This is a genomic window from Candidatus Nitrosacidococcus tergens (genome assembly GCF_902810445.1).
Classification (GTDB): Bacteria; Pseudomonadota; Gammaproteobacteria; order Nitrosococcales; family Nitrosococcaceae; genus Nitrosacidococcus; species Nitrosacidococcus tergens.
The window spans coordinates 57,063-287,748 of the sequence record NZ_LR778175.1 but is presented as its reverse complement, the minus strand read 5'-3'; the positions used below and the strand labels follow the sequence as shown (position 1 = coordinate 287,748).

The 230,686-nt window shown below is 37.1% G+C and carries 219 protein-coding genes, 3 tRNA genes, 1 other RNA gene, 3 pseudogenes and 1 riboswitch (2 of these 227 only partly in view); of the genes and pseudogenes, 95 read left to right on the top strand and 131 right to left on the bottom strand.

Going from position 1 to position 230,686, the window contains the following annotated elements:
• The 12 genes from NSCAC_RS01425 to mutL all read left to right on the top strand — a co-directional run.
• On the top strand, positions 1-770 hold the 3' portion of the coding sequence (locus NSCAC_RS01425; protein WP_197744662.1) for an NAD(P)H-hydrate dehydratase. 751 nt of this gene lie to the left of the window's left edge; only the last 770 of its 1,521 coding nucleotides appear in the window; the start codon falls outside the window, past its left edge; the stop codon is at positions 768-770.
• On the top strand, positions 742-1,218 hold the full coding sequence (gene tsaE / locus NSCAC_RS01420) for a tRNA (adenosine(37)-N6)-threonylcarbamoyltransferase complex ATPase subunit type 1 TsaE (RefSeq protein ID WP_197744661.1): 477 nt from the start codon (positions 742-744) through the stop codon (positions 1,216-1,218). Before NSCAC_RS01425 ends, tsaE begins: the two co-directional genes overlap by 29 nt.
• Positions 1,219-1,330: 112 nt before the next feature.
• Positions 1,331-2,629, top strand: a complete 1,299-nt coding sequence (locus NSCAC_RS01415; protein WP_197744660.1) for an N-acetylmuramoyl-L-alanine amidase — start codon at positions 1,331-1,333, stop codon at positions 2,627-2,629.
• Positions 2,630-2,755: 126 nt separating this feature from the next.
• On the top strand, positions 2,756-3,760 hold the full coding sequence (locus tag NSCAC_RS01410) for a hypothetical protein (protein ID WP_197744659.1): 1,005 nt from the start codon (positions 2,756-2,758) through the stop codon (positions 3,758-3,760).
• Positions 3,761-3,762: 2 nt separating this feature from the next.
• Positions 3,763-5,532 carry a WD40/YVTN/BNR-like repeat-containing protein gene (locus NSCAC_RS01405; protein ID WP_197744658.1) on the top strand — a complete coding sequence of 590 codons (1,770 nt, stop codon included), beginning with the start codon at positions 3,763-3,765 and terminating at the stop codon, positions 5,530-5,532.
• 155 nt (positions 5,533-5,687) lie between these two features.
• Positions 5,688-6,122 carry a type I restriction-modification system subunit M N-terminal domain-containing protein gene (locus tag NSCAC_RS01400; protein ID WP_197745252.1) on the top strand — a complete coding sequence of 145 codons (435 nt, stop codon included), beginning with the start codon at positions 5,688-5,690 and terminating at the stop codon, positions 6,120-6,122.
• A gap of 10 nt (positions 6,123-6,132) precedes the next feature.
• A complete protein-coding gene (locus NSCAC_RS08930; protein ID WP_197745251.1) occupies positions 6,133-6,252 on the top strand; it encodes a restriction endonuclease subunit S in 120 nt (39 codons plus the stop codon).
• A gap of 153 nt (positions 6,253-6,405) precedes the next feature.
• Positions 6,406-6,795, top strand: a complete 390-nt coding sequence (locus NSCAC_RS01390; protein WP_197744657.1) for a restriction endonuclease subunit S — start codon at positions 6,406-6,408, stop codon at positions 6,793-6,795.
• Between the two features lie 98 nt (positions 6,796-6,893).
• Complete coding sequence (locus NSCAC_RS08925; RefSeq protein WP_197744656.1) at positions 6,894-7,037, top strand: type I restriction endonuclease subunit R, EcoR124 family; 144 nt, start codon at positions 6,894-6,896, stop codon at positions 7,035-7,037.
• Positions 6,970-7,392: a type I restriction endonuclease subunit R, EcoR124 family gene (locus NSCAC_RS01380; RefSeq protein ID WP_408609566.1), complete on the top strand. Its 423-nt coding sequence runs from the start codon at positions 6,970-6,972 to the stop codon at positions 7,390-7,392. The genes NSCAC_RS08925 and NSCAC_RS01380 overlap by 68 nt, the downstream gene beginning before the upstream one ends.
• A 163-nt stretch (positions 7,393-7,555) precedes the next feature.
• On the top strand, positions 7,556-8,491 hold the full coding sequence (locus tag NSCAC_RS01375) for a hypothetical protein (RefSeq protein ID WP_197744654.1): 936 nt from the start codon (positions 7,556-7,558) through the stop codon (positions 8,489-8,491).
• A gap of 273 nt (positions 8,492-8,764) precedes the next feature.
• On the top strand, positions 8,765-10,456 hold the full coding sequence (gene mutL, locus NSCAC_RS01370) for a DNA mismatch repair endonuclease MutL (RefSeq protein WP_197744653.1): 1,692 nt from the start codon (positions 8,765-8,767) through the stop codon (positions 10,454-10,456).
• Here mutL and NSCAC_RS01365 read toward each other — a convergent pair.
• Positions 10,437-11,369: a LysR family transcriptional regulator gene (locus tag NSCAC_RS01365; RefSeq protein WP_197744652.1), complete on the bottom strand. Its 933-nt coding sequence runs from the start codon at positions 11,367-11,369 to the stop codon at positions 10,437-10,439. The two genes, mutL and NSCAC_RS01365, sit on opposite strands and share 20 nt — an antisense overlap.
• Before the next feature lie 532 nt (positions 11,370-11,901).
• On the opposite strand from NSCAC_RS01365, the gene NSCAC_RS01360 reads away from it, so the two are divergent.
• Together NSCAC_RS01360 and trxA are read left to right on the top strand one after the other, a co-directional pair.
• On the top strand, positions 11,902-13,290 hold the full coding sequence (locus tag NSCAC_RS01360; protein ID WP_197744651.1) for a hypothetical protein: 1,389 nt from the start codon (positions 11,902-11,904) through the stop codon (positions 13,288-13,290).
• A 396-nt stretch (positions 13,291-13,686) separates the two neighbouring features.
• Entirely contained in the window at positions 13,687-14,019 is a 333-nt protein-coding gene (gene trxA, locus NSCAC_RS01355; RefSeq protein ID WP_197744650.1) for a thioredoxin TrxA, read from the top strand.
• Positions 14,020-14,056: 37 nt separating this feature from the next.
• Here trxA and NSCAC_RS01350 read toward each other — a convergent pair whose 3' ends face one another.
• The 6 genes from NSCAC_RS01350 to NSCAC_RS01325 are packed head-to-tail and all read right to left on the bottom strand — an operon-like array spanning position 14,057 to position 24,078.
• Positions 14,057-14,809, bottom strand: a complete 753-nt coding sequence (locus NSCAC_RS01350) for a lysophospholipid acyltransferase family protein (protein WP_232085952.1) — start codon at positions 14,807-14,809, stop codon at positions 14,057-14,059.
• Positions 14,810-14,811: 2 nt separating this feature from the next.
• Complete coding sequence (gene gmhB, locus NSCAC_RS01345) at positions 14,812-15,354, bottom strand: D-glycero-beta-D-manno-heptose 1,7-bisphosphate 7-phosphatase (RefSeq protein WP_197744648.1); 543 nt, start codon at positions 15,352-15,354, stop codon at positions 14,812-14,814.
• Positions 15,355-15,360: 6 nt separating this feature from the next.
• Entirely contained in the window at positions 15,361-17,436 is a 2,076-nt protein-coding gene (gene glyS, locus NSCAC_RS01340; protein WP_197744647.1) for a glycine--tRNA ligase subunit beta, read from the bottom strand.
• 1 nt (position 17,437) lies between these two features.
• Positions 17,438-18,373: a glycine--tRNA ligase subunit alpha gene (glyQ, locus tag NSCAC_RS01335; RefSeq protein WP_232085951.1), complete on the bottom strand. Its 936-nt coding sequence runs from the start codon at positions 18,371-18,373 to the stop codon at positions 17,438-17,440.
• A gap of 33 nt (positions 18,374-18,406) precedes the next feature.
• The gene (locus NSCAC_RS01330; protein WP_197744646.1) at positions 18,407-22,225 is read right to left on the bottom strand and encodes a translocation/assembly module TamB domain-containing protein; all 3,819 of its coding nucleotides are present in this window, start codon (positions 22,223-22,225) and stop codon (positions 18,407-18,409) included.
• On the bottom strand, positions 22,222-24,078 hold the full coding sequence (locus tag NSCAC_RS01325) for an autotransporter assembly complex protein TamA (RefSeq protein WP_197744645.1): 1,857 nt from the start codon (positions 24,076-24,078) through the stop codon (positions 22,222-22,224). Before NSCAC_RS01325 ends, NSCAC_RS01330 begins: the two co-directional genes overlap by 4 nt.
• A 128-nt stretch (positions 24,079-24,206) precedes the next feature.
• Between NSCAC_RS01325 and NSCAC_RS01320 the strand changes: the two genes are divergently transcribed.
• The 13 genes from NSCAC_RS01320 to NSCAC_RS01260 all read left to right on the top strand — a co-directional run bounded on the left by NSCAC_RS01320 (position 24,207) and on the right by NSCAC_RS01260 (position 34,692).
• On the top strand, positions 24,207-25,094 hold the full coding sequence (locus NSCAC_RS01320) for an energy transducer TonB (RefSeq protein ID WP_232085950.1): 888 nt from the start codon (positions 24,207-24,209) through the stop codon (positions 25,092-25,094).
• Between the two features lie 21 nt (positions 25,095-25,115).
• A complete protein-coding gene (locus NSCAC_RS01315) occupies positions 25,116-25,682 on the top strand; it encodes a YqgE/AlgH family protein (RefSeq protein WP_197744644.1) in 567 nt (188 codons plus the stop codon).
• A complete protein-coding gene (ruvX, locus tag NSCAC_RS01310) occupies positions 25,679-26,119 on the top strand; it encodes a Holliday junction resolvase RuvX (protein WP_197744643.1) in 441 nt (146 codons plus the stop codon). The genes NSCAC_RS01315 and ruvX overlap by 4 nt, the downstream gene beginning before the upstream one ends.
• Before the next feature lie 67 nt (positions 26,120-26,186).
• A complete protein-coding gene (locus tag NSCAC_RS01305) occupies positions 26,187-27,128 on the top strand; it encodes an aspartate carbamoyltransferase catalytic subunit (protein ID WP_197744642.1) in 942 nt (313 codons plus the stop codon).
• Positions 27,129-27,151: 23 nt separating this feature from the next.
• A complete protein-coding gene (locus tag NSCAC_RS01300) occupies positions 27,152-28,414 on the top strand; it encodes an amidohydrolase family protein (protein ID WP_197744641.1) in 1,263 nt (420 codons plus the stop codon).
• Entirely contained in the window at positions 28,411-29,286 is an 876-nt protein-coding gene (locus NSCAC_RS01295; RefSeq protein ID WP_197744640.1) for a dihydroorotate dehydrogenase electron transfer subunit, read from the top strand. The genes NSCAC_RS01300 and NSCAC_RS01295 overlap by 4 nt, the downstream gene beginning before the upstream one ends.
• Before the next feature lie 89 nt (positions 29,287-29,375).
• Positions 29,376-29,798 (top strand): cupin domain-containing protein, encoded by a 423-nt coding sequence (locus tag NSCAC_RS01290; protein ID WP_197744639.1) that lies wholly within the window; start codon positions 29,376-29,378, stop codon positions 29,796-29,798.
• A gap of 95 nt (positions 29,799-29,893) precedes the next feature.
• Complete coding sequence (locus NSCAC_RS01285; RefSeq protein WP_197744638.1) at positions 29,894-30,841, top strand: hypothetical protein; 948 nt, start codon at positions 29,894-29,896, stop codon at positions 30,839-30,841.
• A gap of 158 nt (positions 30,842-30,999) precedes the next feature.
• Positions 31,000-31,446 carry a carboxymuconolactone decarboxylase family protein gene (locus NSCAC_RS01280; RefSeq protein WP_197744637.1) on the top strand — a complete coding sequence of 149 codons (447 nt, stop codon included), beginning with the start codon at positions 31,000-31,002 and terminating at the stop codon, positions 31,444-31,446.
• A gap of 17 nt (positions 31,447-31,463) precedes the next feature.
• A complete protein-coding gene (locus NSCAC_RS01275; RefSeq protein WP_232085949.1) occupies positions 31,464-32,558 on the top strand; it encodes a site-specific DNA-methyltransferase in 1,095 nt (364 codons plus the stop codon).
• 281 nt (positions 32,559-32,839) lie between these two features.
• Positions 32,840-33,409 carry a COG4315 family predicted lipoprotein gene (locus NSCAC_RS01270; protein ID WP_197744636.1) on the top strand — a complete coding sequence of 190 codons (570 nt, stop codon included), beginning with the start codon at positions 32,840-32,842 and terminating at the stop codon, positions 33,407-33,409.
• A gap of 202 nt (positions 33,410-33,611) precedes the next feature.
• On the top strand, positions 33,612-34,031 hold the full coding sequence (locus NSCAC_RS01265) for a DUF302 domain-containing protein (protein ID WP_197744635.1): 420 nt from the start codon (positions 33,612-33,614) through the stop codon (positions 34,029-34,031).
• A gap of 100 nt (positions 34,032-34,131) precedes the next feature.
• Positions 34,132-34,692: a COG4315 family predicted lipoprotein gene (locus tag NSCAC_RS01260; protein WP_197744634.1), complete on the top strand. Its 561-nt coding sequence runs from the start codon at positions 34,132-34,134 to the stop codon at positions 34,690-34,692.
• Positions 34,693-34,769: 77 nt separating this feature from the next.
• On the opposite strand, the gene uvrA is transcribed toward NSCAC_RS01260, so the two are convergent.
• Positions 34,770-40,295, bottom strand: a complete 5,526-nt coding sequence (gene uvrA / locus NSCAC_RS01255) for an excinuclease ABC subunit UvrA (protein ID WP_197744633.1) — start codon at positions 40,293-40,295, stop codon at positions 34,770-34,772.
• Between the two features lie 142 nt (positions 40,296-40,437).
• Here uvrA and NSCAC_RS01250 point away from each other — a divergent pair, with 142 nt between their 5' ends.
• From NSCAC_RS01250 to NSCAC_RS01220, 7 genes are all read left to right on the top strand, one after another.
• Positions 40,438-40,932: a PH domain-containing protein gene (locus tag NSCAC_RS01250; protein ID WP_197744632.1), complete on the top strand. Its 495-nt coding sequence runs from the start codon at positions 40,438-40,440 to the stop codon at positions 40,930-40,932.
• A gap of 89 nt (positions 40,933-41,021) precedes the next feature.
• Complete coding sequence (locus NSCAC_RS01245) at positions 41,022-42,953, top strand: acyltransferase family protein (RefSeq protein WP_197744631.1); 1,932 nt, start codon at positions 41,022-41,024, stop codon at positions 42,951-42,953.
• Positions 42,953-43,573, top strand: a complete 621-nt coding sequence (locus NSCAC_RS01240) for an exopolysaccharide biosynthesis protein (protein WP_197744630.1) — start codon at positions 42,953-42,955, stop codon at positions 43,571-43,573. Before NSCAC_RS01245 ends, NSCAC_RS01240 begins: the two co-directional genes overlap by 1 nt.
• Positions 43,574-43,583: 10 nt before the next feature.
• Positions 43,584-44,486: a DMT family transporter gene (locus NSCAC_RS01235; protein ID WP_197744629.1), complete on the top strand. Its 903-nt coding sequence runs from the start codon at positions 43,584-43,586 to the stop codon at positions 44,484-44,486.
• An 82-nt stretch (positions 44,487-44,568) separates the two neighbouring features.
• Positions 44,569-45,339 carry a 4,5-DOPA-extradiol-dioxygenase gene (gene ygiD, locus NSCAC_RS01230; RefSeq protein WP_197744628.1) on the top strand — a complete coding sequence of 257 codons (771 nt, stop codon included), beginning with the start codon at positions 44,569-44,571 and terminating at the stop codon, positions 45,337-45,339.
• A gap of 135 nt (positions 45,340-45,474) precedes the next feature.
• On the top strand, positions 45,475-46,923 hold the full coding sequence (gcvPB, locus tag NSCAC_RS01225) for an aminomethyl-transferring glycine dehydrogenase subunit GcvPB (protein ID WP_197744627.1): 1,449 nt from the start codon (positions 45,475-45,477) through the stop codon (positions 46,921-46,923).
• 52 nt (positions 46,924-46,975) lie between these two features.
• Positions 46,976-47,917: a carbohydrate kinase family protein gene (locus NSCAC_RS01220; protein ID WP_197744626.1), complete on the top strand. Its 942-nt coding sequence runs from the start codon at positions 46,976-46,978 to the stop codon at positions 47,915-47,917.
• On the opposite strand, the gene NSCAC_RS01215 is transcribed toward NSCAC_RS01220, so the two are convergent.
• Positions 47,889-49,979, bottom strand: a complete 2,091-nt coding sequence (locus NSCAC_RS01215) for a thioredoxin domain-containing protein (protein ID WP_197744625.1) — start codon at positions 49,977-49,979, stop codon at positions 47,889-47,891. The genes NSCAC_RS01220 and NSCAC_RS01215 overlap by 29 nt on opposite strands.
• Positions 49,980-50,070: 91 nt before the next feature.
• Between NSCAC_RS01215 and rluD the strand changes: the two genes are divergently transcribed.
• Positions 50,071-51,027: a 23S rRNA pseudouridine(1911/1915/1917) synthase RluD gene (gene rluD / locus NSCAC_RS01210; protein ID WP_197744624.1), complete on the top strand. Its 957-nt coding sequence runs from the start codon at positions 50,071-50,073 to the stop codon at positions 51,025-51,027.
• 27 nt (positions 51,028-51,054) lie between these two features.
• Here rluD and nuoN read toward each other — a convergent pair whose 3' ends face one another.
• From nuoN to carA, 24 genes are all read right to left on the bottom strand, one after another.
• Positions 51,055-52,500: an NADH-quinone oxidoreductase subunit NuoN gene (gene nuoN, locus NSCAC_RS01205; RefSeq protein ID WP_197744623.1), complete on the bottom strand. Its 1,446-nt coding sequence runs from the start codon at positions 52,498-52,500 to the stop codon at positions 51,055-51,057.
• A gap of 24 nt (positions 52,501-52,524) precedes the next feature.
• Complete coding sequence (locus NSCAC_RS01200) at positions 52,525-54,039, bottom strand: NADH-quinone oxidoreductase subunit M (RefSeq protein ID WP_197744622.1); 1,515 nt, start codon at positions 54,037-54,039, stop codon at positions 52,525-52,527.
• Between the two features lie 5 nt (positions 54,040-54,044).
• On the bottom strand, positions 54,045-56,000 hold the full coding sequence (gene nuoL / locus NSCAC_RS01195; protein WP_197744621.1) for an NADH-quinone oxidoreductase subunit L: 1,956 nt from the start codon (positions 55,998-56,000) through the stop codon (positions 54,045-54,047).
• Positions 56,001-56,006: 6 nt separating this feature from the next.
• Positions 56,007-56,312, bottom strand: coding sequence for an NADH-quinone oxidoreductase subunit NuoK (gene nuoK / locus NSCAC_RS01190; protein ID WP_197744620.1), 306 nt, complete (start codon positions 56,310-56,312; stop codon positions 56,007-56,009).
• Between the two features lie 15 nt (positions 56,313-56,327).
• Positions 56,328-56,918, bottom strand: coding sequence for an NADH-quinone oxidoreductase subunit J (locus NSCAC_RS01185; RefSeq protein ID WP_197744619.1), 591 nt, complete (start codon positions 56,916-56,918; stop codon positions 56,328-56,330).
• Positions 56,919-56,948: 30 nt separating this feature from the next.
• Positions 56,949-57,437 carry an NADH-quinone oxidoreductase subunit NuoI gene (gene nuoI, locus NSCAC_RS01180; protein ID WP_197744618.1) on the bottom strand — a complete coding sequence of 163 codons (489 nt, stop codon included), beginning with the start codon at positions 57,435-57,437 and terminating at the stop codon, positions 56,949-56,951.
• Between the two features lie 12 nt (positions 57,438-57,449).
• The gene (gene nuoH / locus NSCAC_RS01175; protein ID WP_197744617.1) at positions 57,450-58,472 is read right to left on the bottom strand and encodes an NADH-quinone oxidoreductase subunit NuoH; all 1,023 of its coding nucleotides are present in this window, start codon (positions 58,470-58,472) and stop codon (positions 57,450-57,452) included.
• An 8-nt stretch (positions 58,473-58,480) separates the two neighbouring features.
• A complete protein-coding gene (gene nuoG / locus NSCAC_RS01170) occupies positions 58,481-60,865 on the bottom strand; it encodes an NADH-quinone oxidoreductase subunit NuoG (protein WP_197744616.1) in 2,385 nt (794 codons plus the stop codon).
• Positions 60,866-60,898: 33 nt separating this feature from the next.
• On the bottom strand, positions 60,899-62,164 hold the full coding sequence (gene nuoF / locus NSCAC_RS01165) for an NADH-quinone oxidoreductase subunit NuoF (RefSeq protein WP_197744615.1): 1,266 nt from the start codon (positions 62,162-62,164) through the stop codon (positions 60,899-60,901).
• Complete coding sequence (nuoE, locus tag NSCAC_RS01160) at positions 62,161-62,655, bottom strand: NADH-quinone oxidoreductase subunit NuoE (protein WP_197744614.1); 495 nt, start codon at positions 62,653-62,655, stop codon at positions 62,161-62,163. The genes nuoF and nuoE overlap by 4 nt, the downstream gene beginning before the upstream one ends.
• 31 nt (positions 62,656-62,686) lie before the next feature.
• Positions 62,687-63,940: an NADH-quinone oxidoreductase subunit D gene (locus NSCAC_RS01155; protein ID WP_197744613.1), complete on the bottom strand. Its 1,254-nt coding sequence runs from the start codon at positions 63,938-63,940 to the stop codon at positions 62,687-62,689.
• The gene (locus tag NSCAC_RS01150) at positions 63,933-64,619 is read right to left on the bottom strand and encodes an NADH-quinone oxidoreductase subunit C (RefSeq protein ID WP_408609560.1); all 687 of its coding nucleotides are present in this window, start codon (positions 64,617-64,619) and stop codon (positions 63,933-63,935) included. Before NSCAC_RS01150 ends, NSCAC_RS01155 begins: the two co-directional genes overlap by 8 nt.
• 34 nt (positions 64,620-64,653) lie before the next feature.
• Positions 64,654-65,130, bottom strand: a complete 477-nt coding sequence (locus NSCAC_RS01145; RefSeq protein WP_197744612.1) for a NuoB/complex I 20 kDa subunit family protein — start codon at positions 65,128-65,130, stop codon at positions 64,654-64,656.
• Positions 65,121-65,477: an NADH-quinone oxidoreductase subunit A gene (locus NSCAC_RS01140; protein WP_197744611.1), complete on the bottom strand. Its 357-nt coding sequence runs from the start codon at positions 65,475-65,477 to the stop codon at positions 65,121-65,123. Before NSCAC_RS01140 ends, NSCAC_RS01145 begins: the two co-directional genes overlap by 10 nt.
• Before the next feature lie 174 nt (positions 65,478-65,651).
• A tRNA-Leu gene (locus NSCAC_RS01135) sits at positions 65,652-65,736 on the bottom strand.
• A gap of 9 nt (positions 65,737-65,745) precedes the next feature.
• Complete coding sequence (gene secG / locus NSCAC_RS01130) at positions 65,746-66,213, bottom strand: preprotein translocase subunit SecG (protein WP_197744610.1); 468 nt, start codon at positions 66,211-66,213, stop codon at positions 65,746-65,748.
• Between the two features lie 8 nt (positions 66,214-66,221).
• Positions 66,222-66,980: a triose-phosphate isomerase gene (gene tpiA, locus NSCAC_RS01125; protein ID WP_197744609.1), complete on the bottom strand. Its 759-nt coding sequence runs from the start codon at positions 66,978-66,980 to the stop codon at positions 66,222-66,224.
• Positions 66,981-67,052: 72 nt separating this feature from the next.
• Positions 67,053-68,399 (bottom strand): phosphoglucosamine mutase, encoded by a 1,347-nt coding sequence (gene glmM, locus NSCAC_RS01120; protein WP_197744608.1) that lies wholly within the window; start codon positions 68,397-68,399, stop codon positions 67,053-67,055.
• A gap of 2 nt (positions 68,400-68,401) precedes the next feature.
• Entirely contained in the window at positions 68,402-69,193 is a 792-nt protein-coding gene (gene folP, locus NSCAC_RS01115) for a dihydropteroate synthase (RefSeq protein ID WP_197744607.1), read from the bottom strand.
• Between the two features lie 267 nt (positions 69,194-69,460).
• Positions 69,461-71,374, bottom strand: a complete 1,914-nt coding sequence (gene ftsH / locus NSCAC_RS01110; RefSeq protein WP_197745243.1) for an ATP-dependent zinc metalloprotease FtsH — start codon at positions 71,372-71,374, stop codon at positions 69,461-69,463.
• 77 nt (positions 71,375-71,451) lie between these two features.
• A complete protein-coding gene (locus tag NSCAC_RS01105) occupies positions 71,452-72,081 on the bottom strand; it encodes an RlmE family RNA methyltransferase (RefSeq protein WP_197744606.1) in 630 nt (209 codons plus the stop codon).
• Positions 72,082-72,089: 8 nt separating this feature from the next.
• Positions 72,090-72,566 carry a transcription elongation factor GreA gene (gene greA, locus NSCAC_RS01100; protein ID WP_197745242.1) on the bottom strand — a complete coding sequence of 159 codons (477 nt, stop codon included), beginning with the start codon at positions 72,564-72,566 and terminating at the stop codon, positions 72,090-72,092.
• 2 nt (positions 72,567-72,568) lie between these two features.
• Positions 72,569-75,790: a carbamoyl-phosphate synthase large subunit gene (gene carB, locus NSCAC_RS01095; RefSeq protein ID WP_197744605.1), complete on the bottom strand. Its 3,222-nt coding sequence runs from the start codon at positions 75,788-75,790 to the stop codon at positions 72,569-72,571.
• 7 nt (positions 75,791-75,797) lie between these two features.
• Entirely contained in the window at positions 75,798-76,967 is a 1,170-nt protein-coding gene (carA, locus tag NSCAC_RS01090; protein WP_232085948.1) for a glutamine-hydrolyzing carbamoyl-phosphate synthase small subunit, read from the bottom strand.
• Between the two features lie 155 nt (positions 76,968-77,122).
• Between carA and hemB the strand changes: the two genes are divergently transcribed.
• A complete protein-coding gene (gene hemB / locus NSCAC_RS01085) occupies positions 77,123-78,142 on the top strand; it encodes a porphobilinogen synthase (RefSeq protein WP_456298407.1) in 1,020 nt (339 codons plus the stop codon).
• Between the two features lie 6 nt (positions 78,143-78,148).
• Positions 78,149-78,976 carry a shikimate dehydrogenase gene (gene aroE / locus NSCAC_RS01080; protein WP_232085947.1) on the top strand — a complete coding sequence of 276 codons (828 nt, stop codon included), beginning with the start codon at positions 78,149-78,151 and terminating at the stop codon, positions 78,974-78,976.
• A gap of 16 nt (positions 78,977-78,992) precedes the next feature.
• Here the strand turns inward: aroE and ssrS are convergent.
• The 3 genes from ssrS to NSCAC_RS01065 form a co-directional block, all read right to left on the bottom strand.
• Positions 78,993-79,180: non-coding RNA, 6S RNA (gene ssrS, locus NSCAC_RS01075), on the bottom strand.
• Between the two features lie 30 nt (positions 79,181-79,210).
• A complete protein-coding gene (locus NSCAC_RS01070) occupies positions 79,211-79,540 on the bottom strand; it encodes a cell division protein ZapA (protein ID WP_197744603.1) in 330 nt (109 codons plus the stop codon).
• Positions 79,537-79,749 (bottom strand): TIGR02449 family protein, encoded by a 213-nt coding sequence (locus NSCAC_RS01065; protein ID WP_197744602.1) that lies wholly within the window; start codon positions 79,747-79,749, stop codon positions 79,537-79,539. Before NSCAC_RS01065 ends, NSCAC_RS01070 begins: the two co-directional genes overlap by 4 nt.
• 171 nt (positions 79,750-79,920) lie before the next feature.
• Between NSCAC_RS01065 and pepP the strand changes: the two genes are divergently transcribed.
• From pepP to NSCAC_RS01050, 3 genes are read left to right on the top strand one after another with little or no spacing between them, the layout of a single operon-like run.
• Positions 79,921-81,231 carry a Xaa-Pro aminopeptidase gene (pepP, locus tag NSCAC_RS01060; RefSeq protein ID WP_197744601.1) on the top strand — a complete coding sequence of 437 codons (1,311 nt, stop codon included), beginning with the start codon at positions 79,921-79,923 and terminating at the stop codon, positions 81,229-81,231.
• A gap of 6 nt (positions 81,232-81,237) precedes the next feature.
• The gene (gene ubiH, locus NSCAC_RS01055; RefSeq protein WP_197744600.1) at positions 81,238-82,449 is read left to right on the top strand and encodes a 2-octaprenyl-6-methoxyphenyl hydroxylase; all 1,212 of its coding nucleotides are present in this window, start codon (positions 81,238-81,240) and stop codon (positions 82,447-82,449) included.
• Entirely contained in the window at positions 82,446-83,684 is a 1,239-nt protein-coding gene (locus tag NSCAC_RS01050) for a UbiH/UbiF/VisC/COQ6 family ubiquinone biosynthesis hydroxylase (RefSeq protein ID WP_197744599.1), read from the top strand. Before ubiH ends, NSCAC_RS01050 begins: the two co-directional genes overlap by 4 nt.
• 221 nt (positions 83,685-83,905) lie before the next feature.
• Here the strand turns inward: NSCAC_RS01050 and NSCAC_RS01045 are convergent, their stop codons facing one another.
• From NSCAC_RS01045 to NSCAC_RS00970, 17 genes and pseudogenes are all read right to left on the bottom strand, one after another.
• Complete coding sequence (locus tag NSCAC_RS01045; protein WP_197744598.1) at positions 83,906-84,118, bottom strand: hypothetical protein; 213 nt, start codon at positions 84,116-84,118, stop codon at positions 83,906-83,908.
• Positions 84,119-84,409: 291 nt separating this feature from the next.
• On the bottom strand, positions 84,410-84,637 hold the full coding sequence (locus NSCAC_RS01040; protein ID WP_197744597.1) for an RDD family protein: 228 nt from the start codon (positions 84,635-84,637) through the stop codon (positions 84,410-84,412).
• 386 nt (positions 84,638-85,023) lie between these two features.
• Entirely contained in the window at positions 85,024-85,494 is a 471-nt protein-coding gene (locus NSCAC_RS01035; protein ID WP_197744596.1) for an RDD family protein, read from the bottom strand.
• Between the two features lie 116 nt (positions 85,495-85,610).
• Entirely contained in the window at positions 85,611-86,675 is a 1,065-nt protein-coding gene (fba, locus tag NSCAC_RS01030) for a class II fructose-bisphosphate aldolase (RefSeq protein WP_197744595.1), read from the bottom strand.
• A gap of 90 nt (positions 86,676-86,765) precedes the next feature.
• Positions 86,766-88,229, bottom strand: coding sequence for a pyruvate kinase (gene pyk / locus NSCAC_RS01025; RefSeq protein ID WP_197744594.1), 1,464 nt, complete (start codon positions 88,227-88,229; stop codon positions 86,766-86,768).
• A gap of 63 nt (positions 88,230-88,292) precedes the next feature.
• Entirely contained in the window at positions 88,293-89,474 is a 1,182-nt protein-coding gene (locus NSCAC_RS01020; RefSeq protein WP_197744593.1) for a phosphoglycerate kinase, read from the bottom strand.
• Positions 89,475-89,544: 70 nt separating this feature from the next.
• Positions 89,545-90,558, bottom strand: a complete 1,014-nt coding sequence (gene gap, locus NSCAC_RS01015) for a type I glyceraldehyde-3-phosphate dehydrogenase (protein ID WP_197744592.1) — start codon at positions 90,556-90,558, stop codon at positions 89,545-89,547.
• Between the two features lie 75 nt (positions 90,559-90,633).
• Positions 90,634-92,631 carry a transketolase gene (gene tkt / locus NSCAC_RS01010; RefSeq protein WP_197744591.1) on the bottom strand — a complete coding sequence of 666 codons (1,998 nt, stop codon included), beginning with the start codon at positions 92,629-92,631 and terminating at the stop codon, positions 90,634-90,636.
• A gap of 156 nt (positions 92,632-92,787) precedes the next feature.
• Positions 92,788-93,588 carry a 4-hydroxy-tetrahydrodipicolinate reductase gene (gene dapB / locus NSCAC_RS01005; RefSeq protein ID WP_197744590.1) on the bottom strand — a complete coding sequence of 267 codons (801 nt, stop codon included), beginning with the start codon at positions 93,586-93,588 and terminating at the stop codon, positions 92,788-92,790.
• A 22-nt stretch (positions 93,589-93,610) separates the two neighbouring features.
• A complete protein-coding gene (dnaJ, locus tag NSCAC_RS01000; RefSeq protein WP_197744589.1) occupies positions 93,611-94,726 on the bottom strand; it encodes a molecular chaperone DnaJ in 1,116 nt (371 codons plus the stop codon).
• Positions 94,727-94,753: 27 nt separating this feature from the next.
• Positions 94,754-96,673: a molecular chaperone DnaK gene (gene dnaK / locus NSCAC_RS00995; RefSeq protein WP_197744588.1), complete on the bottom strand. Its 1,920-nt coding sequence runs from the start codon at positions 96,671-96,673 to the stop codon at positions 94,754-94,756.
• Between the two features lie 87 nt (positions 96,674-96,760).
• Positions 96,761-97,369, bottom strand: coding sequence for a nucleotide exchange factor GrpE (grpE, locus tag NSCAC_RS00990; protein ID WP_197744587.1), 609 nt, complete (start codon positions 97,367-97,369; stop codon positions 96,761-96,763).
• Between the two features lie 47 nt (positions 97,370-97,416).
• Positions 97,417-98,481: a heat-inducible transcriptional repressor HrcA gene (gene hrcA, locus NSCAC_RS00985; RefSeq protein ID WP_197744586.1), complete on the bottom strand. Its 1,065-nt coding sequence runs from the start codon at positions 98,479-98,481 to the stop codon at positions 97,417-97,419.
• Positions 98,482-98,505: 24 nt separating this feature from the next.
• Positions 98,506-99,192, bottom strand: a pseudogene (gene dnaQ, locus NSCAC_RS08785) (DNA polymerase III subunit epsilon); the annotation flags it as partial.
• 36 nt (positions 99,193-99,228) lie between these two features.
• A pseudogene (rnhA, locus tag NSCAC_RS08780) lies at positions 99,229-99,660 on the bottom strand (ribonuclease HI); the annotation flags it as partial.
• Positions 99,653-100,411 (bottom strand): methyltransferase domain-containing protein, encoded by a 759-nt coding sequence (locus tag NSCAC_RS00975; protein WP_197744585.1) that lies wholly within the window; start codon positions 100,409-100,411, stop codon positions 99,653-99,655. The pseudogene rnhA and the gene NSCAC_RS00975, both read right to left, overlap by 8 nt.
• 78 nt (positions 100,412-100,489) lie before the next feature.
• On the bottom strand, positions 100,490-101,470 hold the full coding sequence (locus tag NSCAC_RS00970) for a dihydroorotate dehydrogenase (RefSeq protein WP_197744584.1): 981 nt from the start codon (positions 101,468-101,470) through the stop codon (positions 100,490-100,492).
• A gap of 21 nt (positions 101,471-101,491) precedes the next feature.
• Here NSCAC_RS00970 and trmL point away from each other — a divergent pair, with 21 nt between their 5' ends.
• Complete coding sequence (gene trmL / locus NSCAC_RS00965) at positions 101,492-101,950, top strand: tRNA (uridine(34)/cytosine(34)/5-carboxymethylaminomethyluridine(34)-2'-O)-methyltransferase TrmL (RefSeq protein WP_197744583.1); 459 nt, start codon at positions 101,492-101,494, stop codon at positions 101,948-101,950.
• Here the strand turns inward: trmL and hemF are convergent.
• Genes hemF through purD form a run of 4 tightly spaced genes read right to left on the bottom strand, consistent with a single transcriptional unit; the run spans position 101,940 to position 105,723 of the window.
• The gene (gene hemF / locus NSCAC_RS00960; RefSeq protein WP_197744582.1) at positions 101,940-102,869 is read right to left on the bottom strand and encodes an oxygen-dependent coproporphyrinogen oxidase; all 930 of its coding nucleotides are present in this window, start codon (positions 102,867-102,869) and stop codon (positions 101,940-101,942) included. The genes trmL and hemF overlap by 11 nt on opposite strands.
• Positions 102,870-102,925: 56 nt before the next feature.
• Entirely contained in the window at positions 102,926-103,486 is a 561-nt protein-coding gene (locus NSCAC_RS00955) for an L-threonylcarbamoyladenylate synthase type 1 TsaC (RefSeq protein WP_197744581.1), read from the bottom strand.
• Positions 103,487-103,490: 4 nt separating this feature from the next.
• Positions 103,491-104,363 carry a phosphoribulokinase gene (locus tag NSCAC_RS00950; RefSeq protein WP_197744580.1) on the bottom strand — a complete coding sequence of 291 codons (873 nt, stop codon included), beginning with the start codon at positions 104,361-104,363 and terminating at the stop codon, positions 103,491-103,493.
• Between the two features lie 37 nt (positions 104,364-104,400).
• A complete protein-coding gene (gene purD, locus NSCAC_RS00945; RefSeq protein WP_197744579.1) occupies positions 104,401-105,723 on the bottom strand; it encodes a phosphoribosylamine--glycine ligase in 1,323 nt (440 codons plus the stop codon).
• Between the two features lie 150 nt (positions 105,724-105,873).
• A riboswitch (TPP riboswitch) is annotated at positions 105,874-105,971 on the top strand.
• A gap of 56 nt (positions 105,972-106,027) precedes the next feature.
• Between purD and thiC the strand changes: the two genes are divergently transcribed.
• Positions 106,028-107,902 carry a phosphomethylpyrimidine synthase ThiC gene (gene thiC, locus NSCAC_RS00940; protein WP_197744578.1) on the top strand — a complete coding sequence of 625 codons (1,875 nt, stop codon included), beginning with the start codon at positions 106,028-106,030 and terminating at the stop codon, positions 107,900-107,902.
• 58 nt (positions 107,903-107,960) lie between these two features.
• Here thiC and NSCAC_RS00935 read toward each other — a convergent pair whose 3' ends face one another.
• The gene (locus NSCAC_RS00935) at positions 107,961-108,866 is read right to left on the bottom strand and encodes an ROK family protein (protein WP_197744577.1); all 906 of its coding nucleotides are present in this window, start codon (positions 108,864-108,866) and stop codon (positions 107,961-107,963) included.
• Between the two features lie 20 nt (positions 108,867-108,886).
• Positions 108,887-109,498, bottom strand: a complete 612-nt coding sequence (locus NSCAC_RS08775) for a VanZ family protein (protein ID WP_232085946.1) — start codon at positions 109,496-109,498, stop codon at positions 108,887-108,889.
• A gap of 540 nt (positions 109,499-110,038) precedes the next feature.
• On the opposite strand from NSCAC_RS08775, the pseudogene NSCAC_RS08770 reads away from it, so the two are divergent.
• The 3 genes and pseudogenes from NSCAC_RS08770 to lodB all read left to right on the top strand — a co-directional run.
• Positions 110,039-110,715 (top strand): annotated as a pseudogene (locus NSCAC_RS08770) (LodA/GoxA family CTQ-dependent oxidase); the annotation flags it as partial.
• 6 nt (positions 110,716-110,721) lie between these two features.
• Positions 110,722-112,095 carry a CTQ-dependent lysine 6-oxidase LodA gene (lodA, locus tag NSCAC_RS00925; protein WP_232086020.1) on the top strand — a complete coding sequence of 458 codons (1,374 nt, stop codon included), beginning with the start codon at positions 110,722-110,724 and terminating at the stop codon, positions 112,093-112,095.
• Between the two features lie 2 nt (positions 112,096-112,097).
• Positions 112,098-113,237 carry a lysine-epsilon-oxidase maturase LodB gene (lodB, locus tag NSCAC_RS00920; protein WP_197744576.1) on the top strand — a complete coding sequence of 380 codons (1,140 nt, stop codon included), beginning with the start codon at positions 112,098-112,100 and terminating at the stop codon, positions 113,235-113,237.
• A gap of 145 nt (positions 113,238-113,382) precedes the next feature.
• On the opposite strand, the gene mutH is transcribed toward lodB, so the two are convergent.
• On the bottom strand, positions 113,383-114,060 hold the full coding sequence (mutH, locus tag NSCAC_RS00915; protein ID WP_197744575.1) for a DNA mismatch repair endonuclease MutH: 678 nt from the start codon (positions 114,058-114,060) through the stop codon (positions 113,383-113,385).
• A gap of 430 nt (positions 114,061-114,490) precedes the next feature.
• On the opposite strand from mutH, the gene NSCAC_RS00910 reads away from it, so the two are divergent.
• Positions 114,491-115,363 (top strand): FkbM family methyltransferase, encoded by an 873-nt coding sequence (locus NSCAC_RS00910; protein WP_197744574.1) that lies wholly within the window; start codon positions 114,491-114,493, stop codon positions 115,361-115,363.
• A gap of 357 nt (positions 115,364-115,720) precedes the next feature.
• On the opposite strand, the gene NSCAC_RS08920 is transcribed toward NSCAC_RS00910, so the two are convergent.
• Positions 115,721-116,149 carry a CVNH domain-containing protein gene (locus tag NSCAC_RS08920; protein ID WP_197744573.1) on the bottom strand — a complete coding sequence of 143 codons (429 nt, stop codon included), beginning with the start codon at positions 116,147-116,149 and terminating at the stop codon, positions 115,721-115,723.
• Here NSCAC_RS08920 and NSCAC_RS00900 point away from each other — a divergent pair.
• From NSCAC_RS00900 to waaA, 16 genes are all read left to right on the top strand, one after another.
• Positions 116,136-116,315, top strand: a complete 180-nt coding sequence (locus NSCAC_RS00900) for a hypothetical protein (protein ID WP_197745372.1) — start codon at positions 116,136-116,138, stop codon at positions 116,313-116,315. The two genes, NSCAC_RS08920 and NSCAC_RS00900, sit on opposite strands and share 14 nt — an antisense overlap.
• A 594-nt stretch (positions 116,316-116,909) precedes the next feature.
• On the top strand, positions 116,910-117,044 hold the full coding sequence (locus NSCAC_RS08855; RefSeq protein ID WP_269474123.1) for a hypothetical protein: 135 nt from the start codon (positions 116,910-116,912) through the stop codon (positions 117,042-117,044).
• 934 nt (positions 117,045-117,978) lie between these two features.
• Positions 117,979-118,599, top strand: coding sequence for a class I SAM-dependent methyltransferase (locus NSCAC_RS00895; RefSeq protein WP_197744572.1), 621 nt, complete (start codon positions 117,979-117,981; stop codon positions 118,597-118,599).
• A gap of 1,343 nt (positions 118,600-119,942) precedes the next feature.
• Positions 119,943-120,188: a GmrSD restriction endonuclease domain-containing protein gene (locus tag NSCAC_RS08915; protein ID WP_197745228.1), complete on the top strand. Its 246-nt coding sequence runs from the start codon at positions 119,943-119,945 to the stop codon at positions 120,186-120,188.
• Positions 120,189-120,368: 180 nt separating this feature from the next.
• Positions 120,369-121,295: an ABC transporter ATP-binding protein gene (locus NSCAC_RS00885; RefSeq protein WP_197744571.1), complete on the top strand. Its 927-nt coding sequence runs from the start codon at positions 120,369-120,371 to the stop codon at positions 121,293-121,295.
• The gene (locus NSCAC_RS00880) at positions 121,292-122,068 is read left to right on the top strand and encodes an ABC transporter permease (protein WP_197744570.1); all 777 of its coding nucleotides are present in this window, start codon (positions 121,292-121,294) and stop codon (positions 122,066-122,068) included. The genes NSCAC_RS00885 and NSCAC_RS00880 overlap by 4 nt, the downstream gene beginning before the upstream one ends.
• Positions 122,069-122,101: 33 nt before the next feature.
• Positions 122,102-122,893 carry an undecaprenyl-diphosphate phosphatase gene (locus NSCAC_RS00875; protein WP_197744569.1) on the top strand — a complete coding sequence of 264 codons (792 nt, stop codon included), beginning with the start codon at positions 122,102-122,104 and terminating at the stop codon, positions 122,891-122,893.
• Positions 122,894-122,989: 96 nt separating this feature from the next.
• Positions 122,990-123,418 (top strand): 50S ribosomal protein L13, encoded by a 429-nt coding sequence (gene rplM, locus NSCAC_RS00870; RefSeq protein WP_197744568.1) that lies wholly within the window; start codon positions 122,990-122,992, stop codon positions 123,416-123,418.
• A gap of 21 nt (positions 123,419-123,439) precedes the next feature.
• Positions 123,440-123,829, top strand: a complete 390-nt coding sequence (rpsI, locus tag NSCAC_RS00865; protein WP_197744567.1) for a 30S ribosomal protein S9 — start codon at positions 123,440-123,442, stop codon at positions 123,827-123,829.
• Positions 123,830-123,843: 14 nt separating this feature from the next.
• Positions 123,844-123,917 (top strand) — tRNA-Gln (locus NSCAC_RS00860).
• A 284-nt stretch (positions 123,918-124,201) separates the two neighbouring features.
• Entirely contained in the window at positions 124,202-124,411 is a 210-nt protein-coding gene (locus tag NSCAC_RS00855; protein ID WP_197744566.1) for a cold-shock protein, read from the top strand.
• 100 nt (positions 124,412-124,511) lie between these two features.
• On the top strand, positions 124,512-124,787 hold the full coding sequence (locus NSCAC_RS00850) for an RNA recognition motif domain-containing protein (protein WP_197744565.1): 276 nt from the start codon (positions 124,512-124,514) through the stop codon (positions 124,785-124,787).
• A gap of 92 nt (positions 124,788-124,879) precedes the next feature.
• Positions 124,880-126,412: a DEAD/DEAH box helicase gene (locus tag NSCAC_RS00845; protein ID WP_197744564.1), complete on the top strand. Its 1,533-nt coding sequence runs from the start codon at positions 124,880-124,882 to the stop codon at positions 126,410-126,412.
• Positions 126,413-126,444: 32 nt separating this feature from the next.
• Positions 126,445-127,875, top strand: coding sequence for a bifunctional D-glycero-beta-D-manno-heptose-7-phosphate kinase/D-glycero-beta-D-manno-heptose 1-phosphate adenylyltransferase HldE (gene hldE / locus NSCAC_RS00840; protein WP_197744563.1), 1,431 nt, complete (start codon positions 126,445-126,447; stop codon positions 127,873-127,875).
• 12 nt (positions 127,876-127,887) lie between these two features.
• The gene (gene rfaD, locus NSCAC_RS00835; protein WP_197744562.1) at positions 127,888-128,844 is read left to right on the top strand and encodes an ADP-glyceromanno-heptose 6-epimerase; all 957 of its coding nucleotides are present in this window, start codon (positions 127,888-127,890) and stop codon (positions 128,842-128,844) included.
• Between the two features lie 6 nt (positions 128,845-128,850).
• Positions 128,851-130,134 carry a lipid IV(A) 3-deoxy-D-manno-octulosonic acid transferase gene (gene waaA, locus NSCAC_RS00830; RefSeq protein WP_332087776.1) on the top strand — a complete coding sequence of 428 codons (1,284 nt, stop codon included), beginning with the start codon at positions 128,851-128,853 and terminating at the stop codon, positions 130,132-130,134.
• Here waaA and NSCAC_RS00825 read toward each other — a convergent pair.
• From NSCAC_RS00825 to NSCAC_RS00815, 3 genes are all read right to left on the bottom strand, one after another.
• A complete protein-coding gene (locus tag NSCAC_RS00825; RefSeq protein ID WP_197744561.1) occupies positions 130,131-131,462 on the bottom strand; it encodes a TolC family outer membrane protein in 1,332 nt (443 codons plus the stop codon). The two genes, waaA and NSCAC_RS00825, sit on opposite strands and share 4 nt — an antisense overlap.
• Before the next feature lie 94 nt (positions 131,463-131,556).
• Positions 131,557-132,195, bottom strand: a complete 639-nt coding sequence (locus NSCAC_RS00820) for a protein-L-isoaspartate O-methyltransferase family protein (RefSeq protein WP_197744560.1) — start codon at positions 132,193-132,195, stop codon at positions 131,557-131,559.
• 109 nt (positions 132,196-132,304) lie between these two features.
• The gene (locus NSCAC_RS00815; protein ID WP_408609559.1) at positions 132,305-132,553 is read right to left on the bottom strand and encodes a sulfurtransferase TusA family protein; all 249 of its coding nucleotides are present in this window, start codon (positions 132,551-132,553) and stop codon (positions 132,305-132,307) included.
• A 190-nt stretch (positions 132,554-132,743) separates the two neighbouring features.
• Between NSCAC_RS00815 and NSCAC_RS00810 the strand changes: the two genes are divergently transcribed.
• The gene (locus NSCAC_RS00810) at positions 132,744-134,204 is read left to right on the top strand and encodes a beta-barrel assembly-enhancing protease (protein ID WP_232085943.1); all 1,461 of its coding nucleotides are present in this window, start codon (positions 132,744-132,746) and stop codon (positions 134,202-134,204) included.
• Here the strand turns inward: NSCAC_RS00810 and lpxD are convergent, their stop codons facing one another.
• From lpxD to nfi, 11 genes are all read right to left on the bottom strand, one after another.
• Positions 134,205-135,245 (bottom strand): UDP-3-O-(3-hydroxymyristoyl)glucosamine N-acyltransferase, encoded by a 1,041-nt coding sequence (lpxD, locus tag NSCAC_RS00805; RefSeq protein ID WP_197744559.1) that lies wholly within the window; start codon positions 135,243-135,245, stop codon positions 134,205-134,207.
• Between the two features lie 10 nt (positions 135,246-135,255).
• A complete protein-coding gene (hemJ, locus tag NSCAC_RS00800; RefSeq protein WP_197745218.1) occupies positions 135,256-135,675 on the bottom strand; it encodes a protoporphyrinogen oxidase HemJ in 420 nt (139 codons plus the stop codon).
• Positions 135,676-136,084: 409 nt separating this feature from the next.
• Complete coding sequence (locus tag NSCAC_RS00795) at positions 136,085-137,125, bottom strand: aldo/keto reductase (RefSeq protein WP_197744558.1); 1,041 nt, start codon at positions 137,123-137,125, stop codon at positions 136,085-136,087.
• A gap of 334 nt (positions 137,126-137,459) precedes the next feature.
• Positions 137,460-138,827 (bottom strand): DNA repair protein RadA, encoded by a 1,368-nt coding sequence (gene radA, locus NSCAC_RS00790; protein ID WP_197744557.1) that lies wholly within the window; start codon positions 138,825-138,827, stop codon positions 137,460-137,462.
• Positions 138,828-138,831: 4 nt separating this feature from the next.
• Positions 138,832-139,902, bottom strand: coding sequence for an alanine racemase (gene alr, locus NSCAC_RS00785; RefSeq protein WP_197744556.1), 1,071 nt, complete (start codon positions 139,900-139,902; stop codon positions 138,832-138,834).
• Positions 139,903-139,943: 41 nt separating this feature from the next.
• On the bottom strand, positions 139,944-141,335 hold the full coding sequence (gene dnaB / locus NSCAC_RS00780; protein ID WP_197744555.1) for a replicative DNA helicase: 1,392 nt from the start codon (positions 141,333-141,335) through the stop codon (positions 139,944-139,946).
• Between the two features lie 68 nt (positions 141,336-141,403).
• On the bottom strand, positions 141,404-141,856 hold the full coding sequence (gene rplI, locus NSCAC_RS00775; protein WP_197744554.1) for a 50S ribosomal protein L9: 453 nt from the start codon (positions 141,854-141,856) through the stop codon (positions 141,404-141,406).
• Between the two features lie 43 nt (positions 141,857-141,899).
• Positions 141,900-142,124 carry a 30S ribosomal protein S18 gene (rpsR, locus tag NSCAC_RS00770; protein ID WP_197744553.1) on the bottom strand — a complete coding sequence of 75 codons (225 nt, stop codon included), beginning with the start codon at positions 142,122-142,124 and terminating at the stop codon, positions 141,900-141,902.
• Positions 142,125-142,216: 92 nt separating this feature from the next.
• Complete coding sequence (gene rpsF, locus NSCAC_RS00765) at positions 142,217-142,624, bottom strand: 30S ribosomal protein S6 (RefSeq protein ID WP_197744552.1); 408 nt, start codon at positions 142,622-142,624, stop codon at positions 142,217-142,219.
• A 152-nt stretch (positions 142,625-142,776) separates the two neighbouring features.
• Complete coding sequence (gene rlmB, locus NSCAC_RS00760; RefSeq protein ID WP_197744551.1) at positions 142,777-143,562, bottom strand: 23S rRNA (guanosine(2251)-2'-O)-methyltransferase RlmB; 786 nt, start codon at positions 143,560-143,562, stop codon at positions 142,777-142,779.
• Positions 143,563-143,590: 28 nt separating this feature from the next.
• Positions 143,591-144,247: a deoxyribonuclease V gene (gene nfi, locus NSCAC_RS00755; RefSeq protein WP_197744550.1), complete on the bottom strand. Its 657-nt coding sequence runs from the start codon at positions 144,245-144,247 to the stop codon at positions 143,591-143,593.
• 60 nt (positions 144,248-144,307) lie between these two features.
• Between nfi and NSCAC_RS00750 the strand changes: the two genes are divergently transcribed.
• Positions 144,308-144,556 (top strand): glutaredoxin family protein, encoded by a 249-nt coding sequence (locus NSCAC_RS00750; protein WP_197744549.1) that lies wholly within the window; start codon positions 144,308-144,310, stop codon positions 144,554-144,556.
• A gap of 21 nt (positions 144,557-144,577) precedes the next feature.
• Here NSCAC_RS00750 and NSCAC_RS00745 read toward each other — a convergent pair whose 3' ends face one another.
• The 7 genes from NSCAC_RS00745 to gspE all read right to left on the bottom strand — a co-directional run bounded on the left by NSCAC_RS00745 (position 144,578) and on the right by gspE (position 149,778).
• Positions 144,578-144,979: a hypothetical protein gene (locus tag NSCAC_RS00745; protein WP_197744548.1), complete on the bottom strand. Its 402-nt coding sequence runs from the start codon at positions 144,977-144,979 to the stop codon at positions 144,578-144,580.
• Between the two features lie 96 nt (positions 144,980-145,075).
• Positions 145,076-145,408 (bottom strand): DMT family transporter, encoded by a 333-nt coding sequence (locus NSCAC_RS00740; RefSeq protein WP_197744547.1) that lies wholly within the window; start codon positions 145,406-145,408, stop codon positions 145,076-145,078.
• Between the two features lie 27 nt (positions 145,409-145,435).
• Entirely contained in the window at positions 145,436-145,849 is a 414-nt protein-coding gene (locus tag NSCAC_RS00735; protein WP_197744546.1) for a type IV pilus modification PilV family protein, read from the bottom strand.
• A complete protein-coding gene (locus NSCAC_RS00730; protein WP_232085942.1) occupies positions 145,842-146,288 on the bottom strand; it encodes a GspH/FimT family protein in 447 nt (148 codons plus the stop codon). The genes NSCAC_RS00735 and NSCAC_RS00730 overlap by 8 nt, the downstream gene beginning before the upstream one ends.
• A 73-nt stretch (positions 146,289-146,361) precedes the next feature.
• A complete protein-coding gene (gene gspG, locus NSCAC_RS00725; RefSeq protein WP_197744545.1) occupies positions 146,362-146,802 on the bottom strand; it encodes a type II secretion system major pseudopilin GspG in 441 nt (146 codons plus the stop codon).
• A gap of 17 nt (positions 146,803-146,819) precedes the next feature.
• On the bottom strand, positions 146,820-148,052 hold the full coding sequence (locus NSCAC_RS00720) for a type II secretion system F family protein (RefSeq protein ID WP_197744544.1): 1,233 nt from the start codon (positions 148,050-148,052) through the stop codon (positions 146,820-146,822).
• A gap of 4 nt (positions 148,053-148,056) precedes the next feature.
• A complete protein-coding gene (gene gspE, locus NSCAC_RS00715) occupies positions 148,057-149,778 on the bottom strand; it encodes a type II secretion system ATPase GspE (protein ID WP_197744543.1) in 1,722 nt (573 codons plus the stop codon).
• 169 nt (positions 149,779-149,947) lie between these two features.
• Between gspE and asd the strand changes: the two genes are divergently transcribed.
• Entirely contained in the window at positions 149,948-150,826 is an 879-nt protein-coding gene (gene asd / locus NSCAC_RS00710; protein ID WP_197744542.1) for an archaetidylserine decarboxylase, read from the top strand.
• Between the two features lie 19 nt (positions 150,827-150,845).
• Here the strand turns inward: asd and rnr are convergent, their stop codons facing one another.
• A complete protein-coding gene (rnr, locus tag NSCAC_RS00705; protein WP_197744541.1) occupies positions 150,846-153,014 on the bottom strand; it encodes a ribonuclease R in 2,169 nt (722 codons plus the stop codon).
• Between the two features lie 61 nt (positions 153,015-153,075).
• Here rnr and NSCAC_RS00700 point away from each other — a divergent pair.
• Positions 153,076-153,162 (top strand) — tRNA-Leu (locus tag NSCAC_RS00700).
• Between the two features lie 52 nt (positions 153,163-153,214).
• Here the strand turns inward: NSCAC_RS00700 and NSCAC_RS00695 are convergent.
• Entirely contained in the window at positions 153,215-154,135 is a 921-nt protein-coding gene (locus tag NSCAC_RS00695; RefSeq protein ID WP_197744540.1) for a hypothetical protein, read from the bottom strand.
• 161 nt (positions 154,136-154,296) lie between these two features.
• Positions 154,297-154,581, bottom strand: coding sequence for an HU family DNA-binding protein (locus NSCAC_RS00690; protein ID WP_197744539.1), 285 nt, complete (start codon positions 154,579-154,581; stop codon positions 154,297-154,299).
• Between the two features lie 124 nt (positions 154,582-154,705).
• Between NSCAC_RS00690 and NSCAC_RS00685 the strand changes: the two genes are divergently transcribed.
• Positions 154,706-155,146, top strand: coding sequence for an RrF2 family transcriptional regulator (locus NSCAC_RS00685; protein ID WP_197744538.1), 441 nt, complete (start codon positions 154,706-154,708; stop codon positions 155,144-155,146).
• A gap of 25 nt (positions 155,147-155,171) precedes the next feature.
• On the opposite strand, the gene NSCAC_RS00680 is transcribed toward NSCAC_RS00685, so the two are convergent.
• The 5 genes from NSCAC_RS00680 to NSCAC_RS00660 all read right to left on the bottom strand — a co-directional run bounded on the left by NSCAC_RS00680 (position 155,172) and on the right by NSCAC_RS00660 (position 160,226).
• The gene (locus NSCAC_RS00680) at positions 155,172-155,759 is read right to left on the bottom strand and encodes a hypothetical protein (RefSeq protein ID WP_197744537.1); all 588 of its coding nucleotides are present in this window, start codon (positions 155,757-155,759) and stop codon (positions 155,172-155,174) included.
• Positions 155,756-156,361, bottom strand: coding sequence for an SCO family protein (locus tag NSCAC_RS00675; protein WP_197744536.1), 606 nt, complete (start codon positions 156,359-156,361; stop codon positions 155,756-155,758). The genes NSCAC_RS00680 and NSCAC_RS00675 overlap by 4 nt, the downstream gene beginning before the upstream one ends.
• Positions 156,362-156,480: 119 nt before the next feature.
• Positions 156,481-157,971, bottom strand: coding sequence for a cbb3-type cytochrome c oxidase subunit I (locus NSCAC_RS00670; protein ID WP_197744535.1), 1,491 nt, complete (start codon positions 157,969-157,971; stop codon positions 156,481-156,483).
• Positions 157,972-158,008: 37 nt separating this feature from the next.
• Positions 158,009-158,536, bottom strand: a complete 528-nt coding sequence (locus NSCAC_RS00665; RefSeq protein WP_197744534.1) for a cupredoxin domain-containing protein — start codon at positions 158,534-158,536, stop codon at positions 158,009-158,011.
• A gap of 259 nt (positions 158,537-158,795) precedes the next feature.
• The gene (locus NSCAC_RS00660; protein ID WP_232085941.1) at positions 158,796-160,226 is read right to left on the bottom strand and encodes a pyridoxal phosphate-dependent decarboxylase family protein; all 1,431 of its coding nucleotides are present in this window, start codon (positions 160,224-160,226) and stop codon (positions 158,796-158,798) included.
• A 181-nt stretch (positions 160,227-160,407) separates the two neighbouring features.
• On the opposite strand from NSCAC_RS00660, the gene NSCAC_RS00655 reads away from it, so the two are divergent.
• Positions 160,408-162,348, top strand: a complete 1,941-nt coding sequence (locus NSCAC_RS00655; protein ID WP_197744533.1) for a LysM peptidoglycan-binding domain-containing protein — start codon at positions 160,408-160,410, stop codon at positions 162,346-162,348.
• Here the strand turns inward: NSCAC_RS00655 and dusA are convergent.
• Entirely contained in the window at positions 162,345-163,322 is a 978-nt protein-coding gene (gene dusA / locus NSCAC_RS00650; protein ID WP_197744532.1) for a tRNA dihydrouridine(20/20a) synthase DusA, read from the bottom strand. The two genes, NSCAC_RS00655 and dusA, sit on opposite strands and share 4 nt — an antisense overlap.
• 102 nt (positions 163,323-163,424) lie before the next feature.
• Here dusA and leuC point away from each other — a divergent pair, with 102 nt between their 5' ends.
• From leuC to NSCAC_RS00630, 4 genes are read left to right on the top strand one after another with little or no spacing between them, the layout of a single operon-like run.
• The gene (gene leuC, locus NSCAC_RS00645) at positions 163,425-164,840 is read left to right on the top strand and encodes a 3-isopropylmalate dehydratase large subunit (protein WP_197745214.1); all 1,416 of its coding nucleotides are present in this window, start codon (positions 163,425-163,427) and stop codon (positions 164,838-164,840) included.
• 26 nt (positions 164,841-164,866) lie between these two features.
• Positions 164,867-165,892: a glycosyltransferase family 2 protein gene (locus tag NSCAC_RS00640; RefSeq protein ID WP_232085940.1), complete on the top strand. Its 1,026-nt coding sequence runs from the start codon at positions 164,867-164,869 to the stop codon at positions 165,890-165,892.
• A 6-nt stretch (positions 165,893-165,898) separates the two neighbouring features.
• Positions 165,899-166,879 carry an NAD-dependent epimerase/dehydratase family protein gene (locus NSCAC_RS00635; RefSeq protein ID WP_197744531.1) on the top strand — a complete coding sequence of 327 codons (981 nt, stop codon included), beginning with the start codon at positions 165,899-165,901 and terminating at the stop codon, positions 166,877-166,879.
• 19 nt (positions 166,880-166,898) lie between these two features.
• Positions 166,899-167,606: a metal-dependent hydrolase gene (locus NSCAC_RS00630; protein WP_197744530.1), complete on the top strand. Its 708-nt coding sequence runs from the start codon at positions 166,899-166,901 to the stop codon at positions 167,604-167,606.
• A gap of 1 nt (position 167,607) precedes the next feature.
• Here NSCAC_RS00630 and NSCAC_RS00625 read toward each other — a convergent pair whose 3' ends face one another.
• The 26 genes from NSCAC_RS00625 to lptM form a co-directional block, all read right to left on the bottom strand.
• Complete coding sequence (locus NSCAC_RS00625) at positions 167,608-167,952, bottom strand: 4a-hydroxytetrahydrobiopterin dehydratase (protein ID WP_197744529.1); 345 nt, start codon at positions 167,950-167,952, stop codon at positions 167,608-167,610.
• A gap of 39 nt (positions 167,953-167,991) precedes the next feature.
• Positions 167,992-168,681, bottom strand: a complete 690-nt coding sequence (locus NSCAC_RS00620) for a type 1 glutamine amidotransferase (RefSeq protein WP_197744528.1) — start codon at positions 168,679-168,681, stop codon at positions 167,992-167,994.
• Positions 168,682-168,691: 10 nt separating this feature from the next.
• Complete coding sequence (gene sugE / locus NSCAC_RS00615) at positions 168,692-169,009, bottom strand: quaternary ammonium compound efflux SMR transporter SugE (protein ID WP_197744527.1); 318 nt, start codon at positions 169,007-169,009, stop codon at positions 168,692-168,694.
• Between the two features lie 8 nt (positions 169,010-169,017).
• Positions 169,018-171,282 (bottom strand): glycosyltransferase, encoded by a 2,265-nt coding sequence (locus NSCAC_RS00610; protein WP_197744526.1) that lies wholly within the window; start codon positions 171,280-171,282, stop codon positions 169,018-169,020.
• A gap of 12 nt (positions 171,283-171,294) precedes the next feature.
• The gene (locus tag NSCAC_RS00605; RefSeq protein ID WP_197744525.1) at positions 171,295-172,911 is read right to left on the bottom strand and encodes a methyltransferase domain-containing protein; all 1,617 of its coding nucleotides are present in this window, start codon (positions 172,909-172,911) and stop codon (positions 171,295-171,297) included.
• Between the two features lie 3 nt (positions 172,912-172,914).
• Positions 172,915-173,511, bottom strand: a complete 597-nt coding sequence (locus tag NSCAC_RS00600; protein WP_197744524.1) for an acyltransferase — start codon at positions 173,509-173,511, stop codon at positions 172,915-172,917.
• A 28-nt stretch (positions 173,512-173,539) separates the two neighbouring features.
• Entirely contained in the window at positions 173,540-174,430 is an 891-nt protein-coding gene (locus NSCAC_RS00595; RefSeq protein WP_232085939.1) for a hypothetical protein, read from the bottom strand.
• 7 nt (positions 174,431-174,437) lie between these two features.
• The gene (locus NSCAC_RS00590; RefSeq protein WP_197744522.1) at positions 174,438-175,625 is read right to left on the bottom strand and encodes an ABC transporter ATP-binding protein; all 1,188 of its coding nucleotides are present in this window, start codon (positions 175,623-175,625) and stop codon (positions 174,438-174,440) included.
• Between the two features lie 20 nt (positions 175,626-175,645).
• Positions 175,646-176,428: an ABC transporter permease gene (locus NSCAC_RS00585; RefSeq protein ID WP_232085938.1), complete on the bottom strand. Its 783-nt coding sequence runs from the start codon at positions 176,426-176,428 to the stop codon at positions 175,646-175,648.
• A 102-nt stretch (positions 176,429-176,530) separates the two neighbouring features.
• Entirely contained in the window at positions 176,531-178,462 is a 1,932-nt protein-coding gene (locus NSCAC_RS00580; RefSeq protein ID WP_197744521.1) for a hypothetical protein, read from the bottom strand.
• 85 nt (positions 178,463-178,547) lie between these two features.
• Positions 178,548-179,489, bottom strand: coding sequence for a peptidylprolyl isomerase (locus NSCAC_RS00575; RefSeq protein ID WP_197744520.1), 942 nt, complete (start codon positions 179,487-179,489; stop codon positions 178,548-178,550).
• A gap of 99 nt (positions 179,490-179,588) precedes the next feature.
• A complete protein-coding gene (locus NSCAC_RS00570; protein ID WP_197744519.1) occupies positions 179,589-181,352 on the bottom strand; it encodes a hypothetical protein in 1,764 nt (587 codons plus the stop codon).
• A 73-nt stretch (positions 181,353-181,425) separates the two neighbouring features.
• Positions 181,426-181,854 (bottom strand): hypothetical protein, encoded by a 429-nt coding sequence (locus NSCAC_RS00565; RefSeq protein WP_197744518.1) that lies wholly within the window; start codon positions 181,852-181,854, stop codon positions 181,426-181,428.
• Positions 181,855-182,080: 226 nt separating this feature from the next.
• Complete coding sequence (gene gspD / locus NSCAC_RS00560; RefSeq protein ID WP_197744517.1) at positions 182,081-184,798, bottom strand: type II secretion system secretin GspD; 2,718 nt, start codon at positions 184,796-184,798, stop codon at positions 182,081-182,083.
• A gap of 50 nt (positions 184,799-184,848) precedes the next feature.
• Entirely contained in the window at positions 184,849-185,391 is a 543-nt protein-coding gene (locus tag NSCAC_RS00555) for a hypothetical protein (RefSeq protein WP_197744516.1), read from the bottom strand.
• Positions 185,392-185,434: 43 nt separating this feature from the next.
• Positions 185,435-186,052: a type II secretion system protein GspM gene (gene gspM / locus NSCAC_RS00550; protein WP_232085937.1), complete on the bottom strand. Its 618-nt coding sequence runs from the start codon at positions 186,050-186,052 to the stop codon at positions 185,435-185,437.
• On the bottom strand, positions 186,049-187,161 hold the full coding sequence (locus NSCAC_RS00545) for a PilN domain-containing protein (RefSeq protein WP_197744515.1): 1,113 nt from the start codon (positions 187,159-187,161) through the stop codon (positions 186,049-186,051). Before NSCAC_RS00545 ends, gspM begins: the two co-directional genes overlap by 4 nt.
• Before the next feature lie 50 nt (positions 187,162-187,211).
• The gene (locus NSCAC_RS00540; RefSeq protein WP_197744514.1) at positions 187,212-188,141 is read right to left on the bottom strand and encodes a type II secretion system minor pseudopilin; all 930 of its coding nucleotides are present in this window, start codon (positions 188,139-188,141) and stop codon (positions 187,212-187,214) included.
• Entirely contained in the window at positions 188,131-188,805 is a 675-nt protein-coding gene (locus NSCAC_RS00535; protein WP_197744513.1) for a prepilin-type N-terminal cleavage/methylation domain-containing protein, read from the bottom strand. The genes NSCAC_RS00540 and NSCAC_RS00535 overlap by 11 nt, the downstream gene beginning before the upstream one ends.
• Positions 188,805-190,664, bottom strand: coding sequence for a hypothetical protein (locus tag NSCAC_RS00530; protein WP_197744512.1), 1,860 nt, complete (start codon positions 190,662-190,664; stop codon positions 188,805-188,807). The genes NSCAC_RS00535 and NSCAC_RS00530 overlap by 1 nt, the downstream gene beginning before the upstream one ends.
• Before the next feature lie 237 nt (positions 190,665-190,901).
• Positions 190,902-191,231: a c-type cytochrome gene (locus tag NSCAC_RS00525; protein ID WP_197744511.1), complete on the bottom strand. Its 330-nt coding sequence runs from the start codon at positions 191,229-191,231 to the stop codon at positions 190,902-190,904.
• Between the two features lie 198 nt (positions 191,232-191,429).
• Entirely contained in the window at positions 191,430-192,347 is a 918-nt protein-coding gene (xerC, locus tag NSCAC_RS00520) for a tyrosine recombinase XerC (RefSeq protein WP_197744510.1), read from the bottom strand.
• 169 nt (positions 192,348-192,516) lie between these two features.
• Entirely contained in the window at positions 192,517-193,359 is an 843-nt protein-coding gene (gene dapF, locus NSCAC_RS00515; protein ID WP_197744509.1) for a diaminopimelate epimerase, read from the bottom strand.
• Positions 193,360-193,365: 6 nt separating this feature from the next.
• Positions 193,366-194,034 (bottom strand): O-methyltransferase, encoded by a 669-nt coding sequence (locus NSCAC_RS00510; RefSeq protein WP_197744508.1) that lies wholly within the window; start codon positions 194,032-194,034, stop codon positions 193,366-193,368.
• Positions 194,035-194,055: 21 nt separating this feature from the next.
• Complete coding sequence (gene lysA, locus NSCAC_RS00505; protein WP_197744507.1) at positions 194,056-195,306, bottom strand: diaminopimelate decarboxylase; 1,251 nt, start codon at positions 195,304-195,306, stop codon at positions 194,056-194,058.
• Positions 195,307-195,314: 8 nt separating this feature from the next.
• Positions 195,315-195,449: an LPS translocon maturation chaperone LptM gene (gene lptM / locus NSCAC_RS00500; RefSeq protein WP_197744506.1), complete on the bottom strand. Its 135-nt coding sequence runs from the start codon at positions 195,447-195,449 to the stop codon at positions 195,315-195,317.
• 119 nt (positions 195,450-195,568) lie between these two features.
• Here lptM and pilB point away from each other — a divergent pair, with 119 nt between their 5' ends.
• From pilB to yacG, 5 genes are read left to right on the top strand one after another with little or no spacing between them, the layout of a single operon-like run.
• On the top strand, positions 195,569-197,278 hold the full coding sequence (pilB, locus tag NSCAC_RS00495; RefSeq protein WP_269474122.1) for a type IV-A pilus assembly ATPase PilB: 1,710 nt from the start codon (positions 195,569-195,571) through the stop codon (positions 197,276-197,278).
• Between the two features lie 7 nt (positions 197,279-197,285).
• Complete coding sequence (locus tag NSCAC_RS00490; protein WP_197744505.1) at positions 197,286-198,500, top strand: type II secretion system F family protein; 1,215 nt, start codon at positions 197,286-197,288, stop codon at positions 198,498-198,500.
• A 27-nt stretch (positions 198,501-198,527) separates the two neighbouring features.
• Positions 198,528-199,397 carry a prepilin peptidase gene (locus NSCAC_RS00485; RefSeq protein ID WP_197744504.1) on the top strand — a complete coding sequence of 290 codons (870 nt, stop codon included), beginning with the start codon at positions 198,528-198,530 and terminating at the stop codon, positions 199,395-199,397.
• On the top strand, positions 199,354-200,007 hold the full coding sequence (gene coaE, locus NSCAC_RS00480; RefSeq protein WP_197744503.1) for a dephospho-CoA kinase: 654 nt from the start codon (positions 199,354-199,356) through the stop codon (positions 200,005-200,007). Before NSCAC_RS00485 ends, coaE begins: the two co-directional genes overlap by 44 nt.
• Before the next feature lie 6 nt (positions 200,008-200,013).
• Positions 200,014-200,220, top strand: a complete 207-nt coding sequence (gene yacG, locus NSCAC_RS00475; protein WP_197744502.1) for a DNA gyrase inhibitor YacG — start codon at positions 200,014-200,016, stop codon at positions 200,218-200,220.
• 2 nt (positions 200,221-200,222) lie between these two features.
• On the opposite strand, the gene NSCAC_RS00470 is transcribed toward yacG, so the two are convergent.
• Positions 200,223-201,185 carry a Nudix family hydrolase gene (locus NSCAC_RS00470; RefSeq protein WP_197744501.1) on the bottom strand — a complete coding sequence of 321 codons (963 nt, stop codon included), beginning with the start codon at positions 201,183-201,185 and terminating at the stop codon, positions 200,223-200,225.
• Positions 201,186-201,218: 33 nt separating this feature from the next.
• Between NSCAC_RS00470 and NSCAC_RS00465 the strand changes: the two genes are divergently transcribed.
• Complete coding sequence (locus NSCAC_RS00465) at positions 201,219-201,419, top strand: DUF2905 domain-containing protein (RefSeq protein WP_197745206.1); 201 nt, start codon at positions 201,219-201,221, stop codon at positions 201,417-201,419.
• A 10-nt stretch (positions 201,420-201,429) separates the two neighbouring features.
• On the opposite strand, the gene NSCAC_RS00460 is transcribed toward NSCAC_RS00465, so the two are convergent.
• The 4 genes from NSCAC_RS00460 to NSCAC_RS00445 form a co-directional block, all read right to left on the bottom strand.
• Positions 201,430-201,675, bottom strand: coding sequence for a zinc-finger domain-containing protein (locus tag NSCAC_RS00460; RefSeq protein WP_197744500.1), 246 nt, complete (start codon positions 201,673-201,675; stop codon positions 201,430-201,432).
• Between the two features lie 20 nt (positions 201,676-201,695).
• Positions 201,696-202,805 carry a quinolinate synthase NadA gene (gene nadA / locus NSCAC_RS00455; protein WP_232085936.1) on the bottom strand — a complete coding sequence of 370 codons (1,110 nt, stop codon included), beginning with the start codon at positions 202,803-202,805 and terminating at the stop codon, positions 201,696-201,698.
• 104 nt (positions 202,806-202,909) lie between these two features.
• Positions 202,910-204,697: an aspartate--tRNA ligase gene (aspS, locus tag NSCAC_RS00450; RefSeq protein WP_197744499.1), complete on the bottom strand. Its 1,788-nt coding sequence runs from the start codon at positions 204,695-204,697 to the stop codon at positions 202,910-202,912.
• An 89-nt stretch (positions 204,698-204,786) separates the two neighbouring features.
• Positions 204,787-205,110, bottom strand: coding sequence for an FmdB family zinc ribbon protein (locus NSCAC_RS00445; protein ID WP_197744498.1), 324 nt, complete (start codon positions 205,108-205,110; stop codon positions 204,787-204,789).
• Between the two features lie 296 nt (positions 205,111-205,406).
• Between NSCAC_RS00445 and petA the strand changes: the two genes are divergently transcribed.
• From petA to NSCAC_RS00415, 6 genes are all read left to right on the top strand, one after another.
• On the top strand, positions 205,407-206,015 hold the full coding sequence (gene petA, locus NSCAC_RS00440; protein ID WP_197744497.1) for a ubiquinol-cytochrome c reductase iron-sulfur subunit: 609 nt from the start codon (positions 205,407-205,409) through the stop codon (positions 206,013-206,015).
• Complete coding sequence (locus NSCAC_RS00435; protein WP_197744496.1) at positions 206,015-207,241, top strand: cytochrome b; 1,227 nt, start codon at positions 206,015-206,017, stop codon at positions 207,239-207,241. Before petA ends, NSCAC_RS00435 begins: the two co-directional genes overlap by 1 nt.
• Positions 207,238-207,960 (top strand): cytochrome c1, encoded by a 723-nt coding sequence (locus NSCAC_RS00430; protein WP_197744495.1) that lies wholly within the window; start codon positions 207,238-207,240, stop codon positions 207,958-207,960. Before NSCAC_RS00435 ends, NSCAC_RS00430 begins: the two co-directional genes overlap by 4 nt.
• 101 nt (positions 207,961-208,061) lie before the next feature.
• Positions 208,062-208,358, top strand: a complete 297-nt coding sequence (locus NSCAC_RS00425; protein WP_197744494.1) for a hypothetical protein — start codon at positions 208,062-208,064, stop codon at positions 208,356-208,358.
• An 11-nt stretch (positions 208,359-208,369) separates the two neighbouring features.
• Positions 208,370-208,783: a ClpXP protease specificity-enhancing factor gene (locus NSCAC_RS00420; RefSeq protein WP_197744493.1), complete on the top strand. Its 414-nt coding sequence runs from the start codon at positions 208,370-208,372 to the stop codon at positions 208,781-208,783.
• 25 nt (positions 208,784-208,808) lie between these two features.
• Positions 208,809-209,459, top strand: a complete 651-nt coding sequence (locus NSCAC_RS00415; RefSeq protein WP_197744492.1) for an epoxyqueuosine reductase QueH — start codon at positions 208,809-208,811, stop codon at positions 209,457-209,459.
• A gap of 12 nt (positions 209,460-209,471) precedes the next feature.
• On the opposite strand, the gene gltX is transcribed toward NSCAC_RS00415, so the two are convergent.
• Entirely contained in the window at positions 209,472-210,872 is a 1,401-nt protein-coding gene (gltX, locus tag NSCAC_RS00410) for a glutamate--tRNA ligase (protein ID WP_197744491.1), read from the bottom strand.
• 146 nt (positions 210,873-211,018) lie between these two features.
• Between gltX and NSCAC_RS00405 the strand changes: the two genes are divergently transcribed.
• The 4 genes from NSCAC_RS00405 (at position 211,019) to NSCAC_RS00390 (ending at position 216,142) form a co-directional block, all read left to right on the top strand.
• Positions 211,019-212,596 (top strand): Re/Si-specific NAD(P)(+) transhydrogenase subunit alpha, encoded by a 1,578-nt coding sequence (locus NSCAC_RS00405; protein ID WP_197744490.1) that lies wholly within the window; start codon positions 211,019-211,021, stop codon positions 212,594-212,596.
• Between the two features lie 15 nt (positions 212,597-212,611).
• Positions 212,612-214,024, top strand: a complete 1,413-nt coding sequence (gene pntB, locus NSCAC_RS00400) for a Re/Si-specific NAD(P)(+) transhydrogenase subunit beta (RefSeq protein ID WP_197745203.1) — start codon at positions 212,612-212,614, stop codon at positions 214,022-214,024.
• Positions 214,025-214,320: 296 nt separating this feature from the next.
• Positions 214,321-215,247 carry an ATP-grasp domain-containing protein gene (locus tag NSCAC_RS00395; RefSeq protein WP_197744489.1) on the top strand — a complete coding sequence of 309 codons (927 nt, stop codon included), beginning with the start codon at positions 214,321-214,323 and terminating at the stop codon, positions 215,245-215,247.
• Positions 215,248-215,251: 4 nt separating this feature from the next.
• On the top strand, positions 215,252-216,142 hold the full coding sequence (locus tag NSCAC_RS00390; protein ID WP_197744488.1) for a RimK family alpha-L-glutamate ligase: 891 nt from the start codon (positions 215,252-215,254) through the stop codon (positions 216,140-216,142).
• Here the strand turns inward: NSCAC_RS00390 and NSCAC_RS00385 are convergent.
• Positions 216,129-216,851, bottom strand: a complete 723-nt coding sequence (locus NSCAC_RS00385; protein WP_197744487.1) for a HisA/HisF-related TIM barrel protein — start codon at positions 216,849-216,851, stop codon at positions 216,129-216,131. The two genes, NSCAC_RS00390 and NSCAC_RS00385, sit on opposite strands and share 14 nt — an antisense overlap.
• Positions 216,852-216,869: 18 nt before the next feature.
• Here NSCAC_RS00385 and NSCAC_RS00380 point away from each other — a divergent pair, with 18 nt between their 5' ends.
• The 7 genes from NSCAC_RS00380 (at position 216,870) to NSCAC_RS00350 (ending at position 224,214) form a co-directional block, all read left to right on the top strand.
• A complete protein-coding gene (locus tag NSCAC_RS00380) occupies positions 216,870-217,922 on the top strand; it encodes an ATP-grasp domain-containing protein (protein WP_197744486.1) in 1,053 nt (350 codons plus the stop codon).
• On the top strand, positions 217,906-218,949 hold the full coding sequence (locus NSCAC_RS00375; protein ID WP_197744485.1) for a hydantoinase/oxoprolinase family protein: 1,044 nt from the start codon (positions 217,906-217,908) through the stop codon (positions 218,947-218,949). Before NSCAC_RS00380 ends, NSCAC_RS00375 begins: the two co-directional genes overlap by 17 nt.
• Before the next feature lie 6 nt (positions 218,950-218,955).
• On the top strand, positions 218,956-220,353 hold the full coding sequence (gene pabB, locus NSCAC_RS00370; RefSeq protein ID WP_197744484.1) for an aminodeoxychorismate synthase component I: 1,398 nt from the start codon (positions 218,956-218,958) through the stop codon (positions 220,351-220,353).
• A gap of 2 nt (positions 220,354-220,355) precedes the next feature.
• Positions 220,356-220,967, top strand: a complete 612-nt coding sequence (locus tag NSCAC_RS00365) for an amino acid kinase family protein (RefSeq protein ID WP_232085935.1) — start codon at positions 220,356-220,358, stop codon at positions 220,965-220,967.
• 173 nt (positions 220,968-221,140) lie between these two features.
• Positions 221,141-222,043 carry a choice-of-anchor A family protein gene (locus NSCAC_RS00360; protein WP_197744483.1) on the top strand — a complete coding sequence of 301 codons (903 nt, stop codon included), beginning with the start codon at positions 221,141-221,143 and terminating at the stop codon, positions 222,041-222,043.
• Between the two features lie 389 nt (positions 222,044-222,432).
• Positions 222,433-223,341, top strand: coding sequence for an ice-binding family protein (locus NSCAC_RS00355; protein WP_197744482.1), 909 nt, complete (start codon positions 222,433-222,435; stop codon positions 223,339-223,341).
• A 624-nt stretch (positions 223,342-223,965) separates the two neighbouring features.
• Positions 223,966-224,214, top strand: a complete 249-nt coding sequence (locus NSCAC_RS00350) for a hypothetical protein (RefSeq protein WP_197744481.1) — start codon at positions 223,966-223,968, stop codon at positions 224,212-224,214.
• A gap of 169 nt (positions 224,215-224,383) precedes the next feature.
• Here NSCAC_RS00350 and aroB read toward each other — a convergent pair whose 3' ends face one another.
• The 7 genes in view from aroB to pilM are tightly spaced (at most 20 nt apart) and all read right to left on the bottom strand, a layout consistent with a single transcriptional unit that may run on beyond the window.
• A complete protein-coding gene (aroB, locus tag NSCAC_RS00345) occupies positions 224,384-225,466 on the bottom strand; it encodes a 3-dehydroquinate synthase (protein WP_197744480.1) in 1,083 nt (360 codons plus the stop codon).
• 6 nt (positions 225,467-225,472) lie between these two features.
• Positions 225,473-225,991: a shikimate kinase gene (locus tag NSCAC_RS00340; RefSeq protein ID WP_197744479.1), complete on the bottom strand. Its 519-nt coding sequence runs from the start codon at positions 225,989-225,991 to the stop codon at positions 225,473-225,475.
• A gap of 20 nt (positions 225,992-226,011) precedes the next feature.
• Positions 226,012-228,282, bottom strand: coding sequence for a type IV pilus secretin PilQ (gene pilQ, locus NSCAC_RS00335; RefSeq protein WP_197744478.1), 2,271 nt, complete (start codon positions 228,280-228,282; stop codon positions 226,012-226,014).
• Between the two features lie 3 nt (positions 228,283-228,285).
• Entirely contained in the window at positions 228,286-228,852 is a 567-nt protein-coding gene (locus NSCAC_RS00330; RefSeq protein WP_197744477.1) for a pilus assembly protein PilP, read from the bottom strand.
• A complete protein-coding gene (locus tag NSCAC_RS00325) occupies positions 228,849-229,457 on the bottom strand; it encodes a type IV pilus inner membrane component PilO (RefSeq protein ID WP_197744476.1) in 609 nt (202 codons plus the stop codon). The genes NSCAC_RS00330 and NSCAC_RS00325 overlap by 4 nt, the downstream gene beginning before the upstream one ends.
• Before the next feature lie 12 nt (positions 229,458-229,469).
• On the bottom strand, positions 229,470-230,057 hold the full coding sequence (locus NSCAC_RS00320) for a PilN domain-containing protein (protein WP_197744475.1): 588 nt from the start codon (positions 230,055-230,057) through the stop codon (positions 229,470-229,472).
• Positions 230,057-230,686, bottom strand: partial view of a type IV pilus assembly protein PilM gene (pilM, locus tag NSCAC_RS00315; protein WP_197744474.1) — the 3' portion only. The gene runs 492 nt beyond the window's last position; 630 of the gene's 1,122 nt are visible here — the last part of the coding sequence; its start codon lies beyond the right edge, outside the window — the gene reads right to left on this strand; it ends in the stop codon at positions 230,057-230,059. The genes NSCAC_RS00320 and pilM overlap by 1 nt, the downstream gene beginning before the upstream one ends.

The window sequence follows — 230,686 nt, the reverse complement described above, 5'->3', positions numbered from 1 at the left end:
TTATTGGTGGTGAAGAGGGTATGTCTGGTGCAGTACGCATGGCAGGAGAAGCTGCCTACCGAGTGGGTGCAGGTTTAGTGAGTATTGCTACTCGTAAATCCCATGCTACCTTGCTTAATTTAACTCGCCCTGAACTTATGTGCCATGGGGTAGAAAATAAAGAACAATTAAAACCCCTGCTAGACAAAGCTACTGTTATTGTTATCGGTCCAGGATTAGGTCAAAGTGCTTGGTCCCAAATGATGCTTCACGAAGTTTTAAATGCCGCTTCTCGCCCTTTAATCATTGATGCAGATGCTTTAAATTTACTTGCTAAAAACCCTGTAAAACACAGTCATTGGGTGATTACTCCTCATCCCGGCGAGGCAGGACGGTTATTAAGTAAAAGTACTCTGGAAATCCAGCAAGATAGATTTACTGCAGTTCGCACCTTACAGCAACGCTACGGAGGTGTAAGCATTCTTAAAGGAAATGGCACGTTAGTCTGTGAAGAAAATCAACCCTTAGGGTTATCTACTGCAGGTAATCCCGGAATGGCGACAGGGGGTATGGGAGATGTGCTCTCCGGGGTAATTGGCGGATTGCTTGCTCAAGGATTAACCTTGATAGAAGCAGCGCGTTTAGGCGTATTGCTCCATGGTACGGCTGGGGATCAAGTAGCACAAACTCATGGGGAGCGAGGACTAATGGCAGGCGATCTTATGCCCTATTTACAACACTTAGTTAACTTAAAAATAATGGATGAATCTCACTATCAATCTAGCGACTGAGCAAGATACCCTAAATCTAGGAGGAAATCTTGCAGCACAGTGTAAAACAAAAAAAGGAGGCTTAATTATTTTTCTGATTGGTGATTTAGGAGCAGGAAAAACCACATTAACTCGTGGTTTTTTAACTGCTCTAGGATATGAAGGGATTGTAAAAAGCCCTACTTACGCTCTTGTTGAATCCTACCTCTTAAATCATGATTTAAATGTACATCATTTTGATTTCTATCGCCTCTCTAATCCGGGAGAATTAGAATTTATCGGTATTGAGGATTATTTTAACCAACAAGCCATTTGTTTAATTGAATGGCCAGAATATGCCTATGATCAAATTCCTCCTCCTGATCTTCAAATACACTTAGCATATACAAAAACAGAAGGCAGATCAGCTTCCTTACAGATAAATACAATCAAAGGAAGTATTTTATTAGACGGTATGGTACACTGCTAAAACTTAATAAATTAAAATAATAAAACAATCTATCTATATAAAAAATAATGAATATTAGTTTTGGTTTTTTTGATTAACCTTCGATAATTTTAAAGGCTATCCTAAAACTCCAATGGCTAAATTTTTGCTTAAAAAAATAGGCTGGCTATTTACGTTATTTTTAACAACTACTTCTATAGCATTTTCTGCCACTGAAGTAGAAGGAATGCGTGTATGGTCTGCCACAGAAAAAACGAGGCTGGTTTTTGATTTAAATACCACCGCTGAATATCGAATGTTCGCTTTGACCCAACCAGATCGGGTAGTAATTGATATTGCAGATACTTACTTAAAACGCCCCCTACCTCAAAACGATTTTGATAACGGCTTGGTTTATGGGGTACGAAGTGATAGAAAGAATAATGGTATTTTGCGTATTGTCCTTGATTTAAACCAAGCAGCTACATACAGCAGTTACTTACTTAAACCTTATAAAAATTTAGGCTATCGATTAGTAGTTGATCTCAGCCAAACCGGTTATAAAAAAGTAATAACACAACCAAAAACCCTTAAAGCCTCCACAACGATACAACCCATACTCATTGCTATTGATGCAGGTCATGGAGGAGAAGATCCGGGAGCAATTGGCATAAAAGGAAGTAGAGAAAAAGACATTGTATTGGCAATTGCTAAAAAACTCGCTCAGTTAGTCGCTAAAGAACCGGGAATGGAACCCATCATGATTAGAAATAGTGACTATTACGTGGGGTTATATGATCGAATTAAAAAGGCACGACAAGCCAAAGCTAATTTATTTATCTCCATCCATGCCGATGCTTTTCTGCATCCTAGAGCCCAAGGTGCCTCGGTGTTTACCCTTTCAGATCAAGGTGCTAGTAGTGCAGCTGCTCGCTATCTAGCACAAAAAGAAAATGAATCCGATCTCATTGGTGGAGTTCAAATCAAGGGTAAAGATAATTCAGTAGCACAAATTTTACTAGATTTATCCCAAACTTCTGCCAGACAAGCGAGTTTAAAAGCAGCAAGCGATATTCTCAGACAGTTACAAAAAGTAGGTGCTGTCCACAACACAACGGTACAACACGCAGGATTTGCAGTACTTAAATCTCCAGATATTCCCTCTCTACTGGTGGAAACTGCATTTATTTCTAATCCCACAGAGGAGAGAAAGCTCAATAATCCAAATCAACAATCACAAATCGCTCAAGCTGTTATGAATGGGATTCGTGCCTATTTTTATCATAATCCTTTACCCAAGACTCTTCTTGTGCAACGCCAACACGTGATTGCCCCCGGAGATACCCTGTCAGGACTAGCTCAGCGCTATGAAGTGAGCTTAAATGAACTTCGATTAGCCAATGGCATTAAGGGGGATTTTATTAATCGAGGAGATACTTTGCTTATTCCTTAATTTAAAAAAATAACTAGAATTATTTCTTGCAATATAAATATTTTGTACCATATTTAAAAGATTTAATTTTTTTAAAAACTGCTAAAATAGCCTAGAAACCAATCATTTACTCCGGAGATAAATAAAATGATGTTTTCTAGGTACACTCTCTTCGTCATTGGAATGCTGATAGCTGCTTCCCCATACATCTACGCCTTTGACGAAAATATAGACTCCAAACCAACTATTTATATTCAACAAAGCGAATCAGGACAATTTTTTAGAATTAAGCTAGATTTTGACCCTAAAAATAATACCTACGATGTAATCCAAGCTAATATAGATCAAGCCGACCTTGATAAATTAAAAGCTGCTGGGTTTCAAATTGGCATACTGCCTTTGCAGAGTGAAGAAAAATTAATTAATAACGATGGTAGCTTAAAAACTGATAATGTTTACCCACCTAATAATTTATGCTCTATGCCTGCAAATTTTGATATTACTGCAGATAATCAAGGGCAAGTCATTGGTAATTATTATTGCCTTACAACGACCGCTTCTAATACTGTAAGTACTCAATGGGTTGGGTTTGATTTTTATACTAGTCCAAATTACGAAGGGCAAGCAACCCACAACATTATTGTGCCTTTCTTTAAACAAATCCTTCATGGCTGGGGAGCTTTCTTTGGAAATAACTCACAAGATCTTTTGCATGGATGTGGAACAAACATGATTTATACCACCCAAATTGAAGGCTGGTTACAACTTCCTCAACCTATAGGAAGTCCACCTATTCAGCCTGGAGAACAAAGAAATACTTGGCAAAGTATGACCTATAATGGTCCTAATAGCTGCGGTGCCGAATTGCATTCAGGCGGTACTTCTGCCAACCCTCAACCTCGTTATCGTATGAGTATCCAAGCCAGTACAGGTAAATGGGTCAGCTATCAAGTTGAGCAATATCCAGTAAATGAGGGTAATCCAACTGTAGTTACCCCTTGGAAAACTTTAAATGTACTTAGTCAAACTTGGCCAAAACCACAAGGAACATCAAATCTGGATTCTACTGCTCAAGGCCTATTCATTGGATCAATAGATGGAGGCAATGATTGGACCATTTATATTAGAAATTTAAGTTATGGATGGTTTTAATCATGACTAAGTTTAATAAATTTATCCTAGCCCTAAGCATTGTATTTAGTAGTTTATTTTCTGTATTCACTACTCAAGCCGCCCAATGGCATCAGCTATGCCCAGAGCAAGACTCTTGTATTTATCCGCAAGTGTATATTGGCTCTCAAGGACTACTAGAACTGTTAAATCCTGCCTTGGTACCTTTCATAAGCTCTCAAAATACTTGGTTAAACTACTCTAATATTTTTACACAAGAGAGTTATAATTTTCATCCCCAAGGGGTATTTGTTATTCATTCTCCCAAGACTGTCCCCGATATTTTAATTCCTGCTCAACAACTTACTGATGAGAATTTTTTTCTAACTGACCTTAAGGCATCTGATTACGATTTTATTGAAGCAAAAAATGGGGATATATTAGATTTTTCTTCTGGTGGAGCAAGACGTTATTCCTCAGAAGGTAAATATATTGATACTACCCTTTTATTTGACATCAACACCTCCAACCCAGCCAATGTGGACACTACCCTCTATACTTTTACTGGTCCTCCGGTACGTCTTGGCAATACCCTACTTGTAGGTGGGATGAGAATAGGAATACAAAGTATTTATTCCAGCACCGATGAAGGACAAACTTGGCAAGGAGTAAAAGCACAAATTGATGATGACACTAATTTCCGGATTGGTGATGATCGCTATAATTTACTAGCTAATCCAGAAGGTACCGGACTATGGGCTAATGTTTCAGAATTTGGTAATAAGCCTTCGGGACTTTGGGAATCCACCGACCTAGGAGCTACTTGGACTTCTGTGGACAATGGCAGTTTTCCTGAAAACACAGTACGAGTGGTATTAGATCCTAATAGTTCTCAAACTGCCTACGCCCTATCCAATCAAGGCTTATACCAAAGCCAAGATCGGGGTGTGTCTTGGAATCTTACCACCTTAACTCAGCCCGTTCATGGACTTACTTTTATCTCGCAAGATCCTCCTTTAAAACCCATGATGGTAGCAGGCACTGATACCGGCATTATGATTGGTACTGATCCTTTGGGAGATTGGCAAGGAATGAATCAAGGATTACTGAGTATTCCCCATAGTGTGACCAATGTCCATGGCTTATTGATTGCGGTCAGTGCTGCCGGTTATTTTACCTGTGCCGATCTGGATTGTTTTGGACAAGGACAAGCAGTGCCTGAAGGATTACCCACTACGGCTAGTGCCTTACGCACGGATCTATTTAATGCCCTTCAAGCAGGGACTACTTTTGATCATAGTCAGGCTGTCACCGTCACCGAATTTTATAACCCCAATATTGATCAATACTTTATGACTACCGATCCAGAGGCGATGGGAGCATCGGGGGCAGCAGGAGCGGGCTGGTCACCTACCGGACAGAGCTTTACTGCGTGGAATGTACAGAGCAGTAGTGTCGGGGCTTACGTGTGTCAGTTTTATGGCTCACTTAACCCCGGACCTAATAGTCATTATTGGACTATTTCTCCGAGTGAATGTAATCAGCTCTTAGATCTACAAGCCCAAACTCCAGATAATATTCCTCGATGGAATTTTGAGAAGTATCCCTTTATGGCAATTCCTACTCAAGTGAGCGATGGGGTTCAATCCTGTCCTGATTCTTATAGTCCGATATACTATGCCTATAATAATGGTCCTGCTCAAGGCAAAGAATCTGGTTTTCGTTATGTATCCGATCGTTCGATACTTGAACCTCTGTTTGACGAGGGGTGGATCGATGCTGGGATTGCTTTTTGTGGGGCTGGGGCTTCTTAGTTAGTTTAAAAAACTTTTTTTTCTAAAATAGAATATAAGGGGCTAAAAAAGCCCCTTTTTTATAAAATATAAATTGAAAAAAATTATAAGATACAGGAACATTATCTATGACCAGTATCCAACAGAGAGCAGCTTTACAACGATAAATCTAGCAAATTGCCAATGAGGCGCGAGGCCCGATTGATGGATGGGATTTTAAGCAATATGTGCTGAGTACCCTATTTTATCGTTTTATCAGCGAGCATTTTACTGATTACATGGAAGCTGGGGACGACACTATTCATTATGCTCAGATAGCCGATGAAGTAATTACCCCAGCAATTAAAGACGATGCCGTTAAAACCAAAGGCTTTTTTATTTATCCGAGCCAGTTATTTGAAAATGCTGCCAATCGTGCGAGTGAAAATGAGTGCTTAAATACGGATTTAGCTCATATCTTCAAAGCTATTGAAAGCTCTGCTCATGGCTACCCGTCCGAGCGAGCCATTAAAGGTTTATTTGCTGATTTTGATACTACCAGTAATCGCTTAGGCAATACAGTCACAGATAAAAACAAGCGTTTAGCTATGGTGCTAGTATTCTTGCTTTAAAAAAAGCGAGATATTAAATATAAAAATCCCTCTCCCTCCACTTAATATTCAAAATAAAATTGTTCGCATTTTAGATACCTTCACAGAACTCACTACAGAACGTAACGCACGGAAGAAGCAGTACCAATAATATTATCGGGATTTATTATTAAGTGAGCAGGAACTAGCAAAGGTAGGATTTGAGTGGAAAATGCTGAGGGAGATGGTAAAAATACAACGAGGAAAAAGGTTAGTTAAGAGTCAATGAGAAAAATTTGGTGATTACGCTGTTTATCAGAATAGCATGATCCCACTTGGTTATTATCATGAAAGTAATGTTAAATCAGATACAACTTTTATTATCAGTGCAGGAGCAGCGGGAGAAATTGGTTATAGTAATATTAGTTTTTGGGCGGCAGATGATGTCTATTTTTTCCTGACACCGAATAATATTAAAAGTAAGTTTTTATATTATGTGTTGTTAACACAACAGGATAAAATTTTTTCTCAAGTTCGTCGGGCGAGTGTACCACGTTTATCAAAAATAGTGGTTGAAAAATTACTAGTCCCTGTTCCCTCTCTCTCCGAACAAGCCAGAATTATTGCTATTTTAGATCAATTTGATACCCTCACCCATTCTATCACTGAAGGCTTATCTCGTGAAATTAAGCTATGCCAACAACAAAGCGAATGATTCAAGATTATCGCTCCACTTATCATGATATTCGAGATTGGTTACAACGGGAAAAATCAAACTAAAATCAGGCAAAATCTACGGTAAATTGGAATGATGTGGTATTTGAAGTAGAGCTACTGAGATCTCAAGAAATCAACTTAGATTATATTTTGGAGCTTACTTTTGAGTATCATAAAAATAAGAAAATGGACAATAAGTCTACTTTGGTTGAAGAAGCCCATCTACTTAATTCGTGCTAGTATTGACCATCGTGCTAAAGCACATTTATTAATAGATTTTATCAATCAAACTAACTTAGAGACTATCCTAAATAAAGTAAGTATTATTGAAGCTTTTTTCTCATTTGTCCAAACCGAACAAAAGCGTGAGGCGGAAATTCTTATTACTTCAGAAGAGTTAAATATAGATGCGGCTAAATACTATATCAACACTTCGCTAAAGCAAGGATATGCCAGTGAAAATAGTGCAGAACTCAATGATACCCTACCTAAAATAAATCTGCTTAACCTTCAGTATCTCATAAAAAAACAGAATGTTTTTCAAAAAATATCGTTATTTGTGGAGAAATTTAGAGGCATTGGAGGTAGTATTTAGGGATTTATAGCCTATACGCTCTCAACTATACTGGTTAGAAATGAATAAATGACAAGATATACTAACAATGAATTATTGTAGGGATAGCTTCGTTTTATTTTTAGAAATAAGTATATGGAATTCATTAATCTCTTTATAAGTAAAATGTAAAAGATATAAAAAAATGAATAAAGCTAGGTTTTTTATAAATATTTTTTTATTGTGTTTTTCTATTTATGTGCAAGCCGCATCTTCCTTATCCCCTTTTGCTCCAGAGAATGGGTTTTATATTGCTAACCAGCCTACTAACGCATTTAGAGGGATTAATATTGAAGTTCAAAATAATACAATATTTGTATCTAAATTCTACATAGATGGCACCTGGACCAGCGGAAGCAGTTTATTTCAACAGGGTACTGCTACTGTCCAAATGGTGAAAACTAACCCAGATAATACTACTATCCCTGAAGAAACAGATACCTATACTGTGGATAGTGATGGTAATCTATCCATTAATAATATTGGTATTCAACGGCTTAATTTCAAGTATGGAACAGATAATTTAAATTTACTCATTGGAACATGGTCAGTTGCAAGCTCATCACCTCCACCAAATTTATTTAATAATAGTGGCTTTATCATTTTAAGCCAGGAATATAGCGATCCGAATACGAACACTCCCATGATTATGGGAGGTGATATTAATAAATCTAATATTATTGGTTTTGCTTCCGCTCCTTCTTTATCTTTAGGTAATAATACGTATATCGGTGTGAGTGGTAGCGGAAGTACCAGTAGGTTTTTTATAGCAAAACTTTATGGCCTTAATCATATGGTAGGTTTTGTAAGCCCAGAAGGGGCACCTATTGTGTTTATTAGTGCAGATAATTTTTTAAGTAGTGCTTCTTTCTTTGTTGCTAACCGTATGTATGACATCGGTAGTAACCTGAGTAATGAACTTGGCTTTACCACACTAGTCAACAATATCTTTACTAGCACCCCTCATAGTCAATTAAGTGTTTTAATGGCACAAATCAATGCATTATCCAGCCAAATACAAGCAGCTATCCCAAATGGTCAGTTTAGTGCCCTGCTCTCTAAGCTTAGTAATGGGCAATAGTAGTGTTTTCAGTGCTATTGGAAGTGGTAGGGTTTTGAAAATTTACTGATTTAAGTATCATTTGGAGTCAAGTAGATAATGGTAGCTTTCCTTAAAATACAGTACAAATAATGCTTAATCTTCACACTATCTATGCCCTTTCTAATTAGGCTTTATATCAAAGCCAAGCAGAGGATATTGTAGCAACCGGCTCATGGGCTAGTCTTTACTATGATTAACTAATTTAGTTAAAGATTGCTAAAGACAATATTTTAATAGGCTAAAATAGCTACCATGGTTATCGATGTTATTATTCCCAGAATTCAATATCTTTCTCCTAGTCTATCGATTAGGATTGCTGCAGGGGAGGTAATTGAACGACCTGCCTCTGTGCTTAAAGAGTTGATTGAAAATGCTTTAGATGCCAAAGCGCAACATATTTATGTTGATTGTGAAGGGGGAGGAATTGATTTAATTCGTGTCCGTGATGATGGTTGTGGTATTTACCAAGAAGATTTACCTCTTGCTTTAGCTTCCAAGGCTACGAGCAAAATTACTCAGGAAGAGGATTTATTAGGAATTAGTACCCTAGGATTTCGGGGTGAAGCTCTTGCCAGCATCGATGGAGTTTCTCATTTATCTTTAAGCACTTGTATTTCTAGCGAAGATCATGGCTGGAAAATTGATACGGATAAATCTATTCGACCTATTTCTCATCCAGTGGGCACTACTGTTGAGATGCGGAATTTATTCTATAATCTTCCGGCCCGTCGTAAATTTCTACGAAGTGAAAAATCAGAATTTCTTCGTCTAAAAAAAGTTTTAGCCCAGATTGCTTTAAGTTATTTTCAAGTGGGTATTAAAGCTCATCATGATGGAAAGCTCATTTATAATCTCCCTTCCAGAAAGCACTCAACAGAGTATGAAAAACGAATTATTGAAATTTGTGGACAGTCTTTTTTTAAAAATAGTATTTATATTGAAGAAAAAATTGGTGAATTACGATTGTGGGGCTGGTTAGGAACCCCTGAATTTTCCAGAAAACAAAATACCTTACAGTATTTTTATATTAACCAACGTATGGTTCAAGATAGAGTCTTAAGCCATGGAGTACGACAAGCCTATCATGCTCTTTCTCAAGGTGGCTATCCTACTTATGTACTTTATTTAGAATTACCTACAAATCAAGTGGATGTAAATGTGCATCCTACTAAAAATGAAGTACGACTTGCCCAAGGCTGGCAAATTCATAATTTTATTGCCGGTATAATTACTGATCTACTTAAGCAAGGAAAATCATCAAAACAGTTTAAATATTTTTCATCATTTTCTAAAATCTCTTTCACCGATCATAAGGTAGCAGATAATGGATCTGTCTATCCAATTCAATCTTTACAATCTGAAAATAATAATTCCCTATTTGGTCAAGCTAAAGAGATAATACTAAAGCACTATTTATTAGCAGAAAATACAACAGGGTTAGTAATTATTCATGTACCCATGGCACTAGCCTATCTTGTGCAAAGAAAGTTATATGCTCAAGGAGATACTATTAGAAAGCCTTTGCTTTTCCCCTTAGCTTTAAAGGTATCTGTAATACAAGCTGAATGGGTAGAATCTAATAAAGATAAATTACTTCAAATAGGGTTTGATTTATCCCGACTAGGGAATGATCTAATTATTCTTAGGCAAGCCCCAGATATTATGAAAGGAGCAGATTTTACAATATTTTTAGCTACCCTGCTTCCTAAATTTATCAATAAAAATCAAAAAGATCTAAACTTAGCGTTAATACAAAGTTTGATTATCAATACCATTACTCCTGAATTATTTTCTAATCCCTCATTCTCATCACAACAAGAAACAGATGGGTTTCTTCAGGAACTAGCGAGTTATTTTCAACAAAATCTCAGCCCAAAGATAAAGTTTTGGCGAAAAATATCTAAAAGAGAAATGGACTCTTGGTTTACCCTAGCTCAGGATTAATTTGAAAAGTAGTACCATTAATTAATTCTTTTGATTCTTGAATTACCAAGTCCTTAAAGGCTTGTTGCAATGCGGTAAATCGCTTGTTTTCCCGATGGACTATATACCAGTACCGCATAATGGGAAAAGAATCTACATCCAAGATGAGCAAGCGTTTTAAGGTAAGCTCTTTCTCTAAAGTATGTTGAGAGACAATTCCTAACCCAAAACCTGCCTGTACCGCTTGCTTAATTGCTTCATTATTACTGATCTCAATAGAAGAAGGAATCGTAGTATTTAGCTTGGAGAAAAATAATTCCATTGCACTTCGGGTGCCTGAACCACGTTCTCGTAAAATAAAAGTTTCTTTAAGTAGTAGCTCTAAGGGTATTTTCTTTCTTTTAGCGAGCGGGTGATGGGTAGGAGCCACAACAACTAAGGGGTTTTCCATAAAAGGCTCTGCAATAACTTCTTCACTATCTGGAGGTTTTCCCATAATGACCATATCTACCGTGTTTTCATCTAAGCGTTTTAATAGGCTTTCCCGGTTTGCTACATCTAAGCTGATATTAACTCTAGGGAATCGTTCACGAAAACAGCCTAACAAGTGAAGTGCAAAATAAGTCGCCGTAGTGGCTACTGCTATGGTTAATGTTCCCTGATTACCTCCCTTAATTTCCCATAGAATATCTTTTGCCTCATTGAGTTCTCTGAACATTTTCTGGCTATAGTGATAGAGCTCTTTACCTGCTTCTGTAAGAAAAACCTTTTTTCCAATCTGCTCAAATAACTCTAATCCAATATGATCCTCTAACTGTTTAATTTGCATGGAGACCGCAGGTTGGCTCAAAAATAGCTCTTCTGCTGCCCGAGTGTAGCTTAAATTTCGAGCGACTGATTCAAAGATATGAAGTTGGCGGAAAGTAAAGTGCATAGGGTTAATATAGTAAAGTTATTAACTTTGCTAGGATAAAAATTTTTATTTATTAAATAAGCATAGAGTACGGTAAGTATTATCAATACCAGTAGTATTGTGGTGAGTATCCTTGGTAAATCAGGTACGCTGGGTGATGATAATCATAATACTTTATTCGTTCTCGTCTTTTCAGGATCGGGATGTACTACTTTAGCCCGCAGTTACGGAGCCAGTATAGATACTAAAAGGAGAGTTATTCCTAATAATATTTAGCAATACTCCCACTTTAGATAGTTTCAATACTAGCAATCATGCCAATTTTAATGCTGGGCATAAAATACGCACTCAGTATCTAAAGAAAATTAAGGACAAGCTTCTAACAGTCTTACTTCGAGCCAAATTTAAGATTTCTCCTAAATCTAGGGATATGGCTTAACTTAAATTAATTACATAGAAACTAGAGAGATAGTCAAACTCAGCAAATAAGTATTTTTATACTAAACTATATTTAAGTTTTTTTCAGATAAAAAATATGGATTTAGGCGTGGCTATGAAATCTTACCTATCTTTCAAAACTATAATTTTATATTTATTGATTATTTCTCCTACTTATGCTATCTCCCCTCAATATAGAATTGTTGATTTAGGTAAAGACTCTGCAACAGTCTCCGTAAGTGATAATGGTTTAATTCTTGAATTAATAGATTCATATTTTGCACTTCGAACTCCTAATGGAACTATAGAGAATTTAAATGCTTTATGGGGAGTAAGTTTTGCTCCTGAAGCTCCAATAGCCCTTGGAGTAAATAATGCTGGTACAGTATTAGGTGAGATTTTACTTCAAAGCTTTATAGACGATTTTTCTTTTTTTGTTTTCCATACTTTTATTGGAGAGAAAGATAGTTTTATTGATTTAAACAATTTAACCGATCCCCAAACTATGGGATCGCTGGTATTAAGTACTAGTCCTAGAAAAATGAATAACCAAGGGCAAGTAGTAGGTATTTATAATTTATTTGTTCCAGCCAATGTAATTGCTCAAATTTCATCTACTCATCTGCGAAAAGGGTTTATAGGTAATGCTCAAGGTATTACTGATATTAGTACCGTACTTCCTTTAGGAGATAATCATGTATCTTCTATTGTCATCAATGATAAAGGGCAATTTGCCGGGACTTTTTTCCCAAACACTATAGAAACTAATGAGCAAATAAACGCAACAACACAGCTTTTCATTAGTAACCCTACTGATTCTACAAAAATAGTCCTTTTACCCATATCAGACATAGTATCTGAATCAAAGGTTATCGGTGTTGATGATCTAAATAACCAAGGACAAATTATAGGTACTATAGTAAATACAAGTGATAATCAGATGGCTACATCTTTTATAGGTGATATTCAATCAGGAATTACGTTGCTAGCACCACCTCTTAATAGTAAGGGTATGACTCTTGATGGAATAAATGACTTAGGGCAAATTGTAGGCTCTTTTCAATTAGAAAGTACTGATAATCCAGATCAAGGCCCTATAACCCGTGCTTTTTTACGAAATGCAAATGGGCAAACCTATGATTTAAATAATCTGATTACCGGAGAAAATAGTTATACCATTCAAAATGCAGTAGGTGTTGATAATAGTGGACAGATCGCTGCTAATGGCACAGATAGTAATGGCAACCTACATGCACTTTTACTACTTCCTATTTCATCAGATTCGGAATGTATCACCTCAAATCCAAGCTTTATGGAAAGTGCTGATACGGGAGGAAAATTTATTCCCAACAATACAAATAGTATCCCTATACTAAGCACTTTTCAGGTGGATAATCAAGCTAATTTGAATGCGGGGCTTGAAATGCTAACTCCACATCTTATGGAAGACCAAGGACTTATTTCTCAAAATCCTGCAACAAACCAAATACCAGACTGCTCTTAGAGTATATATAAACTTGCTGGAATTTATTACATAAAAACTAATGCTTTTATTATTCAAAATAATAGCCTAGCTAATCTCACTGATCTCTAGGGGGTAAGATACGGTATTTGAAAGTAATCACTGATATTAATAACTAAGATTAAATATAGGTATTTATACTAAATTTTTAGTAAGTATTTCTCCCAATTTAGTTACTTAAATTTTATCTACTTATCGGGAAGCAAGATAATAATACTCAAGGTGATATGCGTAGCATCTCTGCTAATTTTAATGTAAGGTTTGAGTAAACGCCTTCCTCCTTAATTATCAGCCAAGAGATCTAGCTGCAGAGTCAAAACTACTCTTAACTTCTGTATAATAAAAAGCTAATCTCTTTAACTAGATGGAGTTATATTGATGAGTCAAACCGTAGCAGTAACTGATTCTACTTTTGAACAAGACGTGCTTAAATCTAGCTTACCTGCCCTTGTGGATTACTGGGCTGAATGGTGTGGTCCTTGTAAAGCCATTGCTCCTATTTTAGAAGAAATAGCTAAGGACTACGCAGGTAAGATTAAAGTTTGTAAATTAAATATTGACGAAAATCCAGGTACTCCACCAAAATATGGCATTCGGGGTATTCCTACTTTAATGCTATTTAAAAATGGAAAAGTAGACGCTACTAAGGTAGGATTATTATCTAAATCTGAGTTGACCACCTTATTAGATAGCCGCTTAGAAGAAGCTTAAAGTATTTTAAATAGATAGTAAGTGATTAAGTTACTTACTATCTATCATTCCTAGGTGGTTCAATTGATTTCATGGCTTCTGCCACCCAGCTATAAGCATCCTGGTTAATTTCATCTGCAGTTTTCTCTTTAGTTTCAATCATTGGGCCAATAATTACATCAATCGTACCCGGGTATTTTATAAATCCTCTTTTGGGCCAAAAATACCCAGCATTATGAGCTACTGGAATCACTGGGTAGCCTGTAGCTTGAGCAAGGCTAGCTCCCCCAATTCGAAATTTACCCATTTCTCCCGGCGGCATGCGAGTACCTTCCGGAAATATTACAACCCAACGACCTGCTTTGAGCCGTTGTTTGCCTTGCTCTATAATTTGGTTTAACGCTTTTCTACCTGCTTTACGGTCAATGGCAATCGGATCAAGTAGAGCTAATCCCCAGCCGAAAAAAGGAATCCATAACAAACTTTTTCTGAGTACCCAAATTTGAGGCGGAAAAATACGCTGTAAAGCAATTGTTTCCCAAGCAGATTGATGTTTACAAAAAACAATAGCTGGACCTAGAGGAATAGGTTCAGATCCTTGTACTCGAAAATCCAAGTTGCAGACTTTTTTGAGCCACCAAAAATTAAACCGTCCCCATCGAATGAGAAAATTATAACGCCAAGCAAAGGGAAAAGGAGCTAAACATACTCCCCCAAAAGCAAATACGATAGTAGAGATAATTTGCCCAATAGAAAAAATAAATGAGCGTAAAAATAATTCACCTTGAGAAGGTTGATGAAATAAATCCATAGTCATGGTGTAGTTGCTAACAGTTCAGTGACTGCAGAGGATAAGTCATCATAACAGGGAATATTTGGAGGTAATTTTTTACTATTTGTGGTAATACTTCCTTTCCCAGTACGCACTAAAATAGGGGTTGCACCTGCACTTTGGGCTGCTTGAATATCTCTTATAGAATCGCCAATAGCTAGTACATCCGTTAGTTGAAGATGCAATCGTTGACTTAAGTCTTGAAATAACCCCGGCTTAGGTTTACGGCAAGTGCAATTTTCTTCTGGAAGATGAGGGCAAAATAAAATAGCCTCAATAGCTCCTCCCATTTGAGTTAAGAGCTGGTACATTTTATTATGAATGCGATAAAGATCAGAAATATCAAATAATCCTCGAGCAATACCAGATTGGTTGGTGATAATCACTACCCGATAACCTGCTTGATTAAGTCGTACAATGGCCTCTAGGCTGCCCGGAATAGGTATCCACTCCTCTGGAGATTTAATGTACTTATCAGAATCCTTATTAATAACCCCATCCCGATCTAAAATGATTAACCCCATAATAAATTAAATTTGTAATTGAGAAATATCTGCGATTTTTAAGAATAAAGTCTGCATCTGGGTAAGTAGTGCTAAACGATTGATCCGTAGTGTAGAATCCTCTGTCATTACCATAATATTATCGAAAAATTGATTAATAGGCTGATGTAAGTTTGCTAATTCCTGTAAAGCTAGACTATATTCTCTATTTTCTAATAGAGGTGTAATTCTTTGATCTAGACTAGAAATCTGTTGTGCTAAATTTTGCTCAGCACTCTCTTTTAACCATTGAGGATTAACTTGTATCGGAGTTTTTTCTTCACTTTTACGCAGGATATTTCTCACCCGTTTGTTTGCTTCTGATAGAGATTGGGCTTCAGGTAATTTAATAAATTGAGTAACTGCTTCAAGTCGCTGATGAATATCAAACAAGTTATTTAGCTTCAGCACTAGTACCGATTCAATCGCATCACTAGTAAATCCTATATCTAAATAATAACTTCTTAAACGCTCTAAAATATATTCATAGATTAGATCAACAGTAGTTTCATCTTTTATTAAAACTCCCTGATAAGACTGGTAACCTAATTTTAATAAATAGATCAAGTCTAAATTTAGCTTGTTTTCTATAATAATTCGGATTATTCCTAGTGCCGTACGACGCAAGCCATAAGGATCTTTATCACCACTAGGTAATATATCAATCCCAAAAAATCCTATTAAGCTATCTAACCGATCAGCAAGACTTAATGCACAACCGGTAGGGGTTTGAGGCAGATTATCTCCTGCAAAGCGAGGAAGGTATTGCTCCTTTAGTGAAATTGTTACTGATTCAGGTTCCCGATCATGAAGGGCATAATAATAACCCATCGTACCTTGCAATTCAGGAAACTCCATTACCATTTGGGTGACTAAATCGCTTTTAGACAGCAATCCAGATCGCCTTGCCCAATCTTCATTGCTGCTTATTTCCTTAGCAATTATGGCAGCTAAGTGAGAGATTCGTTCTGTTTTTTCAAAAATACTACCTAATTTTTCTTGAAAAGTAATTTTCTTAAGCTGATCTCTACGAGAGATTAAAGGAGTTTTACAATCGGTAGTATAGAAAAAATCTGCATCGGCAAGACGTGGACGAATTACCCTTTCATTCCCAGCAATTATCACGGCTGGATCTTGGCTTTCTATATTGGTTACAGTAATAAAGTAAGGGAGTAAATTATGATTTTCATCTTCTACAGGAAAATATTTTTGATTGCCTTCCATAGTAGCAATTAATGCTTCTCTTGGTAAAGATAAAAATGCTGAATCAAACTTTCCCCATAAGGCAACAGGCCACTCCACTAATGCAGTCACTTCATTTAATAAGGATTCTGCTATAAGCGGAATTCCATTTAAAGCTTTGGCTATTTCCTCAACTTGAGTGATAATCATCGCTCGCCGTTTCGCAAAATCAGCAATAACTTTACCTTGAAATGCTAATACATCCTCGTATTCACTAGGATAGTGTAGCACTAATGGTTTAGAGCGGTGAAATCGATGCCCCCTTGTTTTCTTATCTGCAGTAATACCAAATAAAGTCGTAGGGATAACCTCGCTACCAAAAAGCATTACAAGCCAATGAACAGGTCGAATAAATTCTGCCTCAAGATCACCCCAACACATAGGTTTTGGCATAGGTAATGCTTTAAGGCTTTGAGCAATAATTTCAGGAAGGAGCTCTTGGGTTACCGATCCTTTTTGTAGCTTTCGGTAAATTAGCCAAGCGCCTTTTTCATTTTTTAATTGCTCTAAATCACCTACAGCCACCCCACAACCCTGAGCAAACCCTTGGGCAGCAGGAGTAGGTTGATTATTTTTAAAAGCAGCAGCCAAAGCAGGACCTCGACGTTCTAGTATCCAATCAGGTTGGGATACTACAAGGTTCTTTACTAAAACTGCAAGTCTCCTAGGGGATCCATAACTTTTTATCTCTCCGTAGGATAATTTTGCTTCTTGCAATTTTTTACCTAAAGCACTAGCAAGTTCCTCTGAAAATTTAAGTAAAGACTTAGAGGGTAGTTCTTCTGTTCCTATTTCTACAAGAAGATCACGAACTTCAATCATGTTAGTCCTCTCCTTTTTCTTGTAGCATAGGAAATTCTAAAGATTCCCTTCGAGTAAAGTATGATTCTGCTACTGCACAAGCAAGGGTACGCACTCGGAAAATATAGCGCTGGCGTTCAGTCACTGAAATGGCATGGCGAGAATCTAAAAGATTAAAAGTATGGGAGGCTTTCAGCACCATTTCATAGGCAGGTAAAGGTAATTGGGCTTCAATGAGTCGTTTGCTTTCAGATTCATAGTGATCAAACCATGTAAATAAATACCCAGTATTTGCCTGTTCAAAATTATAGGTGGACATTTCAACTTCATTTTGGTGGAATACATCACCATAGGTGATCTGTCCTTGACTACTATCTGACCATATTAAATCATAAACATTATTTACATTCTGTAAATACATAGCAATCCGCTCTAAACCATAGGTAATTTCTCCTGTCACTGGTTTACACCCTAGACCACCTACTTGCTGAAAATAAGTAAATTGGGTAACTTCCATACCATTAAGCCAGACTTCCCAACCAAGCCCCCAAGCACCAAGACTTGGTGATTCCCAATTATCCTCGACAAAGCGGATATCATGGATTAGAGGGGAAATCCCTAACATACGCAACGAATCTAAATATAAATTTTGAATCTCAAGGGGTGAAGGTTTAAGGACTACTTGAAACTGATAATAGTGTTGGAGACGATTAGGATTATTGCCATAGCGACCATCTGTTGGGCGGCGTGAAGGCTGAACATAAGCAGAGCGCCAAGGTTCCGGCCCGATCGCTCGTAAAAATGTACTTGGATGAAAAGTGCCGGCACCCACTTCTAAATCATAGGGCTGTAATACTGCACAACCCTGATCAGCCCAATATTGTTGTAAACGAAAAATTAACTCCTGAAAAGTAGTAGGTGTTTTCACTAAATCAGGTTGATAAGTACTATTAGTCAATAAGGCTCCCTCAATTTTTAATATTATTCTCTATCATCGTTCTAAATCAAATAATAAATCACCACCACTTTCTATGCCTGTTTCTGCTTGTAACCTTAATAATCTATTTAAAGTATAACGAATACGAAAAGCATTAAACCGCTCAAGAATACCTACTCCATAGCCAATATACAGTCGAGGAGAGATATGTTTACCTAACATAAATGCAGCACTTTGGTTTTCACCGGGCATGGTATTTTCTACCCCGATATCATCAATAATTCCTAATTTATCAAGTCCCGTTATTTTACTTAATCCTTTTGCTAAAAAGCCACCACCAGCAAGTCCAAGAGAAGTAGCCGTTTTTTCCATTAATTGGCTTCGATCAAGACCAGCATTACTACCATTTGATAAAGGTCTACCCATTACAAGATAAGATAAAATATCACTTTGATTCATAGGTGGTTCGGAGAACAAAGTAGGCTCAGGTGCTGTAGCAGGTCCGTGGATTCTTATCCCAGCTGTAACACGATCTGAATCAATAATTCGCACTGCCTCTACGTTTAATTGAGGTTTATCAATGGGACCTGAAAAAATAAGTAATCCACGACGAATTTCGAGTTCTTGCCCGTAAGCTTTATATTGCGATTGATTTGTCAAATTAATCTGCCCATTAGCTTGGGTAAATGTGCCAGGAGCGTCCGTAACTAATAGATTACCTGCAATTTCTCCCTTAAAGCCAAACCCTTGTACGACTACCCTATCCCCTAAAATTGCCCTTACTTTAGCGTAAATAGGCATATTTTCTAATTTTTCTTCCAAATTTTCTTTTTTAGAGACAATGACTACATCTCTAGAGCCAGCTATTCCACCTCTTGTTTTAATATCTTTAATGATAATATTGGCTTGAGGAACCAATACTTCTCCGTCTACATAAATTTCCTTATCCTGAAGCCTGAGGTTTAAATTTGGAGAAATGAGTGCATGAATTTCAGGAGTATTCATGGCTTCAAATCGATTCCCTGAAATATTTAAGCGAGCCCGTAAATTATCGGTGTCCAAATAACTTTGACCTGTTAAGGCAAGTTGACCTTCTCCAGAAGTTACCCCTCCATTGAGTAATAAATTTTTACCTTGAGCATCTAACTGCAAATGAAGGTTAGTAAGTTCCAAATCTAAATTATCAATTTGCGCTGTTCCTTCTTTCAAGATAGCTTGCCCCAAAATTTCAGGAGATACTAGATTCCCTTTTAGGCTAAGATCTACATTAAATTGCCCGTGGATTTCCTCAACCTCAGGTATTAAGGTTTCTAAAAATGCAAGATCAGTAAAAGCCATAAAGATTTTGCCATCTAAAGGCAATTTATTGAAGGACGAAAAATCTATAGGTGCAGGTGGCAAATGAAATACGGCATTGATTGGGCTAGCACTTGGTTCATCAAGTAAGAGTTTTAAACTTACCTCTCCTTGACCTTCTTTTAGATTAAGTTTAGTAGTTAGCCCTCGATGGATAAAAGTTAATTTTTCTTCTTCTGGGTTAGTCTGGATGATTTCCCCTGGAGAAGCAACGAAATGCCCGCTAGCATACATTAATTGGGATTTTATGCCTTTAATACTGGTAAATCCTTCTATAGTACCTACGATTGAGGTATGTTTTGGCAAAAATGAAGTAAAAGTAGCTAGAGATAAATCAGTGATGTTAAATCTTGCATCCCAAGGTTTATTTTGTTGCCAATTGCCATTAAGGCAAAGCTGTGCCTTTTCTTGTTGCCAACACCATGGTGCTAATTGGGCAATTTGATTGTTGAGTATCAAAGAAGTAGGTTTTACTGTATTCCAACGCCCTATTAAGGAATCAGTAATCTGTCCTTGATAAATTTGCCCTTGCCAAAGGAACTTATCTTCATTCCAAGCCCCTAAAAATGATAAATCTAAAGAGCGATCAGTAGAATTTAAATTTACATTTAAACGATGTTTCTGGGGTATTCCTCCACCTTGGAGCACCAAAGACTGAATAGCTTCATCTGCAGCATATATATTTTTTGCCTCAACGAGTAGCTTTGATTGTTGCTTCCCTGTGGGGTCTATATTTCCATCTGCATTAATTTTTCCTAATTGGAAATTCTGATATTTTAATTGAGAGCCTTGAAGTTTTAGAATAACTTCGGGAAATGTAGGATATCCCCCTAAATAGCCTTTCGCTGTAATATTTCCTTTTGCCTCTGGTAACAATTGAGAGAGATCTTGGGAAATTAGTTGCCAATTTAAATCTAAATGCTCACCTACCGTACCTGTAGCAGAAAGATTTGAGTCCCCTGAATATAATGCTACTTCCTTAAGGGTAAGTAGCATATTCTCTACTTGAACCTGACCTTGGGCGTGAATAGGATAATTTCTTAAAGATCCAGAGAAATCCTGAATTTTTACAATAGCATTTCTTTGATTAGAGTCCTGTAATATGCCTTGGGTATCAATTTTAAAATTCAGCGATCCTGGCCATTCTACCCACTGAATCCCTGGATTAATTTCTTGACTAGTTATATTTAAATCCCAATTTATATTGGGCTTCCAAGTGATTTGTCCTTGGGTAGTGACTGTACCTGACAGTAATTTACCTACTAGAGGGTTAATATTAAACTGTTTGGTATTTCCTACGCCATCTAAAGACCATTGGCTCTTAGGTATTTCTTGGCCAGATAATACTGTATTTACTGTTAGGTGGTAATTATCCGGTACTCCTTGTAAGTTGAGATCTCCCTCCTTACTTGCAAATTTAGCTTCCTCCATAAGTGGCCAGGCTAAATCTTGCCAATGTCCTTGTACTGCAACTTGTGGTTGATCTCCCTGAGATACTATATGACCATAGAGCGTAAAATACCCTTGCGTTTCTTTTTGATCTAGATCAAGTTGATCGATGATCCAATGCCCCTTGGATTGTTGCTCTCCTTTTAGTGCACCTTGTACATGCCCAAATTCCGATCCAGCTGCTTGAAAAGATGCTTGTACTTTAAATTTATTTAAATTACCTGCACTTTTTAGATGTAAACTTAATCGTGCTTCAGGTGTTTGAGGTAAAAATTTCTGAAGCTCCACTTCTGAAATTTCAAGAGCAGCAATCCAGCCTAGATTATGTAAAGGATCGGATAATCTTCCTTTAAGCTGAGATTGAAATGGGCTTTGGGTAGTTTGGTAAATAGTGAGCTGCTCTAGATTCCCTCTTAAAGCATCCTTACCTATAATTTCTCCCACATCTGGTATGGATATTCCCCACTGGGCTCTTAGATTTAGAGGGTAATTTTTTTGTGGCGCAATGATACCACTTGTTTTGATATGCCCCTGATGGGTTGAGAGGTAGAGAGTATTTAATTTTAAAGATTGTTGTTCGAATTTTCCTTTTAAAGCTACTGTATTAATCAGCTGAGGAGGTGATTTCAAAGGCTCAATTTTAATATTTTTAGCTTGAGCATCTCTGATTACTATCTTTAATGGTAGTTTTATTTGAGGAAGGGTAATGTTTTCACTTGAATGATTAGAAGGCGGATTTGAGTGGGTTTGATGCCAGCGAATGCTCTTGACCCACAATTTGTCTATCCAGAAGGTAGTTTCTAGCAACATGGCAGGGTTCCAAGCAAAAACAAGTTGTTCTATAGTGAGATCGAAATCTGAACTGAAATAATTAACTTCAGTTAAAGTTAATTTGTTAGCTAAAGATCCTTCTATTTTTCCTATTTGAAATATTCCAGAAGTTTGATTACTTATTTGTGTAAACAGCCACTTAGTTCCAGTTTCAGTAGCTACTAAATAAGTAATGCTACCTATAGCCAATAGAAAAGAGAATAAAATTAAAAAGCTAAGTTTTTTAACTAACTTCACAAATCAGGGCCTAGATAGAAATGAAGGCGAATATGATCTCCGGGCCTTGTAACTGCATAAGCCAAATCTAAATGAACAGGACCAATAGGAGAAAGCCAGCGTACCCCAACGCCAGCACCTTGCTGTATATCTAAATTAACTCCTGTAAATGAATTTCCCGCATCATAAAAACCTGCAATCAGCCATTTATCTAAAAATCGATAATCGTACTCAATACTACCTACAAGTAGGTTTTTTCCACCAATGACTTGACCATTTTCATTTTTAGGACCTAGAGCCTCAAAATTATAGCCTCGTATTGTATTATCTCCACCAGTAAAATATCTTATTGAGGGAGGAAGTTTAGAGAAATTAGGTGTCCATGTTACCCCTGCATTGCCCCGAAATAAAAAACGACTTCGTTCTCCAACACTACGAATAAATTTACCTTCTACAGTTGCTTGGACAAAACTGCTGGTAGAACCTGCATAACGAGAAGCTCCATTTACTTCCACGTTAAACCGATAACCCTTACGGGGATAAACAAGATTATCCGCTTCTGTATGGAACCAGCTCACACCAGGGGTAAGTAAATAGGAAAGACCAGAATCTCCACCGTCATATCTTTTTCCTATATTTAAAAATCCAGCCAATCCACCAGCAACCCCTGAGATATGATACCGTTCCCTGCGAAAATCTAAAAATGCGGTACGCTGCCAGCCATTTGATAATGCAACAATATGTCGAATACCAATTTGCCCAATTTCATTATCGCTAGTTACCGTCATCCGCCTTCCGTAGCTAGAATCAACTCTAACTTGATCCGTACGAGGATCACCAACTGGAATGGCATAACCTAGATTAAATACTTGGTTAATTGTTGAGGCTCGTATCCCAAAGCTAAATTTATGACCATGCTCATTAACATAGCGATTTTCCCAGCCTACATTGAATCGAGGGCCGGTATTTGTACCAAAGCCTGCTCCTGCTGAGTAATGATGATGGGTATTTGCAGTTAAATAAACAAAAATAGGAACTTCTAAATTTACTGCTCTCTCTGGACAGGGCTCTACTTCCACCTCAGAGTAGTAATTACTATCAATCAGTGCACTTTGGAGATCAGCTAAACTTGCATTTTTGTAAGGATCCCCTTCTTTAAAACGAATATAGCGTACTAATAATCCTGGCTCTATTATTCCTTTCTTTCTGGGAATTTCTTGTGCTTCAACTCCATCAACACATTGCTGTATTGTGCGGTCATTAACAAATTGTACTTGCCCGAAGAGATAACGAGATCCTGTATCAAAGTGCAAAACGGGGGTTGCAAGATAGGTTTTTAAATTAATTTGCAATCTTTGTTGGGTAAATTTTGCATCAAAATAACCATGCTCATGGGCTAATTTTTGTAGCTCATCTTTTCCTTTTTCATAATCTGCTTGGCTGAGTAGGCTGTTTTCCTTAATAGGGAAGTCTTTTTTTAAACTCTGAAATAAAATGTCCTTAGCTCCATCACCTAAAATTTCTAAATCTATTGCTCCTACTTTTATTCTAGGGCCTGGGTTTATAAGATAGCGAGCCTCCCATACATTATTATGCTCCTTTAAATCAGCATCGATTTTAGTTTTATAGTAACCGTAGACTTCAAGTGCAGATTTGATTTCATTAGGTGCTTTGTGATGAAGGTAATGAACTTGCCTTTTTGATAGATCGGCATTTTCTTTTTGATGGGCGATAGTAAGATATGCCATTACATTTTTTAATGCTTCTCCGTCTATCCCCTCTACATTTACATTAATAGTAGTAGCAGACCAAGCAGACTTAGCAATAAAAAAAAGAAGTAATAATATTACTAAGGCAGTGTATCTAAAGTGCATAATTATATAAAAATCTTTACTAGGAGATTTTTGTTTTTCATTTATCTTTAGTTTTTTTAATAAAGTATTTTATATCAACATTTTATTAAAAAAAAATAGATTAATCTTTAAATAAAAAATTTATTGATATGTTTATGGAGCTAATAGCGTTACTTTATAGATACCCTCTTAGAGTAGGCGTAGTTATTTCTCTATTAATACATGTAGCTATTGTTTTGAATCTAAAACAAAATAGCGAATATCCTATTGAGCTTAAAAAAAACCCATCTCCGATGATAAACTTAACTTTGATTACTCCGATCAAAAAAGAGCAATCCCCTTCTTCTACACCGAAAATAGCACCTAAGAAACAAAAGGTACAACCCGTACCCGCTTATAAAAAAAAGACTCCTAATACACCCCTTACAAAGCCTCTGTCTAAAAAAAATACGCTCTCTTCACCTAAAAAAATATTGCCTAAATCCTCTACACCTGATACTCATTCTCAAAAAAACATATCTCATTCCTCAGACTCAGCAATAAAATCTAGTACTTCTCAAGAAGAAATAGATTCCAAAATAGAAATTAAATCGAAACTGATAAGAGGTACTGTCCCCTCTTCTGAAAATTTAGTTGCCCATTTAGATCAACACATTATTGATGAAAGACATACAGATGGACTCCGCAGACGGTATATTAGTTCAAGTACAAAACTATATGCTGCGACTTCTTATTTAGATTCTTGGCGAAAAAAAGTAGAGCGAGTGGGTAGGCTAAGCTATCCAGAAGAAGCGAAACGACAAAATTTATCAGGTCAACTTGTCCTTTCTGTAGATCTTAATCCTAATGGTACAGTAGCTAATATTACCATACGAAAATCCTCTGGACATAAAGTATTAGATAAAGCAGCAGTTCAGATAGTCCATTTAGCCGCTCCCTTTGCTAAAGTACCTAAATCTCTATTGGAAGGCTATGATATACTTACAATTACTCGGACATGGACATTTGCAAGTGCCAAATATTTTAGCTCCAACTGAACCTAAAATAGGTAGGTTATTATGAAAATAGAAGGTTACCTTTGTAACCATTTCCTAATTGCTATGCCTACTCTAATGGATATTAATTTTTCTCGAACGGTTGCACTAATTTGTGAGCATAACGAAAATGGTGCGATGGGCATTGTAATTAATCGCCCCCTAAATATCGATCTAAATAAATTACTACAACAAATAAAAGTAAAAGAACAACACGAGGAAGTACAGGGTACAGCACCTATATGCTTAGGTGGACCTATGGGGCAAAACCAAGGGTTTGTTATGCATCATCCCATAGGTGAATGGGAAACTACACTAAAAATCAGTGATACTCTAGGATTGACTACTTCTTATGATATTGTTGATGCAATTGCCCAAGGAAAGGGACCATCTCAGGCACTGATTGCACTAGGATATGCAGGTTGGGATTCTCATCAATTGGAACAAGAATTAGCAGAAAATGCTTGGCTTAGTGTACCGGCTGATAATCAAATTATTTTTGATATCTCCTATGAGCAGCGGTGGGAAGCTGCTGCTGCACTGATAGGTGTTAATTTTTCTAATCTCTCTGGAGAAATTGGACACGCATGAATCATATTAAAGCTACAAAATTCTCTACTCGACCTAGGGTAGTACTTGGCTTTGACTTTGGTTTAAGTTATATCGGAGTAGCTGTAGGACAGGAGATTACTTATACTGCAAATCCACTTACCACCTTGAGAGCTCGTAATGGAACCCCTAATTGGGATCAAGTCACTCAACTTATAGAACAGTGGCACCCGGATTTGCTTGTAGTAGGCCTACCCCTCAATATGGACCAATCTGAACAACCACTTACTCATGCAGCTTCTCGTTTTGGACATCGCCTTCAAGGCCGTTATGGATTAACAGTAGAGTGGATTGATGAGCGTTTATCAACGGCTGAGGCTTGGGAGCAAGTAAATTATAAATCTAGCCCTAGAGGCCATCGCTGCATTGATCAGCTGGCTGCCCAATGCATTTTACAAACTTGGCTAAGAGAACAGTAAGTTTTTATACTGCTTTAATTCCTTTAGATCTAAATATGAAATAATTGACGGCTATTTTGCAAATCCCATGAATAGTATTCAGATAAATAGTGGAGGAAAATTACGCCATTTTTTAACTATTCAAGGGTTAAATAAAGATATTATATTGCAAATCCTTGATACTGCTGACCATTTTACAAGCACGTTACAAAACAACAGTAAAACCCCCCTACTCGAGGGTAAAACAATAATTAATCTGTTTTTTGAAAATAGTACACGTACTTTGAGTACATTTGAGCTAGCAGCCAAATGTTTATCTGCAGACGTTATTAACTTTAATATCCGCACTTCATCTACTCAGAAAGGAGAAAGCTTATTAGATACCCTATCTAGCCTCAATGCGATGCGTTGCAATATGTTTATTGTACGGCACCCGGATAGTGGAGCTGCTTACTTTCTTGCTTATCATGCACCCCGACATGTAAATGTTATTAATGCTGGAGATGGATGTCATGCCCATCCCTCTCAAGCGATGTTAGATATGTTTACTATTCGTCGTTATAAAACTGATTTTTCCGATCTTATAGTCGCTATTGTTGGAGATATTCTCCACTCTCGGGTAGCACGTTCAGAAATTCAAGCACTTAAAATTTTAGGAGTCCGAGAAATTAGAGTAATTGGGCCACGTACTCTTTTACCTCAGAGTATGGATGCTTTGGGAATTAATATCTTTTATGATATGGAATCAGGCTTAAGAGATGTAGATGTAGTTATCATGCTACGTCTTCAACAAGAGCGAATGCAAAGTGCATTACTGCCAAGCTTGCAAGAATATTTCCGACTCTATGGATTAACAGAGGAAAAACTTGCTGTTGCAAAACCAGATGTAATTGTAATGCATCCAGGTCCTATTAATCGTGGTGTGGAAATCGAATCTACGATTGCAGATGGACCTAGATCAGTAATACTAGAACAAGTAAGCCATGGTATCCCTATACGAATGGCAATTATTGCGATGACACAAGGCTAACACCATAAAATATAAATAAATAAATGGGTATTGCAATTATAGGGGGGCGACTAATTGATCCTTTTAATCAGATAGATGCACTCCAAGATATTTACATTACTGACGGCAAGATAGCGGCAATTGGCATTGCACCTGAATACTTTCCTATAGAACAAACAATTAATGCCGAAGATAGAGTTGTATGTCCTAGTTTTGTTGATCTTAGAGCAAAACTGTGGGAATCATATCCGATACAAGTGATTCAAACAGAGATATTAGCAGCAGCTAGAGGGGGAATAACGACAATATGCTGTACCCCTGATATTAAACAAAGCGATACCCCTTTATCTTCCCAAGTTTTACATGAATTTAGCCCAATTCAAATTATTCCTCTTGGAATTCTTACCCAAAGGTTTAAAGGATTACAACTAACAGAAATGGCTGAACTTAGTAAGTTAGGTTATGGTGGTGTTACTAATGGACTAGTACCTATTGAAAATACCCAGCTATTGAATAATGCATTATCCTACGCAGCTACTCTAGGATTAAAAGTGTTTTTATACCCTAGAGATGCTTGGTTAGGTATTGATGGTTATTGTCATGAAGGAGTGGTAAGTGCAAGGTTAGGTCTTAAAGGAATTCCAGAAACTGCCGAAACTATTACTTTAGCTAGAGACCTACAACTTATTGAACAAACTGGCGTTCAAGCTCATTTTTGTAATCTCTCTACTAAAAAATCTGTGCAGATGATTAAGCAAGCTCAAATAAAAGGATTGCCAGTAACAGCAGATGTAACAGCCTATCATCTTCATTTAACAGAGCACGATATAGGTGAATTTGATAGTCAATGCCATACTATACCACCTTTACGATCTCCGCTAGATCGGGATGGGTTACAGCAAGGATTACAGGAGGGTATACTTAGTGGGATTTGTTCTGATCATCAACCTTGCAGCATAGATGCAAAGCTTGGTCCATTTGCTAGGACTAAACCAGGTATCTCTGGATTGGAAACCCTACTTCCTCTGTGTCTTAGGCTAGTGCAGGAAGATATTCTCACATTAAATGAAGTAATTGCCTACTTAACCTATCGCCCAGCACAAATTCTTGGTATTGATACTGGTCATTTAGCTTGTGGTCAACCGGCTAATATATGCATCTTTGATCCAGATTATCAATGGGTGCTTAATCCAGCAGAAATGGTGAGTTATGGGAAAAATACACCATTTAGTGGATGGAAATTTCAAGGAATCGTCACTCATACCCTAGTAGCAGGTAAGGTAATTTATAAGGCAACACGACCATGAGTCTAAAATCCCATCGGAATACTATCTTAGTAGAAGAAGCTAAGATCCTAGCTCATGATACTTATAAGAGCGATCAATATGTACTTTGGGTATCTGCACCAGAAATTGCTGCTCTTGCCACACCAGGTAGTTTTGCACACATTCAATGCGATTCTAGTTTACCTATGCGTCGCCCTATTTCAATTATGCGTGCTGATCCTAAGCAAGGCTGGTTAGAATTTTTCTATAAGGCAGTAGGTACAGGCACTCAGTTATTAGCTAAAAAGGCAGTAGGAGAAACTATTAGTCTTATGGGTCCTATCGGGCAGCCTTTTCAGCTTGATTCTAAATATCCTCGCCCTTTACTTCTTGGTGGAGGTGTAGGAATACCTCCTATGATATTCCTAGCTGATCTCCTTCGCCATAATATCTATTACAAACCTCTTGTACTCATGGGATCAGAAATTCCCTTCCCCTTCCAGCAAAAACCTTCTCAATATATAGTTTCTGGTTTACCTAGCGAGGTCATTGGGGCTATGCCTTTACTAGAGAACTGGAAAGTCCCAAATCGGCTTGCAAGTTTTCAGGGATATCCGGGTTGTTATGAAGGTTATGTCACAGATCTAGCTCGATTTTGGCTAACATCCCTTTCCGCTCCTCAAAGACAGGAAGTTGCTCTTTATGCTTGTGGTCCTCACCCTATGCTAGCAGCCACTGCAAAGCTTGCTAATGAATTTAATCTCCCTTGTCAGGTATCTTTAGAAGAGTTTATGGCTTGCGGGGTAGGTGGCTGTGCTGGTTGTACTGTGAAAGTGCATACAGAACAGGGACCTGCCATGAAACGAGTATGCGTTGATGGTCCTGTCTTTGATGCAAGATTCGTATTTACCTAAAAATATATCTAGCTGATTATCTAACCTTTCTTAAATATTAGCTTACACTGTAAACTGTTACAGTACGTTGTTATTTTAGGAGAGAGATAGTGAAAAAAGTATTTACCACATTGGCAGTCTTTGGTTTTATCATAACGGCCAATGCTGATGAGGTTAAAGTTAATAAAAAAACTTTGACTATTAACAAGTTACTCACCTCAACTCTGGCTGGCAGTACAATTAATGGAAAAGAAGCTCAAGCGACCATGTTAGAGCTCACTTATGCCCCAGGGGGTAGCACCCTACCCCATCATCATGCGGGCTCAGGATTAATTTATGTGATAGAGGGTGATTATAAATCTAAAATATCGAACCAACCCTTAAAAACTTATCATCAAGGAGAAGCTTTTTTTGAGCCAGCTGGTACTATTCATGAGGTTTCTGCCAATGCTAGTACTGAAAAACCAGTGAAATTTTTAGTCATCTTTTTTACAGAGAAAGATAAAATACCACTGACTACAATGGAAGAATAACTCTACAATTTATAAACAAAAAAACGAACATACATTTTATTTACTAAACTATTTAAGCTATTGATTTAATAATCTTTATAAATAGGGAGAAAATAGTGAAGAATATATTTAAAACTTTAGGATTTACTATCCTATTAATGATAAAACCACTTTTTGCTGCAATGCCAGAAAATGGTTGGTGGTGGAATCCTAGCCAATCTGGCATTGGTTATGGTCTTGAGGTTCAAAATAATACTGTATTTGCAGCATTATTTATTTATGATAACAATGGTAATCCCACTTGGTATTCAGGAGCGGGAAATATTACCCAAAATCCAACTCAAAACAACAGTAGTACTACCATTGATCTACAACAGTCTACAGGAGGTTCTTGTTTGGGTTGTACTTATACAACACCTCAAACAAATGCTATAGGTAAGCAGTTGTTGTTAACTTTTAATGCTGATGGGTCAACGGCTACTGCTACTGTAGATGGAATAGCTACAGCACTACAGCGGATGAATTTTGCCTATGGAGAAGGTGTTCAATTACTTCTAGGTGCATGGACAGTGGTAAGTTTACCCGTACCTAGTTCATCAGGAGAAGTGCCTAACAATTCTGGAGTCAGTAATTATATCGTGTGTAGTAGTCTTAATCAGCAAGGAGGGGTAAATTGCACAGATATAGCTGGTGATTTAATTACGATTTCTCCTTCTGCAAGTGGAGATGGAAGCTATCAAGCGATTATCCCTATACCTAATGGAAGCAGTAGTATTGCAATACAATTTAGATTCCAAGGACTAAATCACTTAGAAGGTGTAGCTACTACTGTCTCCTCTGATGCTGATGCAAGTACTATAAATAGTGCATTACAAAATGCCGAATCCCTAGCCCGTGGCTTTAGAGATGAGAGCATAAATCCTTCTTTAGTTGCGGCACCACCTTCAAGTACACAAACTCCTCCTAGCGATGATCAGGATAATGGTGGGTTTGTTTCTCAGGCAGGAAGTGCACTCTCAGGTGCTTTTAATAATGTTAAATCATTTTTTCTAAATACTTTTTAAAGAAGTAAATTAGAGAATTTTAATCTTATAGAAAAAGCAAATAACTGGGTAGGTAGCTGGGAACTAATAGGTTATTTGCTTTTTTCGCTATTACTCATAGCTACGCTCTCCAAGCCTTCTAGAGTTCTTATAGTCACTTGCTGTAAAGAGGTTATTCTATGCTTATTAAACGTGCTAATTATTACCAACACAATCTAAAAGCAATTCAAGCACTATTTACTGCTGATCAGCATATTAAATTTATTGATAAAAAACTTCGAGCACTAGTAGAGCTTAGAATCTCTCAAATTAATGGTTGTGCTTACTGTGTTGATAAGCACGCTCAACAGGCTCGAGAAGCCGGAGAGAATCAACAGAGATTGGATTGTCTACCCGTGTGGCGAGAATCTCATTTTTTCACTAAAGCGGAATGTGTAGCATTATCTTGGGCAGAGTCTGTAACTTATATTGCGACCACTCGAGCACCTGATGAAATATATCAAGAATTACAGCAACATTTTTCTGAACAAGAGATCGTAGATTTAACTTTAATTGTTTCTATGATGAATATGTGGAACCGAATTGCTATTAGTCTACAGCGATTACCTGAATTAAAACCTGAATAGCCATTAATTAATAATGAATGATGGATAGCTTGTTGCCTATAAATACTATTATTCAGGGAAATTGTATTGAAGTACTCAAAACTCTTCCTGAAAAATCTATCGATCTTATTTTCGCTGACCCCCCCTATAACCTGCAGCTTCAAAATGAATTATTTCGACCTAACCAAACTCAAGTAGAAGGCGTTACGGATTCTTGGGATCAATTCAATAGCTTTGCTGAGTACGATACTTTCACTAAAAACTGGCTAAATGAATGCCGACGGATACTAAAAAATCAGGGTACTCTTTGGGTCATTGGCTCTTATCATAATATTTTTCGAGTGGGTACTCATCTCATGGATTTAGGTTATTGGATTTTAAATGATGTAATTTGGCATAAAACTAATCCTATGCCTAATTTTCGAGGTACGCGTTTTCAAAATGCGACAGAAACGCTTATTTGGGCAAAAAAATATGAGCACCAAAAAAAATATACTTTTAACTATCAGGGAATGAAAAATTTCAATGAAGAGAAACAAATGCCTAATGTATGGCATATTCCTCTATGTACTGGTGCAGAGCGGATTAAAATCAATGGGAAAAAAGCCCACTCTACCCAAAAACCAGAAGCCCTACTTTACCGTGTAATTCTCTCATCCAGTAACCCTGATGATATTATTTTAGATCCTTTTTTTGGCTCAGGAACTACGGGAGCGGTAGCTAGAAAACTACAGCGTCACTATATTGGCATCGAACTGGAAGCTGATTACATAGAAATTGCTCAAAATAGAATAAGCAGGATTTCTGAATCCTTACTCTCCGATTCTGTACTAATAACGCCATCAAAAAGAACTGCTCCACGGATAAGTATTGCTCAACTCATAGAGGCTCAATATTTACAGATTGGCCAAGTCTTATTTTCTAAAAATCGCCAAATTAAAGCTACTATTAAAGCAGACTCTCATCTGTTATGGGGAGAAATATCTGGATCTATTCATCAAATTGCGGCAGTAGCACAAGGACAAACTGCCTTTAACGGCTGGGATTACTGGTACTATGAAGATACTCATCATAAATTAATCAGCGTTGATCTCTTACGGGAAAAATATCGAAAAGCACAAGGATTATTATGAGTACTTTTGATCCTAAAACTGTCAAACTTATTGATGTTAACCATAGGTTTTAAAAACTTATTTTATTATTTTAATCCTACCAGAAGATGGGAACCTATCTGCATATTATATCTTCTAATGTATATAGAGACAGGAAGTTATTAAGAAGGTCGATAATCCATACGAGAGAATTAAATCTAATGAATAAGTAAATTTTTTCTTAGTAAGGGTATTTGCTATCTTTTTACTTCCTCGCTACACCAATAGATACAAGGCTAATAAGTTAAACGGAGGTTCATAATATGAAAAATCCTGTTACTTATAGTGTTCAAGGTGCTATAGCATTTATCTTATTTTTTGGTTGGGGGTCAGTACAAGCTTTATCTACCGCTGAGAAGTCCCCATATGGCACTTACCTTACTGATATAAATGGAGGAAATAGTTTATATATTTCCCAAGCAGATGAACAAGGTAAAGCAAGTCATTGTTATAGAAGGTGTAATAAAGTTTGGAGACCCGTCATTAGTATTGGATCAAATGATCAAATCAATAGTTCTTTTTTAGGTCTAAACAGTTATTTTCTAAGTAATATTCAATATGGTAAGGATGAGGTAATGCATATCGCCTATGATCACAACGCACTTCCTATAGCCGATAAAAAAGTAAACAAATTTTTGCTGGGTACCATTATACGTGAGGATGGGTTAGTACAAATAACCTATAATGGCTGGCCTCTATATTATTATTTAAATGATTTTGGTCCTAATGATACTCATGGGCAAGGTAGAATCAGTTTAGGTTCTAAATGGGCTTTAATAACCCCTGAAGGTAAGGCTATAAACACCCCGACAACTACTTTTGCTCGTTATTAGTTATAAGTCTGTATAAATCTTAAAAAAGGCATGCTGGTATTTAGCCAGTATGCCTTTTTATTTAACAGAGAGATATTTTTTAACTAGTTAGATAGTAAAAGCTAAAATAGCTTAGATAAACGATATGAAAAAATTAATACTCATAGTAAGTATGTCTTTTTTCAGCTTATAGGCTAAAGCACAACAAAATACAGGTGGAATAATGAATGAAAAAGGGCTTATTACTCTAACTAGCCAATTCTCTCTCGAAAAAACCATGAATTATATTGAAACTCTTCTAAAAAAAGAGGGGTTTCATATCTTTACTATTATTGATCATAGTATAAATGCTAAAAAACATGGGCGAAATCTTAATCCTACTCAGCTTATTATTTTCGGAAACCCAAAAACAGGTGGTACGGGATTAATGCAAGAAAACCAAACTATTGGTATTGATTTGCCAGCAAAAATTTTAGTTTGGAGTGATAATAAAGGCACTACGCATATTACTTACAACGATATGCAATGGATAGCAAATCGACACTATCTGACAGATAAAAATAGAGATGCTATTAACGAGTTAAATAAAAAAATCTCTGAAATTTGTACTAAAGTATCTCAGTATATAACTGAAAATCAATAACTTTTAAAGGTGTATTTTTAATGAATTTTTCTTGATATTTGTTATTTTTCTACTATCCTCATAAAGATAAAACTAATAAATTTAGTGGAGGGTAGTAGTTATGAGAAACTCAATCGCTCTTGATTTAAAAAGCGTTATAGCTTTAATTCTATTCCTTGCTTGGGGGACGGTGGTACAAGCATTATCCACAGCTGAGAAATCTCCTTATGGTACTTATCTCATTGATATGAATGGAGGAAATAGTTTATATATTTCCCAAGCAGATAAGCAGGGAAAAGCAAGTAATTGCTATGGAGAATGTTTAAAAACTTGGATGCCGATTACTACTCAAGCTAAAGTAGAAGATGATGTTGATCACTCTCTTCTAGGGAGCATTCAGTATACAAAACACGGTATGTGGGTTGTCTATGGCACAGATGCTAGCCCTAAATCAAACGAGAAAATTAATACCGCTCTATTAGGTACTATTCAACGTAAAGATGGGCTCACTCAAATCACTTATAATGGTTGGCCTCTTTATTATTATGCAGATGATTTAGGCCCTTATGATACTTACGGGCAAAATAAAGAGAGTTTCGGCACTAAATGGCATTTAATGAATCCTAGCGGTAAAGCTGTAGGAGCTTCTGTAACTGCCTCTAATTCACTAATCAATAAATAGAATAATAAATAGCATGCACGCTAGCTTTAAATTAAAAGCTAGCGTGCCGTTTAAATGTGAAAATCATTTAATTAGTTTTATAAATGTTTTGCTAGGAATTGAGCAGTATAACTTCTAGAGGCAGAAGAAACTATATCTTCAGGAGTCCCATAAGCAGTGATATTTCCCCCTTTATCTCCTCCTTTCGGTCCTAAATCAATAACCCAATCCGCCTCAGCAATAACGTCTAAATTGTGCTCAATAATAATTACAGTATTCCCTGAATCAATTAGTTGATGTAACACCTCAATAAGTTTAGCTACATCTGCCATATGTAAACCAATAGTAGGCTCATCTAAAATATATAAGATGTGTTTATTTATTTTAGGATTTCTCTTAGCTAATTCTGAAACTAGCTTAATCCGTTGAGCCTCCCCTCCACTTAATGTAGGGCTAGCTTGCCCTAGTTCTAAATAACCTAGTCCTATCTTCTGGAGTAAAGCTAATGGTGGATAAATTTTAGGATGAGCGGCAAAAAATGATGTAGCTTCATCTACATTCATTTTTAAGATCTCACCAATATTTTTGTCTTTATAACGTACTGCTAGAGTTTCTGAAACAAAGCGATCTCCATGACATCTCTCACAAGGGATAATTACATCAGGTAAAAAACTCATTTCAATTTTTTTTATACCTTGACCATCGCATTCTTGGCAACGACCTTCTTTTATATTAAAAGAAAAGCGACTTGGACTATAGCCTCGTATTTTTGCTTCAGGGGTTTCTGAAAAGAGGTAGCGGATATCATCCCAGAACCCAATATAAGTCGCTAAACAAGATCGAGGTGTTTTACCAATAGGCGTTTGATCTACTTCTATCACTTGATTAACGCTTTCCCATCCCTGTATATAGTGACACCCATAAAAAGCTGGATCAGTATGCTTATTTTTTTCCTTAGATTGTAATCTTTTTTGGAGATTTTTATAAAGTATCTGCCGAACTAAGGTACTCTTACCACTACCACTCACCCCAGTAACACCCACTAAACACTCCAAAGGGAAATCTATATCTATATTCTTCAAATTATGGAGATTAGCCCCTCTGATCTTAAGCCAATGCGATATAGATCGTTGCTTTTTTTGAATAATATTTTTTACTGAATGGTTCAAATAATGTGCTGTTAAAGATTCTTTATGAGCTAAAAGCGTATTTAAGTTACCTGCTACAATTATTTGTCCGCCATTAATTCCACCCTTAGGTCCTAAATCAATAATATAATCTGCCCTACGAATTGCAGTTTCATCATGCTCTACCATCACTACTGTGTTACCTTTTCGCTTAAGCTGATTTAAGGTGTTAAGCAACATTTTATTATCTCTAGGATGCAGCCCTATAGTGGGTTCATCTAAGATATAACACACTCCTTGTAAACTAGATCCTAGTTGTGCAGCTAAGCGAATTCGTTGAGCTTCTCCTCCGCTTAATGTAGGAGCTGATCGATCTAGGGTTAGATAGGTAAGACCTACTTGGTTTAAAAAAGCTAACCGAGCCTTGATTTCAGGCAGTATATCTTGGGCAATAGTAGCTTCTCTTCCGCTTAATTTGATTGTTTGAAAGAAAATTTCTGCCTCAGTTACAGATAATTTTGTAATCTCCACAATATTTTTATCTCGAAAGCGTACCGATAGTGCTTCCGAGTTAAGACGCTGCCCATAACATTTAGAGCAAATAGAAATAACATCATGGAATTCTTTTTCTAATTGAGCCTTATCTAAATATAAACCCTCTAACCCGCTACCTTGGCAGTGAGGACAATAGCCGTGCTTGGAATTATATGAAAAAAGACGAGGATCTAGTTCATTAAAACTACGATGACAACTTGGGCAAGAACGATTTATAGAATAAGTCGTATATTTGCTTTCGATCACTGATAATTGCTCTAACTGTGCAGTTAAACATATTTTAACAATACCTTGTCCTATAGATAGAGTCTGCTTTAATAGGGTAGTTAATTGAGCTTCATTTCGATTATTTACAATAATGCTACCTATGGGTAATTGGATAGTATGCTCTTTAAATCGATCAAGACGAGGCCAATTTTCTGTAGAAGTTAAAATTTCATCTACTTGTAAGTGAGTAAAACCTTTAGTTGTTGCCCACTTTGCAAGATCTGTGTAGTAGCCTTTTCGTGCAGTTATCAGCGGAGCAAGTAGTGTAATAGTCTGGTCTTGGTAATTCTTAAGAATTTGATTCTTAATTGTTAATAAATTTTGAGACTCGATAGGGGTTTGGCAATCAGGACAATATTGCTTCCCTAGTTTTACAAATAGTAATCGTAAAAAATGGTAAATTTCAGTTAAGGTAGCAACTGTACTTTTTATGCCACCTCGACTAGTACGTTGTTCAATGGCTACGGTAGGAGGAATACCATAAATAACATCTACATTAGGACGGGGAGCAGGCTGCACAAATTGACGAGCATAAGCGTTTAAAGATTCTAAATAGCGTCGTTGACCTTCGGCAAACAAAATATCAAACGCAAGGGTACTTTTTCCTGATCCAGAAACCCCTGTAATTACAGTAAGTTTATCTCTAGGAATATCCACATCAATACCTTTCAGATTACATTCATAAGCATGATGGATATGAATAAAAGTAGATTGCTGCTTTTTTTTAACATCGGGATCAGGTGAGTAAGTAATTACTGGCTCAGCTACTTTAGCCAATGCTATAGATTCTTGCTGATATTGCTTTAATGCTGTACCTGTATGATTATTCTGCTCATAGATAATTTCAGCGGGTGTGCCTGTAAAAATAATCTCACCACCCTGATCTCCTCCCTCCGGTCCTAAATCAATAAGCCAGTCTGCCGCTTGGATTACATCCAAGTTATGTTCGATTACTATAAGAGAATAACCTTCTGCTAAGAGTTGCTGGAAAACACCAATCAGGGTAGCAATATCATCAAAATGCAATCCTGTGGTGGGTTCATCTAATAAGAATAAAATAGAGCGAGAATCTTTTTTATGATTCTGAGCTTTGGCTAAATACCCTGCTAGTTTGAGTCGTTGAGATTCACCTCCGCTTAGAGTGGGTAAAGGCTGACCTAATTTTATATAGCCTAGACCTACAGTTTGTAAAGGCTTTATTTTTTCTAAAACACTTGGGTAGTGAATAAAAAAATCCATCGCTTCTGTTACGGTTAAATCTAAAATACCTGCAATGGATTTGCTTTTATCCCCTGTAGCGGAAGATAGAGTAACTTCAAGGACTTCTGAGCGAAACCGCTGACCATTGCATTCTGGGCAGCGAATATACACATCGCTCAAAAACTGCATTTCTACATGCTCAAATCCAGATCCATTGCAGGTAGGACAACGTCCTGTACCACTATTAAAACTAAAGGTTGTGGGACTATAGCCTCGCTGCTGTGCTAAAGGTTCTAGAGAAAAAATTTTTCGTAAAGAATCTAAAGCTCCTACATAGCTAACAGGATTAGATCGAGTCGTTTTCCCAACAGCGGATTGATCTACTAATATTAATTCTTGAAAGAATTCATAGCCTATAATTGATCGGCAATTCCTAAGGGCATCTCCAGATTTTCCTTGAAGAGTACGCCATCCTTGATAAAGTACGTCTTGAATTAAAGTAGATTTGCCTGAACCACTTACGCCAGTAATGCACACTAAACGGTTTAAAGGGAATGTAACATCAATACTTTTAAGATTGTTTGCTTTGGCACCTATGATTTTTAAACCATGGATAGCTTCTGTTCTTTTAGAATCAGAAGATAGAGAGGTAATTTTTTTCCTACCGGCTAGGTAATCACCTGTAAGGGATGTTTTGGCTTCTATCAGTTGATTAGGTGTACCAAAAAAAACTTTTTCTCCTCCATGCTCTCCAGGACCTGGTCCTAAATCTAGGATCCTATTGGCAGCTTTCATAATTTGCTCATCATGCTCTACTACAAGTAGCGAATTACCTGAATCTCTTAGCCGTTTCAGAATACGAATAATTCGATTGGTATCTCTTGGGTGTAAGCCGATGCTAGGTTCATCTAAAACAAATAAGGTATTTACTAGAGAAGTACCCAGTGCTGTGGTTAAGTTGATTCTTTGTACCTCGCCACCACTTAAGGTACGAGATTGGCGATCTAAACTTAGGTAACCTACTCCTACTTCTACTAAATAACTTAAGCGGGATCGTATTTCAGTAAGAAGCAGTTCAAGTGCTTCATCCAGAGAATTAGATAAGTGCAGGTTTTGGAAAAACTGTAGGCAACGATCAATAGGGAGAGAAAGTACATCATGAATAGTCAGCCCTGGGAGTACTTGCCATTCAGATAGAGAAAGGATTACTTGATAGGGTTTAAATCGTTGGGATTTATTGAGCACTTCATCTGCGTTTGCTCGAGTACCGAGTCGCCATAAGAGTGCTTCAGATTTTAAGCGAGCACCTTGGCAATCTGGACATATATGGTAAGTACGGTACTTTGCTAGTAGTACCCGAATGTGCATTTTATAGCTTTTACTCTCTAGCCAGCTAAAAAAGCTATGAACCCCATACCACTGATTATCTTCCCATGCTCCATCTCCCTTGAGTACCCAATCTTGCTGATCTCTAGTTAATCCTTTCCAAGGAATATCTGTAGGAATATTTTTTTGGCTAGCAAATCGAATCAGATCTTCTTGGCACTCTTCATAACTTTTTGTCTGCCAAGGTTTAATGGCTCCTTCTGCAAGAGTTTTTTTCTGGTCTGGAATCACTAGATCATAATCTACACCTATAGTTCGTCCAAATCCTCGGCAAGTTTCACAAGCACCTAGGGGGGAGTTAAAAGAAAATTGGTTAGAGGAAGGCTCTTGATAAGAAAGATTACAGTGAGGGCAATGAAGATATGTAGAAAAATGCCAAGGAGATAGGGGTTGTTTTTTTTCATCTAAGGGGTAGACAGCAATATGACCTTGTCCATGTTTAAATGCAACTTCTAAGGACTCTAGGATACGGCTATGCTGGATAGTATTAAGTAATACTCGGTCTTGGATAACTTCTAATGTATGTTCCGTTTGGCTATGAATTCGAGTATAGCCTTGTTTTAATAACTGTGTTTTAATCTCTTCTGGCGAGGAGTATTCTGAAATATCTACCTTAAAAGTAATTAGAATTCTAGTTTTATGATCTGGACTAGAATTTAAGGTAAGTAGCTGATTATATACTATCTCTGGGGTATCTTTTTGTACTTGTCTACCGCATCCTTGACAATAAAGCTGGGCTGCTTTAGCAAATAAGAGCTTAAGGTGATCATTAAGCTCAGTCATAGTACCTACCGTAGATCGGGAAGTACGAATAGGATTGACTTGATCAATAGCAATAGCTGGAGGTACCCCATCAATATGATCTACTTGAGGTTTATCCATTCGATCAAGAAATTGACGAGCATAGGGAGAGAAAGTCTCTACATAGCGTCGCTGACCTTCTGCATAAATGGTGTCAAAAGCCAGAGAAGATTTTCCCGATCCACTTACCCCGGTGACTACAATAAGTTCATTTAAGGGAAGTTCTAAGCTCAAGTTCTTAAGATTGTTTTGTTTTGCCCCTCTAACCTTAATAAAATTCTTAGCCATAAAAATCTATTTATTTTTTATAGATTGCATCAATATTATTGTGAGTATGCTAAAGCGTCGTATCTTTTTTAATTTATACTAATTAAATTAAAAATTATGCTTATTGTAGAGCTATTATTCACAGTATTTAGGAAAAGTAACAATGAATGAAGAAACTAAAATTTGGTCTGATAGCCAATCCCAAATTGTCAATCTAGGTACTTATATTATTTGCAGTTTAATTCCTTTCATTGCGGTAGGTGCAGTTCTTTATTTAAAGCTAACCTCTTCTGTGCCAGCAATTAGTGTGGCAGCAGGAATTGGTGCTATTGCAATTTTATATGCACTCTGGTGCTTTCTTGAAACCAAAAGTCAGTACTACGAACTGACTTCTCAGCGGTTGAAATCTCATAATGGGGTTTTTTCTCGAAAAATTGAAGAGCTGGAACTCTATAGAGTACGAGATACTGAGCTCTATCAATCGTTCTTTGAGAGAATTTTTGGATTAGGCACAATTACCATTGTTTCTACAGATGCGACAACACCTACTTCTTTAATTGAAGGTATTAAAGGAGCTGAAGAATTAAGAGAACAAATTAGGCATTATGTGGAAGAGTGTAGAGCAAACAAAGAAGTTAAAATGAGAGAGATGGAATAGCTTTTAATCTATTTTTGTTTTTTGTATATGCCCGTAAATTAATATTATGGGCATATCTATATATAGTATGTTAAAAAAACTATAAAAATATGAATAAAAAAGATTTCCATCACCAAGTAAGTACAAATCATAAAATAGAATCTAAAAAACTTCCCTATAGACCTGAAATTGATGGAATGCGGGCACTAGCAGTGCTTTCGGTCATGCTTTTTCATGCAGGTGTTCCTGGGTTTTCAGGAGGATTTGTTGGGGTAGATGTATTTTTTGTAATTAGCGGCTATCTTATTACAGGGATCTTACTCCGAGAAAACCAATCTGGATCCTTCTCAATTTTATCTTTTTATGAACGGCGTATTCGCCGTATTCTACCTGCCCTTATTTTAGTACTTATTGTATGCATTCCATTTGGTTGGTTCTTAATGGATCCTTATAGTTTTTGGCGACTAGGGCAAGGAATAGTTGCTGCTATTACTTTCGTCTCAAATATCTATTTATGGCAGACAACAGGATATTTTACCGCAATACTAGAAAATCCTTTGGTGCATACGTGGAGTTTAGGCGTTGAAGAACAATTTTACATTTTTTTTCCTATATTCCTTTGGGGAATATGGCGTTATAAGAGAGGCTGGTTATGGGTTGCTTTATTTACAGTTACAATTATTTCACTAGGAGTAAGTGAATTAGGAGTTTATTTTGGAAAACCAATTATAACTTTTTACTTAAGCCCAACTCGTGCATTTGAGCTTATGTTGGGAGCACTAGTAGCATTTGCTGCATTTGAAAATAAAATACCCAAACTAAGTAAAATTCTAGCAGAATTATTTTGCTGGGTAGGCATTTTAAGTATTGCACTACCAATTATGATGTTTGACGAAAGAATACCGTTTCCCGGATTAAATGCTTTAATTCCCTCAGCAGGTTCTGCATTAGTGATTATGCTTATTTATAAGGATAGTTTCTTGGGACGTTTATTGTCTAGTAAACCATTCGTATTTGTTGGGCTAATTTCCTATAGTGCTTATTTATGGCATGAACCTATCTTTGCATTTACTCATATTGCTGGATTTTATCCAGCCTTAGAGGGGAATATTGGCTTGGTATTACTAAGTCTATTTTTAGCTTGGTTAAGTTGGGCTTATGTGGAAACTCCATTCCGTGATCGGAATATAATCTCTAAGCCCATGTTACTTAAATGGGCAGGGGTTAGTTCGTTTATTGTATTACTTCTTGGTTTATGGCTTATTTTTACCCATGGCGTATCTAGTCGATTTTCTCCAGAAGAGATGAAATGGTGGAAGTATGCAGATAATACAATCCAAGGAGAGTATGTAAGAAAAAGAGCAAAGGCACTAGAAGGAAATTTTACAACAACAGAGCAGCGTAAAATTTTAATTATTGGAGATAGCTATGCTCAAGATTTTGTAAATGCAGTTTATGAATCTAACCAATGGCAAAATGCACAAATTAGAACAGCTCATATAGAAGCTAGATGCCAAATATCCTATGTGACTTCAGAAGATTTTAGCCGATATATTGCTCCAATATATCGCCCGGAGTGTGCTAGGCGACCTAATATCCCTTCTTTGATGCCAATTATTAAGCAAGCTGACATTATTGTGCTTGCTTCTAATTGGAATCAGTGGGGAGCAAAGTTTCTGCTAGAGACTATTACTAATATGCACCTGAGTTTTAATCAAAAGTTATTTGTTATTGGTACTAAGAGCTTTGGTGAAACTATTAATATTAGGAAATTACTCTATTTAGGAAGAGAAAAGCGAGCTAAATTACGATATAGAGTTATTGAAAGAGCATTATCTATTAATAGAATAATGAAAAATAATCTATCTCCTGAAGTATTTATTAATCAGATTGAAATTATTTGTGGAGATAATGAAAGCTGCCCTATAGTAACTCCTGAAGATAATTTAATTGCTTGGGACGGTAATCACTTAACTGTAGAAGGTGCAAAATACATAGGAAATAAGCTGTTTCAACAATCAGCTCTTTCTCAAACTAAATAATGTTAGTGTATTCTCCGCTTATACAAAAACTTAAAAAAATTATAGAAAAATTACCTTCAGAGCATGTTACTTTGATTGAAGTACGGGATCTAATAGGACAAGAGGGCTTAATACCTTTTGTTTTATTACTTTCCCTTATTTTTATCATACCTATTTCTATCCCTGGCATGGGTGCTATATGCGGTCTAGTAATTTTATCTATTGGGGTAAGCCTTTTTTTTGACTATCCTCTATGGTTGCCTAAATCTGTTAGAAATAAACTTATTTCTACAAAGGCTCTTTCTGTTGTTTTAGAGCACAGCTTTATATGGTTAAACTACTTAGTAAGAATTAATCATCCTTATCGCTTAAACTGGCTAGTCGCTAAAAAATTCTTATACAAAATCCATAGCCTTGCTTTAATTTTAGGAGCTATTCTACTGATCTTGCCTTTTGGTTTCATTCCCCTCAGTAATACTTTACCAGGACTTGCTCTATTTTTTTTAGCAGCAGGATTACTCCAGTATGATGGGATTTTTATTCTCTTAGGTTATTTAATTGATATTATTACTATAATTTATTTTACTGTGTTTATAGTGATAGGAAAAAAAATGTTTTACGAAGCTATTCAATATTTTTGAGCTGCTGCTAATGAACTTCCCTATAAGTAATGTTGGAAAAATACCAAACCAAGCTAGCTCTATCCTTGCACTAGTTGTTTTAACACTTATTTGGGGATATGGCTGGGTTGTTGTTAAGCAAGCACTGATCTGGTGTGCACCCGTAGAGTTTGCTGCTCTACGCTCTATCATTGGTGGATTATTCTTATTTTTTATTATTTTTTTAAAAAAAAATTCTTTAAAGCCAGTACACATTAAACCTATGCTCTGGCTTTCTCTATTACAAACTGTAGGTTTTATGGGCACTGGTGCCTTAGCTCTTGTAGAAGGTAGTGTGGGAAAAAGTGCGGTACTTGTTTATACCATGCCTTTATGGGCTATTATTTTTGCAGCACATTTCTTAAAAGAGCCCATTTGTAAATTACAATGGCTAGCTCTCTGCATTGCAGGATTAGGTTTGATTGGAATCATTGATCCTTGGGAAACTTACTTTACCTTGGCAAGCACCCTATTTGCTTTAATCGCTGGGCTACTGTGGGGGGTTAGTGTCATTATTAGTAAAGAAATGGAATTAAATAATACTGCAGAGCTTATTAATATTAATGCTTGGCAGATGTTTATTGGCGGGCTTGCACTAGAAATACTCTCTTACTTCATGGGAGAATCTATTCCAATTTGGAATAGTACTTTTTTACAGGCACTAGCTTATAACAGTATTTTATCAAGTGCTTTAGGCTGGATTCTTTGGCTCTATGCTCTACAACACTTATCAGCTAGCATTACAAGCTTAAGCTCTCTTGGAGTTCCAGTAGTCACTATTATTCTTGCAGGAATGATCCTTAATGAAGCCCCTACGCTGCCTGAAACAGTTGGAGTTATACTTATCTTGGTAAGCCTTGCGATACTCAGTATCGCTACTTTCTTGAAGCGTTGAATTTTCTAAATTAATTGATGAAACTAAAATTAACTAGATAATCTTAAATAAAATGATTAACTCTTTTAATAGTATAGAGAAAATGCCCCTATTATTTTTGGGGCATGGTAGTCCAATGAATGCTATTGAAGAAAACGAGTTTGTTACTGGGTTTCGAAATATTAGCACAGAAATTCCAAAGCCGAATGCTATTTTATGTATATCAGCACATTGGGAAACACAAGAAACTCAAGTAACGGCAATGAAAAATCCAGCTACCATTCATGATTTTTTTGGATTCCCTCAGGAGCTCTTTGAAGTGCAGTACCCAGCACCGGGTAGCCCTAAACTCGCAATGGAAACAAAGTTACTTATAAAGTCTACTGAAGTAAATTTAGATTATAATTGGGGTCTTGATCATGGGGCTTGGTCGGTGATTAAACATCTTTATCCAGATGCAGATATACCTACTGTTGAAATGAGTTTGGACGTCAATAAAACACCTCAGCAGCATTATGAATTGGCTCAAGAATTAATACCTCTTCGTGAAAAAGGTGTATTAATCATCGGTAGTGGAAACATTGTTCATAACCTTAAAAAGGTAGATTGGCAAAAAATAAACGAGGAATTTGCTTATGATTGGGCGATGGAAGCTAATGAAAAAGTAAAACAACTTATTTTAGATGATGATCATCAGATGCTTATTGATTTTAAAAATCAAGGATCAGCCTTTCAACTTGCTATTCCTTCTGTAGAGCACTATCTTCCGCTATTGTATATTCTTGGACTGAAAGAAAAGGGTGAATCAATTAGTTTTTTTAATGATAAACCAGTAGCTGGCGCCTTATCTATGACTAGCTTAAAAATTGAGTGAATATAGATAGACCGTAATAAAGAAACTTCAGGTACCTATTTCTCACTATATACTAGTTAATGTTGATCAACTTCTTACTACATTGTGCTTGAGAGATAAATTTTTTTAACAAACTAAAACCTATTTACTATAATTATGCTGATTTTTGAATCTTCACGCCCAAACCGACATGCACCAACTCAAATTCCTAAAACTGATTCCGTTACAGAAGATTTACCAAAGGATCTATTGAGGAAAACGCCTCCTAGGTTACCTGAAGTCTCTGAATTAGATGTAGTCCGGCATTATACTCGGCTATCTCAAAAAAATTTTTCAATTGATACCCATTTCTACCCTTTAGGCTCTTGTACTATGAAGTACAATCCCAAGATCTGTCATACGCTAGCGAACCTACCAGGATTTTTAGAGCGACATCCAGCGACTCCTGATTTTCTAAGCCAAGGCTATTTATCTTGCCTTTATGAAATGCAAGAAATTTTAGCAGCTATTACAGGGATGAAGGCTATTAGCCTTGCTTCTATGGCCGGTGCTCAAGGAGAATTTACTGGAGTGGCAATGATTCGGGCTTATCATGATGCAATGGGTAATCATGAGCGGCGTGAAATGTTAGTTCCTGATGCAGCCCATGGCACTAACCCTGCAACAGCAACTATGTGTGGCTTTCAGGTACGAGAAATTCCCACCAATGTAGAAGGAGATATAGACTTAGTAGCACTTGATAAAGTACTCGGTCCAAAAACTGCAGGAATTATGTTGACTAATCCTTCTACCCTAGGAATTTTTGATCGAAATATTAAAATAGTTGCCGATAAAGTGCATCAAGCAGGCGGATTACTTTATTATGATGGAGCAAATCTAAATGCTATTTTAGGTAAAGTAAAACCCGGAGATATGGGTTTTGATGTCATTCATCTTAATTTGCATAAAACCTTTGCTACACCTCATGGCAGTGGTGGTCCTGGGGCAGGACCTGTTGGTGTCGGTGAAAAATTATTTCCTTTTCTACCCATACCTCGAGTAGGTAGAAGAGAAGATGGGAAATATCGTTGGTTTGTAGAAGATGATTGCCCACAAAGTATTGGCCGGCTTTCTGCTTGGATGGGTAATGCAGGAGTTTTACTTCGTGCTTATATTTATATTAGATTGCTAGGTCGAGAAGGTATGGAGCGAGTATCTGATTTTTCTGCTCTAAACGCTAACTATCTTGCAAAGAAAATGAGCGAGCTAGGATTTGATTTAGCTTATCCAACTCGTCGTGCTGGTCATGAATTTGTTGTCACCTTAAAGCGACAAGCTCAAGAAATGAATATGACTGCAACCGATGTGGCTAAACGATTACTAGATCTTGGTTTTCACGCACCTACTATTTATTTTCCCCTCTTAGTACCGGAGTGCCTTTTAATAGAGCCAGCGGAGACAGAAAGTAAGCAAACTCTTGATTTTTTTGTTGATGCAATGGCACAAATTATGAAAGAAGCACACGAGGATCTAAATCAACTTAAATCTGCTCCTCATAATTTACCAGTGCGTCGCCTTGATGAAGTCAAAGCAGCACGAGAATTAGATATCGCTTGGCAGGGTTAAAATGAAATTATATTATTCTTTAGATAAAAATTTTTATAATTAAGGAGAAATCATGTCAGCGTTAATTTGTGGATCATTTGCCTATGATACGATCATGGTATTCCATGATCAGTTTAAAAAGCATATCCTTCCAGATAAAGTACATATGCTTAATGTTTCTTTTTTAGCCCCTAAGCTACGAAGAGAATTTGGGGGATGTGCAGGCAATATCGCTTACAATCTTAAATTGCTTCAAGGAGAGCCTATTCCCATGGGAACGGTAGGAGATGATTTTTCTTCCTATCGAGGATGGTTTATTGAAAAAGATATTCCACTCCAATATGTACGCTTAATTGATAATACTTATACAGCACAAGCATTTATTACTACAGATATCGATAGTAATCAGATTACAGTATTTCATCCAGGAGCAATGAATTTTTCCCACGAAAATAGAATTGAAGATGCTAATAAAAATAAAGATATTGATATTGGCATTATTTCTCCTGATGGTCGAGATGGGATGATCCAACACGCTAAACAATTCCATGAAGCAGGTATTCCATTTATATTTGATCCGGGCCAGGGATTGCCTATGTTTAGCGAAAAAGAACTTCTTAGCTTTGTCCAACAGGCTACTTGGATAAGTATGAATGATTATGAAGCACATTTATTTCAAGAGCGTACTCAACTATCTATTGAAGAACTTGCAAAACAAGTAAAAGCGTTTATTGTCACGCAAGGTGGTGATGGCTCTACTATTTATACTGAAGGGAAAGAGCTTAAAATTCCATCTGCTAAAGCTGCTTTAGTTTCAGATCCAACAGGATGTGGTGATGCTTATCGAGCAGGACTACTCTATGGTATTAGCTGCGATATGGATTGGGAAAATACTGGCCGAATTGCTTCTTTATTAGGAGCAATTAAAATTGAATCCCATGGTACTCAAAACCACCATTTTAAGCTCACAGAATTCTGGGATCGCTTTAGAGATAGCTTTGGCTACTGTCTTTAACTTTAAAATGATTTTTAAATGATTCAAATTCGGTGATGGGGGCTAAACAAGTCTGACCATGACAAATATAAGCTGTTACCCCATTTGAGCTAATAGATTGGTATTTTTCTAGTTGCTTAGGTAAATACTTAGCATGTGATGGAATTGCGAGCACTATTCTTTGTTGTAGATAGTGCTCTAAAACAAGACTATGCCATGGAGTCAATACTGATTCAGGTCCTCGTAGGATAATTATTTCTGGAGGGTAAAGATATGATTCTAGTGCTTTAAGCAAGCTACAGTGGGCGTGTGGTATTTGCTGGACACTAAACCAACTAGTCTTTAAGCATCGTTCAGCTGCTTCCAAATAAACCATATTACCTAATAAATGCCCAAGCCGAATTAGGTTATACGTCATTACTCCATTTCCTGAAGGAGTTGCATTATCTGTTAAAGGTATTAAACGAGAAATGGGTATCTCTTGATCGTGGGCAGTGAAATAAAAACCGCCTTGTTCTTTATTTTCAAAATGGGTAAGCACCGTATCGGTAAGTTGAATTAAGAAAGCTAAATACTCATCTTTCCACTGTGTTTGTAGTAAAGTTATTAGTGCATCAATGAGAAAAGCATAATCATCGAGATAAGCGAGGTATCTTGCTTTTTTGTCTTTATAAGTAGCCAGCAAGCGGTTATTTATCCATAAGTTATTATAGATAAATTTCAATGCTCTCTCAGCAGAATCAATAAAACTAGGCTGATTTAATACTTGTCCCGCACTTACCATACCTTTAATCATTAATCCATTCCAAGAAGTCAGTATCTTTCCATCTCGAGTTGGATAGATACGATTATTTCTAGTAATACGTAATCTTTCTTTAATAGTAATAATTTTTTTTTGGGTATTATCAAGAGGTAATTCTAGTTTTTGAGCTAAAGTTTCTGTATTAACAGCAGCACAGTGTAAGTGCCAACAGCCTTCAAAATTGCTAGGCTGATCTAGCCCAAAGTATCGACTGGCTAATTGGTATTCATCGTCATCTAATATTGATTGAATTTCCTCTTGAGACCAAATATAGTATTTACCTTCATGACCTTCTGAATCTGCATCTAAGGATGAGTAGTATCCTCCTTCTGAAGATTGCATTTCTCTAATTACCCAATTTCCAGTCTCAAGTAATACCCTATGGTATAGCTTTGCTTTTAGTAGGCTATAGGCTTTGCTGTAGAGAAATAATAATTGACCATTGTCATAGAGCATTTTTTCAAAGTGAGGAATTTGCCATTTTCCATCTACTGAATAACGATAAAATCCCCCACCTATCTGATCATAGATTCCCCCTAATGCCATGTGATCTAACGTGATCTGAAGTTTAGTAATGGATTGTTGTTGCTCTTCTTTTGTTAAGTAAAATTCTATGGCCTCATTCAAATATCGTTCAATGATTGGTGGATTAGGAAATTTAGGAGCACCTTTCATCCCACCATATTGAAAATCAAAGGATTGAGTTAATTCTTTCTGCGATCTTTTTAGTGGAGAAAAATCTAAGCTAGAAACTTTATCAATCGAGATTCGCTTATCAATATTTCTAAAAGCAGCTAATAAACGGCTATTTTGAGCATAAATTTCTGAAGAGTGTGTGTAAAAGTATTGGGAGATTTGTTGTAATAAATCTTTAAATCCTGGTAATCCATATCGGCCTTCAGGAGGAAAATAAGTACCGCTAAAAAAGGGAACTTGTTTCGTAGGCTCTAAAAATAAAGTCAATGGCCAGCCACCCGCTCGCCCAGTTAGCATTTGCTGTGCTAATTGATAAACTTGATCTAGATCAGGGCGCTCTTCCCTATCCACTTTAATATTAATGAAATGCTGATTCATAATTAGTGCGGTATCTTTATCCTCAAAAGATTCGTGAGCCATAACGTGGCACCAATGACAAGCAGAATAACCAATAGAGAGTAAAATAGGTTTTTTCTCTTGAGAGGCACGATCTAGTGCATCTTTATTCCAAGGATACCAGTTTACTGGATTATCTACATGTTGTAGCAAGTAAGGACTTGTTTCATTTTGGAGGTGGTTTTTCATGACACTAAACACTAATAAAATTTTACATAAATGACTGGATTTATCTTTTCAGTATACTGGCTTAGAATTTTTTCTGTATAGTACATATTCTATGAAAGAAGTGATACAAGAAAATACTACTATTCCTCTAGAATTAGGAGGGAAGCGTTTAGATCAAGCTTTAGTACAAACTTTTCCTCAATATTCTCGCACTCGTATTCAAGCATGGATAAAAGATGGTCAAATAAAAATTAATAATACCTTAGCTCGTCCTCGAGACATAGTATCAGGCGGAGAGGTTGTAATACTACATACAGAAATAGAAGCTAAAGTTGAGTGGAGACCCCAACCATTGCCACTTCATATTGTTTATGAGGATGAAGCCCTTATCGTTATTAATAAGCCAGCTAACTTAGTAGTACATCCAGCCGTAGGCAATTATGATGGTACTTTAGTCAATGGGTTGTTAAACTATGCTTCTGAGTTAGAAGTAATACCACGAGCAGGGCTTGTTCATCGACTAGATAGAGATACTACGGGTCTTTTAGTAGTAGCTAAAACTATCCCAGCTCATACTAGCCTAGTGCAGCAGTTGCAGAGTCATAAAATACGCAGAGAATATCGAGCTATTACTATGGGTGTTATGACAAGTGGTGGTGTTATTAGAGCATCTATAGCTCGCCATTCTATTGATAGAAAGAAAATGGCAGTAAGTGATTCTGGGAAACCAGCAGTTACCTACTATAGGGTACTATCTCGTTTTCAGACCCATACCTACGTAACCTGTCTTTTAGAGACGGGTAGAACGCATCAAATTCGAGTTCATTTGTCTTATATCAATTACCCCTTACTTGGAGATCCTGTTTATGGTAGGCGTCTCCAAATTCCAGAAAAAAGTAACGAAATGCTTATTGATGGACTACGTAATTTTAAACGACAAGCACTGCACGCTGTTCGTTTGGGGCTTACTCACCCATTAAGCGGGCAAGAAATGACTTGGGAAGCACCACTTCCAGAAGATATGAAGAATATACTTACTCTGCTTAAAGAGAATAATGATTTAAAATAAAATTAACTAAATATATATTACTGTTTTTCAATTAAAAGCTGCTAAACACAAATTCATTAAGGAATTTGGGAAAAGTCCTAATCCTAATAATGCTAAACTATTACCGCTCATACACCATTGAAAATCAGTTTTTACACTCAGAGAAGTAGTTTCACTAGACTTATCAAAGTACATATATTTTACTACTCGTAAATAGTAAAAAGCACCTATAACAGAAGAGACTACCGCAACTATAGCTAACCAAACTAATCCCTCATCTATTATAGCCATAATAACTGCCCATTTAGCATAAAACCCTGCAGTGGGTGGAAAACCCATCATTGCAAACATTAAAATGAGCATCATAAAAGCAAACCAAGGACTACGTTCATTTAATCCTTTAAAATCTTCTATCTGATCAGATTCAAAGCCCGCTCTAGAAAGCAATGCAACCATCCCAAAACTACCAAGACTCATAAGAGTATATATTATAATATAAAACATAGAGGCTGCGTATCCTGCATGAGTACCTGTAAGCGTACCTAAAAAGAGAAATCCCATATGAGATATAGCAGAATATGCAAGCATACGTTTAATATTGCTTTGGGCAATTGCTATCACATTTCCAAGTATCATAGAAAGAGAGGCAAGAATAATCATCATCCCTTCCCATTGAGGCTGAATTCCTTCTAGACTATCTACTAGTAAACGCATGAGCATTGCAAATGCAGCAATTTTGGGAGCAGTACCAATATAGAGGGTTACTGCAGTTGGTGCACCGTGATATACATCAGGAAGCCACATATGAAAAGGCACTGCCCCAAATTTAAAAGCAAGCGCTACCATAATAAAGACTAGCCCAAATGCTAAGACGATACTTGAGTTGCTATCAGTATTGTTCGCAATTGTGTTTGCTATGGTGTCAATTTCGAGGCTTCCAGTTACTCCATATATCATGGACATACCATAGAGCAACATACCAGAGGCAAGCGATCCTAATACAAAATACTTCATTGCTGCTTCAGCAGCTAAGTGATTATTTCTGTTTAGTGCTACCATAGCATATTGGCTTAGGGAGAGCAGCTCTAACCCTAAATAAAGAAGCAGAAAATGATGAGCCGAAGTAATGACCATGATCCCCAGCATCCCAAAGAGACCAAGGATATAAAACTCTCCTTTTTCTAAATTTCTAGCCCGAAGATAATCTCGAGAATATAGAAATACTAAAAAAACAGTGAGATAAATAAATAGTTTTAACGAGTCGCTTAAGGGATCTTTAATATAACTATTATTAAACGTGATGCTATGAGAAGAGGAATCAAAATAATATAGTGTAACTAATGCCACAATTATCAGCGTAGCTTGTGTAATTTTATATGCTATTTTACCGCTTTGTGCACCACTATAAGCAACTGCTAATAAAAGTATGCAGCCCATTCCGAGAGTTAAGATTTCTGGCAGTGCAGTTAAAAAATCGGGCGTATCGAAACTCATCTTATTTATTCTGTAGCTTATAATTTAAATTAATTTTGACACTGTGATTTGGGATAATAGATGGTCTATAGATGTATGCATAACCTCTAATAAAGGTTGTGGCCATATTCCAAGAAATAGTACTGCTACTGCTAATGAACCAAGGATTAGAAACTCTCTTGTACTTAAATCTTTTAAAGCAGCTACATTATCATTTGATACTTCACCAAACACAACCCGCTTAATCATCCATAGAGAATATGAAGCACTTAGAATTAGGGTAAGCGATGCCCAAAAAGCATACCAAAAATTAGCTTGAAACGCTCCTAAAATAACTAAAAACTCACCTACAAAGCCAGAGGTGCCGGGTAATCCCGTATTTGCCATTGCAAATAAAACCCAGAATGCACCAAAGATAGGCATTGTATTAATGACACCACCATAATCCTTAATAAGACGGGTATGCATACGATCATATAAGACCCCCATACATAAAAACATACCAGCAGATACAAGACCATGAGAAATCATTTGCACCAATGCACCTGAAAGCCCTAGAGTAGATCCTTCTCCTTCAGTCCCTTGAGCGAAGATTACAAAGCTAATAAATAGTCCTAAGGTAACAAACCCCATATGAGAAACACTAGAATAAGCAATAAGTTTTTTAATATCCTGTTGCACGATAGCAACTAACCCAATATAGACTATAGCAATTAAAGAGAGGGTAATAATAAACCAATCTAAGGCAAGACTAGCATCAGGAACAATTGGTAAACTAAACCGCATAAGACCATAAGCGCCTAGTTTTAAAGCGATTGCTGCTAGTATAACTGACCCCCCTGTAGGAGCTTCAACATGAGCATCAGGTAACCAAGTGTGTACAGGCCACATAGGTATTTTTACAGCAAAAGCAATCAAAAAAGCAAAAAATAACCCTATCTGTGCCTTCATTCCTAGAGGAACTTCATGAAAGCTAAGAATATCAAAATTACCAGTAACACTTCTTAAGTAGAGAATTGCAATTAGGAAGAAGACTGAGCCAAAGAAAGTATAGAGGAAAAATTTAAGTGTAGCATAAACCCGATTAGGTCCTCCCCAAATACCAATAATTAGAAATAGAGGTATCAGTGTACCCTCAAAAAATATATAAAATAAGATGCTATCTAATGCTGAAAAAACTCCATTCATTAGCCCTTCCATAATTAAAAAACTGGCCATATATTGTGCTAGCTTATATTTAATGATTTGCCAGCCAGCAATAACTACTAGTAAGGTAGAAAATGTATTTAGAATAATAAGTGGCATTGAAATGCCATCAATTCCTACATGGTAATAAACTTTAAAAGCTTCTAACCATACTACTTTTTCTTGAAACTGCATTGTAGCTTCACTGGTATCAAACCAAATATATAGAAACCAGCTTACTAGAAAAGATAGCCCTGCAAAAAATAGGGCAGATTTACGAATGTGATCGGTAGGACGGTCACTTGCCCCGAGTACTACTAAACCACCGATAATTGGCAGCCAAATAACTAAAGAGAGAATTGGAAACTGTAACATTATTCCTATCCCTTATAAATTACAAAGCCACCAATGAGGAATAAAAGACCTAAAATCATGGCAAAAGCATAATGAAAAAGATAACCAGATTGTAAATGACGTGAAATTTGAGCAGTGATACTTACTACTCGTGCCGATCCATTTACCAGTAAACCATCAATTAATAACCGTTCTCCAAATCGAGAAAACAAGTTTCCGATATAACGAAAACCACCTGCAAAGAAAATCTCATTAAATCGATCGAAGCCATATTTGTTTATTAAGGTCCAATGGATTAAATGGCATCGAGATTTAATTTGATTAGGTAACTCAGGATAAGCAATATATAAAAACCATGCACTGATTACACCTGAAGCTGCTAAAAGGAATGGGAGACCTTTAAACCCTTCTAGAATAAATGGAATAACCCCTTCATGTAATTCAGCACCCATTTCTTCTAATACGTTATGAATAGGTAGCACTACTATTGCTTCACCAAAAAAATTATCAAACAAAAGAGTTTTTATATAAACTCCCACTATAATAGAAGGTATAGCTAAGAAAATAAGTGGAATAGTAATAACATATGGGGATTCTTTAAGATGGTTTTTCGTATGTTCATCCATCCTCTCCTCTCCATGAAAGGTAAGAAACAACATTCTAAAAGTATAGAAGGCAGTCACAAAAACTCCAGAAATCACCATTAAATAAGCAAAACTAGATCCTGGCATATTAGAAAGGTGTACTGCTTCAATAATAGAATCTTTAGAAAAAAACCCCGAAAACCCTGGAAATCCGATTAACGCAAGGGCACCAATAATCATTGTCCAATAGGTAATTGGCATATATTTTTTTAGTCCACCCATTTTCATCATATCTTGTTCATGATGCATCGCAATGATTACGGAACCAGCACCTAAAAATAAAAGTGCCTTAAAAAATGCGTGAGTCATTAAGTGAAAAACACTCGCTGAATAAGCAGAAACGCCAAGAGCGACTGTCATATATCCTAATTGGGATAAAGTAGAATATGCGATAACTCGCTTAATATCATTTTGTACGATACCCACAAGCCCCATAAAAAATGCAGTACATGCACCAATGATTAGCACAACCCCCAAGGCAGTTTCTGATAATTCATATATAGGCGACATTCGAGCCACCATAAAAATTCCTGCGGTTACCATAGTAGCTGCATGAATAAGTGCAGAAATAGGTGTTGGTCCTTCCATAGAATCAGGTAACCAAACATGTAGCGGCATTTGAGCAGATTTACCCATTGCTCCGATAAAAAGAAGGATGCCTATTACTGTAGGTACTGCATAAGAAGTATTAGGAAATAGCGATATTGTTTTTTCTGATAATGAGGGAACTGCTCCAAACACTTCACCATAATCTAAACTACCTGTATACATTAATACACAGGCAATCCCCAATAAAAATCCAATATCCCCTACACGATTGACAAGAAAGGCTTTAAGATTAGCATAAATCGCTGATTCTTTTTTATACCAAAATCCTATTAATAGATAGGATATTAATCCCATTACTTCCCAACCTATAAAAAGTTGCAGGAAGTTATTAGCCATAACCAGCATCAGCATAGAAAATGTAAATAATGCAATATAGCTAAAAAATCTCTGGTATCCTGGATCATCATCCATATAACCAATGGTGTATATATGCACCATTAAAGATACAAAACTTACAACCATCATCATAAGTGCACTCAGATGATCGATTAAAAATCCTATTTCCAAGTGAAAATTCCCTGTACCTACCCAAGTATAAATGTGCTCATTATAAGTACCTCCATTTGTTACTACTTGAATGAAAACAATGGAAGATAACAAGAAGGAAATTGCAACTCCAGCTATTGCTGCACGATGAGACCAGATGCGTCCAACTTTACGACCAAATAGACCTGCAATAATACAACCAATTAAGGGTGCTATTATTATTCCGATAGTTTGGGCTTTCATCTCATTCTAGCCCTTTAATTTATCCCAATCACCGACATTAATTGTATGTCTGGTACGAAATAACACTACAAGAATTGCAAGACCAATAGCACTTTCTGCCGCAGCGACTGTTAATATAAAAAAAACGAATACTTGACCAGATATATCTTCTAGAAAATGTGAAAATGCAAGAAAATTTATATTAATCGCTAGCAGCATTAGCTCAAGTGACATGAGGATGATAATAATATTCTTTCGATTTAGGAAAATTCCAGCAACGGAAAGACAAAACAATAGTGCACCTAGAACCAAAAAATCAGATAATGTTACCATTATTACTTATTTAACCTATTTCTGGGTTTCTGAGTTGGTCATTTTAACCAGCTTAACTCGATCTTTAGGATTCACTTGTACTTGTTGTGACGGATCTTGATGTTTACTAATACCTCTCCGTAAAGTAAGGGTAATCGCTGCAACAATAGCTATTAGTAAAATTGCTGCAGCAAGCTCAAAAGGATAACTATAGACTGTATAGAGAATATTCCCTAGTTCCTCTGTGTTACTATAGTTTGAATCATGAGGTGTAGGTACAGATAAACCAAAATTCTCTGGTTTTAATACTGCCATCATCTCAAATGCAGTTAATGCTGATACTAGCAGTCCTATGGGAAGATATTTGATGAATCCTTCTCGTAAAGAAACTAAATTAATATCTAACATCATAACCACAAATAAAAATAAAACCATTACTGCACCGATGTAGACCAGTATTAAAATAATAGCTAAAAATTCTGCTTCAAGTAGCAGCCAGATTGCCGCACTTGTAAAAAAAGCCAAAATTAAAAATAAAGTTGCTTGGATAGGATTACGTACTGTAATTACCATAGATGCCGCAAACAGCAAAATAGAAGAAAAGATATAAAATAGTATTTTTTCCATAAATAATATGTAAAGCTTGAGTACTATTAATTATCGATAAGGTGCATCTGCTGTCCTATCAGCAGCAATCTGATGTTCGTATTTATCACCAATCGCTAATAATTGCCCCTTATGCATAATTTGTTCGCCACGCTCTTCAAAATGGTAATCGAAAACTCTTGTTAATACGATTGAGTCAACAGGGCATGCTTCTTCGCAAAAACCACAATAAATACATTTAAAAAGATCAATATCATATCGAGTTGTACGACGAGTTTTATCTTCTCTTTGATGGGAGTCAATAGTAATAGCTAAAGCAGGGCATACAGCCTCACATAACTTACAAGCAATACATCTTTCTTCCCCATTAGGGTAGCGCCGCAGAGCGTGAAGCCCTCTGAATCTAGGAGATAAAGGAGTTCTTTCTTCTGGAAATTGAACAGTTATTTTTCTAGCAAATAGGTAACGACCGGTTAGTTTTAAGCCAAGAATTAGCTCCCAGAGTAAAAAACTTTTGAAATAAGAACGCAATGTATTCATATATAGTTTTATCTACGTAAACCAAGGACCTATATGTGCAACTCGGGTGCCACTCACTACTAATAGCCAAATGATAGTAATAGGAATAAATACTTTCCATCCAAGTCGCATTATCTGATCATAACGATATCGTGGATAAGTAGCACGTAGCCAAAAATAAAAAAATAAAAAAAATGCAGTTTTCGCTAAAAGCCAAAAAAGACTAGGAATAAATGCAAATGTTGACTCAAACCTAGTACTTTCAAAAGGAGATAGCCATCCACCTAAAAACATTAAAGCAGCTAGGGTTGAAACTAAGATCATTTCTATATATTCAGTAAGATAGAAAAGTGCAAATGCGGTCCCTGAGTACTCCACGTGGTATCCTGCGACAATTTCTGATTCACCCTCTGCCATATCAAAAGGAGCACGGTTAGTCTCTGCTACCCCTGAAATGTAATATACTAAAAATAAAGGAAACAATGGAAGCCAAAACCAATGCCATATACCGCCTGCTTGTGCATTTACTATCTCGCTGAGGTTAAGACTACCTGCGGCAATCAGCACCCCAACCAAAGCAAACCCCATAGCAATTTCATAAGATACAATTTGTGCGGCTGATCGCATGGCACCTAAAAAGGCATATTTAGAATTAGAAGCCCATCCCGCTAAGATAATTCCATACACGCTCATAGATCCGATAGCTAAAATATAAAGCAATCCAGCATTAATATCTGCTAGAACTAGCTCTGGACTGAAAGGAATAACAGCCCATACCGAAAGTGCTGGTGCAATAGCAAGCACAGGTGCTAAGAAGAATAAATACTTATTAGCACTTGTAGGAACAATGATTTCTTTAAGGATTAATTTAACTACATCTGCAATTGGCTGCAACCAGCCCCTAGGACCTACTCTATTTGCAGCCACCCGAACCTGCATAAATCCAATAATTTTCCGCTCAGCAAAAGTAAGCCATGCAACTGTAAGTAGTAAAGGCAATATAATGCCAACAATTTTAAGAAGGATAACTAAAACAGCTAAGAAGTAACTAAACATTGCTTACTCTATTCCCCTGATGCAACTTGAACATAAGTAAATGGAGCACCTAAAAATGCTGTCTCTTCAATCCCAGTAGCTAACTGTATACACCCTTCAGCAACTAGATCACTGATTTCAAATGGTAACTTAGTCTTATTCCCTTCCTGGCTTACTTCAATATACTTTGCATTTTGCAACCCTAATTTATTTATATCAATACTATTAAGATAGGCAATATGAGCTGCTTGCCCATCAGGACTTTGTTGTAGCGGATGACTACGTCTAATTAGACTATTTACTCTGTAGATAGGAAGCTCGGCTATTCTTGTTAATCCTATTTTGTCTTCTTTATTTTCAATACCTAGAGATTTAGGATACCAAGTAACTCTTTTAGTTTTACCTATTTTTTTAATTTCATCTTTTAGTGCATTGCATACCTCTTCAGAAGAAAAATATTCAAATTCCGGAATTTGTAATAGATTACCTAGAACTCGCAATACTTTCCAACCGGGGCGAGCATCTCCCGAGGAGTGTGTTGCTGCAGTAAAACTCTGCCAATGCCCTTCAAGATTAATAAGTGTTCCTGATGTTTCTGTAAAATTGCTAATAGGTAGTAAAATATCCGAGTATTCAAGCATAGATTTACTACGAAATGCTGTTAAAGAAACGACAAAACTAGCATCTTGTAGTGCTTTTTGTGCTAATCTAGGGTTGATACAATCAAATTCTGGTTCAATTCCTAATAGCAAGTATCCTAAAAGCCTTTTTTCAAACATAGATTGCCAATTTAGCCCTTTTACTGGGACAAAATTACCACCAGGACCTTGATGAGGTAGCGCTCCGGCGATAGCCGCACCTACCGCATTACCTCCAGAAGGAATAAATCCTATTTGAACACTGGTTAGCTGGCCTATCAAATAACTAAGTGCTTGAAGTGTTGGAAAATTTGGATGCCCTTCTGCTATTTTTCCTAAAAAGATCCGTGCATTGGAGGATCCTGCTAATTGTTTTGCTATTGCTCGCTCTGAGCTTAGAGGCTCTATGTTATCTAGCAGTACTATCCAGCTATTTTCTAAAGTTTCTGATTTCAATTCGATTAGGCTTTTAGCAATTCCTGCAAGCCCATGGATCATTCCATAAGAATCAGTGATTATCTTCTCTGCGACTGGAAACCGTACTAAATAGTCTACTGGATTAATAATCGCTATTTTTGCCCCATGGTGGGCTGCTTTGCGAAATCTTAATCCAAGAAGAGGATGATCTTTATGAGGGTTAACACCAACTAATAGAATTGAATCAGAGTTTTCTATTTCTTCAATAGAGTGCTTAAATACTAGATCTTCAAGAGGAGTTCCAAGATTATGAAAACTCTGTTGATATAAGCGAGAATCAATATTATTACTGTGCAATCCTCTAAGTAGTTTTTGAAAAAGATAGAGCTCTTCAGTTGTAGCATAAGGAGAAATAAGACCACCTAACTGAGCACCTCCATTTTTCTCCACTATAGATCTTAATCCATGGGCTACTGCTCCTAGTGCTTCCTCCCAATCTACTTCTTGCCAAACACCATTTTGTTTTACCATAGGCTGTTTTAGCCTATCCTCATGGGTTAATCCTAGACAACCATAGCGATCCCTATCTGCAATCCAAGTCTCATTAATGGTCTCATCTTCACGAGGAACTACGCGCATTACTTGGTTTCGTAGAATATGTAGTTCAATATTCGTGCCCATACTATCATGGGGAGAAATAGCAGGATGCCCTGTCATTTCCCAAGCTCGTGCTTTAAAGCGATAAGGCTTATCAGTGAGTGCACCTACTGGGCATAGGTCTATAACATTTCCGGATACTTCAGAGGTTAAGCTATAATCAATATAGGTACCAATTTCCATGAGCTCACCACGATCGGTAGCACCTAATTCCTTTAAACCAGCAATCTCTTCGCCAAACCGGATACAACGAGTACAATGAATACAACGAGTCAGTTCAGTTTGGATTAAGGGGCCAATATCTTTATCTCTTACAACTCGTTTACCTTCTGTAAATCTAGATATATCATTACCATAGCCCATAGCAAGATCTTGTAGTTCACACTCTCCACCTTGATCGCAGATAGGACAATCTAATGGATGGTTAATTAACAAAAACTCCATTACCCCTTTTTGGGCTGCAATTGCTTTAGCTGAGCTAGTAAATACTTTCATTCCCTCTATAACAGGAGTAGCACAAGCAGGCACAGGCTTTGGTGATTTATCAGTCTCTATCAAGCACATACGACAATTAGCAGCAACTGATAATTTTTTATGATAGCAAAATCTAGGAATATAAATTCCTGCTTCATCAGCAACCTGAATAACCATCTTTCCAGGCTCTACGTTAAATTTTATCCCATCAATTTCGATATGAACCATCTCTGGTTTTAGCCTCCTATAACCAGCTATTTGCTAAGTAACTCTATGATCAATGTAATATTGGAATTCATTGCGAAAATGCTTAATGAAACTTATTACTGGTGTTGCTGCAGCATCTCCTAATGCACAAATAGTGTGCCCGTTGATATTGTTAGCTATACTGATAAGCTTATCTAAATCCTCTTGAAGACCTTGTCTATGATAGATACGGTGAATTACCCGATTCATCCAGCCAGTACCTTCCCGACAGGGAGTACATTGTCCACAAGATTCTTCCCGATAAAAATGAGAAATCCTATCTAATGCCCGTACCATACAAGTAGTTTCATCCATTACAATCACAGATCCTGCACCTAGCATAGATCCCGCTTTTGATATGGATTCATAATCCATATTAGTTTCCATCATAATTTCTGCAGGTACTACGGGTACTGAGCTTCCCCCGGGAATCACAGCTTTCAAAGTGTGACCATTACGTACACCGCCAGCTAGTTCAAGTAGGTCTTTAAAAGGTGTTCCCATAGGAATTTCATAGTTTCCAGGTTTATTAACATGACCAGAAACGCAGAAAATTTTACTTCCGCCACTTGTAGGTGTACCAAGATCTAAAAACCATTGACTTCCCTTTTCTAGGATTACTGGAACTGAAGCAAGGCTTTCTGTATTATTAATTGTGGTTGGTTTACCATATAGGCCATATCCTGCAGGGAATGGTGGTTTAAAGCGTGGCAGCCCTTTTTTTCCTTCAATAGAATTTAATAATGCAGTTTCTTCACCACAAATATAAGCTCCAGCCCCAGGATAATAATGAAGATCAAAGTCAATGCTAGATCCTAATATATTTTTCCCCAATAATCCTGCCGCATACGCTTCTTTAAGTGCGGTACTAAATCTCTCGATTGGTTCTGTAAACTCTCCACGGATATAATTATACCCTGTACTTGCACCAATCACGTATCCAGCAATTGCCATCCCCTCTATTATTTGATGAGGGTTATATCGAAGAATATCACGATCTTTAAATGTACCTGGTTCCCCTTCATCTGAATTACAAACGATATACTTGTTTCCAGGCTTATTTCGAGGCATAAAACTCCATTTAACCCCAGTTGGGAACCCCGCTCCTCCTCTTCCCCTAAGTCCTGATGCTTTTAGCTTATTGATAATTTCTGCCGGATCTGTTTTTTCTTCTAAAATTTTCTTCCATGATCGATACCCTCCTATTTTAAAATAAGTATCAATTTCCCAAGGAGGATCGTATTTTAAAGTTCGAAAGCAGACTTGATTCAATGCAATCATTTTAAAGATTCGAGTATTTGATCAATCTTTTCTGGCGTTAAATTTTCATAATAAACATTTCCAACTGCCATCACTGGTGCACCACCACAAGCTCCTAAACACTCTACTTCTTTTAGAGTAAAGCGCTGATTCTCTGTGGTTTCATCAAAGCTAATTCCTAATCGCTTCTTTAAATGAGCGACCACTTGATCAGAGTTACACAGCTGACAGGAAATATTAGTGCAAACGCAAATTTTATGGTGTCCTACAGGATCTAATTCAAACATTGAATAGAACGTAGCCACTTCATAAACACTAATAGGAGACATCTCTAAGTATTCTGCTACAGCATCCATTAATTCATTAGTTAAATAGCCACCATTGAAATCCTGAACGATATGAAGTGCGGGAATAACCGCTGACTGTTTTCTATCCTGTGGATATTGAGCGATCCAATGGTCAATTTGACTATATATCTTATCAGAAAGGATATTACTTCTTTGTGCTGCCACCTTAATTTTCTACCTTCTCATCATTAATATTTTATCGGTCAATTTCCCCAAAAACTACATCCATTGTACCGATAATAGCAACAACATCAGCAAGCATATGTCCACTTACCATCTCATCCATAGCAGCCAAGTGAGCAAATCCTGGTGCTCTAATTTTTAACCGATAAGGCTTATTTGCACCATCAGATATAAGGTAAACACCAAACTCACCTTTAGGTGCTTCTATTGCACTGTATACTTCTCCTTCTGGAACACAATAACCTTCAGTGAATAGTTTAAAATGATGAATAAGAGATTCCATTCCCTTTTTCATAGTCTCCCTATTAGGCGGGACAACCTTATTATTATCTATTATAACAGGACCAGGATTCATACGTAGCCAATCTACACATTGTTTAATGATACGATTAGATTGGCGCATTTCCTCTATCCGTACTAAATAGCGATCATAAGAGTCACCGTTTACACCAATTGGAATATCAAAATCCAACTGATCATATATAGCATAAGGTTGTTTCCTTCTCAGATCCCATTCTACACCAGATCCTCGAAGCATAGGACCACTAAATCCTAGCTGAAGAGCTCTTTCTGGAGTTACTGTACCGATACCTACAGTGCGTTGCTTCCAAATTCTATTATCAGTAAGTAAAGTTTCATACTCATCAACGCATTTAGGAAAGCGACGAGTAAAATCCTCAATAAAATCAAGTAAAGATCCAGTTCGGTTCTGATTGCGAAGTGCTACTTCCTTTTCAGAGTGCCATTTAGAAGGCTCATATAGAGACATAGTTTCAGGTAAATCACGATAGACCCCTCCAGGTCGGTAGTAAGTGGCATGCATACGAGTACCAGAAACAGCTTCATAGCAATCCATAAGATCTTCACGCTCTCGAAAACAATATAAAAATACTGTCATTGCCCCGATATCCATGCTATGAGATCCTAACCACATTAAATGATTAAGAATACGAGTAATTTCATCAAACATTACCCTAATATATTGAGCACGTGGCGGCGGTTCTATTCCTATGAGTTTTTCAATTGCCTGAACATAGCCATGTTCACTACACATCATGGATACGTAATCTAAGCGATCCATATAACCAATACTTTGGTTAAAGGGTTTACTTTCAGCTAATTTCTCAGTAGCACGATGAAGTAGTCCAATATGAGGATCTGCTCGCTTAATAACTTCTCCATCCATTTCAAGCACTAGACGTAAAACTCCATGAGCTGCTGGATGCTGCGGACCAAAATTTAGAGTAAAATTGCGTATTTCAGCCATGATTATCTTTATTATTCATAACTTGATAGCGATGATCGTTCTCTATTACCCGAGGGACTAATACTCTAGGTTCAATACTTACTGGTTCGTAAATAACTCTATTTTGCTCTGAGTCATAACGCATTTCTACATTCCCACTTAAAGGAAAGTCTTTACGGAAAGGATGTCCAATAAAACCATAGTCTGTTAGAATACGGCGCAGATCTGGGTGGCCATCAAAAAGAATACCAAAAAGATCAAAAGTTTCCCGCTCAAACCAATTTGCAGAAGCCCATAAATTCATTAGAGAAGGCACAATTGGCGCAGATTCGCTAATAAATGTTTTTACTCGTAATCGCCAGTTATACCGTATGGAGAGGAGATGAACAACTACAGCAAATCGAGAATCAGTAGTTGTAGACTCTTTATACTGTTTCCCTTCTACAGCACGGCTAAATCCTGTTGATGTTGCGCTCTTAGTGGTTGACCAATCAGCAACTCCATAGTCTAAATAATCTACCCCGCATAAATCGATAAGCTGCTCAAAATGAAATTCCTCTTCATTTCGGAGAATATTATGTACTGAGAGATAATGTTCACATGGAGCTTGGATAGTAAGTTCATCTTTTTCTATGTAACAAAATCTAATTTCATTACTTAACCGTTGCTCAATACGATTTTTTAATTCAACTATCTCCATATTAATGCCAAGCCAATTCTAATTTTTATTTAACTTATCGAGCTATAGTATAGGTACGCTTTATTTTATTCTGTAACTGCATAATTCCATAAAGTAAAGCTTCAGCAGTAGGTGGGCAGCCCGGAACATAAATATCAACAGGTATAATACGATCACACCCTCGTACAACAGAATAAGAATAGTGATAATATCCACCACCATTAGCACAAGATCCCATAGAAATTACCCATTTAGGTTCTGACATTTGATCATATACTTTACGTAAAGCAGGTGCCATCTTATTCACTAGAGTACCTGCTACGATCATCACATCCGACTGGCGAGGGCTAGGTCGAAAAAGAACACCAAACCGATCAAAATCATAGCGAGAAGCACCAGCATGCATCATTTCTACCGCACAACAGGCAAGCCCAAAAGTCATAGGCCAGAGAGATCCTGTTCTCGCCCAATTAATTAACTGATCTGCCTTAGTAGTTACTACTCCACGTTCTAGTATACCTTCTATTCCCATTCTAAAGCCCCTTTCTTCCATTCATAAATAAACCCTACTACTAAGATACCTAGGAAAATAACCATTGAAAGGAATCCATATAAACCAATGTTATCTAATACAATTGCCCATGGGAAGAAAAAAGCTGTCTCCAGATCAAAAATAATGAATAAAATAGCTACTAAATAATAGCGAACATCAAATTTCATTCGAGCATCTTCAAAGGCCTCAAATCCACATTCGTAAGGAGAGTTTTTTTCAGGACTTGGGCGATGAGGTGCTAGACTAAAGCCTAAGCCTAATAAAACTCCTCCTATAAGGAGACTTACAATAATAAATATCAGAATAGGGATATAATTATCTAGCATGGGTACATTTTTTACATTTTCTAGGGGGATAGAATTATAATCTATCCTTACTTAAACCTATCTCCAAATTGTTTTTAAAGTTAACCTAGCAATCCTCAATGTGTTTAACTAAGCGATATTATTTCGATATCATAGTTTATCGTAACTGCCTGATTGAAAAAAAAGTAATATTTGTGGTGCCGATGGCCGGAGTCGAACCGGCACAGGTTTCCCCACTGCCCCCTCAAGACAGCGTGTCTACCAATTCCACCACATCGGCAATGTAATTTCATTTTTCTAATGCTGAATTATCTTTTTGAGACTCACTATTTTTTATATTTGAATCTTCTATAATTTGATTTATTACTTTATTGCTGAAATCCATATTCTCAGCTTTTTTATCTGTTTGATCTACTACTTGATTTCTGGTTGATTCATCACCTTCAGGAGGTAATGGAGGAATAACCATATTTTCATCAGCAACAATTTTTGGTTTTATTGTTTCAGTAATACTTCTACTTTGAGTATCCCGATTAGAAAAATAAGCTAAAGACAGGCTAGTAATAAAAAATATTGTTGCAAACACTGCACTAGCTCGTGTAAGAAAATTAGCGGATCCACTGGCACCAAATACGGTTGCTGAAGCGCCACCTCCAAAAGAAGCCCCTTCATCAGCCCCCTTACCATGTTGGATTAATACTAATCCCGCTAATATTACTGAGACAATAAGATGAATTATTAATAATAAACTGTGCATGATAGTTTTTAACTAGCTGCTTGACAAATTGTTAAAAAATCTTTTGCTTCTAAAGAAGCACCGCCTACTAATCCCCCATCAATATCAGGCATAGCAAATAACTCCGCAGCGTTATCCCCCTTAACACTACCCCCATAGAGAATTCTTAATTCTTCTGCTATTTCAGGGTCTTGTTCGGAAAGATAATTGCGAATAAAACCATGAACTTCTTGAGCCTGATCTGGAGTTGCTGTATGACCTGTACCGATAGCCCATATAGGTTCATAGGCAATTACTGCTTTATTAAAAGCATGAATATCTGTATGTAAAAAAATATCATCTAACTGCTCTTTTACTATTCGTTCTGTTATTCCTTCTTCTCTCTCTCTTAGAGATTCACCAACACAAAGGATAGGAGTTAAGTTTGCTTGTTGAGCAGCAACAAATTTCTTTGCAACAATACCATTAGTCTCTCCATATAAAGTACGTCGCTCAGAGTGACCTACAATAACAAAGTGACACCCTAGATCTGCTAACATATATGGAGATATCTCACCGGTATAAGCACCTGCACTATGATGAGATACGTTTTGTGCTCCCCATTTCATGTTAGATCCTTCTAACAAATGTTTAATATATGCTAAATATATAAAGGGAGGGCAAACTACAATTTCTACAGGTTCCCCTATATTCTCTATTCCTTCTTTTTTTAGAAGCTCTAATAGATGATGATTTGTATCTTGTAAACCATTCATCTTCCAATTACCAGCTACTAGGGGTTTTCGCACCTATCTATACCTCAAAAAGTAAAAATAAATCTAAAAGCTGAAGTTTACTTTGTAAATAAACAAAAATCAATTTTAAAGTTGATTTACACTATTAGTTACAACCTGTGCAAGCTGTTGCGCTAATAAACTTACTTGGGATTCGCTTGGACCCTCTACCATTATTCTAATAACTGATTCAGTTCCGGATGATCGTAATAACACCCTACCCTCCCCTCTCAATTGGTTTTCAACATCACGCACAGCACTCATAATCATTTTATCTTCATGAGGATTTATTTTCTGATCCATATGTACATTAATAAGGCATTGAGGATATTTATTTATAGCTTCCTTTAAATCATACAAAGATCTACCGGTAGTAGCTATCTCTACTAAAATTTGAAGTGCTGATATAATTCCATCACCAGTTGTTGTGCGATCAAGGCAAATAATATGCCCTGATGATTCTCCTCCCAAAATACATTTATTATTTTGAAGCATTTCTAAAACATATCGATCTCCAACCTGAGCTCTTATTAATGAAATTCCTAGAGTAGTAAGAGCTTTCTCTAATCCAATATTACTCATAAGGGTACCTACCACAGCAGAACCTGATAGAGTATTATCTCTTTGCCTAGATCTCGCTATGATATAAAGAAGTTCATCTCCATCTACAATTTCTCCTTTATGATCAATCATAATAACTCGATCACCATCTCCGTCTAAAGCGATACCTACATCCGCCTCAGATTCTAATACTTTGTGTCGCAATGTTTCTGGAGAAGTAGAGCCATAACCGTCATTAATATTTAACCCATTGGGAGAAACACCAATAGTGATTACGTTTGCTCCCATTTCTTTAAATACATCAGGGGCTACATGATAGGTAGCGCCATGAGCACAATCGATTACAACCTTTATTCCTGAGAGATCTATACTTGCAGGTCCTGTGCTTTTACAAAATTCAATATATCTACCAGAGGCATCAACGATTCTCTCCACTTTTCCTAAATGGGATGAGCTAACTGTTTCCATAGGGGATTCAAGCTCACTTTCAATAGCTAATTCTACTTCATCAGCTAGTTTTGTCCCTGCACTAGAAAAAAACTTAATACCATTATCATAATAAGGATTATGAGAAGCACTGATTACAATGCCTGCTTTTGCATGAAGCGTACGTGTAAGATATGCAATACCTGGAGTAGGCATTGGTCCTAACAGCTTAATATCTACCCCTGCTGAAGATAATCCTGCTTGGAGAGCAGATTCAAACATATAACCTGAAATACGAGTATCTTTGCCAATAAGCACTTTACCTTGACCTCCTCTTGCAAGTACTCTACCAACAGCCCAACCTAAATGAAGTACTACATCAGCAGTAATTGGATGAGTACCAACTTTACCGCGTATCCCATCAGTACCAAAGTATTTTTTTTTCATATTTATTCTCTTTGATTATTAGCTTTCATCACCCTGTCATATAAGGTAAGTATTTGCCTTGTTACTCTAACATCATGAGTTCTTATTATTTTTGCACCTTCCCATATAGCAAGAGCTGCTAAAGATACACTCCCATAGAGCCGATTTTCTATAGGATCATCTAATAACGCACCAATAAATGATTTACGGGAAATACCTACTAATACAGGAAACCCTATGCTACAAATAGAATTTAAATACTTGAGTAGCAATAAATTATGGGTAACATTTTTACCAAAGCCAAACCCAGGATCGAGGATTAGGTACTCATGGGAAATACCATATTGAGTGCATATATTGATTCGATCAATAAAGAAGTTTTTTACTTCTTCTACTACGTTATGATAGTGAGGGTTTATCTGCATAGTCTTAGGAGTACCTTGCATATGCATTAGGCATATAGGCACTTTAAGATCGCTTGCTACCTCTAATGCACCTTTCGTTCGTAATGCATTAATATCATTAATGAAGCTAGCACCAGCCTCAATTGCTGCTTCCATGACTTCTGGTTTGCTCGTATCAATGGAGATAGGAACAGAGAGTTCTTGGCTTAATATTTTTATAATAGGAATAGTGCGTTGTATTTCTAAATCTATAGAAACTGATTCTGATCCAGGTTGAGTAGATTCGCCACCGATATCGATAATACCAGCACCTTCGGAAACCATTTGATGAGCTTTCTGAATTGCTCTATCTATATCTAAATATTTCCCTCCGTCAAAAAAAGAATCAGGGGTCATATTAAGTATTCCCATGATACAAGGGGAATCTAATGTGATTTTTTTATTTCTACAATAAATATACTGCAGCAAGAGTAGTTTCTATTCTTATTTTCTATAGAATAGCAAGATATCCTTATAGAAAGATGACATTGAATATCCTGCTAGGTACTACGCTTAATTCAGTTTAGGCAAATCAGAATCATATAGTATTTATGGCATATACATACTGTAAAAGCGAAAGCTAATATATTTTCTTTATATTAATAAGCTTACGGTACATCCATGTACCTTTTAAAAACACTAGTGTTGATTAGCAGGAACTGAACTACCTTCAGTAGAAGGTGAATCTTTTGAAAGTTTTATGCCATCATTAGGAGGCTCTATATTATCAGGTGCTCCATACTCCTTAGGTGGTCGTGGTTCCTTCCCAGCCATAATGTCATCGATCTGCTCCTTATCGATAGTTTCATACCTCATAAGTGCATCTGACATAGCATGCAATTTATCTATATTTTCTTCCAAGAGGCTTTTTGATCGTTGATAATTGCGATCAACGATAGATCTTATTTCAGAATCTATCGCTGAAGCAGTAGTATCAGCAATATTTTTATGCTGTGTTACTGAGTGACCTAAAAAAACTTCTCCCTGCTCTTCACCATAAGCTAAAGGCCCCATTTTTTCAGAAAGCCCCCATTGAGTTACCATATTCCTAGCAAGTTCTGTAGCTCTTTGAATGTCATTAGAAGCACCTGTAGTAACTCGATCAGTGCCAAAAATTAACTCTTCGGCTAATCGACCACCAAATAAGCTAGAAATCTGACTTTCAATTTGAAGTTTGCTATAGCTATAACGATCCTGCTCTGGGAGAAACATAGTAATACCTAGAGCTCTACCTCGAGGAATGATACTTACTTTATAAACTGGATCATGGGAAGGAACTAAACGACCTACAATAGCATGGCCTGCTTCGTGATACGCTGTAAGTTTTTTATCATCTTCGTTCATAACAGCTGAGCGCCGTTCAACACCCATTAAAATTTTATCCTTAGCTTTCTCCATATCTGCCATATGAACTAAGCGCTGATTAGCGCGTGCTGCAAATAAAGCAGCCTCATTCACAAGGTTCGCAAGATCAGCTCCTGAAAAACCAGGGGTACCTCTGGCAATATAAGATGGTTCAACATCCTTATCTATTGGAACTTTACGAAGATGGACTCTAAGAATCTGCTCTCTTCCACGAATATCCGGGAGAGATACTACCACTTGGCGATCAAAGCGCCCTGGTCTTAGTAAAGCTGGATCTAAAACGTCTGGACGGTTTGTTGCTGCAATAATAATAACCCCTTCACTACCTTCAAAACCATCCATTTCTACTAATAACTGATTTAGTGTTTGCTCTCGCTCATCATGTCCACCACCAAGGCCTGCACCTCTTTGGCGACCTACCGCATCAATTTCATCAATAAAGATAATACAAGGAGCATGCTTTTTAGCATTCTCAAACATATCTCGAACTCGAGAAGCCCCTACACCCACAAACATTTCCACAAAATCAGATCCGGAAATAGTAAAAAAAGGTACTTTTGCTTCTCCAGCAATTGCCTTAGCAAGGAGTGTTTTACCTGTTCCAGGAGGACCAACCATAAGGATGCCTCGAGGGATTTTTCCACCTAATTTTTGAAATCTCCCAGGATCTCGTAAGAACTCTACAAGCTCTTTAACTTCTTCTTTTGCTTCATCACATCCTGCGACATCCCCAAAAGTTACTTTTATTTGCTCTTCATTCAGCATACGAGCTCGGCTTTTACCAAATGATAAAGCACCTCTTCCGCCGCCTCCACCTTGCATTTGGCGCATGAAAAAAACCCAGACGGCAATAAGAAGTAACATAGGAAACCATGAGATAAAAATCTGCATAAAAAACCCATTACTCTCTTCAGGTCGTGCCGCAATAGTAACCCCATTATCTAGTAAGTCACCGATTAATCCAGGATCATTACCAGGGCTATAAGTAATAAACTGTCTTCCCTCCTTATTTTCACCGCTAATACTGCGACCATCGATAATTACTCTACTAATATGCCCGCTTTTAACATCGGAAATAAATTGGGAATAATCAAGCTGATGTCCAGTTACTTGATGAGATCCAAAACTATTAAAAACCGACATTAGTACAAGAGCAATAACTACCCATAAAATAATATTTTTTGCTATGTCGTTCAATCTACTATCCCTCCCAAATTAATTTCACACTGTTGATAGCATCTGTAAGTATTTATGTTTACCAAGTCTCATAATTTACTTTTTTTCAATTTCTTTGCAAGAATATAGACTTCACGACTACAATCCCTTGAAGCCATAGGTTTGATAATTCGTGTTTGGTAAAAATATTCATGCATAGAATTATAAAAAATCTGAAATCCAGCACCTTGAAAGCTTTTCATAAGTAGTGAGCCACTAGGTTTCAAGTAATTTAAAGCGAAATCAAGGGCTAACTCCCCTAAATAAACAGATCGGGGCTGATCAGTTGCTATTATACCACTCATATTAGGAGCCATATCTGATAGTACAATATCCACACTGTGGTCTCTTAATACGCTCTTTAGCTCATTTAAAGTTTCCTCTTCACGAAAGTCCCCCTGAATAAAACTAACTCTAGATAGAGGAGACATCGAGAGAATGTCCAATGCAATTACTTGCCCTGTTTGCCCTGTTTGCTCAGAGGCTACTTGGGACCAGCTACCCGGAGCTGCTCCAAGATCTACGACAATCATTCCTGATCTTAGTAGGTTCTCTTTTGCATTAATCTCTTGTAGCTTAAAAGCAGCTCGCGATCGGTATTTTTGCTCCTTTGCTTTTAAGACAAAAGGATCTTGAAAATGTTCCTGTAACCAACGAGTACTACTACCTTTTTTACTCATTAAAGATTTTATTTATAATCTACCATAGTAATTTCATAGCTTATTACTCTGCTTGGTGCTTGAACTTGTACCTCATCTCCAATTTTTTTTCCAATCAACGCTCGTGCAATAGGGGAGTTTACTGAAATTTTATTTTCTTTTATGTCTGCTTCTAAATCTCCAACAATCTGGTAGCTTACCTCATCTTCTGTTTCTATATTTATGAGATTAACTGTTACACCAAATACTACCCTATCATCTTGCTTTAATTGATTTATATCAATGATTTGTGCTTGAGCTAGATTCTGTTCTAGCTCACTAATACGAGCTTCAATAAAACTTTGTTCTTCTCTAGCGGCATGGTATTCTGCATTTTCTTTGAGATCACCATGAGCACGAGCTTCAGCAATTGCTGATATTATTTTTGATCGATCTACAGACTTAAGCTTATGTAACTCTTCACGAAGTTTTTCAGCACCATTTTTCGTTAGCGGTATTTTATTTATACTCATGCTTTTACTCCTTGCTGTAGATCTTGTAATCGACAAACTGAATCTGCTACTCCTAAACGCATTGCCTCACAGGTTGCCCAAGCACCTGTCAAGGTTGTAGTATATGTTACTTTGTACTGCAGTGCAGAACGACGGATAGCGTAGGAATCGGAGACTGCTTTACGTCCTTCTGTAGTATTGATAATTAGATCAATTTCATCATTCTTAATCATATCTACAACGTGAGGTTGCCCTTCAAATACTTTATTAACTCGAGTATAAGGAATGCTTTCTTGATCAAATATTAAACTTGTACCTTCTGTAGTTAATAATTCAAATCCCAACTGAATAAGTGTTCTTGCAATAGGGGCTACTCTTGGTTTATCACTATCTCGGACGCTAATAAAAGCTTTGCCCCCTTTAGGAAGCACTACTCCTGCACCTAGTGATGCTTTGTAGAAGGCTTCCCCAAAGGAATATCCAGTGCCCATAACCTCGCCGGTTGATTTCATTTCAGGGCCCAAAATAGGATCTGATCCAGAAAATTTGATAAAAGGAAACACGGCTTCTTTTACGGAAAAATGTTTCGGGATAACTTCCTTAGTGATATTCTGCGATATTAAGCTTTTCCCTACCATACAATGTGCAGCTATCTTTGCTAAGGGTACTCCTGTAGCTTTAGAGACAAAAGGAATAGTACGGGAAGCCCTAGGATTAACTTCGAGTACATAAATATCATTTCCTTGAATCGCAAATTGCGCATTAATTAGACCAATTACTTTAAGCTCTTGAGTAATTATTCGCATTTGTTCTCGTAGCTTATTTTGTATCTCTATTTTTAAGCTAAAAGGAGGCAGTGCACAGGCAGAATCACCTGAATGAATCCCTGCCTGCTCAATATGCTCCATTACTCCGCCTACAATCACCTGTTTTCCATCACTAACTGCATCTATATCTACTTCGATAGCATCATCTAAAAAGCGATCCAAAAGTACTGGAGAATTATTAGAGACACTTACAGCCTCTCTCATATACTGATTGAGGTCATCTTTACTATAGACAATTTCCATGGCCCTTCCACCAAGGACGTAGGATGGCCGAACTACTAAAGGATAGCCAATTTCATCAGCAAGCTGGATGGCACTTTCTTGGGTGCGAGCAGTTCTATTTGGAGGCTGTTTTAATCCAAGTTGAGAGATAAAGCGCTGAAATCGTTCTCTATCTTCAGCTAAATCAATTGAATCTGGCGTTGTACCAATGATAGGAACACCTACAGCTTCTAGAGGTCTTGCTAATTTTAATGGGGTTTGCCCACCATATTGAACAACTACCCCTTTAGGCTGCTCTAAAATAATAATTTCTAAAACATCTTCAAGGGTAAGTGGTTCGAAATATAACCTATCAGAAGTATCATAATCAGTAGATACTGTTTCTGGATTACAATTAACCATGATAGTCTCATAGCCATCTTCCTGTAGGGCAAATACAGCATGTACACAGCAATAGTCAAATTCGATCCCTTGCCCAATTCTATTAGGTCCACCACCCAGAACAATAATTTTATCTCGCTGAGAAGGCGCTCCTTCACACTCTTCATCATAGCAAGAGTAAAGATAAGCAGTGGTTGTTGCAAACTCAGCACTACAAGTATCTACTCGCTTATATACAGGATGTATATTAAGATTATGCCGGTACTTTCTAACCTCTTCCTCTGTAGTCCTTAATAAAGTCGCAAGACGGCTATCTGAAAATCCTTTACGTTTTAATTGATAGATTTGATCCTTAGTTAATTGTAATAAACTTATATCTTTTAAATTTTGTTCAGTGTAAATCAGATCCTGAATTTGGGATAAGAACCAAGGATCAATCCCACTTAATTCATAAATCTCTGCAATTGAGAATCCAACACGAAATGCATCTCCAATATAATAAAGTCGCTCCGCTGAAGGGACACGCAATTGATATCTTATGGTTTCTTTGGCAGTATCTAGGTCAGTTGCTATTTTTTCCTGAAATCCATCCATTCCTGTCTCTAAACTCCGAATGGCTTTTTGCAAAGATTCTTGGAAACTCCTCCCTATAGCCATCACCTCACCTACAGATTTCATCTGAGTAGTTAGGCGAGGATCAGCTTTAGGAAATTTTTCAAAAGTAAATCGAGGGATTTTTGTAATGACATAATCTAATGCAGGTTCAAAAGAAATAGGTGTACTACCACCTGTAATTTCATTTTGAAGCTCATGTAAACTATAACCAACTGCAAGTTTTGCTGCAACTTTCGCAATAGGAAAGCCAGTTGCTTTAGAAGCTAAAGCAGAAGAGCGAGACACCCGAGGGTTCATTTCGATGACAATTAAGCGTCCATCTTTTGGATTAACTGCAAACTGTACGTTAGATCCTCCAGTATCAATTCCTATCTCCCGTAACACAGCAATAGATGCATTGCGCATCAACTGGTACTCCTTATCAGTTAAGGTTTGGGCAGGAGCTACTGTAATAGAATCTCCGGTATGTACGCCCATAGGATCAAAGTTTTCAATAGCACAAACAATAATACAATTATCTGTATAATCCCGTACTACCTCCATTTCGAACTCTTTCCATCCAAGAATAGATTCTTCAATTAAAATTTCTGAGGTAGGACTTAAATCTAATCCATGTTCACAAATTTCTAAAAACTCTTCTCGATTATAGGCAATACCACCTCCTGATCCACCCAGAGTAAATGAGGGACGAATAATAACTGGAAACCCAAAACCTATTTGAACCTCTTGAGCTTCTTGGAGATTGTGAGCAATACCTGAGCGAGGCATACTCAGTCCAATTTTCTCCATAGCTTGTCTGAATAGATCTCGATCTTCAGCTCTATTAATCGATTCTTGGTTTGCCCCAATCATCTCTACCTCATAATCCACCAAGATTCCATTCCGGGCGAGGTCTAAAGCACAATTTAAAGCGGTTTGCCCTCCCATAGTAGGAAGTAGTGCATCAGGGCGTTCTTTAGCAATAATATTGCTGACTATTTCCCAAGTAACTGGTTCAATATAAATTGAATCTGCAATATCTGGATCGGTCATAATAGTAGCTGGATTAGAGTTAACTAAAATGACTCGATACCCCTCTTCTTTAAGAGATTTACAAGCCTGTACACCAGAATAGTCAAATTCACAAGCTTGACCTATCACAATAGGTCCAGCACCTAAAATAAGGACGCTTTCAATATCAGTCCGTTTGGGCATATATAGCCTATATACTTAAATTAGAATTATTTTTTTGCATTAATCGTATAAAGCGATCAAATAGTGGTGCAATATCATGAGGACCAGGGCTTGCTTCAGGGTGGCCTTGAAACCCAAAAGCAGGTTTATCTTTATGCTTAACTCCCTGTAGAGTCCCATCAAACAAAGATCGATGAGTAGGCTGTAGGCTATTTGGTAATATTTGTTCATCGATAGCAAATCCATGGTTCTGACTGGTAATGATTACTTCTTTTGTTTCCAAATCTTGAACTGGATGATTAGCACCATGGTGGCCAAATTTCATTTTTTGTGCTTTCGCACCACAAGCTATAGCAAGCAATTGGTGCCCTAAGCAGATTCCAAATAGTGGGATATCTTTATTTAACAGCTCTTGAATTGATGCTATTCCATAATTGCAAGTTTCTGGATCTCCTGGACCATTAGAAAAAAGCACTCCATCAGGTGATAAATCCATTACTCTTTGAGTAGAGGTTTTGGCAGGTACTACAGTCACTCTACAATTGCGATCAACAAGCATACGTAAGATGTTATGTTTTACACCAAAATCATAGACAACTACATGGAATCTACTTTTAGAATTAGAATGAATATCTATAGTTGAATCATTTTTTATAAGCTGCCAACTTCTATGATTCCAATGATAGGATTCTTTGGTGCTCACAAGATCTGCCAAATCCATTCCTTTAAGACCTGGAAAAGCACGAGCTTTTGCTATAGCCTCTTGTTCATTTATATTAACTCCTGCCATAATACACCCGCTTAATGCACCCTGTTCCCGTAGATGACGAGTTAGCTTTCGTGTATCTACATCTGCAATAGCTACGATTTGGTGGCGGATTAAAAATACACTTAAAGATTCCTGAGATCGCCAATTACTAAAAGTAGGTGCATAATCTCGGATAATTAACCCACTAACATGTACATGGCTTGATTCCCAATCTTCACTATTTATCCCCGTATTTCCAATATGAGGATAGGTTAAAGTTACAATTTGCTTGCAGTAAGAGGGATCAGTAAGTATTTCTTGGTATCCTGTCATTGCAGTATTAAAAACTACCTCGCCAACTGCATCCCCATGATGACCAATAGTAGTTCCTCTAAATAAGCTACCATCTTCAAGAGCAAGCAAAGCATTTGGACGCAAGAAAACCTCCATTTATCATGAATAAACAATCAGTAATATAGTTTATAGGCTAACTTATTTTGGATAGGAGATAAAACATTAAGAATATTTAATTTAATGTTATGACATTTTTAATTTCCTATAGAATAATTATATTTTATATTGATTATAGCTGGAGGATCTTAGTTTTGACTATACCTATTTGGGCTAGTAGGCACTTTCCTCGTACTCGATTTCGCCGCATGAGAAAAGATGATTTTTCTAGGAGATTGATGCAGGAAAATTACTTATGTAGTGCAGATCTTATCTACCCAATCTTTATTCTTGAAGGCCAGCGCCGAAGAGAAAAAATTCCTTCTATGCCTGGAATTGAAAGAATAAGTATTGATATTTTATTAAATGAGGCTGAACAATTATTAACTCTTGGTATCCCCGCCATTGCTCTTTTTCCAGTTACCTTATCTGAGCAAAAATCTAATGATGCCGCTGAAGCTTATAACCCTAAGGGATTAGTACAGCGAGCAATACGAGAGTTAAAGCAAAAATTTCCAGAACTAGGAATTATTAGCGATATAGCTTTAGATCCCTTTACTAGTCATGGACAAGATGGGTTAGTAGATTCCAATGGATATGTAATAAATGATCAGACAGTTGAGGTATTAATAAAACAAGCCTTATCCCATGCTGAAGCAGGTGCTGATGTTGTTGCCCCTTCAGATATGATGGATGGGCGTATTAGGATGATTAGAGATGCTCTTGAAGAGCAAGAACATATCCATACTCGAATTCTAGCCTATTCAGCGAAGTATGCTTCTAGCTTCTATAGTCCCTTTCGAGACGCAGTAGGATCGGCAAGTAACTTAGGCGGTGGCAATAAATATAGCTACCAAATGGATCCTGCTAATAGTGATGAAGCCCTTCAAGAGGTAGCTTTAGATTTAGAAGAAGGTGCGGATATGGTAATGATAAAGCCAGGCATGCCTTATCTTGATATTGTTCATCGTGTAAAAACTACATTTAAGGTACCTACTTTTGTATATCAAGTCAGTGGTGAATATGCCATGCTGATGGCAGCAGCTCAAAATGATTGGTTGGATGGAAAAGCGGTGATCATGGAATCGCTCATGAGTATCAAGAGGGCAGGAGCCAATGGCATTTTAAGTTATTTTTCTAAAGAAGTAGCCCTTTGGCTAAAAAATCAATCCTAATTTATTATGGTATCGCTAGGTCTTTATGGAGTCATGGGTAATCCAATTGCTCATAGCCAATCTCCTAACATTTATACCCAGTTTGCTCGCCAAACTAAACAAAATCTGATTTATAAATCAATTTTGGTTGAATTGGGAAATCTACGAGGAGCAATCACCGATTTTTATCGTCAAGGTGGATTAGGATTAAATATTACTATTCCTTTTAAGAAAGATGCTTGGCAATTAGTAAATCATTGTAGTCCTCAGGCACAACAAGCAAGATCAGTAAATACAATTTCAATTCATAGTGATGGTTCTTTATTTGGAGATACTACGGATGGAATCGGATTAATTCGAGATATAACTCAAAACCATAAAAAAGAGTTAAAAAATCAGAATATTTTATTACTTGGTGCAGGCGGTGCTGCAGCAAGTGTAATAGAGCCTATACTTGCTCAAAGCCCTGCTCGCTTAGTTATTGCTAATCGTACTTCTGAGAAAGCAGCTGCACTAGCTCATAAATTCAGTGGACTTGGAAGAATTATAGGTGGGGGTTATAAAGAGCTTATAGGAGATAGCTTTGATTTTATTATCAATGCAACTGCAACTAGTCTGCAGAAAACCTTACCTCCCCTCCCCGAAAATCTGCTTAATTCAAATGGTTGGGTATACGATATGATGTATAGTAATCAACCCACTGTTTTTATGGAGTGGGGTAAGCAACAAGGTGCTGAAAGAACATTAGATGGATTAGGGATGTTAGTAGAGCAAGCAGCAGAGTCTTTTTTTATCTGGCATAAGATCCAACCCAATACTGCCACCATAATTGCTCAATTAAGGGCGTATAATTAGTCGAAGGCTAAAAATTCAAAAACCCGCAGTGCCGTTGTGAATATTGCTCTTGAACCAATTTTAGTTCAAGTGGGTGCACCGTATAATATAGAAGGCTTTCTAGCTAAATAGACATGCACACTTATATTATAAATCCAGCTCCCTAGCATTATCAGTCATAGGGTTAAAGAGTATTAACTCACTGCTCGAACACCGCAGGTATTGCTCATATTACTCTCTAATTTACATTCTTGTCTAGTGATCTGTCTCGCCCTGAGAAGTTATTATTTTGCGAGATTCATCTAATACAGATTTAACTTTTGTTTGAAGAGATTGAATACGCTCGTTTACTTCATAAGGAATAGTTTGCTGATTATTGGATTTAATCAGATCATAGGCAATATTAAGTGCAGCAATTACAGCCACTCTCTCCATACCTACTACTTTATTACTTCTTTTAATTTCTTCTATCTTTTTATTAAGGTACTGTGCTGCAATTAATAATGATTCCTTTTCATTAGGCGAACAAGTAACTTGATAAGATTTACCGGAAATTTGCAGTGTGATCTGAATAGGATCACTCATAGTGCTTGTTCCATAGATCTCAGCCTAGCAATCATCGATTCAACTTTATTTCGAGCAAACTCAGTTTGTTTAATCAGTTTAGTCCGTTCTAAGGAAAGTTCCATGACCTGATCGTGTAGAATTTGATTTTTCCCTTTTAACTGATTGCATAAAGTAATTAATTCATTGACCTGTTGCTCTAACTGTTCGATAGTGACATTTCTAGCCATAGGTATTTAAATACCCCCTAAGTTTATTATCGTTTTAAAAAATTTAATATAATGCTGTATTATTATAAGTGATGACTACTGCAAATGTTAGTTTTATATAGTACTTTAAGCTCTATATTCATACTTTTATCTAGAAAATACACTCTGATTTAGGCTAGATTATAAATCACTATGGACTTAAACGAATTTTCCTATCGCCGTAATCAGTTATTAGGAATGATGGGGGAAGATAGTATTGCTATCCTTCCTACTGCAAATATTCACTATCGTAACCGAGATGCTACCTTTCCTTTTCGAGCAGATAGTAATTTCTACTATTTAACGGGATTTCCTGAACCAGAAGCCGTTGCTGTGCTTATTCCTGAGCGGGATCAAGGAGAGTATATTCTTTTTTGTCGAGAAAGAGATCCTGAAAGAGAAACTTGGGATGGGCGAAGAGCAGGTATTGAAGGAGCTTGTGAAATATATAGAGCTGATGATGCTTTTCCTATTAGTGATATTGATGACATTTTACCTGGTTTATTAGAGGGTAAAGTGCATATTTACTACGCTATTGGCCATGATCAAGATTTTGATCAACGTATAACAGCTTGGATCAATCAATTAAGGAAAGCTACTCGATCTGGAATGCAAGCCCCTATGGAATTGATTATTTTAGATAATTTACTCCATGAAATGCGTCTTTTTAAAAGCAATGAAGAAATAAACACAATCCGCACTGCGGTACGTATTTCAGCAGAAGCCCACATTCATGCGATGCAAGTTTGTCACCCGAATATAATGGAGTATGAAATAGAAGCGGGGTTTTTGCATCACTTTTTCCGCCAGGGGTGTAAAGCACCTGCTTACTCATCTATTGTCGCAGGGGGTAATAACGCTTGTATTCTCCACTACACGGATAATAATACCTCTTTACAATCAGGAGATCTGCTACTTATTGATGCAGGAGCTGAATATGATTATTACGCTGCGGATATTACTCGAACCTTCCCAATTAATGGTCGCTTTTCCCCCGCCCAGAAGACAATTTATGAGCTTGTATTGAAAGCACAGCTAGCAGCGATTGATAAGGTACGTCCGGGGAATCATTGGAATGATCCTCATGAAGCAGCAGTACAGGTATTGACTGAAGGGTTAGTAGCTATTGGTCTACTTAGAGGAGAAGTCAATATACTTATAGAAACTGAAGCCTATCGTAAATTTTATATGCATCGTACAGGACATTGGCTTGGCATGGATGTGCATGATGTGGGTGATTATAAAATAGATGGTCAGTGGCGTAGCTTTGAACCTGGAATGGTACTTACAGTAGAGCCTGGATTATATATTCCAGAAAATTGTCCTGAAGTAGGTAGTCAGTGGTGGGGTATTGGGATAAGAATTGAGGATGATATATTAGTTACCTCTCAGGGATGTGAAGTTTTAACTGCAGCTGTACCAAAAACAGTAGATGAAATTCAAAATATTGTAGGAACCTCTTAGTAATTCATGCCCTCCTTTGATTATGATTTGCTTATTGTTGGTGGTGGTCCAGTAGGAGTAAGCTTAGCTTTAGCTTTAGCCGCACAACCATTACGAATAGGTATCATTGAACTTAGCCCGCAACAAAATAATCTAGATTCTAGAGCATTGGCACTTGCTTTTGGGTCTTTTCGTATTATGGATGGTATTGGCTATTGGGCTGATATTGCTCAAGAGGCTACCCCTATTGAACATATTCATATCTCTAATCGAGGATATTTTGGAGTAACTCGTTTAGATTCTACGCAAATACGCCTACCTGCCCTAGGCTATGTAGTAAAAATAGGATCTCTTACTCAAGCTATTTATCAGAGACTAAAAAACTTTCCTCAAATCGAATTAATTTGTCCTGCAAAAATAATTCAGATTCAAAATAAATCTGATTATATTCAAGCACAAATTACTTTAAATAATGAAATACATACTCTTTCTACCCAGCTATTAATTGCAGCTGATGGAGTCCATTCTGTAGTCCGTCAATTATTGCAAATTCCTGTATATAAAACAGGTTATGATCAAACTGCCATTATTACCAATATTGAGACCGAACACCCACATCAATTTACTGCCTTTGAGCGATTTACAGATACTGGCCCGCTTGCACTGTTACCCTTAGCTAAGGATTATTCTAATGTGGTTTGGACAGTAAAAAATAGCCAAGCACCTTATTTAACTGCAATTAGTGATAAGGAGTTTCTTTCTAGGTTACAAGATCAATTTGGAAATCGCTTAGGAAAATTTATACATGCTGATCAACGCTATGCATTTCCCTTGCAACTTATTAAAACCCGTCAATTAATAAGTAATCGAGTAGTATTTATAGGTAATGCTGCCCACAATCTTCATCCAGTAGCAGGTCAAGGGTTTAATTTAGGTCTTCGAGATGTAGCAGCATTGGCAGAAGTACTAACGCACACCCATAGACAAAATAAAGATTTAGGAAATCAAACAGTTCTGGCTACCTATAAGCAATGGCGACAATGGGATCACCGTATTGTAACTCAATTTACTGATACTCTCATTCATCTTTTCTCTAATAACTATCCTCTATGGGGATTAAGTCGAGGACTAGGTTTAGCTACTTTGGATATTTGTCCTCTCTTTAAAAAAACACTGATGCGACAAGCAGTGGGATTAATAAGGCGGCAGCCTAAATTAGTACAAGGACTCTCATTATGAATTTTAGATCCTCTGCTACCCATTATGATGTACTCATTGTAGGTGCAGGCATGGTAGGTGCTTGTTTAGCACTTGCTCTTAGCCAATCTGAAAAAAAATATCGTATCGCTCTTATTGAAGCTCATCCTCCTGAATTAAATACTTTACTCTCAGAAGATTATGACTTACGTGTAAGTGCTATTACTCGTGCTTCTGAAAATATTTTCAGAAATATACATGTTTGGAGGAATATAGAAGCAAAACGAGTTAGCCCCTTTCGAAAAATGCACGTATGGAACAAAGCCCGTATTGGTGAAATTCACTTTGATAGCACGGAAATTAGTGAGTCCCATTTGGGGCATATTATTGAAAATAAACTGATTCAAAATACTTTGCTTGAAGCCTGTAAAAACCAAGAAAATATTGATTTTTATATGCCGGGGAATCTTCAAGGAATTATTCAAAAAGATGAAAAAATAAGCCTGCAATTAGAGGAAGGTTCTTTCTTAAAGGGTAGTCTAATTGTTGGTGCAGATGGTGCTCAATCTAAAGTAAGAGATCTTGCTGGAATTAGTATCCAAATCAAAGATTATCAGCAAAACGGGCTCGTTGGAACTATCCATACTGAAAAACCTCATGACGAAACTGCTTGGCAACGATTTCTTCCCAGTGGAGGTATTCTTGCCTTTTTACCTCTAAAAAACCCCTATCAATGCTCTATTGTATGGAGCACCGACTCAGAGGAAGCAGAGCAACTAAAGCAATTAAGTAATTCATCTTTTGCTACCGCATTAGGTTCTGCCTTTGAATACCGCTTAGGGGCTACACAAATCATAAGTGAACGTGCTACTTTCCCCTTGCGTAGGCAGCAGGTGAAAACCTATGTACAACCTCGTATTGCTTTAATTGGCGATGCTGCTCATACGATTCATCCCTTAGCTGGGCAAGGTGTGAATTTAGGATTACTTGATGCAGTAGTACTAGCACAAGTATTGAATGATCAAAAAAATAAAGATGTGGGCGATTTCTTAACTTTACGGCGTTTTGAGCGCTGGAGAAAAGGAGATAGTTTTACAGCTCAACTCACTATTGATGGCTTAAAGCATTTATTTAACAGCTCATTATTTCCAATACAAATTGCCAGAAATCTAGGACTAAGTGCAACAGATAAAGCTACCCCGATTAAAAATCTTATTCTCTGCTATGCTTCAGGGCTTAAGGGAGATCTGCCCATCTTAGCTCAGGGGAGATTCTAATTTTTTAGAAAATGCAATTTTAGGATTCTCCACCGAAAATCTACTATAAATAAAGTAGTATTAAGCCAGTTATGCCTAATTAAATTCAATTTTGGCTACACAGAGAATAATAAGTATCACATTTACCTTATCTAGCTACTCTCTAAATAATTAGTCATTACCTTATATAGATAGAAATCTGATACAACATATAAAAAAATAATAGGGTAAATCCTATAAATTTATTTCAAGTACTTTATCCAAACTACTAAACAGCCTAATCCCATGATTTCAATACCAATATAAATGGAATGGACAGGGCTACGATAAAGAAATGTGATTCCTACCAGAATAACAATAAAATAGCCTATTTTTGGAGATTCTAATTTTTGTAGGATTGAAAACCAAAGCAAGCTAACAACAATACTAGCTAAAATTAGAGTTGAAAATAACACTGGCTATGAATTTTTTATTTTAGGCTTGGGTAAATATTTTCCTTCTTTCGTTAAATAATAACTTACAGTAGTCAAAGCTTTTGAAGCTACATATACCGCAATGGTATAAATAACAGTTCACCATACTCCCCAACCTCTATAAACTACGGTAGTATCCAATATTTGATCCCAAAGCGTTATTTTTCCTGAGCGAAACCTAAAATAAGCTAAGAAATAAATAAATAAATTAATAATAGGCAAATAAAATACCAATCCTAATATGATCACTAAGAAAGAGCGTTTTAAGGCACGTCATAAAGTAAGATAAATTCCTTGTGGTGTTTTAACTCTAATACCGAATACCCATTTTCCAAGGGTGGCGCCTACTATAAAAATAGCTGCAATAAAGACGCTAAGAAACCAAACGATAATTATTTCTGTACTATGATTGCCTTGATAAACTCTAGCAATAGTATCAAATACAATAAATAAAATAAGTATAAAAAAGCTAATAGTACGAGCAAAAAATCTCCGCCACAAATAATAGGAGTTAGGTGCTTCTAATTGGGTATTTGATGTGCTTAAAGAGAGCGAAGGTTCTATTGGCTGGGAATAATTAATATCTGGTTTTAACTTTTCTCCACAGTGACAACAAAAATTTGTACCCGCATCAACAGTAATGCTGCATTTAGAGCAATCTATGATCTTTAAAAAAGCAATATAGCCTAAAGTGGAGATAATCCTAGCTCGCTCAAAAGTTTATTTATATAGATTAATAAAGTAAACATAACTGCAATATTAATTAAAATAAATAATGAATAAGCAATAATTGCTCGCTATAAACTCCATTGGTATTGAATAATAGCACTGGTAGCCTTATCCCATGGAGTAATATTGGTTTTTTTGAGTTGAATGTAGTAATGGAATTAGCTAAAAATATAAAGCCCCGATCCCATAATATTAGCGAGTAAAGAACACTTTACTCCTGCTAAAAAAGAAATATTTTTACCACTTGAATAGTGAGTTTTAATTCCAAATAGCCATTTTCCTGGGGTAGTACCTACTTTATTTAGAAATAAAGCTTCATACATTATGAGAAGTAATAGGGTACCAATAAGGGTGTAGAATAAAATTAGAGAAATATCCTCACTATTATAGCTATCTAACTTAAAATCTTTAAAAAAGTAGCCTAATAAAATACTAATGAAGATTAAATCGATATTTCTAGCAAAATACCGCCGCCACGGATAATGTTTTTGACTCCACCCTGCCTCTGTAACTAAAGAATGTAGTTTAACCTCTTCTTTTTTTTGAGCTTGTGTATCATATAAAGTACCGCAATTTAAGCAAAGACTCTGTTTATTATTTATAAGCGTATTACACTTAGGACAATTCATACAGATGGGAAACTGTGGTGTACTTAGACAAATTAGATAGCAAGAAGGAAGATAAATCCTTCCGCTATCTTAAGATTAGAGCTAATAAAGAGGCTAAATAAATTTTATTATTTTTTTTAGTTGACTCGAGGATCTAAGCTACCGCTTACATAGCGTTTAGTCATCTCTTCAAGGGAAATAGGCTTGATCTTCGATGCATGACCTGCTGATCCAAATGCTTCATATCGAGCTTGGCAAATATCTTTCATTGCAATTGTGGTGACTTTAAGATATTTTCTAGGATCAAAATTCTTTGGATTTTGGGCAAGATGTTTACGAATTGCTCCAGTAACAGCTAAACGTAAATCCGTGTCAATATTAACTTTACGTACCCCATGGCGAATTCCTTCTTGAATTTCTTCCACAGGTACACCATAAGTTTCACCAATATCTCCACCAAACTCATGAACAATTTTAAGCCAATCTTGAGGCACGGAACTAGAGCCGTGCATCACCAAGTGAGTATCAGGAATGCGCGCATGAATTTCTTTGACTCGACCAATTGCTAAAGTCTCTCCAGTAGGTGGCTTAGTGAATTTATAGGCTCCATGACTTGTGCCAATAGCAATAGCAAGAGCATCTACTTTAGTGTTTTTAACAAAATCTGCCGCTTCTTCTGGATCGGTTAATAATTGGCTATGATGTAGCTTACCTTCGGCTCCTGATCCATCTTCTTCCCCTGCCATACCTGTTTCTAAAGAACCTAAGCAGCCTAATTCCCCTTCCACAGAAACACCGCAACTATGAGATATTTCGGATACTTGCCGAGTGACATTTACGTTATATTCATAACTAGACGGAGTTTTCATATCTGCCATTAAAGAACCGTCCATCATTACAGAAGTGAAATCAGATTGGATAGAACGTATACAAACGGCAGGCTCTGATCCATGGTCTTGATGCATACAGATAGGAATATAAGGATATTGCTCTACTGCTGCTTCAATGAGATGACGCAAGAAGGGTTCGCCTGCATAAGATCTAGCACCTGCAGAGGCTTGCATAATCACAGGGCTATCAACAGCTTCAGCTGCTTGCATAATTGCATGGACCTGTTCCATATTATTTACATTAAATGCAGGGACACCAAAATTATGCTCAGCAGCATAATCTAATAATTGACGTAATGTTATTAAAGCCATTATTTACCCTCTTGTAATTATTAAAGGCCTCCTAATACTTTTAGAAGGCAGGTTTATCAATAAATTGTTAATTTGATTATTTTTTTCTGTTTATGTAGTTGGTATAAAAGCTGGTTCATCTCCCACTCGAATAACACGCATAGTATTGGTACTCCCCTGTACTCCAGCCAGATCCCCTTGAGTAATAATTACCCAATCCCCTTCGTGCACAGCGCCTCTTCGTTGCAATTCGTTAATTGCTTCACTATCAGTAGCAGCACAATTAACTGCACCACACCCTATGGGACTTGGGTAAAAGCTTATAGGATAAACACCACGATAAAGGGTTACTCTTCTGCGAGTTTCAGCATGGGGTGATAAAGCGTAGATAGGTATACCAGAGCTGATTCTAGACATCCATAAGGGAGTAGCTCCAGATTCAGTTAAAGCTGCAATAGCTTTCACGTCAAAATGGTTAGCTAGATACATTGCAGCCATAGCGATCCCTTCATCTACTTTACGAAACCGAGTATTTATTCGATGATTTGACGCAGTAATCTGCCTTTGTTTTTCTGTTTCACGACAAATTCTATCCATAGCAGCTACTGCTTTTACTGGGTAACTCCCAGATGCAGTTTCTGCTGAGAGCATAACGGCATCCGTTCCATCTAAAACTGCATTGGCTACATCTGATACCTCAGCACGAGTTGGAATAGGGTTTGTAATCATAGATTCCATCATCTGGGTAGCTGTGATAACAACCCGATTTAATTCTCTTGCTAAGTGGATAATATTTTTTTGCACAGGAGGCAGTGCTGCATCGCCAATCTCAACTCCAAGATCTCCTCGAGCAACCATGACTGCAGCAGAAGCATGGATAATTTCTTCTAACTGTTCTAAAGCTTCAGCTCGCTCAATTTTAGCGACAACGCCTCCTTTGCCTCCTGCAGCTTGAAATAGCTCTCTTGCCTCATGAACATCAGTGGCACTTCGAGGAAAAGATATAGCTAAATAATCTGCTTGAAGATCAGCAGCATGCTGGATGTCTCTCCGATCTTTATCGGTAAGTGCTTTAGCTGAAAGCCCTCCTCCTTGGCGATTAATTCCTTTATTATTTAATAAGTAACCGCCAATCACAACACGACAATTAATTTTAGACCCAGAAACTTCCTCTACCCATAGAGTAATGCGACCATCGTCAAGCAATAAAGTATCGCCTGAACTTACATCATCTGCTAATGCTTTATAATCAACACCAACTTGAGTTTCATCACCCTCATTTTCTGGTAAATTCACATCTAAAGTGAAACGAGCGTTATCTTCTAAGTATATTTTTCCTTCTTTAAACTTAGAAATTCTAATTTTTGGTCCTTGTAAATCTACTAAAATACCAACATGCTTTCCATGAGCTTGGGCACGTATTTTTATAATCTCTGCTCTTTTTCGATGAAGTTCATAATTTCCATGGGAGAAATTTAGGCGAACTATATTAACACCTGCTTCGATCAGTTGATCAAGAATTTTAGGATCGTCTGTAGCAGGTCCTAAGGTTGCGACGATTTTAGTACGTCTCATTAACATAGCAAATAGCTATTACCAAATTAAAACCTTAAAATTTGTTTATAAATATTGCTAAATCTAGCTATTTTTTGCCCGTTCTTCAAGAATACTAATAATAGGTAGTTTCTTTCCTTCTAAAAACTCTAGGAATGCTCCTCCACCAGTTGAAATGTAAGAAACTCTATTACTAATTCCATATTTACTAATTGCAGCTAAGGTATCCCCTCCTCCGGCAATGGAAAAAGCAGAACTTTCTGCAATAGCTAAAGACAGTTCTTTCGTTCCCTCTCCAAACTGATCAAATTCAAATACACCAACTGGACCATTCCAAATGATAGTTCCTGCAGTTTTTAATATATCCGCAAACTGTTTGGAAGTTTTTGGTCCAATATCAAAAATCATATCATCATTAGTAACTTCACTAACTAATTTAAGGCTAGCAGGTGTACTTTCTGAAAATTCTTTACCACAAACTATATCCACTGGTACAGGAATATTACTTCCCCTTGCTTTAGCCTCGCGTGCTAATTGAGCAGCTGTTTCTACTAAATCTGCTTCATAGAGCGATTTACCAATATTATACCCTTCGGCAGCGATAAAAGTATTTGCAATTCCTCCACCGACTATTAGCTGATCAACTATTTTTGATAGAGATTCAAGTACTGTAAGTTTCGTAGATACTTTAGATCCACCCACAATAGCTACCATAGGTTTTGTAGGATTATCTAATGCTTTTCCTAGTGCTTCTAACTCTTTAGCAAGAAGAGGACCAGCACAGGCAATAGGAGCATATTTTGCTACACCATAGGTAGAGGCTTGAGCACGATGAGCACTACCAAAAGCATCCATTACATAAATATCACAAAGATTCGCCATTTTTTTAGACAAACCCTCATCACATTTCTTCTCACCTTGGTTAAACCGGACATTCTCACAAAGTACAGCCTGCCCTTTACTTAAGGAAATACCATTTAACCAATCTTTAACTAAAAGTATTTCTTGACCCAATAACTGGGTTAGATGCTTTGCTACAGAAGCTAGAGAAAATGCCGCATCGAATACCCCTTCTGATGGACGTCCTAAATGAGACATAAGTATGACTTTAGCCCCTGACTTAATTGCCTGCTGTATGGTTGGCAAAGAGGCTCGAATGCGAGTATCGTCAGTAATCTTACCGTCCTTTAATGGTACATTAAGATCTTCACGAATTAGAACTCGTTTTCCAGTTAAGTCTACATCCATCATTTTCAATATTGGCACGGAACTTATTCTCCTAAGCATAAGGGATTAAAGCAAATATTATTCTTTAATCCCTAATTATTTTTATTAATTACTTAGCGTTCATTAATGCAACAGTGGTGTCCAGCATGCGATTGGAAAAGCCCCACTCATTATCATACCAAGCAAGTACTTTTACTAGATTGCCTTGCATTACTTTAGTCAGCATTGATTCATAAGTTGAAGAGCAAGGATCGTGATTAAAATCTACAGAGACTAAAGGTATATCATTATAGCCTAATACACCTTTCAAGCTACCTTCAGCTGCTTCACGCATCATCCCATCAATTTCAGCTTTAGTCGTATCACGGCAAGCAACAAAGACAAGATCAACTAAAGAAACATTAATAGTGGGTACCCGTATAGCAAACCCATCTAATTTGCCATTTAATTCTGGTAGTACGAGCCCCACTGCTGCAGCTGCTCCTGTTTTTGTGGGAATCATTGAATGGGTAGCAGCTCGTGCCCGATGAAGATCAGTATGATATACATCAGTTAATACCTGATCGTTAGTATAAGAGTGAATAGTCGTCATTAATCCATGATGAATTCCGATACCATCCTGGAGTACTTTTACTAAGGGAGCTAAACTGTTAGTAGTACACGATGCATTGGAAATAATAGTATCAGATGCTTTTAGAGTATGATGATTAACTCCATAGACAATAGTAGCATCTACATCTTTACCACCAGGAGCGGAAATAATTACTTTTTTAGCGCCTGCTTTAATATGGGCCGTTGCTCTCTCTTTTGAAGTAAATAGCCCAGTACATTCGTGGACTACATCTATGCCTAACTCTCCCCAAGGTAGCTTAGAAGGATCCCTCTCGGCAATAACCTTAATTTTGTCTCCATTGACTAGTAAATGATCATCCTCAGCAGATACCTTCCCAGGAAATTTACCATGAACTGTATCATATTTAGTCAAATGAGCGTTTGTTTTAGTATCGCCCAGATCATTAATTGCTACTATTTGAATTTCGCCAGTACGATGATGTTCGTACAAAGCACGCAAAACATTGCGGCCAATGCGACCGTAACCGTTAATTGCGACTTTTATTGTCATGATTTTCTCCGTATTCTTTTAATAAAACTACCCAAAATACCGCAAACACTAATTTATGAAAGATGCGGATTTTAACTATGAAACTAAACTTTTTGCAACTGTAATTAGATTCTCTACAGTCAATCCGAAGTATTTGTATACCTGTTCAGCAGGTGCTGATTCTCCAAAAGTATCTACTCCAAGTACTTTACCCTCTAGCCCTACATATTTTCGCCAATAATCTGGAATTCCAGCTTCTACTGCAATTCGAGCCTTCACCTTAGTGGGTAATACAGATTCTCGGTAGGATTCATCCTGATTATCAAAAGCATCTGTAGAGGGCATAGAAACTACTCTTGTTTTAATTCCACTATTAGAGAGAGATTCAAATGCTTTCTCTGCTAATTCTACTTCAGAGCCTGTAGCAATAATAATTAAATTTGGAGTACCCTCACAATCACGAAGAATATATCCTCCACGCGAAATACTCTTTATTTGCTCAGGAGTTCTTTTCTGGCATGGTAATCCTTGGCGACTTAGTAATAAGGCAGTAGGACCATTAGTATGCTCAATAGCTGTTTTCCATGCTACTAGAGTTTCTACTGTATCACATGGGCGCCATACGGACATATGAGGAATATACCGTAAAGTAGCTGCTTGCTCTACTGCTTGATGGGTTGGACCATCTTCTCCTAAACCAATAGAATCATGGGTGTAAACAAAAATGCTTTGTGCACGCATAAGTGCAGCGACCCGTATTCCATTACGAGCATAATCAGAGAACATTAAAAAAGTACCACCATAAGGGATAAAACCACCATGAACAGAGATTCCATTGATAATGGTAGACATCCCAAACTCTCGTACTCCGTAGTGGATATAATTGCCCGTATCGTCACTTCTAGTTATTTCCTTAGAGCCAGACCAGTTGGTTAAATTAGATCCTGTTAAATCTGCAGATCCACCAAGAAGTTCAGGTAAAATATGAGCATAAGCTTCAATAGCATTTTGAGAAGCCTTACGAGTGGCCACTTTCTCTGCTTTAGTATCGGCAGCAAAAATAGTTTCCATCACTTTTTCCTCCCAATTTTCTGGGAGTTTTTTTGCTAATCGGCGTTCAAACTCTGCAGCAAGATCTGGATAGGATGATTTATAAGCTGAAAATTTTTCATTCCAAGCTTTTTCAGCGGCAGTTCCTTTTTCTATAGCATTCCAATTATCGTAAATTTCACTTGGAATTTCAAAAGGTGGATAATGCCATCCTAGTTTCTCTCGAGTAGCAGCAATTTCAGCATCTCCTAAAGGTGATCCATGACAATCGTGAGTACCTGCTAAATGAGGAGAGCCAAAACCAATAATAGTTTTGCAGCAAATTAAAGTAGGTTTATTTGTAACTGATTGTGCCTCTAGGGTGGCTTGGCGGATGGATTCTGAATTATGACCATCTACACCACGAATCACATGCCAACCGTAAGCTTCAAAACGTTTTGGAGTGTCATCTGTAAACCATCCTTTTACATGACCATCGATAGAGATACCATTATCATCATAAAAAGCAATAAGCTTCCCTAACTCAAATGTCCCAGCTAAAGAGCATGATTCATGAGAAATACCCTCCATCATGCACCCATCACCTAGGAAAACATAAGTATGATGATTAACAATCTCATGACCATCGCGATTAAAGTGAGCTGCAAGTATTTTCTCAGCGAGAGCCATTCCCACCGCATTACTAATACCTTGACCTAAGGGACCAGTTGTTGTTTCAACGCCTGGTGTATGCCCATATTCTGGGTGACCTGGTGTTTTCGAATGAAGTTGACGGAATTGTTTGAGATCATCTAAAGTAACTTTATAGCCTGTTAAGTGGAGTAAGGAATAAAGCAGCATAGATCCATGACCATTAGAAAGAACAAAACGGTCACGGTTAGCCCAATGAGGATTATTAGGATTATGGTGGAGAAAATCATTCCATAACACTTCAGCAATATCTGCCATCCCCATAGGTGCTCCTGGGTGACCAGATTTTGCTTTTTGCACTGCATCCATGCTCAACGCACGAATAGCATTGGCTAGCTCTCTGCGAGAAGGCATTGTTACCCCCTAAATTGTATAATTAATTTTACTTAAGTGGGTAGTTGCCTACCCCACACCCTTAAAAAATTGCCAAAAAAATAATAAACCTTAATTATAACCTAAGATATTCTTATCCTTACGTACAGGTAGTCCCTCTAACAGAGGAAGAAAAAATTATGAAAAATCAAGCACATCCTGCATATTATATAAACCTGGAGATTTATCTACTATCCAGTGAGCTGCTCTTATTGCTCCATAAGCGAAAATCATTCGATTAAGTGCTTTATGGCTAACTTCTATCCGCTCTCCTTCCATTGCAAATACAACGGTATGCTCCCCTGGAGTATCACCTATTCGAAGGGAAGAGAACCCTATTGTTTTTGATTCTTTATCTCTAGATTTACGCTGACCCGATACTATACATGAATTTAAATCCAGATTAAGTTCTTGAGCAATAACTTCCCCCATGCGAAGTGCAGTTCCTGAAGGGGAATCCGATTTATGTCGGTGATGAGCCTCTATAATTTCAATATCTGCTTCTTTTCCCAAGACATGCGAGGTTATTTCTAATAATTTTAAACATAGATTAATCCCTACACTCATATTAGGTGCAAAAACGATGGGAATACGATGAGATGCTTTAATAAGCTCTTGACATTGATCTGAAGTAAATCCAGTAGTACCTATAACTATAGGTTTAGCATTTTCCTCGCATACCTTAATATGTGCTAGCGATACTTCTGGACGAGTAAAATCAATGATTAGATCAAAATCTTCTTTTTTCTCAGTTAAATGAGTGATAATTGATACTTGCAGTACACCTACACCAGCTAATACTCCAACATCCTCACCAATAAAGGGGCTATCGGGATGTTCGCTAGCAGCACTAATTGCAATCCTTTTATCTTGGTAACCTGCTTGAACTAGTGAACGTCCCATACGCCCAGCTGCACCTGTAATTGCTATTCGAATCATAGTTTTTATTCTAAAAGTGCAATTAAGGTTTTATTTCTTCAAAAAAATTCTTCACCCTTTCTAGCCAAGAATGGTGCTTAGGACTATGGCTGGTATTTTGCCCCATAGAATCTCTAAGTTTTTGTAAAAGCTCTTTTTGCTCTGTATTTAGATTCACTGGTGTCTCTACCATTATTTTACATAAAAGATCTCCGATTGATCCTCCATGTACGGGGGTTACTCCCTTTCCTTTTAAACGAAAAGTTTGTCCATTTTGAGCGCCTGCTGGAATTTTTAAAGCAGCCTTGCCTGTTAAAGTAGGTACCTCTAAAGTACCACCTAAAGCTGCTGTAATCATATTGACAGGAACTTCACAGTGAAGATTATCCCCTTCTCGGGTAAAAATAGGGTGATTTTTAATTTGAACTTCTACATATAGATCGCCTGCTGATCCTCCGTGTTCCCCTGCCTCTCCTTCTCCAGCTAATCTAATTCTATCTCCAGTATTTACTCCAGCAGGAATTTTAACTGAAAGAGTTTTATGCTCCTTTATTCTGCCCTCGCCGTGACATGATCCACAAGGTGTACTAATAATTTGACCAGCACCATGACATCGTTGGCAAGTTTGCTGAAGAGAGAAAAACCCTTGTTGCATCCGTACCTGTCCATGCCCATTACAGGTAGGGCAAGTAGTGGGGGAAGTACCAGGTTTTGCTCCACTACCATGACATACTTTACACTCTACATAGGTGGGGAGGCGAATCTTTGCGGTAGTACCTGTAACAGCTTCTTCTAAGGTAAGAGTCAAGTTATAACGTAAATCTGATCCTCGATAGGCTTGTTGCCCACCACCTCGAGCTGCACCAAAGATATCACCAAAGATATCGCTAAAGATATCATTAACATTAGCACCACCTGCACCATATCCTCCAGCATTTACCCCTGCATGACCCATTTGATCATAGGCCATGCGTTTTTTGGGATCGGAAAGCACATCATAGGCTTCTTGGATATCTTTAAATTTTTCCTCAGCCTCTTTATTATCCGGATTACGATCTGGGTGGTATTTCATTGCTAATTTCCGATAGGATTTTTTAACTTCTCCCTCAGAAGCTTGTTTAGAAACACCTAAAATTTCATAGTAATCACGTTTTGCCATGCTTTAAGTTATTAATCTTTAATTCAGTTATTTTTTATCTTCCTTAACCTCTTCAAAATCCGCATCTACAACATTTTCATCTCCTGCTTTATGCTCATGATGAGCATGCTCATCATGTTGCCCTTGATTTTGGCTATAAAGATGCTCTGCCATCTTACCAGAAGCTTCTGTAAGTGCTTTAAGTTTTTCCTCAATAGCATCTTTATCATCACCTTTCATAGCAGTTTTTAAAGCCTCAATCGCACTTTCTATACCGCTTTTCTCCTCTGCTAAAATCTTATCCTTTACTTCACTTAAGGATTTTTCAGTTGCATGGATTAAGCTATCTCCTTGATTTCTAATATCAATAAGTTCTCTAAATTTCTTATCTTCTTCAGCATGAGATTCCGCATCTCGAACCATCTGCTCAATCTCTTCCTCGCCTAACCCACTAGAGGCTTTGATAATAATAGATTGTGCTTTGCCTGTTGCTTTATCTTTGGCAGAAACATTGAGAATACCATTGGCATCTATATCAAATACTACTTCAATTTGAGGCATCCCCCTAGGAGCTGGCGGAATACCTACTAAATCAAATCGACCAAGAGACTTATTATTTTCCGCTCTTTCTCGTTCCCCTTGAAGTACATGGACTGTAACAGCCGTCTGATTGTCATCAGCTGTTGAAAATACTTGGTCCTTACGGGTAGGAATCGTAGTGTTTTTTTCAATCAGCTTAGTCATCACCCCACCTAAAGTTTCAATTCCTAAGGATAGTGGAGTAACATCAAGCAGTAATACTTCTTTTACCTCTCCTGAAAGCACACCTGCCTGAATTGCAGCACCCATTGCTACAGCTTCATCTGGATTAACATCTCTACGAGGTTCTTTACCAAAGAACTCTTTAGTTACTTCCTGCACTTTGGGCATACGAGTTTGACCGCCGACTAAAACTACCTCGTCAATCTCAGAAGCGCTTAATCCTGCGTCTTTAAGTGCAATTTGACATGGAGTTAAGGTACGAGTAATTAAATCCTCAACTAAAGATTCTAGTTTGGCTCGCGTTAAGCGAACATTTAAATGTTTAGGCCCAGTAGCATCAGCAGTAACATAAGGCAAATTAATATCTGTTTGCTGGCTGGAAGAAAGCTCAATTTTTGCTTTTTCTGCGGCATCTTTGAGACGCTGCATAGCTAGAGGATCACCTAGTAAATCAATCCCTTGTTCTTTTTTGAATTCGTCAGCAATATAATCAATGATACGCTTATCAAAATCTTCACCGCCAAGGAAGGTATCCCCATTAGTGGAAAGTACCTCAAACTGGCTTTCCCCTTCTATTTCAGCAATTTCAATAATTGAGACATCAAAAGTACCCCCACCAAGATCATATACTGCAATCTTTTGATCTCCTTTTTTCTTTTTATCTAACCCATAAGCAAGAGCGGCAGCAGTAGGTTCATTAATGATTCGTTTTACTTCAAGCCCTGCAATTCGACCAGCATCTTTAGTTGCTTGCCGCTGGGAGTCATTAAAGTAAGCAGGTACTGTAATTACTGCTCCTGTAATTTCCTCTCCTAAATAATCTTCTGCAGTTTTTTTCATTTTGCGAAGTACATTAGCAGAAATTTCAGGAGGAGCCATTTTCTTACCCATGACTTCTACCCAAGCATCTCCATTATCAGCTTTAGCAATTTTATAAGGTACTAGTTTAGTGTCCTTTTGTACTACTTCTTCATCAAAGCGACGACCAATAAGACGCTTAATAGCATAGAGGGTATTTTGTGGATTAGTAATTGCTTGACGTTTTGCCGATTGACCCACTAAAGTTTCATCATCTTTAGTAAATGCAATTACAGACGGGGTAGTACGATCACCTTCAGAATTCTCAATAACTCGAGGGCTATTTCCATCCATAAGAGCAACACAAGAATTTGTTGTTCCTAAATCAATACCAATTATTTTTCCCATTACTGATCTACTCCAGAAATCTATTCTATTTATTTTAAGAAATTAAAAACCTGTCTATTTGTTATTATTGGGGCATATTTTTTCATTTCAAGTCTCTAGATCTTCATCAGAGGGTGTTTTTATACTTAATTTAGAGACAACTACCATAGCAGGTCGTAATAAGCGATCATTCAATAAATAACCTTTACGTACTACTGCAATAACAGTATTAGGATCGTAATCATCATTTTCTTGGGTAGATATTGCTTGATGAAATTCAGGGTTAAAAAGCTCATTTACAGGATCTATTTCTTTGATTCCAAAGCGATCAGTGATTTGATTAAATTCTTTAAGAATGAGTTCTGTACCTTCTCGTAGAATGTCTACACTTGCATTTTCTTCCTGTGCTTGAGATAAACCCATCTCTAAACTGTCCCTTAAAGGGAGTAAATCCTGGGCAAATTTCTCTAAGGCATACTTTCTCGCTTTTTCCAGCTCCCTCTCATATCGCCGGCGTTGATTTTCTAGATCAGCTTTTGCGCGTAATAATTCATTCCAGTGAGAGTCCGCTTTACTAAGTGCTTCTGTTAAGCGATCTTCTATCTCACTAATATGTGATGAAAGTGATTCTTGATCTTGAGTTTCTTCAATATGATTTTCTTCTATTTTAGAAGGATCGTGATTCTTTTCCGGAGAAGTGGTTTCTTCAGATATCATATTAATTCTCCAAAATAATTTGATAAATTATAGATTTTTATTAAAAACTAGCTATGCTGATTAAGTGCATTACCTAATAATTGAGCAGTAATATCCACTAAGGGAATAACCTGCTCATAATTCATGCGGATAGGACCAATGATCCCAAGAACACCAATAGCACCCTTAGACCCACCATAACTGGCGGTTACTACACTACAGCCATTAAAAACTTGGTAGCCAGATTCTTCACCAACAAAAATTTGAATTCCATCTGCGTTTAGGCATTGATCAAGTAAATGAAGAATATCTTGTTTTTCGCTAAAAGCATTAAATAATTGTCGTAGTCGTTCTTTATCAGAAAAATCAATATAGTCTAATAAATTTGTTTGGCCAGTTACGATACAATCTTCTGTTTTAGTTTGGTTAGCTGAAAATACTTGATTTGCTACCTCTATTGCAGTATGGATGATTTGATCTACATTTTCTTGGACTTCAGCCATTTCCTTAATTAGATGCCAACGCACAGCATATAAATCTTTACCTTTAAAGATACTGTTAAGATAATTAGCAGCTTGCTGCAACTCTGATATTGAATATTTCTTTGTTACATAAATAATACGGTTTTGTATTTCGTACTCATTAATCACTAAAACTGCAAGTACTCTATTCTCTGATAGGGGTAAAAATTCTATTTGACTTAAAGTAAGATATTCTCGGCGAGGTACCATTACTACTCCTGCAAAGCGACTAATCTCTGAGAGTATTTGCGAGGCAATAGTTAATAGAGACTGAGGATCAGCATTTGCATCTAGCTGAGTTTTCAGTATCTGAACGGAATCCACACTTAAAGTTTTAGGGTTAAGTAGAGAATCAATAAAAAACCGATACCCTTTAGCAGTAGGAATTCTACCAGAAGAGGTATGAGGAGAAAACACAAACTCTAGCTCTTCTAGATCTGCCATCGTATTGCGAATGGTAGCCGGACTCAAAGCCAACTGGCTTTCCCGAGAGAGCATCCTTGAACCTATGGGTTCCCCATCTCGTATATAGCATTCTACAATTGTTTTAAGTATATATTGAGAGCGTTCATTTAGTACTACTGTACTGTTATTATGATTTAATTGAAGCATAAGCTTAAGTACTTACTAATCTTTCTACCATGAAAAAGTACTATGATTTACTAGCCACTGTTTATGAGCTAATTTTTCCTCTTCATTTGGTTCTAATACTTTCAGTCTTGCTCGATCAGTTGAAATACGATGAATCTCTTCTTGATGTGGTTGCTCTTTTTGGTGGTCATAAGAAGACTGGGTTATTCCAAATTTTAAGCCTTCTTGCCCTCTTGTCATAGCTAGATATACTTCAGCAAGTAACTCTGAATCCAAAAGAGCACCATGTAGTTCTCGATGAGTATTATCAATTCCATAACGTTTGCATAGAGAATCTAAATTATTTTTTTGCCCTGGATGACGCTGTCGTGCTAACCGGAGTGTATCTATTACTGTACAGTAAGAACTTATTCCCTCCCATTCTATATTAACTCTCTTTAATTCACTGTTTAAGAAACCAATATCAAATGAAGCATTATGAGCAATTAGTTCTGATCCGCAGATGAACGAAACAAAATCATCAGCAATTTCTGAAAAAGATGGCTGATTTACTAAAAACTCATTAGTCAATCCATGAATTTTTATTGCCTCTGCATCAATTTCTCGCCCTGGGTTAATATACCTATGGAATGTACTGCCTGTTTTACGGCGATTAATAAGCTCAATACAACCGATTTCAATCACTCTATGCCCTTCTTCAGGCTTTAATCCAGTAGTTTCTGTATCAAATACAACTTGCCGATCTACATTTTCTGGATGGGTTTTTTTAATTGCATTTCTTGCAATAAAATCCGCTCGCTCATTTTCTGGGTGACCGTTATGGCTACGCACCCAATGCCATTCTATTTTTTCATACTCTGTAACAATTTCATCAAGCTTTTGCCACAAATCTATATTTTTTACAGATCGATTTTGATTTGTTTTCCATCCTCGCTGTTTCCAATTGAATATCCACTGCGTAATTCCTTGGCGTAAATATTCAGAATCAGTAGTAATATCAATTGAATTAGGTGCTAACTCTAGTGCTTTGTTAAGTGCTTTAATAGCAGCAGTAAGCTCCATACGGTTATTTGTGGTATTAAATTCAGCTCCAGATATTTCCTCTTTTTTCCCTTGATAACAAATCAGAGCACCCCAGCCGCCAGGGCCTGGATTTCCTAAACAAGCTCCATCTGTAAAAATTTTTATTTTTTCAATCATGAAAATGTACTTGGGCTACTGGTTCCACTACTCCCGAAATTTCCACGCCACCTTGTTTTTCCCATTTAAGATCTACTGGATTTAAGCGAACTACTTCCTTATTAGCAATTAGCAAATAACCTTCGAAAAAAAAAGGAGACAAGTAACATTTAGTATTAACCAAAGAATATAGATTTTTTATTAATCTAGAACACTTCGCAGTCGAATGAAATAAAAAATAACGGGATTTTACCACTTTAAACCCCAATAAAGCTAGCCATCTTTGAATATGAGTTAGGCTATAAAAGTGTCCATACCAAGGTATTTGTTCACCTTTATAGGGAAAAAAGCGGCGAATTCCTAAAAAACTCCATGGGTTTAAGCCCAGAATAATCAATGTACCATTAGGGATTAACACTCGCTGTACTTCTTGTAATAAGAAGTGAGGGCTAGGAGCGTATTCTAAGGTATGAGGTAGCAATACAACATCTATGGTTTCAGAACCAAAAGGTAAAATATCTATTTTGGAGATAACATTGGGCATCTGAGAGTTTTTCGATATTTCTATATCTACAATAACTTGATCTAAAATATAACTAGAAGATAACAGATTTATCTCTTTATTTAGAGATCCTAGCTGAATAATATGATAACCAAATAAGCTAGGAAGAATATTGCCTAGTTCTAATTGTTCCTCTTCTAATAAGCGTATACCTGAAGAGGTGTTAAACCAAGCATAAAAGCTTTGACGGGATAAATGATTAAAATCCATTATCTCTTATCTTAGCTAGTTTATGAAGGAAGAGAAATTTAATCCTAAAGTTATTTAGCTAAATAATCTTCTCTATTTTTAGCATGTAATTTCTCCACTATGTAAGTTACCTGTAATCTGATCAATATGTGTAAAACCATGTTTTTCCATATAACCTATAATACCAGCATTGATTTTAGGGCAAATCAACGGATCATAAAATAAAGCAGTCCCAATACCTATAGTAGTGGCCCCAGCAATAAGAAACTCTAAAGCATCTCTAGCGGAGGTAATACCTCCTTGACCAATAATTGGTACATTATGATTCTTACACACCTGATAGACCTGATATACCTTAAGTAGTGCTATAGGTTTAATTGCAGGACCAGATAATCCTCCTTGAATATTGCCTAAAACTGGAGCTCTATTTTCAATATCAATACTCATGCCAGTTAGGGTATTAATGACTGCAAAAGCATTAGTTCCTGCCTCAAGGCAGCGACGTGCATTTTCTTCAATGGAAGTTTGATTTGGAGAGAGTTTAGTAATGAGTGGTTTAGAAGTTACTTTACGGCAAGCTTCAACCACTCGGGCAGACATATTAGGATCATTGCCAAAAATAACCCCTCCTTCTTTTACATTAGGGCAAGAGATATTGATTTCAATTGCACTAATAGAAGAGTTATCAAAGCGACGAGTAACTTCCACATACTCTTCAAGGGTTGCACCAGAGACATTAGCAATATAGTAAGTTTCACTAAAGTCCAATTCTGGTAGAATATGCTTGATTACATAATCAACTCCTGGGTTTTGCAATCCAATAGCATTTAACATCCCTGCGGGAGTTTCGTAAACTCGATGAGGATTATTTCCTAGCCGAGGTTTTGCAGTGATTCCTTTAAGACAAACTGCCCCTACATCTTGATTAGAAAACCCAACTACTCGAGTATATTCTTCTCCAAAGCCAACACAACCTGAAAGTAATACAATAGGACTTTGTAGATTAAGGCCGCAAAAATTTACTTTCAATCGATCTAGATTTGTTTTATTTACATCCGCGCTTGTTAGCAATTCAGTCATGGATTAATTTAGATTACTACTATGTTTCATATTGTTTTATTTGAACCTGAAATTCCACCAAATACAGGAAATATTATTCGCTTGTGTGCTAATACGGGATCCTATCTGCATTTAATTGAACCTTTAGGATTTACACTCAATAATAAACAGCTACGCCGTGCTGGGCTTGATTATCATGAATGGGCAGAAATAAAGGTACATCCAAATTTAACCTCTTTTCTATCTACTACAAAAATAGATCGTATATGGGCTTGTTCTACTAAAGGTCAACAACTCTACCATCAAGTACAATTTAAACCTAATGATGCCCTATTATTTGGTCCTGAAACGAGAGGGCTTCCTAAAGAAATTTTAAATATATTCTCCAAAGATCAAATTTTAAAAATCCCCATGGTACCTCATAGCCGAAGTTTAAATCTATCTAATGCAGTAGCTATCATAGTTTATGAGGCTTGGCAACAGCAAAATTTTAATTTTTAGCCATTGCTAGCCAATCTTGAGGGCGAAGAAACTTTTCATAAAGTGAAGATTCTGGTGTTCCAGGATCTGGCTTCCAATCATAACGCCATTTAACCAGTGGCGGTAATGACATTAAGATAGATTCAGTACGCCCACCAGATTGAAGCCCAAATAAAGTCCCCCGATCATAGAGCAGATTAAATTCCACATACCGTCCTCTGCGATAGAGTTGAAAATCCCGTTCTCTATCTCCATAGGATATATCTTTACACCGCTGTACAATAGGCAGGTAAGCAGGTAGATAATGATCGCCTACACTTTTCATAAAACTAAAACAATGATCAAATCCCCATTCATTTAAGTCATCAAAGAATAAGCCACCTACTCCCCTCGTTTCATCTCGATGCTTTAAGTAAAAGTACTTATCACACCATTGCTTATATTGATCATAAACTGAATCTCCAAAAGGCATACAGGCTTTCTGCGCAACCTGATGCCAATGTATTGCATCTTCCTCAAAAGGATAATAAGGAGTTAAATCAAATCCTCCTCCAAACCACCATAAAGGAGCAGTATTTTCTTTGGTTGCTACAAAGAAGCGCACATTTGCATGGGAAGTAGGTATATAGGGATTACGAGGGTGAATCACAAGAGAAATCCCTAAAGCCTCATAATGTCTACCCGAAAGCTCAGGTCGTTGAGCAGTTGCGGATGGGGGAAGGCTTTCTCCAAAAACATGGGAAAAATTCACACCACCTTGCTCTAAAATCGCCCCATTAGTACATACTCTAGTACGTCCTCCACCGCCACTAGTTGATCGCTGCCAGTTATCTTCAACAAAATGAGTAGCACCATCTTCCTGTGCTAATGCATTACAAATTTTGTCTTGTAAATTAAGTAAATAGCTTTTAACTATAGCAACATCAATATTAGAATCCATACTCTATTATAAAAAACCTATTTATATGTTTACCCTAATTAAAGATAGGATTTATTTTAGCGTATTTGCTTTCCTGTTTTTCCATCAAAAATATCACTAGGATTAACTCTATCACTGGTTTCTCCCCCAAGAATAAAGTCAACCTGCCTATGGAAGTATTTATATACCTGAAAGGTAGTTCTTGCTGGCGATTGTCTAGTATGATTAGCACTGGTAGAGACAATTGCACCGTTTACTGCTTCACACAAGGAAATCACAATAGGATGATTAGTTACCCGTACTGCAAGTGTATTATGTTTTCCTCTCAACCAAGAAGGTACATTTAGTTTAGCAGGTAATAACCAAGTGGTTGGACCTGGCCAAGTGTTAGCTAGCCGATCTTTGATTTTACTAGGTAGAGGAAGTAAATAGGGTTGTAACTGGGAAAAATTAGCAGCAATAACAATTAATCCCTTAGCTCTAGGGCGTTCTTTAATATGTAATATTCGCTCAACTGCCTTTCTATTTAGAGGATCACAACCTAAACCAAAAACACCCTCTGTAGGATAAGCAATAATTCCCCCATTATGAATAATATAGGCGGCAACCCGTATAGATATATTTAGAGTTGCCGCCATAAAACTAGCTATGCTCCTGTTTTCTTGCCATTATGTCATGAATAATAGGGGTGAGTACTACTTCCATAGCTAGTCCCATCTTTCCCCCAGGTACTACAATAGTATTTGCTCGGGACATAAACGAGCCATTGAGCATATTTAGGTAATAAGGGAAATCAGCCATGTGGGGATCCCTAAACCGAATCACTATATTACTTTCATCTGGAGTAGGGATATCTCTAGCGATAAAAGGATCAGAGGTATCTACCAGCGGAACTCTTTGGAAGTTAATATGAGTATGGGTAAACTGTGGGCAAATATAATGTACATAATCTGGCATCCGCTTTAGAATAATTTGTACTACTGCTTCAGAAGAATAACCCCGATTGAGGCAATCCCTATGAATTTTTTGAATCCATTCTAAATTAACGACTGGTACGACTCCTATGAGTAAATCTACATAGCGAGCCACGTTGACTTGATCAGTAATAATTCCACCATGTAATCCTTCGTAGCAAAGCAAATGGTTATCTGGATCTATAGACTCCCATGGGGTAAATGTACCTGGAGCATGTCCATAGAGTGCTGCCTCTTTATCATCATGGACATATAACCGTTTCTTCCCTGTACCATGTTCTGAATACTCTTTAAACAAAGCCTCTAACTTATCTAGCTCATTAGCATCTGGACCAAAATGAGTAAGTATCTTCCCTTGAGCTTCGTATTCTGCAGTTTTTTCTTTCATCGCTTGCCGATCATAACGATGAAAACTATCTCCCTCAATGACTACAGGTTTAATATCTTCCCGACGAAACATATCATTAAAAGCATGTTTTACAGTAGAAGTGCCTGCCCCTGATGAACCAGTTACGGCAATAATAGGATGTGCTACAGACATCAATTTCTCCTAAATAAAATAGACTAAATAAAAATCTTTAATTATTTTTATGGGTTTCTTGTAAGTGATTTTCCCTAGCAATGGCTCGATACCCAATATCTGTACGATAATAGCTATTTTGCCATATGATTTTCTGTACAAGACTATAAGCTGTTTTTTGGGCTTCAGTGATAGAATCACCTAAGCTACATACACATAATACTCGCCCACCAGCTGTTAAGATACGCCCTTCTTTTTCAACAGTACCTGCATGAAATACTTTACTCATACCATCAAACTCATCAGATGAAGGTAATCCATAAATTAGATCATTGACTGGATAGGAGCTAGGATAACCTTTTGCTGCCATAACTACTCCTAATGCAGCTTTAGAATCCCATTCTATAGAGGTTTTATCTAAATTTCCCTCTATAGCCTTCATGCACAACTCTGCTAAATCTGATCGCAGTCGCATCATAATGGGCTGTGTTTCAGGATCACCAAAACGGCAATTATACTCTAATACTCTAGGGGTACCAGACTCATCAATCATCAAACCAGCGTATAAAAAACCCTTATATGGATGCCCCTCTTTTGCCATCCCGTGTATGGTAGGTAATATAATTTCTTGAACTACCCGGTGATAAATTGCTGTAGTAATCACAGGGGCTGGCGAATAAGCACCCATTCCTCCTGTATTAGGACCTTTATCCATATTATCTCGGGCTTTATGATCTTGAGAACTTGCAAAAGGTAAAATATTTTTACCATCTGCCATTACAATAAAACTAGCTTCCTCCCCAGTTAAAAACTCTTCTATGACAATTTGTTTACCTGCCTCGCCAAATACATTATCTAGTAAAATGCTTTGCACTGCATCAACCGCTTCTTCATAGCTATGGGCGATAATCACTCCTTTCCCTGCAGCTAAACCATCTGCTTTAATGACAATAGGCATGGTTTGGCTATGAATATACTCAATCGCTCGATCTATAAGTTTTATATCAAATACTTGATACCGTGCAGTAGGAATACCATAGCGGGTTAAAAAACTCTTGGCAAAAGATTTTGATTCTTCTAGGCGAGCGGCTAGTCGATGAGGCCCAAAACAATTTAAACCAGCCTTTTCAAAAGTATCTACAATCCCTAATATTAAAGGAGCTTCCGGACCTATTATCGTAAGTTCAACTTGCTTTGATAAGGCAAAATCAACCAAAGCAGCTACATCATCTGCTTTAGTTGGAATATTTTTTACTTTAAACTCCAATGCTGTTCCAGCATTACCTGGTGCTACATAAACTTGGCTTATTTGGGGTGACTGAGCAAGCTTCCATGCCAATGCGTGCTCACGACCTCCACCACCGACTACTAAGGCTTTCATAGGTTAAAAAATCAAAATTCAATAATTAAGGAAGAAAATATATTCTAAAGCGTTAAAAACTTAACCACTAGTGTAGCATTGCTCTAATTTGGCTATACTTAGCGTATAGAAAATTGTTTCAAGATCTTTTATCTTGATATTTTCAAAATTATTTTTTGCTAGGGGTGTCGAATGAATTATTCGGCTGAGAGAGTCCCTTTGAACCTGATCCGGTTAATACTGGCGTAGGAAAGCTGATAGTTACTCATATCTTCCCAGTAATACTGCCGGTTTTATCATATACAAAACCTTAAGGAGATAAGTTATGAGTGCTATCCTAGAAAAATTTTTATCTACCCAAGCCCGAGTAGATGAGAGTGCTATCCAACCGCTTCCTAATTCCCAGAAAATTCATGTCACTGGCAGCCGCTCTGATATTCAGGTACCTATGCGAGAAATCTCTCTCTCTAATACTCAACTTAACAATAAGCAGGAAAAAAATCTACCACTCACTATTTATGACACCTCTGGTCCTTATACTGATCCAAAATCCTCCATTGACATCCGAAAAGGCTTAACTGAAATCCGCAAACCTTGGATTGAAGATCGAGAAGATACCCAACGATTACCTCAAACTAATTCTCAATATAGCCACCAACAAGCTAATGATCCTAGCTTAGATCACTTACGTTTTCCAAATAAAAAGCTACCTCGGAAAGCAAAAAAAGATTGTAACGTTACCCAAATGCACTATGCTAGACAAGGAATAATCACCCCTGAGATGGAATTTGTAGCAATTCGGGAAAATCAACGGCTATCTGAATACAAAGCACAATGCTTTAGACAACATCCTGGTCAATCTTTTGGTGCTCAATTACCTAATGAAATTACCCCTGAATTTGTACGCTCAGAAGTAGCTAAAGGTCGAGCAATTATTCCAGCTAACATTAACCACCCTGAAATTGAACCCATGATCATTGGGCGTAATTTTTTAGTCAAAATTAATGCCAATATTGGTAATTCTGCCATTACTTCTAGTATTTCCGAAGAAGTAGATAAAATGACTTGGGCAATTCGCTGGGGTGCAGATACTGTAATGGATCTTTCCACTGGTAAGCATATCCACGAAACCCGAGAGTGGATTATTCGAAACGCTCCTGTACCTATTGGCACTGTTCCTATTTACCAAGCTTTAGAAAAAGTAGGCGGAATTGCTGAAGATCTTACTTGGGAAATTTTTCGAGATACTTTATTAGAACAAGCAGAGCAAGGCGTAGATTACTTTACGATTCACGCAGGAGTACGCCTTGCTTATGTACCACTTACCGCAAGCCGTCTTACTGGCATTGTTTCTCGTGGTGGCTCCATTATGGCTAAATGGTGTCTTGCCCATCACCAAGAAAATTTCCTCTACACTCGTTTTGAGGAAATCTGCCAAATTATGAAGGCTTATGATGTTTCCTTTTCTTTAGGCGATGGGTTACGCCCAGGTTCCATTGCAGATGCTAATGATGAAGCTCAATTTGCAGAACTAGAAACCTTAGGAGCACTTACCCAAATTGCATGGAAACATAATGTGCAAACTATGATTGAAGGTCCTGGTCATGTGCCTATGCACTTAATTAAGGAAAATATGGATAAACAGCTTGCTTGTTGTGGTGAAGCACCTTTCTATACCCTTGGACCTTTAACGACTGATATTGCTCCCGGCTATGATCATATTACTTCTGGGATTGGTGCTGCTTTAATCGGTTGGTATGGTACTGCCATGCTATGTTATGTGACTCCTAAAGAGCATTTAGGGTTACCTAATAAAAGAGATGTGAGAGAAGGGATTGTTACCTATAAAATCGCTGCTCATGCGGCAGATTTAGCTAAAGGGCACCCAGGGGCTCAAATTCGAGACAATGCCCTTTCTAAAGCCCGATTTGAATTTCGCTGGGAGGATCAGTTTAATGTTGGGCTAGATCCTGATCGTGCTAGGGAATACCATGATGAAACGTTACCAAAAGAATCTGCAAAAACCGCTCATTTTTGCTCCATGTGTGGTCCTAAATTCTGCTCCATGAAGATCTCTCAGGATGTACGAGATTATGCAGCAGAAAAAGGGATAGAAACAGATTCAGCTTTCACTCAAGGTATGGCAGAAAAAGCAGCTGAATTTCGTCATCAGGGTAGTAAAATCTATCGAGAGGCTTAATAATATTAAAGAAAAGAAGAGGATTTTTTAGATCCTCTTCTTTAAAATTACCTGATTGCTATTTTATATTCCATAACCAAGCAGCACCACGTACACCACTAGAATCTCCGTAGAGAGGTGGTACAAGCTGGGTATTGATTTCATCAGAAAATACATAATTTTTCCACTGTTTAGGTACGTTACGATAAAGTCGCTGGAGGTTAGATAAACCACCACCTAATACGATTACATTAGGATCTAGAATGTTAATTATATGAGCTAGGGAGCGAGCCAGTCGATCTTCATAAAGTTGCAGCACTACTTCACAGATTTGATCTCCTTGACTTGCTTTTAAGTCGATTTCTTTAGGATTGAAAATCTTACCACTTACGCTTTGATAATCCCTTGCTAACCCTGGACCTGAAAGCCAAGTTTCAATACATCCTTTTTTGCCACAGTAACAATCAGGGGGATGAGTAAATTCTTCCCTATGAGACCAAGGCAGTGGATTATGCCCCCACTCTCCTGCAATAGCATTAGCTCCTGTAAGGATTTTTCCATTTATCACGATACCCCCGCCAGTACCAGTACCAATAATCACCCCAAATACAACCGCTGCACCTGCTGCTGCCCCATCAGTTGCTTCAGATAGTGCCAAACAGTTAGCGTCGTTTTCTAATCGAATAGATCTTTGAAGTAATTTTTCTAAGTCTTGCTGTAAGGGTTGACCATTGAGACAAGTGGAATTAGCGTTTTTAATTCTACCTGTAGCTAGGGAAAGTGCACCCGGTGTACCAATACCTACTGTCCCTTGCTGTCTTAATTCCAGCTCTGTTTCCAGTATCAAGGAGCAAATAGCCTTTAAGGTGGCTTGATATTCTCCTTGAGGAGTAGGTTTTCTTCTTCGTAATAGTACTGCCCCTGAATCATCCAAGGCAATCAGCTCAATTTTTGTACCACCTAAATCTACTCCAAGCCGAATCACTTTCTATCCCAAAATCTCATCTATAAAAATTTTAACAGTAAATTTTCTACCCAAATTAGCCTTATTTTTTTAGCAGCTCGATACAATCCATAGCCGCTAAAAACCCCTAAAGTATCCGCTAGCATGTCTCCATACTCAAAGTCTCGCCCAGTAAGATCCTGTAAAAACTCTATAGCAACCCCTAAAGAGATAAAAAATATCCCAAACCATAGATGGAGTCGAGTTGGATAAATTTGGCTAAACCACCAAGCCAATAACCCATAGGCTAAAAAATGTTCCATTTTATCTTGATAGGCAATCAGGAAATTCAAATCGGCTAGCGAAGGGGTAAGACTCAAATAAATAATACCTATAACCCCTAACCAACCTAAGAAACGCCATAATTTTAAAAGTTTAAAATTTTCCATGAAAAACTCTAGGTAAGTACTAAGTTGACTAAATAGTCGGATAAAAAATAACCAAACGATTAGCAAGATAAAAATAATATAGAGTTTAAAAAAACCATGATGAGCTAGCCAAACTCTAAAGTGGGGTAAAGAGGGAATATAGCTTAGCCAAACTACCCCAGCAATGCCTAACCAACCAAATAATCGCCATAGCTTTAAAAGCCTAAGATTTTTCTCATAAGTCATTATTCAATTTTTAAGTTTATAAACACTAAAGAAAACAAGCTTACATCCCATCTAGATAATAGTTAACCTTAAATTAAGGAAAAGGAGAAAAAAATCATGAATTATATTTCACTAAAAATTACTTATAAAATACTGATTAGAAAAATTTATCTTCATTTGCTTTATGCAATAAAGTTTATATTATGCTATTAATAAGATAATCTTAAATTCTTCACAAAAATAGCAAATGGAATCATTGAAAAGTATGTTTAGCATGATTTAAAGGGGTTACAAAAATGGCTCAAAACTATCATTTTACCCTGATAGCAGATGATACTATGCTCCGAAAAATATAGAGCTAGCCTTAATAAAAATAAAAAATGATTTTACAACTTCAGCTAAAACAATATACAAAATCAGCATTTAAATTAGACACTATTCATTCTACAACTGGGTTTTTCGTTATCCTTTTTTTTATACCAAAACACAATATTTCATTAAATAAAGCATCCTTATTTATTTTCTAAATTAACCTCATGTATTACATTAGGAGACTAAATTGTGAGTTATACATATCTTCTATCTCTCTCCATTGGTATAGCCCGATTAGGTAATAGCACTACCGATTTTTATCTTGCCCCAACTAAAATTGGTGGGCTACCAGTAGAGTGTGATTCTCATGGCAACGTAATGGGCACGGCATTTTCTTCCTTCAGAGACTCTGATGGAAGAGTAAAACGCCAAGCACAACCATTTCGCATTCTGCGCACCAAAGATAATAAAAGCTATGAAGAGATTACACTTTCCACTGCAGAGGTGGCCTCTATTAATTGGAAAGTACACCTTGCAAATAAAAAAGCCGCTTGGTATCAATTTTCTGAATTGGCAGGAAACTTACTGTTAGGTGAAAATAATAGCTATAAAAACCAGAAAACTCCTCTTAGAAATCCTAAGGTTAAAGATTTTTCTAAACGCCAAGAGAGCTTAATTATTGATCCTGGTCCACGTACTTTGAGTGGAGCAAATCAAAGTATTGAGGTTGATCGCAACAGTATTCCATCGGATTATTCTCATGGTAGTTTTCCTAGTCCCAACCCTAAATACGGGCGAGCAATTAATTCCTTGGGTACGCTTAAGACTGATAGCGAAGGTCGTCTACTTGTATTAGGTGCTTATGGTCGTGCGATAGCTATGGTGGTGCAGATACTTGGTATGATGACATTGCTGATGGTCCAGTTTACTGTATGGTAGAGCTCACAGACGGTACCTCTATCAACTTAAGTAGCTGGGTTGCCTGCTGTTCTCCTAATTTTGCACCAGAAATTGTTAATATCTCTACACTAGATGATACGATGTTTGATGTTGGTGTGCGTTATTTTAACCTAGTACCGGATATATATAGGGATAAAACAGGGTGGAATACAGATTTTATCGCTAACTACCAGCGTGACATTTTACCTATTATTCAACGTATTTCACGTTATCAATGGGTCTCAAACGTGCAATCAATGAGCTCTTTTTGCTCATATATTTTTGATTTTAGTGATCCTTCGCCTGAAAATGCTGTAAACCGTCAGCAATACTTCTCTTACTTCCGTAAACCTACTATCTACACATCAAATGGGATTAAAGGTGAAAGCAATACCTTATTTAGCGAAGATCATGTTCCAATAATGCCACTAAATTCAGGTAGCAATTCAGTCAATAATGTGAATGTTGAAAAATTTTTAACATTAAACGAGACGCAGTATTTTTTACTCTCCCAGTGGGCAGCGGGAAAATTTATCAATAATCCGCACTATAAGCCTTATCCTCATTGCCTTGATACTAAGGCAGCGATGGGTAACTGTGTAGGGTTACCTTTGTCTCCTGGTATCGAAGTGACTTGGAGTGTACTAAATCCAGCTATTTATGCTTCGCCTTATCATATTGCCCAATTTGGCAGCGAGGAAGATTATCAAATGAGCGGTCTTTCGCCCTCACGGGATGAAACTGAAGATAGAAAGAAAGAAAAAGATAGAGGATGCGAGCCAGGTGATCTAACTAAACGCATGGCCATTCCTTGGCAAGCTGATTTTTTCAATTGTACAGTTCAGTATGTAAATTTTACTGATCCTAGCCGTAATAAGGATGAAGGAATGCCGGTACCTCCAACCTATTATGCTTATTGGTGGCCTCCACAAGCACCATGGGATGTGCTAACAGGCGATCTGACAGCTGAAGAGCAAAAACTTGCTGGTACCCCTGCTGGAATCCAAGTCAACTATCTTCGTGGTATTAACAGCTATATACAAATGGTCCGCGAATGGTCTTCTCTTGGCTTTGTCCGCAATCAAAATTCAACGCCAACTTCTGATCAATTTCCGTATTTTACAGAAACAGAACGTTTGCATGATAAATTTGAATTCTATGAGATGCCAATAAGCTGCGCTAGTCATAATCCAGATGATGCTGAAACAACCATTCCTATTTGGTATTTAAAACCAGAGCAAAAAGTATCTCAGAAATACACTGAATCATTGCGCATACGTGTTGAAGAAGAGATGTTTAAGGAAATTACTATAGCCGAGTCGCAGCGACAAGGTACACCTCGTAGTGGCAGAAAAGCCCGCTTCTAGTCATGGACAGACCTTTACTTGGAGAGGTAGATGTTGCAATCATAGGTGGTGGACCTGCAGGCTCCTCTTGTGGGCTTACCCTACGCACCTATAAACCTACTTACCGGGTAGCATTGATAGAATCCTCAACTTACAATGCTACCCGATTAGGGGAAAACGTATCATCTGCACTTTTGCCTCTGTTGAGTTATCTAGAGATCAAGGAACATCTTTTTTCTCAAACGACTTATAGGGAGTGCTTTGCAGTAAAAGCCTATTGGGGGAATAATACCCCACTGCTACAGCATTCTCTCCGCCATTGGATGGGCGAGAGTTATTTGCTAGATCGCCAATATTTTGATGTGATGTTAGCTGAAACTTTTTGCGGAAGAGGTGGAAAACTATACCTCTCGTGCCGAGTAGAAGCGATACTTCCATTAGAAGATAAAAATGTAGGCTATCTATTACAGTTGCGGCATCGATCAGGTAAACAGTTTGCTCTAAGTGCACGATTTCTAGTAGATGCAACGGGGAGAAAAGCTAATATCGCACGAAAATTAGGAGCAATCTCTACACGATACGATTCCTTAATTGGTGTAAGTCGGTTCTTCAGTGCAAACTCAGCGACTTCTTGGTCGCAGGATATTATCATCGAAAGTGCACCAGAAGGATGGTGGTATTCCGCTCCATTGCCAGAAAATCGCCTAGTAGTCACATTGATGACAGATGCCAAGCTGTGGAGAGAACAAAGACAGGACGATAATCTTGGTTATTGGGAATTATTACTAAAACAAGCACCCAATAGCTATACTAGAATACGGCAAGCCGCTCTCACGGCAGATACCAAATTAACCTTACGCCTTGCTCATACCCACGTCCTTAACGAGGCAATAGGAAAAAACTGGCTATCTGTCGGTGATGCGGCAGTAAGCTTCGATCCGCTCTCTTCATTAGGGATTGGTTTTTCAATGCACTCAGGATGCCATGCGGCACGAGCTATAGTTAGTAATCTAGAAAGTAGGGAAATCGATAGTTTGTGTCATTATAACGATTCCATTAAAAAACAATTCACAGAATATCTGCCTATATGGCAACGCTATTATCGCTATGAGAATCGCTATTCCTACTCTCCATTCTGGAAAACTCGGCATGAGCAACCATGATTTATAGGTTACGTTAAAGATATGATGATAAAATAATAGCCGTCTTGCACAAAATTTTATTATATTACTTCAAGCTGAAGCTTTAGCCTAAAGAGTTATATACTTATTTTAATTTTACGCTTATAACAGTTACTATTTCTTATTCTTAATACATGTAATAGCTTGATAGGATAGCACGAGTGAATATGCAACGTAAATAAAATCCCTTATAACAAGCAGAGATATAATTCCCGTCCTCACTCATCTTTTTATAGCTTGCTCGGTTATTAGCTGTAGGACGAATTTGTAAATATACTCCTTGATGACTAGTAATTTCTGATAATTTTCCTAAGCTTGCCATTTCAATTAACTCTTCCCAATCGCTTTTTAATATTTCCTGCTGCTTAAGCGTAGGACTCCAAAGTAAAGGCATGCCAATCCGTCGTTTTGAAATTGGGATATAATTTTCTGCTTCTACTGGGATCCATAATACCCTATTTAATTTATAGTAAACCCTGCTTTGCTCCCACAAAGTGTTCAAATCACCTAAAGGTAAAGTACACACAAATGTTGATTCCTTGGGTTGGCTATTTTGTTTGAGCGGTAAAGTTTTTATTTCAATCCCTAACTGAGGGAAATCAGGGATAGGTCGAGTGCTTGCTTTAGCACCTAACGCAGTTTCTAATAAATTACCTACCCATCCTCTAGCGTGATACAAATTTTTAGGTACTGCCCAGTTTAATCTGGCCGCTACTTCATCTAAGGTTAGCCCAGCAAATTTTTGTGCTTTCGCTAATACTTCCTGTTCATCGGTAAGATCAGTAATCTCATGGGATAAAAACATTCTTATGATAGTCTAAGCGATGATTATCTCTTGGCATAGGAATTTATTGATAGCTAGAATAGCTTTGGTCTTTAAAGCTATTTCAGTTTAATTTTTATTTTAATAAATATAAATGATAAGGATAGAAAATTATCATGCAAGTACAAAAAGAGAAATTGAAAAATATTATTAAAGGAGGAAAATAATATATTGTTCCTCTATTTCAAAGAGCTTATAGCTGGAAAGAAAAACAATGAGAGACGCTATGGGAAGACCTAATTAATTTAAACGAATTGAATACTGAAAAAACTCACTTTATAGGAGCTATCGTATAGCTACTCATTCTAATTCTTCGTCTGACTGGAAACAAACCACGGCTTAAGTGTATAGACTTACAGAATACTTTGGGATATTTTATACAAAAATGTTCGAATAAGCTTGGAGAACATGTATGAAAATACTAAGAATTATTACGACTATCATTAAACATCCTCTGAATAAAGGCGGCAGGATAAAGGGGATAGCAAGATTTCTGTTGTGGCAGATCGGAACAAGGTTAATTAAAAGACCTGTTGTAGTGAATTATGTTAACAATTCACGGCTGATAGTACAAAGGTCCATGCGTGCTGCAACGGGTCATATCTATTATGGGTTGATGGAATTTGTAGAAATGTCCTTCATACTACATTTTCTGAAAAAAGATGACTTGATTATAGATGTCGGCGCTAATATAGGCTCATACTCGATTATTGCTGGTTCTCTCGATGCGAGGTGCATATCATTCGAACCAATCCCAAACACGTATAAGCACCTTAAAGACAATATAGCAATTAACTCTTTTCAAGATAAAGTCCAATGTTACAATATGGGACTTGGTGATACAAATGGCAACCTATTTTTTACATCAAGTTTAGGTCCAACCAATAAAGTTGTAGGAGAACAAAGCGTTGCTGATATTCCAACTGTTTTAGTGAGGGTTTGTAAATTAGATGATTTTATTGAGGATTCAAAACCAACTGCAATTAAGATCGATGTAGAGGGATTTGAAGAAAATGTGCTGAAGGGGGCCTCTGAAACGTTAAACAGTGATTCATTATTAGTGGTTATTATAGAGACCTTTGGAAGTCCTAAATTTGATAGTTTAATGCTTGGATATGGATTCAAACCGTTTACGTATTCGCCATTCGAAAGACAATTAATTCCTATAACAAATGATTACCCAAAAAAGATATTCAATAATACAATTTATATCAAGAATATAGACGAAGTTCATAACCGAATAAAAAATGCACCTAAATTTAGAGTTTTAGAAAAAGAAATATGAGTTTTTCTTTTTAACCCATTGGCATAAAAGGGCCATAATGCGCAACACGAGCTCCGCTTAATGGCGGGGCTTTTTACACTGGAGGTGAATTATGGGCTCTTGATATATAAGAACCTGAGAATTCCGATTGATAATGTCTTCACATTCGACGACGATACAAGCAAGATTACGATCACGCCGGTACCGTATCAGGGGCATAGGAAAAATAAACGACCTTTTCCATAAAAATAAATGGAAAGTACTGAAAGTTGGAAAGATGGAATGTACTGAAGGCTCGGCTGTCAAAAAATGTGATAATCGATCGAAACACGATCATTAAGACTAGAATACCCCTGATACAAGTAAGGCGTTATTTACTTATTTACAGTTCGGACTATCGACCAATTGGCCGTTGCAGTTTGTAACTTGGTGCTGATAACCACTATAGCTGATAGTAGAAGGAGTGGCCGACCAGCTGCCATCAGCTTTTTGACAGGTTGCAGTCAGCTTGTTATTCGCTATGGAAGCATCCTTACAGGTTCTTGCAAAGGAACCTGTGGCACCCGTGCATACCAAATTGCCATCGACATTACTAACGTTTCCTACGCAAGAAGTTGCAAACGGTAGTTCGGTACTATTTTTTGACCCATTGAAGCGGGTACAGCTTGCAGTCAATGTCTCCTCATTCAGAGCAATATTTGTGCAGGTCTGTTGGTACGATCCTTCAGGATTCGCTGCAAAAGCAGATATTTGAAACGCAAATGACAAAAGAAATAGGGTGACTACCGAAATAATGTTTCTAATCATTATAAAGCCTCAATTAAATTTAGTTATAAAAAGAACCTTAGGAACACATACCGTAGTCATTTTAGCGATAGCTACAGGTATGTTCACTGCTGTAGATAAAACTCTACGAATATCATTCTACAGCCTTATTCCTACTTTAACAAATCCTTTTCCTCTATTCAGCTAGGAAGAGGAAGTCAGAGCCTATCACAACCCTACGGGCGTAGGTTTTTTTCTATCCTAGTTAGTGCCAGGGGCGACCGGCACCAATCCCCCATCGACTAATCGAAATGCCAGCAGTGCTGGATCTGATCGACTGCTTAACCCACCTTGGCGCTGACCGCTAGGCAAAGGATGCCAGATGCCATGCCATCTATTCAGCTATGTGTTGCGTATAGTACGGACCATCAATGAGAAAATCGGGAAAATCTGCCGGGTAGTTCACGTTGAGAACGAGCTGGACAGCAAGCCGGTACGCTATAATTTTGAGTACTTGGCTGAAATACTGCTGCTGGTAGCACGTTTGTTGGATGATTGAGCAACAACGTTAGGAGCGAGCAGAACGTGTCAAGCGGCGACATCTTAAGCTATTGCTGGGTGACAAAACAGACAACCTGTGTGGATTCAGCGGACGGTAATTCACCTAGCGCCGACTAGAGGATTTACGCAGGTTGGCTAAACTATGCGGCGATACCCATGAAGGTGAGCGGATGCAGCATTTATCCTGGCCGGCTGACTTTTCTGTTGTTATCTGGCGCGACCAACAGTAGGCCGATGTATTTTGAGGCAAAAGCCTATGAAGCATGAAACAGGCGACAAGAGCAGCTTTAGCGGCAAGGAGTATGCACCATTCTATACCCCTAAAAGTGATACCCTAATTGATCTGTTTGGCATTACCAACCAGGAACAACGCTAAGCTACATTACCAGCTGAGATATAGCGAAGGAGCGGGATAGAGAGCACAAGGAAGCCACTAAATGAGCTGCTGGGGTAGTTAGGGAAACCTATGAGAGCCAGTCTTTGAGCTGCCAGAAGCCCTGCGAAGCACTAGGTATGAGCCGCAGAACTTGGTATATAGTGGGTAAGCTCGTCAGAAAGTAGCATAAGTCCGTCCGTATTACTAATGGCGAAGCCTGAGCGTTTTCGATCCTTGGTTTTAGGTGGTTAAGTATTCTGAAAAATGCGAGTAGCCACAGGGGTTGTGGGTAAGTCACTTGAGACTTATCCATCATTCCGCATAGTGCCTGCAGGGTACGGAATACAGCAGGCGAAATAAATTTGAAGAAGATATTATTGCATGGCAAAAACAAGAAAATTATTCTAGCCTGAATTGTTGAACGCATTGTGAGCAATGCTGGTGGTAGCAGCACTGAATGTCTTGTGATTGTGCTGGGAGCGTGACTCAGATTTTGTGCTACTGAAGGATAAATCGACTGTCCGGCTAAATGTGTCTTTAGGTGGTAGTGTTGAATTACTGGCGACCGGATCGAGGTGGTACGATACTAGAACAGAGAAGGGTAATTGCAGCGCCAGCTGCATTATGGTAGCTACTATTTATCGTGCTAATTATCAAAATATTCAAAAGCTCCTGGTTCAAAGGTTATCTTGGCGAATGGAGCGATATAAACGCGACTGAAACGCGTGCCTACATGAGCAATAAAAATTGTTACCACCGATCAAAGCGAACATAGTTCACAAAACTATTAAAAAATTTTATAGCAATTGTATTGACTATCCACTTCTTTGTTAAGATTAAGGAGTTTACACCATTTAATAAGTTGTATAAAGTACCTCCCTTTTTATTATTTTCTTTTTTTTAAAAGAACCCTATTTCATTAAATAGTTTTATTATGGAAAAACAATATGTTCATTATGGATGTGCTTTAACCGCACCAAAAGAGTGGATTAATTTTGATGTATCACCAACATTACGGATTCAAAAAATTCCCATAATTGGAAAGCTATTAAAAAAGAGATTAAACATCAATTTTCCTAGTAATGTACGTTATGGAAATATCATAAAAGGTTTACCAATAAGAAATAATTCCTGTGATGGAGTTTATTGCTCTCATACCTTAGAAGACTTTAGAAAAGCTATTCGAAATTCATATCAAATTCTAAAAGAAGGCGGTACTTTTAGGTGTGTTGTACCTGATTTAGAACAAGCTGCCAGATCCTATATTACAAAATTAGATGATGGTGATATAAATGCTAGTTTAGGCTTTTTTGATAATACTTTATTAGGTTGGAAAACAAGGCCTAAGGACTTAAAAGGAATTTTAAGGCGATTTGTTGGTAATTCAAACCATCTATGGATGTGGGATCAATACTCTTTATCAGAAGAATTGAAAAATGTAGGATTTAGAGAAGTTAGATTTTGTGAATTTAATGATTGCGAAGATGAAATGTTTAAGCTTGTTGAAGATCATTCACGTTTTATAAATGCTGTAGCTATTGAATGTAAAAAATAAAATCTATATGTAATAGCTCTTTTACACAAAATGGAAAAAAAGAAAGTGGTTTTCCTATATACAGAAATAGCAGCTTACTTATTGGCTTATATCAATGATTTGTAGTGGTTGGATTGATAAACTCTATTTAGCGATTTGTAAGAAACATGTACATCAAGCCAATACCGTATTAACTTTAGACAATCATTGGACAGGTAGTATAAAAAAATAGCTTCTTTAATAGCTCCCTATTTTATTCTAAATAGCTTTAAATATTGTTGGGTGCCTGGATTACTTCAAAAGCCTTATGCTCAAAAATTGGGTTTTAAAAAAGATCAAATTTTTACCGGCTTTTATTCCTGTGATTTCGACTTTTTTCATCAGCAGTATCTAGCCAATGAATGGGCATAGGAAAAATAAACGATCTTTTCCATAAAAATGGAATGTACTGAAAGCTGGCTCGGCTGTCAAACACTGTGATAATTGATCGAAAAATGACTGCATTCCGATTTAGTCAGCTCAGAAAAGTTAAAGATTTTGCTGCTTCAGATGAAAAACGCCCAAGGGTAAAGGCCAGCTTCCTGAATTGACAAGAAGGACAGACAAGACGGTATACTCCACATGATACTGGAGCGCAAATAAATCCATACACAGACCAATGATCAATGCTATTGGATGTCAGTCCAACTGTATTAAAAGTTTTACAGAGACCGTAACATCAATTAGAAGACACTAAATATGATGTTAAAAAGCTTAAGCAAATAATTATTAGTCAAATTTCAGTAGTAAATATTATTTTAGATCCTAATAACAATCCTCATTTAGTCTTGTGAGAGTTTAAATGCGAAAGGACAACTCTTAACCCAAGCAGATCCCATTTGTAATCATCTCTTCATGCATATTAGCGGTGAAGAATAACAAAAGGAAGTTTTTGATAAATATTGGTTCCCTATGCAAGAACTGTTAGAGAATGATCTAATAGAGTTTATTCACTATTTTTTGATAACGAATGGAATAGATCTTAAATAAAGATAATATCTATATATACACTAAAAAATGAAAAGCTAAAAGGTAATGAAAATACTGAAAACATTATTGATTTTATAAAAAAGTAAAACACCTTGATAAAGAAGAGAATATTAATATAAAACTAATATTTATTAGATTAAATAGTATGGGGGTGACTCGATCTTATTCATTAATTCTCAATTTATATAATACCTATACTGAAAATCAAATAAATAGAGATTGTTTTATCCAACTATTTATTAAAGGTAATAGAAGATTACGTAATTAGAAGACATATTTGTGGTCACGTTGCAAGAAATATCAATGAAGTATTTTTAGCTATTTGTAAATAGCCAATTGAGCATCTTGAATCTGTTCTAAAAAAGAAGCATTATCCTAAAAATGAGGAATTCTCTTCTTATTTTTGTAAGGAAAAGCTTTATAAAAAAGGTCAAAACAAAAAGAAGCTGGAGCTAATTTTAAAAATTATCGAGCAAAATTATAACTATGAAAAACCTATATCTCTGGAGAGTTTTGCTATAGAACACATCATGCCACAGAAACTGACACCTTGGTGGGAAGAACACTTAGGTTCCGATTAGAAAGAGATTCATGAGCAATATCTCCACACTATAAGCAGCTTAACCCTTACAATTAAAAGTCTTCTAGAAATAAATAGATATTTAGATCGTATTGAAAAATGGAGAAAAGACGAAATGGAAGCAAGGGCAGAAATACTTGCTAAAAAAGCTCTAGAAATTTGGCCTTATCTTGGTGACTAAATGGATGCACTTGTTATAGAGAACTTACAAAAAGTTTATCGCAATCAATTTACTGCACTTAAGGGAATTAACCTTAGAGTAGCTCAAGGAGATTTTTTTGCTCTGCTTGGCCCTAATGGTGCTGGAAAATCTACTACGATTGGGATTTTAAGCTCTTTGGTTACCAAAAGTGCAGGTAAAATTTCTGTGTTCGGGATGGATTTAGATGAGCAACCTGAACAAGTAAAAAGTGTAATTGGGCTTGTCCCTCAAGAATTTAACTGTAATGGCTTTGAACGGATTTTCAATATATTAGTAACCCAAGCAGGCTATTATGGGATTAAAGCAAAAACCGCTCGAATTAACGCCGAGCAGCGACTCAAACAATTAGGGTTGTGGGAAAAGCGTAATGAGTATTCCCGTAATTTATCTGGGGGGATGAAACGGCGTTTAATGATTGCTAGAGCTTTAGTCCACAATCCAAAGCTACTGATTTTAGATGAGCCTACCGCAGGAGTAGATATTGAACTGCGCCGATCCATGTGGCAGTTCCTTCGGGAAACCAATTATGCAGGTACTACCATTATCTTAACTACTCACTATCTTGAAGAAGCAGAGCAATTGTGTCGCAATATTGCCATTATCGATCATGGCACTATCGTAGAAAATAGCTCTATGCGGGTTTTACTAGAGAAATTGAATCAAGAAACTTTGATTCTTTACTTGAAACAGGAAATGAATACTGCCCCTATTATTTCTGGCTATCTGCTTCGTCAGGTGGATGATACCACTTTAGAGGTAGAGATAAAGAAAGGAGATAGTCTCAATAACTTATTTACTGGTTTATCTGAAGCAGGAATCCAAGTACTCAGAGTGAAAAACAAAACAAATCGTTTAGAAGAATTATTTGTTAATTTAATTAATAAAGGTAATACTGCTGCTCTATGAATAGTTGGAAGCGATACTATATTACCTTTAATACCTTAGCAGGTCGAGAAATCCGGCGCTTTATTCGGATTTGGATTCAAACCCTACTTCCCCCAGCAGTGACCATGACTTTGTATTTTATCATCTTTGGCGGTCTTATTGGTGGACGGATTGGACCGATGGAAGGGTTTAGTTATATGGAGTATATTGCACCTGGGCTAGTAATGATGGCCATTATTAATCATTCTTATATGAATGTAGTTTCTTCTTTATTTAGTGCAAAATTTCAGCACTATATAGAAGAACTAATTGTTTCTCCTACCCCTCATAGCATTATTTTATTAGGCTATATAACAGGTGGGATAGTACGAGGATTAATGGCTGGAATCATTGTTTTTTTCATTGCTAGCTTTTTTACTCATATTAAAATAGAGCACTTATTATTGACCTGCTTAATAGCAGTTTTAACTGCTGGGGTATTTTCCCTAGGTGGCTTTATTAACGCTATTTTTTCTAAGGATTTTGATGGTATTTCTATTGTCCCTAATTTTATCCTTACACCTCTAACTTATCTAGGTGGAGTATTTTACTCAATTAAATTGATGCCTGCATTTGGGCAAGTAGCTTCCTTATTTAATCCTATTTTTTATATGGTCAATGGATTTCGCTATGGCATGCTTGGATCTTCTGATGTGAATATCCAAGTTGCCCTTGCTATTATTCTGTTTTTTTTAATTGTACTCAGTATTACTGCCCTTTATTTATTAAATAAAGGTGTAGGGATAAGAACATAATTCAACTATAAGAATATAAAAGGTATTATTTTCATGGAATTTACCCATACTTTAGCTCTTGCCATTTTACAAGGATTAACTGAATTTCTCCCTATCTCCAGCTCTGCTCATCTTGTCTTGCTACCTAAATTTTTAGGCTGGGAAGATCAAGGAGTAGCCTTTGATGTGGCTTTACATGTAGGTACCTTATCTGCTGTTATTTTTTATTTTCGATCTGAATTATCAAAAATGACTAAAGATTGGTTTAAATCCTTAGTTTCTTTTAAATTAATTGGAGAAAGTCGGCTTGCTTGGGCTGTCTTGTTTGGTACTATTCCAGTAGGATTAGCGGGACTTATGGTGCATGATATTGTAGATAATGCTCGCTCGACTGCCGTACTTGCTTGGAGTACTATTATTTTTGGTCTATTGTTAGGCTATGGGGATATTACAGGTAAACGAGCCCGAAATGAGTATAGTCTTACTTGGAAAGACATAGTGATTATTGGAATTGCTCAAGCAGTAGCGCTCATTCCAGGTACTTCTCGTTCGGGTATTACAATGACGGCAGGTCTGATGTTGGGGCTTACCCGGGAAGGGGCCGCACGGTTTTCTTTTTTACTCTCTATTCCAGTTATTGTTCTTGCAGGAGGATTAGAAGGATTTGGACTACTCCGTCATCCTGAAGCAGTAGAGTGGAGTGCGTTAGCTCTAGGCACTTTAGTATCTGCCTTAGTGGGTTATTTGTGTATCCACTTTTTTCTGAAAGCCTTACAATATATGGGTATGATTCCTTTTATGATATATCGCCTAATATTAGGTGGTATTATACTGTGGTTATTATAGATTTAGCCCTAAGGTATTTAGGGTTGCCTTGACAATATCAATGTTAATCCATATAGTTTTTGATTTTAATTTAGATAGTTGCGGGAGCAATAACGGATGAAGACCTTTAGTGCCAAGCCTAAAGAAGTACGGCGCGATTGGTATCTAGTAGATGCAGATGGGAAAACTCTTGGGCGTTTAGCCAGTGAAATTGCCCGTCGTTTACGAGGAAAACATAAAGCAATTTATACTCCTCATGTAGATACCGGAGATTACATTATTGTAATTAATGCAGGAAAAATACGTACAACAGGTAGAAAATTAGAACAAAAACGCTATTATTGGCATAGCGAATATCCAGGTGGGATTAAATTTCGTACCTTAGCACAGCTTTTAGATCGTATGCCCGAGAGAGTAATAGAAACTGCAGTTAGAGGGATGCTACCTAAAAATCCTCTAGGTCGTGCTATGTTTCGTAAGCTAAAGGTTTACGGTAACGCAGATCATCCTCACACTGCGCAACAACCCCAGCCTTTAAACATTTAACTAGGTTATAAGCATTTAATTATGGCAGAAAAATATTATGCTACGGGCCGTCGTAAAACGTCTACTGCCCGGGTTTATTTAAGCAAAGGCAGCGGGAATATTGTTATTAACCGCCGTAGTATAGATGAGTATTTTGGTAGAAAAACATCACGAATGGTTGTTCGCCAGCCCCTAGAACTTGCTACTTTAAGTGAAGAATTAGATGTACAAGTTTTTGTCCGAGGAGGAGGGAATAGCGGTCAAGCAGGGGCTATTCGTCATGGTATCGCTCGTGCACTTATAAATTACAATGAAACTCTAAAACCTTCTTTACGTAAAGCAGGATTTGTCACTCGAGATGCACGAGCTGTTGAACGTAAAAAAGTTGGACTTCATAAAGCAAGAAAAGCTCCACAATACTCGAAGCGTTAATAACGTTTCGATTTTGGGGGATCGTCTAGTGGTAGGACAGTGGACTCTGACTCCACGAACCTAGGTTCGAATCCTAGTCCCCCAGCCAAGGGATAAATTTAAAATAAAAATAATCCTATCTATTTCATAGGGATACTGTGTTCTTTTAAAGAATTTAGAATTAATTTTCTATTATTTATAAACAACCCCTTGTAATTATTTATTTAGTTTTCTATGATACGCAAGAGTACTAAGGGTGGCGTTTTCGCATTAGCGTAGTAGTTTTTATTCCTTCCAAACTGATTTGCTCTAGCTTATTCGCTTCCAAACACTTGGTAATTTCATGGTATTATCCATGTAACTATTAGTTATATTTATTTTTGAGAGTTTTTTATGTCAGAACAACAGAGAGGAACCGTAAAGTGGTTCAATGATTCAAAAGGCTATGGTTTTATACAGCGAGAAGGCGGAGATGATTTATTTGTTCATTACCGTTCCATTTCAGGTAACGGTCATAGAACGTTAAAAGAAGGACAGCAAGTTAGTTTTATTGAGGTTCAAGGACAAAAAGGTCCTCAAGCTGACAATGTGGTTGTAATTTAATAACTCATAGTGCTTGAAATTTAGGGAGGGAATAAATATGGTATTTATATTTATTCTCTCCAAATCCTTTACTCTTGCCTTAAATTTTTAGAGATGCTTAATGATCAAACTTTTTATACGTGGATTACCTTCAAATACAACTGAAGAAACCCTTACTGAATTATTCTCAGGCTTTGGCACAGTGCGTGCTTTAACTTTGCATAAAGATCTATTTACTGGTCAAGCACGAGGTACTGCCTTAATTGATATGGAAGGCCATGAGGGGCGTGCAGCTATTGCAGGCTTAAATGGATCTCAGATCCAAGGATCTACTCTCTATGTAAGCCAAACTAAGGAAGATAAACGGCGCTTCTCAAGAGGCGGTAGGCGGCGCTAACTATATATTTTTTATTTAGCCTATTTTTTCTAACCAAAATAATACTACCTTGTTTTTAGGGTAGTTGTCCTATTTAGGATATTTTTAACAATATGTCATCTCAAGTAGACCCTACTACTTCTTTCGAGTGTTTTTCCATTAACGGACTCATTCTGCAAGCACTTAAGGAATTAAAGTATCAAAATCCAACTTTAATTCAAACCCAGGCAATTCCCTCTTTCTTGAAAGGCTACGATTTAGTAGGTCAAGCACAGACAGGTACTGGAAAAACCGCAGCATTTGCCATTCCTATTTTAAATCAAATAAATTTACACCAACAAAATACGCAAGCATTAATTTTAACACCTACCCGTGAGTTAGCTATTCAAGTTACAGAGGCTTTCCGTAGTTATGCAAAATACTTAACAGGGTTTAGTACTTTTCCTATTTATGGCGGACAACCTATGGGGAAACAATTACAACAACTTAAGTATGGCATACAGGTTGTGGTTGGCACCCCAGGAAGGGTGATGGATCATTTACGGCGTAAAAGTTTGCGGTTAGATCATCTTACTACAATTGTACTTGATGAAGCTGATGAAATGTTGAAGATGGGGTTTATTGAGGATGTAGAGTGGATTTTACAGCAGATTCCTCATAAATGCCAAACTGCACTCTTCTCTGCAACGATGCCCCACTCTATTCGTAATATAGCAAGTAAGCATTTAAATAATCCTCAAGATATTAAAATTAAACAAGAAACTAAAACACTTCCAGAAATAACTCAGCGTTATTGGCTGGCTTCTAGATTATCTAAGCTAGATGCTTTATCTAGAATTTTAGAAATGGAGGGAAATAGTGCAGCTATTATCTTTGTACGTACTAAAGCAACTACCGAGGAAGTAGCAAAATACTTACAGCAACATGGCTATACTGCGGCAGCACTTCATGGAGATATGTCTCAGTTTCTAAGGGAGAAAGTGATAGCTCAGCTTAAAGATAGTACATTAAATATTGTAGTTGCTACTGATGTGGCTGCTCGTGGGCTTGATGTAGAACGGATAGGCCATGTAATTAATTATGATACTCCTTATGATATTGAAACTTATATCCACCGCATTGGACGCACTGGTCGTGCAGGTAGAACTGGGGTAGCTACTCTTTTTGTTACTTCCCGTGAACAGAGAGTATTAAATACTATTCAAAAAGTAACTAAACATCCTATTCATAGGATTAATTTACCTAGCGCCCAACAGATTCAAGAGCAGCGTATTAAACAGTTTAAGGCAAAAATTACGGAAATACTAAAAAAAGAAGAAGTATCCGATTTTCGAAATTTAGTACAACAGTGGATTCAGCAGGAAGGGTTTTCAGCACTAGATATTGCTGCGGCATTAACCTTCTCTATCCAGGGAAATCGCCCTTTAATAGATACATCAATAATAGAATCTGAAGCTATTGCAGTTAAAGTTAAAAAGAAGAAAAATCTAGGATTTAATGCTGATGATAGATCGCAAAGAGAGCAACTAAGAAAAAAGAAAAAGGTGCAGCAAAAAACAGGAAAAAAGCATAAAGTCTACTCTTCAACCTCTTTCAAAGAAAAAAAATCCGTAGCTGCTACTAATTTATCAGCTGTAAATAGATAGTTTATCCAGCATAGTTACCCTATTTATGAGGTATGACTATCAGGTTACCTGATTTTACCTCTACCGAAATATTAGTAATCGGCGATGTAATGTTAGACCGCTATTGGTATGGTAACACTAACCGTATTTCTCCTGAAGCTCCTGTCCCCATTGTCCATATTAAAAATCAAGAAGATAGAGCTGGAGGTGCTGGAAACGTAGCACTAAATATCGCTTCTTTAGGCACATCCACTACTACCCTACTAGGGCTTGTTGGCAACGATGAAGAATCTCGCTTATTAAAAAATTTACTTACACAACAAGGAATTTGCTGCTATTTAGAGTCGATACCTAACCGACCTACAATTGCTAAGCTACGCATTATTAGCCATTACCAACAACTAATACGCTTAGATTTTGAGGAAAATTTTGATCACTACCATGAAGGGTTGCTTTTCGCTCGATACCAATCGATTTTACAAAGTACCCCTCCCAATATCATCATATTTTCTGATTATGGTAAAAAGACCATTGCTCACCCTAACAAATTTATTTCTTTAGCTCGAAATACTGGTATACCTATTCTCATTGATCCTAAAGGGAAAGATTTTTCTTCTTACCGTGATGCAAATATAATTACTCCTAATTTGCTAGAATTTGAAGCAATTGTTGGACCGTGTACTACTAATGAAGTATTAATTGAAAGAGGTGAGCAGCTAAGAGAGAAATTAGGACTAGAAGCATTGCTTATTACTCGGGGGGAACAAGGAATGACTTTGGTACAAAAAAATACGGCTCCTTTTCATTTACCCACTCAAGCAAGGGAAGTGTTTGATGTAACTGGTGCTGGAGACACAGTAATTTCAATCTTAGCCGCTAGTCTAGCTGCTGGATGTAATTACCAAGAGGCTACCCGCCTTGCTAATATAGCTGCAGGTATTGTGGTAGGTAAATTAGGAACAGCAAGCGTTACACCCCATGAACTTCAAATAGCTCTTCAAGCATCAACAAACACTGATCGTGGTGTCTTTACTCAAGATAAGTTATACCAATTAGTGCAAGATGCAAAAAGTAAGGGGGAACGGATTGTTATGACTAATGGTTGCTTTGATATTTTACACCCTGGCCACGTACATTATTTAGCACAAGCAAAAAAATTAGGAGATCGGCTGGTTGTTGCAGTGAATGACGATGATTCAGTTAAGAGGCTTAAAGGTGAATCAAGGCCTATAAATACCCTTATATCACGAATGACTATGATTTCAGCTCTTCAAGATGTAGATTGGGTTGTTCCTTTTTCGGAAGATACACCTGCTACTCTGATTAGCCGACTTTGCCCAGATATTTTAGTTAAAGGAGGAGACTACACACCGGATCAAGTAGCGGGTGCAGATATCGTACTTGCCCATGGAGGGGAAGTTGTTATCCTAGATTATTTAGAAGGTTATTCTACTACCCAGATGATTAACACAATAAAAAGTTAAAAGATTAATTTTATGATTATTGTAACAGGTGGGGCAGGATTTATTGGTAGTAATATCGTTTATGCACTCAATCAGCAAGGTTATAGCGATATTTTAGTAGTAGATAACCTATCTCGAGGGGAAAAATTTATTAACTTAGTTGATTGTGAAATTACTGATTATTGGGATAAGCACCAATTTTTGGAAACTATTTTAGTTAAAGAAAATCCTTTCTCTTCTATAGAAGCTATTATCCATCAAGGAGCTTGTAGTGATACCACCGAGTGGAATGGACAATATATGATGAAAAATAACTTCCAGTACTCAAAAATACTATTACATCATTGTATGGAATACAAAATTCCTTTTCTGTACGCATCAAGTGCTGCCATTTATGGTAATGGCACTTCATTTCGTGAAGATCGAGAATACGAATACCCCTGTAATGTATATGGTTATTCTAAATTCTTATTTGATCAGTATATAAGACAACGCTACTTCCCTACTCCGCCTGCTCAAATTGCAGGATTTCGTTATTTTAACGTATATGGTCCTCGAGAGTCTCACAAAGAATCTATGGCAAGTGTTGCTTATCATGCTTATAGACAGTTAAAGGATACAGGACGGATAAAGCTTTTTGAAGGATATGCTGGTTATGATCATGGGATGCAACAACGAGATTTTGTTTATATTGATGATGTGGTTGCAGTTAATCTATGGTTTTTAGAAAATTCCCATCTTTCAGGTATTTTCAATGTAGGTACCGGGAAAGCACAAACTTTTAATGAACTAGCCCAAGCAGTCATTGACTATTATCAGCAAGGAGAGATTGAATATATTCCATTTCCTAATCACCTTCAGGGACACTACCAAAGTTTTACTCAGGCTAATATAAGCAATCTTAAAAAGGCAGGCTATACTGCTTCCTTTACTTCAGTACAGGAAGGGGTATTCCAGTATATGCAATGGCTAGATCTGCAAAATAATTAACTTATTTTGCAAGTTCTGTATAATTTATTATTTTACTTAGCCACACCTTTTATTATACTTCGTTTATTGTGGAGAGGTTATCGAGCACCTGCTTATCTTCACCGATGGTCTGAAAGATTTGGGTTCATTTCTCCCCTTCCTAAAAAACCGGTTATCTTAATTCATAGTGTATCTGTAGGGGAAGTGCATGCAAGTTTACCTCTAGTGAGAAAGTTACTTAATCACTATCCAGATCATGTACTGTTAATAACTACCATGACTCCTACTGGATCGGATCAGGTAAAAAAATATTTTGGCTCCTGCAATCGTGTAATTCATTCCTATCTTCCTTACGATTTACCTGATTGTATTTCCCGATTTTTAAAGCGATCTCACCCTCAGTTAGCCATTATTCTTGAAACAGAACTTTGGCCTAATTTACTGGCTCGATGTAAATATCAAAATATTCCAGTAATCCTAGCAAACGCCCGTCTCTCTAAACGCTCTGCTCGCAGGTATGTTTATTTAAATTCATTAATTCGAAAAATGCTCTCAACACTTATCTGTATTGCTGCTCAAAGTACTGCTGATACAAAACGCTTTATTGCATTAGGTGCTGATCCTAATAAGATAAGTGTAATAGGCAATTTAAAGTTTGAGATTGATTTTCCTTCTTATCTGGAAAATAAAGGGCAACAACTGAGGCTGAGATGGGGAGGAATACAACGCCCAGTTTGGATTGCTGCTAGTACTCACCAAAAAGAAGAAAAACAGGTTTTAGAAAGTTTTAAACAAGTGCAAAAGTTTTTTCCGCAAGCTTTATTAGTTCTAGTGCCTCGCCATCCAAATCGCTTTAATGAAGTTTATCAGCTATGCAAGCATGAAGGATTTACTATACAACGCCGTAGCCAATCATTAGATTGCACTCTAGAAACTAACATTTTTCTTGGAGATAGCATGGGAGAGCTACCTTTATTTTTTGCAGCGGCAGATATTGCATTTCTAGGCGGTAGTTTGGTACCAATAGGAGGTCATAATCCCTTAGAACCAGCTGCATTAGGGAAAGGGCTTATTTTAGGACCCTATACATTTAATTTTATAAATATTAGTAAGCAGCTATTCAAGATAGGTGCAGCAGTACAAATTAACGACCCGCAAAATCTTACCCAAGCAGTACTTTTCTACTTACATAATCCAGATAAATTAATTAGAGCAGGCCAAAAAGGAAAAGAATTTGTGATTCAAAATCAAGGTGCTTCTGAAAAACTATTAACCTTGATAGACTTTCATCTTAATAAGATCGAAGTTTAATGTAACCAACTGTTCATCATAGTTAAGTCCTCAAGAGTTACAATACCAGCCCCTTGTTTCAGGATAAGAGTATTGACTAGATAGTCGTAGCGAGCTTTAGCATAATCTCGAAGAGCGCTGTATAAATTACTGCGAATAACAAGCAGATCTACCGCAGTTTGCGTGCCTACCTTATAACCTTCTTCTGTAGATTCTAATGAGCTTTGATTGGAAACAATGGCTTGCTTAAGCGCTTTTACTTGATTGATTTGAGAGGTAACATCTAAGTAAGCTTGACGTGTCTGTAAATAGACTTGCCTTCGAGTGCTTTCCAGCTGTTGCATCGCTTGCTCTAGTTGGTGTTGTGCCTGGCGAGTTTTAGACATGACCATCCCTCCTTGGAAAATAGGTAAATGAAACTGTAGCCCAATCACATCTTGGCGGGTACTAAATCCACCGAAACGACCACCACCTGTAATAATCGATCCATCAGATCCTACAATATCTAAAGTAGGGTAATGGTCTGATTTTTGTAGTTCTATTCCTTGGCGTGCATTAGCTACCGCTGCTTCCGATGCATCAATAAGTGGGTTTTGCTGCAAAGCAGTGGCAGACCATTTATCAATATCTATCGGGTCCGGATAAATTAATGGTGTTTCCTTCTGCAGCATATTGAGATCTGGAATATACTGACCCACTACCTGTCTTAATTGCTCCTTGGCTACGGAAAGTGCTTTTTTCGCATCAATTTCCTGAAAAACGGCCAGATCGTAGGCTGCTTGGGCTGCATTAGCATCTACAATAGTAGCTAGTCCTACTTTAAATCGCTCTTTAGCCTGTTCCAATTGTTCGCTAATAGAATCTTTGTTCATTGTAGCGAATTCTAAATCTGACTGCGCCCCAAGGATAGCAAAGTAAAACTGTGCAACTTGAACTAAAAGTATCTGTTCCTGGTTCACTAGGTTAGCTTCGGCCTCTGCAATAGTGGCATCGGCTTGTTTAAGTTGAACAAAACTGTCTCGATGATAAACGGGCTGCGTTAGATTTAAGGTATAGCCAAAACCATCGAAATTACCCGAAAACCCAGGTACAACATTTTGACTTACCAAGCTAATGTCTTGGTTTGTCCAATTATAATTAGCATCTAGCCCAATGGTAGGAAAAAAGAGTGCTTTTGCTTGAGGCTTTGCTTCCAATGCTGCTTGCAGGGCAGCAACTTGGTTTCGTAATTCTGGATTGGTTTGCCGAGCAAGTTGATATACCTCCAAAAGATCTGCCCCTTGCACAGGTAGCAACAAGAAAAAACTAAACAGTAGCCCTGAAAAAAATTGATAAATAATAAGTGGCATAACCCTAGATGGGAGGGTAAAATTAGAATTTAAATTATACATACATGAATGTATGTTATAGCAGAAAACAATACCTGTCTAGTTTTTAAAAAAACTAGAAATTAAAATTTGATTTGATGGTACTATTAATCAAAAATGGTAATGAAGTTTCAAATAACTCTTCATAGGTCCACTTTTCACTTTCAGTACGAGTAATCAGAGTTGCTTTCATCACAGCACCCTGACCTAGTATGGCAAATAAGCGCCCGTTAATATGTAATGCTTGTAAAAAAGATTTAGGCAGAATAGCAAGGGCACCAGAAATAATAATGACATTAAAACCACCTTCTTGAACCCAACCATTTGCTACATCTTTGGTTTGTAGCGATATATTACTAGGGTAGTTTTCACCTAGTCGTTGTAAATCTGGATAAATATCAACACTAGTTACTGAATTAACAAGACCTGCGAGTATCACTGTAAGATAGCCTGTGCCAGTCCCTACTTCCAAAACAGAATCGGTTTTTTGTAAATTTAAACTCTGTAGTAAGCGACCTTCAAAATTAGGAGAAAGCATAATTTGCCCGTGTCCAATAGGGATTTGGGTATCTGCGTAAGCTAAATTCTTGAATACAGGTGGCACGAAATTTTCTCTAGGAACTTCAAGCAGCCGGTCTAATGTCCTTTGTTCAAATACATCCCAAGTACGTACTTGCTGTTGTACCATATTCAAACGAGCTTGCTCTAAATTCATTTTTATCTCACTTATATATTATTTATAAATCTTATCGGATTAAAGAGTAAGGATTTTTATTGGAGGATGCAATACCTTGGAATTGCTAAGACAAATTGTAATATTAAATTTATTTAGTTCTCGTGCCTTTGCGAATAATAAAATGATATTTACTCTCTTTTTCATAGGATTCTAAAAGATCATTTTTTGTAATACGAGAAAATGCTTGAATATCTCTTAAAGAATCTGGATCAGTAGCCGTTGCATATAAAACTTGCCCCTCCTCTAAAATAGCTAATGCTTTACGAATACGCAGCAAAGGCAAGGGGCATGCTAAACCAGTAGCATCAATTGCTATATCATAATTAACGATGGACATTGATTTTAAATGAAAAGTACTTATATCTGATGATTAGAGAAAAATCATTATTTTTTAAATAAATATTTATAAAAATAACCTATACAAAATAAAAGCTGATTTAAACTAAGTAATAGAGAATAAGTATTTTACTCTCAAAAAAATTGTGTATTTAAGCTTTCCTATCATAATTAAGCAAAGAAAAAATTTATTGATCCTTATAGGAAGTATCACCCTTCTTATTGGGTTAAAAATAAATGCTGATGAGATTAAATTGCCTGAAATGGGCGATCACTCTGCTGTTATCCTCTCTCCAGAACAAGAACGCCGTATTGGTCAGCAGTTTATGCAACAATTACGTGGGGCAATACCTATTATTGATGATCCAGAGCTTACTACTTATATCCAGTCTCTAGGCTATAAATTAGTAGCCCATAGTGATAATGGTGGGCAGAATTTTACTTTCTTCATTATTAAAAATCCTACTATTAATGCTTTTGCAGCCCCTGGTGGCTATATTGGAATTCACTCTGAGCTTATTGTAAATACTCAAACTGAAGGGGAACTGGCTGCAGTTATGGCACACGAAATTGCCCATATTACTCAACATCATTTAGCTCGCGCCTTTGAACATAGCAGCCGCTTAAGCTTACCTATGACTGCTGCTATATTAACAGCTATTATAGCAGGAGCTGCCAGTGGCAATCCTGATGCGGCAATGGCTGGATTAATTGCTGCTCAAGCAGGATCTACCCAATCTCAGATTAATACTACTAGAGCTAATGAAAAAGAAGCCGATCGAATAGGCATGCAAACCCTAAGTAAATCTGGCTACGATCCCTTTGCCATGCCTTCTTTTTTTGAACGACTACAACAAGCAAGTAGATATTATGGACTTGAACCTCCAGAAATTCTAAGTAGTCACCCAGTGACAAGAAATAGAATCGCTGATGCTGTCGGTAGAGCTGAACAGTTAGTTACAAATAATACTCGCCAACTTTTAGTGAAAAATGAAAATGATCTTAAATTTTATTTAATGCGTGCAAAACTTCAAGTGCTTGCTAGCGAAGATGATAGGGAAACGATTAAATATTTTAGCCAATCGTTAAAAACGGGACACTATTTAAATAAAGAAGCCACTCAATATGGATATGCTTTAGCATTGCATAATGCCGGAAACAGAAATGAGGCGAAAAAACAAATTTTAGCTTTATTAGAACAAGATAAGGATAACCTTACCTATCAGCTTGCCTTCGCTGAAATAGAGGAGTCAACAGGGCAGCTTAAAACCGCATTCGACATTTACAAGAAAGCATTAGATCTATACCCAAATGATTACACTATAGTGATTAATTATGCGCAAGCACTGCTTAGAAATAATCAACCTCGTATTGCTAGGGATTTACTTAAAGCACAGATGGAATTAGGTCAAAAGAATGGCTGGACTTACTTATTACTAGCTAGAGCTGGTGAAAATATAGGAGATCAAACTGAATCTCATCGCTGGATGGCTGAATATTATTACTATCATGGTCAGATTGGTATGGCAATCAGTCAGTTAAAATTAGCGAGTAGATCTATAGGAAATGATTTTCATGAGCATTCCAAAATTGATGCTCGCTTGCGAGAATTAGAAGCAGAAGTGAAGATAAATAAAAAGATGGATTTATAGCTATTTATCAGGCTGTTCAAGGCTACTAAGCCGGTTTTCCAATTCAGCAATTTTTTTCCTTAACACCGAGATACGGTTCATTTCAGCTAAAGCTCGGCGATTTTTTGCAATAGGTTGAGCAGGACTACCTGTAACCACCATATTGGGCGGAATACTCTTAGCAACACCTGATTGAGCAGTGACGGTGGTGCCATTTCCTATTTTAATATGACCCACTAAACCTACTTGCCCCGCTAGAGTTACCCAGTTTCCGACTTTACTGCTACCGGAAATACCAACTTGGCTTACAATAACACTATGTTCACCAATTTCTACGTTATGAGCAATTTGAACAAGGTTATCAATTTTGCTTCCTCGACCAATCCTTGTTGCTCCTAACATTCCTCGATCAATAGTAGCATTACATTGAATTTCTACATCGTCGGCAATCTCAACCCAACCAATTTGAGGTATCTTAAAATAACCTTCTGGTGGATCTGGAGCAAACCCAAATCCATCACCGCCAACCACTGATCCAGAGTGAAAAATTACTCGATTTCCAACAATAACCCGATCAAGTAACGTAACCCGAGGATGAAGAATACAATTATCCCCAAGGACTGTATTTTTACCTATATAGCAAAATGGAAACAGTATAGTATTTAATCCAACCTTAACACCATCTTCAATGACACAATAGGCCCCAATACTACAGTTTTCTCCAATCTCTACATTGTTACCGATAATTGTAGTTGGATGAACATTAGGATCGGGAGGAATAAAGGTATTGAACCATTTACTGATAACCTTTGCAAAATCCCGATAAGGATTAGGGGAAATAATTACGGTACAGCTAGTAAACTGCTCTTTATCTTTAGCACTGATAATAAAAGCGGTTGCTTTTGATTGTTTTATCTGATTAGTATACCGCTGATGAACATAGAAGCTTAAATCTCCACATTGTGCTTTATCTAATGCGGCTACCCCAGAAATAACCGCATTTTTATCCCCTTCAATCTCACAGCCTAAAAATTGGGCAATTTCTACTAATGGAATTTCCATACCATTTTTCTTAAAAAGGCTTAACTACTACTAAAATCACTATCCCAACTAAAATAAATACAGGAAATTCATTAAACCAGCGATAAAAAATATCGCTATAACGATTTCGATTCTCACGAAAGGCAATTAATAGCTTTCCACAATACCAATGATAGCCTATCAAAACTAATACTAAAGCAAATTTAGCGTGGATCCATCCTGCTGTTAACCATGCTGGGGTAAGATAAACCAACCATAGCCCAAATCCAATAGCTAAAACCCCACTAGGAGTCATAATCCCTCGGTATAGTTTACGCTCCATCACTTTAAATCGTTTTTGTCCTAGCTCATCTTCACATTGGGCATGATAAACAAATAAGCGAGGCAAATAAAATAATCCAGCAAACCAAGCTACTACAAAAATAATATGAAATGCTTTTACCCAGAGCATCATGCTATTTATTATTAATAAATATACTAGTTTAATTATAATTGATTAAATAGATATAATAATTTTTGAAAATTATAAGTTTAGTATCTAACAAAACTTGTACTTAGCTTCTGAAGCATGGGTATTACCACTCTGGTTTAGATTAATAGATCATCTCTTATAATTCTGAATCCTATTAGAAATATAATAAGGAGAATAAAGAAGATAAAAACAATAAATACCCAGATATTATTGCTTGTATTAATACCAATTTTCCAAAAACTAAATTGGCATATTGTGTTTTTGAGATTATAGATTATAGGATTTAAAGCAATATTGCATATTGTGTCTATAACAAATAGTGTTCATCTCATGCAGATGATTACTGTAAGCGTGTAGCTCTTATAGCAAGTGCATTCCTTAAAGCTAATCATCTACTAAAGTCATCGATATCAATCGGAAGCGGTGCATTCAGTGCGACTAAACCTTCTCTACGAAGGTCTTGCCAGAATTCGTCAGGGATTTTTGCTGCAAGTGCATCATGATCTTCTTGAATACGTTCCGGCTTGCTCGCTCCAGGAATCACTGCAACGGTAGCTAAGTGTGCTAGTGAAAATTGTAATGCTGCAGCCTTGATCGATATACTGTATCGGTCTGTAAGCTTCTGAAGCCTTTTCACCCTAGCGATGATATTGGGTGGGGCATCTACATACTCAAAGTGGCTGCCACCTACTAGGATACCAGAATTATATGGACCTCCGATTACGATCTGTACGTTGCATGCTAGTGCAGTTGGCATTAAGTGTTGCAGTGCACGTTCATGATCAAGTAGAGTGTAGCGACCTGCTAATAAGGTGCTATCAGGATGTACATCGGTAAGACTCAAGACTAGCTCGACCGGCTCGACTCGATTCACGCCCAGTCCCCAGCCCTTGATTACCCCCTGATCACGTAGTTGATCCAGTACACGCATTGCTCCATTGTGTGCAATCTCAAACTGGTCAATCCAACCATCACCAAGAGCATCTTGAGCAAGGTCATGAATCCACACGAAGTCGATATAGTCCACACCCAAGCGTTTTAAGCTACCACAGATAGAGCATTCCACACCATCTGCTGTGTAATCGAAAATGATTTTGTTCTTTTTTCCATATTTAAAGAGCTTGTTATGCCTGCCAGAGACTCGTGACTCCTCCATGATCTCATTCAAGACCACGCGACCTACCTTAGTACTGATGATATATTCATTGCGTTGATGCTTGGCAAGTTCTTGACCTAACCGAATCTCAGCTAGCCCTGCTCCATAGAAAGGTGCTGTATCAAAATATCGTATACCAGCTGCCCAAGCTGCTTCAAGCGTACTTGCCGCTTCATCATCTGAAATACTCCGAAACATGTTACCTAGAGGAGCCGTACCAAATCCTAATGGGCCATTTAAAAGTGCGTTTTTAATGCTCAAGGTATGCTCCACAGGCTTAACTAAAATAATTAATAGGCATTATAGCATTGTAAATATCGTATAAGCTTTGTTTTTGCTCGACGATACCATGGCTAGTAGTTTCTAAAATAGAAATATCTACCCCATTTTATGGATTTTATATTTTCTTGCTAGTAATCATCTACTTATTAAAGAATTAAAAAAAAGGCTAAAATTTAAAAATCATTTAGCAAAACTTAATTATAGGGGACAAAGAAAAGTTATTTGATAGCGAAGGAGAAGACTTTAGGTTATTTGAGTCCATAGAACACACAGCACGTATTTCTATGATGGAACACTTAACTATCTTTGGGACTGATTATTTCTATTAGTTTTTCAATACTTCTAATGCCTCGCTGACACGGTTTACCGGAGTAATATGGACTTCTTTAGGAATGTATTTGGGCAGATTAGCTCTAGGTAAAATCGCCTGTTTAAATCCATGTTTAACAGCTGCTGCCAAACGCTCTTCTCCACCGGGTACAGGGCGGATTTCCCCCGTAAGTCCCACCTCTCCAAATAGGATTAGATCTTGAAGCAAAGGAGCATCTCTCAAGCTAGAAACAATAGCAGCGAGGATAGCTAAATCTGCTCCAGTTTCATTCACTCGCACACCACCTACTACATTAATAAATACATCTTGAGCACTAGGCATCATAGCACCATGGCGGTGAATAATAGCAAGAAGCATGGCTAAACGATTAGGCTCTAACCCTACTGTAACTCGCCTTGGGCTAGCTAAATGACTGTCATCTACTAAGGCTTGTACTTCTACTAATAAGGGGCGACTTCCCTCTCGAATCACGGTGACTGCACTACCTGGTACTGGTTCTTTACCTCGAGCAAGAAAAATAGCAGAAGGATTGTTTACTTCTTGCAATCCTTGTTCGGTCATAGCAAAAACCCCTAGTTCATTGACTGCTCCAAAGCGGTTTTTTACTGCACGAAGGACTCGTAGTCGCTCCCCATCATCTCCCTCAAAATAAAGTACTGTATCCACCATATGCTCTAATACTCGAGGACCTGCTAACGCTCCATCCTTAGTGACATGACCTACTAAAATGACCGCAACCCCATTTTTTTTTGCATAGCGAAGTAATTGGCCGGCACTTTCTCGTACTTGAGTTACGGTACCAGGTGCAGATTGAAGTTGCTCTGAATAGAGCGTTTGAATGGAATCTACCACCATCACCAAAGGTTGCTCTTTTTCAGCTACTGCAAGGGATCGTTCAATTAGGGTATCGGCAAGAAGTCGTACTGGGGCTTTAGATAGGTTTAACCGTTGTGCTCTTAAATGAATTTGAGCGAGAGACTCTTCTCCAGTAAGATAAAGTACTCGGCCTTGCTGGGCAATCCCCATAGCGGCAAGTGCTTGTAAAAGCAAAGTAGATTTACCTATGCCAGGATTACCTCCTATTAATACTACAGAACCTGCTACTAGCCCACCTCCAAGTACTCGATCTAATTCAGAAAGGCCTGAGGGTAATCTGGACTCCGTATTGCTCTGTACTTCTGATAAAGGTTGTACAGTACTTAAGGTACCTGAATAATTAGTATAGTGCTCCTGTCTTGTTATTGGAACCTTTGATAGCTCCTCTAAAGTGCTCCAAGCGCCACACCCAGGGCATTGACCAACCCAACGACTGGTTTCACTACCACACTGATGGCATTGATAGACCATAGTTTTTTTAGCCATAATATTAAAGTAAAACTCTAGGTACTCTTGGGGTAACTTGGCATACAAGTTCATAAGGAATTGTACCAGCACGGTGGGCAATTCTTTCTATGGGCAATCCTGCCCCCCAAGCAATTACTGGATCTCCAACTGTAGCATTAGGCTGAGTGCGTAAATCTAAGGTAATCATATCCATGGAGATTCGCCCAATAATAGGAACAAAAGCTCCATTCACTAGCATAGGAGTTTCATTTTGGATATGGCGTGGGTAACCATCCCCATAGCCTAATGCAACTATACCTACTGGCATAGATTTTGGGCAAATCCAAGTGGAGTCGTAGCCTACTTTATCTCCAGTATGTAAATGTTGAATAGCGATTAATCGGCTTTTTAAGGTCATGACAGATTTAAGATTCAATTCTGATCCTGTACTATCTTTAAAGGGAGAGATACCATAAAGCATTAATCCAGGACGCACCCAATCCAATTGAGATTGGGGATAAATCATAATTGCTGCTGAATTTGCAAAACTACGAGGAAGATTAATTTTTAGATGATTAAAAATTTCTAATTGAGTTAGAGTAAACGAATCACTAAATTTATCAGCATTAGCAAAATGACTCATCAGACCAATAATAGATAAAACTGATGAACAGTTACGGAGCAATGTAATAACTTCATGAATCTGTTGAGGAGGAAATCCCAAGCGGTGCATACCAGTATCCACTTTAACCCATACGGAAATAGGATTAGGGAGTACTACCTGCTGCAATAGCTCTAGCTGAGTGATATGGTGAATTACTAAATTTAAATTATGAGTAGCAGCGTGCTCTAGATCTGCTTTATTTGAAATGCCACTAAGTAAGATAATAGGGCAATGTATTCCATCTTGTCGTAGATGAATCCCTTCTTGTAATCTAGCAACGCCAAAAGAATCTACACCTTTGATTAGGGATTTTGCTACTTCTACAATACCATGACCGTAACCATCTGCCTTAATAATTCCTATAACCTTACTATGAGGTGCTTTTTTGCGTACTATATTTAAATTATGCTGCAGAGCAGCTGTATCAATAAGTGCTTGAGGATAATCCAAGAGGGAATTTAATTCACTTATTTACTAATTATATATAATTTTTACTCATAAGGATCTTGAGTGTAATTTTCAAACCGAGTGTATTCTCCCCTAAAAGTTAGGCGTACTGTACCAATAGGACCATTACGTTGTTTCCCTATAATAATCTCAGCAGTGCCTTTCTCTGGACTATCTTCGTTATAGACTTCATCTCGGTAAATAAAAATAATTAAATCCGCATCTTGTTCAATAGCCCCAGATTCCCGAAGATCGGACATAACAGGTTTTTTACTAGGTCTTCCTTCTAGGCTACGATTAAGCTGGGATAGAGCAAGAACAGGTACATTGAACTCTTTGGCAATGACCTTTAGATTTCGAGAGATTTCAGAAATCTCTGTAGCACGATTTTCTTTACTACCCGGTATTTGCATGAGTTGTAAATAATCAATCAGAATAAGCCCTAAATTTCCCTGTTCTCTGATTAGCCTACGAATGCGAGCCCGTAATTCTGAGGGAGAAAGAGCTGGAGTATCATCAATAAAAATAGGAGCCTCATTTAAAGATTTAATGGCTATTGTTAGTTTAGGCCAATCTTCATCTCTCAAGCGTCCTGTTCTTACTCGCCCCTGATCGATACGTCCTGTAGAAGACATCATTCTCATCACTAACTGATCTGCAGGCATTTCCATGCTAAATATAGCAATAGATAAGTGTTGCTTTACTGCAGCATATTCTGCAATATTCATCGCAAAACTGGTTTTCCCCATAGAAGGCCTACCAGCAATAATGACTAAATCTCCTTTCCCAAATCCAGAGGTAAGTGCATCAAAATCAACAAAGCCTGAAGGAACACCAATAATGGGATTATCTTGTTCATGTAAATAGGCAATTCGGTCAACCGCTTTTGTTAATAGTGCTTTTATATCAAAAAAGCTTTGTCTAACTCGATTACCTTGCTCTGCTATAGCAAAGATTCTTTGCTCTGCCTCGTCAAGTAATTCCTTACTTCCTCGACCTTCAGGAAAATAACCACTCTGTGCCACCTCTGTGCCAATATGAATGATTTGGCGTAGAATAGAGCGTTCCCGTACTACATCTGCATAAGCCTTGATATTAGCAGCGGTAGGAGTATTTTGTACTAAAGCTACAATATAAGGAAGCCCACCTACTTTTTCTAAAGTTTGCTGACCACGTAGATATTCCGAAAGAGTAATTGCATCACAAGGTTGAGAGGTTTCAATTAACCTATTAATTCCATCAAATAAAATAGTATGCTCAGATTTATAAAAATCATCAGGCTTGAGAATATCACCAATATGATCCCAAGCCTGATTATCTAATAATAATCCACCTAATACGGATTGTTCTGCTTCTATAGAATGAGGAGGGATTTTTAGAGAGTGAAAACTCCTATCTTCTTGTTCTTGATAAATAAATTTGCTTATTTCTCCCATTTAAAATACCCTACAGAAAATATAGGATATTTTTTTAAAATCAAATTAAATATATTTATACTAATTCTCTAAGATTCAGCAGTAATAATTACTTTAATTGGTGCAAATACATCTAAATGTAAGTAAATTTCTAGATTATAATCCCCTACTTGTCGCAATAGTCCATCAGGTAGCCTAATCTCTTTTTTATGCACCTCAACCCCCGCTTTATTCATAGCAGCAGCAATATCTGTAGCACTAATTGAACCAAATAGCTTACCTTCAGCACCTGCATTAGCAGAAATAGTAATCGATCCTAAGGATTCTATTGCTTGTTTACGTTTTTCTGCTGCTGCGATGAGTTCAGTTTCAGCTTTTTCTAATTCTGCTCTACGGGATTCAAAATAAGCCTCATTTTCCTTTGTAGCAGGAACTGCTTTACCATTAGGAATTAGATAATTTCTTGCATAGCCTGATTTTACAGATACTTTATGCCCAAGGGTTCCTAAATTTAATACTTGCTCCAGTAATATGATTTCCATAATCTTTTCCTACATATTGATGAATATCTAAAAATCAAACTAATTAATGGTGATCACAGTAAGGGAGCAGTGCTAAATAGCGTGCACGCTTAATTGCCTTAGATAATTGTCGTTGATATTTTGTTTTAGTTCCTACAATTCTACTAGGTATAATTCTACCTGTTTCAGTAATATAATCTCTAAGGGTTGCTAGATCTTTATAATCAATTTCCTTAACGCCTTCGGCTGTGAAACGACAAAATTTTTTACGTCGAAAATAATGTGCCATAATCTATCTTCTATAACCTATCGCAATATAATAGTTAATAATCAAAAAACTAAAATTTTAACACCGAATAAGTGCTCATTATTATTTAGTTACTAGGTATTACTATCTTCATCCTCATTCTCTGATTCAAACCTATTATGCCTAGAATAATTTGAATGAGAATCATGATGGTGCCCTATCTCTTCGCCTTTAACTAAAAACGAAGGTTCAGTAATTGCCTCATTTCTACGAATAGCTATATTCCTTAGTATGGCATCATTAAATCGAAAAGCATTATTTAATTCTTCAAGTGCCACAGAAGTGCACTCGATATTCATTAATACATAGTGAGCTTTATAAACTTTTTGAATTGGATAGGCAAGCTGGCGTCGACCCCAATCTTCTAATCTATGTATAAATCCACCATCCTTTTCAACAATTTGACGATACCGATCAATCATAGTAGGCACTTGATTACTTTGATCTGGGTGGGTTAAAAATACAATCTCATAATGTCTCATATACGGCCCCTTATGGTTTATAAAAGCTACCCTCTTTAAGTAAGGTAGCAAGGAGATAAATAATAGTAATCTTTACTCTATATTCTATATAGAGATGGAAATTATACGATAGCTATCGATAAATCACAAAAAATCCCTAAGTTTAAACCTAATTAATTTAAATATCCTCGTTGGCGTTGAATCTCGAAAAGAAAAACACCGGTAGCTACAGAAACATTTAAGCTACCGATTGCACCACACATAGGAATAGATATTAAGTAATCACAATGTGCTTGTACTAACCTTCTTAATCCTTTACCTTCAGCACCTAATACCACAGCAATAGAACCCTTTAATTTCATTTGATAGAGCGATGTTGCTTCACTAACTACTGCACCAACTATCCACACTCCTTGATCTTTTAATTTATCTATAGTTTTAGTTAAATTAGTTACGGTGATAAAGGGAACTCGCTCTGCTGCACCGCTGGCTACTTTACGTACTGTAGGTGTTATCGGTGCTGCTTGATCTTTAGGAGCAATTACACCATGGACACCTGCTGCCTCTGCAGTACGTAGACAAGCACCTAGATTGTGAGGATCCTGAATACTATCTAAAATAAGCAAAAAGGGAGGATCAGTTAAATCTTTCAATAGGGTAAGTAATTGATCTTCAGTAGCAGGTAATTGGGTTAAAAATTGAATGACAACTCCTTGATGATTCGCACCTAAGCTAAGAGTATCAAGATCTTTTTGAGAAACAAAAAAAGGAGTAATTCCTCGAGCATGAGCAAGGATTTTAATTTTTTCCACCTGCTGATCTTCTCGATTCTGATTGATCCAGAGGGAGATAATTTTTATACTCTCCTCTGTAAGTACGCTACACACTGAGTGTAATCCGTAGGAAAAGCTTTCTTGACGGCTATTTTCTCTATGGCGGTTTTTATATTTTTTGCTCATAAGTTGCTAAAAAAACGATAATTACTTACTATTTTCTATTGCTTGCTAATTTATCGGCTAGGCGAGTAGGCTCAGGTAATCGATACCGGATAACACAAGCGGTGGTATATTTAATCGCAGTTTGTAAACTTATTTTATGTCCTATAGAGATGAAAATAGGTCGTACCCCTACTTTGGTGCGCAATACTACACCGATAGTTTCATTTTTATCTATTAAAGGCACCCAACTACCTACTGTATCTGGAACTGGATCGTGTTTTCCAATTAAACGGGATTTACCTACACCAATACTAGGGATATTTGTTTCTACACCTACATGACAGGCATTACCAAATCTCCTCGGGTGAGCGATCCCATGACCGTCACAGAAAATTAAATCTGGTGTTTTATTTAACCTTGCTAAGGCAATTAATATGGCAGGGCATTCACGGAAAGACAAAAAACCCGGCATATAAGGTAATTGAGTCGGTTGTCGTATAACTACCTCTTCTATTACCTTTAAGTCGTTAAGAGACAAAGTTACTGCTGCTGCTCGGGTAATTTTACCTTGTTCTTCAAACCCTACATCTACTCCTGCAACGATCCCTATTTCTTTAAAACAATCCTCCCTAATCACTTGATCAGAAAGTCGCTGTTGTTGCTCTCTTGCTTCATTAAGAAAATTAGGAAAATCAGACCAAGTCATGGAAGCTAATCATTATTGTGTTAATGTATATCTATTTCCTTTAAGCTAGGATGATAAACTATGGAAATCCCTACAGAATTTATCCTATATCATACCGCTGGTTGCCATTTATGCGATGAGGCACGGGTACTTATTGCTCAAATACCTCATCTAGTTGTGAAAGAAGTGGAGATTGGAGACGATTCTCGGCTAATCGATTGTTATGGAACAAAAATTCCAGTACTCTTTAATACCAAAACACAAGCTGTACTAAACTGGCCTTTTACATTACAAGATATGATGCAAGCTATCCAAATAGATAAAAGTTAAAATATTCCACTAAATGAGTTACTATGGGTGAGGTGGATCAGATATTCCCATAGGTCGAGTGGCATATTCTTTATCTACTAATTTTCCCTCTGTATCAAATTCATACTTAACTACATAAGTAGTCCCTTGATCATTGCTCCAATGCCCCTCTACAGGAACATCTTTAGTATACTGGTAGACTGTATGTTCTTCCTCTTCCTCTATTTTATCTGGTGTACCCAACAACTTTCGTACATCGGATTCAGTAGTTTCATGATAAATTAAGTTAGAATCCTTAAACTGTGCTCTTGCAGCTTCTTCAGTTCGAGGAGGAAGCTCATCCTCCATGCCAAAGGCCATATATTTATAGCTATCTATTTGAGGACAACCTGCTAAGAGACTCACTGAACTAACAATAATGAAGGTGAAAATAAATTTTTTCATTGTTTAATCAAAAAATTGATCTATCAAAATAATAGGTGATTTGAATTGAATAAAGGATTAAATATATTGAATAGCAAATTCTAGCTTAAATACGATTTAATGTGCTATAGATTTTGAAAAGATATTCATTACCAAAATACCTAGTATGATAAACCCCATGCCGACAATAGCAGCTAAATCTAATTTTTGTCCATAAATTATCCAAGCAGATATAGCTACTAACACAACACCAGCCCCTGCCCATATAGCATAGGCGATACCCAACGGTATTGTGCGGAGTGTCAGAGAAAAGAGGTAAAAAGCATTCAAATAACCAAGAATAACTATAGTTGTAAATAAAGGTTTAGAAAAATTATCACTTTCCTTAAGTGCAGTTGCAGCAATCACTTCACTTAGAATAGCAATCCCTAAGTACACCCAGTCCTTCATTATTTTAGTTTAAACAATTAATTTTACTTATATTGATCCTAACCTAAATGTGTTTAAAGTAACTATTCGCTTTTTATAAGTAGATTTCCAAAATACTTCAACTTTTATTTTATATAATACAGGGATTAGACCTGCTTGGTTATTAACTCCCCCGTTTAATCCTTGAGTTGGATCGAGCTGTTCATAAAGTATCACGGTCGTACGCCAATGATATTTCTCATCAAATTCCCCTTCATTAACTCCTTCTAAATAGAGGGTCTCTGTACCGATAGTAGCTAATTTAGATTCGGCAAGTGAAGTAGCATACGTATATTCCTCTGAGAGCTGACTTGCACTCATTCCTGTTGAAAATATTTGCAGCAGGACACCTAAGGAAATACTCAAAATTGCAAATGCAACGAGTACTTCCAGCAGGGAGAATCCTTTTTCGTATTTAATCAAGGATTTTAATTTGACCTGTAAGCCAATTAATATCTACTTGATATTTACTTGTTCCCCGCCCTAGGGTAACTCGTCCTCCAGTAGAAGTCCCATCTGGGAAAAACTTAATTTTACCCGATTTATCCGAATCTACTTGAGAGCGTGCGGTAACTAGAGAAATTTCTAAATTATTAGGAAGAGCATATTTACGTTTCCTATCTGTAATCATAAAGCTACGACTTTCTAAATCCAAAGTGAGGGCAGCTTCTTTATGATAAGCGATCGCATAGCTACGGGTATACTTTAACCCAGCAGCCAATCTTCGTGCTGCCCCCCTTATTTCAGTACCCGCTATTTTACCCTCTAGCATAGGAGGGACCAAAGATATCATAAGCCCAGCAAGGGCTAATACAACCAGTAATTCAACTAAAGTAAATCCTATTTGGTTTTTAGCAGTCAAACAGATTTAAACTCTTTTGTTTAGTTGACAAATAATTACTAATAACAAGTTAGGCTAATAATATATAGAAATACTATTCCCAGCTCACAATATCTTGATTTTCTCTTTCTCCACCTTCAACCCCATCAGCGCCTAAAGAGTAAATATCAAAGGGACCGTGCTCTCCAGGAGAGCGATAATGATAATCATTACCCCATGAGTCTTTAGGTACTTGCTTTTTCTTTAAGTAAGGACCATCCCAATTTTTAGCACCAGCAGGTGCTTCTATTAGAGCCTGAAGCCCTTCAGATGTACTCGGATAATGTCCTACATCTAAACGATAGAGATCAAGAACAGAGGCAATATTTTCAATTTGCAGCCGGGTTGAATCCGATTTCGCTCCACCCAAGTATTTCATAACTTGCGGACCTACTAATCCTGCAAGCAGCCCTAAAATTACTAATACGACTAATAATTCAATTAAAGTAAATCCCTTATTTACATGGGATAATTTACTAAATTTTTTTAGTTTCATCCTTATATTCCTCTAAATTAAAACGCTAGGTCATTTACACTTAAAATAGCAACTAAAATAGACATAATAATGCCTGCAATTACTACGCCTAAGGTAAGAATTAAAATGGGTTCTAATAGAGCAAGCAATCGCTTTACAGTAGTTTCTACTTCTCCATCATAAGTTTCTGCCACTTGTCCCAACATATCTTCTAGTTGCCCTGTTTCTTCTCCAACTTTAATCATCTGTACTGCCATTCTTGGAAATAAACCAGTTTCCAATAAAGGGTCGGCCATTCTATTTCCTTGACGTAAAGAATTTGCTACTTCTCCAAGTGCTTCGGCTAATACTAAATTTCCTAAAGTATCTTTAACAATCTCTAATGCGGAAAGTAGCGGAACACCATTTAAGAGTAAGGTACTTAAGGTTCGAGAAAGCCTAGCCATCTCTAATTTAGCAACTAGATCTCCCACTAAAGGTAATCGTAATAGCCACCCATCCCATTGGTAACGGCGTTCTGGGATTTGCAATTGATGGCGTATCAATAAAATTACCCCTAAAAAACCTAATAATAACGCCCACCAATAGTTCTGTAGTAATTCACCTGCAGCTATGACAATTTGGGTTGCCAAGGGCAGTGCTTTGCCTGCACTGTCAAATAATTGCTGAAATTGAGGTACTACAAAAGCTAGTAAAATAATCACAGATAGCCCAGCAACACCTACTAGAATCATGGGATAAATGAGGGCAGAGGTAATTAAGTTTTTTAAAGCTTTTGCACGTTCCATGAAATCGGCTAATCGCCCTAAAATAATATCTACTGCCCCTCCTGCTTCCCCCGCTCTTACCATACTGGTATATAGGGAAGGAAAATCTCCCTCTTGAGCCTCCATAGCCTCTGCAAGAGAAGCACCACCTCGTACTTTATCCTGCACATTAGTTAATAACTCCTTTACTGGTCCTTCATCAGTAATTTCTATTAGGATGCTAAATGCCCGATCTAAAGGTAATCCAGCTCGTAATAAAGTAGCTAATTCCCTTGTAATTACACCAATCTCATTTTGGTTAACTCTTTTTTTACTGTTAAATAAATTGATTCCACTTGCTTGTTTTGAGCGGCGGACTCTTCCTGATCCTGATTCCTCGATTCTAATGGGAATATAACTTTGACCATGGAGCCATTCAATAACACCTTCTTCCCCATCAGCACGATGCTCTCCTTCTATAATTTCTCCAGATAAAGTTGTTGCTTTATAGTGAAAAACTGGCATGCTCTTAATTATCCTGGCTTACCCGAATCACTTCCTCTAGAGTAGTAAATCCTGCTAAGGCCTTACTGAGTCCATCCTCGTACATAATTCGCATGCCTTCTTTTTGGGCTTGGTCTTGGATACTCCCAGAATCTGCATGCTGGAGTACTAACCGACGAATAGGATCGCTCATCACGAGAAACTCCATAATTGCTGCTCGCCCGTGATAACCAATTCCTCCACAGTGCTCACAGCCTACCGGGCGGTAAAGCACAATGGGATTTTTATTACTAAAACGATAGAGTTTCATTTCTTCTATCAGTTCAGGTAAAGCTTCATAAGGTTCAGCACAATGCTTACATAAAGTACGCACTAACCGTTGGGCTAAAATACCGCTCACAGTAGAAGTAAGTAAGTAATCTTCAATTCCCATATCCAAGAGCCGTGTTACTCCTCCAGCTGCATCATTAGTATGAAGGGTGGAAAGCACTAAGTGTCCTGTTAATGAGGATTGTACTGCAATACTTGCTGTCTCCCGATCTCGCATCTCTCCAATCATAATGACATCTGGATCTTGACGTACGATAGAACGTAAAGCACCTGCAAAGGTTAATCCAATTTGAGCTTTAACTTGGATTTGATTAATTCCTTCTAATTGGTATTCTACGGGATCTTCTACAGTTATAATTTTACGATCTGGTGTGTTTAGTTTATTCAATGCGGTATAAAGTGTAGTACTTTTACCACTTCCAGTAGGACCGGTTACAACAATGATTCCATGGGGAAGTTCTAATACTTGTAAAAACCGAGTGAGGGTATCTCCCTCAAAACCTAACGCAGTAAAATCTAAAATTACATTGCCTTTATCTAATAAACGAAGTACCACACTTTCTCCGTATAAAGTAGGTACAGTGGAAACACGCAAATCTAATTCTCGCCCTTGGATTCTAATTTGAATACGGCCATCTTGTGGTAAGCGTCTTTCTGCAATATTTAATTTTGCCATAATTTTAAAACGGGAAATTACTGCAGCCCTAGAACGAGCAGGAGGTGCTTCTACATTCTGTAATACTCCATCTACTCGATAGCGGACGCGAAGATTATTCTCAAAGGGCTCAATATGAATATCAGAAGCCCTAGATTCTACAGCACGCTGAATAAGCAAGTTTACTAAACGAACAACGGGTGCCTCACTTGCCATGTCCTTTAAGTGCTGTACATCTGCTTCAGAATCATCATCTGCACCTAAGTGCTCGACAATTTGACCCATAGCAGATTTACTATTCCCAGCTTGACGTTCAAAGAATGCGTCTAACTCAGAAGGTAGTGCAATTTGTAATTTTACGGATTTACCATAAGCTAATGCGATGGCATTTTGTACATAAATATCGCCAGGATCAGCCATAGCTAATGTGATAGAATTATCTTCCTCTAGTATAGGAATTGCCCTAGATTTTTTGAGAAATTTAAGAGATACTTGCTTCTCTGATTCTTCATAGGAATCATCGGCTGCTATCCATAAAGGTAGCGCAAGTAAAGCAGAAAAAGCTTCAGCGATATCTCGTTCAGAAACTAAACCTAATCGAGCAAGCATGGTTGACAACCGTATCCCCTCATCTACTGCAAGCCGTTTTGCATGTTGAGATTCGGTAGGACGTAACTTCCCTTGATCAATTAAGTATTGGCTTAACTCTTCATCTAAATTTTCTATATTAGGTCTATGAATTACAGCTGATGATTGCTCCATAAAAATATATGATTTAGTGATTACCTAAATATAGGTAATTTTGAAAATGTATGGTAGTTACTACCTGGCATTTAATTTCTAGATAATGGGGTAGAATAGATCAAACTATTATAGTCAAAGACTATCTAGTTATCTTTAAAAAAAGAAAAAGGATAAAAATACCTAACTTATGGCTAATAATGCCTCACATCGGCTCCGAGACTGGTTACTGAGTTTATATCAATACTTACTTCCTCAACATATTTTATCTCTACTAATATACCATTTTACTCGGCATAAAATTCATTGGCTTACCCAGCTAGAAATTCACTTATTTAGAATTATTTTCAGGGTAAATATGGATGAAGCAAAAATCCCTTACTCTAAAGAATATCCTAATTTTAATACTTTTTTTAGCCGTGCATTACGAGAAAGTGTACGTCCTATTGCTAAATATAGGGAAATTGCCTGCCCTGTAGATGGTCATATTAGCCAAATTGGTACACTTAGTAATAGAAAATTAATTCAAGCGAAGGGTTGGCATTATCAACTTACTGATTTACTTGGTCATCCTCAAATTAGCTTAGATTCTTTTTATCAAGGATCTTTTGCCACTTTTTATCTTCATCCCCGAGATTACCATCGAGTCCATATGCCATTAGATGGGCATTTAAAAGAAATGATTTATATTCCAGGTCGTTTATTTTCTGTTAGCCCTAAAACAGTTAATGGCGTGCCTCAGCTTTTTTCTCATAATGAACGGGTAATTAATATATTCAATACTGAAATAGGTCCTATGATTATGGTTCTTGTAGGTGCTATTTTTGTTGGGAGTATTGAAACAGTGTGGGCTGGTCAAATTACACCACCCTATCAAGGCTATCTCCGCCATTGGGTTTACACAAAAGAAAATAAGATACCCAAATTAAGTAAAGGTCAAGAAATGGGTCGTTTTAATATGGGATCTACAGTGATCCTCATTTTTCCTACTAGATCTGTGGAGTGGTTATCTCATTTAGCTCCAAACGCACGTGTGCTTATGGGTCAAAATATAGGTGCAATTAGATAAAAGTTAGTAACTATATAATCTAAGAAGCTAATATCAAATCTATTTTTCGCTCATCCATATTCACGTGTGCCACTTTCACTAATAACTTATCACCTAGTTGATAAGTTTTACACGTTCGCTCTCCCACAAGCTGATAATTAGCTAAATCAAAATGAAAATAATCTTTATCTAGGGCACTAATATGGATTAAACCTTCTACATAAATATTACAAAGTTCAACAAATAATCCAAAACCAGTTACTCCAGTGATTAAACCATTAAAGGTTTCACCTACTCTATTTACCATATACTCACACTTGAGCCAATTTATTGCATCTCGAGTTGCTTCATCAGCACGTCGTTCTGTCATAGAACAATGCGTACCTAAATCTAGCATACTTTCTTTAGTATAGGGGAATGCTTGTACTGCTCTTTTTTCTAAGATGTGATGGATAGCTCGATGCACTAATAAATCTGAATAGCGCCGAATAGGGGAAGTAAAATGAGTATACTCTTTGAGTGCTAGTCCGAAATGGGTGCTATCCGTTGGTGTATAGACCGCCTGTTTCAAGCTACGTAATATAATGGTTTGAATTAAATGAAAATCTGGTCGATCTCGAATTGAATGTAATAGCTGAGAGAAATCTTTACTCTGTGGATCATTACCTCTTGGTAGCTCTAGCCCTAATTTTCCCAAGAATTTTCGTAAATCAAGTAATTTTTCCTCTGCAGGATGCTCGTGAGTACGAAAAAGGCTAGGAATTTTGTTTTGCTTTAAAAAATGCGCAGCCGCAGTATTTGCTAAAATCATAAACTCTTCAATGAGTCGATGAATAGGGGTGCGTACTCTGGGATGAATATTTTTTATTTTTTGATACTCATTAAAAGTAATTTGGCTTTCTTCTATATCAAAATCGATTGTGCCTCGGCGAATTCTTGCCTTATGTAACACTTGGTAGAGTGCATACATTTTTTCTAGATGAAGTAATAGAGAATGATAAGTTTTTTTAAGTTCTCGATTATTTTCAAGTAGCATTTCAGCGACTTGTTGATAGGTAAGACGAGCAGCTGATTTAATTATTCCAGGATAAAAATTGAAATTATGTAAACCCCCACGTGGGCCAATTTCCATTTCACAAATAAGTGCTAATCGATCTTCTTGAGGCTTAAGAGAGCATAAATTGTTGGAAAGAACTTCTGGCAACATAGGGATAACTTGGTTTGGAAAATATACTGAGTTACCCCGCTCTTTTGCTTCATCATCTATCGCAGAGTGTATAGATACATACTGGCTTACATCTGCAATAGCTACCCACAATCGCCAATTTTTTCCTTCTTGTGATGCATAAACTGCATCATCGAAGTCTTGAGCATCTTCTCCATCAATAGTGAGTAGAGGTAATGTTCGTAAATCTACCCGTTTTTGAATTTCTGCTTTAGGAATATTGGATTTAAATTTTTTTACCTCCTTTAATAGCTCCTTTGACCAATAATGAGGCAAATCGTAATTATAAATAGCAGTTTCTACTTCTATATTAGGAGTTTGATAATCTCCTAGAAGAGCGGTGATTTTTCCAATAGGAGGCGTTGTTGCGGTAGGCTGTTGAATAATTTCAGCAACTGCTATTTGGTTTTGCTTAATACCTTTTTGAAACTTATTAGGAATAAAAATATCTTGATTTAATCGATGGTTACTAGGGATTAAAAAGCCTTGTTTTTGTTCTATAACAAAACGCCCAACAATTTGTTTATTATTATGTTTTAGAACTTCTACAATACTCCCTTCTTTTCGACCCCGCTTATCTATACCAGTAATACGAGCAATTACCCTGTCTCCATGAAGTACAGAGCGCATTTCTTGTGTAGATAAGTAAAGATCTTCTCCTCCTTCGTCAGGAGCTAAAAAACCATAACCATCTCGATGACCAATAATGTGACCAGAAATAAGCTTTGATTGAGATACTACACTATAAGCACGATGGTTATTATAACTAATTTGCCCCTCCCTAACCATTGCTTTAAGACGTCTGTAAAAAGCCTTTTGAGATTTATTATCTTTTAGCCCTAGATTTTTTATCAGATCTCGGGAAGTAAGAGGTTTATTTTGATGTTTTAAACATTCAATAATGTATTCTCTACTAGGTATGGGTTGACCATATTTTTGGCACTCACGAGCGAAATGAGGATCTTCTTTTTTCCATTTATCCATTGACAAGTAATCTTTAGGTCAGTACAGTTTGTGTGCCCCTAGAATTATTTCTTTTTAAGCTGCCGAGGTGGCGGAATTGGTAGACGCGCATGGTTCAGGTCCATGTGAGGGAAACCTTGTGGAGGTTCAAATCCTCTCCTCGGCACCAGATTCCTATCTAACTAAGATAGTTCATTAAGATATTTTTTCTAAAAAGACGCTTAATATTTACGTTTTACTCTATTTGTAACACTTATAGTGTTACAAATAATTCTAACAAAAAATGGGACAATTCTGGGTCTAACAAGGCGCTGATCGTAGCCAGATAAGCGTCGTTTATTTTCTGATAAACAAATTTTAAGAAGATCGACTAATTGAATTTCTACACCAATTTGCTCTGTACCAGTAATTGCAAAATTAGCATCTCGTAGTTCTTCATTTTTATCAAGTCCCTTGGCAATGCCAACTCGTTCCCATATTAGAAATACCCATACCGCTAAAATCCGAATAAAAAACCAAGGTTTCTGCCATATCTTCAAATTATACTTATACCAAGCTATCCAATTTACAAAAAACAAGATATGACGCGCCTCTTCTTGAATGACTGGCTCAAAAGTATCCGTCAACGCTATTGGGAAAAACCCAGAGCGCTTTGCACTTTCAAACAAGCCAAAAGCAAAAAAACTATCAATACATTCACTATAGCCTGTTACCATCCACGCCCACTCCGGGTTTTTAGGAACTGTATAATGAGGTTCGTAGGCTAGGGTAACATTATAAAACTTAGCAAGCCTACTTAATACTTCTTTATGGCGTTTTTCCTCAGCTGCATCCATATCTAAAGCAGCACGTAATGTTGGATCATTAATTGTTTTTGCATAGGTAGCTACTCGAAGCGAGGCTCGTCCTTCAGTTTGTACTGCAATATCCCAAATAGGAAGGCTAGCTACTCGCTTTAATTCTTCATCAGAGAGTCTAGGCCAATCCATCACTGCAGGTTTATAAGGGTTATGAGTTTCTAAAAGTAAAGAGCAGAACATCTCCTTATGAGCATCAGATCCTAGTTGGATAGATTCGGGATTAGGATCTGACCAATTTCGCATTTTATAATCAGCATCTGTAATTACAGTAGGTGAGGTCATAATTGTTTTTATCTTAAAAATAATAGCTATTAAATTAGTAATAGAGGAATTCTATGATTGTGCCGCCCTTATTATAAAACTGATTAGAAGTACGCTTGTCTAAATTATAGGGTTTAAAAAACAAGCGTACTTGCTCTTTTAAGACAAAAATTTTAATAAAATTACTTCTTTTTCTTTTGAACCGATTCTTTAAGAATTTTTCCTGCTTTAAAAGCAGGGATATTTGCTGCTTTTATAGTGATTTCTTCACCGGTTTTAGGGTGCCTTCCTGAACGAGCTGCCCTAGTTTGCACTGAAAAAGAACCAAAACCAATTAAACTGATCGTTTCCTTTTTCTTTAGTGTTTCAGTAATAGTATGTAAAAAAGAATCTACTGCATGATGGGATTCTTTTTGAGATAAATTTGCTTTTGAAGCAACGAAATTAACCAATTCTGTTTTATTCATAGTTAGCCTATTCTCCTAAACAAGTAATTCAATTGATTTCATTATGTATTTCATTTTAATTTAAGTTAAAATTAACATCTATTTAAAATAAATGTTAATTGTTGTTTATCAAAAGAGAAAAACTATGCAACTTACACAGTATACAGACTATTCTATACGGGTTTTAATTTATCTCTGCATCCATGATAAGCAACTTGCAACGATAAATGAAATTGCAAAGAGTTATCATATTTCTCGTAACCACCTTGGAAAAATTGTGCATCATCTAGCTCTTTCTGGATATATTAGTACTGCCCGTGGTAAAGGAGGTGGTATGCGTCTGTCCCGTTCCCCTGAAAAAATTATTTTAGGAGAAGTAATACGTAGAACTGAAGGTGAAATTCATCTTGCTGAATGCTTTAGTGACTTACATAATACTTGCCCTATTTCGGCTTTCTGTCAACTCAAGGGTGTACTTTATGAAGCACGAAATTCCTTTTTTTCCGTACTAGACAGCTATACATTAGCTGATATTGTCAAAAATGAATGCAACCTTCGCTGTGCATTACCTGCTAGCACTGTCTAAACTCTTTTTTTATTTCTAATATCATTTATTTAATGATACTAGAAATTAACTTATTCCAACGTACACCAAATAGAATTTGAAATGACCAGCTCACTGCCCAAATAGTACCAAGCATTAGTAGACTACGGCCTAGAACTTGTTGATCCCCAAGTAAATAGTTTGCACATAAACGATTAGGAAGGACTACATAAAGCCAGCCCAAACGCATAAAAGTAGCCCAGAACTCTAACATAAGTACTCCCCGAGCAACAGGGTGGAGTTGATACCAACTTAATCCAAGTGCTGCGCCAATGAACAAAGGTACAGTAATAAATTTTATAAGTTCAAAATATGGATCTGAAATAGCAGTATCTAAAGAGCGTGGTAACATCCAATAAAGCATAGTAAAAATTACTGATACAGTACCACTAATCCCCCACCGATTCCATAAATTAATAGTCTCCTTAATTCTATTTGAAAGAGTGGGTGTTATCTTCCAACCGATAACAGCTAATATAGGCAACTGTACCAACATATGCATTGTCATGCTACTTTCTAAGAGATAACGTAATGGAGGCAAAGCTAAAGATAGCCATAAAATATATGGCGTATATTTTATTATTTTAGTTCTCATAATCCTTTACCTGTAAGTGTTTCATGTAAATGGTTATATTCATCATCGCTGAAAATAGCAATCAATCTCCCTTCAGGATCAATAAGTTGATAACCAGCAGAATGGGTAAATCCTCCTTTTTTATCAGGAATAACAATAATTTTAAAAAAATCTAAGATTGCTTGATTTTCAGTAGTACTAATAGGTCGTGCTGCAGACCAATAACTACTATTTGCAGCAAAATGAGAGAGATGATTTTTAAGGATTTGAGGAGTATCCCGTCCAGGATCAAAACTGATACTAAGTAAGCGTAGCTTATTTTGAGTAAGTGATTCCTTAAAATCAGTTTGTAGATCTTTTAATCCGCTACCCAATATTAGGCAAGCATCGGTGCAAGAGGTATAGATAAAATCTATTATGGTATAGTGACCACGCCACTCATTGGATGACATTGGATTTCCATTTTCATCCTCTAAATGAAAATTAGGTACCTTTCGTGGATGATCTCTAACTTCTACTTTTCGAGCAGTGTCTGTTGTAAATGCTCTGCCCTTATCTGTTGCTATCCATAAAATCGTTAGCCCAAATAACCCTAATAAGATACTTAAAAGTAAGGTTCTCATAATTATTGATCCTCACAATATTAAGTTTTAAGAATTATTATCAACAAGTTACCTAGCTAGATAATATGAGAATACATAACTGGGCTCGCCCCTAATTAAAAATTAGGGGCGAATTATAATTAATGTCTAGAATATTCTAAAGCTGGATCAGTTGCTTTAGGTAATTTAGTAAATACACGAACAGCAAACAATAGTAGGCCAAGTGTTACTAATACCCCTGCTATAGCACCCCATTGAGCATAAGGTACCCAAGGATCCATATGTACTGCCCAACGGCGAGGAATACCATGGGCTCCACTCGTTAAGAATACTAATACGAGCATAAGTACGCCAGTAACATAAGTGTATACGGCAAGTTTCTCAATTAGTGGTGGATTTGCTTCATCCTCAGGGGTGCTAAAGAGGTAGAAAGTAAACCCGATAATCATAGGTAAAAGGCCAAGGAGTAAGTAAAAATGAAAATGTCCAGGCACCCATAAAGTGTTATGAAGTACTGAATTAAAGGCCATCATAGAATCAACTACAGCTGGGATACCACCGGCGGCCCATCCAAAAATGGAAAGCACAAGTAACTTAGCTGGAGTACTCCATTGAATACCAGAACGGTAGACCATCATTAAAGTTCCATAACCAGTCACAATCATCACAGGTAATCCACTACAATAGGATAGTACTTGACCAGCAATGACTGCCCAGGCAGGCATAGGGAAATCCATATATAAGTGGTGAGGATAAACACCCATAATGGTAAAGACTGCTACGAACCATGCAGCATAAAATACCTTAGATGTGTGATATGGGCGCTTAGTATAACGAGGAAGTAACTCATATACGGCAGGCACAGATGAGTAAATTGCTGCGTTAATAATAACATGACCAAAGAAATAAATTAGATTTTTAACTAATAGCGGGTCAGGTTTAAATTCAGGATTAACTGCATTAATAAGCATAATAATTAATGCAACAGCACCAGCGGCTATCCCAATAAAATCAACAATTAATACTACTGTACTGATAGTAACAGTGGTTGGATGATGAGTATCAAGAGGATCTTTTCCAAAAAGTTGTGTTACTCCTAAAGCACGAGCAAGACTTCCATAGCGTGAAAGTAGCCCACGGGCAATATCTAAGAGTAAGATTAAGAACCCAACCCCAATTAGAAGTAGGCCTGAAAGAAACCCTATCGCAGCACCAACAGACCATACCCCAAGAGAAGTGGTTGGTAGTGGATATAAAAAAGTCCAAGCCCCTGCATATCCTCCAACAAAGATAGAGGCAAGGATAATGACTACCCCAGTTAGGAAGATATAAAAATTAATCCAGAATATTTTAAGATTTAGTGGAACATACTGGCGTAAGAAATACCACATGATACTAAATCCGACAATACCAGAGATACCCACTACTCCTACACCATGCATCGTCATAATTTGGTAGAAAAGGCTATCATCTACTCCTGCTAGTTTTCCTTGAGCTGCACGCATGGTAGCACCTGCAGCCATCATAAGTAAGAAAACTAAAAAACCAGTAATAATATGAGTTTTTACTGCTACAAGTGCACTGCGATTCTCAGTATCGCTATAATTTACAATATCAGAGTTCGTTGTCATAACTGCCTCACTATTCTTCCCTTTGTTTATTAGCAAATTAGTTTGCCTCTACAGTGAAATCACTTACCATGCCATGATGAGCAAGTCCACAATACTCTAAACAAAGAATGTGGTATTTTCCGGGTTTATCAAAAGTGTAAACCAACTTATTGGTATACTCCGGCATTGCTTGTGTTTGGCCAAGTAGATTTAAATTATCATCGTAGATCCCAAACCCATGGTTCACATCTTCACTGGCTACTTTAAATACAACAGGCTTTCCAGTAATAATTTTATCTGTACTCATATCCCAGTACCATTGATGACCTACTACATCTACAACTTGTTCTGCTCCATCGCTATAGTCCTTAGTTTGAGAGGGAATAGGAAAAGGCTTTAGGGTTAGATAGGTAAGTATTACACCTAACGTAATTAAAATATAAAACCATTTAGTACGAAACGAATACCATGCTCCGCTAAAAGAGGAGTAATCTTCTTGTGTTTTGGCGCTATTGATTACGGTGTAGAACACTACGATAAGCGCCACCATACCGAATAGTGTTATTGACCATGCTATTGATTGCATTGTATGTACCCTTTACTTATAATAGGTTTACCAAAGATTTAACGTATATTTATAATACACCTTTTACACGTAAAAAAAAGAATCTATCATTTCTTCCAAATTCTATTTGGATTATTCTAGTCTACTTTGGGAATAAAGTGAATTTTTTAAAAAATTATTTGCTGAAAAACATGAGAGACTGGGGCTAGAATAACAAGATAAGATAAAGATAGTGAGTTGAATTTCATAAAGTAAAAAACAAATAAATTCTCTAAATATATTAGGGTTGCTCTCTCATTTTTTTTATCGCTTCTTGAATAATTTTTAACCCCGTATCAACAATAGCTTGATGCGTACGTAGATGAAGGATACAAATTCTTAAAAAAAACTGCCCATTTAATTCAGTTCCTGAAAGCATAATTTTTTTAGATTGATTAATTAAAGCTAAAAGTTTTCTATTTTGATTATTTTCCTCTATTTGATTGATGTGGCTAATACGCTGTCTAAAAGCAAATAGAGAAAGCTCTGGGGGAGTAACTATCTCTATATCAGGCTCTAAAGAAAGTTTTTCCCAAACTCTAACAGCTAGCCTACGTTTTTCAGCTAATGCTTGCCGGAATGCATCTACGCCATGAAGTTTAAAAGGGAGCCAAAGCCGAAGACCTCGCCAATCTCGAGAAAGCTCCGGGGAAAACTCTCTAAAATCTAAATGCATATTATCTTTTTGTGAATCAGGTAAATAAGCGGCTGATATTTCAAAGGCACGACGTAAATTCTCCATATTTTTCACAAGCAAAGCTCCTGTTCCATAGGCTAAAAATAATCCTTTATGAGGATCTACTGCAACAGAATCGGCTTGCTCCATTCCCTTAAATAATGGTTGAAGCTCTGGAACAAGGTAAAATACTGCACCATAGGCACCATCAACATGAAACCAAAATTGATATTTTGCTGCAAGTTGAGCGATTTCCTCTAGAGGATCTATGGCACCTGTATTCACAGTACCTGCAGTTCCACAAACAAAAAATGGTAATAAGCCTGCTTTTTTATCTTTTTGAATTTCTTGCTCAAGGAGATTAATACGTAACCGAAATTGATTATCTACTGGGATAGGTCGCAAATTTTCTTTAGGAATCGCTGCTACTTGTGCTGCTTTAGTAATTGCATAGTGAACTTGGTTTGAATAATAAACAGTGCCTTTTAATAATTGGTTACCTAAATACTTCTCCCTAGCAGCTACCATAGCAATTAGAGTGGACATGGATCCGCCTGAGGTAAATAAGCCTAGGGTACCTTTAGGCAATCCTATTAGTTCGGCAAGCCATCTTAAAGCTTGAGTTTCTAGTTCAACTGCAGCAGGGGCTGACTCCCACATACCGGTATATCGATTTACTACTGCGGCAATAAACTCAGCCATTGCTGAAGAAAATAACCCCCCTCCGGGCACATAAGCAAGATAACCCGGGCTTGCTGCATTCATTGCAGGTGGAATAATTTCATTAAAAATAAAATCTAATATACTTTGGGAATTGGAGGGCAATTCTGGTATTTTATCTTTAAGCCAATCTGCTTCTGAGTTAAATTTTTCAAGATTCTGTACTGGCTGCTCATGAAGAGTGTCTATAAAAAAAACAATTTTCTGCTCAATCTCTGCTAAAAGTATTTGAGCATCTTTAGATGATAGATTTAGTGGAATTGATTTCTGATTCACTCTTTGCTACTCCAAAATACCAACAGGGTACATTTTTGAAAAAAATGGTTAAAATAACTTTTTTAACTAGATAGATTTAATTACATTTATTTTTTGCTCTAATTCGCTAATGGTAAAGCGTAAAAACATAATCTTTTCTTTTGCTTTAGGGCTAATAGGTTTTTTAATCACTACGCCGATTTTGGCAGGGAAAACATCCAAGCTATTTCCTCTTCCATTAGAATTGGAACAAGACTTTCAGTTTTGGATTCGAGTTTACACTGAAATTGATACTTACCATGGGTTTGTCCACGACAGCGATCATATTAATGTTATTTATAATACGGTTGCACTACCCCAGAATGGTAATGAAAATATAGTCAAGGATCAGATAGAGCACTATAAGCAAATTTTGTTAAAAATAGCTCAAGGAAAAAGAAAAAAACTCTCTGCAGAAGAAAAAAAAGTCCTTGCTCTCTGGCCAAAAAATATAACTCATAAAGAACTACGTGCTGCTGCTGATAGAATCCGCTTCCAAAGAGGGCAGGCAGACCGTTTCAAAGAAGGTTTAATTCGATCAGGGGCTTATAAAAGTTTTATTTATAAAACGTTAAAAGCATCTGGGCTGCCACAGGAGCTAGCAGTATTACCTCATGTAGAATCTTCTTTTAATCCAGGAGCTTATTCAAAAGTAGGTGCATCAGGATTATGGCAATTTACCCGAGCTACTGGACAGCGTTTTTTGCAGGTTAACCATATTATTGATGAGCGGCGAGATCCTTTTCAATCTACTATTGCAGCAGCCCAACTTCTTCAATACAACTATGAAATGCTAAAAAGCTGGCCTCTTGCAATTACTGCTTATAATCATGGGATATCTGGTATGGTTCAAGCGAAAAAACAGCTAAATACCTCAGATATTGCTACTATTCGCCAGCAGTATAAAAGCCCTATTTTTGGTTTTGCTTCAAAGAATTTTTATCTCTCTTTCTTAGCTGCCCTAGAAGTGGATAAAAATGCAATTCATTATTTTGGTGCACTTAAACTGGATAAACCTAATAGCGATGAAGTAGTAGAGCTTACCCACTTTGTCCCTATTCATTCTTTAGTTCAAGTTTTCAAAACTGATGAAATAGCTCTAAAAAAGGTAAATCCTGCTTTACTTGATCCAGTTTGGCATGGTGTTAAATATGTCCCTCAAGGCTACAAATTGCATATCCCTTGCTCCCCTACCTGTCGCCGAGAAAAAATAATTGCTTTTTTAGCTCCTTGGCAAGAATTTGATCAACAAATTCCGGATAAATTCTATCAAGTACAGCAAGGACAAACTTTATCGGAAATTGCGAAAAAACATGGAGTTGCGATAGATACCCTCGCTCAAGTTAATAATCTTTCTCATCCTTATAAAATAAGAGTAGGACAGAAATTACGACTACCACTACCAGAGCTATCATCAACAAAAATGTTGGCTAAAACTGAAGTTAAGGAATCTTATATATTAAATACAAATAAAGTACCTACTTTGACAGAATATACAGTACAACAGGGGGATACTTTATCTACTATTGCCCAGCGATTTGGTATTCAAGCTCATAAGATTACTAACTTTAATAAAATTTCTGATCCTCGTAATCTTCAGATAGGGCAAAATCTCCAATTACCTATTGCTGAATCGGATTATACTATTCAGCAAGGAGATACCTTATCTACTATTGCTCAAAAGTTTAAAATAAAACCCCATATATTAGCTGCATTTAATCGTATTTCTGATCCTAGAAAAATCCAAATTGGACAGCATTTACGATTACCCGCTCATATGGTCATCACAAACTATACAGTACAATCAGGAGATACTTTATCTACCATTGCAGAACAATTCGGAATGAATTCCCAAAAGTTAGCTCGCTTAAATGGTATTTCTGATCCAAGGAAGATTAGATCAGGGCAACAACTTAAATTACTTGGAGCTATAACTAAAGACTATATAGTGCAACAAGGAGATACCCTATCTACTATTGCCCAGCGGTTTGGTATTACATTGCAGGCTTTATTAGACTCTAATGGAATTAATGATAAGCATCAGATTTATATCGGTCAACGCTTACAGTTGGCTCAATCACCAGTAGATCAAGTAGAAAATTAAAAAGTATTAGATATTTTTTCCAAAGCGGATCGTACCACAGAGATTTTAGAATCATGGGGAATACCACTTAAAGATCGCCGCCAAATTCTCCCTCGAGGTATGCTTTGGAATAATCCTAAGGTAGGACGAATTACAGTCACAAGTTTTGTACCCTGCTTTAATTGTCTTTCTATATAAGGTAAGAAAGCTTCCATAATTTCATGACGAGTAGGGATAGGGTGCTCATTGTCATAGAGGATTTGATCTACCTTAGAAAGTAGATAAGGATTATTATAAGCAACACGACCAATCATAACCCCATCTACTTGCTTTAAATGAGCATGAACATCCTCTAAAGTAATTACGCCCCCATTAAGCACTATTCTTAGCTGAGGGAAATCTTGTTTGATACGATAAACTGTTTCATAGCATAAAGGAGGAATTTCTCTATTCTCCTTGGGACTTAATCCATAAAGCCAAGCTTTTCGGCTATGAAGAATCACTGTTTTACATCCGGCTTGGGCAATTTTAGTAATAAACTGGCTTAAAAATTCATAGGAGTCATAGTGATCTACCCCAATCCTTGTTTTAACAGTAATTGGAATTCGGCTTACTTGTACCATTTCAGAGATACATTCAGCAACCAGATCAGGTTCTTTCATCAAACAGGCACCAAAGCTTCCAGATTGCACTCTCGGACTAGGACAGCCTATATTTAAATTCACTTCATCATATCCATAATCTACCGCCATATGGGTACAGAGAGCTAAATCTCTTGGATTACTTCCACCTAGCTGGAGTGCAATAGGGTGCTCTTTATCTGAGTAGGTTAAAAAACGGTTTTGATCTCCATAAATAAGTGCCCCTGTAGTCACCATTTCGGTATAGAGCAATACATGATGAGAGATAAGACGTAAAAAATAACGACAATGACGATCTGTCCATCCCATCATTGGTGCAACGGAAATTTTATGGTTTAAATTTTGAGGATACATATAAATAATATTTTAGATATTTTTAACTTAAATAAAGTTAAATTAATGGGTAAAATGAAAAATACTTATTAAATCATGAGAAAAATCAATGGAGAGATAGCAGTGGCTAGCAAAACCTTATATGACAAACTTTGGGATTCTCATCTGGTTCGTACCGATCCAAGTGGTACTGCTCTGCTCTACATTGATCGTCATTTAATCCATGAAGTAACCTCTCCTCAAGCATTCGAAGGGTTGCGGCTTACTGGGCGTAAACCTTGGAGAATAGAAACTAATCTAGCAGTACCAGATCATAATGTCCCTACTATTCACCGTAACCAAGGAATTAAAGATTCTATTTCTCGGGCTCAGGTAGATGCTTTAGATAAAAATTGTGAAGAATACCAGTTAACTGAATTTAAAATGGATGATCCTCGACAAGGGATTGTTCATATTATAGGTCCTGAGCAGGGTGCTACCCTACCTGGCATGACGGTAGTATGTGGTGATTCCCATACAGCGACCCATGGTGCCTTTGGGGCACTTGCCTTTGGTATTGGTACTTCTGAAGTAGAACACGTACTTGCTACCCAATGTTTACTTCAGAAAAAATCAAAAAATATGCTGATTCAAGTCGAGGGTAAACTTTCCTTTGGGGTTTATAGTAAGGATGTGATTCTTGCCATCATTAATAAAATTGGTACCGCAGGAGGTACGGGTTACACCATTGAATTTGCTGGAACAGTAATAAGAAATCTTTCTATGGAAGGACGGATGACTCTTTGTAATATGGCGATTGAGGCAGGAGCTAGAGCAGGATTAGTCGGTGTCGATGAGATTACTATAAACTATCTCAAAGGGCGACCTTTTGCCCCTAGTCCGGAGTATTGGGATCAAGCAGTAGCATACTGGAAAGGTTTAAAAAGTGATCCTGATGCTCATTTTGATAAGGTAATTACTTTGGATGCTAATCATCTAAAGCCTCAAGTCAGTTGGGGTACTTCTCCTGAAATGGTTGTATCAATAGAAGGTAAAGTACCTGATCCAAAACAAGAGCCTGATGCTACTAAAAGAAGTAGTATAGAGCGAGCCCTAAGTTATATGGGACTTAAAGCAAACACACCAATAAATGAAATTTATTTAGATGTAATTTTTATCGGATCTTGTACTAATGCTCGCATTGAGGATCTACGGGAGGCAGCAAAAATAGTAGATGGCCATCAAGTAGCAAAAAATATAAAGCGAGCTCTGATTGTACCTGGTTCTGGGCTAGTAAAGCATCAAGCAGAGACGGAAGGGTTAGATAAAATTTTTACTAAAGCAGGGTTTCAATGGCGAGATCCTGGTTGCTCTATGTGTCTTGCAATGAATGCGGATCGGTTAGAGCCGGGAGAGCGCTGTGCATCTACTTCAAATCGTAATTTTGAAGGTCGCCAAGGTCAAGGAGGACGCACCCATTTAGTAAGCCCAGCCATGGCAGCGGCTGCAGCAATTATTGGTCGTTTTACAGATGTTTCAACCCTAATGAAATCAGCCTAACGCTGCTAACCTTGATAGAAATAATTATGGGAAGTGATAGCCGCCCAATGCATAGTGAGGATGCTCACAATATTAAAAATAATATATTGCTTTCAATTATTATCGTAAATTTTAATGGCGGTACATTACTCTTTCAATCAGTATCTGCTGTCTTAGAAACATCTATTTCCTTAGAAGTTATTATCGTTGATAACGGATCAGAAGATGATAGCCTTGTTCATTTAGAAAATTCTATCGATACAGATCCACGAATTAATATTATTAAAAATAATAAAAACCTTGGCTTTTCTCGAGCAAACAACATAGCACTACAACAAGCTAAGGGAAAATATATTCTTTTATTAAATCCAGATTGTATTGCTCCTCCTGATACTCTTCCTTATCTACTGCACTTTATGGAAGCTCAACCAAAAGCAGGTATGATCGGTTGTTTAATTCAAAACCCTGATGGTAGTGAACAAGTAGGTTGTCGTAGGAGAATCCCTACCCCTGGCCGCTCTCTTATTCGAGTATTGTATTTACATAAACTGTTCTCTGAGCAATTTAAACTGCAGGGATTTGAATGTACTCAAGATCCTCTGCCCACTCATCCTATACCGGTAGATGCTATTTCTGGTGCCTTTATGCTTGTGAAAGGTACCGCACTGAGCGAGGTAGGATTAATGGATGAAAACTATTTTCTTCACTGCGAAGACTTAGATTGGTGTATGCGATTTAAACAAACAGGTTGGGAAATCTTATTTGTACCGGAAGTAACAGTCACCCACTATAAAGGTACTTGTAGCTGGCGATATCCCCTCACTGTACTTTGGCATAAACATAAGGGAATGGCTTATTTTTATCGTAAATTCTTCCAACATAAATATCCATTAATATTTACTTGGTTAATTATTCTGGGTATTTGGAGTCGCTTTTTTATCCTAGCGGGTATAGCTTTCGCTAAACACTTTATAATGAAATTTAAGCCTAAACAGCCCTATCACCTTTCACAAAAGCCAGTAAATCAAAAACAAAAAAAAATTTTTCCTTATAATCACGAATCCCATCTATAAATCTATATGGCGGTATTAGTTACAGGGGCAACGGGATTTATTGGCCAACACTTAATGGCTGCACTGATTTCAGATCAGTACCCTGTTCATGTGCTTACCCGGGATATTTATAAGGTTCAATCACTATGGACCAATGATTTAATCAAAATCTTTCAAATAGATCCTATAGACCAAACTCAAGCTATTGAGCTATGGAAAGATGTGGAAATTGTGTTTCACCTAGCCTGCGGCAGTTTTGCGGAAAATGATGTAGAAAACTACCAAAAATCTATTGTAGTAGCGACTCAGTCTTTATTAACCCAAGCTATCAAAGCTAAGGTAAAACAATTTATATTTGTGAGCAGCGTAAAAGCAATGGGAGAGAAAACAGAAGAGTGCTTAAATGAGTATAGCCCTGCGTTTCCCGAAACTGCTTATGGAAAAGCAAAATTAACAGCAGAACAACTAGTACTTTCTGCAGGAAAAGACTGTACTATTTGTGGTAGTGTTTTGCGCCTTCCTATGGTTTATGGAAAAAGTACAAAAAGTAGCATCTTACAGATGACCAGAGCTATTTATCGAGGCTATTTTCCTTCCTTATCTAAAATTAATAATCATCGCTCTATGGTTCATGTAGTTGATGTGGTACAAGCAATGGTGCTGATTGCTAAAAACCCTAAAGCCTCATGCCAACAAATCTATTTAGTCACTGATGGCCAGAGCTATTCTACAGATCAAATATACACTTTAATTTGCCATGCTTTAGATCGCACTACACCTAGATGGCGTATCCCTATAGGAGTACTTATTTTTGGAGCAAAAATAGGAGATTTTATGCAGAGAATTTTTAAAATTCGTATTCCATTAAACTCTAAAACTTTAGATAAGCTAACAAGTTCAGCTTGGTATAGCATCGAAAAAATCCAAACCGAACTAGGTTATCGCCCTCAATATTCTTTGACTACTGCACTACCAGAAATTATTAATCAAGTTAAACGGCTAAATTAGATAGCGTAAAAATAACAATATGGCAAATTTCAATACCCACATAACTGGTGCAATGATAGTAAGCGGTATTGGTATTACTGCCTTAATGGTTACCCGTACTTTCCCTATATCTACTTTAACCGCTTATTTTATCTTAGGAGTGATTGGCGGTATTTTGCCAGACATTGATTCTAAAAGCTCTATTGCCATCCGCTGGATATTTAATACTCTAGGAATCACTATGGGCTTTTTTGGTGTTTTGTATGGGAATATCATTTATAGTCTCTCTTTACTAGAGCTTATTTTAGTATGGGTGGGTATATTTATTCTAATTCGTTATGGACTAGCTTCCTTATTTACTCGACTGACCATACACCGAGGGCTTATCCACTCTATTCCAATGGGAATAGCCATTACGTTAACCTTTGTCATTACCTCAAGGTATATTCTGAGTATCTCAATTTTAGAGGCTTGGTTTAGTGGTACTTTTCTATTGCTAGGCTTTATTACTCACCTTCTTTTAGATGAGCTCTATAGTGTAGATCTTAGGGGAATTCGATTAAAGCGCTCTTTTGGTACTGCATTAAGCTTAGGTAGCTTACAAGCTCCAATAAAAACCTTATTACTCTATTTATTTACCGGAACGATGATCTATTATGCACCACCTATAGATAGCTTTCTTCATTTTATCCAAGATGATCGGCTACATCAATTATTGATAAAAAAATTACTTCCCCTAAAAATTTAGTTTAGCTAAAAGGCAATAATTGATCCGTTTTAGCTGCCATAACAAAGTCATTTTTATGGAGTCCTTCGATTTTATGAGTCCACCAAGTCACAGTGACTTTTCCATATTCGGTTAAAATACTTGGGTGGTGATTGTAGGTTTCTGCTATTTCTCCTACTTTATTAGTAAATTCTAAAGCAGTGATAAAATCACTAAAAGAGAATACTCGTCGAAGACGAAAAATATTACCCTCCTCGATTATATTCCATTTTGAAACTTGTGGAGATAGCATTTTAATTTCTTCTTCCGTAATTAAAGAAGAATCCGCTCTACAAGCCTCACATTCCATAGCAATTAATTTTTTCATAATATTATCCTCTATTTACTTGCTATATATTTTTTTAATTTAAGTCGGTAATTTATTTAATAGAGCTACCATAACTTCCTGAGCTCTTTTAAACCCTTCTTCTTTGCCGAGCATTTCATTAGGAGTTTGAATATATTTTCCTGATTGTAGCTCATCTCCACAATGCTTAATGAGTTTTTGTATATTGTCAGCCTGTACTTCTAGATGAAATTGTAGAGCAAGTACTTTTTCATGATAAATAAATCCCTGCTGTATACAGCCTTTACTCTGAGCGATATGGATTGCTCCTTTTGGTAAAGTAAAGGTATCTCCATGCCAATGGAATACCTCTAACTTTTGAGGTAAAACATTAAGCCAAGGACTATCCTTTGCCTCTTGCATAAATTCTACGGGAAACCAACCAATTTCTTTATCAAGGTTTTTTATCACCGAAGCGCCAAATACATCTGCAATAAGCTGTGCCCCTAAGCAAACTCCTATTACTCCTTTACCTGCTTTAATAGCTTGTTCAATAAACTTTTTTTCTTGGGTAAGCCAAGGATATGTTTTCTCCTCATAGATATTCATAGGCCCACCCATTACGATGAGCCAGTCTATCTCTTCAAGATTAGGAAGGGATTCTCCTTGATAAAATCTGGTGCCTGATAAACGATGATGATGGCTATGTACCCAAGGTTCAATAGATCCTAAAGTTTCAAAAGACACATGTTGAAAATAATGAATATTCATAAATAAGCTGTTATGGGGACGTGAGTTTAAGCCCTATGATGCCAGATATAATTAAAGCGATACAAATCAAGCGAGGAAAAGCAGCCGATTCATAAAAAAGAATAACCCCTAAAATCGCTGTCCCTGCTGCACCAATCCCTGTCCAAACAGCATAACCTGTGCCTATAGGAATAGTCTTAAGTGCTTGAGACAATAAATAAATACTGGCAATCATAGCACTTAAAGTAAATAGGCTAGGCCAAAACTTACTAAACCCCTCTGTGTATTTCAAACCCACTGCCCAACATATTTCAAATAAACCAGCAATCATTAAAATTATCCATGCCATCACTTATTTTAACCTCCAAGTAATAACCGCCTTAAGCGATAGTGCCAAGAATCAGGTAATTGTTTTTCTGCCCATCGCCCAAGTGGCGTATAGCGGAAACGTATCCCTATCTTTAATACTTTAATTATAACTTTCTTAAATAACCCCTCTGATTTTCTATCATAGGTAATACCTACTCCTAGGCAAGCAGCTTCATAAATTCGCTGAGATGAGACTTTATCTAGTGCAACCGTAGAGTCAGATAAATGATGCTGCTGATAATACTGTTTAAGCAGATGAGTAATATACTGTTCTTCTTCTAGATCCGGGTAACTATCTTGTTTTTTTACTAAAAAATCTTCTTTTTCTTTAAGCTGGGTTGCAATTTGCACCGTTTGATTCAGTATTGATTCTAGATTAGGCCAATTTTCCATAATCCAGCCACTGCCTTGCCTATTTTCTACTCGCTCTTTTAAGGCACCTATAGGCGGTACAAGTACCGGTTTATTTGCAACCCAAGCATCAGAAAGAGCATAGCAAAAAGTTTCTGGGCCAGTGGACGGAAAAACCACTAAAGAAATGCAATAGCAATTTAATAGATGAACAATATTTTCCTGCTGATAGGGACCATGAAGTGTAAATACATAATCTTTACTTTGATAAGCTTCATACTGGCGATCCGTATAACCAATCACAATCCAGCGAATAGGCAATTTTCTTTTTCTTGTTTTCTCCACTAACCACTCTAAGTTCCTAGCCCCTTTAATTCCACTAATTGCACCGATTACCCCAATATGAGTAACGCCATCTTGGGGAAGTAAAAAACATCGTTCCTCTCCAATCAAAGTAGGGGAAAAATCTACATTATGCAGATTAGGTACATGATTGATTAAAACACTAGGGAAATATTGAGCAAAAATATTCACTACCCATTGAGAAGGTGCCAATATAAATTTAGCTTTTTCCAAAAAATCCCTATGCTGGGATCGCCAATTATCAATGTCAATCTCAGCCAAAAAATCTTGTCCATTTAGGCATCTTTGGCATTGGCTAAGATCAGTGACTCCATAGCAAAATTTCTTTTTATCATTCAGTAAATTAATGGTAGGACAAGCTAAAAAGAAGTCATGGAGACTCACCCCATAGGGAATAGAAGTATGAGAAAAAACAAATAATAATCCATCTCGGCAACCAGAGATCTGATGAATATGACAAAAGCTAATATTTAACCATCCACATAGGGACTCAAATAGGTTTATCCATAACTCATCCTGTTGGCGCTTAAAGCAATAGCTTCGTTGCTCACCTTCCCTATCAATTTCTTTAATAATCCATTCATCATTGAGAGCAATTAAAAAATAATGCCGATATTCTTGAGTAGCATAAGCAATATTTCGAGCATATTTTTCAGTACCACCTCCGTGACCATGAAGCACATGAAGAATACCTAACTTGTTTGATTTAGCAAGTAAGTTAAACTGAGTTTGAATAATATGTCGAATAGGCTTAATGGGATCTGCTTTAATAAATTGAGTGACTTGAGAAAGGTAACTAGGATGCTTTCTCAATAAAGCCGCCATTTGCTTTTCTGCAAGGGCTTTTTTCTCCTCGCCAAAAGAGCTACTACCTACATGGACTACATAGGCATCAGGACATAATACATTTCGATATCCTTTAGCTATAGCACGCATACAGAAATCATTTTCTTCCCCGTAGCCTCGCCCAAAAGTCTCTTCATCAAATAAACCAATCGTATCTAATAAACGACGACGAATATAAAGACAAAACCCTACCCCCGTAGGAATATCTAGCTTGCTAGGCAGTAAGGCCATTTCCATCGCCTGAACCAGCAATTCTAAATTTTCTGGAACCGGATTTTCTTGGCAAAATTGAGGAAAAGAGCAAATTTCCCCATTATTAGAAAATGGAGTGATGGTACCAATTTTAAGGTCAGAAGCAGCACATTTTTTAAGTTTATCTAGCCAACCTAGGGTTACGATGGTATCAGAATTAAGAAGAACCACATCCCGATCGCTTGATCTCATTCCATAATTGACGGTAGCCACAAATCCTTTATTCTTTGGATTCTCAAGTAACAGGATATTGAGTTTATTTTTTGCTTTTAAATCTTGAAACAAATCCTGAATTCTAGGATCAGTCGATTTATCATCAATGAGAATAAGCCGATAATCCTTATCTTCTGTATGCTGCCAAACGCTCTCCAAACATGCGATGAGCTGATCATAGGCATTGTAAATAGGAATAATAATATCAATAAGTTCTTGTGTACCCATTTACTATCTTATTTAAAACTTAAGAAAGTTGATAATTTTCAAGTAATTTTTCCTTAAAGGTCGAAAAGGCCGGCGTAACCAACCTAGCCAACTATTTTGATAAGCAAGTTGAAATTCTAAGGATTGAATTATTTTATTTTGCTCATTGAACTGCTTATTTAAAGATTGAATTTGATCAGAAAGCAGAGCATATCGCGCTATCTCATCTAAAAGATAAACAATCCGTGAATCTTTTTCTTTGTTTTGTTGAGTGAGCAGATTAATCTGTGAATCTTTTTCTTCGTTTTGTTGAGTGAGTAGATTAATCTGTGAATCTTTTTCTTTGTTTTGTTGATCTTTAAGATTAATGACACTATCTTGAATTTTAGCTTGCTCTTGATGCCATTCAATCAATTTATCCTGTTCTATGATTTTACAATCTCTTTGGTTGATTTCTTGAGATAGGGCTAAAAAATCTGCTGACATAGGCCAAGATAGCTTTAATTCTAAATATCCTCCACTTTGAACAGATTTTAAATGATCTTCACTAAGAGGTAATTCAAAATAAGGATCGTCTCCAGTAAGCAAAATATTGGTATCAAAATTATTTATTACTTCATCTATAAAATTTATTTGATGAATTACATTGAATTGTAACTGTGCACTACTTTTTTTCCAATGCCAAACTTTATCATTAATTTGATTATATAGAATAATTTCATAGAGTTGTAAAAATCCAGGGCGATCTGCTAAGTCTACCCGAAAACCACTGGGCAGTTTATCCATTGGGGGAATAAGCAAAGAAATAGTTTGATGCTTCTCTCCAATGACTCCTAAAGCATAATTACTGTTTTTCTCTTTATAAGGTTCTTTGCCAAATTTCCAATAGACTTGGGTAGAAAAATGAAATTGATTCGGAAGATGATCATTTGCTAAGAGAGTCACTTCCTCATGCTGTCCTACTTTTGCTTCAACAATAAATTGGTAGGTTAAACTATCTGGATAGACTCTAAGCAAATTAAAAATTTGAGGCGGTAAAGTATCCACATAATATTGCCGAAATTCACTATCCCTTACATCACAAGATACCGTATCCATGGAGCATATCGCTAAATTATGGTGCGCTAAGAAAGCGAGGAGGGATTTACGGGTAAAAAATCGTACATGGGTTGTATCTAACAATCCTTCTAGGCTATAGGAAAAATCCCCTGCCAGTAAACCAGCGATTACCCCAGCATAGGCAATATTAGGAATGGAAAGCAACACCCTACCTTCAGGGAGCAATAGGTCAGGAAATTGGCATACGATTGCTTCTGGATTTCTTAAATGTTCCAGAATATCAGCACAAATAATATAGTCGTATTTTTGCGGAAATAATGCCCTAAGCTCTGCTTGTTCTAAATTAATTTGACAAAGCTGGCGATAAAAAGGCGTAGCAATTTTAGCTTGTACTTCATCTTTTTCTGCCCCATCTACCGTACAATGCAAGGTACGAGTTAAATACTGACCTAACACCCCAGGACCGGTACCTAGATCTAATATCTGACTATTAGGCTTTACTAAGCGAGCAATTTTAGCTAAGGAGTTATTAGCCTTTGGATCAAAATCCCGAGTATAAATATGTTGAGAACCTAGCAGGGTTGTTTCCATATTTTAAATAAAATTTCTCCAAAACCACCAATATTGCTTAGGTTTATGACCACGTCGATAGTGTTTTACTTTTGCAGGATTACCTATGGCTACGCCATAGGGAGGAATAGATCGAGTAACTACACTACTCGCTCCCACTACACAACCTATTCCTAAATCAACACCTTGCAAAATGGTTGCTCCTGCACCAACCCAAGCACCATGGCCTATACGAATAGGTGCATGCGTGATCTCATTATGAGAGACTACAGGGCTACCTTGATGAATTTCATGACCTGCAGATAAAATCCGTACATGAGGGCCAATGAGCACTTCTTCTTCAATAATTAATCCTCCTTCCCCAGAAAGATAGCACCCTACATTAATAATAGTTTTATCTTGAATGATTAATTGAGCACTGGGAAGTAATACCGTATCTCCAAGTACTAAGCGGATATAATCAAATAAAATCACTTGATTGCCGAGCACAATTTGTTGATCTGACTTAGATACACCTATACGCATAACGGTCACGGTAGGACTAATTTGGCAATCCTTACCTAACTTATCAATCCCCAGAAAAGAATCTACCACTCTTGGAAATCCTAATCGATCAGCCATTATTTAAGATCTAATGAAATTTATTGTTTTACTTAGGAGTTTTATTTTTAAAAAACTCCTGCACCAAATTCCAGCAATGCCATGCAGAGGGCGTTTGGATAAGTAAGTCGGAAAAATAACTTGCTAAACTATCTATTAGCGTTTGAGGATCATGATTAGGTAACTCTGGACTAATATGAAGTTGTCGAATTCCATTCATTAAATCCATCTGCATGCTAAAAGCAACGACAGGAATCTCCTCTCGTACTGCAAACTTGACTAAACCACTGGGCCACCAAGCTTGACGATTCAATAAACGAATGGGCAAACAAACACCTACTTCCCGAGGTGGCACATCAATTAATGCAGTAATTGCCTTACCTTCTTGGACTGCTACTTGCATTTGAGCAATACTGCCTCCTTTATAAATTACTGATCCACCACTTGCTTGCTCAATTTCCTTAATGCGCAGCCGAGTATACAGGTAGGCTATCCATCTTTGGGGAAAACTGGCTCTGTTAAAGCGAGCAGATAGATAAGTAGCACTTATACCTTGAGATTGTAAATGACGCAAAGACCACAATCCAGCTCCCCAATGAAAGGTAATTCCAAGAAAAGGAGGTTTAGGCCAAGTACCGGTAACCTTTACATAACGATTCAGCCAACCATTAGAGCGAAATCGGGATAAATATAAATCTCCTTGATCAATCAGCTGAATCAGTCGATAGGTCTGTAACCACTGTTCTGGATGATTAATCGTGATGACTTTTTGGGCTTCCATAAGGGCAATTTTCCCTTGGCTACTATAAAGCCACTGACAGTACGCTGTCGCCCATTTAAAAAAACGAAAAGCCCAAGACCAAGGCAGTCCTATTGCCACACTAGGTATCAGGATTCGTTCTAAAAAATCCTTAGCTTCCTGTTTAAATCGAACAGGCAAAAACCTACTACTGCCATTCATGGCTAAGCCGGCATAAGCCTAATTCTCGGGTTTGCCCAGTTACTTGAAAAGGTTGCTCCATAGTATCAAACAGCCGTACTCCTTCTGGATCCATCCCATGAACACGAAGAGTATATTTACCCGGCAATAAGGCAACATTAGGAAACACCAACTGAAAAGCAAAAAGATGATCCACCATCTGTAGAAGAGCAATTTGATCCCCATCAGAGGTGAAGCCATAAATTTCTGCTCCATTAGCACGAATGATCCCTATAGCTACCACTGGAGAGCGATTATCGGGAGAATAAATAGTTCCCTCGACTTTAAGTTGCCCGCCCATTCTCACTTGAGGATATTGACTTTGACTATCTCCTTCCACCATCAATTCTGTAAGATGATAGGTGGATGTGGTATTTTTTATAGGAATGTTAGAGGCTGAAATTTTAGCTCTATCTTTCTCTTCATGGTAACTTAAATAGGCTTGGGTCACCGCAAAGGCATCACCATAGTCCATGACCTGACCTTGATGAATCCAAAGGGCTTGACGGCATAGTTTCTGTACATGAAACATGCTATGGGAACAAAGTAATAAGGTACCACCTTGGATTAAGTAATTTTCAAGCCACTGAATACACTTTTTTTGAAAAGATTCATCGCCTACCGCTAGTACTTCATCGGTAATTAAAATTTCTGGTTTTAGGGCAGTCATTAAAGCAAACCCAAGGCGAACTACCATCCCAGAGGAATAATGTTTAATAGGGGAATCAATATAAGATCCAATATCAGCAAAGCTAATAATTTGCTCAAGGTTGGCTTTAATTTCCCTTTGACTCATCCCCATTAACGCACCAGAGAGCCATAAATTTTCCCGTCCAGTATATTCTGGATGAAATCCTGCACCCAATTCTAACAACGCACCCATGCGACCCAATATCTGCACCTTACCTTGAGAAGGTTGCACTACGCCTGCAATATGCTTCAATAATGTAGATTTTCCTGCCCCATTCTCTCCAATAATCCCTAGGGATTCTCCCTGGTATAAAGAGAAAGAAATATTTTGAAGTACAGGATGGGCAGGATAATTGTTTTTACCGCTTAAAATAGCTTTAAGGGCTTGAAATCGATGGGAAGTGGTGGAAAGTTTAGGATAAAATTTACTTAAATTTTCTACTTGAATTAATCGCTTTTTTTCCATAAGAAAAGAAACTATGGATCTTATATAAAAGCCTCAAACTGGCTGGCACAGCGGCGAAAAAACCATAGGCCTACATAAAAGAGAGAAAAGCTAAGAAAAGTGGCAACCCCATCGAGTAAAGAAAAATTGAACTGATCAAACAACAATAGTTCCCGAAAATGATCAAAAAAATAGCTTAAGGGATTCAGTAATAATAAAGTATGAAAGGGCTCAGGTACCAAAGAGATAGGGTAGAGAATAGGAGAAGCGTAAAACCAAAGCATGAGTACTGAAGCTAAGATATGCTCCATATCCCGAAAAAACACTTGGAGCGTAGCTAATATTAAGGCAAGCCCTAAGGTAAATAAAAGTAATAACCCGAGTAATAAAATGACCCAAGAGAGCATAGCCAGATAAATATATGCACCAGATGCTTTTAAGAGAATTAGAATGAATAAAAATCCTGCACCATGAACAGCATAACTCCCTCCTACACTGCTATAAATCAATAATTCTGATGGTAAAGCGACTTTTTTAATCAAAGCTCCATTATTGGTAATCGCGCCTAATGCTCGTTGAATACCTTCTTGAAAGGCCAGCCAAGGCCATAGTGCGATGGCAACAAACTCTACAAAACTATGCTGATCTAGTTCGGGAAATCGGACTTTAAAAATAGTAGCAAAGACCAATGCATAAAGTGCAAGCTGAGCAACAGGTTGAAAAAAGACCCAAAGATAACCGCTGATACTACCTAGATACCGGCTTTTAATCTCCCGTAGCCAAAGCTGATAAAGAATACTTCGGGATTGAAAAATAGACAACATTATCATTAAGGCATTTTATCATAGCCATAAAAAGAAACAGGGGGCTTTTGCCCCCTGAAGAATATTTCCTTAAAGGAATTTGTATGATTTCGATGTAGTGACTTAAGAACTACCGCCGGTACCTGTGCCTGTACCAGTGTTATCCCCTGATCCAGTGCCTGTACCTGTACCTGTGCCTGTACCAGTGTTATCCCCTGATCCAGTGCCTGTACCTGTACCAGTGTTATCTCCTGATCCAGTGCCTGTACCTGTACCTGTGCCAGTACCAGTGTTATCCCCTGATCCAGTGCCAGTGCCAGTGCCAGTGCCAGTGCCTGTACCAATGCCAGATGTTCCAGTACTACATACACCATTTGTTATGGTGCCATTAACACAGCGCTCATAGGTATGGACAAACTCAGCCCCAAAATTATTAAGCACCCCTGCTTGTACCACACCGTTTTGGAATCGCTCTACTGCAAATCCAATCACAGGTAAGCCAAGAAACGTATTAGTTCCTTTCATAGTATGGCCAGGTGTTAAATCAAGATTAACCCAACCACTAGGCTGCACATTACCACTACTTTGAATAACATTGAGTAGCTGGGAACCTAATACAGAGGTATTAGTTTGACTATTGAAGCTTAGCACCGTTACTGCATAAGGTAATTCGTTGCTCACCCCCTGGGATACAGGACGTGGAGAAAAACCGATGGTGCTGGTTTGACCAATAGCCACTTGCTCTTCTCTGCCATAAATGGTGGCATTGATAGGCTCTGGAGCTGTACCTTTCCCATTGGCATTGAATACAACGGTATAAGGAGCAACTGCTGAAGCAGGGGCACTACTTGGGTTAGAAACGCCTGCACTTGTACAGAAAGTATTTACATTACCATTTTGATCTCCATCAATGGTAGTGCCGCTAGAACCACCAGAACCGGAGCTACTTGGATTTTGAAATGGCACATAATACCATTTAGTAGGTTGGGTAATCACCCAATCGGTTCCAGCGTTTAAGCTAGTATCAATGGTATATTGATTCATAATTGCACTGTGCATTAAAGTTGCACTGACCGCATCCACCCCATTGGTAGGACAGCCATTCATAAGCACTGGGTGATTAGGCGTGGACAAGTATTTTGCAAATCCAAAATTACCATTCCAAGTATCAGTAGCAACTTGGCTAGATGCTCCTGGGGTAAAGACATTACTGATAGTACTTGCACTGGCCAGATTAGGCTCATCGGTACCTAGCGGTACATGGTTAGCTGTACCGACTCCTTGGAAGGTACGATCAATAGCAACCGCATTGATCCCGTAGTTGACCGCATCAGCCACATCAATAATATTGGCCTCTCCCATCAACCCACCGGTGGGCTCGCTGACTCCAGCAGTATTACCTGTGGTAGACCATATACCATTGGTCCATGCATTGACTAAAGCTTGGCAATTGTTAGGTGTCCCTGCACTATTATGCTTAGCCCAAGTGGCTGGGGTAAATTGTTGTCCTGAGCTTAAACTCGCATTAGTTCCCGTAGCAGCTTCGCTAGTATCATTGATAACCCCCATCTCTAGAATTTCTACATAGCCTTCTGTAGTACGATCTAACCCCTCTCCACCACCATCGGGGAAATAAACAGAGGAGCTCTGATTAGAGAATTCACTGGGAATAAATTCTACCCCCCCTTGAGGAATGGCAGGTACAGTACAGGATGTATCAGAGGTAGAGAGCATACCCCCTCCATTTGGACTCATAGTTAATGCACCGGTCCATACATCTTGAGGAGAGAGGTAGAGATCAAAGTCTAAGACTTCCCAGCTGTTTTTTCCTTCCCTAAAACGAACCTTGACTTCTTTAGTTTGATTGGTGGTATTGACAATTACGATAGAGGTGGTCATAGCACTGCCACTATCAGAAGTCCGTACAGTATAGTAAGGAAAATAGAGGGCATCGCCTGACCCATCAGGGTTTAGATTAACTGCTTGAGCACCCTGCCATGCTCCAGCACCTACTGTCGCTAAAGCTAAGGCAGTAGCTAGTTTTGTCTTTTTCATTCTATATTATCTCCTTGTTGGATTAATAATAGGTATCTATTTTTTGATTATTTTAGTAGAGAAGTAAAATTTATTAGGATTTGTCCTAAGAATTGCTATCTTTATTTTTTTGCTTCATGGACTGAATAAATTCATTAATTGCTTCATAATTAACTTCTACTTCTTTCGCTTTATTAATAGCTTCAATATGTTGCTGGGTAATTTGCTCTTTGTAATCGGTTTTAATACCTTGGATAAGTCTATCTTTAACTTCCGTAAAAGATTGTAATCGGGCAGGTTTGCGACCTTTTAAGGAAATGATATGATAGCCATACTTAGTTTTCACCACTGGGCTAATATCCCCTATTTTTTCTAGATCAAAAGCAGCCTCTTCAAAAGAAGGTACCGTATCCCCTTTTGAGATCCAACCTACATCCCCTTTATTTTCTTTTACGCTAGGATCTTGGGAATATTCAAGCGCTAAATCAGAGAAAGGTTGTTTTTTTTCAAGAGCAATAGTACGCACTTTTTCGGCAAGTTGGCTTGCTTGTTTTTCAGCTACCTCACTCTCTTCCTTAGGTTTAATAATAATATGGGCAACTTCTACTTGTGCAGGTAATTGATATTGATCTTTGTTGGCTTGATATTGTTCTTTAGCAAGAGTCTCATAATCTGGATCTTTAGCCAGTGCTTGCTGGCGTAATAGGTTTAACCTCGCTTTACCAAGGGCTGTTTCTATCGCAATTTGGATTTGCTTCTGCACTTCAGGATCTTGTTCTAACTTTAGATCTCTCGCTTCTTGAGCCAGTACTCGATATAAAAAAACATGATTGATAATATCATTAACTTGTTTAGTATGTTGTGCAATTTCTTCTCGATATTGGTAAGGATACCCAGCGAGGGCAGCTCTAAAATCTGCTGGAGTTATAGTGATATTTTTATATTCAATAAAAGGAATGATTTTCTGATTGTCAACAGCATTTGCATTTGTATAAAAATATAAACTTGTAGTAATTCCTAGGCTATAAAAAAATTTCTTTATTTTCATAACTTAGTTATAAATAGAAATTAAATGGATTATTATAATCTATAAAAAAGGCAGGGGAAATCCCCTGCCTTTGATTGGTATTGTTTGTTACTAATTTTATTAAGAGTTACCACCAGTGCCAGTACCAGTGCCAGTGCCAGTACCAGTACCAGTGCCAGATGTTCCAGTACTACATACACCATTTGTTATGGTGCCATTAACACAGCGCTCATAGGTATGAACGAACTCAGCCCCAAAATTATTAAGCACCCCTGCTTGTACCACACCGTTTTGGAATCGCTCTACTGCAAATCCAATCACAGGTAAGCCAAGAAACGTATTAGTTCCTTTCATAGTATGGCCAGGTGTTAAATCAAGATTAACCCAACCACTAGGCTGCACATTACCACTACTTTGAATAACATTGAGCAGCTGGGAACCTAATACAGAGGTATTACTTTGGCTGTTAAAGCTCAATACAGTGACTTCATAAGGTAATGCATTGCTCACCCCCTGGGATACAGGACGTGGGGAAAAACCGATGGTGCTGGTTTGACCAATAGCCACTTGCTCTTCTCTGCCATAAATGGTGGCATTGATAGGCTCTGGGGCTGTACCTTTCCCATTGGCATTGAATACAACGGTATAAGGAGCAACTGCTGAAGTAGGGGCACTACTTGGGTTAGAAACGCCTGCACTTGTACAGAAAGTATTTACATTACCATTTTGATCTCCATCAATGGTAGTGCCGCTAGAACCACCAGAACCGGAGCTACTTGGATTTTGAAATGGCACATAATACCATTTAGTAGGTTGGGTAATCACCCAATCGGTTCCAGCGTTTAAGCTAGTATCAATGGTATATTGATTCATAATTGCACTGCGCATTAAAGTTGCACTGACCGCATCCACCCCATTGGTAGGACAGCCATTCATAAGCACTGGGGAAGTAGGTGTAGATAAATATTTTGCAAATTTTAAATTACCATTCCAAGTATCAGTAGCAACTTGGCTAGATGCTCCTGGGGTAAAGACATTACTGATAGTACTTGCACTGGCCAGATTAGGCTCATCGGTACCTAGCGGTACATGGTTAGCTGTACCGACTCCTTGGAAGGTATGATCAACAGCAACCGCATTGATCCCGTAGTTGACCGCATCAGCCACATCAATAATATTGGCCTCTCCCATCAACCCACCGGTGGGCTCGCTGACTCCAGCGACATTACCTGTGGTAGACCATATACCATTGGTCCATGCATTGACTAAAGCTTGGCAATTGTTAGGTGTCCCTGCACTATTATGCTTAGCCCAAGTGGCTGGGGTAAATTGTTGTCCTGAGCTTAAACTCGCATTAGTTCCCGTAGCAGCTTCGCTAGTATCATTGATAACCCCCATCTCTAGAATTTCTACATAGCCTTCTGTAGTACGATCTAACCCCTCTCCACCACCATCGGGGAAATAAACAGAGGAGCTCTGATTAGAGAATTCACTGGGAATAAATTCTACCCCCCCTTGAGGAATGGCAGGTACAGTACAGGATGTATCAGAGGTAGAGAGCATACCCCCTCCATTTGGACTCATAGTTAATGCACCGGTCCATACATCTTGAGGAGAGAGGTAGAGATCAAAGTCTAAGACTTCCCAGCTGTTTTTTCCTTCCCTAAAACGAACCTTGACTTCTTTAGTTTGATTGGTGGTATTGACAATTACGATAGAGGTGGTCATAGCACTGCCACTATCAGAAGTCCGTACAGTATAGTAAGGAAAATAGAGGGCATCGCCTGACCCATCAGGGTTTAGATTAACTGCTTGAGCACCCTGCCATGCTCCAGCACCTACTGTCGCTAAAGCTAAGGCAGTAGCTAGTTTTGTCTTTTTCATTCTATATTATCTCCTTGTTACAATTTTTTAATGAAGAATAACCATGATTTTTAAAACTAAAAACCATATATAGCTATTTTGGGATATAATACCACCATTGGTTTTGCTCTTTGATCCATTTCTCCTTAATAATTTGCTGATGTTGCCCAGGCACCATTTGACCCACATGACCAGTATAAGTAAATGTTAGACTCAAGACTACCCTACACAGATTCTCTTCACTGCAAGTAGTCTCTGTTAAGCGAATATCTTCCCAGTGCACCGCATTGCCAAAGCGAGACTTATAGAGATCTAGGGAGTGAACTCCTCGATATCCGGGACTAAGATAATTATAAGCCCTTTGCCAATCTTGAGTAATTAAAGCCTGCCAGCGTGCAACCGCTCGTTCTCCTACTTGTTGTTCTTTAGGTACAGAAGTACACCCTATTAGGGCAAACGCTCCTAAGAGTAAGGTAAATTTTAATAAGTAAATAAATATTTGAATAAGGATTCGATTCGACAAAAGATGACTACTTTTCTAAATGGTATGGGTTAATGATGGTTGCTATAAGTTTTATTATCTTAAGCGATATTTATAAAAATTCAATAAATTTAAATTATAAATTTTATTTTCAGAAAATACAATAGATTATTGTACTAATCTATTAATTTATCGGAAATTAACCTGTTTAATTTATTACCAAACTTACTATATTTAGTATATAGACAAACCCTATTCTGAAATCTAGCTAATGATAGGTAGTATTTTGATCTAAATCTTTTTGTTCATTCGAGAGTGTTGAATCTTCATAAGGTACAGGACCATAACCAATGGGCTCTTGATTACCTATATCAATATCCCCCATATGGGTTCTTGTTTTCGTCTTTTGTACAATATTTTCATTTTTGATGATATCTTCAGCATATTTCATTTTTTTCCGCATTTCGCTCGTCACTAGGGTGGCATCGGTTTGGTTTTCTACTACTCTTGGTGTCATAAGTACGACTAGCTCCTGACGTGTTTTTTGATTAGAGGTAGTACCAAAAAGATTACCAATTAGAGGAAGTTTATATAATACAGGTACTCCTGATTTATTAAACTGATCATTAGTCTTAATTAACCCCCCTAATACAATAGTTTGCCCATCTTGAACGGTGACAACACTTTTAAAAGCTCTTTGCAAAAAGCTAGGGTTAGAAATACTTCCTGAGGTGAAAGAAGGGCCTATATCTGTAACTTCTTGATCAATTTCTAAGGTGACACGCCCTCCTGCATTTACTCTTGGGATCACAGCAAGCATTACTCCAGTATTTTTATATTGTACTTGAGAGGTTAAAGCTCCCCCTCCTGCAATCCCACCTAATGCAGCTTGACCAGAGAGAATAGGCACTTGGTTTCCCACCATAATTTGTGCCATTTGATTATCCAATACTAACAGCTGAGGTGAGGAAAGCACATTAAGTTTATTTTCATTAGCCAATGCTTGAAGTAACGCATTTACTTGAGCTCCACTTGTTATTGCATAGGTGAAGCTAGGTGCTGTTGTTATAGCACCTCCTGGCACAGGACTTGGTAGAGGAATTACATTTGAATTTACCGTACCTGTGCCACTAAAGTTATTATTAAATCCACGTCCAATGTTGTTTTTAAAAAACCATTCAATTCCAAATTGGAGATTTCCACCTAGATTTACCTCTGCAATAGAAGCCTCTACTAGTACTTGCCGTGGTGGAATATCTACTTGCCTCAGCACTGCCTTAATTTTTTCATACATAGGCGGTTTTGCTGCAATGAGTAGGGCATTGTTCGTAACATCCGGTACGATCCGTACTTCAGGCTCTTCTTGTTCTTTTTTACTTCCCTTTAAAGCAGCTCCTAATGCCTTAAGTTTACTCTTTGATCCACTTTCATCAGTCTCGGCTGGATAGGCAATCACATCTGAGTTTTCTGAGCTACTCATTTGGGTATTAGATGCTTGATGAGATGCATTTCCCTTTTTAATACCCGTGGATTTTTTAGTAGCCTTAAAAGAAGCCATCGTGCCACCGCCGCTCATACCACTACTACCACCGCCACTCATGCCCATACCACCACCCATACCCATACCACCACCCATACCCATACCACCACCCATACCCATACCACCACCCATACCCATACCACCACCCATGCCACTTGAGGATAAACCGCTTCTTTGCTGCCCGGGGGCAACTCGACCACCACCTTCCGCAGTACTACTTCCTTCAATACCAAAAGTTTGTTGAAGCAACATAGCTAAATCTTCAGCTACGCCATTTTGCACTTGGTAAAAATAAAAGTGTTCTTGATCTTCTTCTTGCTCACCTAAATCTAGGCGTTTAATCCAAGTCTCTGCCTCTTTTAGGTACTCAGACTGAGAGGTAATGACTAGTATTCCATTGAGCTGATCAAGGGGCACCATCCGAAACATACCCGCCAGTGGAGTATCTGCCTCCGGTCCAAATAGGGTTTCTAGCGCCTCGGAAATAGAAGTAGCATCACTTTGTTTTAATCGATAGAGTCCTACGGACATTCCTTTAAGCCAGTTCACATCAAAAATATTAATTGTTTCTTGCCATTGATCAAGTTCTTGATGGCTACCTGCCAAGATAATTAAACTACGTACTGGATCAACTCGTATTATGGATCCTTCTGGCACAAATGGAGTAAGAATTTTTTCCATTTCCCCAGCTCCAATATATTTTAAAGGAACAATCCGTACCTGATAGCCAATAACTTCCTGCTCAGAGGACACTTTTAGACGAGGAGTCAAATTACCTGGAATAGCTCGATTGGTCGGGATAATTTTATACATCCCTTGTACACGCACGAGAGCTGCTCCATTTATACCCAGCAGGGATTCTAAGGTGGGAATGAGCATACCTTTTTCTAAGGGACGACCCGTTTGTACCGTCACTACACCTTGAACTGCAGGGTCAATTACATAATTTTCTTCTAAAATATCTCCAAGAAGGGTTTTGACGACCTCTTGAATGCTTGTGTTTTCAAAATTAAGTAAAACTGCTCCTTCTACTAGCTGGAATTTTTGTGGTTTTTGAGCTACTTTTTGGTTAAAGAATTGATTATTACCAGGGTAGAGATCAGTTTTTGTTTTTTTATCTTCATCCTTATCTTTGTCTTTTTTAGCCATTTTAATCTCTCCATTCTTACTCAATCCTTCAGGTTGGCCTTTTTTGGGTAGATGTTGGAGGGATTTGTTTTCTGATAAGGACGTAGTGGTTGCTACTTGTGTTGCTTCTTTAGATTTTTTTAGATCTACACGGCTTCGTGTTGTTGGAGAGTGAGAGAGATGGCTACTGCAAGCAGTAAAAAAAACTAAAATACTTACAAGCACTCCATAAAATCGTAAGCAATTCCATTTTTTTGATATTTTTTTATGTAAAAATAGAAAAGCTAACAACTGAGGTGGCATATGATAGATAATCATTTTAAGATACTTGGCATCTGAAATTTTATAATATAAGAAATAGAATATGTCTATCGTTTGACAGGTTGAGTAGCTTTTTTAGGGTTAGAGGTAAAAATTCGCACTAAATCTAAAGTTTCAGTACGATTTTTTAGACTAAAAACTACACTATGAGAGAGAATATTCTTAATTTTCCAGTTCTCTAATTGCTCTCCTTGGGAAAGTCGCAGTATCTTTTTTTCCTTATGATCCTCTAACAGTGCTATTGCCTTACCTCCATCTATTGCTATTCCATTTAGAGTAAATCGATCTTTAATAGGTGGTTGCTCTACCTGTTTATCCTTGTTATTTCTTTTAGCACGCTCTTCAGGGGTAAGATTATCTTCATCTTCCTCTTCTGGGTCTAAGGGTCTACGATTTGGATGGAATAAAGGACGTTCAATGATTTCCTTATAATAGGTCAAAGGGGGAATATTATTATTCAAAGAATCTTTTTTTAAGCTTTGTTCTTTTTCAGATTCTGCTTCTAGCCCAGAAGATAAGGGTGAAGATGATTCTAAGCTCTTATGTATAGTAACTGGAAATTTTAATTCCCAAAGAATGATTAATATCATTAAAGCACATAGGCTAATTAACCCAAAAATAAGAATTTTATACCTAGGGGTTACTTGCCTCACTCATACCTCTCATATACCCATATAAATCAAAATTTACGGTTAACTCGGTTTTTTCAATAATATTTTTAGGATCAACACGGCTACGCTGGCGAATTTGTCGTCCTGAGATTTGAAGATTCTCTATAAAGAGTAAAGGGCGATGAGACTCCAGAGTATAAAATAATTGCCTTAGCATATTTACCCCTCCGCTTAATCGAACCTTAATCCCAATTTTAAAAAAATTTTTATTGTTAATAACTGGTAAATTTTGGGTGCTGGTTAAAATACCGCCATTTGATTCTACAGCTGTTTTTACCCATTGACGGAGTTGCGTAGCAGCTAATGCGTCCGATTGTTGTCCCAAATAAAGGTGATTGTGGCTTTGATCTTGATTAAGTTTTTCAAGCTTTGCGGTTAATTCTGGTTCGCGAGCAATAATGCGTCGATAGCGATTTAATTTCTGGATAGAAGCTTCAATATTATCCCGATAATACTTATGCTTATCTAAGATAGGTTGTAGTGTTATCAAATATAATAGAAATAACACTAAAAGCAATAGGCTGACAGCAACTACACTATGCCATTTTTTAGGCAAGTTATCTAGAGAGATAGATTTCATGAAGTTGCTTTTGGTAATAAAAGTCGAGCAGTAATGTGAAAACGGTCCCTATTTGTTACTTGGTTAGTGGTTACTGGAGATCGAAATTGTACCTGCTCAAAATAAGGAGTATTTTCTAGTAAGGTGATGAGAGCAGAAGCTTCCTGCGCTTCTCCTTGGATATCTATTTGATCTTTATTAATGGTAAATTGGTGAATCCAAATACTATCCGGGAATAAATGAGTGAGCTCATAGAGTAGATCTATAATAATAGGTGCTTGCTCTTTTTGGGTTGCAAGAAATTCTGAGTTTTCAACTGCTTCATCTGCTTGATCACGAATCGTAATTATTCTATTAGCTTGGAGATGTGCTGCAGCTGTTTCTGCCATAAGCTTAATTACTACTGAGCGTTCTTGCCATAGAGGCAATAATAATGCTGCAACAATAAGCAGAAAAGATAAACCTCCTAGAGCAAAGATAGTCTTGCTTTGTAGTGTTAGGGTTTTACTAGAGCGAAATTCTAAAGGTAATAAGTTAACTTTCCCCTCATATTGTGTACCTATCACATCTACTCTTTCTGGCTGCAAATCCCATTTTTCTAATTTAGTGAGCCATTGCGTTAAAATCTCTCTAGGTACTAGGGCAAGACCTACTACAATTTTTTTTTCTCGACTTGTATGGCGATTGATAATTGTATAGTCATAATATACTTGGTTGGCATTAAATGGCGTATGTCGCTCCATTTCAAAGGCTAGCACTTGACGAAGATTCTCTTCTGCAGCTAAGGGAAGCTCTATAGATTTGGTAAGGGTTTGTGTGGAAAATAAACGAAAAATGAGTTGATAACTATCCCCAAGTAGGGCTTTATCCCAATGCTGGATTCCATCATAAAATCCTAATTCCTCTTTTTGTCCCTTTTGGTTACGGATAATCCGCAACCCTTCTCCTTGAGGGAGGAGAATAATTTTTATTTTTTCTCTCCATAGAGATTTTTGTAAGGATTGAGGGATACAATGCTTTAATCCTTCCCACCACCAAGCAAAAAATCGATTTAATCCGGGAGAAGAAGTGAGAAAGCCTCTAAAAGAATTCTGTCCAGCTTGATTAGACCATTTTAGTTTAAAACTCATTGCAAGCAAAATATTTAGTAATCGAAATTTAAAACAGTGACAAATAAAAACTAATCACTTTTCCATTCAAGTACGCTAAAATTAGGCATCACAGACCTTGTTCCTACTCCTTGTACCGCAGTACCAGATCCTACGTTATTAACGGAGATAACCGCTTCAGCGATAGCACTGCCACCATTAATAATTTCAACCTCTGATCGTATTTTATAGGCTTGTCCTCCGTTTAAACCCTGAAATTCGGCACCTGTAGGAAGAACGGGAGGGCTTTGCCCTTGTAATTTTCTTGTTTCCCGTGCTTGCATATAGGATTCAATTAAATCTGGAGTAGTTCCTGGAATAGCCATTAATACTTCGGGAGGAGCTACACTTGGATTAACACCCCCTTGTTTAGAAAACACCGTAACAAAGGGAGCGATTTGTTGATATAAATCAGAAGTCATACCCAATACTTGTTGTAGTTCGATAATACTTTCAAAAGATCCGTTCTTAGGACCATAAGGTAACCCAGCTGCTATATAATCCTGTCTTTCAGCACCTTGCGGTTGGCGAATATCATCCGGATCGATCCAATCTTTGATTTTATCAATTAAAGAAAATATCTCTTCATTTGGTATACCTATAGTAATAAGCAATCCTATAAAAAGATTAACATTGCCTGTATTAATATCAATTAAACCGCTTACATCCTGTATTGAAATGGCAACAGCGTTATCATTGATTAACCAAGAATAAGGTGTTCCATCGGGAGTAAATTGGCGAGTACCCATAGGACGCTGCAAATCAAAAGCAGCATAAACAATTCCTCCTTCAGCCAGAGCTCTCGCTTCTGCTTGCTCTGTTAAGTGGGTAGCTAAGTTGGTTTCAATCCGAACTGTATAAGTAAAACTACTGGCAATGACTGCAACTAAGGTAATTACCCATAATACAATAACAAGGGCAATACCACAGTTTTTTGAATCTCTTGGTTTATTAACGACCAAAACGAATTGCTCCTGCACCTCCTCCCATCGTATTTTGCGGATCAGTCTGGATTTTAGCAACAATTCCAGGCCATTCTACATCATTGGCTTCAATTTTTAATTGTATTACTTGCGGGGGTTGATTAGGATTATCCCAGTAGTTATACCAATTAGGTCTTAAGTTTTGATTTAGAGCACCAAAATAGGAAAAATGAATAGCAGAAATATTCTCCAAGAGTACCTCCCGATCTGAGTTATTGATTTGCTGCTCGTTAGGACGATAGGGTCGCCAATACATAACTAATGCTGATTCACCATCCTTATAAGTTAGCTCATAGGTAATCCAATATAGCCCACCCAAATCTAGATCTTCTAAAAATGGAGCAACAAAAGAAATACTTTGTTCAGATCCAAAAAATGCCAACGCCCTTCCCCGGTTTGGTGCTATATAAAAAGGTAAGCTTAAAGAGCGAATTTGGCGGCGAAATAGATGATTGATGACTCTAAAGCGTTCAGTGGTGCTATTTTTATTTTCTACCCCTTCCCAACTGCGGGTAGCCAGTCGCAACCCAGCAAAAAGAATTACTATAATAATACCCATTAAGGTAATGGCAATGAGTAATTCTACTAAAGTAAATCCTGATACTTTCTGAGTATGGAAATGACTACCTTGATAAGTAATCATTACTGTAGACCTTCTGAATTAATTAAGCTAGCCACGGTCTGTGCTGCAGTAATAGTTGCAGTCTGGGTGGCTACAGTCATAGCAGCTTGATTTATTTCTGCTTGAGTTTTCCCTGCTGAAGCTGCTTGAGTAGCTGCAGTGGTTGCAGCTTGTTTTGCATCAGCGGTAGCAATTTGTACTGCTTCGACTACAATAGGCTCAAAATTAGGCTGGATAGGCTGATGAATACCTGTATTCGTTAGGGAACTTAGTTGAGTAGCAGCAGTAAATGCAGCTTGAATCGCAGCAAGTTTTGCTGGTTGCTCTGTAGCAGTTACTGCAGTTTTAATCATGGTCTCTATATCAGGGGTTGGGGTGATTATTGGAGGAGAGGGCTGATTTACATTGATAGGTGTATTGTTTTGATGGCATGAAGCAGTATCTGTGATAGAAATACAAGATTTAAAGCTATGGGTGTACGAACTACTGAAAAAGTTAGTAGCATCAACATGGCTACTTTCAAATTGCTGTATGCTAAATCCAATCACTGGTAAGCCATAATATACGGTACCGTCCTTAGCTTTTAGCTGGTGATGAAGATCAGCAGCTAGATGCACCTTAGCCCATCCGTTAAACATAGTTTTATTTATAGTGATGATCTCTGCTAGATGATTAAGACTGGATGATGTGTTAGTTTCAGCATCCAAATAATAGTCAAGAATATTAACTGCCCAAGGGGATAAAATTGTTGATGCATTATCTTGTACTTGCTGTTCTTCTTGATTAAATAAAGTAATTTTCATGTTTTCTGGGGCTCCCGTCGCCCCAAAACTACTGGTAAATGGGGCTATTCCAGTACTTGAGCTTAAATTATTTAAGGGCGTATAGTACCATTTTGTGGGAAAAGTAAATATCCATGAAGTTTTCCCAGCCAAGCTAGGATCAATAGCGACTTGATTAAAAACTGCACTGTTCATAAGTATTGCACTGACCGCATTGACTCCTTGTGTAGGATTACCTCGAATCATAGCCTCTTGATTAGGATTATCCGTATACTCAGAGAATGACTGACCTATATCGGACCAACTTGTCATGATTACTTTATCTTTAATCATCTGACTGGTTATATCAGCACTAGAGAAATCTGGTCCGTAAACTTGTGGCGGAAGATGATTAGCTGCACCTATATTATAGAAAGTGTGATCAATAATAACTGGTTTTACGCCATAGCTTGTTCCTTGTGCAATATTTATGATTATTTCGGTACCAGTGAGTCCTCCTGTAGGGCTAGATACCCCTGCTGTATGCCCTGAAATTACACCACCTACCCAAGCACCTTGATTCCAAGCATCAGTTAAGGCTTGGCAATTGTTTGGGATTCCACCTGTATGAGTTGCATCTGTTGCAGGAGTAAAATTTAGATTATTTTCTGGGTTATTAATTACCCCCATTTCTAATACTTCTATAAAGCCTTGAGTTAAGCGATCTTGGGGTGTATCTAAGCTGCCATCAATCGCTTCTATTGTTCCATTATTATTTTGAGTAAACCCACTGATTTTAAAAGGGAGTCCTTCTGGAGGGATAGGAGGAATAGTGCAGGATTTATCTGATGTATTCAACAACACACTACTATTACTATTATCAAAATTTAATGTCCCTATCCAACTATCTTTGGCTGAGAGATAGAGATGAAAACTAAGTACTTCCCAGCTATTTTCTCCTTCCCGAAACCGCACTTTAACTTCTTTAACTTGATCGGTAGTATTAGTAAGGGAAATGGATGTATTAAAACTATTGGCAACTGTGTAATAAGGAAATATTAAAGCATCTCCCATATTATCTGGATTTAAATCTATTCCCCATAGTCTAGGGGATACCATACACAAATTAATAGCAATAAGTATTGCTATCCTCACTTGCTTTAGATTTCTTCTTTTAAAGAACATGAAAATCCCTTATATAAGTACATTGAAGTAAGCATCAAACTTAAATATAGGATCAGTAATTAGAGTAATTTAGAGAGGGAATATATAGATTGGTTTAAAAAAATACTTATAAAAAAGAAAACGCTGGCAATATGCCAGCGTTCTCTAAAAGACAAAACTAAAAGATAAAGATTAGCCGCCAGTTACAAATGCAGCAATATTGGCCATATCATCATCACTAAGTGCTTTAGCCTTTGTATTCATAATAACGCCAGCACCTTTTCCTACTCTAGCTCCAGACTTAAATGCTTGAAGCTGTTCTACAATAAAGCTTGCATCTTTATCTTTGAGCACTGGAAACATCTTTGGATTGACGCTTTGCCCTTCACTACCATGGCATGCGGCGCAGCCGTTTTTTACGTAGGCATCTTTTCCAGCACCTGCATCAGCTGCTAAAACTGATGTGGAAGTCAGAGTAAGTGCAGTAGCACTAATTAAAGCAAAAAATATATTTCTTAACATTTTTCCTCCTATTAATTCTCAGCATTAGAATCTAGTCTCAACCATAACGCTAGATTTCAGTATTAGTCTAAAACTACCATTCTAGCTTAGAATAGTGTGCTAGCCAAAACTAATTTTTGGCTAAGCTTAGCACTAAAGTAAAGTTTTATTCAGAAAACACGATCTTAACTTTCAAAGAAAAATTGAGTATCCTTACCACTAAGGGGGATGTGCTTTTCTTTTTGCTCTAGGATGTGCTTGATCATATACTTTTGCTAGGTGCTGAAAATCTAAGTGAGTATAAATCTGGGTTGTACTAATATTTTCATGGCCTAATAATTCTTGTACTGCTCGTAAATCACTACTATTTTCTAATAAATGGGTTGCAAATGCGTGACGCAAGCGGTGGGGATGGATAGCTACATTAAATCCCTGCATACGCCCCCATAAGTTCAGGCGTTTTTGGATTGCCCGTGGAGAAATACGATATCCCCGTCGAGTAATAAATACTGCTTGTTCGCCGCTACGAATCCAAGCTGATCTTAAACTAAACCAACGGCTTAATACTACCATTGCTTGACGACCTACAGGCACTTCCCTGGTTTTAGATCCTTTACCTACCACTCGGACCATTCCAGAATTTAAGTCCAAATTTTCCCTATCTAGATGAGCAAGTTCGGATAAACGTAGTCCTGATGAGTAAAATAGCTCTAGTATTGCCCAGTCACGAATTAATAGTTCGTTATTTATTTCCGAGTTAATATTAAAAAGCTGGGCAATTTGATCGGTATCGAGACTATTGGGAAGCTTGCGATCTTCCTTTGGAGGGGTGATATTTTCTATAGGGCTGTTATCTATTCCATGTTCTTTTCGCAAATAGATATAAAAACTACGTGTGGCAGAAAGTAAACGTTGAATACTACGACTGGATAAGCCCTCTTTATAAAGACTAGTAATGAGTGCTCGCACTTCACGGGAATTTAACTGCTTCCAATTTGATATTTTTTCTTGATCACAAAAAGCCATCACTTTTTTTAAGTCATGGTGATAGCTTGTCATCGTATGGAGTGATAAATTCCGTTCGTATTTAAGGTGGTGAATAAAATTATCTACCCAAATTTTTTGATGGTTTTCCATAGCAATATAATAATTATATGAGTTTATAATAAACCTATAGTCAATAATAAAATGATCTATAGATGGTAGATATACTCTGTTAAATATTTTAATTATGTTAAGAGCTATCGAATAATTTTTTTTTCATCTCTATTACCTCTGATGAATAAAGAAATACCTCTAATTAAAATTAATTGCTTATATTGAGTGTAATTGAACCTTCAAAAACAACTTTTGAAGGTCCGGTCATAAGTAATGGGCTATTTTCTCCCTGCCAAATAATATGTAAAGATCCTCCAAGTAAATGTACTGAAACTGATTCATCAAGCCAGCCCTGCTTTCTACCTACTGCTACTGCAGCACAAGCTCCAGTACCACAAGCAGGTGTTTCTCCAACACCTCGTTCATAAACTCTTAAATTAATTTCGTGGGAAGATATTTTTTCTATGAAACCTACGTTAACTCGTTGTGGAAACAAGGGGTGGGATTCTAATTCTAACCCCCAAGCCCCTACAGGTGCTGTAGTAATATCTGGGACTTGTAATACGCAATGGGGATTACCCATGGATACTGCACCAATCTTTATAGATTGGTTAGCTACAGTTAATGGGTAAAATAATGCTTCTGCATTTACTTTAAAGGGAATTTGCTTGGGATCAAAACGTGGAATACCCATATCAACTGTAACACACTCGTTTTCCTCCCTTCGGAGTTGAATCACTCCTCCCTTGGTAGCTACACGCAGTATATTTTTATTACTTAGATCATGATGATGGATAAAGTGAGCAAAACAGCGTGCTCCATTACCACATTGTTCCACTTCTCCGCCATCTTGATTAAAAATTCGATAGCCAAAATCAACTTGGCTGGAGGGAGGAGGTGTAATGAGTAATACTTGATCACAACCGATTCCTAGTCGACGATCAGCAATATACTTAATTTGAGTAGAAGTAAGGGATATGGGTTGAGAAATAGTATTAATGACCACAAAATCATTGCCTAACCCTTGCATCTTAGTAAAAGCAATATCCATTACAATTTAGCCTAGCTTTATAGACATTTCTAAGCCCCCTTCAAATGGAAGGGTTTGAGTGGTATATTTGTGGGTTTTAAGATATGTAAAGAAATCAGTATAATCTTTACGGAAACTTTCAGTATTGTCCGCAATAATTACTGCACCTGGGCGTAAATATGGATCTATAATTTCAAGTGCAGGGTGTACCATGGGTAGCCATATATCCATTAGCACGAAATCTAAATTATGAGGAAGCGATTGAAGTGTTTGCCGTAAATCCCCTTCTCGTAGGTCAATTTGATCGACTAATCCCGCTTCAAGAAAATGTGCACGAGCTGCAGTAGCTTTAATTGATTCATATTCCGTAGCAATTACAGTACCACCACCATTATCTCGTATTGCCGCAGCAAGATACAAAGTTGAGACTCCGTATGAAGTACCTATTTCTACTGCTTTTCGAGTGCTCATTGCACGACATAAATGATAGCAGAACTGTGCTTTATCCTGATCAAGTGCCACCAGTTTGTCTTGCCAAAATACCCGTCCAGCTATCATATCGGAGGTAGTACCTGCTATAGATTTTGAGCCAGCTACAGCGATGTAATCTTGTATTTCTTCGTTTTGTGCAGTGCTACGAGCGTGTAGTCGCTTAAGTAATGTATATAATTTAATATCCTCTTGAAGACTATTCATTTATTTTCTCTGTGCATATTGCTATTTTGGAAGAATAGATTCCTCTTCATAAAGGGAAGAAATTGTTTCCCGCTTTCTTATTAAATACGTTTGGTTTTTATCCACCATAACTTCTGCTGCTCTAGGGCGTGAATTATAGTTAGAACTCATAGTAAACCCATAAGCACCTGCTGATTGCACTGCAAGTAAATCACCCCTTTGGCTATCAAGATATCGATCTTTTCCTAGAAAATCCCCTGTCTCACATACAGGTCCTACCACATCTGAGCATATAGGATTAAGTTCTGGTTTGATCTGTACTGGTACAATATCTTGCCAGGCATCATAAAGAGCAGGACGAATCAGATCGTTCATGGCACCATCTACAACAATAAAATTTTTGTCACCTGTTTGTTTCAGGTATTCTACCTGAGTTAAAAGAATACCATTATTACCTACAATAGCACGCCCTGGTTCAAGCCAAATTTCTATGTTCCGTGTTCCTAATTTTTCAAGAAGTGCGGCTACATATTGCTGAGGACTAGGAGGTATTTCATCACGATAAGTAATTCCTAGACCCCCTCCTAGATCTAAATGACAAATAGGAATTTGTTGTTGTTCTAGCATCTCTAGCAAGATGAGTACTCTGTCTAAAGCATCAATAAAAGGTGAAAGAGAGGTTAGCTGAGATCCAATATGACAATCTATGCCTAGCAAGTCAATATTTGATAGATTAATTCCATAATTATAAACATTTATTGCTTTGTCTATCTCTATTCCAAATTTGTTTTCATGCAATCCAGTAGAAATATAAGGGTGGGTTTGAGCATCAATATCAGGGTTCACTCGTAAAGAAACAGGTGCCCGGAGATTTAATGATTGAGCGGTACTATTTAACTGGATAAGCTCTGCTTGAGATTCTACATTAAAGCAAGCAATCCCTATTTGTAGAGCTCTTTTCATTTCATCAATACGTTTGCCCACGCCAGAGAAGACTATTTTTTTAGGATCCCCACCTGCAACTAATACTCGTTCTAATTCCCCCAAAGATACAATATCAAAGCCAGATCCAAGCCGAGCTAAGATATTCAAAACTGCAATATTGCTATTTGCTTTGACAGCATAGCAAATTCGGTGGGGATAATTTTTAAAGGCCTGATCAAAAGCTTTCCATTGATTTTCAATCCCGCCTCGAGAATAAACATAACAGGGTGTGCCAAAACGTGTAGCAATTTCCGTTAAAGGAACTTGTTCAGCCCATAAAATATTATGATGATAATTGAAATAGTGCATAATTTAGTTTAATTCATTGTTTTATGGGAGTTTTCTTTTTGCTTCGGTAAATATAAGGGTCCTTTTTGTCCACAAGCACTTATAGACAAGGTAATAAAAAATAATAAAATGATCTTTAATATTTTCTTTTGATATTTACACATATTATTTATTTTAAATTTCAATAACTAAATTATAATTTATTATAATAAACTTCATATATTTATAATAATTAATTATTCTTATGGTAAAAAATATCTTTTACTATATGGATGTATAAATTATGACACCATCGAAAGCACAAATTGCCACCTTATCCCATTGTCTTGCAAAACATAATTTATTAAGCGAATCAGATGCTCTACTTTATTATAAAAAATCTCTACAAGAAAATATCTCTTTTATCTCTTACCTAACTCAGCATAAGCTAGTCGATAGTTTGAGTATTGCTCAAGTTGCTTCTCAAGAATTTGGGATGCCTCTATTCAACTTAAATACTTTAGATATTAGCTATAGCCCTCAAAATCTCATTGAAGAAAAATTAGTCTACGAACATCGAATATTTCCTTTATTCAAGCGGGGAAATAAGCTATTTATTGCAATTGCTGATCCTACTAACCAACAACAGGCACTCAGTAATATTAAGTTTTATACCGGAGTAAGCACTGAACCTATCTTAGTAGAGGAAGATAAACTCTCTTCCATGATTGAAAAAATCAATCAGGATCATAGAAAAGTGCTGGCAGAACTAAGCAATACCTTGGAAACTGTTGCAAGTACTCAAAATGAAGATGAAGTAGAAGAAAATTTTATTGAGTCTGATAAGGAAGATGCTCCTATTGTTCGCTTTGTAAATCGTCTGCTTCTTGATGCTATCAATCGTGGAGCTTCAGATATTCATTTTGAGCCTTATGAAAAAACCTATCGGGTGCGTTATCGACAAGATGGTATTCTACACGAAGTGGCTACTCCTCCCGTAAATTTATCCTCTCGAATTACTTCTCGAATTAAAGTAATGGCACGACTGGATATTGCAGAGCGTCGGGTTCCCCAAGATGGGCGGATGAAAGCAAAAATTTCTGATAAAAAATCCATTGATTTTCGAGTAAGTACTTGTCCTACCTTATTTGGAGAAAAAGCAGTACTTAGAATTTTAGATCCTACCAGTGCCCAAATTGGTATTCACTCTTTAGGCTATGAATTAGAGCAGCAAAAGATATTTTTAGATACTATCCATCAGTCTTATGGCATGGTATTGGTCACTGGACCAACTGGAAGTGGTAAAACCGTTTCTCTTTACACCGCACTTAATATTCTAAATACAGGGAATATAAATATTTCTACCGCTGAAGATCCTGCAGAAATTAACGTACCAGGGATTAATCAAGTTAATGTGCATCCCAAAGTAGGACTTACTTTTGCCAGCGCTCTTAGATCTTTTCTACGTCAAGATCCTGATGTGATTATGGTGGGTGAGATTCGAGATTTAGAAACTGCAGAGATTGCTATTAAAGCGGCACAAACAGGGCATATGGTACTCTCTACCCTACATACTAACGATGCTCCTCAAACCCTAACTAGATTAGTCAATATGGGAGTGCCTTCTTATAACATCGCTTCTGCTGTTTCTTTAATTATTGCACAACGGTTAGTCCGTCGTTTATGCACTCATTGTAAAACAGAGGAGCATATCCCTGATCAGGTACTACTAGAAGAAGGATTTACTGAAGAGCAGATCGCAGATAGACCTATTTTCTATAAAGCAAATGGTTGTGATTATTGTGCTGGAGGATATAAAGGTCGTATTGGTATATACCAAGTAATGCCTGTCTCGGAAATTATGGGAGAAATAATCATGTGTGGAGGAAATTCAATGGAATTAGCAGATCAGGCAAAAAAGGAGGGTATTTCAGACTTACGTCAATCTGGGGTTAAAAAAATTATTTCTGGGGTAACTAGCTTAGAGGAAGTAAATCGAGTAACTAAAGAGTGATTTTGTTATGGCTGAAACAAAAAATAGTACTTTTATTTGGGAAGGAAATAATCGCCAGGGTCAAACAATAAAAGGAGAAATAGAAGGTAAAAATATTAGTTTAATCAAAGCTAATTTACGCCGCCAAGGGATTACATCTCTTAAAATCAAAAAAAAACCTGCTCCTCTTTTTAGTTTTTCCAAGAATAAAATTTCTCCAAAAGAAATTGCTCTATTTAGTCGTCAAGTAGCTACCATGATGTCTGCAGGTATTCCTATGATTCAGTCCTTCGATTTAATTGGGCGTAGTCATGAAAATGAGGCAATGAAAAGGCTTGCAAAAAAAATAAGAAAAGAAGTAGAAGATGGTAGTACATTTGCCGAAGCATTACAAAAATATCCGAAACACTTTGATAATCTATTTTGTAATTTAGTTCATGCTGGAGAACAATCAGGTACTCTAGAAACCCTACTAGATAAAATTGCAACTTATAAAGAGAGAACAGAATCGGTTAAAGGAAAAATAAAAAAAGCCCTATTTTACCCTCTTGCTATTATGGTAGTTGCTTTTATCATTACTGCAATTTTGCTTATTTTTGTTATTCCTAAATTTAAAGATCTATTTACGGGTTTTGGCGCAGATTTACCTGCAATTACTTTATTTGTCATGAATCTTTCTGAATTTTTTAAAACATGGTGGTGGGCAATTTTCTCCGGGATAGGAGTTACTATCTATGGCCTAATCACTGCGAAAAAACGTTCTAAGAGTATAGAGTATTTTTCCGATAAAATGATGCTTAAAATACCAATTATTGGCTCAGCATTGAATAAAGCTATTATTTCTAGGTACGCTCGTACCCTTTCTACCATGTTTACCGCTGGTGTTCCTCTGGTTGAGGCACTAAAATCTGTGGCAAATGCTTCAGGTAATATGATGTATACCGAAGGAATTTTAAAAATTCGAGATGAAGTATCCACTGGTAGTCGCTTATATGTAGCAATGCGCGATAGCAATCTTTTCCCTGATATGGTTGTGCAAATGGTATCTATTGGTGAAGAAGCAGGATCTATCAGCCAAATGCTTACGAAAATAGCAGATACTTATGAAGAGGAAGTCAATAATACGGTAGATAGTTTAAGTAGTCTTATGGAACCTGTAATTATGGCTATACTTGGGGTGATTATTGGTGGTTTAGTTATTGCCATGTATCTTCCTATCTTTAAAATGGGATCTGTCATTTAAATTACTTATTATAAAAATCATCTTACTATGGAATTTATATCTTTCTTTGATGATTATCCAAGCTTGTTTTTAATTTCATCATTCATATTAGGGCTAATTATAGGTAGTTTCTTAAATGTAATTATTTATCGCTTACCTTTGATGATAGAGAGAACCTGGAGATCTCAATGTGCAGAACTACAGGGCAACCCATTGCCTAAATCTGAATCATTTAATTTATGGCTCCCCCACTCCCATTGCCCTCATTGTAAAAAAATTGTTTACCCTTGGGAGAATATCCCTATATTGAGCTATCTCATACTTCGAGGGCGTTGTAGCCACTGTAAAGCTCATATTTCCCCTCGTTACCCTCTAGTAGAGCTCCTTACAGGAATGTTTTCGCTCGTGGTTGCACTTCATTTTGGTATCACTTGGGAAGGGTTAGCCGCACTTACATTAACTTATGCACTGATTGTACTAAGTTTTATTGATTTTGATCATCAAATCTTGCCAGATGATATTACTCTACCCTTTCTTTGGTTAGGACTCATTCTAAGTCTATTTGATCTATTTACCGATGCCTACAGTAGTATTATAGGAACTGTGGCTGGATATCTTTTCTTTTGGCTTATTTATCAGTTATTCCGCATTCTAGCCCGTAAAGAAGGTATGGGATATGGGGATTTTAAGCTCTTGAGTATGTTAGGAGCATGGCTTGGATGGAAGATGCTTCCGATTATTATTTTGTTCTCTTCTTTTGGAGGAGCTATATTCGGAAGTTTATGGCTTTATATTACTAAGCAAACAAAAGAAACCCCTCTCTCTTTTGGTCCTTATATTGCTGTTTCAGGATGGATAGCCTTAATGTGGGGGGATGATATTAATCATTTTTATTTATCTCTCTCTAAGTTTGGTTGATAAAGCTATTTATAAAATTGGGCTTACCGGAGGAATTGGCAGTGGTAAATCTACTGTAGCTCAGATTTTCTCAAATCTTGGAGTACCTATTATTGATGCAGACATTATCGCCCGAGAACTAGTCGCTCCGAACCAGCCTGCTTTAGCTGAAATTGTACAGATATTTAGTTCAGAGGTTCTAGATTCTAAAGGAGTTCTAAATAGACAATATCTTCACCAGAAAATATTTAGCAATAAGCAAGCAAAGAAAGAATTAGAAGCTATTTTACATCCTAGAATTATTAAGGAAATTTATCACCAAGCTCGTCAATATATGAGGATTAAGCCTTACTGCATTTTAGTTATTCCTCTGTTATTGGAAATAGGTCTAGAGAAATCTGTAGATCGTATTTTAGTAGTTGATGTTCCTGAATCTTTGCAGTTTGAGCGCGTTAAAAAGAGAGATGAATTTCCAAATGAAAAAATTAAATCAATTCTATATACACAATGCTCTCAAGCACTTCGTCTAAGTGCTGCTGATGATTGCTTAATTAATAATCAAGATTTAATTACTTTAGCAGAACAAATAAACTGCTATCATCAATATTATCTTTCCTTAGCTAAAGCATAAAAACTTATGGTGAGTAAATCGAGTAGACGTGCTATCCCCTGCCCTACCTGTAAAAAAGAAGCTATTTGGTCAGAGCAAAATCCCTGGAGACCCTTTTGTAGTGAACGATGCCGTTTAGTTGATTTAGGCGCTTGGGCAGGAGAAAAGCATTATATTCCTGGAGAAGAACGCCTAGATAAGGATGCTATCGAGAATATGTATCCTGAAAAATGATATTAATCAAAAGAAGGTAATTTTAGCGATTTTCCCCATAAAGCACTTATCGCTGCAATCCCCTGCGCCCCATGATTCCAAGATTCTTGAATATGATTTAAGGTTAGCCCACCTAAACCATAAATAGGGAAAGGGACTGTACTTTTAAGCTTTTGAAAATGCTGCCAACCTATAGATAAAGTACTAGGATGGGATTGAGTTTTAAACACTGGCCCCAATACCGTAAAATCAATACCAATCTTAGCAGCATAAGCTAATTCTTCTTTATTATGACAAGAAGCAGCCACCCATTTTTCAGAATTTAAAGGTCGCTTGGATAAACTCATAAGTTGGGTACTCGTAAGATGAATTCCATCTACATTAACCGTATTTATCCATTCAAAGTGAGAATTTACTAGTAAAATTGCTTGGTAGTTCATACAAAGATTTTTTGCTTTTTCTGCTAAAGCAACATAATTAGTTTGGCTGATACTTTTAACTCTTAACTGTATTAAGCGTATTCCTGAATCTAAGGATCTCTTTAAGGTTGCTAGGAATTTTTGCTGGTTTTCTACAAAATCATTAGTAATTAAATAAATGGAAGGAAGGAGAATTGCTCTAATAATATGTTGGCTAGCTTGTGGAAAAGCATAATTTTTTAAATCCTTAGGGAAAACCCAAATAATAGGCTGACCTTCGCTTCCTTGAGGAATCCCTAAAAAACTACTGATTTTGTATACATTTAATTGAATTGATTTATCTGGATAGTGATAGTAAGTCTGTAATAGGGGTCGAGCATTAAGTACGGTAATATCTAATTCTTCTTTGAGCTCTCTAACAAGAGCTTCATAAGCATTCTCCTTTAACTCTAGTTTCCCCCCAGGGAACTCCCATAAATTCCCTTGATGTACATGAGGGGCACGCTTTGCTAAAAGCACTTGTCCTTGTTGATTGATAATTACACCAATCGCTACTTGGTGTAGCATAAAATGTTAGCTGTATATAAAAGGGAAGATGCCATGCAACGAATATTGATGATATTAGGAGTATTATTTATTTTAGTGGGGTTAGCTTGGCCATGGCTCACTAAGTTAAACCTAGGCCAGCTTCCAGGAGATATTGTAATTAAGCGGGAAAATTTCAGTTTTTACTTCCCTATTACAACTTCTATTTTAATTAGCATCATCATCAGTTTGGTATTTTGGCTCTTTCGCCGCTAATACCAATTTCTTAATAAGTATTGTGTTTTTTTGGATGAGAATGCCAGCCTTTTAAAATATATTGGGCACTACAGTAGGGACATTGACTTTTCCCTGTCTCAGTAATAGGGATATAAACTCGAGGATGGGAGTTCCAATTTTCCATTGAAGACATAGGACAAGAAAGGGGAAGATCTGCATAAGTAACTTCATAAGTGTGCTCTGCATTAGGCTGGATTTTATGGGTTGAAGTATTTTGGGCTGTTGTTTCACTCATAATTATTTTTTCTATATAACTTAAGAAATTTCAAGCATTCTATCTAGGGTTAAACGAGCAAGTTCTGCATCTTTTTCTGGTACTTTAATTTGGTTTACAACGTTATCTTGAGCTAAATTTTCTAAAGACCAAGCCAAATGCTGAGGATCAGTACGGAACATAGTCGAGCACATACACACAGTGGGCGACATGAAGTGAATCGATTTACCTTCGTGTTTAAATCGTTCATGTAGCCGATTGACTAAATTCAGTTCAGTCCCTACTAACCATCGTGTGTTTGGTGGACTTTCCGTAATGGTTTTGATGATGTATTCAGTGGATCCTACATAATGGGATTTTTGGCATACTTCAAAGCTATTTTCAGGATGAGAAATAATTTTTGCATCAGGATAGCGTTCAAGGAAGCGATCAATATGCTCAGGTTGAAACATTTGATGCACGGAGCAATACCCTTGCCATAAGATAATTCTTGCATCACAGATTTTCTCTGGCGTTAACCCTCCACGAGGTCTTAGAAAGTTCCATACTGCCATCTCCTCTAGAGAGATTCCCATTTTATAAGCAGTATTTCTTCCTAAATGCTGATCGGGGAAAAATAATACTTTTTCTCCACGTTCAAATGCCCAACTCAGCACAGCCTGAGCATTACTAGAAGTACATACAATACCCCCATGACGTCCACAAAATGCTTTTAGATTGGCTGCAGAATTAATATAGGTCACAGGAATAACTTTCTGAGTATCTATAATTCGACCTAGCTCTTTCCAAGCTCTCTCTACTTTTGCTAAATCTGCCATATCAGCCATAGAACACCCTGCTGCAAGATCGGGTAGTACTACTACTTGTTCAGGACGGGAGAGAATGTCTGCTACTTCCGCCATAAAATGTACACCACAGAAAATAATATATTTTGCATCAGAAGCAGCGGCTTGACGAGAAAGCTTCAGAGAATCTCCAGAATAATCAGCGAATCGAATGACCTCTTCCCTTTGGTAGTGGTGACCAAGAATAACTAACTTTGATCCCAATGATTCTTTCGCTTTAAGTGCTCGAGCTTGGCAATCCTCATCATTTAGATCCATGTAATTTTGGATTGCTATTGCTGCTTCAGCCATAATTCTAGCCTCCATTAAAAACTAGTCAAAATTACTTGTGAATTAAAATACTCATACCACAATCAATTCAATTTAGCACGGTAGCATCTTCTTAAGATTATAAAATTTTGGCTACTTATCTATTTTACAAGGGATGGTTGATTAATTATCTTAATTTTAAGCTCACGGAGTTGAGATTCAGAAACTGATCCGGGGGCTTCTGTTAATGGGCAGCTGGCAGTTTGAGTTTTTGGAAAAGCAATCACTTCTCGAATTGAGTTGCTTCTAGTCATTAACATGGCCAAGCGGTCTAAGCCAAAAGCAATACCCCCATGGGGAGGACAACCGTATTTTAGTGCATTAAGTAAAAAGCCAAATTTTTCTTGAACTTCTACATCATTAATTCCTAAAAGCTGAAATACTTGTGCTTGAGTTTTAGATTGAAAAATACGCATAGATCCCCCACCGACTTCAGTACCGTTGAGTACTAAATCATAGGCACGGGATCGGCAAGCGGCTGGGTTTTGCTCAAGTAAGGGTAGATCTTCTTCTTTGGGAGAGGTAAATGGGTGATGAAGTGCATGCCATCTATTTTCTTTTTCATCCCATTCAAACATGGGAAAATCAACTACCCATAATGGTCGCCAGCCCTGTTCAACTAAACCATGATCATGACCTAGTTTAACTCGTAGTGCACCCAAAGCTTCGTTTACGATATAAGATTTATCAGCACCAAAGAACAAAATATCCCCATCTACTGCTTGGGTACGATTTAAAATTTCTTCTACTACTTCATTAGGAATGAACTTAAGAATGGGAGATTGTAATCCTTCAGTCCCTTGACTACAGTTTATTACTTTAATATAGGCAAGTCCTTTAGCACCATAGGTTGCGGTAAATTTTGTGTAATCATCAATTTCTTTCCGACTTAACGTTGCGCCACCTGGTAGCCGTAATACCGCAACTCGGCTCTGAGGATTTTGTGCGGGCTCGGAGAAAACTTTAAATTCTACTTCCTGCATTAAATCTCCAATATCAATGAGCTTTAAAGGAATCCGTAAATCAGGCTTGTCTGAGCCAAATTGATTAAGAGCCTCTGTATAGGCCATCCGTGTAAAAGGAGTAGTAAGCTGAGTATTGAGTACCGTAGCGAACAATTTGGTAATCATCTGTTCCATCAGATCCATCAGGGTATCTTCATGGATAAATGAAGTTTCTATATCTAATTGAGTAAATTCAGGTTGCCGATCAGCTCTTAAATCCTCATCTCGAAAACAGTGAGCCACTTGATAATAGCGATCTATCCCAGCAACCATAAGCAATTGCTTAAACAGTTGAGGAGATTGAGGCAACGCAAAAAACTCTCCTGGATGGGTTCGGCTAGGCACAAGAAAATCTCTAGCTCCCTCTGGAGTAGACTTAGTTAAAATAGGAGTATCAATATCAATAAATCCTTGGCTGTCTAAAAAATTTCTTAGCTGCTGTACAATTAAGGAGCGAGTTCGCAACCGTTGTAAATTTTCAGGACGGCGAAGATCAATATAGCGATAACGTAATCTAGTTTCTTCTCCTACTTCCATTTTTTCATCTACTGGAAATGGAGGTGTCTCCGAAGCATTGAGGATTTTTAGATCCTGCCCCCACACTTCTATTTGACCAGTCGCTAAATCTAAATTTTCAGTTCCCTTTGGGCGAGGTCGTATTTGCCCTTTGACTTGGAGGACATATTCGCTTCTTACTTGATCTGCAAGGGTAAAACTTTCTGGGGAGTGCTGAGGATCAAAAACTAATTGAACGATACCTTCTCTATCTCGAAGATCGATGAAAATAACCCCTCCATGATCTCGGCGGCGATTTACCCAACCGCAAACGATAACCTCTTGATTCAGATGATTGATAGACAAATCTCCGCAGTAGTGGCTGCGCATGAATACTCCTCAAAATAAATATAGTTAAGCCGATAAGTGTAAGCGACAATACCTTTATTAATAAAGGTAAATACTAAAAAATATAAATTTTATTTGTTCGTTGATGTGGTAAGTGTACTACTCTCTTTAGACTGAGTTGTTGCTGGTCCAGCACTATCTTTACCACTCTCAGTATTATTTGATCCCTCCTTTGGGGCATCACTTGATGAGACTAAATTTCGTTTATTTTTATTACTTTTAAAGTCTGTTTCATACCAGCCACCGCCTTTAAGGCGAAAACCTGCAGCTGAAATTAATTTACTTAGTTGATACGTATTACAAGAGGGACATTGAGATAATGGTTCATCTGTAATCTTTTGTAAAACCTCTATCTCATGGCCACATGCTTGGCAACGATATTCATAAATAGGCATAGTTTCCTCCACTATTAAAATTTTAAATTTGACAATCTTAAATATCAGAATATTTTTATAACAATTTAACTATTAAATAATTAAAGAGTATTTAATAATATCTATCTTCCATAAACTTCATACACTAAACTAGGATTAGAGCTAGCTTTATGTGGTAATAACTATCTGATGGATACCCAGCTTCCAATACCTTTTATGGTAAAATTGCTGGACAAAAAAGTACTATAGATTCTTGTTTTTTAGCAAGATTAGTTTTTATTTTAATAGTTTACCTTATTAATGAGGGAGTAAAATGTATGAGCATAACAGACAACGTCGATCAAGGTAGACGTCGCCTTGTTACAGCGGCTGCTACTGCCGTTGGTGGAGTGGGTATAGGGTTTGCAGCTGTGCCGTTTATCCAATCTATGCAGCCAAGTGCACAAGCACAAGCTGCAGGTGCACCAGTAGAAGTTGATATTAGCAAGCTTGAAGAAGGTCATTTAATGACTGTTGAATGGCGTGGTCAACCTGTATGGGTATTTCGCCGTACGCCAGAAGAGCTAAAAGAATTAGATGAGATAACAAGTAGCGGAAAACTTCGTGACCCTAATAGCAATCAAGTATCGCAACAGCCCGATTCAGATAAAAATAATTATCGCTCTCTTAAGCCTGAAATTGGTGTGCTTGTGGGTATTTGTACCCATTTAGGTTGCTCTCCTAGCTATCGCCCAGATATAGCCCCTGAAGATTTAGGCGCTGACTGGAAAGGTGGATTCTTTTGCCCATGCCATGGTTCTCGTTTTGATCTTGCAGGTCGAGTATATGAGGGTGTTCCAGCTCCATTAAATCTAGTTGTGCCTCCTTATCGCTATCTTGCTGAAAATCGGATATTGATTGGGGAAAACGAAGGAGATAAGGCTTAATGAAAAATATAGTCGTTCAAGTATTTAATTGGATAGATGATCGTCTTCCAATATCCAAGCCATGGAAAGATCACATGGCGGAGTACTATGCACCAAAGAATTTTAATATTTGGTATTACTTCGGGTCTTTAGCACTGTTGGTATTAGTCATTCAGCTTGCCAGTGGCTTATTTTTAACCATGCACTTCAAGCCAGATGCAACCCTTGCTTTTAGTAGTGTTGAACATATTATGCGAGATGTGCAATGGGGCTGGTTAATGCGTTATATGCATTCTACCGGTGCCTCTGCATTCTTCATTGTAATTTATCTTCATATATTTAGAGGATTAATCTACGGATCCTATAGAAGCCCAAGAGAGCTTGTCTGGATTATTGGGATGATTATTTATGTCATGCTAATGGCAGAAGCCTTTATGGGTTATCTTCAACCATGGGGTCAAATGTCCTATTGGGGTGCTCAGGTAATTATTTCTCTTTTCGGTGCTATTCCTTACATTGGCACAGGCTTAGTCGAATGGATTCGAGGAGATTTTGTAGTATCTGATCCTACTTTAAATCGGTTCTTTGCCTTCCATGTATTCTTAGTGCCTATACTTTTATTGGCTATGGTAGTTGCTCATATTATAGCCCTCCATGAAAAAGGTTCTAACAACCCAGATGGAGTAGAAATTAAAGCTACTAAAGGTAAAGATGGTATTCCTCTTGATGGTATTCCATTTCATCCTTACTATACCGTGAAAGATTTATGGGGTTATGCGATATTTTTATTTATCTTTGCTGCCATTATTTTTTATTCTCCTCAGCTAGGTGGATGGTTCTTAGAAAATGATAACTTTGAGCCAGCAAATCCGTTAAAAACTCCTACTGAAATTAAGCCTCTATGGTATTTAACTCCTTTCTATTCTATATTACGTGCAGTACCCGATAAGCTCTTTGGTGTGATTGCCATGGGTGGATCTCTTGTTGTATGGTTCTTCTTACCTTGGTTAGATCGTAGCCCAGTAAAATCAATGCGCTACAAAGGAATATATTCTAAAATTGCTTTAGCTATTTTTGTAATCAGCTTTTTCATACTAGGCTACTTAGGAACAAAACCAGTTAGCCCTGAAAAGACTATGATTGCACGGATATGTGCTGTATTATATTTCTCATTTTTTATTTTTATGCCAATTTATACTAAGTTGGATAAGACTAAACCCGTTCCAGAGAGGGTGATCTACAAATGAAAAAGGCTATTGTTTGTTTATTATTTTTGATCTCATCAACTACTTTGGTATCGGCTGCTGAATCCCATTATCCGCTTGATAAAGTCAATATCGATCTGAATAATAAGGATTCGCTCTATAGAGGAGCAAAAATCTTTGTTCATCGATGCTTGACTTGTCACTCAGCACAGTATATGCGTTATAACCGAGTAGCCAAAGACCTGGGATTAGATGAAGAAGATGTTAAAAAGAATCTAATGTTCACCACTGATAAAATTGGTGATCCCATGACTATAACTATGCGTCCTGAAGATTCTAAGAAATGGTTTGGCGTAACACCTCCAGATTTAACCTTGGTGACTCGTTATAAAGGTGCGGAGTGGCTTCATACTTATTTGAGGACTTTTTACTTAGATCCTAAGCGTCCTACCGGGGTTAATAACCTTGTATTTAAAGATACAGCAATGCCAAATCCGCTATGGTCTTTGCAAGGTTGGCAAACTCTTATTGAAAAGGGAGATAAAAAAGGCAATCCTGAATTAAAAATATCAGAACCTGGCTCAATGACTCCTAATGAGTTTAGCGTTGCCTTGGATGATTTAGTCAATTTCTTAGCTTATGCAGGCGAACCTGCCCAGCTTGAGCGTCAAAAATATGGACCAAAAGTACTATTCTTTCTCGCTATATTCTGTATTGTCACCTACTTGCTGAAAAAAGAATACTGGAAAGACGTTCATTAATTTGCATCTAGACAGCTCTATTTCACTATAGTTAGAGCTGTCTAGTTATTTCATAATAGATAGATTATAACTAATAGCTTAGTTCTAAAGGAAAAACCCTGATGCCTATTGCTAATAGAAAAAAGGCAATCACTTTTTTTTCAGATCCCTTATGCCCAACATACCATTCTATTCAGATTATTGCGGCTGAAAAAGATATTCCGGTATCTATCGAATATGCGGATATTCATTATGCTACTTTAGCTCCCCTACTTTGGGGATTGCCTATATCTGGAATCGATTTCTCTCTTAAAACAAAGATAGTTGGGGAGTATGCTCATCGTATTTTTTCTAGACAATCTTTTCAAAAAAGCTTAAGTGATTTTGAGCGAGATATGAGAGCTGGATTCGCTATCTAACTTGGCAAACTATGGGTAACGCTTCTAATCCTCCTTTTGTTAGTTCAAGCCGTCCTTATTTAATTCGTGCTTTTTATGAATGGATTACGGATAATCAATTAACCCCTTATTTAGTAGTAAATGCTACTTTTCCAGATGTAAAAGTACCTGAGCAATATATTTCTGATGGAAAGATTATTCTTAACATTCATCCTTACTCAGTAAAAGACCTATCATTAAAAAATGATTGGATTAGCTTTTCTGGGCGTTTTTCTGGGATTGTGCATGAAGTTATCTTTCCAGTACAGGCAACTCTAGCTATTTATGCTAAAGAAAATGGGCAAGGTATGACCTTCCCTCAAGAAGATCTTCCGCCACCAACTTCACCTTCAGATAAAGATACTAAGGATAAAAGCCGTAAACCTATGCTACGGGTTGTGAAGTAATCTATCTAAAATTATATGAATTACTATGTCTAAATTTGAACGCCTAAATCTGAATCTACCTGAAGGGCATAGGAAATTATTACTTCATTCCTGTTGTGCCCCATGTTCTGGCGAAGTTATGGAAGCAATCACTGCATCTGGCATTGACTATACTATTTTTTTCTATAATCCCAATATTCACCCTATTCAAGAATATGAATTACGTAAACAGGAAAATATCCGCTTTGCTCAAAAGCATCATATAGAGTTTATTGACGCAGATTACGATGTAGATAATTGGTTCCACCGAGTCAAAGGCTTTGAAAATGAGCCAGAGCGAGGTGCTCGTTGCACCCTATGTTTTGATATGCGTTTTGAACGTACTGCTTTATATGCCCATGAACACGGTTTTGACACCATTAGCAGTTCTTTAGGCATTTCCAGATGGAAAAATATGGATCAAATTAATCAAAGTGGTACTCAAGCGGCAGCTCGCTATCCGGATATGATCTACTGGACTTATAATTGGCGCAAAAAAGGCGGCTCCCAGCGAATGCTAGAGATTAGCAAAAGAGAGCAATTCTATATGCAAGAGTATTGTGGTTGTGTTTACTCTCTACGGGATACTAATCGCTGGCGCCAATCAAAAGGAAAAGATCGCATTAAAATTGGTGTTAAGTACTATGGTGAAGATTAAACAATCCCTTCATTAGTTTCTCTGAATCCATTCAATAGCACGCTCCACACGACTAAGGGTTTTTTCCTTACCTAATAATTCAAGCGTAATATCAATAGGGGGAGAAATAGGTCGACCCATCACTGCCACTCTGAGTGGTTGAGCTAGCTTGGCGAGCTTTAAATTATATTTCTCCACTATTGAAGAAATAGCTTGATGAATTTCAGACGCTGTCCAAGAGGATACATTCTCAAAATGGGCTTTTAAGGCTTGCAATGGCTCTAAAATACTTATTGTTAGATGCTTTTCAGCAGCTATACTTTCATAGTCTTGAAAATTGTAGTAGAAAGGTACGCAATTTTGTGCCATTTCCACTAAGGTTTTTGCTCTCTCTTGTTGGGCTTTAATAAGATCAATCAAATTAGGTCCTTGAGAAATATCTATTTTCAGCTGCTCTAAGTACCAATATAAGTGTTGAGCGATATGATGCGGATCGCTATTTTTTATATAGTGCTGGTTCAACCATTGGAGTTTTTCTGGATTAAATACTGAAGCAGATTGATTGATATCTTTAATATTAAATAATTTAATCATCTCCTCAATAGTAAATACTTCCTGATCTCCATGAGACCAACCCAAGCGCACTAGGTAATTGAGCAACGCTTCAGGTAAATATCCTAAATCCCGATAACTCATCACACTCACTGCTCCATGGCGCTTTGAGAGACGCTGCTTATCAGTACCTAGGATCATAGGGATATGCGCATAACTTGGGGGTTCTTTGCCAAGGGCCGCAAAAATATTACTTTGTCGTGGGGTATTATTCAGATGATCATCACCCCGAATTACATGGGTAATCCCCATATCCATATCATCTACTACAACTGTAAGGTTATAAGTTGGGGTGCCATCGGTACGAGCGATGATTAAATCATCTAATTCACCGTTTTGGAATATAACGGTGCCTCGTACTAAATCCCGTATTTGCACTTGCCCATCTAAAGAATTTTTAAATCGAATGACATAAGGAATCCCTTCTTTAGGCGTAGTAAGGTGGCGGCACTTTCCATCGTATCGAGGTTTTTCTTTCCGTGCTATTTGCTCGGTACGGCGTATCTCAAGTTCCTCTTTGCTACAATAGCAGCGATAAGCATGACCAGAATCAGTGAGTTGATTAATAATCTCTTGGTAACGAGAAAACCGCTCTGTTTGATAAAAAGGTCCTTGATCGTAATCGAGACCTAACCAAGCCATACTATCTAAAATGGCATTAACCGATTCAATAGATGATCGCTCTAGATCCGTATCTTCAATGCGTAGAATGAAATTCCCGCCCTGCTTACGAGCATAAAGCCAAGAAAAAAGTGCGGTACGTGCACCGCCAATGTGTAAATAACCAGTAGGGCTAGGGGCAAACCGTGTGCAAATTGTCATAATGGATTCACTTTAATTAAAAAAAGCATAAAAATTTATTGTTTCTTATATTATAAATACTTAAACTGCTTTTTCTAAGATAATTAAAACTTACAAAGTTTTATAAGTGTGAGATAATCCCTAGCTTATAGTGGGAGTAGTAAAAGATGCAAATTGGGATACCAAAAGAACTTTATAGTAATGAAAAGCGTGTTGCTACTACGCCAGAAGTAGCTGTGCATTTACAAAAATTAGGATTTTCAGTAGCTATTGAGTCAGGAGCGGGGCTAAATGCCAACTTTTCTGATGAAGCCTATAGTCGGGTAGGCGTTACTATCATCCAAAATGCCAAATCCTTATGGGAAAGCTCGGATATTATCTTAAAAGTACGCCCCCCTGAAACATATATCAAGCCAGAAATCGATGAAATAGCACTATTACAAAAGGGCAGTACTTTAATTAGTTTTATTTGGCCTGCTCAAAATAAAGAATTATTAGAAAAATTAGCTGCTAAAAATGTTACTGTTTTAGCAATAGATAGTGTCCCTCGCATTTCTCGGGCACAAAAACTAGATACTCTAAGTTCAATGGCTAATGTAGCAGGGTATCGAGCTATTATAGAAGCCTCAAGTCATTTTGGTCGCTTTTTTACGGGGCAAATTACTGCTGCGGGTAAAATTCCTCCAGCTAAAGTTCTGGTTATTGGTGCAGGGGTAGCGGGTCTTTCTGCTATTGGTACCGCCTCTGGATTAGGTGCTATTGTTCGAGCTTTTGATACTCGTCCTGAAGTCAAAGAACAAATTGAAAGTATGGGTGCTGAATTTCTTGAGTTAGATTTTAAGGAGGAAGGCTCAGGATCAGGTGGCTATGCTAAAGAGATGAGTAAAGAATTTATTGAAGCAGAAATAGCTCTTTTTGCTCAGCAAGCTGCTGAAGTCGATATTATCATTACTACTGCTCTCATTCCCGGTAAAAAGGCTCCAGTGCTTATTACTGAAGAAATGGTCAAATCTATGAAAACAGGGAGTGTGATTGTGGATTTAGCAGCAGAACAAGGGGGAAATTGTGCCCTAACTAAAGCGGATAATGCAGTTACCAGTTATGGGGTGACTATTATTGGTTATACAGACTTAACTAGCCGACTTCCTACTCAGTCAAGTCAATTATACGCAACTAATTTGCGTCATTTACTCGAAGAACTTTGTCCAGAAAAAGATGGGGTACTCCACTTGGATATGGAAAATGAAGTACTTCGAGGAGTCACTGCAGTAAATCAAGGGAAAATTACTTGGCCGCCACCAGCACCAAAAATATCTGCTACTCCAGCAGCTAACCCAATTGACTATTCTGCTCTTCCTCCCATAAAGGAATATGTTAAGGAAAGTAAGTGTTCCCTTTCTAAAAAAGAGCAAAAGATTGTTTTATTCATGGGGCTAGGTGGCTTGGGCTTATGGGGATTGGGTGTCGCTGCCCCTTCTTCATTTATGCCTCATTTAATGGTATTTATTCTTGCTTGCTTTATAGGTTATCAAGTCATTTGGAATGTCACTGCTTCTTTGCATACTCCATTAATGAGTGTTACCAATGCAATTAGTAGCATTATTATCATTGGGGCTTTAATTCAAATTGCAAACTCTGGGTTCTTCTTAGGGTTAATTGCTGCTGTTGCAGTACTGATTACCAGTGTCAATATCACTGGTGGTTTTTTCGTAACCCAACGTATGCTACGGATGTTTAAGAAATAGGAGCTTAAAAAGGTGATGTCTCAAGGTTTAGTGACCGTAGCTTATATCGGTGCAACTATTTTATTTATTCTCAGTTTAGGTGGTTTAAGCCATCAAGAAACCTCCCAGCGAGGTAATTTCTATGGTATGGCAGGAATGGCGATTGCTATTCTAGCAACTATCTGTAGTGGTGCTATTCATGGTTTTTTTGCTTATTTAGCACTTACTACCGCTATGGGCGTAGGTGCTTACTATGGCGTTAAAATTGCTAGAGATGTGAAAATGACCGAAATGCCAGAGCTAGTTGCCGTGCTTCATAGCTCGGTAGGATTAGCTGCGGTTTTAGTAGGTTATGTTAATTTCTTTGGATCCAAAGCTCAATTTACCGGCATAGAGGAATCAATTCATAATGTAGAAACCTATTTAGGTATTCTCATTGGGGCTATGACTTTTTCTGGATCTGTAGTTGCGTTCGGCAAACTCAGTGGAAAAATAGATGGGAAACCCCTACTTCTTCCTGCTCGCCATTGGTTAAATTTAGGGCTTTTTATCTTTATGTTTTGGCTTGGAAAATCTTTTACAGGGACTGATAGTACAAGCTTAGGATTTCTTTATCTATTTTTAATGACACTGATTGCCCTTGGCTTTGGAGTCCATATGGTGATGGCGATTGGTGGTGCAGATATGCCAGTAGTTATCTCTATGCTTAATAGTTACTCGGGTTGGGCTGCTGCAGCAACGGGGTTTATGCTCGATAATGATTTACTCATTGTAATTGGTGCCCTAGTAGGTAGTAGTGGTGCAATTCTAAGCTATATCATGTGTCGTGCTATGAATCGTAACTTTGTTAGTGTGATTATGGGTGGATTTGGTACTGGATCAGGACAATCTAGCACGGTGACTACGGCAAGTGGTGGCGAAGTAGTTGCTGTTTCTGCAGAAGATACGGCCGATTTACTAAAGTCTGCTAAAAGTGTCATTATTGTTCCTGGCTATGGTATGGCAGTAGCTCACGCTCAACATATTGTCTATGAGATTACTCGTTTGTTACGAGAGAAAAAAATTAATGTACGGTTTGCTATTCATCCTGTAGCGGGTCGTATGCCTGGGCATATGAATGTACTACTTGCTGAAGCCAAGGTACCCTACGATATTGTGTTAGAAATGGATGAAATCAATGAGGATTTTCTAAACACTGATGTAGTAGTCGTTATTGGAGCTAATGACATTGTTAATCCATCAGCACAAGAGGATCCTTATGGTCCTATTGGAGGAATGCCTGTGCTCGAAGTATGGAAAGCCAAAACTGTAATAGTTTTAAAACGGAGTATGGCATCGGGCTATGCAGGGGTAGATAATCCTTTATTCTATCGGGAAAATACTCAAATGTTATTTGGGGATGCAAGAGAGAGCTTAGATACTGTCCTTTCCCATCTTCATGATAGATAATTTTTTATGATTTAACCCTAGCTCCTATGATTAATTAGGGGCTAGGCTAGTGTTCTTCATATCTCATTTTTAATCTAAAAATAAATAGCTATTTTCCCGAGAAAATTTGGGATCCCTCTTGGCCTATTGTCATTATTGCAGCAACTGCTCGTGCACTTGCTCAAGCCGCAATAACAGCTGGATATAAAAAAGTATTTGCAGTCGATTATTTTGGAGATGCAGAGACAAGAGAATCTGCTGTAGATTGGATAATAATCTCTCCTTCTATCACTATAGAAGACTGCTACTCATCCTTAATGGAAATGCTGGTAGTAGAAAAGCAGCCTATCGGATTAATATTTGGTGGAGGTATTGAGAATCATCTTGAATTACTTAAAGAATTAAGCAAAAAATGGATTCTTTTAGGAAATACCTATAATCAAGTTAAAAATCTAAAAAACCCTACCTGTTTTTTCCCTCTATTAGAAAAGCTTAGTATTCCTGCTCCCCAAACTCAACTTAATCCACCTAGTAACCTTGAAGGTTGGCTATATAAATCAGTATATGGTACAGGCGGTAATCACATTAGTCTTGCTAATCAGTGCACTTTAATTCCTAATTCTGGCTACTATTTTCAGAAAAAAATAAATGGTCAAGCGAAATCAGTCACTTTTCTTGCTAACGGTAAGAGCTGTCAGATTATTGGGTATAACCTGCTGATAACCGCACCTACGGAGACCATTCTCTATCGATATGGAGGAGTTTTTACTCTTTCTAAATTGAGTTATTCCAACCGCATTCTTTTACAAAAATATATAGAAAAAATAGTACTAGCTACAGAATTAAAAGGGTTAAATGGTTTAGATTTTATTCAAGATAAAAATGGAAAAATTTGGATACTGGAAATTAACCCGAGACCTCCTGCTTCTTTAGATTTATACCAAGATAGATTTAATCCTTTTATTGCTCATATTTATAGCTGGCTAGGCGGGCAGCTACCAATAAAAATGAAGCTTATTACTGAAGAAAAGGGTTTTTTTATTCTCTATGCTCCTTATAATCTATTAATTCCACCAGATATAATTTGGCCTAGTTTTTGTCATGATTATCCTAATGGAGGCATTGTTATTAACAAAGAAGATCCTATTTGCTCAATACATGCTCAGGGATCAAATATTAATTTCTGCTATAAACAAATAAATCAACGATGCACTCAATTATTAGCATTATTTTTCCCCTGCTAATTCTATGCCCTGTGTTGTTGTTTTTAATCATAATCATGGTTGGCATAGCCAACAGCTAGCATTTGCTCTAGCTCATTATGAGGTAGAGACAATCTACTCAAATCTGTCTCAATGTAAAGTAGATCTTAGCTTACCATTTGGACTTTATATTCCAGGGTTGAATAATCAATTGCCTGATGCTGTGATTGTACGAGGTATTGCTTCAGGTAGTTTAGAACAAATTAGCTTTAGATTAGATATACTACATATGCTAGAAAAATTAGGGATACCTATATTTAATAGTCCTTCTGCTATTGAACGCACCGTAGATAAAGCAAGAACTTCTTTGCTCTTACACCATAAAGGTATTTCTACACCTCGTACTTGGGTATACGAAGATAAAGAACAAGTGTGCATCGCAATTACTCAAGCAATACAAGAAAATCACCAATTGATTATTAAGCCGTTATTTGGTAGCCAAGGTCGAGGAATTCATTTTATTCATCATAAAAACTTAGATGAGGTTGTCCCCGAAGGTAATTTATATTATTTACAAGAATATATTCCACCAATTACTCCTAACTTATGGAAAGATTGGCGAGTGTTTGTAATTCAACATCGTGTTGTTGCTGCAATGATTCGCTGCGGACAGTCTTGGATTACCAATGCTGCTCAAGGAGCTGTATGTATTGCCGTAATAGATTTAGATCCAGAGATTAGCCAGCTAGCTTGCCGAGCTACCCGGGCTGTAGATGTAGATTACGGAGGAGTAGATATTATCCAATCTGTAAATGGCTATCAAGTATTAGAAGTAAATAGTATTCCTGCTTGGAAAGCACTTCAGAGAGTCACTAAAAGCAATCTTGCCCAAACATTAGTCAATGAACTCATTATAAAAAAACTTAAGCACTTTTAGGAGACTCTACCTCTACTAGATCTCTTGGATTCAAATGCCCGTAATGTAGAATACTAGCGATCAAAGCACCACTAGCATCCCAAGTCTTTAATTGCTGTAAATCTTCTAAAGAAGAAATTCCCCCTGCAGCAAATAGTTTCCCATTTTTAGCCTGCTTTGCTTTTAATTGAGATAAAAATTGCCAATTAAGCCCTTTTTGGCTCCCCACCGAATCTAAATCCATTCCAATAATAATTTCTGGCCATAGCTGGAATTTCTGGGCTAAGCCAGCTGAATCCACAAAGTGATTATTTTTATAATCTAAGGAAAGAATTATTTTCTTAGCGTAAGGTGTATTTTGTAACTCTTTCCACACCGTTAAATGCGTAATACTTTCTGTACCTATTACAGACTGAGTTATGCCTAAAGTAAATAATTGCTCAATCTCTATATAGGCTGTTACTCCTGAATCTAACCATAATTTCAGCTTAGGGAAGTTTAAAGCAATCTTAGCAACAATTGAATAGTTATCGCCTTGACTCATCAAAGAATCTAAATCAGCCAGATAGAGATAGGAAAAAGGATACCAATCTAGTAGGTTAGTTACTGTTTCTATAGGATCAGAGTGTTTCGTAAAGGGGGAAATTAAAGGTAAATAATTCTTTCGCTCTTTACCAGTAGCATAAACAACTTTACCTCCCATTAAATCAAGTACTGGAATTAATTTCATTTATCAATAATAAAAATAATGGAAATTTTAGTATATGAGCATATAACCAGTGGAGTCTTATGTGAAAGTCCTCTACCTGCTTCCTTAATGAAGGAAGGGGATTTAATGCTCCAGGCAATACTTAAAGATTTGTTAGAGGTTAGGGAAATAAAAATTACTATTTTACGAGATTTTCGCTTACCTATCCCTTCTTACATCCATTATTATCATACAATTTATACTCTTTCCCAGTTTCATCAAACTTGGCAGTACTGTTTAGATAAAGTAGATGGGGTATTACCTATCGCCCCTGAATCTGGAAATACTTTAACTAAAATTCAAGAGCAAATTATTAAATCAGGAAAGATCTTGCTTGGCTGCCATCCTCAAGCAACACAAATTGCCTCTAGTAAAATAGAAACAGAGAAATACTTAAGAACAGCTGGATTAAATACGCCGTATACCATAAGACTATCAGATTGGCAATTAGACAGAGTTAGTAAAGAAGAATCTTTGATTTGTAAGCCAGATGATGGTGCTGGATGCCTCTACACTTTTTATTTTAAAACACCTTTGAATCTACATTTGTGGAAGCAAAAAAATACCCTTGATACAAAAAACTATATTGTTCAACCCTATATTCAAGGACAAGCAATTAGTCTTAGCTTGCTTTATGATGGAAAAAAAGCAAGATTACTTAGTGTTAATCAGCAACAAATGAAAATTAAAAAAAATAGAATTTATCTTAATGCTATCTTAGTCAATGCTATTATGGCAGAAAATCCTATTTATCATCACCTACAAGAGATTGCAAATACTATTGCCAATACCCTACCTGGATTGTGGGGATTTATTGGGGTAGATTTAATCATCGTTCAAAACCAATCACCCATTATTTTAGAAATTAATCCTCGTCCCACCACAAGTTATGTAGGATTGCGAATTATTTATGGTATTTCTCCTATGCAATGGCTGATCACTTTATTATATGAAGGATTGGATAAAGTAGTATTACCCTCTAACCTTGGTTTTCAGCTCCTGATCTCTCTGAAAAAAAAGGATAGTAAAATAATTTATGATGGTTACAGTTAGCGGCTGGGATATTGGAGGAGCTCACTTAAAAGCGGCTCTTACAGACTCTCAAGGGAAAGTCATAGCATGTACTCAAGTAGTTTGCCCTTTATGGCAAGGATTAGATCAATTAACCACTGCTTTTGAGCAGATAAAATATAAGCTAGGAAGCATTGGGCATATTGCTGTCATTACTATGACTGGGGAGTTAGTAGATATTTTTAAGGATCGCTGCGAAGGCGTGGTCGCAATTTTAAACTATGCCCGTCAGTTTTTTACTGACATACCCATATATATATTTGCTGGAACCCATGGGTTTATTCAACTGGAGCAGTCCTATAAATTTACAACCTCTATTGCATCTGCAAACTATTTAGCTACTAGTCAGCTAGCAGCAAATTTTTGGCATGAAGGATTATTATTAGATATAGGTAGTACAACCAGCGATCTAGTTCCTTTTAAAAATAAAACTCCCTGCCTTCAAGGTATAGATGATCACACCCGATTAATCAGTGGGGAGCTAGTTTACTCTGGGGTAGTACGTACTCCTCTAATGGCTATTTGTGAAAAAGCCCCTTTCTATGGAAATTGGGTACGACTTACTGCTGAGCATTTTTCGACTACTGCTGATGTATACCACATGCTGGGATTGTTGCCTCAAGATGTAGATCTCTACCCAAGTGCAGATCATCGAGGAAAATCTCCTCAAGATTGTGCTAGAAGACTTGCCCGAATGATAGGCATAGACTATAAAAATAGGCCTCTTGATTTTTGGTATCAGCTGGCTGCTTATTTTTATGAGAAACAGTGCCAACAGTTGACCGTAGCAATTTTTCAAATTCTCTCTAAAACATCTTTAGTTGCTGAAGCTCCTATTATTGGTGTAGGTATTGGGCGGTTTTTAGCAATTGAGTGTGCTAAAAGAATAAATCGACCTTATTTTGATTTTTCTAAAGTATTAAAGTTAGGTGTAGATACTATAGATTCTAGCCATGGTCCTGCGGCAGCTATTGCCCAATTAGGTTGGGAACAATTACAAAAACATTAATTTTCTATGCATCAGCAACAGGTACAATGGGCTGAATTACCCTACTCTGAATGCTCGGTACCCCTATTTGAAATAATTTATTTAGAGCCATGGCCTATTTTTTTGGATAGTGGTTGGCCTAGTGATCGATCAGGTCGTTTTGATATTATTGCGGCTGATCCTTTTATTACGCTAAAAACTAGAGGATTAATTACTGAAATTAACTATCGCAATAGCAAAATTTTCAGTGCCCAGAATCCCCTTACCTTATTGCAGAGAGAACTAAATCGTTTCACCGGTAAACAACTCCCTAATTTTCTTTCTGAATCTCCGTTAGTGGGGGGAGCTATAGGATATTTCAGTTATGATTTAGTGCGTCGATTTGAAAATCTTCCTAGCATTATTACAAATATAGAACAAATGCCAGAAATGGCGATTGGTGTTTACGATTGGGTAGTAATTGTAGACCATCATTGCCAAGTAACTTTTTTAGTAGCACAAGGTTATGATCCTCGGACTCAAACTCATTGGAATTCTTTAAGAACACGTTTAAGTAAAGCAATAAAACCTAATAAATATTCTTTTCATATTGAGAATTACCCTCAATCAAATTTAAGCAAAGAAAACTATGATCAGGCTTTCGATCGTATTCAAGGCTATATCTACGCAGGAGATTGCTATCAAGTTAATTTAGCTCAGCGTTTTGAAACAAAAGCTTATGGCAATTCTTGGGCGCTATACTCCTATTTACGAGAAATTAATCCTGCTCCTTTTAGCAGTTTTTTTTCTATTCCTGAAGGTAGCATTTTAAGCACCTCTCCAGAAAGATTTTTAAAAGTATCTGGAAGTAGAGTTGAAACTGCTCCAATTAAAGGAACACGACCTAGAGATATGAATCCAATTATTGATGATCAATTGATAACTGATCTTCGAAATAGTGGTAAAGATCGAGCAGAAAATATTATGATTGTAGATCTATTGCGTAATGATCTAGGTCAAGTATGTACCCCAGGATCTATCCAGGTGACGCAACTTTGCACTATTCAATCTTTTGCCACGGTACATCATTTAATCAGCACTATTCACGGACAACTTGCTTCCGGGAAAAATACCCTTGATTTATTACAAGCTTGCTTTCCAGGAGGATCTATAACAGGTGCCCCTAAAATACGTGCTATGGAAATTATTGAGGAACTAGAACCTCATCGTCGAGGAGTTTATTGCGGTAGTTTAGGTTATATCAGCTTTGAGGGAAACATGGATATTAACATTGCGATACGCACTCTTGTATATAACCAAAATTCTCTACGGTTTTGGGTGGGTAGTGGAATTGTAGCCGATTCAAATAGAAAAGCCGAATATCAAGAAACCTTAGATAAAGCTGCTGCTATTTTTAAAGCACTTAATCAATATCTCTCTAACTAGAGATGCTTCAAAAAATCTGGGTTATTAAACTAGGAGGAAGTCTCTATAATAATAGCTACCTTACTTTCTGGCTCGAGCAAATAAAAAATAAGGGTAAAGGAAAGTATGTGATTGTACCGGGAGGCGGTCTTTTTGCTGATCAGGTTCGTGTTGCACAAAAACAGTGGAAATTTGCTGATTCCTATGCCCATAATATGGCTTTGCTTGCCATGGACCAATTTGGTTATCTATTACAAAGCTTAGCTCCAGAGCTCTCTCTTGCTACTCGTATAGAAGAAATAAATAAAGTATTAGAAGAAGATCAAACACTTATTTGGTTACCTTCAAAGGAGCTCATTAACCATCCAGATATTCCTCAATCTTGGGAAATTACCTCAGATAGTTTAGCTCTATGGCTAGCCTGCCAATTAATAGCCAGCCGACTTATTTTAGTTAAAAGCATAAAATTAGCTCAATCTCAGGTAAAGGCTACTGATCTTGCAAAACAGGGGATTATTGATCCTATGTTTCCTATATTACTAAATACACAGAATATTCCTTGTTATATTCTTTATGGCGATCAATACAATCAGCTTTCTAATACAGGTGCATATTTCAAAATTATAAACAGCTAACTTGTTAGTTACATAATAAATTATGTCATATTCATGATGTAGCTATAAATAATTATAACTATTTAATAATTATTTAATTTTAATGTAAAAAATAGCTTTACTATATGACAAAAATAGTCACATAATATAAAAATAAAGTCTATAACTTTTATTATTATAAGAAGGCTTAATTTATGAAAAAGATATTGATAACCATCATTTTATTTGTAATTTCTAGTACTTCATTTGCAATCCCACTAGGGTTACAAGATTACTCTTTACTCTCTACTCGTGGAAATACATCTATAACTAATGGGAGTGGAGTTTCTGGAAATATAGGTAGTAGTAATACTCTTACCATTGATTCAACTGCGACAATTTATGGAGATGTATTTTATGGCAATCTTTTAGATAATACTACTACAATTCAATCACCCTATACTGCTAATCAAAACGCAGATTCTAACTACTGGAATAGTCTTTACGAAGATATTTCTGCTGCTTCTAGTACTGCTGGTAGTATGACCGCTGATTTAAGCAATTCTTTTAGCAATATTACGGAAAATACCGTATTAAACGGTACAGGAAGCACGGAACCCTCTGTATTTAATATCTCTGGTAATATAGACCTAGGAAATGGTGATACTCTGACTCTTAGTGGCTCGGCTAGTGATCAATTTATTATTAATGTCGATGATGGTGCAACCTTTGGTCTTGCATCCTCTATTGTCCTTGATGGTGGTGTCACCGCTAATCACATTCTTTTTAATATAAAAAATGGTGACCTTGAAGGATTGGGAGGCACTAAATTATTTGGTACTTTTCTTTTACCGAGTGGTAATTTAAATTTATCCGGTGGTGCAAATTTAATAGGTAGTGTTTTAACTGGTGGTGCTGGTACAGATAATATCTCAAGTGGGTCGATGATTAATATGTCAATTAGTCCTGGTACATCAGGAATCCCCTATACTGGTCCTACTGCTAATACTATACTTCCAGAATTAATATCAGAGCCTTCTCCCCTATTCATGATCCTACTAGGATTAATAGGTCTTAGCGTGATTATCCGTATGAGAAAAACAATCTACTATCTATAAGGGACTAAACTAAAAAAATTATAAATACTCGCTTAGGCATAAATAATCCTAAGCGAGATTCCGCATTGCTTTACTCTTTCCCTCTTCTTTTTGCAATTTATCTTAATTTTTAAAATTAAATCTAGACAGCTAGTTACAGCTTATTATTAAAATAAGCCAGCTCTTAAAGAATTTTTAGACAGTTACTCCTTACTGCCGACCTTTTCTTTTAAAGCTATAAATTAAGAATCCCTAAAATTTCAAAATGACAATTTGCGTCATATATTTAAGCTATTAAAGTAAAATAAAAAATATTTATGATTAATAATCATTTATATGACTTATATGGAATAAAAATTGCAATCTAAATTATTGCTATTTAAACATATAAGAAATATAAAGGAATAATTATGATTATAAATAAAAGATTATTAATATTAATTCTATTTGGAGCTTCTAGCATTACGCTTGCTTCTCCTATTAGTTTAGGCAATGCAGGAAATTTTGCTGCACTAACTACAGGAGGTGGAATAACAATAAGTGGTAGTAAAACTATAACGGGAAATGTAGGCACCAGTGATGATTTAAAGCTAAGTGGTAGTAGAACTATTAACGGAGATACAGAATATGCTAATAATTTTAGTCATACAGGTACAAGCACCGCTAGTAGTTATACTCAAAAATTAGACAGTAGTTATTGGAATGACTTGTATAGTGATATACAAGATGCTTCTAACGCTGCCAAGAGTATTCCTGCAAATGAAACTTTAACTGGCGATATCAAAAAAAATACTACACTTAGTGCGACTGAACAAGTGTCTGTATTTGATATTTCAGGCAAGATAGATTTATCAGGCTCGAAAACATTAACACTCAGTGGTTCAGCAACAGATGAGTTTATTATTAATGTAGCTGGTGATGTAAGCCTAAGTGGATCTTCTGCTATTATTCTTACTGGGGGCTTAACTGCCGATCATGTATTATTTAATGTAATAGGAAACTTTAGTGATAGCGGATCTGGAACTGTTGCGGGGACCTTCCTTCTACCTAATGGTAGTTTTGATATAAGTGGCAGTGGGGTTGTAAACGGTAGCATTTTGGCTGGAGGTAATAGCAAGAGTAGTATTACTGGTAGTGCTACTGTAAATTATGTTTCTTATAGCGGGTTTATTAGTGATAATAGCAATCCTAACGATCCAGGCGATTCTAGCAATCCAACTGTACCAGAACCTTCCTCATTACTCATGATGTTACTAGGTTTAATTGGTCTTAAATCCATCATTCGTTCTCAAAAAGCTATAGCATTTTCTACAATTTAGTTAATATCATTTTGAAATCTGGCTTAGGAAGATAAACGCCTAAGCCAGATTCTACTCCTCTCTTACGCTTTTTCTTTTCAAGAATTTAATTTAATCTTTCTTTGAATGCTAGTACTGTAAATAAAAGCAGTAAGAGTTTTTTATCTCTAAAAAATATAATTTTTAATCTAGATATTTCGCACGATAGTTAATATAGTGCTGTTGTCACACTTATTTCATTTTTAACTTCAAAAAGACCATCTTATTATTGCCGTATCAGAACTCTAGCACCAATGGCAATCTGTAAGACAATACAAATCAAATCTAATCTGATACGAGATAATAGGCTATAGTCGATAATTTTAAGTGGATACAAATCTATCACCATTCCAGCTTGTTGTATCTCTATAAGTTAATCTCTCCTTTAGATTACTACTTTATAAATTATGCAGATCCGCAAGCTAGCACATCTTCTTCAAAAAAATCTACTTATCAACGAGCTAGAAAGCAGTCAGAACACTTAAAATTATTGCGACTCAGGAGTTTTGAGGAGAAGAGGTGGAAAGTTGGTAATTTGTAGAATAGCAGAGGATATCTTTTACAGATTTGTAGAATAACCATATTCATGTCGGAGAAACCGTCATAGTGTGTGGAGTATTAAAGCAAGTCAAACAAGCGTTTAATCAGATGTATCTAAACCTTGATAACCCATACCCAAAGCAGAATCTAAGCACCTTAGTATGGAATGATGATTACCCTAAATTTCAAGAACGCTTCGGTAATCTCAATCAGTTTGTAAATACACGAGTTTGTGCAAGAGGGCTGATTGTTGACTACAAGGATAGTCTTCAAATAAATGTCAAAAACCCTCAATTTTTTAGAATTATGAAGTAGATCAGTACGTGGGTATTTATTATTGGTTTTATCGTACTTGGAATTATTATTGAAGTTTATAACTTTTTAGAAAAGCAAAAGCAAAGAAAAACATAAATTGGAGCTAGAGTACAAATAAAAAACTCTAGAAACTAAATACCAACATAGACAGAGATCAAAGCCATGATTTTTAATACCTATAGAATTCTTCAATAGTTTCTTCTAATAAAGAATATGGAAAATCACTCGTAACTACTGCTGCTCCCAATTGTTTAAGCAATACTAATCGTAATTGACCATTGGCTACTTTTTTATCTACTGCCATTAATTCTAAGAAACGTTGTGTATTCATTTCTTTCGGTGGTTGAATAGGAAGCCCTACTTGGGTGAGTAGGTGAGTAATTCGATTTACATCATGATGAGATAACCAGCTCAATTGGTGAGATAAATTTGCTGCCATTACCATCCCTACACTAACAGCCTCTCCATGGAGCCAAGTACCATATCCTATCCCTGTTTCTATAGCATGACCAAAAGTATGACCTAGATTTAAAGTAGCCCTGCTTCCTGATTCTTTTTCATCTGCTGCAACTACTGCTGCCTTATTTTGGCAAGAACGCTCAATAGCCTGTATAAGAATATCTTGATTTCGTGCTAATAGCTGATCTATATGATTTTCTAGCCATAGAAAAAAATTAAAATCCTGAATTAATCCATATTTAATGATTTCTGCAATACCTGCTTTAAATTGTCTTTCATCCAAGGTATTTAGAGTATTAATATCGGCTAAAACACATAGGGGCTGATAAAAAGCTCCAATCATATTTTTGCCTAAAGGATGATTGACCCCTGTTTTTCCTCCGACTGAAGAATCCACTTGTGCAAGCAGTGTTGTAGGAATTTGAATAAAGGGAATACCCCGTTGATAGCAAGCAGCTGCAAATCCTGCCATATCACCTATAACTCCACCACCTAAGGCAATGAGCGTAGTTGATCTAGAGAATTTATTTTTGAGGAGCTTATCAAAGATTGGCGTAATTCCTTCTAAGGTTTTATATTGTTCTCCATCGGGTAAAATAATTTCAGTACACCGATAATCTCTTAAATGATTGACTACTCTAGATAAATACAAAGGTGCAATTGTTTCATTTGTGACAATCACAATTTCAGATCCACCAATATGACGATCTAATAAGGATTTTTGGTAAAGTAAATTACTTCCAATATAGATTGGGTAACTACGATCTTGAATATCAATTGAGAGCGTTATCATTAAGGATTATTCAATGGGTTTTAATCGATGGAGAATTTCATAAGTAATTGTTTTTATTGCTTTCTTTTCAGTGCAAATAGTTATATCTGCAATCTCTCGATAGAGTGAATCTCGCTTGTGAAATAATTGAGTTAAATAATCTAATGGATTATCTTTTTGAAGTAACGGGCGATTTTTATCATAAGCAATACGGTGATACAAAAATTCCACTGGTGCATATAAATAAACTACTAAGCCCTGTGTTGCTAGCAGCATTCTGCTTTTTTTATTGAGAATTGCCCCTCCTCCAGTGGCTAGTACAATATTGTTTAGTTTTACTAGCTCAGTAATTGTTTTATATTCTCGTAATCTAAATCCCTTTTCCCCTTCTATATCAAAAATAGTAGGAATACTCGCTTGTGTATTTTGCTCAATCTCGTGATCGCTATCATAAAAAGCTTTCCCTAAAATTTTTGCTAAAGATCTCCCAATAGTTGTTTTTCCTACACCCATTGGACCAATAAAGAAAATATTTTGCTGAACCATTTTGGAGATAATTTTGCCAATTAGCTAAATTGAGCAGATTCTTCGATAATTTTAGGTGTTATAAAAATCAGTAATTCACTTTTTTGGGTACTATCTACAGTACCACGAAATAATGCACCAATGTAGGGTATACCTCCTAAAAAAGGTACTTTGTTTTTTTGCCTATTACCTTGCTCTTCATATATTCCACCTAATACAATTGTCTGGCCATTTTCTACTTGTATTTGAGTCATAAGTTCTCGAGTATTAATACTTGGTATGCCACTAAAAATCGCACCTACGGCATCATTATTTACTTTTAAATCCATAATAATATGATCATCGGGAGTAATTTGAGGAATAGCCATTAAACTTAATACTGCTTCTTTAAATGAAATAGAAGTTGCTCCACTTGAAGCTGCTTGTTGGTAAGGAATTTGAGTACCTTGCGTAATAATAGCCATTTTATTATTGGCAGTAACTACCCGTGGATTGGAGAGAATTTTGCCCCTTTGTTCTGTTTGTAATGCAGAGAGTTCCAATTCTAATAAAGTTCCTAAAGGAAGCTTGGTAAATGCAAGAGCCATTTGTGCAGCATTTACGCCTCCTGTTGATGGGGGTGCGGGAAAATTAACATTTAAACGGTTTGCAAGATCCCCTGCAGCACCACCCGTCATTATTGTATTTGTACCATCTAGAGATCCAGAAGTAGTTACATTATTAAATGCTCCACCTCCAGTGCTAGATTGCTTATTAAGTCCAAATCTGACTCCAAGTTCCTTGCTAAACTGGGTACTTGCAATGACAATTCTAGATTCAATGAGTACTTGGCGTACTGGGACATCTAACTTAGCGATAATTTTATGGATTTGATCCAAACTCTCTTGAGTATCCATAATAAATAGGGTATTAGTGCGACCATCTATAATAATTTTTCCTCTTTTAGAAATAAAAGAATTATCTCTACCGTTACTGCCTGCACCGCCACCCATCATGCTACCGCCTATACCACCACCTATACCACCACCTATACCACCACCCATGCCACCGCCTATACCACCACCCATGCCACCGCTCATACCACCGCCCATACCACCACCCATCATTGCCATCATCCCCATAGGGGAGTTATCTATAGGACTTATTCCTGAGGTAAGTAGGCTAGCTAATGACGTTGCTTTAGTAAATTTAACTTTAATAAATTCAGAACGAAGTGGTGCAAATTCTTCACTTTGTTTTTGGGATTTTAATTCTTGTTCCTGATTGATTACTAACTCTTCACTGGGTGCAATCAAGGTAATATCTCCCTTATGGCGTTTTTCTAACCCTTTAGTCTTTAAAATAATATCTAGGGCTTGATCCCAAGGTACTCTTTTTAATCTTAGAGTAACATTGCCTTGCACTGCATCGCTGGTAACTAAATTAAACCCAGAAAAATCTGCTAGTAACTGTAATACAATTCTTGTCTCAATATCTTGGAAATTTAGAGAAAGTTTCTCTCCTGTATATTCATTATCATCTTCCTCTCCTCGTTTTTTACTCTGTTTTACTTCTATTACCAAAGTGTCATCAGTTTGATAGGAAAGATACTCATGATCAGAAGCTATAGGAATAATATGAATTCTTGTTCCCTTTTCTCTAGGGAAAATATCTATAAACTTGATTGGTGTTGCAAAATCTAATACATCTAAGCGTTGCTTAAACTTATCAGGTAAATGAGTATTAGAAAAATCGGCAATAATATCTCCTCCCTCCTCTTTAATATCAATAGGTATCTGAGGATTAGAAAGCAACGCAATAATACGCCCCTCTCCATGTTCGCCTCTACGAAAATCAATATTTTTGATTTGGTATGGGTAATTACTAATTAACTTTGAATTTGGACGGAAATTAGCTTCAGTATCTTGTATTAATAATTCAATAATATTTCCTTTTTCTTTAATTTTGAAAGGTGCGGAATGAGTTAAATTTATAACTACCCTTGTTCGATTTGTATCTTCAGCCATAATAAGGTTATTTACGACTCCTAATCCGACGGATCTGGATTTACCATCTAAGGCAATTTGTGTCTCTGAAAAATCCAATACGATCCTTGAAGGATCTTCTATAGTAAAAAATTGCGGATAGGATACAGATTCTGAAAATATAAATTGAATTTGAGTTTGATTTCCCGTTAAAGAAGTGTATTTTATATCTTGTAGTCGTGTTGAAGCCCAAGTATAAATAGGTAATAAAAATAATCCAATGAATAGTAATAGTAGAAAATAATAACTAATATATATTTTTTTAAGATATTGATGGATTTTATTCATTTTTTAATTTTCTATAGTACTTAGCTCTAGCTTTACTTCCCGTTCAAACCAACTTCCATGCGCTAAGAAAGTCTCTAAAATTTCAATTTTTCCATCGTCAATACGTGTTATCTTTCCATAATCCTTTCCAATGTAGTTGCCTGATTGAGCTCGGTATAAATGGCGATCTGGAGTAAGGACTAGTGCCCATATTTCTCCTCTTTGCTTTAAGATACCTACCATTTTAAGAGTACCTAAAGCATATTCTTCTAGAGCTTCTTTAGAGCGGTTCTGATCAGGGGCAACAATGTTAGATGGATTAGCTTTTTCCTCGGTCGTATCTAGAATTGGTACGAACGGATCACGAATCTGCACAGATTTATAAATGGATTTTTCGTAAGGTTTTGCTTTGGGTAAAGATTCTAACTTTGCAGCAGGACGGGACTTGATCGTTTGCGTATATTGTTGTAAATCTGCTATTCCTTGATTTTGATTACTACATCCGAATAATCCAGAAAAACTAACGACAATAGTACAAGTACACATAGTCAGTAATTTATTTTTCTTTTTGTAACCCAATGAAGCATTCATAGCTTATTTTTCTTTTTAATTGAATCTGCCTCGTTCGCCTGTCTCTCTGTGTCATCAAGATAACGATAGGTTCTTGCTGTGGCAGTCATCACTAAAACATCTGCTTTTCCACGTTTGATTGAAAAATTATGGAAAGTGACAATATGAGGTAGGGCAGCTACTTTACTTATGAATTCTCCGAATTGATGGTAATGACCAAGCACTTGAATTTGTATAGATAATTCTGCGTAAAATCTTTCAATTTTTTCCTGACCTGGTCTAAAAAATTCAAACTCTAACCCGCTTACTTTCCCTGCCTGTGAAATGTCTGTGAGTAAACTACTAATTTCAGCTTTATCTGGGAGTTGATGTAACATTTCATTAAAAGATGTTTCTAAATTCCCTATTTCTTCTTTATAGTTGGGTAATTTGGAAGCCTGTAGTTGTCTAGTTTGAAATGATGCTTTAAGCTGCTGTTCCTGATTTTCAAGGTTTTTAAGTTGTTGGATCTGATCTTGAGTAAAAATAAAATATCCACCAACAGCAATTATCAGGCAAGTACATAGAATAAAGATGATCTTTGTAGTGATTGACCAATTATCAATATCATTAAAATCGAGATCCATAGCGTCTGATTACTATTTCTTTAGTGAACCTTTATTTTCTTCTTTAAGATCAGAATCTAACCATTTCTCAGTAGTATCCAAAGTAAATTGTTTATAAATAATAGCTTGATCCTTTTTTATTTTTTCTACCCCTTTTAATTGTGTCTTTTCAAATAAGGAAGAATCATCTAAATGGCGTATGAAGGTAGAAATTTTGCTATCCGACTCGGCTAGCCCAGTAAGCGTAATCGTATGACTTTTACGCTCCATACTTTCTAAATACATCCCATCAGGAAGAGATTGTGCTATGTTGCTAAAAATTTGTACGGTAAGCGGTCTGCTTACTTGGAGCTGTTGAATAATTTCAATATAAGTTAAAATTTTTTCTTTTTCTTTATCTAATTTATTCACTTCACCCATTACTTTAGTTGATTTGTTAATTTCCTCTTGTAAGTAGTTATTTCTTTGATTTTGATTATTAATTAAGCTGCCAATATGAAAATTAATTAAAGTAACTACACTCACTATAAGTGCTGCACAAATACCTAGAGCAATATAAAAATTCTTCTCTCGTTGCTTTCTTTGAATAGCTCGCCAGGGAAGTAAATTAATTTGAGTCATTAGGAAAAATACCTTAAGGCTAATCCGCAAGCGATAGTTAATCTAGGAGCATCGTTAAATAACAATTTAGGATTAATTTTTGATCCTAACGTCATAGAACCAAAAGGATTGGCAATTGAGGTAGGTATTTTAAGTGAAATTTCAATCATTTCTCTTAACTTAGGAACGGTAGCACAACCACCACATAATATAAGGTGGCTAATATTGTTATAATGAGTTGAGGAAAAAAATATTTTTATAAGATTTTGTATCCTTTTTATAATTTCATTTTCAAAAGGAATAAGAATTTGATTAGTATAGCTTTCTGGCAGGTTTCCTCTTTGTTTTGCCAAATCTGCATCACTATAGGATAAATTATAGTGGTACTGTATATTTTGGGTAAGTTGATTACCTCCAAAGGCTTGCTCTTGAGTGTAGATGATTTTTCCGTTGTGAAATACATTCATGACAATCAATGTTGCACCTACATCTATAACTGCAATCGTACTATTTATATCTTGATTTGGAATGGTTTCTACAATAAAAGGAAAGACTCTCTCCATAACGTAGGTGTCCACATCTATAATAGTAGGTATTAAGCGAGCACTTTTTAATGCAGTAATTCGAGTACTAATATACTCACTACGGCA

Excerpts from the sequence above, each read along its gene's own strand:
- nfi (WP_197744550.1), bottom strand. The coding sequence starts at position 144,247 with ATGACTTGGTCTGATTTTCCTAATTTTCTTAATGAAGCAAGAGAGCAA.
- NSCAC_RS00625 (WP_197744529.1), bottom strand. The coding sequence starts at position 167,952 with ATGAAAAAATTAATTGCTATGGAATGTGAGGCTTGTAGAGCGGATTCT.
- thiC (WP_197744578.1), top strand. The coding sequence starts at position 106,028 with ATGAGTGCTATCCTAGAAAAATTTTTATCTACCCAAGCCCGAGTAGAT.
- nuoF (WP_197744615.1), bottom strand. The coding sequence starts at position 62,164 with ATGATTGCATTGAATCAAGTCTGCTTTCGAACTTTAAAATACGATCCT.
- dusA (WP_197744532.1), bottom strand. The coding sequence starts at position 163,322 with ATGTATCCTCAAAATTTAAACCATAAAATTTCCGTTGCACCAATGATG.
- NSCAC_RS00740 (WP_197744547.1), bottom strand. The coding sequence starts at position 145,408 with ATGAAGGACTGGGTGTACTTAGGGATTGCTATTCTAAGTGAAGTGATT.
- folP (WP_197744607.1), bottom strand. The coding sequence starts at position 69,193 with ATGGGAATACTTAATATGACCCCTGATTCTTTTTTTGACGGAGGGAAA.
- NSCAC_RS01300 (WP_197744641.1), top strand. The coding sequence starts at position 27,152 with ATGGGTATTGCAATTATAGGGGGGCGACTAATTGATCCTTTTAATCAG.
- NSCAC_RS00695 (WP_197744540.1), bottom strand. The coding sequence starts at position 154,135 with ATGACCTCACCTACTGTAATTACAGATGCTGATTATAAAATGCGAAAT.
- NSCAC_RS08920 (WP_197744573.1), bottom strand. The coding sequence starts at position 116,149 with ATGATTAGAAACATTATTTCGGTAGTCACCCTATTTCTTTTGTCATTT.
- NSCAC_RS00390 (WP_197744488.1), top strand. The coding sequence starts at position 215,252 with ATGCCCTGTGTTGTTGTTTTTAATCATAATCATGGTTGGCATAGCCAA.
- carB (WP_197744605.1), bottom strand. The coding sequence starts at position 75,790 with ATGCCCAAACGGACTGATATTGAAAGCGTCCTTATTTTAGGTGCTGGA.
- ygiD (WP_197744628.1), top strand. The coding sequence starts at position 44,569 with ATGCCCCTATTATTTTTGGGGCATGGTAGTCCAATGAATGCTATTGAA.
- lysA (WP_197744507.1), bottom strand. The coding sequence starts at position 195,306 with ATGCACTATTTCAATTATCATCATAATATTTTATGGGCTGAACAAGTT.
- NSCAC_RS00975 (WP_197744585.1), bottom strand. The coding sequence starts at position 100,411 with ATGGATTTTAATCATTTATCCCGTCAAAGCTTTTATGCTTGGTTTAAC.
- NSCAC_RS01245 (WP_197744631.1), top strand. The coding sequence starts at position 41,022 with ATGAATAAAAAAGATTTCCATCACCAAGTAAGTACAAATCATAAAATA.
- NSCAC_RS00620 (WP_197744528.1), bottom strand. The coding sequence starts at position 168,681 with ATGAATATTCATTATTTTCAACATGTGTCTTTTGAAACTTTAGGATCT.
- NSCAC_RS01305 (WP_197744642.1), top strand. The coding sequence starts at position 26,187 with ATGAATAGTATTCAGATAAATAGTGGAGGAAAATTACGCCATTTTTTA.
- nuoK (WP_197744620.1), bottom strand. The coding sequence starts at position 56,312 with ATGGTAACATTATCTGATTTTTTGGTTCTAGGTGCACTATTGTTTTGT.
- NSCAC_RS01275 (WP_232085949.1), top strand. The coding sequence starts at position 31,464 with ATGATGGATAGCTTGTTGCCTATAAATACTATTATTCAGGGAAATTGT.
- rpsF (WP_197744552.1), bottom strand. The coding sequence starts at position 142,624 with ATGAGACATTATGAGATTGTATTTTTAACCCACCCAGATCAAAGTAAT.
- NSCAC_RS00900 (WP_197745372.1), top strand. The coding sequence starts at position 116,136 with ATGTTTCTAATCATTATAAAGCCTCAATTAAATTTAGTTATAAAAAGA.
- grpE (WP_197744587.1), bottom strand. The coding sequence starts at position 97,369 with ATGATATCTGAAGAAACCACTTCTCCGGAAAAGAATCACGATCCTTCT.
- NSCAC_RS00425 (WP_197744494.1), top strand. The coding sequence starts at position 208,062 with ATGCCTATTGCTAATAGAAAAAAGGCAATCACTTTTTTTTCAGATCCC.
- NSCAC_RS00325 (WP_197744476.1), bottom strand. The coding sequence starts at position 229,457 with ATGGATCTCGATTTTAATGATATTGATAATTGGTCAATCACTACAAAG.
- xerC (WP_197744510.1), bottom strand. The coding sequence starts at position 192,347 with ATGGAAAACCATCAAAAAATTTGGGTAGATAATTTTATTCACCACCTT.
- NSCAC_RS00875 (WP_197744569.1), top strand. The coding sequence starts at position 122,102 with ATGGAATTTACCCATACTTTAGCTCTTGCCATTTTACAAGGATTAACT.
- fba (WP_197744595.1), bottom strand. The coding sequence starts at position 86,675 with ATGGCTTTAATAACATTACGTCAATTATTAGATTATGCTGCTGAGCAT.
- NSCAC_RS01325 (WP_197744645.1), bottom strand. The coding sequence starts at position 24,078 with ATGCACTTTAGATACACTGCCTTAGTAATATTATTACTTCTTTTTTTT.
- NSCAC_RS00330 (WP_197744477.1), bottom strand. The coding sequence starts at position 228,852 with ATGAATGCTTCATTGGGTTACAAAAAGAAAAATAAATTACTGACTATG.
- NSCAC_RS00895 (WP_197744572.1), top strand. The coding sequence starts at position 117,979 with ATGGAAAAACAATATGTTCATTATGGATGTGCTTTAACCGCACCAAAA.
- NSCAC_RS00880 (WP_197744570.1), top strand. The coding sequence starts at position 121,292 with ATGAATAGTTGGAAGCGATACTATATTACCTTTAATACCTTAGCAGGT.
- NSCAC_RS00635 (WP_197744531.1), top strand. The coding sequence starts at position 165,899 with ATGGCGGTATTAGTTACAGGGGCAACGGGATTTATTGGCCAACACTTA.
- gap (WP_197744592.1), bottom strand. The coding sequence starts at position 90,558 with ATGACAATAAAAGTCGCAATTAACGGTTACGGTCGCATTGGCCGCAAT.
- yacG (WP_197744502.1), top strand. The coding sequence starts at position 200,014 with ATGGTGAGTAAATCGAGTAGACGTGCTATCCCCTGCCCTACCTGTAAA.
- rnr (WP_197744541.1), bottom strand. The coding sequence starts at position 153,014 with ATGGATAAATGGAAAAAAGAAGATCCTCATTTCGCTCGTGAGTGCCAA.
- mutL (WP_197744653.1), top strand. The coding sequence starts at position 8,765 with ATGGTTATCGATGTTATTATTCCCAGAATTCAATATCTTTCTCCTAGT.
- glyS (WP_197744647.1), bottom strand. The coding sequence starts at position 17,436 with ATGATTGAAGTTCGTGATCTTCTTGTAGAAATAGGAACAGAAGAACTA.
- gcvPB (WP_197744627.1), top strand. The coding sequence starts at position 45,475 with ATGCTGATTTTTGAATCTTCACGCCCAAACCGACATGCACCAACTCAA.
- NSCAC_RS08775 (WP_232085946.1), bottom strand. The coding sequence starts at position 109,498 with ATGACTTATGAGAAAAATCTTAGGCTTTTAAAGCTATGGCGATTATTT.
- NSCAC_RS00385 (WP_197744487.1), bottom strand. The coding sequence starts at position 216,851 with ATGAAATTAATTCCAGTACTTGATTTAATGGGAGGTAAAGTTGTTTAT.
- NSCAC_RS00680 (WP_197744537.1), bottom strand. The coding sequence starts at position 155,759 with ATGAGAACTAAAATAATAAAATATACGCCATATATTTTATGGCTATCT.
- lodA (WP_232086020.1), top strand. The coding sequence starts at position 110,722 with ATGGTAGAGCTCACAGACGGTACCTCTATCAACTTAAGTAGCTGGGTT.
- hrcA (WP_197744586.1), bottom strand. The coding sequence starts at position 98,481 with ATGCTTCAATTAAATCATAATAACAGTACAGTAGTACTAAATGAACGC.
- NSCAC_RS00535 (WP_197744513.1), bottom strand. The coding sequence starts at position 188,805 with ATGATTACTTATCAAGGTAGTCATTTCCATACTCAGAAAGTATCAGGA.
- NSCAC_RS01150 (WP_408609560.1), bottom strand. The coding sequence starts at position 64,619 with ATGGAGATAGTTGAATTAAAAAATCGTATTGAGCAACGGTTAAGTAAT.
- coaE (WP_197744503.1), top strand. The coding sequence starts at position 199,354 with ATGATATTAATCATTTTTATTTATCTCTCTCTAAGTTTGGTTGATAAA.
- NSCAC_RS01320 (WP_232085950.1), top strand. The coding sequence starts at position 24,207 with ATGTTTATGGAGCTAATAGCGTTACTTTATAGATACCCTCTTAGAGTA.
- nuoH (WP_197744617.1), bottom strand. The coding sequence starts at position 58,472 with ATGTTTAGTTACTTCTTAGCTGTTTTAGTTATCCTTCTTAAAATTGTT.
- lpxD (WP_197744559.1), bottom strand. The coding sequence starts at position 135,245 with ATGGAAATTCCATTAGTAGAAATTGCCCAATTTTTAGGCTGTGAGATT.
- nuoI (WP_197744618.1), bottom strand. The coding sequence starts at position 57,437 with ATGAATACATTGCGTTCTTATTTCAAAAGTTTTTTACTCTGGGAGCTA.
- NSCAC_RS01405 (WP_197744658.1), top strand. The coding sequence starts at position 3,763 with ATGACTAAGTTTAATAAATTTATCCTAGCCCTAAGCATTGTATTTAGT.
- rplI (WP_197744554.1), bottom strand. The coding sequence starts at position 141,856 with ATGGAAATCATATTACTGGAGCAAGTATTAAATTTAGGAACCCTTGGG.
- sugE (WP_197744527.1), bottom strand. The coding sequence starts at position 169,009 with ATGGCATGGATAATTTTAATGATTGCTGGTTTATTTGAAATATGTTGG.
- rluD (WP_197744624.1), top strand. The coding sequence starts at position 50,071 with ATGAAAGAAGTGATACAAGAAAATACTACTATTCCTCTAGAATTAGGA.
- NSCAC_RS00555 (WP_197744516.1), bottom strand. The coding sequence starts at position 185,391 with ATGATATTAATCATTCTTTGGGAATTAAAATTTCCAGTTACTATACAT.
- NSCAC_RS00375 (WP_197744485.1), top strand. The coding sequence starts at position 217,906 with ATGATGGTTACAGTTAGCGGCTGGGATATTGGAGGAGCTCACTTAAAA.
- NSCAC_RS01350 (WP_232085952.1), bottom strand. The coding sequence starts at position 14,809 with ATGGATTTATTTCATCAACCTTCTCAAGGTGAATTATTTTTACGCTCA.
- trxA (WP_197744650.1), top strand. The coding sequence starts at position 13,687 with ATGAGTCAAACCGTAGCAGTAACTGATTCTACTTTTGAACAAGACGTG.
- NSCAC_RS01375 (WP_197744654.1), top strand. The coding sequence starts at position 7,556 with ATGAATAAAGCTAGGTTTTTTATAAATATTTTTTTATTGTGTTTTTCT.
- NSCAC_RS00430 (WP_197744495.1), top strand. The coding sequence starts at position 207,238 with ATGAAAAAGGCTATTGTTTGTTTATTATTTTTGATCTCATCAACTACT.
- NSCAC_RS00815 (WP_408609559.1), bottom strand. The coding sequence starts at position 132,553 with ATGTCCATCGTTAATTATGATATAGCAATTGATGCTACTGGTTTAGCA.
- NSCAC_RS00640 (WP_232085940.1), top strand. The coding sequence starts at position 164,867 with ATGGGAAGTGATAGCCGCCCAATGCATAGTGAGGATGCTCACAATATT.
- NSCAC_RS00445 (WP_197744498.1), bottom strand. The coding sequence starts at position 205,110 with ATGCCTATTTATGAATATCGTTGCCAAGCATGTGGCCATGAGATAGAG.
- NSCAC_RS01415 (WP_197744660.1), top strand. The coding sequence starts at position 1,331 with ATGGCTAAATTTTTGCTTAAAAAAATAGGCTGGCTATTTACGTTATTT.
- hldE (WP_197744563.1), top strand. The coding sequence starts at position 126,445 with ATGACTATCAGGTTACCTGATTTTACCTCTACCGAAATATTAGTAATC.
- NSCAC_RS01260 (WP_197744634.1), top strand. The coding sequence starts at position 34,132 with ATGAGAAACTCAATCGCTCTTGATTTAAAAAGCGTTATAGCTTTAATT.
- NSCAC_RS00355 (WP_197744482.1), top strand. The coding sequence starts at position 222,433 with ATGATTATAAATAAAAGATTATTAATATTAATTCTATTTGGAGCTTCT.
- NSCAC_RS00360 (WP_197744483.1), top strand. The coding sequence starts at position 221,141 with ATGAAAAAGATATTGATAACCATCATTTTATTTGTAATTTCTAGTACT.
- NSCAC_RS00690 (WP_197744539.1), bottom strand. The coding sequence starts at position 154,581 with ATGAATAAAACAGAATTGGTTAATTTCGTTGCTTCAAAAGCAAATTTA.
- NSCAC_RS01070 (WP_197744603.1), bottom strand. The coding sequence starts at position 79,540 with ATGAGTGATCCTATTCAGATCACACTGCAAATTTCCGGTAAATCTTAT.
- NSCAC_RS00850 (WP_197744565.1), top strand. The coding sequence starts at position 124,512 with ATGATCAAACTTTTTATACGTGGATTACCTTCAAATACAACTGAAGAA.
- NSCAC_RS00825 (WP_197744561.1), bottom strand. The coding sequence starts at position 131,462 with ATGCCACTTATTATTTATCAATTTTTTTCAGGGCTACTGTTTAGTTTT.
- nuoN (WP_197744623.1), bottom strand. The coding sequence starts at position 52,500 with ATGAGTTTCGATACGCCCGATTTTTTAACTGCACTGCCAGAAATCTTA.
- uvrA (WP_197744633.1), bottom strand. The coding sequence starts at position 40,295 with ATGGCTAAGAATTTTATTAAGGTTAGAGGGGCAAAACAAAACAATCTT.
- NSCAC_RS00460 (WP_197744500.1), bottom strand. The coding sequence starts at position 201,675 with ATGAGTGAAACAACAGCCCAAAATACTTCAACCCATAAAATCCAGCCT.
- NSCAC_RS00885 (WP_197744571.1), top strand. The coding sequence starts at position 120,369 with ATGGATGCACTTGTTATAGAGAACTTACAAAAAGTTTATCGCAATCAA.
- NSCAC_RS00585 (WP_232085938.1), bottom strand. The coding sequence starts at position 176,428 with ATGTTGTCTATTTTTCAATCCCGAAGTATTCTTTATCAGCTTTGGCTA.
- NSCAC_RS01360 (WP_197744651.1), top strand. The coding sequence starts at position 11,902 with ATGAAATCTTACCTATCTTTCAAAACTATAATTTTATATTTATTGATT.
- NSCAC_RS00950 (WP_197744580.1), bottom strand. The coding sequence starts at position 104,363 with ATGTCTGTAGCACATCCTATTATTGCCGTAACTGGTTCATCAGGGGCA.
- NSCAC_RS00465 (WP_197745206.1), top strand. The coding sequence starts at position 201,219 with ATGCAACGAATATTGATGATATTAGGAGTATTATTTATTTTAGTGGGG.
- NSCAC_RS01215 (WP_197744625.1), bottom strand. The coding sequence starts at position 49,979 with ATGAAAAACCACCTCCAAAATGAAACAAGTCCTTACTTGCTACAACAT.
- NSCAC_RS00600 (WP_197744524.1), bottom strand. The coding sequence starts at position 173,511 with ATGGCTGATCGATTAGGATTTCCAAGAGTGGTAGATTCTTTTCTGGGG.
- NSCAC_RS01050 (WP_197744599.1), top strand. The coding sequence starts at position 82,446 with ATGAATTTTAGATCCTCTGCTACCCATTATGATGTACTCATTGTAGGT.
- NSCAC_RS01220 (WP_197744626.1), top strand. The coding sequence starts at position 46,976 with ATGTCAGCGTTAATTTGTGGATCATTTGCCTATGATACGATCATGGTA.
- purD (WP_197744579.1), bottom strand. The coding sequence starts at position 105,723 with ATGAAAGCCTTAGTAGTCGGTGGTGGAGGTCGTGAGCACGCATTGGCA.
- gmhB (WP_197744648.1), bottom strand. The coding sequence starts at position 15,354 with ATGGGGTTAATCATTTTAGATCGGGATGGGGTTATTAATAAGGATTCT.
- NSCAC_RS01065 (WP_197744602.1), bottom strand. The coding sequence starts at position 79,749 with ATGGCTAGAAATGTCACTATCGAACAGTTAGAGCAACAGGTCAATGAA.
- NSCAC_RS00485 (WP_197744504.1), top strand. The coding sequence starts at position 198,528 with ATGGAATTTATATCTTTCTTTGATGATTATCCAAGCTTGTTTTTAATT.
- rlmB (WP_197744551.1), bottom strand. The coding sequence starts at position 143,562 with ATGAGCAAAAAATATAAAAACCGCCATAGAGAAAATAGCCGTCAAGAA.
- NSCAC_RS00955 (WP_197744581.1), bottom strand. The coding sequence starts at position 103,486 with ATGGCGGCAACTCTAAATATATCTATACGGGTTGCCGCCTATATTATT.
- NSCAC_RS01250 (WP_197744632.1), top strand. The coding sequence starts at position 40,438 with ATGAATGAAGAAACTAAAATTTGGTCTGATAGCCAATCCCAAATTGTC.
- NSCAC_RS01185 (WP_197744619.1), bottom strand. The coding sequence starts at position 56,918 with ATGGAAAAAATACTATTTTATATCTTTTCTTCTATTTTGCTGTTTGCG.
- NSCAC_RS00685 (WP_197744538.1), top strand. The coding sequence starts at position 154,706 with ATGCAACTTACACAGTATACAGACTATTCTATACGGGTTTTAATTTAT.
- NSCAC_RS01280 (WP_197744637.1), top strand. The coding sequence starts at position 31,000 with ATGCTTATTAAACGTGCTAATTATTACCAACACAATCTAAAAGCAATT.
- NSCAC_RS00340 (WP_197744479.1), bottom strand. The coding sequence starts at position 225,991 with ATGGTTCAGCAAAATATTTTCTTTATTGGTCCAATGGGTGTAGGAAAA.
- aroE (WP_232085947.1), top strand. The coding sequence starts at position 78,149 with ATGGTATCGCTAGGTCTTTATGGAGTCATGGGTAATCCAATTGCTCAT.
- NSCAC_RS00395 (WP_197744489.1), top strand. The coding sequence starts at position 214,321 with ATGGAAATGCTGGTAGTAGAAAAGCAGCCTATCGGATTAATATTTGGT.
- pilB (WP_269474122.1), top strand. The coding sequence starts at position 195,569 with ATGACACCATCGAAAGCACAAATTGCCACCTTATCCCATTGTCTTGCA.
- pepP (WP_197744601.1), top strand. The coding sequence starts at position 79,921 with ATGGACTTAAACGAATTTTCCTATCGCCGTAATCAGTTATTAGGAATG.
- NSCAC_RS00420 (WP_197744493.1), top strand. The coding sequence starts at position 208,370 with ATGGGTAACGCTTCTAATCCTCCTTTTGTTAGTTCAAGCCGTCCTTAT.
- radA (WP_197744557.1), bottom strand. The coding sequence starts at position 138,827 with ATGGCTAAAAAAACTATGGTCTATCAATGCCATCAGTGTGGTAGTGAA.
- NSCAC_RS01105 (WP_197744606.1), bottom strand. The coding sequence starts at position 72,081 with ATGAGTAAAAAAGGTAGTAGTACTCGTTGGTTACAGGAACATTTTCAA.
- NSCAC_RS01315 (WP_197744644.1), top strand. The coding sequence starts at position 25,116 with ATGAAAATAGAAGGTTACCTTTGTAACCATTTCCTAATTGCTATGCCT.
- NSCAC_RS00415 (WP_197744492.1), top strand. The coding sequence starts at position 208,809 with ATGTCTAAATTTGAACGCCTAAATCTGAATCTACCTGAAGGGCATAGG.
- pabB (WP_197744484.1), top strand. The coding sequence starts at position 218,956 with ATGCATCAGCAACAGGTACAATGGGCTGAATTACCCTACTCTGAATGC.
- rplM (WP_197744568.1), top strand. The coding sequence starts at position 122,990 with ATGAAGACCTTTAGTGCCAAGCCTAAAGAAGTACGGCGCGATTGGTAT.
- aspS (WP_197744499.1), bottom strand. The coding sequence starts at position 204,697 with ATGCGCAGCCACTACTGCGGAGATTTGTCTATCAATCATCTGAATCAA.
- pilQ (WP_197744478.1), bottom strand. The coding sequence starts at position 228,282 with ATGAATAAAATCCATCAATATCTTAAAAAAATATATATTAGTTATTAT.
- NSCAC_RS00610 (WP_197744526.1), bottom strand. The coding sequence starts at position 171,282 with ATGGGTACACAAGAACTTATTGATATTATTATTCCTATTTACAATGCC.
- ruvX (WP_197744643.1), top strand. The coding sequence starts at position 25,679 with ATGAATCATATTAAAGCTACAAAATTCTCTACTCGACCTAGGGTAGTA.
- NSCAC_RS00590 (WP_197744522.1), bottom strand. The coding sequence starts at position 175,625 with ATGGAAAAAAAGCGATTAATTCAAGTAGAAAATTTAAGTAAATTTTAT.
- NSCAC_RS01265 (WP_197744635.1), top strand. The coding sequence starts at position 33,612 with ATGAATGAAAAAGGGCTTATTACTCTAACTAGCCAATTCTCTCTCGAA.
- NSCAC_RS00910 (WP_197744574.1), top strand. The coding sequence starts at position 114,491 with ATGAAAATACTAAGAATTATTACGACTATCATTAAACATCCTCTGAAT.
- NSCAC_RS01410 (WP_197744659.1), top strand. The coding sequence starts at position 2,756 with ATGATGTTTTCTAGGTACACTCTCTTCGTCATTGGAATGCTGATAGCT.
- gspD (WP_197744517.1), bottom strand. The coding sequence starts at position 184,798 with ATGATTATCTATCATATGCCACCTCAGTTGTTAGCTTTTCTATTTTTA.
- lptM (WP_197744506.1), bottom strand. The coding sequence starts at position 195,449 with ATGTGTAAATATCAAAAGAAAATATTAAAGATCATTTTATTATTTTTT.
- gltX (WP_197744491.1), bottom strand. The coding sequence starts at position 210,872 with ATGACAATTTGCACACGGTTTGCCCCTAGCCCTACTGGTTATTTACAC.
- NSCAC_RS00720 (WP_197744544.1), bottom strand. The coding sequence starts at position 148,052 with ATGCCAGTTTTTCACTATAAAGCAACAACTTTATCTGGAGAAATTATA.
- pyk (WP_197744594.1), bottom strand. The coding sequence starts at position 88,229 with ATGAGACGTACTAAAATCGTCGCAACCTTAGGACCTGCTACAGACGAT.
- ubiH (WP_197744600.1), top strand. The coding sequence starts at position 81,238 with ATGCCCTCCTTTGATTATGATTTGCTTATTGTTGGTGGTGGTCCAGTA.
- NSCAC_RS00665 (WP_197744534.1), bottom strand. The coding sequence starts at position 158,536 with ATGCAATCAATAGCATGGTCAATAACACTATTCGGTATGGTGGCGCTT.
- dnaK (WP_197744588.1), bottom strand. The coding sequence starts at position 96,673 with ATGGGAAAAATAATTGGTATTGATTTAGGAACAACAAATTCTTGTGTT.
- rpsI (WP_197744567.1), top strand. The coding sequence starts at position 123,440 with ATGGCAGAAAAATATTATGCTACGGGCCGTCGTAAAACGTCTACTGCC.
- NSCAC_RS00405 (WP_197744490.1), top strand. The coding sequence starts at position 211,019 with ATGCAAATTGGGATACCAAAAGAACTTTATAGTAATGAAAAGCGTGTT.
- NSCAC_RS00670 (WP_197744535.1), bottom strand. The coding sequence starts at position 157,971 with ATGACAACGAACTCTGATATTGTAAATTATAGCGATACTGAGAATCGC.
- NSCAC_RS00380 (WP_197744486.1), top strand. The coding sequence starts at position 216,870 with ATGGAAATTTTAGTATATGAGCATATAACCAGTGGAGTCTTATGTGAA.
- dnaJ (WP_197744589.1), bottom strand. The coding sequence starts at position 94,726 with ATGGCAAAACGTGATTACTATGAAATTTTAGGTGTTTCTAAACAAGCT.
- NSCAC_RS00675 (WP_197744536.1), bottom strand. The coding sequence starts at position 156,361 with ATGAGAACCTTACTTTTAAGTATCTTATTAGGGTTATTTGGGCTAACG.
- petA (WP_197744497.1), top strand. The coding sequence starts at position 205,407 with ATGAGCATAACAGACAACGTCGATCAAGGTAGACGTCGCCTTGTTACA.
- gspE (WP_197744543.1), bottom strand. The coding sequence starts at position 149,778 with ATGGAGCAATCATCAGCTGTAATTCATAGACCTAATATAGAAAATTTA.
- NSCAC_RS00435 (WP_197744496.1), top strand. The coding sequence starts at position 206,015 with ATGAAAAATATAGTCGTTCAAGTATTTAATTGGATAGATGATCGTCTT.
- asd (WP_197744542.1), top strand. The coding sequence starts at position 149,948 with ATGGCTAATAATGCCTCACATCGGCTCCGAGACTGGTTACTGAGTTTA.
- NSCAC_RS00545 (WP_197744515.1), bottom strand. The coding sequence starts at position 187,161 with ATGAGTTTTAAACTAAAATGGTCTAATCAAGCTGGACAGAATTCTTTT.
- NSCAC_RS00745 (WP_197744548.1), bottom strand. The coding sequence starts at position 144,979 with ATGAAAAAATTTATTTTCACCTTCATTATTGTTAGTTCAGTGAGTCTC.
- NSCAC_RS01240 (WP_197744630.1), top strand. The coding sequence starts at position 42,953 with ATGTTAGTGTATTCTCCGCTTATACAAAAACTTAAAAAAATTATAGAA.
- hemF (WP_197744582.1), bottom strand. The coding sequence starts at position 102,869 with ATGGATTCTAATATTGATGTTGCTATAGTTAAAAGCTATTTACTTAAT.
- glmM (WP_197744608.1), bottom strand. The coding sequence starts at position 68,399 with ATGAAAAAAAAATACTTTGGTACTGATGGGATACGCGGTAAAGTTGGT.
- NSCAC_RS01235 (WP_197744629.1), top strand. The coding sequence starts at position 43,584 with ATGAACTTCCCTATAAGTAATGTTGGAAAAATACCAAACCAAGCTAGC.
- pntB (WP_197745203.1), top strand. The coding sequence starts at position 212,612 with ATGTCTCAAGGTTTAGTGACCGTAGCTTATATCGGTGCAACTATTTTA.
- NSCAC_RS00970 (WP_197744584.1), bottom strand. The coding sequence starts at position 101,470 with ATGACTGAATTGCTAACAAGCGCGGATGTAAATAAAACAAATCTAGAT.
- NSCAC_RS01145 (WP_197744612.1), bottom strand. The coding sequence starts at position 65,130 with ATGGGAATAGAAGGTATACTAGAACGTGGAGTAGTAACTACTAAGGCA.
- carA (WP_232085948.1), bottom strand. The coding sequence starts at position 76,967 with ATGGAGGTTTTCTTGCGTCCAAATGCTTTGCTTGCTCTTGAAGATGGT.
- nuoL (WP_197744621.1), bottom strand. The coding sequence starts at position 56,000 with ATGAAAGCCCAAACTATCGGAATAATAATAGCACCCTTAATTGGTTGT.
- gspG (WP_197744545.1), bottom strand. The coding sequence starts at position 146,802 with ATGAAACTAAAAAAATTTAGTAAATTATCCCATGTAAATAAGGGATTT.
- NSCAC_RS00530 (WP_197744512.1), bottom strand. The coding sequence starts at position 190,664 with ATGGTATCCCCTAGACTATGGGGAATAGATTTAAATCCAGATAATATG.
- secG (WP_197744610.1), bottom strand. The coding sequence starts at position 66,213 with ATGCACAGTTTATTATTAATAATTCATCTTATTGTCTCAGTAATATTA.
- NSCAC_RS01390 (WP_197744657.1), top strand. The coding sequence starts at position 6,406 with ATGATCCCACTTGGTTATTATCATGAAAGTAATGTTAAATCAGATACA.
- lodB (WP_197744576.1), top strand. The coding sequence starts at position 112,098 with ATGGACAGACCTTTACTTGGAGAGGTAGATGTTGCAATCATAGGTGGT.
- NSCAC_RS01365 (WP_197744652.1), bottom strand. The coding sequence starts at position 11,369 with ATGCACTTTACTTTCCGCCAACTTCATATCTTTGAATCAGTCGCTCGA.
- NSCAC_RS00470 (WP_197744501.1), bottom strand. The coding sequence starts at position 201,185 with ATGCTACACCAAGTAGCGATTGGTGTAATTATCAATCAACAAGGACAA.
- NSCAC_RS00820 (WP_197744560.1), bottom strand. The coding sequence starts at position 132,195 with ATGAATTTAGAGCAAGCTCGTTTGAATATGGTACAACAGCAAGTACGT.
- NSCAC_RS01155 (WP_197744613.1), bottom strand. The coding sequence starts at position 63,940 with ATGGCTGAAATACGCAATTTTACTCTAAATTTTGGTCCGCAGCATCCA.
- NSCAC_RS00525 (WP_197744511.1), bottom strand. The coding sequence starts at position 191,231 with ATGTTAAGAAATATATTTTTTGCTTTAATTAGTGCTACTGCACTTACT.
- NSCAC_RS00510 (WP_197744508.1), bottom strand. The coding sequence starts at position 194,034 with ATGAATAGTCTTCAAGAGGATATTAAATTATATACATTACTTAAGCGA.
- dnaB (WP_197744555.1), bottom strand. The coding sequence starts at position 141,335 with ATGGGAGAAATAAGCAAATTTATTTATCAAGAACAAGAAGATAGGAGT.
- NSCAC_RS01140 (WP_197744611.1), bottom strand. The coding sequence starts at position 65,477 with ATGCTAGATAATTATATCCCTATTCTGATATTTATTATTGTAAGTCTC.
- NSCAC_RS01270 (WP_197744636.1), top strand. The coding sequence starts at position 32,840 with ATGAAAAATCCTGTTACTTATAGTGTTCAAGGTGCTATAGCATTTATC.
- trmL (WP_197744583.1), top strand. The coding sequence starts at position 101,492 with ATGTTTCATATTGTTTTATTTGAACCTGAAATTCCACCAAATACAGGA.
- NSCAC_RS00320 (WP_197744475.1), bottom strand. The coding sequence starts at position 230,057 with ATGACTCAAATTAATTTACTTCCCTGGCGAGCTATTCAAAGAAAGCAA.
- NSCAC_RS01035 (WP_197744596.1), bottom strand. The coding sequence starts at position 85,494 with ATGAATTGTCCTAAGTGTAATACGCTTATAAATAATAAACAGAGTCTT.
- hemJ (WP_197745218.1), bottom strand. The coding sequence starts at position 135,675 with ATGCTCTGGGTAAAAGCATTTCATATTATTTTTGTAGTAGCTTGGTTT.
- dapF (WP_197744509.1), bottom strand. The coding sequence starts at position 193,359 with ATGGATATTGCTTTTACTAAGATGCAAGGGTTAGGCAATGATTTTGTG.
- NSCAC_RS00750 (WP_197744549.1), top strand. The coding sequence starts at position 144,308 with ATGGAAATCCCTACAGAATTTATCCTATATCATACCGCTGGTTGCCAT.
- NSCAC_RS00845 (WP_197744564.1), top strand. The coding sequence starts at position 124,880 with ATGTCATCTCAAGTAGACCCTACTACTTCTTTCGAGTGTTTTTCCATT.
- NSCAC_RS00630 (WP_197744530.1), top strand. The coding sequence starts at position 166,899 with ATGGCAAATTTCAATACCCACATAACTGGTGCAATGATAGTAAGCGGT.
- dapB (WP_197744590.1), bottom strand. The coding sequence starts at position 93,588 with ATGATTCGAATAGCAATTACAGGTGCAGCTGGGCGTATGGGACGTTCA.
- aroB (WP_197744480.1), bottom strand. The coding sequence starts at position 225,466 with ATGATAACGCTCTCAATTGATATTCAAGATCGTAGTTACCCAATCTAT.
- NSCAC_RS00605 (WP_197744525.1), bottom strand. The coding sequence starts at position 172,911 with ATGGAAACAACCCTGCTAGGTTCTCAACATATTTATACTCGGGATTTT.
- tsaE (WP_197744661.1), top strand. The coding sequence starts at position 742 with ATGAATCTCACTATCAATCTAGCGACTGAGCAAGATACCCTAAATCTA.
- mutH (WP_197744575.1), bottom strand. The coding sequence starts at position 114,060 with ATGTTTTTATCCCATGAGATTACTGATCTTACCGATGAACAGGAAGTA.
- NSCAC_RS00490 (WP_197744505.1), top strand. The coding sequence starts at position 197,286 with ATGGCTGAAACAAAAAATAGTACTTTTATTTGGGAAGGAAATAATCGC.
- rfaD (WP_197744562.1), top strand. The coding sequence starts at position 127,888 with ATGATTATTGTAACAGGTGGGGCAGGATTTATTGGTAGTAATATCGTT.
- rpsR (WP_197744553.1), bottom strand. The coding sequence starts at position 142,124 with ATGGCACATTATTTTCGACGTAAAAAATTTTGTCGTTTCACAGCCGAA.
- nadA (WP_232085936.1), bottom strand. The coding sequence starts at position 202,805 with ATGGAGGCTAGAATTATGGCTGAAGCAGCAATAGCAATCCAAAATTAC.
- gspM (WP_232085937.1), bottom strand. The coding sequence starts at position 186,052 with ATGAAATCTATCTCTCTAGATAACTTGCCTAAAAAATGGCATAGTGTA.
- NSCAC_RS00365 (WP_232085935.1), top strand. The coding sequence starts at position 220,356 with ATGCTTCAAAAAATCTGGGTTATTAAACTAGGAGGAAGTCTCTATAAT.
- NSCAC_RS01200 (WP_197744622.1), bottom strand. The coding sequence starts at position 54,039 with ATGTTACAGTTTCCAATTCTCTCTTTAGTTATTTGGCTGCCAATTATC.
- NSCAC_RS00575 (WP_197744520.1), bottom strand. The coding sequence starts at position 179,489 with ATGAAAATAAAGAAATTTTTTTATAGCCTAGGAATTACTACAAGTTTA.
- tkt (WP_197744591.1), bottom strand. The coding sequence starts at position 92,631 with ATGCCTTCTCGCAGAGAGCTAGCCAATGCTATTCGTGCGTTGAGCATG.
- nuoG (WP_197744616.1), bottom strand. The coding sequence starts at position 60,865 with ATGGTTCATATCGAAATTGATGGGATAAAATTTAACGTAGAGCCTGGA.
- NSCAC_RS00855 (WP_197744566.1), top strand. The coding sequence starts at position 124,202 with ATGTCAGAACAACAGAGAGGAACCGTAAAGTGGTTCAATGATTCAAAA.
- NSCAC_RS01295 (WP_197744640.1), top strand. The coding sequence starts at position 28,411 with ATGAGTCTAAAATCCCATCGGAATACTATCTTAGTAGAAGAAGCTAAG.
- NSCAC_RS00580 (WP_197744521.1), bottom strand. The coding sequence starts at position 178,462 with ATGAAAAAGACAAAACTAGCTACTGCCTTAGCTTTAGCGACAGTAGGT.
- NSCAC_RS00570 (WP_197744519.1), bottom strand. The coding sequence starts at position 181,352 with ATGAAAAAGACAAAACTAGCTACTGCCTTAGCTTTAGCGACAGTAGGT.